Source organism: Gemmiger qucibialis (genome assembly GCF_027689445.1).
Taxonomy (GTDB): Bacteria; Bacillota; Clostridia; order Oscillospirales; family Ruminococcaceae; genus Gemmiger; species Gemmiger qucibialis.
Genome location: NZ_JAQFEN010000004.1, coordinates 31,696 through 230,159 on the forward strand (window position 1 = coordinate 31,696; position 198,464 = coordinate 230,159).

Genomic DNA, 198,464 nt, shown 5'->3' on the forward strand with positions numbered 1-198,464 from the left:
TCTGAGGTATGTTTATGTTGGGCGAATGTCAATAAGCGCACATACCTCAATAGTAAGAAAAGTATTTCGTCTTGTGCGACATGCTATGGCAGTTAATCGATGTGCGGAAATATCATTTCAAAATATTGGAGCTGGATTTCATCTCAGTCATGGGAATGCAATTATTCTCACGGCTAAAGCAAGGATTGGAGAAAATTGTAGCTTGAGAAATGGAATAACAATAGGAGCTGAGATGCGAGGGAAGAGAAAAGGAGCTCCTACTATTGGAAATAAAGTGTGGATTGGACCAAATGCAACAATTGTTGGAAAAATAAATGTAGGAAATGATGTATTAATCGGAGCAAATTCTTATGTAAATTTTGATGTGCCGGATCATTCTATTGTGCTGGGAAATCCTGGAAGAATTATCCGTAAAGAAAATGCAACGCAAGACTACATTATATATGAACTTACAGAGTATAGATAATAAATCAATAATATGTGAAGGAAAAAACAATGAACACAACATTACTTATCATGGCTGCTGGTATCGGTAGCCGCTTTGGAACAGGAATAAAACAGTTGGAGCCGGTGGATGATGCTGGTCATATCATCATGGACTATTCGATTCATGATGCCATTGAAGCAGGTTTCAACCATGTGGTATTTATTATCCGTAAGGATATCGAGAAGGAGTTCAAAGAGGTCATTGGTGATCGCATTGCGTCTATCTGCTCCGCTCACAATGTAACTGTGGACTATGTTTTCCAGGATATCAACGATATTCCGGGAGAACTTCCGGCAGGCCGTACAAAGCCGTGGGGAACTGGTCAGGCTGTGCTTGCAGCGAAGGAAGTAATCGATACCCCGTTCATCGTCATTAACGCAGACGATTACTATGGCAAGGAAGGCTTCAAGGCCGTCCATGAGTATCTGGTGAATGGCGGCAAGTCCTGCATGGCTGGCTTTGTGCTGAAGAACACGCTGTCTGATAACGGCGGTGTGACTCGTGGTATCTGCAAGATGGATGAGAATGGAAACTTGACTGAGGTTGTGGAAACCAAGAACATCGTAAAGACTGCAGATGGAGCAGAGGCCGATGGTGTGGCTGTTGATGTGAATTCTCTGGTTTCCATGAACATGTGGGGCTTGACTCCTGACTTCCTGGCTGTGTTGGAGGAAGGATTCAAAGAGTTCTTTGAAAAGGAAGTGCCGGGCAATCCTCTGAAAGCAGAGTATCTGATTCCTATTTTCATCGGTCAGCTACTGGAGCAGGGAAAGATGTTCGTAAAGGTTTTGAAAACCAACGATACCTGGTATGGTATGACCTACCATGAAGACGTTGCAGCTGTAAAGGATAGCTTCAAGAAGATGCTGGAGAATGGTGTGTACAAGGCTGATTTGTTTTCAGACCTGTGATATACTTGAACCATCATAACAGGAAAGAGGTTTGTGTCCTATGCCCAGAACAAAAGGCAGCAAAAACCGTCCCAAAACTACCCATACCGACTACGCATCTCAGATCGCGGAGAAGCAGGAATCTATCACTTCCCTGACTGCTGAGATTTCATCCATCACCGCAAACATTGACACTTTGAAGGCTGATCTGAAAGCAAAAAAGACTGCTTTGAAGAAGGCCGAAAAAGAAGTGGCAACGCTAGAAGCGAAGAAGGCAAAGGCAGATGCTAAAGCAGCTGAAGAAGCTAAGAAGACCGAAGCGGAGGCTGTGCTGAAGAAGCTGCTGGCAAGCGGGATGAGTGCAGACGAGATTCTTGAAAAGCTGAAATAAACAAGAACCCAAGAAAAAAATAAATGCCGTGTGGACAAACTGAACTTCAGGAGTTCATACGGTATTTTTTGAAGGCCGTAGTATAGTTTGTGACGAAAATAAAAGAAGAACAAAATTAAAAGAAATGGAGCGTGAAAAAAATGAACCTATCTAAAATACACCACATCGCAATTATCGTATCTGACTACGAAGCTGCAAAGGATTTCTATGTGAACAAGCTGGGCTTCTCTGTTATCAGGGAAAACTATCGCCCGGAGCGTAAGGACTGGAAGCTAGATCTTCGTGTCAATGAGCACACAGAGCTGGAGATTTTTGCAGAAGAAAACCCGCCGAAGCGTGTGAACCGCCCGGAGGCCTGTGGGCTGCGTCACCTTGCATTCTGCGTAGACAGTGTGGAGCAGACGGTGAGGGAGCTGGCGGAGGTAGGAATTGAATGTGAGCCAATTCGTGTGGATGATTACACCGGCAAGAAGATGACATTCTTCCATGACCCGGATGGTCTGCCGCTGGAGCTGCATGAGTAAAATGAAGAAAACAAGAAAACCCGGCGGCGGTCGGAAGAAGTTGAAGCCAGAGTACGATGCCGGGAAGAATCTGAAAGAGCAGATGGATGCTGCTGTGACACTTTATAATTCTGAGATGTCCTTGCAGGCCATCGCCGATGTGCTAAACCTAAACCCAATCAAAGTGAGAAAGCTGCTCATCACAGCCGGTGTGTATGAATCAGAAGTGGCGGAGAAGGTACAGGACACGTTTGAGAGGTATCGAAAAACGCTGGACTATAAAACTTCCATTTTCTCAACGGCAACAGTCCTTGGCCTATCCAAAGCCTCCGTCACATCGTACCTGCCTTATGAAAAAGGTGTGTACTTTCCAAACACAGCAGATAAAGAGAAAATCAGCGTAGGAGCAGAGCGGCAGCGGAGATACAGAGCGGTAAGAAAACTGAGAACCGAGCCGACAGAAGAGCATCTGTGGGAGGTGGTTCTTCTTTATGCAGGTGTGCGTTTCAAAACGTACTCAGGTTTACCCTTTACCTATGAAATACGAAAGGGCCGGAATGGGCAATACACTAAGGAACTGTGGATCGATCGCAGAGAGAATAGTAAAAGCCTGGCGTGGAGTTCCGTGCTGCTGGCTCTGGGTCATATTAAAAAGGTAGGAGAAATAGTTGAACGACCGAAAGCGCTGGGCGATATCCGGGGTGTGACCTATATATACGGAATGTTCTATCGGTTCGGACTGATCAATGTGCCGGATGAAGCAAAAGAAAAGATGAAGATAGCATTCGGAAAATCGTTTTGACACGGATGCCGCAGAGGGGGGAAGAAGCATCACCCAATGTTTGAGGTCATTGTGTGACCCGGAGATTACACAAAAAATCCGCCTGCGGAATGAACCACAGGCGGCTGAAATCACATTATAGCTTATTCAAAAAGTCTTCCAGAACACGGTTCCACTTTTCGGGGTACTCATAGAACATCAGGTGACCACCCATGACGTAGGTGTCGTAACCGGGAAGCTGTGCTTCGACAAAGGGCTTTGCAATGCCCTGCCAGTGTTCTGCAATGAACATCAGGCTGGGCAGAGTTGCACCGATGTCTTTTGCGGTCTCCAGATAGTTGGAGAACACAGCGTCGCAGAACAGCTGACGGCAGATCCAGTATGGTGTGCGGCCGGAAATATCCAGCAGATACTCCAGCTCATCAGGCTCCATCTTATGCTGGATCATGACGCCAGTCGCATACTCGCTAAAAAACTCATGGCATCCCTGAGAAGAGGTCAGCACCTGCGTGGCGACCTGAGACAGCTCTTCAATCGTGCCCTCAGTCCACCACTTCGGGTCAGGGGAGAGCGGGAGCGGAGACATATCGATAGTCACAACGCCGCGCAGCTTGTCTTTGCCGAACTGCTGCACGTAGCTCCATGTGTCAAGGTTGCCCGTGCTCCAGCCAATCAGGACAATATCTTTGAGACCCAATGCATCAATCAGACCTGCTACATCGCGGCCGTGAGTCAGGTAGTCGTTGCCATCCACGGTTTTGGCAGAATAGCCTTGGCCGCGAGGATCGATAGCAATGACACGATATTCAGAGGAGAAATACTCCAGTTGGTTCTTGAAAATCTCACCAGAGAAAGTCAAGCCGGGAATGAAGACCAACGGTTTACCTTCGCCTTTTTCCAAGATATGTAACTCCACACCAGGGGCCACAGTGACATACTTGCTTTTAATACGATCTTTTGCCATGAGAAAATCTCTCAACAAAATCTATAAATCGAATTGGTTTGTCCGAATTATACATCTGAAAAAGGAGAAAAGCAATAGCTTGATAGAAACTGCACTGCTGTAATCTACAAAAATTTTCAGTGCATGAATATCAGTAACAGTTACACAACGTTAAAATAGCAATATGCCCACGATGAGCAGGTACACAACCTGCTTATCGTGGGCATTTCGCTTTATACTGTGTCTTTATGAATGACGGTAAGGTTCGATTTTGAACTTTGCCGTTTTTCTTTTTGTCCAAATTTGTGAAATTTTCAAAACTGTATTCCAAAACGGCTCTGCGGATTCCTATTAGTGTAGGGGGTTCAAAATCTTTTGTAGAACAGCTTTCCGCTAGTTCTATAAGTGGAAAATAAACAAAATCTATATTCTAAAATTAGGCAGTTCAACAAAATTTGAAAATCTGGTTGCCAAACACCCATTTTAGATTGTTATAGGTAGAGGGGAACGTTGGAAAAATGAATTTTCTTTGAACTTTCAAAAGACCCGGTTTAAAAACACCCCTTAAAGTTTGTATAGGGTATAGGAAGTGTTTTCAAAAGTAAGCCAATTCACTACGGCATCACTGATGAAATTCCCCGATTCCTTACAAAGCTACATCGTACCTTGATAATTTCATGAGCCACCCCAGCAGGATACCTCCGGTACTGAATGTGCATTCTGCGCGTCTTACCAGAAAAAACGCCGGAAAAAATCGGGCAGGAACGGGCCGGGACAGAGTGGACGGTAGTTAAGAGCAAGATTCGCCTTTGTATACGAAACCGCTCCTACGGGCAGTTTCTCCACGACGGCATCTTGATGGGGATTGCGCTCCCCATACCCTCACATCGTGCAAAATCACATGATTTTGCCTGTTGGTGGCCTGTCGCAGCAGGTCACAGCCGGAGTGTAGATGCACTGCCGGGAAAATCAAATTCTTGATTTTGGAAAGGAGACCCCATGCCACGAACAAAGAGAAAAGTGAAATCTATCGTAAAGACAAAAGTAATCTCCGCACGAGTAACAGAAACAGTACATGAACTTTTACACCGGCAGGCAGAAGATGCCGGGGTGACCCTCTCTCAATTTGCAGCGCAGGTGCTGATGAAAGGCCGTGTGAATACCTCGTATGTGTTCTACGTCCACCCGGACGAGATCGAAGCAATCACACGGGAGTTTGCCGCCATCGGAAACAACCTGAACCAGATCGCAGCTTTCTTCAACAGCGGCGGTATCCAGTCCCGTGCGATGCACGAAAACATCAACCATGCGATTGCCTGTATTTTTGAGATGCGGGAACAAGTCGCAGAAATGGCAGGAAAGAACTATGGCAATATTAAAGCACATCGCAAGTAAGAGTTCCAACTATGGTGCTGCACTGGAGTATCTGATTTTCAAGCATGACGAGCTTCGGAAAACTCCGATCGTTGACCAGAACGGAAATCGTATCATGCGAGATGAGTTTTATCTGGACGGTCTGAACTGTGAACCCTATTCCTTTGATGCGGCCTGCCAGCAGTTGAACCGCGAGTACCAGAAAAACAAAAACAAGAATGAAATCAAAAGCCACCATTACATCATCAGCTTTGATCCACGGGACAGCACAGAAAATTGTTTGACGGGGAAACGGGCGCAGGAGCTTGGACTGGAATACGCAAAAGCAAATTTTCCGGGGCATCAGGCATTGGTCTGTACGCACATGGACGGTCATAATGGCAGCGGCAATATTCATGTACATATCGTAATCAACAGTTTGCGAAAACTGGATGTGCCTAAGCAGCCCTTTATGGAGCGGCCCATTGACTGCAAGGCAGGGTACAAGCACCATGTGACGAACGAATACCTGAAACACCTGCAGAAATCCCTCATGGATTTGTGCCGCCGCGAGTTTCTGCATCAGGTCGATTTACTGTCACCATCCAGAACGGGTGTGACCGAAGCGGAGTATTGGGCACAGCGGCGGCTAGATGAGAAAAAGCAGAAAATCGAAACGGAAGGATTTACGCCTAATCCGACAAAGTTTCAAACACAGAAGCAGCTTATCCGGGATGCTGTTGCCGCTGCTCGTGAGAAAGCAATCTCGTATGAAGATTTTCAAGACATCCTGCAGGATGAATACAACATTTTCGTCAAAACCCAACGTGGGCGTTATAGCTATCTGCCGCCGGAACGGAACAAGTTCATATCGGAGCGTTCTCTGGGGGATAGCTGCAAAAGAGAATGTCTGGAAGGATTCTTTGTTCAGAACGCCGAGAAGAATCTGCGGTACAAGGAAGATCCCATACTGATCTTTACGACCAGAACCAGGCTGCGGCTTGTTGTGAACCTGCAGGAGAATGTTAGGGCACAGGAAAATCTGGCCTATGCGCTAAAGGTCAAAATCAGCAATTTGCAGAAAATGGCCGAAACGCTGGTATGGGTACAGGAGAACAGCATCAACGACCTGATGGAACTGAACGATCTGTGTAAGACAGCACAGTCCAATGCGCAGGCAGCGTATGAACGGCTGTCACAGGCAGAGGATGAACTGTACAAAACCAATGAGCAGATTCATTATGCGAGGCAGTACCTTTCCACAAAAGAGGTTCAGCAGCAATTTACGAAAGAAATTTTCAAGAAAAAATTCCGTGCAGAGCATTCCAAGGAATTGGATGCCTATGCAGAATCCGTGAAATATTTCCGGGAAGAAAACGATGGAAAGCTGCCATCGCTGAAATCTTTGAAAAAACGGAAAGAAGAACTGACCAAAGAAATCGCGGAGAGGAAAAAGGCTTATGCTCCTCTGAAGGAAGAATCCCGGCGTCTGGAAATTGCATCGGATAATGTGTACGGCATCTTCCGAAAGACCAATGAGATGAAATCCGACCTTGCATGGAAACGCGAGTGGGAGGCCAAAGTCCGCGAAAAGGCAATGCAGGAGCAGGCTCGACAGGAACAGCGCGAGCGTCAACCGAAACGCAAGAAGCGCAGCTATGATATGAGCCTGTAATCAGCAGGGTCTTCCACCCCGCACCCCGGAACCCTGCCGGATACGTAAGCCCGTGCAGGACTTTCCCATTCGGCAGGGACTTTTGAAAACGATTAGGAGGAAGTTTGAGTAAAGAGTACATCAAGGCACAAACCCAACTACCCGCTTATTTCCCTTATCCGAAATTTCTGCTGCAGATGAGCCTTTCCCATACGGCACGATTGACGTATGTTTTGCTGCTGGACCGCATGACCCTTTCGCAGAAGAACAGCTGGGTGGATGTGCAGGACCGGGCATATGTGCTCTATCCGTTGGCAGGGCTGGCGGAAGATCTTCAGAGCAGCATTTCCAGTGTCACCCGTGCCCTGCGAGAACTGGAAGCCGCACGGCTGATCGAACGGCGGTCCAATGGCTTTTCCAAGCCAAACCAGATATTTCTCGGCGTTCCCCGGACTGCGCAGAAATGCACAATCGAGATGGCCCAAAATGAGCAGCCGTATTGCTCAAAAGTGAGCAATACGGTTGCGCAAAACTGCACATCGAACCAAATAAATAAGAACAACCTAAGATTGAACCAACTGAATAGAACTAAAGAAGCGTATGGGCGATATCGGAATGTTTTTCTGGAAGATTATTCGGAACTGGAAATGGAAATTGCAGAGTTGGATACTCTGATCGAAGACCTTTCAGCCTATATGCAGTCTACAGGCAGGAAGTACGCAGACCATGCGGCGACCCTGCGTAGCTGGTCAGCACGGAAGAAAAGACAACAGAAACCGGGAGCAGGCATCCCGGACTATACCTACAACAAGGAGGAAAGTTTATGACGGAAACGATCCAGACAGCGATGGACAGGCTTATGACGATCTCTGTGGAACCGCAGGACTATGTTGCAGAAGATGGGCTGCTGTACTGCGGCAGCTGCAAAACTCCCAAGGAAGCGTTCTTTCTGAATGGCAAAAAACTGTTTGGGCGTGACCGCCATCCGGCTGAATGCCGGTGCAGGCAGGCTACAAGGGAAAAGCAAGAGAAAGAAGAACGTGCAAGGCTGCATTACGAGAAAGTGCAGCGGCTGAAGCTGCAGGGCTTTACCGACTGGGCGATGCAGCACTGGACATTTGCAAACGATCACGGGCAAAATCCACAGATGCAGCTGGCACAGCGGTATGTGGCCCACTGGCCGGAAATGCGGGAAAAGAATGTGGGGCTGCTGCTCTGGGGCGGTGTTGGTGCAGGCAAGAGTTTTATGGCGGGTTGCATTGCCAATGCCCTGATGGAACAGGAAGTGGCCGTCTGCATGACGAATTTTGCCCGAATCATGAATGAACTGAATAACGCCTTTTCCGGGCGAAATGAAGTCGTGGACAGGCTCTGTGGCTATCCGTTGCTTGTCATTGACGATTTCGGCATGGAGCGGGGCACGGAATATGCGCTGGAGCAGATTTACAACATTATCGACAGCCGTTACCGCAGCAGGAAACCACTGATCGTTACTACGAACCTGACCCTGACGGAGTTGAAGAACCCGCAGGATACCGCACACGCCCGTATCTATGACCGTCTGCTGGAACTGTGTACCCCGATTGCCTGCACAGGCCCCAGCATGAGAAAGGATATAGGACAGGCGAAATTGAACTTGCTGAAAACACTTCTGGCCTGAATGGGAGGAACGCAATTGAAAGAAAACAGCACAATGAATTGGCTGGCGCAGATCCGCCAGATGAAGAACCGGGACATCCGCACGATTGAACAGTCTGAACTGCAGGAACTGCAGCAGGATGCAGTGGAACACGGACTGCCGCAGGAGGAAAGGCTGAAAAATCTGCTGGATAAGGTCCGAAATCCTTATTGCTATCTGGACAACGGAATCATTGTGAAGCTGAATTTTGCACCGAGAGGGAGCAGCACACTGTCTGAGCGCGTTGGCAGATGCTTTCAGTCTGCCAGCTGAAAAGGCAGAGAAACTTTCGGCAAGCTGCCGAAAAAACACGCAGAAAAATTTCGCACTTTAATGTGATAAAGCACTGGACAAAGGATGAGAATTCTGGTAAGCTGTTTACGGGTAAGAAAATAGGAATGTGCCAGCTGAGCAAAGATTGCTCGGCAGGCTTGTTCTACATAGAAAAATGTGGAGCCTTTCGCTTCTCTGACGAACAGTATTGCCGATTCGTTAAGGAGGTGGAAGGCTTTTGTTATACCCTGATGTGAATTTGCAGAAGAGAACACAGCAAAATACAACCCGATACCGTACAGCCTTGTACTTGCGTTTGTCTCGTGAGGATGGCGATAAGACAGAGAGCGACAGTATTGCAAACCAGCGCACACTACTGGAAGCCTATGCCATAGACCACCCGGAACTGTGCATCGTGGATGAGTTTGTGGACGATGGTTACTCCGGCTCGAACTTTGAACGGCCTGCGTTCCAAAACCTGTTCAGGGAACTGGAACAAGGGACTATCAACTGCATTCTGGTGAAAGATCTGTCCCGCTTTGGACGGAATTACATTGAAGTGGGACGCTATCTGGAACGGATTTTCCCGGTCATGCGAGTCCGGCTGATTGCAGTGACGGACAACTATGACAGCCAATCCGCGTGGAAGACCAGCGATTCCATCATGGTCCCAATGCGGAACCTGCTCAACGATGCCTACTGCCGGGACATTTCCGTCAAAATCAAGAGTCAGCTTGCGGTAAAGCGAAAGCGCGGCGATTTTGTGGGAAGTTTTGCAACCTACGGCTACCGGAAAGATCCTACAAATCATAGCAAGCTGATCGTAGACGAACTGGCAGCAGAAAATGTACAAAGTATTTTCCGCTGGAAGATCAGTGGCATGAATAATCAGGGCATCGCAGATCGTTTGAATGCGGAAAAGGTGCCGTCCCCGGCTGCACGAAAGTTGCAGAGCGGTGCAAAGCTGAGCCTGCATTTCCGCAAGAGCGATGAGCCGCCGTGGTCTGCCAAGGCAGTGGACCGCATTCTGCACAACGAGGTCTATATCGGAAAGCTGGTACAAGGAAAGACACGACGACTGGATTATCGCTCCAAAAAGAAAATGAACATGCCGATGCGGGACTGGGTAATCGTGGACAACACCCATGAAGCAATCATTCCGGCAGAGCAGTTTGAGCTGGTGCGGCGGATTCTGGAAACCGAAACACGCAGGCCGAACGATGCCGAAACGGTGGCCCTGTTTGCAGGATTTCTTTACTGTGGGGACTGCGGCAGCCGGCTAGTGCGCAGGTCGGCCAGCTATAAAGGAAAGCGGTATATCTATTATCAGTGCTCCGGCAGCAAGCAGAACAAGGGCAGTTGCACGAGCCATAATCTGCGGGATGAAAAACTCTATAACGTCGTGCGGAACGCGCTTCAGATGCAGATTCAAATCGTGATGGAAGAAGCCGAGTTTGTGAAAAGCATCCGGCAGGCCCAGCAGGAGCCATATCGTGTGCGGCGCATCGAACGGCAGATTCGGCAGCTGACAGCAGAAAAGGCCCATACCCAGGGCATTAAGGAAAAACTGTACGGGGATTATGCAGACGAAATCCTCACACGGGAGGATTTCCTGAACTACAACGAACTGTACAGCAAGCGAATCGAAGAGTATGGCCGCAAAATTGAGGAACTGGAGGCGGAACAGCAAAATTTACAGACTGCCCCGAATGCGTATCCATTTCTGGACGTGTACCGTAAGTATCGGAAACTGGAAGAGATCACCCGTCCGATGGTCGTGGAACTGATTGAGAAAATCGAAGTCTATGAGGGCAATCGGGTAGAAATTACGTTCCGATTCCACGATGAAATTGCGGACCTGCTGGAAGAACTGCATCAAAAGCAGATGGGGCAGCGTGAAGTATCTGCATGAAAGGAGAGGCTGGACATATGGCAAGAGTAAGCAAGAAGGTAAGTGCGGCGCAACGGGAAGCGGAGAACGCATCGCACCGTATCTGGAAAACCGCAATTTACGCACGACTGTCCGATTTTGATGACGTACTTCGGGATACGGAATCGCTGGAAGTGCAGATTTCTTACATCAAAGAGTATATCAACCACCGGGATGATTTGATGCTGCTGGATGTATTTGCGGACAAGCGGTGTACAGGGATGAACTTTGACCGTCCGGAATTTGAGCGGTTGCTGAAAGCACTGCAGGAGCGGAAAATCGACTGCATCGTGGTAAAGGACTTCTCGCGTTTGGGCCGCAATTTCGTGGAAACAGGTCAGTATCTGGAACAGGTACTTCCGCTGTTCGGCGTAAGATTTATCGCCATCAATGATAATTATGACAGCCTGAACAGCCAGAGCCAGGACGGGATGCTGGTGCCGATCAAGAGCATGATCAATGAAATGTACTCAAAAGACCTGTCCCAGAAGATTCAGTCGTGCTTTCGTTCCAAGGAAGCACGGGGAGAAATCTATACCCCTGTTCCATTTGGCTACAAAAAGGATCAGAAGAATCATTTGATTCTGGATGAGGAAGTCAGCGATGTGGCAGTTCGGATTTTTCTCTGGAAGAAATCCGGCATGAAAGAGCGCGAGATTGCAAAGAAACTGTCTGCGCAGGGAATCCCGACACCTTTTACACGCCGCTGTCAGCTGGGATACCTGAAAAACACCTTGCGGGTAAAGGACCCAACATGGCAGACTGTTTTCGTGACAAAGGTGCTGGAAAATCCAATCTACACAGGAACCATGGTGTATAACCGCATCGCCTACGATGAAACGTATCGGAAAATCGGGCAGAATCCACGGGAAAGCTGGCGGATGGTGCCGGACAGCCATCCGGCGATTATCAGCTGGGAACTGTTTAATGAAATTTCCGCATTACGGGAAGCCGAGCAAGCAGCCAAGGAAGGGCGAAAAAAGTGGTGCAGACAGCGCAGAAAGAACAATCCGAACATCTTCAAAGGCAGAATCTTTTGCAAAAAGTGCGGAGAAAAATTGGTTTGTCATTGGCAAAGTGATGGTTCACTGTATTTTTACTGTAAATTCTGCCATGTTTCCATCTCAGAGAAAGACCTCTGGAACGGCATCCATAAGGAACTGTACCAGCGGTTAGAAGAACATAAGAACTTGAAAAAGCTGATACAGAAAAATTTGGGGAAAAGCAGCCTTGAAACGAAGAAAACGGCATTGAACCGTGAAATGGAACGGCTGTCAGGCAATATCGTTCGACTGGAATCACAGAAGCGCAGCGGCTACGAGCAGTATGTCCTTGGAAAAATTTCAAAAGAAAAGTTCTTGGAATTGAAGCAGGATGTAGAGAATGAAATTGAGGCATTCAGACAGACAAAAGCTGAAAACGAGAAAGAACTGGTCGTTGTTCAAGAAGAATTGCAGCAGAAAAAGCAAATCGCAGGCAGCACAGAGGTTCTTTTAACAGCAGATAATCTGCAGCAGTATGTAAAGAAAATTGAAGTGGATCACAAGAAAAATACTTACACGGAATTTGTGTTTTAACGAGGAGAACAGACGATGAAAGAGAAGATCTATGATGCCCAGACAGGAATGGAATATGTTTTGGTGGGTGATTATTATCTGCCAGCCTTGAAACTGCCACGGACTCGTTCGATTGGCCGCTGGGGGATGCTGCACAAGGCGTACCTGAAACTGCGAAAACCAGCCTATTACCAGAGCTTGCTGCTGAGCGGAAAACTGGATACTGTTTTAGCAAATGTGGAAGAGCAGGCAGTGGAACGATATGAGGTTTTGATCGAGCAGATGAGCCAGCGGGAGAGCATTTCAGAAAAACTGAAAGAAGAAAATCAGATGGAGTGGGTGCGCCGCATGAGAAATCTGGAAAATCGTGCAGCAGAAATCGTAAAGGCAGAATTGATCTACACGTTTGAAAGGCGGTGAGCAGCAGATGATTGGAACATATTACCGGCTTTCTCTTGCGGACGAGGATGTGGGTGCTGATAAGGTTGAGAGCAACAGCATTCAGGGCCAGCGCGGACTGGTAGAAGGGTACATCATGGCCCGCCCCGAACTGGCAACAGAGCCGCGTCAGGAGTACGTGGACGATGGCTACTCCGGCACCTCTACAAGCCGTCCTGCGTTTCAGCGGCTAATTCAAGATGCACAGGACGGAAAGGTGAAAACGATTATCGTAAAGGACTTTTCCCGGTTTGCCCGTGACTATATCGAAGCAGGCGATTATATGGAACGAATTTTCCCACTGCTGGGCGTTCGCTTTATCTCTGTTAACGATGGGTATGACAGTGGGATGCAGGCCGGAAACGATGTACGTGGACTGGAAGTAGCCATCAAGAACATCATCAACGCATCCTACAGCCGGGACCTTTCCGCTAAAATCGCAGCAGCCGACCATGTGATGCAGAAGAAAGGAATGTATCTCGGAGGATACCGCCCGTTTGGATTCCTGCCGGATCCGAATGACTGCCATAAGCTAATCCTCGACCCGGTAGCCAGCCAGTATGTGCGCCTGGTTTTTGAACTGGCATTGCAGGGCAACAGAACAGGCACCATCGCAAAAATCCTGAATGAAAAGCAGATCCCGACCCCGGCAGCGTATCACGTGGCGGAAAATCATGTGTACAGCGAGCAGAAAGCATGGGACTTGCAGCGCAGCCATTGGACAAGCGGGACGGTTTATCATGTTCTGAAAAATGAGAAGTATAAGGGCACCTATGTGGGCGCGAAATTCATTATGCCTGTTCCCTGTAAACATCGGGTGCAGCGCGCTCCCTTGAAACAGCAGGTACGAATTGAGGACAGCCATGCCGCCATTGTGACCCCGGAGGAATTTGAGCAGGCACAAAAGGTTATTATGCTGCAGCACGGGAATCATCAGACCGGGAACTACACAAAACACCAGTATCCACTGAAAGGCAAGGTCTACTGCGGCTACTGCCAGAAACTGATGAAATATCGTGTACTCAAGAAACTTGGCCCATCTTTTAACTGCAGATTTTCGGCCACAGCGGTGGACAGCCCTTGCAAGCGAATCCCGATCTCCGAGGAACTGCTGGAACATATCGTCCGAAATGCGCTGACAGCGCAGATAAAGCAGGCAGAGTATGTACTGGAAATCCTGCACGAACGGGAACGCAAAGCGTTGATTTGCTTTTCCGCACTGGAACGGCAGGAAGAAAAGCTGAGTGCGGAAAGGGCAGAGATCGTAAAACAGCGCGTTGCACTGTATGAGCAATACGCCGACGGGAATATGAGTAAGGAAGAGTTCATCCGGCAGAGAGATGCCTACAGAGTGCAGGAAGATGAAAAGATGGAGCAGATTCAAAGGCTGCGTACCGAGAAAGACCAAATTTTCCTGCCAGTAAGGAAAGATGCTGATAATTTGCAGACTGTCGTAAGTGCAGCAGAAGAAGCAGGCGATGTGATGCACTTATCACAGAATGTGGTGGAAACCTTTATTGACCGCATTGAGGTTTTCAACGATGAACGCGTGAAAATTCGCTTTACATTTGAGGATGCATTGAACAGTTATGAGGAAAAGTAAGTGCAGCGATTTCTTGATTTAAGGTAAATACAGAATTTCAGAAGCAAAAAATCGAAGGCTCGCGTAAACCACAGACAGCACCCAGGAGAATTCGAGGGTGCGTCTGCAGCTTATGCGGGCCGTTTTATTTTGTGCTTCTTACTGCGAAATAATGTTAAACTCCAAGGCTGACAAGAATGGCCTTTAACTCCTTTGCCATGCGGATAATGACAGTCTGTTCAGTTTCATTACAGTCCAACAGCAAGCGGTGAAATTCGGAGTTTGCAGAGGAAGAAGAATGTTCAAGACAGTCGAGCAAAAGCTCATCCGCGGAAACGGATAAGGTGTTGGCAATTTCGACAAGAACAGAAATGCTAGGGATTTTTGTTCCATTTTCGATACGGACAATGTGTTCACGGCTACAGTTGATTTTTGCGGCGAGGGCTTCCTGCGACAGATTCGATTTTGAACGGTAGAAGCTGATTCGTTTTCCAAGAGAAGTACAATTTACGGACATATGCAATCTTCCTTTCAAGTGCCCGCATAAGATACTTTAATTATTTGACTTATGAAAAAATGAATCAAGAAAAACCAAAAGAACGATCCGCATAGAAGTCAGAATTTTTCTTTTCCCCTCTAGCGGAGATGGCTTCTGAGGCAAAAATGTGACCCAGTAGGTCACATTTTTGGGAACAAGTGACCTGTTGGGTCACAGAAAAAATCATCTGATAAGTGTATAATAAAAGCATGAAATCAAACTGTAAAAATAAAGTGAGGAAAACGAAATGGAAAGGCTGCTGACACTGTATAGCGAAGTTCAGTCAACGGATGTACGGTGGCTGTGGTATCCCTTTATTGCAATCGGGAAAATTACACTGCTGCAGGGTGATCCTGGAGATGGGAAATCGACTATGATGATGAATCTGATTGCCGAACTTTCAACTGGTGGTAAGACTCCGGATGGCTGTAAGATCGGTGCACCGCAAAAAGTGATTTATCAGTGCTCCGAGGATGGCGTTTCAGACACGATTAAGCCCCGTCTGGAACGCTGCGGAGCAGACTGTAAGAAGATTGCTTTCATCAACGAAGAAGTTTATAACGGCCTTACATTGGACGATGAGCGCATCCGTCAGGCAATCATTGAATTTCGACCGCGATTGGTTGTGATCGACCCGATTCAGGCTTATCTTGGCAGCGATTCCGATTTGCAGATCTCAGGCAGGGCACGGAAACTTATGCGCCGCCTTGGAATGTGGGCTGCTGGTTACGACTGCGCTATCGTTCTGATTGGACACCTCAACAAAAAAGAAGGCTCCAAAGGGTTGTACCGCAGTCTTGGCAGTATTGATGTTGTGGCAGCAGCACGAAGCGTCCTGCAGGTGGAGCGAGATACCGAGAATCCTGATATAAGAATCGTACATCAAATCAAAAACAGTCTTGCGCCTACGGCAGAAGACATCCGCTTTTCCATTTCTGCCGACAAGGGCTTTCAGTGGCTGGAATGCAGGCCGCAATCTTTTGAAAATCAGAAACCAGATAGAAAACCCGAATTTGAATCGGAACAGCAAAAAGCGGTCTATTGGATTAAGCATTTTCTTGAAAAAGGTGATATGAGCGCGAATGAAATTTATTGCCGTCTGGACAATGAGGGTGTAAGCAAACGAGTGGCACGAATGGTAAAAACAGAAATGGGAATCCACTGCTATCAGAAAAAGCGGAAATGGTATTGGAGCGTTCAGCCGGAAGAAGGTGCTATGAATGGATCGCAAGTATAAGGTTGGCGGCTATGTGAAACTTGCAAAACTGTGGGAACGCTCTAAGGATGCAGCAGTGGCCTATCACAGTTCCTACTATGCTGAAAAGTTCAGGGATGATGTGGATAAAAGGCTGGTTGGTGTCTATATTGACATCACAGGGAATAAGGAAATTTATAAACGCCCGGAAATGGTGCATCTGCTCAAAGATTGCAAAAATGGTTCCGTAAATCTGATTTTCTCGCAGACAAGGGCCTATATTGCAGCAAATACCTGTGATTTCTGTTTTCTGTTGAAATATCTGTTTGACTTGCCGATGCGAGTGGACATTGTTACAGACGATGATGACCAGAGAATCGACACCATTCTTGACGTTGATAACCAGCGGCAGAGCCTGAAAGATTTGGCTGAAAAATATACATCGATCCGAAGGAAAGATTATCTTGAGTGGAGAATTCGACTGGAACATGAAATGACAAAGGCTGAAGAAAAATGAACGTGGAAGGACAGTATAATCCAAAAGACGTAGAGTGTATTTCGGTAGAAAACCTTGAAGTGCTGCCGAGTGGAGCGGATTGGCAGAGCCGACATCTGGAATCTGAAAGGCGAAAAGCAGAGATTCGTGACAGAATCCATAAGCAGGCAGAACAGGGCCAGAAAACGGCAAAAGACTACTTTCGTCCGGCGAAACCGACACCGTCAATTTACGACAGTGACCTGAAGCGTGTAGCTGTTTATGCCCGTGTCAGCACTTCCAGCGAAGAACAGATTTCTTCCATTGAAAACCAGACTCTATATTACACCAAAAAGATTGCAGAAACGGAAAACTGGAATTTGCAGGATATTTACAGCGATGAAGGAAAATCGGGTACTTCACTGCGGAAACGGGATGCGTTTAAGCGCATGATGCGGGATGCCAAAGACCAGAAGATGGATTTGATTATCTGTGCCAGCATTTCACGTTTTGCCCGGAATTTTTCGGATTGCATGACACAGATCGCAGCTTTGAAAACTATGCATCCTGCACATCCCATCGGTGTGTACTTTGAAACAGAGAATATCTACACGCTGAATCCAAGTAGCCAATACAGCCTTGACATTCAGGCGCTTCTGGCGGACTGGGAATCGGGCAATAAGAGCCGCCGCATGATCCTTTCGTATGACCAGCGCATTATGACAGGCCAGTACCCGGTGGCCGACCTGATGGGGTATCGGCATACCAAAGATGGACAGTTGGTAATTGAGCCGGAAGAAGCAAAGACGGTGCGTTTTATCTTTCTGGCGTTTATCTATGGTTATAACTGCGATCAAATTGCGGCAGTGCTGACGCAGAAGAAGCGTAGCACCCTGCGTGGCAAGCAGGAGTGGAATGGCATGATGGTGGCAAACATCATGAAAAATGAACGCCGCTGGGGTGATCTGGAAGCCCGGAAGAGCATCGTGGTGGACTACAAGCTGGGCAAGGTTACAAAGAATAATGGGAATCGCTGCTCTGCCTATGTTCCGGAACACCATGAAGCAATCGTTTCGCCGGAAATTGCGCGGGCTGCACATCTGGTGGCATCCAGCAGGAAGAAGTGCGGTGTGCAGGATATTGTGGTGATCCAGCAGGGAACATTGAAAGGCTTTGTTGGCATCCATCCGAATTGGAGCGGCATCAGTGTTGAAAGCATCCGCTGCCTTTGCCTGAGCACCTATCTGCCGGAAGAAGTGGTCGAACTGAACGATATGACGGAAATGCGGTCTGGAAAGAAGTCGGATATGGCATTGTTATCTGATTATCTGACGGTTTCAGGTACTTGCTTTATCAACCAGAGCAGCCCGGTCATAACAATCTCAAAAAATGGAATCCGTTTCAGCAAAGCGTGTCATACCCGCTTGGACGACTGCGAGCATGTGGAACTGCTCTATCATCCGATTCTGCAAGTCGTGATCCTGCGAAAAAGTAATCGTGACGCTTCAACAGCGATACATTGGGAAAATAAGGATAAGATTTGCAGCAGTTTTTCATCCAGGGCGTTTTCAGGGGTGATATTTGAAGCAATGAACTGGAAATGGAGTTGTCGTTACCAGTGTCGTGGTATCTGCCGTGGAGAGGAAAATGCAAGGTTCCTAATTTTTGAATTGGATGAGTCCCGGATTTTGACTAGGAAAAATCAGTATGAACAAGAAAATTGTTCGATGAATCTGAAATGCCGGTTATATCGGAGTAAATGGGTTCAGAGCATTACAGTTAGTGATGTGATGGAATCTGGCCAAGTCGTAGAAAATCCCATGATTGGTGCAATTCCAAGCAGAAATGAAGTTCAACGTGAACTGGATGATCTTTTGATGTCGATGTAGGAGGAACTTATAGAATGGAAGAAAAAAGCAGGACGCAGGAACTGAGCGTTCGGGAAATCTCCTTGATTCGTGAACTTGCACAGATACGGAAAGAACATAAAAGAGAACTGGAGTACGAAAAGTTCGATGGCTATGAACTTCCGCCGCGCACCCAGTTTTCCATGCTGAATAAACCTGCAGTGAGCATAAAATATGGTGTTATGAAATTTAATATGGCGTGCATTCGGCTTTTTGAAGGAATCAAGTATGTCCTTCCGATTTTGCACCCCAATAAGAAGCGGCTTGCGTTGATTATGTGCCCGGAAGAGGACAGCGCGTCTGTTGAATGGGCACGACAGAAGGACGAAAACTGGGTGAATAAGGATATTACCTCTTTGGAATTTGTGGAAAATATCTTCAGGCTCATGAACTGGAATCGGGAATGTCGTTATAAAGTGCTTGGACGGGTGGCTAATTCAGATCAGGGTCTTTGTATGTTGTTTGATTTGGAAGAAGCAATCATGTTCACCCCGAAGCCACAGGAATATACAGATCCGCTTACTGGTGAAATGAAGAAAAAGCAGATGAAATTCTTCCCGGATGCTTATAAGAACCGTATCGGAAAATCTTATAATGACTATATTGCAGACCATCAGATGAATATGTTTGAAGACTTCATTGGGTATCAGAGTTCTACTGTATTGGATGAGCCCGAACGGGAAGCAGGCACTACTTCAATACCGATTCCGCAACGTGAAGAATCTGAAAATATACCTTTGCCAGATTTACCGGGACAGCTTGAAAACGTACAACAATCGGGCAATGAGATTGCTGAGAGAGGAATGCCGACATGAATTCTGGGCGAGTTATGAACCTGCGAGTGACAATTCCGGCGGAAAGCCGGAGAATGAATGTTGGGAAAGATGTTATCCGTATTCTTGGAAGTCCGGCCTATATCTGCGTTTTGCAGAGGAAAGATCGGAAGTCTATTGCAATCACGCCGTGTGCTGCGGAGCATCCCATGTCCTTTAAGGTCCCGGACAAGCTACTGACCGATGGGCAGTGTCGGATGATGATTAACGGAATACAGTTCATTCAGGTGTTGCTGGAAGCAAATGGTCTGGCGGCAGGAAAAGACCATCAGTTTAAAGGACGGTATGATGCCGAGAAAAATGCAGTTATCATTTCGCTTGAAAAAGATGAACAAAGTGCCCTCTCGCCTCAAAAGTGTACAACTTGACATCACGTCCACTTGGATGTATAATACGTCCAAATGGACGTGATGAAGGGAGCCGATATTATGCGTGCCGGAATTTTAGATGGCTTTCAAACGATAATTCCAACAGCGGCAGCCGTCTTATTGAAAAAACGACAAATGTTAAGGCTGACGCAACAGGAGATTGCTGATCGCGCAAAAATAACTTTGCGTCAATATCAAAGGTTGGAATCTGGGGAAAGAAGTATTTTGACCTGTTCTTTTGGCTTGGCGTGTCGAGTAATTGAAGCTCTTGATATGGATGTTTCTAAATTCTATCATGGTGACTATTACCTTGAAGAAGAAGTGAAGACAATGAGAGGCAAAGGGATTGCCAGCAGAAAAAAGTCATCGATTTAAAGGACGGCATGATGCCAAGAAAGAGCAATATGGACAAATCTATGTTGAAAAGTTTACATCTGCCAGCTTGATATGCAAGGCGTTTTATGGTAAGATGAAAGCATAATAGGGAGTTTATGAAGCTCGGAGAGAGGCGGTGAGGCCGATGGAAGATAACAGGATGGTTAGTTTCTCACTGGGAGGAATGGCCTTTGAATACGATGATAATAAAAATCAGATAAATATTAAAAAACACGGAATTTCATTTAAGAGTGCAGCGCGTATCTTCTTTGACTATGACCGAATCGAGTTTTATGATGAGGATCATAGTTATGACGAAGATCGATATAATACCATAGGCGATACTTCTGCTGGACGGATTTCTCAAAAAGCAGAGGGTGCATTGATTGGCAATATAGACCAGTTCATCGGAAAGGTGAATGAAATACTATTTGTTGTATATACTGAACGAGTAAGAATTGAAGAAAGCGGTACAAAAACAGATGTGACAAGATTGATTTCGGCACGAATGGCTACCGAATTTGAAAGGGGGCTTTATTATGGTAAAAACGAGTGAAATGTCTATGGAACTGAAACAGGAACTTGCATTTACAAAAGAAGAACTCGCAGAACTGGAAGCGGCAAAGAAAATGCCAATCACGTTTGATGCGGATTGCCCTGAAACCACACCTGAGCGGGCGGTTAAATTTAGAAGAGTTAATCCGCCGCGTAACAGAATGGATGCCCATGGAGCATAATCACAATCAAGAAAAGAACGTATAGAGCGCAAGTAAGCCCTACAAGGCTCAGATCGGTTCGGAACCGACTGAAACCCTTGTAGGGCTTATTTTTTTGTGAATTTTTTTGTTCCTTGCTTGACAACCGCATAGGGTCAACCAAGAAAACCTACGATAACTAAAGGGTTTTGACGGCTTGAGTTGTCCTTCAAATGTTTTATTTGTTGAAAAACTGCAAGAAGCGGAAAATCCTGGGGGTTATATGTAGGAGGCTTTTGGAAGCTCTGTTTTGACCCACAAAAAGGAGCAGCAAATAAAGATTGAAGGAGAGTTCAAGCCTACGGTGGATTGCCTTTGTGCGACCCGCCGTAGGTTTGTTTTTATCCATAAGGGAATTGATCGTGTATTCAAGTACATAGGATTCTATGCTGTGGGTGTGTTCATAGCGGGAAAAAGCGTGAAAACGGTAAAGAAAAAAGTGGAAGCAGGAATAGTAGCGATAGTTCTGCTTGCTTTGAGCTTTTCCTTATCATGCTATCATTTAACTATGGGAATCATGTGGTTTGTAACAGCCCTGATTGGTGTTGCTGCTGTAATTCTGATTTCTCAACTTATCAACGAGAATAGAATCCTGCAATACTTTGGTCGGATTTCTCTAATTATTCTTTGTATTCACGGCCCTGTGTATCGAATTGTGGTAAAAATTGTATCAATTCTGTTGAATCTGGGGACAGATGCAGTGAGAGAAAATTTTCTACTGGCCATGGTAGTGGTAGTTATTACGATGGCAATATGCAGTACGGCATATGAGGTTGTTGTAAGACTTGCTCCATGGATGGTGGGAAAGAAAAAAGTAAAGGAAAACTAACAATGTCAAAATACTTTGGAACCGACGGCTTCCGTGGTGAAGCCGGAATTACTTTGACAGCCGATCACGCCTACAAGGTGGGGCGTTTTCTCGGTTGGTATTACAATGCTCTCCGTGAGCGCAACGGAGATAACGAATCTGCCCGTATCGTTATCGGTAAGGATACGCGCCGCAGCTCCTATATGTTTGAATATAGTCTGGTAGCTGGCCTGACGGCTTCTGGCGCAGACGCTTATCTGCTTCATGTCACTACAACCCCATCCGTGGCTTATATTGCCCGTGTGGATGACTTTGACTGTGGCATTATGATTTCTGCCAGCCACAATCCGTACTATGATAATGGTATCAAACTAATTGACTGCTACGGAGAAAAGATGCCGGAAGAAACTCTGCTGCTGGTAGAGGACTACATTGACGGCAAGCTCCATGTGTTCGACCAGGGCTGGCCGGAACTGCCCTTTGCTCATCGTGAGCATATCGGCTGCACTGTGGACTATGTGGCAGGTCGTAACCGCTACATGGGCTACCTGATCTCTCTGGGCATCTACTCCTTCAAGGGTGTCAAGGTTGGCCTGGATTGTGCCAATGGCAGTTCCTGGAACATTGCAAAGTCTGTTTTTGATGCACTTGGCGCAGACACCTATGTAATCAACAATCAGCCCAATGGACTGAACATTAACAACAACGCTGGTTCTACTCATATTGAGGGCTTGCAGAAGTTCGTTGTGGAGAAAGGTCTGGATGTTGGTTTTGCCTATGATGGTGATGCCGATCGCTGCCTGTGTGTGGACGAGAAGGGTAATGTCATTACAGGCGATCACATTCTGTACATCTATGGCTGCTACATGAAAGAGCGTGGCAAGCTCTTGACCAACACCGTTGTTACAACAGTTATGTCCAACTTTGGTCTGTACAAAGCATTTGATGAGCAGGGTATCGGTTATGCTAAGACTGCCGTTGGAGATAAGTACGTCTATGAGTATATGGCAAAGAATGGCTGCCGTATCGGTGGTGAACAGAGTGGTCATATCATCTTCAGCAAGTACGCCAGCACTGGTGACGGTATCCTGACGAGCCTGAAGATGATGGAGGTCATGCTGGCCAAGAAGAAACCGATGAGTGAACTGGCAGCAGCGCTGAAAATTTATCCGCAGGTGCTGGAGAATGTTCGCGTAACGGATAAAAAGGCGGCACAGAATGATGAGGCTGTGCAAACAGCAGTAAAGAATGTGGCTGAAGCACTGGGAGATACTGGCCGTATTCTGGTTCGTGAGTCCGGTACGGAACCTGTGGTGCGTGTGATGGTAGAAGCCCCCGACCACGATACTTGTCAGAAATATGTTTCCGAAGTTGTCAATGTGATTCGTGATAGAGGATATAGTCTGTAAATTGAAAATAGCCTATCAGATAATAAGCATTTATTAAGTGTAATATTGAAACAGCCTTATCAGAGTGCTATACTAAAATTACTATAATTTTCTGGAGGTTATTTATTATGCCCAGAACAAAAGGTAGCAAGAATAAGCCCAAAACTGTGACTGTTGATTTTGCAACGCAGATTGCGGAAAAGCAGTCTGCGAAGGAAGCACTCACAGCGGAAATCGCATCCATCACCGCCAACATTGACACTTTAAAGGCTGACTTGAAAGAGAAGAAGACTGCTCTGAAGAAGGCCGAAAAAGAAGTGGTAACGCTGGAAGCGAAGAAGGCAAAGGCAGATGCTAAGGCTGCAGAGGAAGCGAAAAAGGCAGAAGCAGAATCCGTCCTGAAGAAGCTGCTTGCCGAAGGCATGAGTGCTGATGAAATCCTCGCAAAACTGAAATAACACAAAAAACCCGTGATGGACAGGCATAACGTGCCGTTCATTACGGGTTTTAGAGTTATAAGAACATAAGTTCATCCGGCGGCCACGTCAAGCTGAAAATGTGCCGGAAGGTTGAACTGCTTGATAAACGCATGATGCTGGGCGTGGTAGTGACGCAGATCGTACCCCAGATGATGCAGTTCCAGCAGCTTCACCAGCACCAGATTGAGGTGGATTCCCTTAGCAGCGGCAATCTGAGCAGCATCCAGCCCGCGCTTCGTCATTTGATAGACTTCATCACTGTCCAGCATCAGGTGGGATGTAAAAGCGTTATGCTCGTAAAGAAGGATGTGCTTGTCCTTAATGGTCAGAAACTTGTTCAGGGTATGCAAGTCCATGAGCAACTGATGCTCCAGATAATGTCCCAGCGCATAGCCGCACACCATCTGCTTTGTCTGTTTGTCCAGCTGGCGATTGATAAGGATCAAAGGCTTATCAAAATAGAGCGAAAGTAAACCCAACATATCTTTAATGCGGGATGTTTCACTGATGTCCAGACTGCAACTGCGCGCGATCTGTTTGATGTTGCGAGTTCCGGCATTTTGGACAAGTTCGTTGGCAGCTTGGTGAATAAACGCAGAATCCATAATGTAATCTCCTTCCGGGGATGGCATAGTGAATGGAACAGTGGTTTACAGGTTCATTATTCGTTCCTTTTCTCGTTTTTGTTCTCGGTACTTAAAATAGGCTTTGTGCATTTCATACATGATGCCGTCCATATCCTGCGGGGTCAACTCTCCGCTGGCAAATAGCTCAGTAAGCTCGAATGCGAGATGCTGGGCTTCTATTTTGCCCTTTTTTCCGTAGGCTTCGGCGGCACGTTCGATAAATAAAGACTGATCCGGCTGTAAATAGGTCAGAGGTACATGGAATATATCGGCCATCTTTTCAAGCATTTCAATACTGCGAGGGTAGCGGCCATCACGCTCCCATCCGATGATCGTTCTTTTGTTGATACCCAGACATTGTGCCAATTCGTCCTGTGTTAAAGAATGCTTCTTTCGTAGATCGCGAACTTTCTCTCCAAATTTCATGTTTGCAACCTTTCTATGACGTAGTTATCGTGCTGTAACAATGTACAAAGGAATTTGTAAATATTCAATCTGAAAGATGCAACGAATTTTCACATTTTCCTCTTGACACGGCGGCACGACTTGCTTATAATATATGCTATATTCTATCATCTTTTGGATTATTATACCGTAAAAAACGTAAATATGCAAGTCGAAAAAGGTGAAAAAAGAGCGGAAGTTCAAAAGGTGAAATTGAATAGAGGGAAAAAGAAACTTAAACCAACACAAAGGAGGCCGTGAGAAGATGAGCAACGGAGAACATGAAATCCGCACCCCAAAGGGTCTGCGGATCGGAAATCGCAGTGTCGTTGATGGAAAGAACATGCTCCAGATCAAGCGTGGTGGCTGTGAAGATTATATTTCTGCTGAATCTCTGGTGGAGTGCATTCACGGCCTTCCAGTGAAGAGTATCGAATTTTTCACAGCAGAGAACCAACGGAAAGAAGCCTGAAGCAGAGTGCTTCATCGGACACTGAAATTGCAGAGGTGGAATCTTAGGCGGCACCTGGTTAGCCGACCAGCTCCATCAGACGTTTTTTTGGGTCTACAATATAATATCTGTTTGTTTAGAGCGATACCGTAGCAATATGTGATATAGGCCGGAACAGAATGAGCGAATGCAGCGCAGTAGTGCGCCTGTGAGTAACTCATCCTGTTCCGGTTTTTTTATTTGAAAGTTTTTTGAAAAAAGTGGTTGCCAAAACCCTTATTTAGAATGCTATAGGTATAGGCATAATTTTAATCGAATGGAGCTTAGGCTCCCCGTTCAAAAAAAACGGGTGGGTCTGAGGTCATTTCTGCTGTTCTTTCATAGAAGACTCACCTGTTGCCGAAAGGCAGGAAGGTGGTTAAAATGAATTTTATTACTTTGAAAGAACTGAAGAAGATGGTTCCTGTTGCAAGTGAATTTAAGCGAGTGCCGGGTTTGAAGAAGATATTGGAAGATGGTATAGAAGTGATTCTCCGAAAACAGATGGAGAACCATGCGGAAGTAGTTGTCTATAAAAATGGATATGTTTCCTACCATGCACACGAAAGATATACGGTGTTTGCACTTCATAACTGTACACACTACTACTATGAATCGCAGGGAAATGAGCATCAGACAATTCCACATAACCATTTTGAGGATATGGAATGGCATATTCGTCTTGTGCTGGAGGGAGAGGATCGACTTGTGCGTAATCTTGAAGCACGGGAAAGTGAAACTTTTTCGTATGCGGCGGATGTGAATCCGGAGTATAACAATGAAATGGAAGATCCGCGTATAAATGTTATGGATTTTGTGTTGAATAAAGAATTTTTGAGAAAGGCAAGCGAACTGCTGAAAAAGCACCAATGGGAAATGATTTGTCGCCACTATATTGAGGGAATGACGCACCGGGAAATTGCTGCTGAGATGGGAGTATCACATCAATATGTGACAAAGGGAATCAAAAAGGGGCTTCACCGCATCCGTTGCACTTATACATAATATAGAAAAACTGCCGTGGGGACTTAAAAATCCCTGCGGCAAATTTTTTTTTGAGAAAATTTGAAAAAGTGGTTGCCAAACACCCCTTTCAGAATGCTATAGGTGTAAGGGTTATACAACAAGCCCTCACAAAAGTTCTTTGACAACTGAATAAGCCATCCCAGAGAGATACTTCTGGCACTGAATGTGCATTCTGCGCGTCTTACCAGAGAAAACGCCGCTGAAATATGGGGCAGGAACGGGCTGGGGCAGAATGGCAAACTCAAATAACAGCAGATACACTGCGGTGGAGCAAGGAAACGTGTTCCACCGTAGGAATGTACTGTTATTTTCAATAGTGCAAATCTAATTCGACAGGGGGTGATGAATTTACATGGAGTACCCGTATTTCAAAGGTCTGGAAGCAGACCGATACAGCTTTTACCGTGTGCCGAAAGCACTGGTCAAGGCTGATCTGTTCCAGAAGATGTCCGGGGACGCCAAACTGCTGTATGCTGTGCTGCTGGATCGTATGAGCCTTTCTATCAAGAACGGTTGGCAGGACAAGCATGGTAACGCCTACATTATCTGCACGATAGAGGAAGTTATGGACTCCATTCATTGTGCCAGACAAAAGGCAGTCAAACTGCTGGACGAACTGGAACAGGAGTTTCGGCTTATCGAGCGGCGCAGGCAGGGACTTGGCAAACCCAATCTGCTGTATGTGAAAGACCTTTATACGGGGCTTTCGCAATCGAACTACTGGAAGTATGAAAATCATACTTCCGGCGGTTTGAAAACCGAACTTCCGGGAGTTCCAAAATCAAACGGAAGTAATACTGAGAAGATAAATAAGACAGATAATAGTGAAACTGATCTTATCTATCCGGCTGAACTGCAGGAAGAAGAACAGTACCGCCGCTATTTCAAGGAAGCTCTTGAATTAGAAATTCTGGAACAGGGCTATCCGACAGATAAGACGGTTCTGTATGAGATTCTGGAACTACTGGTGGAAACCATCACCAGCAGAAAGAAGTTCCTGCGCATCTGTGGCGAGGAAAAGCCGAAGGAGGTGGTGAAAAGCCGCCTGATGAAGCTGGATTCCTCGCATATCCAGTACATATTGGAGTGCTTAAAAGAAAACAGCACTCAGATTCGGAACATCAAGCAATACCTGCTGGCAACACTCTATAACGCGCCTGTGACCGTGGATAGCTATTATTCCGCACAGGTTCGGCATGAATTTGGTTGGGGCGGCAGAGTAGATAAAAACTAGGAGGACAACCCCATGAACATCGTATTCATGAGTATGGACACGCTGCCCTCTACGCTGTGGGCGCGTGATCTGTATGACCAGATGCACATTCGCAGCGATTTCCGCAAGTGGTTCCCGCGTATGTGCCAGTATGGTTTCATCGAGGGCCGCGACTACGAGTATATGCCCCGTGTCCGGCTGCAGGACGAGGGCGGGCGCACGGTCCAGCGGTATGTGAAAGACTACCGTATTACGCAGGACATGGCAAAGAAGCTCTGTAAGCTGCATCACACGGCAGTCGGCGCGGCGTATCGTCCGCAGCCGTTTGACTGGGATACACTGCTTGGCCTGCTGCATAAGAAGCCGCCGCGCCGGAGCAGCTACGAAGCGCAGTTGAGCGATTCGGATTCGCTGGTTACGACCACGCAGATCGCCAAAGAGTACGGCTGCGGAGCAAAGGTGTTCAATCGGCTGCTGCATCTGCACGGCATCCAGTACCGGGTCAACGGCCAGTGGGTGCTGTATTCGGAACACCACGGGAAGGGCTATACGTCCAGCCTGACGTTCCGGCTCCAGCGCAGCGATGGTTCCGAAGTGGAAAAGCTGCACACTGCATGGACGCAGAAAGGCCGGAAGTTCCTTTACCATACGTTGAAGCGGCGCGGTGTGCTGCCGCTGGCTGAACAGGGAGGTTAAGCCTATGAATTTTACCGATAATCCGTTTGAACGCATGATGCGCCAGCGTCCGGGGACGGACAGTGGCCATCCCTGCAAGCACTGCCGCCACAAATGGGAGTGCGGCTATCTGCTGCACCAGTGCCGTAAGAAGTTCCGCTCGGTGCTGGGAGATACCGCGCCGCCTGCGGCCGGGGCAGTCCGCCCCTGATGCAGCGGCGATAGATGGGAGGTGAACAGCCGTGCAGGAAGAAGTCAACGAGAAAACCATTTCGCTGTGCATCAAAGGAGGAAAAATCACGGCACAGATTTTGAAAGCAGCCCTGATAAAGTTGCTGGCGGAAATGGACAAGAAAAAGCAGCGGGGGAAAGGAGAAAAAAGCCAATGTAAGAAAACAGGTCGGCAGAGCATAAAGAGCCTGCAAAAGAGCGGCGCACAGATCACGAACATCGTGGTTACGGACAATAACATCAAGTCGTTTGACCGGGTGGCCCGAAAGTATGGCATTGATTACAGTCTGAAAAAAGTGGAACAGGAGGGGAAAAGTGAATATCTGGTCTTTTTCAAGGCCAAGGACGTGGATGTTATGACTGCCGCCTTTAAAGAGTACACCAGTGAAACGCTGAAAAAGCAGAAGCGTGAATCGGTGCGTCAGAAACTGGAAAAGGTGAAAGAGGAACTTTCCAATCACCGTCAACTCAAGAAAGAAAAGAAGAGGGAGCAGGAACCGACACGATGAAAAATCCGAAAAAACCTGCCCGCCTGCCGCGCAAAGCACCGTCCAACCAGACGGGCGGCACGGCATGGGGCAAAAAACTGGCTGCAGAGTTCAGCAGGATGGTGCAGTCAGCGGATATGAAAAAGCTGATCCTGCTGAATTTTCCGTACATCATCGCCTTTTATATGGTGGAGAAAGCCGCATGGCTCTACCGTCATTGCAATGGCGATTCCGTGGTGGACAAGCTCATGGTTCTTTTTATGAACTTTGGCCTGGCCTACAAAAGTGTCTTGCCCAGTTTTCACCCGTTTGACTTGCTGGTGGGTCTGGTCGGTGCGGCTGCACTGAAAGCAGTAATCTACTTCAAAGGGAAGAATGCGAAGAAGTATCGGCAAGGCGAGGAATACGGCTCTGCCCGGTGGGGCAACCAGAAGGACATCGAACCTTTTATCGACCCGGTATTCGAGAACAACGTCATCCTCACACAGACCGAACGGCTGATGATGAGTGGTAGACCAAAGCATCCGAAGTATGCTCGGAACAAAAACGTCATTGTGATCGGCGGCAGCGGCAGCGGTAAGACCCGATTTTACGTCAAGCCCAACTTGATGCAGATGCCCCAAAAGGTCAGCTATGTCGTAACGGACCCCAAGGGTACGATCATTATCGAGTGTGGAAAGATGCTCTCGGATGCCGGGTATAAAATCAAAGTCCTGAACACTATCAACTTCAAAAAATCCATGCGATACAATCCGTTCCATTACATCCGCAGCGAAAAGGATATTCTGAAACTGGTCAATACAATTATCGCCAACACAAAGGGGGATGGCGAGAAGTCTGGCGAAGATTTCTGGGTCAAAGCAGAACGGCTGCTCTACTGTGCATTGATTGGCTACATCTGGTATGAAGCCCCGGAGGAAGAGCAGAACTTCTCCACCTTGCTGGAGTTCATCAACGCCAGCGAAGCCCGCGAGGATGATGAAGAATTTAAGAATCCTGTGGATGAACTGTTCGAGGAACTGGAACAGAAGAAGCCGGAGCATTTTGCAGTCCGGCAGTATAAGAAATACAAGCTGGCTGCCGGCAAAACGGCGAAATCCATCCTCATTTCCTGTGGTGCCAGGTTAGCCCCATTTGACATTGCGGAGCTGCGTAACCTTATGGCCTACGATGAAATGGAACTGGATTTGCTGGGGGATCGCCGCACGGCCTTGTTCGTTATCATTTCCGACACGGACGATACGTTCAATTTCGTGGTGTCCATCATGTACACCCAGCTTTTCAATCTGCTTTGTGACCGTGCAGACGATCAATGCGGAGGCCAGCTAAAGTATCATGTGCGGCTGCTGCTCGATGAGTTCGCAAACATCGGTCTGATCCCGAAGTTTGATAAGCTGATCGCCACCATCCGTAGCCGCGAGATTTCGGCATCCATCATCCTGCAATCTCAGAGCCAGTTGAAAACCATCTACAAAGATGCCGCAGAAACCATTATCGGTAACTGTGACACCATGCTTTTCCTCGGCGGTAAGGAAAGCTCGACACTCAAAGAGATTTCTGAAACCTTGGGGAAAGAAACCATCGACCTATATAACACTTCCGACACGCGCGGTCAAAGCCCATCCTTTGGAACAACCTACCAAAAGACTGGCAAGGAGCTTATGAGCCGGGACGAGCTTTCTGTCATGGATGGCAGCAAGTGCATCCTGCAGCTGCGCGGAGTTAGGCCATTCCTGAGCGACAAATTCGACATTACGAAGCATAAGCGGTACAAAGAACTGTCGGACTTCGATAAGAAGAACGCTTTCGATGTAGAACGCTACCTGAAGCACGAACTCAGGCTGCGAATGGATGAAGAATTTGATTGCTACGAGGTGGATATGTCCGAAGAAAGCACAGCATAGGAAGGAGGTCATTATCCGAAGTAAATTCATCCGCCCGCCTGTCCGGGCAGACCCCATGACAGGTAACTTGTCCGACTGATCTCTACATTTTGCGATTCCAAAAGGCTGATTTTTTATGAAAATGAAAGGAGAAGCCAGAATTGCAGGAAGCAGGCAGCACCGAAGATGTGCCAGCCTGTTTTTCTTTTGGAATCGTGTTTTTTATCAATGCTGCAATCTGGCGAAAAATGACTATGGAATTCTTCAATCAGGCTATTACCGTTCTGCAGACTCTCGTTGTTGCCATCGGCGCGGGCCTTGGCGTTTGGGGCGTTGTGAACCTCATGGAAGGGTACGGAAACGACAACCCCGGCGCAAAGTCGCAGGGCATGAAGCAGTTGATGTCCGGCGGCGGTGTCATCCTCATCGGCACCCAGCTGATCCCGCTGCTTTCTGGTCTGTTCGGCTAATCAACAAGCGATAGGAGGAAAACCCGCCATTGTTCGATAATATTTTCGCAGCAATCGAAAAATGGATGAGGGAACTTCTTTCCGGCATGGTGGAGTCCAACCTGAGTACGATGTTCACAGCGGTCAACCAACAGACCAGTGAGATCGCTGCTCAGGTCGGGCAGACACCGCAAGGGTGGAACAGCAGCATTTTCAGCATGATCCGTAACATTTCGGATTCGGTGGTGATCCCTATTGCGGGAATCATCATCACGCTGATCCTCTGCTACGAACTGATTTCGATGCTGACAGAGCGGAACAATCTGCACGATGTGGACACTTGGATGTTCTTCAAGTATTTCGTGAAGATGTGGATCGCGGTCTATCTCGTCAGCCATACGTTCGATATTGCAATGGCGGTATTTGACATTGGACAGTCGGTGGTAAATTCTTCCTCCGGCATTATCCGTGGCAATACCGCCATTGATATTAGTTCTCTTTCCATGCAGATGCAGGCGGCAATGGCAACAATGGCGATTGGCGAACTGGTGACGCTGGCATTGGAAACCCTTGTTGTAAGCTGGTGTCTGAAAATTCTGTCGGTGGTTATCACGGTGATTATGTACGGCAGAATGATAGAAATATACCTCTACACTTCGCTTGCTCCGATTCCGTTTGCAACCATGAGTAACCGTGAATGGGGCCATGTGGGTACAAACTACTTCCGAGGGCTGTTCGCGCTGGCATTCCAAGCGTTCCTGATGATGGTCTGCGTGGCAATCTATGCAGCCCTCATCGGCAGCATCCGGGTATCTTCGGATATTCACTCGGCGTTGTTCGGCACGATGGCCTACACGGTGATCCTTTGCTTCTCGCTGCTCAAAACGGGAAGTCTGTCCAAACAGATCTTCGGCAGTCACTAAATCCGGGAAAATCCAATGAAAGGAAAAGACAGCAGACAACGCCGTTTCCCGGCGGCGGTCTGGCTGTTCTGGTGATAAATGGCCTATGTGACGATTCCCAAAGACCTTTCCAAAGTGAAGAATAAGGTCTTTCTGAACCTGACGAAACGCCAGCTAGTGTGTATGGGTTTCGCGGCGGGCATCGGCGTTCCGTTCTATTTTCTCATGCGCGGTACGATGGGAACCAGCAATGCGGCGGCAGGCATGGTGCTCCTGATGCTGCCGGAGTTTTTCTTTGCGCTGTATGAGAAAAACGGGATGCACCTTGAAACCATCCTTACAAACTTCATCAGCGTCCGCTTCAAACGTCCTGCGGTACGCCGCTATGAGGTCGAAAACCTGTATGAGCGGGAACTGGAAACCGCAGCACCGATCCAGAAGAAAGGAGGCATTCTTGGTAAAAAGTGAACCGAAGAAGAAACTGCCCCTCGGCGGCTTCTTCCAGAAGTTCTTCCGCAAGCCCGAAAAGAGTGAAAAAGAGCAGCGGCTCACCGTGCAGCGTTCCATTCCATATCTGGAAATGGGGCGCGACGGTATCTGCCGGGTGGAGGAACATCTGTATTCCAAAACCGTCCGATTCTACGACATTAACTACCAGCTGGCGCAGAACGAGGATAAAAACACCATCTTTGAAAGCTGGTGCGACTTCCTCAACTACTTCGATGCCAGTATCCGTTTTCAGCTTTCGTTCATCAATCATAAAAGTGACATGAGCGAGTACAACAAGGTCATCCAGATCGAGCCGCAGCAAGACCAGTTTGATGATGTGCGTATGGAATATGCACAGATGCTGAAACAGCAGCTTGCCAAGGGCAATAACGGTCTGGTTCGGACGAAGTACATCACGTTCAGTATCGAAGCAAAGAGTGTCCGGGAAGCAAAGCCCCGGCTGGAACGTATCGAAACCGATATTCTCAACAATTTCAAGGTGCTGGGCGTGAAAGCCTACCCGCTGAACGGCGTGGAACGGCTTCAGATCATGTACGAAACCTTTCATCAGGAGGAACAGCAGAAGTTCGATTTCAGCTATGACCGCATCCTGCAGAGCGGCATGACCACCAAGGACTTCATTGCCCCGACCAGTTTCCTGTTCAAGAGCGGCAAGGACTTTATGATGGGGAACACCTATGGTGCTGCATCCTATCTGAACATCCTTGCCCCGGAACTGACGGATAAGGTGCTGGCCGAATTTCTGGACATGGACAAAAATCTGGTGGTCAGCATTCATGTGCAGTCGGTAGATCAGCTGAAAGCTATCAAACTGATCAAGGGCAAAATTACCGACCTGGACCGTATGAAAATTGAGGAACAGAAGAAAGCTGTGAGGTCTGGTTATGATATGGAAATTATTCCGAGTGACCTTGCAACTTATGGTGGCGAGGCCAAGAAGATTCTGGATGATCTGCAGAGTCGTAATGAGCGTATGTTCCTTGTTACGGTGCTGTTCCTCAATACGGCTAAGACCAAGCAGGAGTTGGATAGTGCTGTGTTTCAGACTGCTGGTATCGCTCAGAAGTTCAACTGCACATTGAACCGTCTGGATTATCTGCAGGAGCAGGGCCTTATGAGCAGCCTGCCGCTGGCAAATAATCTCGTTCCCATCAAGCGCGCACTGACCACCACTTCTACTGCCATCTTCGTTCCTTTCACCACGCAGGAGCTTTTTATGGAGGGCGATTCTCTCTATTATGGTCTGAATGCGGTATCCAACAACATGATTATGGCAGACCGCAAACAGCTCAAAAACCCGAACGGCCTGATCCTCGGCACACCCGGCAGCGGTAAGTCGTTCAGTGCAAAGCGTGAAATCACCAACGTGTTCTTTACCACAACGGACGATATTATCGTGGCAGACCCGGAGGGAGAGTATTATCCGCTGGTGGAAGCGTTGGGGGGACAGGTCATTCATATCTCGTCCACCAGTAAGGACTACATCAACCCGATGGACATTAACCTCAATTATGCGGATGATGATAACCCGCTGGGCATGAAATCGGACTTCATTCTTTCCCTGTGCGAACTTATCATGGGCGCACGGGATGGTATGGAGCCGGAAGAAAAGTCGGTCATTGACCGCTGCTTGCCGCTGGTCTATCAGAAGTATCTGAACGATCCGAAGCCGGAGAATATGCCGACGCTCGGTGATCTGTACGACTGCCTGCGGGAGCAGAAGGAACGGCAGGCGCAGCGTATCGCCACGGCACTGGAAATCTACGTCAATGGTTCGCTGCGTGTGTTCAACCATCAGACGAATGTGGAACTGGATAACCGCATTATCTGTTTCGATATCAAAGAGTTGGGCAAGCAGCTGAAAAAGCTGGGGATGCTCATTGTTCAGGATCAGGTCTGGAACCGTGTCACCATCAACCGCAACAGCAAAAAGAACACCCGGTACTATATAGACGAGTTCCACCTCCTGCTGAAAGAGGAACAGACCGCAGCATACAGCGTCGAGATCTGGAAGCGGTTCCGAAAATGGGGCGGCGTACCCACAGGCATCACCCAGAACATCAAGGATTTGCTCGCAAGCCGGGAAATCGAGAACATGAACAACAAAAAACATCGTAGCAATACGGTGTTTTTTGTTACCCAAAACCCACAATTCAATACATAACCACAGGTTAGTGCAAATACCTTATGTGATTTTTTGAAAGGCTTAGAAAGGGATATTTACCCCGATTTTCGCCCCGAGAAATGACACAAACAAGGCTTAATGTATCTTCCCTGTGGTTTTTTCTATTTTCAACTGGAAAGGTGGATTGATATGCCGAGAATGAGCAAGAAACGGAAACAAGAGTGGGCATTGTTTCTGAATGACCGAAACCGCATTACCTACAACGAGCTTTGCAGAAAATGCAGGAATGACTGTAAGCAGAGTTTTCGCTGTGTTGTGGTGCATTGCCCAAAATATTTATCGAAAAGGAGAATAAAGAACTATGAAAATGATTGAAAATGAAATGAATGTAACTGTACCTCTTGAAATTATTAAGGCAAGCGAAATTGAGCCGAAAGAAGTGAAATGGCTGTGGTATCCGTATATTCCGTTCGGCAAGGTTACGCTGTTGCAGGGCGATCCCGGTGATGGGAAAAGCAAATTGATGTTATCAATCGCCGCCCTGCTCTCAAAGGGAGAACCACTTCCCTTTACTGATGAAGAAGAAACCGAGCCTATGACTATCATCTATCAGACAACGGAAGATGACGCAGACGATACGGTAGTCCCTCGCTTCAATTCCGCTAACGGAAACGGAGAAAACCTTATCTTCATCAAGGAAGATGAAAAGTCCTTATCTTTTGGGGACAACCGTATCCGTGAAGCGATTGAGATGTACCACGCAAAACTTTTAATCCTTGACCCGATGAGTTCCTATATCGGAGAGAACTGCTCTATGAACAATGCCAACGAAACAAGAGCCGAGTTTAATCATCTGATAGCAGTTGCGAAAGATACAGGTTGTGCGATTGTCATTATCGCTCATATGAACAAGATGAAAGATAATAATCCACTTTACCGCACCAACGGCTCTATTGACATTGCGGGTGCTGCAAGAAGCATTCTTGCAATCACACGCACACCGAACAAGGAAGCACCTGCGGAAAGATATTTGGTGCAAGTGAAATCAAATCTCGCACCAACAGGTTCGGCAATTCTTTTTGAGGTTGCCGAGAAAGGCGTGGACTTCATTTCCGAAATGGAGATGACAGCCGAAGAAGCGTTTTTATCTCTTGCTCCACAAATGGGCAGACCAAATGAAAAAGAGATGAAAGCAAAATCATTTCTCGTTGAAATGTTGCAGGGCGGAGAAATGCTTTCTTCGGATTGTGAAGAAAAACTTGAAGCCGCAGGGTTCAAGAAATCGACCATTAAAAAGGCAAAGAAAAACGCAGGAGTTATCTCCAAGAAGAAAGGTTTCCTTTGGTATTGGTCTTTGCCGATGGGCGATATACCGAGAGAATAGAAGCAGGCTGTCCACTTATCAGACAGTCTGCTTTTATGATTGAGGTATCAAAAGGAGGTCAAGGGGGAACACCCTTGCCCACGACATCTTTGCAGGCGAAGTCTGAAAGTGTCATAGTGGGTTACACACATTCAAAGAATGTTGTGTAATGGCTTCGCCCTGCCGAGAAAGGAGAACGAAAATGGCTAAAAACAACAAAGCGGATATGAGCTGTGCAAGGGTTAAAAAGTACACCGTTTCCGATGTGAGCAAAGCGGAAAGGCACAACGAACGCAAAAACGAAACCTATGAAAATATGAATGTCATTGAGGAACGCATACCCTTTAATGTGCATTTCAAAACACCGACTGCCCCGACTTATATGGAACAATTAAAGCAGATGGAAACTGACGGTTTGGTATCGCTTCGTGGGTTGAGGAAAGACGCAACGCTCTTCAATGAAATTGTGATTGATGTGAACACGATGTACTTCGAGCGTAACGGCGGCTACGAATACGCAAAGCAGTTTTATGAAAAAGCGTTCCATTTCATCGAAGAAAAATTCGGAGCTGACAATATCATATCGGCTGTAATGCACGCTGATGAAATCAATGTGGCTGCTACTGAGGAACTCGGAAAAGAGGTTTACCATTATCATCTTCACGCTATGGTTCTGCCTGTGGTGGAGAAAGAAATCTTATGGAGCAAGCGTTGCAAAGATGAAAAACTGCGAGGAACGGTTAAGGAAGTAGTCAATCAGATTAGCCATTCAAAGAAGTGGAAATCGGATATTCCGCTAACCGATGAAAAAGGTAATCCACTACTGCGAAAGAACGGAAAGCCGATGTTCAGAGCCTCATACAGCATACTGCAAGATGAATTGTTCAACTATATGACCGAGCAAGGATTTAAGGGATTTCAGCGTGGCGAATACGGAAGCACCGCCGAACACTTAACCTCTCTGCAATATCAAATAAAGCAGGACAAGGAACGCTTGGAGAAACTGCAACAGCGTATTCAGAAAGAGCAAGTGAAATATGAGCCTGTCCGTCATATCTCAAAGACCTTAAACGAGATTGACGGTATGGGACAGAAAACCTTTACGGGCAAGATGGCAATTTCCAAAGAGGATTATTCCCAACTGACCGCCCTTGCCAAAGAGGGCATTACCAGTCGTGCAGAAATCAGCGAATTAGAACAGAGTGCCAACTATTACCGACAGAAATATTTTGACTGTGCAAACGCACTCGAAAGAATGAAAACTAAATACAACGAACTGAAAGAAAAGTGCAGACCTTTTCTTCAAGCGTTGGAGCATTTTCCTGAAGTTGCTAAACTTTTTACCGAAAAAGTGAAGCAACTTTTTTCTTTTAAGGAAGCACAGGAACGAGCCGAAAAAGAAGCAAGGGAAAAAGAACGACAGGAGCGTATCAAGGCTCGAAGGAACAAGCGTGGTATGGAAAGATAGCCTTTTCCATTATACTCACGACTTAATGACTTCTTGAACTATTGAGAAACTGCGGTTATTGGGTGTTCTAATATGAATGCCCCACAATCAAATCTTATGAAAGAGAGGATCGGACTATATGAAAGAGCAGAAACATTCTTATTCACAGCGAATTGGAAAGACAACATTCATTGTAAATGTAAAGCAGTCCGAAAGTGCCAAAAAGCCTTTGAATACGGTGTTTCAGGACATCTGCAAGCACGAGGTTTTGGGCGGCTTCTTTACGGACAAATCGTTTAATTTAGAAAATCCACAAAAAGTGTCTTGACAAACTCGACCCCGAAGGAACCGGCTACCGTGCGAAAACACGTTTTGCCCGGTTCTTCAATCTGCCGGAGCTGATTTCCCTGTTCAAGGAATCCGCAGATGTGCAGACGGCGGATATGCTGAACCTGCCTGTGCCGCAGGCAGAGTACATCAACGAAGTGCTGAAACCCAGCGAAACACAGGAAGAAATGGTAAGTTCCTTTGCAGACCGTGCCGAGGCTGTACGCAACGGCAGCGTGAATCCGAAGTTCGATAATATGCTCAAGATCACCAACGATGGCAGAAAATTGGCACTCGACCAGCGGCTTATAAATGATATGCTGCCGGACGAGCCGGAAAGCAAGGTGAATCGCTGTGTGGACAATGCGTTCAAGGTCTGGGAAGAATCTGCCCCGGATAGGGGAACACAGTTAATTTTCTGCGATTTATCGACACCAAAAGCCGATGGTACATTCAACGTCTACGATGATGTGCGGGAAAAATTGGTGGCGAGAGGTGTTCCTCGTGAAGAAGTGGCGTTCATTCACGAGTATAACACGGAAACCAAAAAGGCAGAGCTTTTTGCAAAGGTGCGCGCCGGACAGATGCGCATCCTGATGGGGTCTACACCGAAACTTGGCGCAGGAACCAATATTCAGGATCGGTTGATTGCCCTGCATCATCTGGACTGCCCATGGAAGCCGTCTGACCTGGAACAGCAGGAGGGGCGTATTCTTCGGCAGGGAAACCAGAATAAGCAGGTGAAAATCTATCGTTACGTCACTGAAAATACGTTTGATTCGTATATGTGGCAGATTCTGGAAAATAAGCAGAAGTTCATCTCGCAGATCATGACTTCCAAATCGCCTGTCCGTGCCTGCGACGATGTGGACGATACCGCGCTGTCTTATGCCGAAATCAAGGCACTGGCAACGGGTAATCCCTACATCAAGGAAAAGATGGACTTGGATATTCAGGTCAGCAAGCTGAAGCTGCTGAAAGCCAATCACACCAGTCAGATTTATAGCTTGGAATCGGATATTGCGCGCCGCTATCCGCGAGAAATCGCTGTGGCACAGGGTCAGATCGAAGCACTGAAAACCGATATGGAAGCGGCAAAACCACTTCTGGCGCAGGATAAAGACCACTTCGCTATGGAAATCAGCGGTAAGGTGTACACCGAACGCAAAGAAGCGGGCGCGGCCATCATCGAGGCTTGTAAGGCTTTGAAGGCGGCTGGTACCGAGGGCAGAATCGGCAGCTACGGTGCGTTTGAACTGCACTCCCGGTTTGACAACTTCGATAAGGTGTTCCGTTTGTCCATCAAGGGCGCATGGAACTATTCGATGGAAGTCGGCAAAGACCCGCTGGGTAATATCCTGCGCGTTACCAATGCACTGACAGGTATCGAAAGAGCATTGCCGCAGGTGGAACGCAGACTGGAAACCTTGGAACAGCAGTTGGCGCAGGCAAAGGAAGAAGCCAAACGTCCTTTCGCGCAGGAAGCAGAATTGGCTGAAAAATCCGCGCGCCTTGCAGAGCTGAACTCTCTGCTCAACATGGACGAAAAGGGCGGTGAGGATGCGCTGGGAGTGGACGAGGATGCAGCCGAAACCGAAGTCGCAGACAAGCCGCGACAGCCTGTGAACTACGCAGGCCGCGTTGCAGAGCGCACTGCGGACGATGTGCGGAAACCCTCTGTGCTGACACAGCTTCATGCAAAGCAGGCAGAGCGCACCGCAGAACCGCAGAAATCCCAGAAGCGGAAAAGTCACGATATGGAACTGTAAATGAGCAGCCCCGTCAGTTTATCTGACGGGGTGTTTTTTAGGAAGGAGGAAATTTGCTTACTTTAACACCGATCAATCTGAAAACGGCAAACGCATTTGTGCAGCAGTATCACCGCCACCATAAGCCGACACGAGGGCATAAGTTCTCCATCGGCGTATCGGACGATGGCGCGTTAGTGGGCGTTGCTATCTGCGGCAGACCTGTGGCACGGCGTCTGGACGATGGCTACACGCTGGAAGTTAATCGCCTGTGTACGGATGGAACTCCAAACGCCTGCAGCATCCTGTATGCGGCGGCGTACCGTGCAGCACGGGCAATGGGTTACAACAGAGTTGTTACCTACATTCTGGATACGGAGAATGGCAGTTCCTTGAAAGCTGCCGGATATACCTGTGAGGGCAGAGCCGGAGGATTGGAGTGGAACGGCGCAAAAGCACCGAAACAGGCCGACCAATATCCGCGCCAGATGAAAACACGATGGGTCAAGAAAAAGGAGGTCTTGCATGGCGGTTGACCGCAAACAGCAGATGAAAGAAATCACGGAACGGCTGGAGCAGGGCGTAAAGGACATTTTCACTTCGGAAATGTATACGACGTATCTGCGCACGATGGCAAAATTCCATAATTACAGCTTCAACAATACGCTGCTGATCGCAATGCAGCGGCCTGATGCCACACTGGTGGCAGGGTTTAACGCATGGAAGAATAAGTTCAACCGCTACGTCAAAAAAGGAGAAAAGGGCATCCAGATCATTGCTCCGGCTCCCATCAAGGAAGTGGAAGAACGCGAGAAAATCGACAAGGATACGGGACTGGCTGTACTGAACGAAAACGGTGAGCCAGAAATGGAGCGTGTGGAGTATGTGGTTCCGAGATTCCGATTGACGACTGTTTTTGATATATCGCAGACGGATGGTGAACCGATTCCGTCGCTGGAAGTGAACGAGCTGACCGCCAGCGTCAAAGACTATGCGCTGCTTACGGCGGCAATCGAGCAGGTATCGCCTGTGCCGATGCGGTTCGATGAGATCGAAGGGGATGCAAAAGGCTATTACAGTGATGCAGACAAAGAAATCTGTATTCAGGTCGGCATGGGTGAGAGCCAGACCATAAAGACGATGATCCACGAGGTCGCTCATGCGATGCTGCATAATAGCGATTTGATGAAACAGCGTGGGGAAGAAAAAGACCGGCTTACGAAAGAGACCGAAGCGGAAAGCATCGCATTTACGGTTTGCTCGGCTCTGGGCATTGACACATCCGACTATTCTTTCCCGTATGTGGCAAGCTGGGCCAGCGGCAAAGAGATGAAGGAACTGAAAGATTCGATGGATACGATTCGATTGACCGCAGCCGACTTTCTGGAAAAGCTGGAAGCGGCAGTGGCAGAAAGGAGCGCAGAGCGCATGACCGCGATGCAGTATGCGGAAAAGCTGATTGCCGACAGGGAGCAGGAGAAAACGATTTTCGATGATGAGCAGCGAAACCTTATCGTGAATTTGGCTTTCAAGCTGGATGATCGGGCAGCAACGGAAGAACTGGTGAATGGTCTGGCGGCTGCACTGGCCGAGGATGACAAAGAAGAAGCCAACCGCCTGATGTACGATGCGCAGGAGAAAATCGAAAATCTCCCGGATGGGATGATTGGTCTTTCGGAAATGCACGACTATGGCTATCAGAAAGATGATGTGCTGCCGCTGACGAAAGAGGGCGCACGGGAGTGGCATCGGCTGGGTGAGAGGATTTATCCGCTGTTTCAGGATGGCACGGCAGGAGATTTCGCCAGTCAGGAAGAGATCGAACAGCATGATGGCATTTTCGGAATCAAGGCTGACGCATGGAGTGCAATTTTGCTGGAAAAGAACGAAGAGTATCTGGAAGATGAGTATGCCCGCCCGGATGCCGCACTGACGGTGATAAGTCGGGAGCAGGCTCTGCGGCTGTTTGATGAGGGCAAGCAGATTTATCTTATCCGTATCAGCCCGTGGCCAGTTCTTGTCACAGGGCGTGAAGAAATCGAACGTGGAAGTGACTATTTCCAGATTGCTAAGGAAGATTTGGAAAAGGACAAGCAGAAAACAATGGAAAACGGCGAGAAAGCACCCGTTGAAAAGCTGGCAGTAGACCTTGACGATTATGCCTTTGACTTCGATTTCTACCACTATAAGGACAGCGTAGAGGATCGGGAGCAGGCAGTTGAAGCACTGAAAGAACAGATTCAGGCTGGGGATGTTCAGCTGATCCGGGAATGGCTGCAAGCCGCAGTGGAGGAATCAGAGGGAGAGTCCGCAGAAAAGGCGGCAGAACTGATAACTCGTATGGATGCAGTAGTTAAGGAGCAGAAGCTGCTTTCCGGCAGCGAAAAGCAGTTTGGCATCTACCAGATCACTGCCCGTGACCCGGAACACGACTACCGCTTTATGAATCTGGATTTTGTAAAGCGGCATGGGATGGAAGTAAACTGTGCAGACTATGAACTGGTCTATACCGAGCCTCTTACGGAAAAAGATACACTTGAAGCTATTTACGAACGCTTCAATATCCAGCGTCCAGCGGATTTTACCGGACATTCGCTTTCCGTCAGTGATGTTGTGGTGCTGAACGATGGCAAGTCTCTCAAAGCCTACTATGTGGACAGCATCGGCTTTGCAGAGCTGCCTGATTTTTTCAAGGAAAGGAATATGGATTTGCAGAAAGAGAACCTTTTGAACGAAAAATTGCAGGAAATCGAAATCTTTGATAAGCCTGGTCTTTTCAGCAATGGCCGACTGCGGGATGAAGATGTGCCGGAGGGATTGTACCGCTATGACCTGCGCGGTTCGGACTATGACCCAGGCCAGCCCATTACAGTGGAGAAAACTGTGGTGGTGAACCATGCGGCATCTGTCCTGATGGCCGAAGAACTTGACCTTGGCGCGGAGGGGCGGCTGGAACTTGGCGAGGAAGGACTGAACTTCACAGGCGCAGAGTTGACCGTGCGAGAGTTCATGGAGGAACAGCAGCAGAAAAACAATGCACTGATCCACAGCGATTCCTACCATATCGCAGTGGAGGGGCATATCGGCACATGGTACGCTATTGATGAAACGGAAATTGGCGGCGAAAAGTTCTTCCTGCTGGAGCATGAGGAACACGGCGATATGGCGGCTTGTGTTGCAGTCAATGAGCATGGCAAGCTGGTAGCAGAAGATTTGTGGAACGGCTTCGATGAAGATTTTCAGGAGGCCGTGCAGAAATATTTCTCTGAAAAATGGAATATGCCGAAAAAAGAAGATGTTGTATCGGAGATCATTGAAAAGGCTGCGTCTGTGCCGGACAACAGCGCACAGGACTATTCGGAGGTGCCTGTCTATTATGAGCCGTTCAGCTATGCCAAAGAAAACGACGAAGTGGATTTATACCGCACATCCTATCGGCTGAACAGCGAGTGCAAGCAGGCAATCCAAGAAGCGATTGCGGACAACTATGACGGAATGTACCTTGGCGATGGCGCGGTCGATCAGGTGGTGCGGCAGTACGGCATGGAGCGTGTGGGCTATATTCTGGCGAATACTCTGCACCATAAAAGCTACGATGGCCGCTTTTCTCGTCGCAACAAGGAATGGGCAGAGCAGGTAAGTACCCCAGAGCATAATGCAGACCGTATGACCTTCCGCACAGACTGGGTGGTTGACAGCCATCCGGCTATTCTGGATGGCTTTGTGACGATGTTCAGGAAAGAATTGGAAGCGCAGAAAAAACTGGAACAGGAGCAGCCTTTCGTAAAGCAGTTCTATGTGGTCGAAAATCTGCAGGATGCTCCTTTGAAAATCGAGAGGTTCGGAAATCTGGATGATGCAATGTCACAGTATCAGGCACTTCCGAATCATTACATGAAAGCCCTGGGCGTGGAGAAAAATCCTGATCCGCTGCCGGGTTCGCTGGATATTTTGCAGTGTAGGAACGGCCTTGACACCATCGTGGAGGACTACAAAACGGTTTCAGGCTGGGATAACCCGTATATTCAGAATCATGTTATCCAGCCGTTACAGGGGGCCTTAGCTGTGCAGGATGTGGAACTGGCCTACGAATTGCCGGATGCCTATTTCCATATCCAAACCTGTGAGGACGGTTTCGACTATACCTTATATAATAGGGACTTCACGGAACGGGATGGCGGCATCCTTGAAACGGACGGAGATAAGTCTGTGCAGGAGGCTATGACGGAGCTGCTGACAGAGTTCGGCTGCGATGCGGCAGAGGGCAAAGTCATGGACGCGGCAGAACTACGGGAACAGGCCGATACGGTGGCGGAACAACAGGCAGAAGTTTTGAAAGAAAAACTCGCCGCAGAAAGACCTGCGCCGGAAGAAACGCTCAGCTTTTATGTTGCGGAGTGTTTGGAGTTTACGTTTGCGGGAGAGTTCCACGACCATCTGACGATGGAAGAAGCCTTGGAAGCCTACGACAAGATTCCGTCCGAGCGGATGAACGCCGACAAGTGCATTGGATTCTGCATCGAGGAAGATGGTGGCTTTGTTGGAATGTATGAGCTGGTCGTGAACGATAAAGTGCAGCGCGAGAACATCAACTCCATCAACTATTTCAGGGATGATAAGCTGGTGCAGCAGGCGATCTCTGATATGGAAAAGCTGATGGCGGCACGACAGCAGAGCAAGGAGCAGGAACGCGGCAGTACGAAAAAGTCTGTTATGGATGCCCTGCGCAGTCTGAAAGCCAAGAAACAGGAGCAGCCTGCACAGGAACAGGATAAGCCGAAGAAAGCGAAAAAGAAAGGAATGGAGTTATGAGCAATGTACGCTTTGATGAACTGGAATTGATGCTGATGGCGATGTTTGAGCAGCCGACGCTCAGGGATACGATTAAGGTGTTGACGGAAGCCCAGCCGCTTGTGGCAGAGGATGCGGAGATGGCTGTACTGGTTCAGCAGACGATCGAGAAGATGCAGCAGTTGAATGAGCAGCAGTTCAAGGGGCTGGAACTGGAATGGCATAGGCCGGAGGATGATATAGGAAAATGAGTTCAGATATATTTGTGATTTACCAGATCGACAATTCTGAGAAAAACCGTGAGTATCGCTGCCGCAGCTATGAATACCAGATTCAGCATGGCTTTATGATAACCGCAGACAATTATGGTACGGGCTATTCCGGTACGGCTACGCGAGGAATGGGCGAGGAAGCTATTCGTAAAAAGATGGAAAGCATTAACCCGGACAAATTCAAAATTAGAAAATTTGGGGTCAGTGATGTCATCGGATTGACTGCGGCAGGCAAAACCTCTTTTTTCTATGTTGATAAGGATAGGCTGGTGAGATTCAACGGCTTTTTCCCAAAGCCCCAGAGCGGCACATACCTGATTCTTGATGAGGGCGGCTATCAGGTGGCAGGGCAAAAAGGAACATGGCTGGTATCAGATGAAGTAGAGGTCGATGGTCAGCGGTTTGTTCAGATGAGAAGTGAACAAACGAAGAATCCACCGCCGAGCATTATTCTTCACGAGAGTGGAGCCTTTGTGACGCAGACAGCTTTAGGTTTCGATGGAGAAGCTACCAGAAAGATGAGTGCTTTTTTACAAGGCCCAAAGCCTGAACTGCTGCACCATCAGAAGTTCTTTGAAAACGGTACAGCGGAACGCGCCAAAGAATCCGGCACAGAGCAAAACTACAATATGATAGATGGCTGCGTCAATAATGTGCCGAAAAAGCCCCGGCGCATTGGTGGCAGGTGGTCGGTGCTGGATCGGCTGCATATTAAGCAGGCTGAGCGGCGACAAAAAGACAATGCACCGCAGCAGGAGCAGGAAAGAAGTCGAAAAAGTTAAAATGCCGTAATGTCGTTGAGATGGCTTCCCCCAAAAGGAGGCCATCTTTTTTGCGTTAGAGTCGTAATGTAAAAAACTTTTTTACATTACGATTGATTTCCCGAAGCTGATGGTATATAATAATAGCAGAAGGGAGAGATGAAAAATGCGTTTTGATGAACTTTTTGAAATGAGAAAACTGACAGGGACAAAATTAAAGGACTATATTCGCAGCAATGGATTCTCAAAGGTATCGTTCTGCAAGAAAACAGAGATTTCTCGCCCTACTTTAGATAAGATTTTGAATGGCGAGATAGATAGCAAAAGTACATTCGATAAGCACTTGAACAAGATTCTTACCAGTTTGAGCATTGACCCGGATACTTTGATGGGATTTTCACCGAGAATGCAAAGTACAGATGCCGTGTTCTCAGAGAATGCGCCGATTGATTATCAGGTGAATGATAAGGCAAAGATGGAGTATGATTTGTTACAGGATATTCTAAACCTTTGCAGTGTTTATTATTAAAGGCGGAAGGCTATGAGTGAGCGAATTACAGCAGCCAACTTAGATGAAGTTATCAAAAGGAACGAAGTTATCGAGGAACAGATGAAGCAGAGTGCTTCGCTTATCTGGTCAAAATACAATCCGATGCAGATAAATTCTCCGATACAGTTGGCGTTACAGATTTTAAGACCATATGGTTTGATACAGCTGCCGATTGATAATCGCTATTTAAGCGGAGCAATTTTTGTTCGGGATGGAAAACGAATCCCCTTGATCAATACGGCACTTCCGAGAGCAAATCAGTATTTTACAGTGTGGCATGAAATTTATCATCTATTGTTTGATGAAGTTTCTTTTGACCATTTAATTGAATCCGAAATCCTGATGGAAGAACGAAAAGCAGAACACTTTGCTGCGCTTATGCTTCTGGGAAACCTTATGCCGTACTTTGAGGGCTTAAAGGATATGGAGTTCCAAGCAAAAACGTTTCAGTGCATGAACGCTTTCCAAGCTCCCTATAAGGCGGTGCTGATTTCTCTGTATGAAAGTGCAGTAAAGAATGGGAACACGGCTATTGCGGAAGAAGTTAAGGAAAACTTTGATGTGCAGGTTGAAGACATTGCACACAGATTCCGCGATTTGGGATTGGATGATTCCCTTGTACGGCCTTCGTATGTAGTAAATGTAAGTCCGCTGCAAGAGAAAATCAATAAGACGATTCGCAATGAGCCGGAAGTGGAATACCATAAAGACAATGAAGCATTTCTGAAAACGGTTTTAAGTGAATTTAAAATGCTGACGGGAGAGGCCGATGCTTAATATACCAGAGTATAAAGAATATGCTGGGGAGACCAAAATAGCACTTATGGATAACTCATCACTGGCATTTATGCACGAGTTGAGCCAGAGAAGTTATCCATCTGATGGAATCCTCAGCGTATACGATTTGATTCTGATACCAAAGTGGGTAATGGAGGAAATTGAGGATTCTACATACAGAAGCACCTATGTTGAGCAGCTTCAGGCACAAGGGTATCCTATTCGTTGGATTGATGAAACAAAGTACGGTGCTTTTGTCAATGATGAAGATGTGAACCTGTACTACATCGTTGAAGCTGCGGTATCGCGTGTGTCAGAGTTGATGCGCTTCCTTCGCAGAAAAGTAAAAACCGAAGATCTGATTGACTTGCCTTCCGCAGAGGAATGGATGAACCGGCTGTACGATGAATGGCCGATTCATGGAAGAACGCTGTCAACGGGTCGCACTCTTAAAAAGAATGCGGGAGAAATCTCGTTGACGATCCTTGCTGAAATATTCGCGTGGTATCATGATGGAGTGGACAGCCTGACAATCTATACGCAGGATACGGATGCGCATGAGTTCCAAACGAATGCAGAGCGTATCTTAACGGGAAATTCTGAATTTACTCCTGCGCTGGATTCTCCGATTTCGGTGGCCTTTAAGTCAAATGACTTTATTTTGTGTCAGATGTATCGTGAGGGCGCCTTGACTTTGGATGCGGTGCGGCAGCTTCGCCACGATGATAGAAAATTGACTTATACACGGCAGCAAGCGGATAAGTCGATTATTTGCCGCAAAGAAGTTATAACGAAAGAGCAGTTCATTGATTTGATTCAGGATGCGACAGTTCAAATCCTGTTCTAAGAGTAATATGGTAGAAAAGGGTCAGCCCTAGTCTTTCGCAGGAAAGACCAGGGCTGGCTTTTTGTTTTATAGAGAGTGTTCGTTCTTTCGGGATTGCTGCTGTTCGCGCCGTGCTTCTCGTTCTGTTCCCAGAATGTTATCTACATTGGCACATACAGTCTGGAGTTCCCTGTGGTAATCTTTGAAATAGTGGTAGGTGTCATACTGGGCATCTTTCTGAATGGTAAGCTGCTCCTTTTCAGCCCGGAGGTCTTTCATGGTCGGGAACCTTCCATCTGGGGAGTGCTGCTTTAGGATGCGGAGGGCTTCTTCATATTTGGCAATATCCTCTGCATGAGCCTGACGGAAAGATTTCTTATTGCCGGATTTCAAGAAATCACCATAGGCTGATTTTGTAGAAAGATACTGGCCTAAATAACGAATCTGCTCATTGACTTTTTTCAATTTTGCTTCGGTGAATTTGGCATCACTTCGGGCTTTTGCCATTTTAGATTGAATGGCGTCAGTGGTATCGGAGAGTTTTTCGTAAGAATCGTATCCATGTTCCTGCACATAAGCGACTGTTCGTGCCATCTGCTGCAAATTGGAAATCTTGACTTTCTGCGCATAGGCGCGGCTCTGCTGTGCTTTTACGCAGGTCTGCAAGTCAACCACAAGGCGCAGGTCAGACTTAATGAACAAAATAGCCATAGGATCATCTGCTGCCAAATGAGGATTGTTCCGTTCTTTGTTCCGCGCATTTTCTGCAAAAATGCGGAGAAGCCTGTCGCGGTCATAATTAGAACCGAGAGCGCGGGCAGAAATAAATTTCTGTCGGTCAGCAGGAAGATAGCTGAATCGTCCACGATGGTCTTTTACCAAAATTCCGTATTCCGCTTTTAATAACCGTTGAAATTCCTCAAAAGATGTGGCACGTTCCGCAATGTCAGAAATGGCATTGCGGAATTTTTCTTTGTTTGTTTCAAAGGTAGTGTGCATGGGGGTGATGCCATCGCCCAAAAGTTCCATGTTTGCAATGTCCAGATTCAGCTGCCCACGCCGCTGCGCATGGTACTCCTGCTGTGTGATTTTATCCGCAGCAGGGGAGAGCAGATCGACCTGATGCAGCCCTTCGCGCTGGCAAATATCCATCAAAGATTTTTGCAGGTGCTTCAAATAGTCTTTGGTAAGGTGGTGCTTGTATCCAGCCTTGCAGTCGATTGGCCGTTCGGTGTAGGTCTGAGGCTCTATATCGGATTTGCGCAGGCTGTTGATTATGATGTGGGTATGGATGTTGCCTGTTCCGTTATTGCCATCTGTATGGGTGCAGACCAAAGCCTGATGCCCCGGAAAATTAGCTTTTGCGTATTCCAGCCCGATGGCCTGTGCACGTTCTCCTGTTAAATCGTGGTCGGCGTTATCTCTGGGGTCATGGCTGATAATGTAGTGGTGGCTTTTGATTTCATCATAGGTGTTGTTCTTATGGTACTGCTGGTTTAACAGATCACATTCAAGGTCGAAGGTTTCGGGATTGCAGTTCAAACCGTCAAGATAAAATTCTTCCCGAAGCAGCATATTCCCGCTTTCATCCAGAACGGGAACCAGATGAAACTCATCGTGCTGGTATTTGAGATAGTCGATGGCACTCCCATAATTGGCATTTTTACTTGCGATGTGTTTTAGAATTGCCACGATATGCACCTCCAAGCTGAACGATTTCCTGCCGCAATTCACGGATTTCCGCAATGCACTTTTTCAGTTCTTCCAACATTCCGCGTGATGCCAGACCGCCGCCGTGGAAATAGCGGGCAATCTGGTTGAGATTATTTCCAATGCCTGCGGCCTGCACCGTCAAATTCTGAATCTCGCCAAGATCGGCAACGATATTATAGTTGACTTCCAGCTTTTCGCGGAGAGCCTGTTTGCGTACAAAAGTACCAATCGGATATCCGGCATCTTTAGCGTATCCGGCCACCAGCTCATATTCCAATTCTGTGAAACGGATGTAAACTCGCTTTCCCCTATGAAGAGATTTCTCTTTCTTTGGTCGAGCCATAGCATAATCCTCCTGCATTTTATAGTTGCAGAACAACTCCCGATAAGCCGTAGGCGTTCGGCTGCGAACACATTCATGTGGAGCCAGATAGCCAAAATCCAAGATTTTGTGCGTACCGTGGGAATGGGGAACGGAATCCCCATCAAGATTGCCAGCCGGGAAAAACCACGAAAGTGAGTTTTGAGCGGCTATGGGCGAATCTTGCGCTAAGAGAGAAAAAGCCCCACGACCTGGAAAATCGAGAATTGTCCTTATACCTATAACATTCTGAAACCACCTTTTGGCAACCACTTAAAAAATATTTTTGTGAAATTTCAAAATTTGGTTGCCAAACACCCCTTTTAGAATGCTATAGGTGAAGGGAGGTATTTGATGTACCAGAAAATGACGCATACACTTGAGGATTTGAAGAAATTGGCAGCGATGGAACTTCGGGATGTGAACCGTGAAGAACTGGTGGACATCAACGATGTGGAAATCAAGAAAGACCTGTCGCAGCGAGAACGGATGGTTGATTTTGTTTCACAGATCAAGAACCCCTACTGCTATCTTGACCGGGGAATGGTCGTAAAGATCAGTTTTGCCGGAGAGAACCGATTAGAGGACACGCTGAAAAAATGCGCAAGGACACATCGGAAATAAAAAAAGAAGAAAGCAAAAGAAAATTTGCACTTTAGCACATTAAAGCGTTGACATGGACCGCGAAATATGAGATAATGGCTTTGGGTCAAAACAGAATATGCTAACTAAAGCCGATAATTTTCTTGGTTTATTGTCAGAACGACAAATAGATTAAGGGGGTTATCGGCTTTTTATGTTTTTTCAGGAAAATGGACAATATCGCTGTGCTGTGTATCTTCGATTGTCACGTTCGGACGGCGATCAGCAGGAGAGCAACAGCATAAAAAATCAGAGAGCGTTGCTGAACGATTACATGGGAAAGCACCCGGAACTGCATAAGGTCGATGAGTATGTAGACGATGGATACAGTGGTACGAATTTTGAACGCCCGGATTTCAAACGGATGATGCAGGACATTGAGAATCGGAAAATCAACTGTATTATCGCCAAGGACTTATCACGATTCGGCAGAAACTACATTGAAACAGGACGTTATCTGGAAAGAATCTTTCCATTTATGGGAGTCCGGTTCATTGCCATCAACGATCATTATGACAGTGCGGAAGAAAACGATGATAAGGGACGTATCCTGATTCCGTTCAACAATCTTATCAACGATACCTATTGCCGTGACATTTCGATGCGTGTCAGAAGTCACTTGGATGTGAAACGGAAAGAAGGTCAGTTCATTGGCAGCTTTGCAGGATATGGGTATCGCAAAGACCCGAAAGACAAGAATCATCTGATTATAGATGAATACGCTGCGGGCATTGTGCAGGAAATATTCAAACAGAAATTGAACGGAATGAGTTCACAGCGCATTGCCAGTCACTTGAACGAACTGGGTGTCCTGCCGCCGAACGAGTATAAGAGAGCCAATGGATTCAACTATACCTGCGGTTTTCAGGCTGGGCTGAATCAGAAGTGGACAGTGGTTTCCGTCAATCGTATTTTGAAAAATGAATCCTATACGGGAACATTGATTCAGGGTAAACGCAGGAAAATCAATTACAAAGTAAAAAAGAGCCATGATGTTGGAAGCGAAAACTGGATTCGGGTGGAAGATGCGCATGATGCCATTATCAGCAAAGGCGAGTTCCAGCAAGTACAACAGTTGTTGGAACTGGACACTCGTACCGCACCATCGCAGACAACAGTTTATCCATTATCAGGTTTTCTGCGCTGTGCAGACTGCGGGCAGAATATGATTCGCCGCACGGTGACGAAAAACGGAAAGAAGTATCAATACTATCACTGCGCATATTGATAGGGTGCTGGACTTGAATCCTGAGAAAGTCAAGCAGTGCATGGATGCTGGACTGTTGCAGTACAGAAAAAGAGCAAATGAGATTGTTACGTACTTGATGGCCAAGGACGATGAACGAACAGCAGTTTATCGGGAATACGAGCAGGGATCAATTTCACTAGAACAGGTAGAGGAGTATGAACATCAGTATCAGGTGGCGGTCCAGAAGCAGGAAGCGGCTTTTAAAAAAGTAATGCTGGCTGTTAATGACATAGAAAAAGCATTTAGCCATGGGAATCCCTGGTTGATGAAGTTCCGAGCGATTTCAATTCCTGAAACGTTGGAGCGCACGCATCTTAAAGAATGGCTTGACCATGTATGGATCGTAGATTTTGAACAGGTAGAAGTGATCCTACAAGAAAGTGAGTGGAAGAGATTCTTCCCGGAAGAATGGCTGAACAACGGAGAGGAAGATTGTAATGGCAAGAAAGAGTAGAAAGAATATGATGCCGCAGGCTGCTGTGCAGGAGGCCGTACAGCAAAACGAAAAAGAACTTCTGCGCACGGCAGCGTATGCGCGGCTGTCGGTTGAGAACGGCGGGCATGAAACAGAAGATTCCCTGCACACACAGATTTTGCAAATTCATAATTATATCAGTGAAAACCCGGAACTGACGCTGACCGATACCTATGCAGACAACGGTTTTACGGGAACACGTTTTGACCGACCAGAATTTGAGCGTATGATGCAGGATGTACGGACAGGCAAAATTCAGTGCATCGTAGTGAAGGACTTATCTCGATTTGGTCGTGACTATATCGAAACGGGAAGCTATCTGGAAACTATTTTCCCGATGCTCCATGTTCGTTTTATCGCCATCAACGATGATTTTGACAACATCCGGCAGTCGGATGTGGATAGTCTTGCGGTTCCCATCAAGAACATGGTAAACAGCTTGTACGCGAAGGACATTTCAAAGAAAATCAGCCTTAGTTACCAGATGCGCCGCGAGAAGGGAATCCCTACATCGTGGTGTACACCGTATGGCTATCAGTTGAACCAACAGGGAAATAAGCTTGAAGCGACTGAGGATGCGAAGTGGGTCAAACTGATCTATCAATGGTATCTTGCAGGAGTGAGTACAAACGAAATTGCCCGCAGGTTGGAATTTTTAGAAGTAGCAAGGCCGAACGAACGGCTGAATCGCAAATTACATGAGGGAGATGACCCTACCTATAATAAATGGCACCCCAGTACGGTTCTTCGTATTTTAAACAGCAGTGCCTATATTGGAGAACTGGTATCTGGGAAAACGCAAACTGCATCATACAAAGGGATTGGCCTCCATCCAGTGGAAAAGAGAGAATGGCATATTGTTGAAAACGCTCATGAAGCAATCATTCTGAAATCGGATTTTGAAAAAGTGCAGGCACGGCGGGAGCAGAATAAGGAAAAACGGGAAAGGGCGATGGCTCGTTCCAAAGCAACCAGAGAGAAGTGTTATAACCATCTATCGGGAATGGTTTACTGTGGCTGCTGCAGACGCAACATGACGTTTGAACGGCGAGTGCATGGTACGGTGAAAGAAACGCACTATGGAGTGTTCATTTGCAAAAGAAAGAAGAACACGACTCCCTGTGCCTATCATGCGGTGCCGGAGAAAATGCTGATGATGGTGGCGATGGATCAGATTCATCATCTGGTGTCTACCATGTGTGAAGAAGAAAAGCTGGTAAAAGACATGATGCGCGGCAGCAATCTGGATTCAGCTCGTTCCATCAAGATGAAAGAGAAATCTATCCTGTTTCGGATTCATGAAGCCGAAGAACGGCGGTTGCGTTTATATGAGGACTATAAAGCTGAAATTCTGGACGAAGATGAATATAGTCAGCTAAAGGAACACTACATAGCAGAAAAGCAGCGGTTGGAACATGAACTGCAAAAGCAGCGTCAGCGTGCATTGGAACTGGAAAAGAGAATTAGAATTTGCGATGCGCAGATGGAGCGGATGCGCGGGATTCTGAATCAAAATGAATTTGATGAAGAACTGGTGCATGAACTTATCAAGAGAATTTATGTGGGAATGGACAATTCTGTGGAGGTCGAATTTAAGTGCAGCGACCCCTATCAGGAAGTGCTTGCAATCATGTCGGAGGTTCAGAATGAATGATAAAATTGCAATCTATCTCCGCTTATCATTGGCAGACGGAGATTTGAAAAAGGGCAGCAAGGATGAAAGTAACAGCATTGAGAACCAACGGATGCTGCTCCACGATTACATTGGGAAGCAGGAAGATTTATTTGGCGAGATTGTAGAATATGTAGATGATGGCTATACTGGAACAAATTTTAATCGTCCGGCTTTTCAGAAAATGATCGTGGATTTGAAGCAGGGCGATATAAAAGTCATCATGGTAAAGGATTTATCCCGCCTTGGTCGTGACTATATCGGTGTTGGCGATTACATTGAGCAGATTTTTCCGTTGATGGGAGTTCGGTTTATTGCCGTGAATAATTCCTTTGACAGCATGAAACTGAACAACGGAACGCCGGGAATCGAAGTGGCGGTCAGCAATCTGGTGAATAATATGTATAGCTGGGATATTGCAAAAAAGATTCGGGCTGCTCTGGAAACGAACTGGAAGAACGGGAAAGCCACCTGCACGAATGTTCCTTTTGGATATGTGTGGAACAAGAAAGGTGGGCGGCGGTGGGAGATTGACTCGGAGGCTGCAGTCTGCGTGAAAAAAGTATTTGAATTAGCATTGTCCGGCCGCAATACAACGCAGATCGCCTACGGCATGAACGAATTAAATCTTCCTACGCCGGGATTGTATGCGAAACGAAAGAATCTGCTGATGGGCAGCAATCCTATTATTGCCCCGGACAGTGAAATGTTATGGAACGCGGCAATCGTGTGGAGAATCCTTAGACGGTATGAATACACTGGTGCGTTGGTTATGGGGAGAAGAAAGAAAATTGATGTGAATACTACCTCTGTTCGGACGCTCCCGGAGGATAAGTGGATCATCGCAGAAAACGCTCATGAGGCCATCGTGACAAAAGATGAATACTATCAGGCACAGAAAGCAATCCGTAACGTGACTCCAATTCAGTATAAGGTGGGTGATGAATTTGCGTTAAAAGGAAAAATCTGCTGCGGAAACTGTAATCGGCAGCTTCGCCACGAAAGGCAATATGGGGAAATGGTTTTCTATTGCGGCTATAAACGGTCAGCCGGAAAGTTCTCTAAATGCTACGGCGGCTATTACAGAGAATATTCGGTGAATGCAAAAGTGGCTCGTGCGATAAAAACAGTATTCTATGCGCTGGATGTGGTAAATCAGGGAATGCAGGAAAAGCAGTCTATCACGGTGCGCTGCATGGACATTGAGGACTTGGAAAAGCAAGCGGAAGCCATTCGGGTAGAGCAAATCAAACTATATGAATCGTATGCGGACGGTGTGCTGCTGCGAGATGCGTACATAGAAAAGAAAAAGGCTCTTTCGGAAAAACTGGCTGCATTGCAGGATAGCATACGGACAGAAAAGGAAGAACAGGAGTGTGCCGATGAACTGGATGAAGAAATCCGCGCTCTGACAAAACAGGCCAGTGAGAAAACATACATCGGCGGGCTGACAAAAGAATGTGTGGATGCTTTTGTGAGCATGGTTTATCTGTATGACGATCAAACGATGAAAATAGAGTTCAACTGTGAGGATGTGATTCGGAGAGCGTTGGAAAAGTATGGCGCATAATTGGATGGAAGAAGTGGTATAAGAAAAAGAATACCCGCCTGGGTGAGAGGATTGATATAATCATCTTCTCGACCAGGCGGGTATTTCATTCCGCAGGAATGGTTTTGCCCGCATAAGCCACAGACAGCACCCCGGTGTGATCCGAAGTGCAGCTGTGGCTTATGCGGGCTTTTTGTTATATGGTCAACGGGTTACAAAATCAGATTCCCAAACCGTACAGGATTGATTTCATCTCTTTTACCATCCGGGTGAGAATTTCCTGCTCGATTTCATTACAGTCCAAGAGCAGACGGTGAATTTCAGAATTTGAGGTTGAAGTCGAGTGCATCAAACTATCTACTAGCAAATCATCCGTCGATACGTCAAGAGCATTGGCAATATCAACCAATGCATCAAGACTTGGGCGTTTGATGGCGGATTCAATTACGCTAATATGTTTTCGTGTCATGTTAAGCTGCTCCCCCAGGGCCTCTTGCGTGATACCAGCTTGTTTTCGGGCATTTGAAATGCGCTTGCCCAAGGCTTTATAATCAGTAGCCATGTGCTTTTCTCCTTATGATTCCCCGCATAAGGCAGTACAATTATCTCGCATGATGGTAGGCAGAGCAACTCTATATCAAAGGTTCTAAGACCGCAAAGGGACACACTGCTATCTGCTCTGTGGTCTTAGGCTGTTTTGCTACCTACTGGGTAGCAAAAGACAACTCATGCTACCTGATGGGTAGCAGTCAAAACGCAACGAATGCTTTATAATAGAGGTAGTAAAAGGCTGCAAATAGAAAGGAAAGACAATGGTGGACAAGGTAGAAAAAATTCTTACATTATATAGTGATGTGCAGGCAACTTCTGTTCACTGGTTGTGGTATCCATTCATTGCAGTGGGAAAGCTAACATTGCTACAAGGCGATCCCGGCGATGGAAAGTCAACCATGATGATGAATCTGATTGCGGAACTTTCTAAGGGTGGGAAAACACCGGATGGAAAGCCTGTTGGGATGCCGCAAAGGATTATCTACCAGTGTTCGGAAGATGCGGACGAGATCATTGTTCTAAGCAAAGACGTGCAGAAGTATTTCTTGGAGACCTACGGAAACGGTGGATCAGAAACCTACATATTTAAGCTGGGTGAGGCGCTAGAGCAGCACGGACATGAGGTTCAGTACTTCGGTATGGAGCATGAAGGCCGCTGCGTGGGCAACCGGGTCAATGCTTATACATCTGGTATGGACTTCCACGGCGGCAGCAAACTGAGCAAGCTGACCTATCCGATCAAGTAAATGGTATTAAGAACATCAAGAACGTTGGCTTCCAGAAAGGCGAAGCACTGGAGAAGCTGATCCGTGAGGCACGGTTCTCCATTTACCCGTCTGAGTGGTATGAGAACTGCCCGTTCTCCGTAATGGAATCCCAGATGTACGGCACGCCGGTGCTGGGTGCAAACATCGGCGGCATCCCGGAACTGATTCAGGTCGGCAAGACCGGCGAGCTGTTCGAGAGTGGTAACGGGAAAGATTTGAAAGAAAAGATTGAAAAGCTCTGGGGTGATAAGAAGCTGTGCGAGCAGTATAGCAAGAACTGTAAGGACATTAGCTTCGATACCATTGATGAGTATTACGAGAAAATTATGAAAGTGTATCAGTAAGACTGATATATCCGTATATCAGGAGTTGCGATTTGTTAGTACAGCCTTCTAGATGGGAAGGAAAATCAGTCGTTTTGGATGAAGCAAAAATACTGGCAAAACCAATACTTGCAACTAATTATTCTACAATTAAGGATCAGTTAAAGGATGAAGTCTAAAACAGTAGAAGCTCTTTCATTTGGAAAAATATTTGTTGGAACTGAGGAAAGCTTGTTTGGATTCTGGGAAGAAATGGATAGCGATATCAGAGGAAAAACTTGCTATCAGTGTAACACGCAAGAAGAATGGATTCTATGCTTTAAAGGGTAAGTATGCTGACAAGAAGAAATTAGCTGATGAAGCTATTTATCTGGAGCGTAATCTCTGTCAGGAAGCTGGTGGTTGGCAGGATCAAATCGCTGCATCTTTCGGTGGATTCAATCGTATTAACTTTAATGCGGATGGATATGAAGTTCTGCCGGTTATTATTTCACCGGAGAGAAAGAAGCAACTTAACCAGAATTTGATGATGTTTTTCACTGGGTTTACCCGTTTCTCTTCTGATGTGCAGAAAGCAAATGCAGCAGGCAAACAAGATAAGACAGCACAGCTGAAAGAGATGCATCCATAATGTGCTCTCCTTTCGAGGATGGCATAGTGAATGGAACGGAATTTTACAGGCTCAATATTCGGTTCTTTTCTCGTTCTTGCTCGCGGTACTTAAAATAGGCTTTGTGCATTTCATACATGATGCCGTCCATATCCTGCGCGGTCAACTCTCCGCTGGCAAAAAGCTCAGTAAGCTCGAATGCGAGATGCTGGGCTTCTATTTTACCCTTTTTTCCGTAGGTTGCTGCAGCGCGTTCAATAAATAAAGACTGATCCGGTTGTATGTGGGTCAGAGGCACATGGAATATATCGGCCATTTTTTCAAGTATTTCAACATTGCGAGGGTAGCGACCATCACGTTCCCATCCGATGATTGTTCGTTTGCTGACACCCAGACACTTTGCCAATTCGTCCTGTGTTAAGGAATTTTTCTTTCGTAAATCACGAACTTTCTCTCCAAATTTCATGTTTGCAACCTTTCTATGGAGCAGTTATCGTACTGTAACAATGTGCAACGGAATTTGTAAATATTCAATTCAGAATGTGCAATAATATTTCACATTTTCCTCTTGACACCGCGACACTACTTGCATATAATATATGCTATATTCTTTCAACTTTTATGGCTATTATACTGGAAATTGCGTAAATATGCAAGCAAAAAAGGTGAAATTCAAGAAAAGTTCAGAAGAGTCCATTAAGTTGAAACGGAATGAACGAAAAGGTGAAATTCAAACCATAAAAAGGAGGCCGTGAAAAAGATGAGTAATGGAGAACATGAGATCCGCACTCCGAAGGGATTGCGGATTGGAAATCGCAGTGTCGTTGATGGGAAAAATATGCTTCAGATCAAGCGTGGAGGCTGTGAAGATTACATTTCTGCTGAATCTCTGGTGGAGCGCATTCACGGCCTGCCCGTGAAGAGTATCGAGTTTATCACAGAGGAGGATCAGCGAAAAGACGCCTGAAGCAGAATCCTTCATCGGACACTGAGAGTGCAAAGGTGGAAGTTTAGGCGGCACTTAGTTAGCCGACCAGCTCCATCAGATGTTCTTTTGGGTCTACAATATAATATCTGTTTGTTTAGAGCGATACCGTAGCAATATGTGATATTGGCCGGAACAGAATGAGCGAAAGCAGCGCAGAAGTGCGCCTGCAAGTAGTTCATCCTGTTCCGGCCTTTTTTGTTTTTCAAAAAATATTTTTAAAACTGTATTCCAAAATGCCCCTGCGGATTCCTATTAGTATAGGGACTTCCCAAAAGTAGAAAGCAGCAAGAGGAATCTTAGATTCCCGTTTAAAAAAACGGGTGAATCTGAGACGATTTCTGCTGCTTTTTTCAGTTCACCCGGAGCCGAACGGCAGAAAGGTGGACAAAATGCTTACATTGAAAAAGGTCAAAGAACTGGTAGAACATCGTTGTACTGTGGATTGTACGCCTACTTGCGTTGCCAGTGATTGCGCTGCTGTATGCGGCGGGATTTGTACTTAATCTTCTGTATGGTATCTGCGGCAGTATTGGTATGATTCTTGCCGGGCTGGGCGGCTTTGCGGCTTTCCTTGCACTGTTAGATGGCAGCTATGCACAGGCGGCAGCTTCGGCGCTTGTGGCGCTGCTGTTATGCCCGTTTGCAGCACCGATGCTGCTATCGCTGGCAGGAAGTGCCTTGATTGTCACTGCAGCAGCATTATTTGCTTGGCTGTTCTGAAAACAGAATATGACGATGAACCGCTGTCGGCTGCACAGCGGTTTTTCTTTTTCAGATAGCATTCAAGAAGTTATAAAGTCGGGATAGTAATGGAAGAAACTGAAATTGAAGATTATTTTGCCGATTGCTTTGCTAAACTTTCGCACACTCTTGCGAGGTGCGGCAATGAATGGTATAATCATAATAAAGTATACGCAGGAGGGCGTCATGGCTGTTTCGTATAACCGTTTATGGAAACTATTAGTCGATAGAAAAATGAGCAAAGCCGATTTGCGGAAAGCCTCCGGCGTTGCACCGAACACAATGACTAAACTCCGCAGAGATGAAGAAGTCACGCTTACAGTCCTTGGAAAAATATGCAGCACACTTAATGTCGATTACGGTGACATTATGGAGTATATAGACGAAAGGGATGACGAAGAACATGACCCCGGAAGAAAAGGCGCGTCTTGCGATTGATGAAAAGCTGAATCAATCCGGCTGGGTGATTTAAGACATGAAACGGCTGAATCTCTCCGCTTCTCTTGGTGTGGCTGTTCGTGAGTTCCCCACCAGTACGGGTGAGGTCGATTATGCCCTTTTTGTTGATGGTAAGCCCGTGGGCGTAGTCGAAGCCAAGCGCGAAGAAGCCGGAGAGCATATCACGGACGTGGAAGTGCAGTCGGGCCGCTATGCCAACAGCACCTTCAAATGGATAAAGAACGAGTATGCCATTCGGTTTGCCTATGAAGCAACGGACAAAATCATTCGTTTTACCGATTATAAGGACATCAAGTATCGTTCCAGAACAGTATTCTCGTTCCACCGCCCGGAAACGCTGCGGGATTTGCTAAGGCAGCCCGATACCATTCGGAACAATATGAAGCACTTCCCGCCGCTGGACACCAACGGCTTCCGTAAGTGCCAGATTAACGCCATCAACAACTTGGATCAGTCCTTCGCGGATAACCGCCCCAAGGCACTGGTACAGATGGCAACAGGTGCGGGCAAGACCTTTACCGCGATAACGGCTGCTTACCGTCTGCTGAAGTATGGCAATGTTTTGAAATCAGGGATGAGGTAGAAAGGAAAGTTCCATGACAAAAGATGAAGTAAAAAAACTCAGGATGAACAGTCCGGAATCACTACAGTTTTTAAATAATGCTACAAAATTTTATAATTTAATGATGATGTATCGTTGTGCTATTCGGGAGATACAAACTAAGCTTGAGGTTTTGGATGATGAATTTTCAGTTGAGAACAATCGAAATCCTATTTCTTTTATAAAAACAAGAATTAAGAAGCCCAATAGTATTTACAATAAACTGCAGAAGATGGGATATGAATTTACAACAGAAAATATACAGACATATCTCAATGATGTAGCAGGCGTTCGAATAGTTTGTGCGTTTATTGACGATATTTATATGATATCTGATTTGATCACACAACAAGATGATATCAAAGTTATTGAAGTAAAGGATTATATAAAAAATCCCAAACCAAATGGCTATCGAAGCTATCACATGATTGTTGAGATTCCTGTATTTTTTGCTAAGGGTAAAACACCTATGCGTGTAGAACTTCAAATACGAACTAATGGGATGGATTTTTGGGCAACGTTGGAACATCAGCTTCGTTATAAAAAAGGCATTGAAGAAATGCCTGGATATGAAGAGATAAGTGAAGAATTACTTCATTCTGCAAGAGCTATCATTGAAGCAGATAATGAAATGCAGAGAATAAAAGACAAAATTGGTATGTTCCACGAAATTTAGGGAGAAAACTGAGCAAGTAGGAAGGCGGAATATATATGAAACAAGATACTTTAGAGGGCAAAGCAAAAACAAAAAATGGGGTAAAACGGCTGTGTTTTTCCATAATCTGCATTCTTCTGGAAGTGATTTTTATTATTACTATCGTAACACGCTTGAATGAATATGCAGAAATCATAAATCTATTTACAAGGATTTTAAGTGGAATTTTAGTTTTGGGATTGTATGCATCAGATAAGACATCTTCCATGAAAATGCCTTGGGTTATATTAATTTTAGTTTTCCCAATTATGGGTGTAGGCCTATATTTATTGATTGGTTTAAATGGTGGCACACATAAAATGCGTGAGCGATATGCAGAAATTGATAGCAAATTGTTACCAATGCTTCCGGACAGTCAGGAGTGTTTGAGCAGAATAAAAGAAACAATTCCGAAAGCAGGAAATATAGCAAGTTACATACAAAGAAATTCGCAGTATCCAATCTATCAGAATACGGATATTGTGTATTTTGATGAAGCAGTGAAAGGATTAGAGGCACAGCTTAAGGATTTGGAGAAAGCACAGAAGTTTATCTTTATGGAATATCATGCGATAGAAGACGCTGAAGCATGGCATAAGATTCAAGATGTTCTGGAAGAGCGAGTAAAAGCAGGTGTGGAAGTTAGAGTATTCTACGATGATATGGGTTCTATAGGCTTTATTAACACAGATTTTGTGAAAAAGATGGAGACAATAGGAATTCATTGCCGTGTATTCAATCCGTTTATGCCAGGTTTAAATCTGTTTTTGAACAATCGTGATCATAGAAAAATAACAGTTATTGATGGAAAAGTCGGATTTACAGGTGGATATAATCTAGCAAACGAATATTTTAATTACACACACCCGTATGGACAGTGGAAAGATACAGGTATTCGTTTAGAAGGAGATGCTGTTCAGTCGCTTACGGTGACATTTTTGGAAATGTGGAATGCAGTAAGTGATAAGGGTGCTAATGATTCTGATTTTAGTAAATACATTATTCATTACGATTATAAAGCACAGCAAACAGGTTTTGTTCAGCCTTATGCAGACAGTCCTATGGATAATGAGCAGGTCGGAGAAGAAGTTTATATCAGTATGATAAATAAAGCTGAAAAATATTGTTGGTTTATGACTCCATATCTAATCATAACAGATGAAATGACGCATGCGTTATGTCTGGCTGCTAAGCGAGGGGTAGACGTAAGAATTATCACACCTGGTATCCCTGATAAAAAATTCATTTATAATGTAACTCGTTCTTTTTATCATGGATTAGTTAAACATGGTGTTCGTGTTTATGAGTGGACTCCTGGTTTCTGTCATGCAAAAATGAGTGTGGCAGATGACTGTATGGCAACTTGTGGAACAATTAATTTGGATTATCGAAGTTTATATCACCATTTTGAAAACGGCTGTTTTATGGCAGATTGTCAGGCAGTTGTGGAAATAAAAAATGATCTGATAAGAACGATGGGAGAATGTCGTGATGTGACAGACCAATATCAAACCGGACGAAGTGCATATTTGCGACTGGGACAATTATTTATGAGATTATTTGCTGGATTGCTATAAGAATCTGATGAAACGACCTTTCAAAAAACAGTTGATTTAGAAGTTAACTGTTTTTGAAAGGCCGTTTTTGCTATATCTAACAGTCTGTTGTACAAAGAAGATTTTGCATGGATGAAAAAACAAACCTTGTTGAGGTTAAATTGAGTTTTCCATTGTATTGTATTGCTAATGAATAAGAACAAGAAAATGAACAGACAATGCTGAATGCTCTGGAAACAAGAATATCTGAGTATAGTATGTAAGTTCGTAACAGAATGAAAGGAGCGATTCAAATGAGCAATTTGGAAAATTATATGAAACAGCAAGCAATTTTTTGTGAACAAAATGATAGCATTAGTAAGAATCTGTATTTAATGATTCAAAATCAGAAAATTTGGTGTCAGTGACGTTATTGCAATCACAGCGGCAGGAAAGACCGCATTTTACTATGTGGACAAAGAAGCACTGGTAAAGTTCAACGGCTTTCTGGCACCAAAAGCTGAGGGCAGCTACCTGATTTTGAATGAGGGTGGCTATCAGATAGAAGGCCAAACAGATACATGGAAAGTCATTGACGAAAAGAATGTGCAGGAGCAAAGATTTGTACAGCTTGTCTGTGAACAGACAAAAAAGCAAAAACCGGACATTGTTCTCCACGACAGCGGAGTTTTGGTGGCGCAGACGGTTTACGGATTTGACAGTTCGGTTATGAAGAAAATCGAAAAGTTTCTTCGAGAACAAAAGCCGGAACTGCTGCATCATCAGAAGTTTTTGGAGAATGGCACCGCAGAACGTGCCAAAGAATCCGGCACAGAGCAGAATTACAACATGATTGATGGCTGTGTCAACAATAATCCGAAGAAACCGCGTATCATCGGAAATCGGATTTCAGTCCTTGACCGCCTGCACATCAAACTGGAAGAGCGAAAACAGAAAAGTCAGCCCCAACAGCAACAGCAGCAGGAGAGAAGCCGGAAGAATTAAAAATCCGATACAGTGCAGAGTGGTGGTTCCATAAAAAGAGCCACCGCTCTTGCTTTTGTAACCGAAATGGAAACAAAATATTATGAAACTCAAAATTAGTTTCCAAATGATTGATATTCTTTCTGAAAGAGCGTATAATGTAAGTACAAGAATAGGAGGCGATTATATGCTGGATGTCAATATGATAATTGCAAACAACATTCAGGCTGAACTGAAAAAAGAAAACAAAAAGCAAGTTGATCTGGCAGAAGGAATTGGAGTCTCCAAGCAGACAATGAGCAAAATCATGAATGGTGCAAGAGCAATCAACGCGATTGAACTTCATAAAATTTCTGAATACCTTCATGTGTCGATGGATTCTCTGATGAAGATGCCGGAAAAGCCGATGGACACAAATGTAATCCATGCGTTTATGGGGCGTGTTAAAACTGAGGAAGCAAGAAAGGGAATCCGGCTTGCGGATGAACTGTCCGATATGATTCTGTTCCATACTAGGGTGTGCGAGAATGGGAAAAAGATGGAGCAGCCCTGGGAGGATAAGTGATGAACAATGTTCTGGAAGATAGCCTCTTTGTAAGCCAAACCAAGAAATTTGATGAAATCCAATCCATCGTTAGACAGTTCTCGGCAGAGTATGTTGGCAATTCCGTTATCAAGGACAATATCTTTGCTGTCATACAGAACTATGCCAGAAAAAAAGAAATCGCGCTGGAAATGCTTCGTTACCCGATCCATGATGATGAATTATGGGCTTTGACCTTTTTGAAGCAGGATACGATTTTTGTGTGCGTAAATACAGCACTTCCGCTTTGTAAGCAATTTTTTGCGGCGGCGCATGAACTGTATCATATCTACTGCTATGTGGAAAATGCAGACCAGAGCTATATAAAAAATGGTTCTATGCTGGATTCGGCAACAGGGGATGAAACAGGAAGAACGCAGGAGGATTTGGAAGCAAATGCCTTTGCAGGGCTTCTTCTGATGCCGGATCAACTGCTCCATGAGCAGATTCTGCTGTATGGGCTTGATAAAGATTTGGTTACAGTAGATTCTGTCCTGATGCTTATGGATATGTTTGCAATGCCCTATAAGGCAGTTGTACTGCGTTTGTTTGAAAGCGGAAACATATCTCATCAGCAGGCTGAAAAGCTGCTGGAGGTGGGCTCTGCGGACGTAATGGAAAGAGTATCGCTGACAGGTAAAGCAAAACGCTGGCAGCTCGATGGCAAAGGAACAGAATCTTTTGGCACACTCCTTGAGAAAGTTGAGTATAACAGACAGCATGAGTATCTGACGGAATCCAGAGAAAAAGAAGATGTGGCCTATCTTACTCAACTGAAAAAAGAGTACGGCTTGGATTGAGGGGGTGTCAGATCGAAGTGAAAAGATACGCACTGCTGGATACTGACTTCATTTCCAAAACGCACTCTGTTCAAGATGATGGCGGCAATCATTTGATTGATCGGGTCATAGAATTGCCGGAGTATGAGTTCTTTTGTCATGCACAAATCGTAACGGAACTCAATCGGTATGCAGATGGCTTTTATTTTCCAAGGCCACCGATAAGTGGGGGAGAGCAGAAGCTCATATAGCACCCGTGTGGGTCGTGTATCCCAATTTCAGTTATTATTGAACCAATCTAATTTATTCTTCGAGTGATTTACACCAAGAGTATTGTAGGATGTATCACATGAATTGTGGAAGCGCGAGCTCCCATTGTTGCTCGAAACTTTGCACGCCTCTCCGTGGTGAGCAACAGGCAACACAGTAAAAGGTACTGTGGCTGGATTGTAAAGTGAAGAATATAATTATGCGATTCGAATTTGTGTGATGTCAGTATAAATATATAAAATGTGCTTTTGCTTGAAAAAGGAGAATTAGCTATGGACGAGCGAACTTTGGAGAAAAATGAAGCGATACAAAAGATGCTGAAAAGTGAGTACGACTTAGCAAAGCGCGAGTGTGAATACTATACACAGGAGTTTAATAAGCAAGATACTATATACGGAGTCTATTTTGCAGTGTTTTCTGTAGTGGTTGGTGCAATTTATAAAATTGCCGAAACCAACAATGACCAGCTGCAACTTGCTAATTTAGCTGTCGTATTAAACCAAAAGATTATAATTGGTGGAATGGTATTGTTTTTGGCATTTGCTTACATATATGTGTTTTTAGTAATAATGGGAAACTCATATTACCTCATTCTTTATAGTGGAAAGATAATTGCTCTCGAAAAAATGATGAATCATTTCTTAGAAAAGGAAATATTTATATGGGAATCCTACATTATGGATAAAATTCAATCTCCTCAAAATAGATTTACAAAGGGTTATTTCAATGTTAATATTCTAAAAGGAGCAATAGCAGTAGTTTTGTATATCGTTGTTGAAGTGATATTAGGAATTATATGGAGTCTTATATTTGATGACTTTATTGTGACCCTTATTTATTGTGTGGCTTTTGGGAGTTTGTCAGGATTTGTTTTAATGAATTGGTTGAAAATGTGGATACATTTACCTGAGTACTATAAAAGTTGTTTTATAGATCTATATAAAAATAAGCTGCAAATAAAATCAGAGGATTAATATTAATAAGATGTGGGAATGCTCCCATATTATGGCCAAGAGTGTGAAGAATAAAATCAAGAATTACAAAATCGGTATGTCTACTACAATAAAAGATAAACTAAAGAAAATTATAACTGAGACTGTATTTGATATTAATGCGGTGGTTTTTTACTCGACTTTAGGAATCGCTATTCTCATGACAATAGCAAGTGTTGTTATTGCGAAGTGTCGGATTGTGATGTTTTATGTGGATCAAACGCAAATGAGTGCATTATTTACAACGACGGCACAAATAGTAGGTGGCTTGTATGGACTAACGCTAACTGCATCTTCCCGTTGCTGGGCGTGTGAAAATTCGTTTTACATTTGAAGATGTGCTGGCAGGCTATGCAGAATGAGTTGTAGTCGAAATCACTGCTGTAAGCAGAGTTTTTCTTGTAAGAACACGAGATGCATGGTATCATAAGAGTAAGGAAAAGTCTGTGCATGGCTACGCGAAAGGAGCAGCAGAGATGAAAGAAATGAATATTCCCGTTGGAGTTTCGGACTTTGAAGAAATTCGAAAAAATGGGTATTACTATATTGATAAATCGGGACTGATTGGAGAACTGCTCAGTAGAACAGGAACGAAAGTAACGCTTATCACTCGTCCCCGACGCTTCGGTAAGACATTGGGCATGAGTATGCTGGAAAACTTCTTTGACATCCGCAAAGACAGCAGAAAACTGTTTGAGGGACTGGAAATTACAGAAAACCAAGCATTGTGCGTTGAGTGGATGAACCAGTATCCGACAATTTTTGTTTCATTTCGACAAGTAGATGGACTGAATTTCACCGGGGCATACGATATGCTTACAATGGTGATAGCAGATTTGTACAACAAACATCTTTATTTGCTTGATAGTGAAAATGCTACAGAGTTCCAAAAAACAGCGTTTGAGCATCTTGCACATGGCAGTGGCTCCATAAAAGAAGTTAAGAGCAGCCTTATGCTTTTGACAACGATGATGCAAAGTTATTATGAAAAGCCTGTAATTCTTCTTATAGACGAGTATGATGTACCCGTAGCAAAAGCAAACAACAACGGTTATTATGATGAAATGCTCGATGTCATGAAAGGCCTGATGCAAGCACTGAAAGACAATCAAGCCCTTCGTTTTGCAGTTGTTACAGGTTGCTTGAAGATTGCGAAAGAGAGCATCTTTACAGGAACCAACAATTTTGTATCGGATACTATCACAAATTCTCGTCTGAACGAGTATTTCGGATTTGTACAGAGCGAGGTTGACCAGCTGCTAAAGGATGCTGACCTGACAAAGCAGGCTGAAAATATCAAGAAATGGTATGATGGATACCACTTTGGTGACTTTGATGTTTACTGCCCGTGGGATGTAATGAATTATTTGCTGGAACTGCAGCGCAACCCGAAAACTAAGCCCATCAGCTACTGGAAGAATACCAGTGACAATGCCATTATCCGTTCCTTTATTGACTATGCAGGCAGTACCATCACAAATAAACTTGAAACGCTGATGGCTGGTGGCTGCATCGTTCAGCGTGTGGATGAAAACCTGACCTATGATTATCTGCATTCCTCAGAAGACAATCTTTGGAGTACGCTGTACCTGACAGGGTACTTAACCAAGGCGCGTGAAGATGATTATAAGGGTGAGTTGCCGGATGGCATGGTTGCCCTTATGATTCCGAATGCAGAAATCAAAGAGATTTTTGAAACAACAGTCATCAAATGGTTCGATGACAGTACGAAGAAGTGGAATCGAAATGCGCTGTTTGATGCAGTTTGGAACGGTGACAGCGAAGGCATTACCAAGGAAATGAATGCTCTGCTCCGGCGCACCATAAGCTACCATGACTACCGGGAAGACTTCTATCATGCTTTCCTTGCGGGCATCTTCACGGGTGCCGGATATATGGTGGATTCCAATAAGGAGCATGGAGAAGGCCGAAGTGATGTGGTCGTTTACGATTCCATCAATGCCCGCGTTGCAATCTTTGAAGCAAAGTACACGAAGGTATTGGAAAATCTGGAAAGTGAATGCGATATAGCCTTGCAGCAAATTGATGATCGGATGTACGCAAAGGAGTATGAGGACGACTATGATCAGATTCTTTGCTACGGTATTTCGTTCTTTAAGAAACGTTGCATGGTAAAGAAAAAGTGATTCACAGCAAATCATAACTTGAATTCTGTATTATAACTTAAAATGAGTTATAATACAGAAAAAGAGTTATAAAGAGAAGCTCGCATAAACCACAGACAGCACCCAAGATGATTTGAGGGTGCGTCTGCGGCTTATGCGGGCCTTTTTATTTTGTGATTTTAATACGGATGGATGTTAAATTCCAAGGCTGACAAGAGTGGCCTTTAACTCCTTCGCCGTGCGGATAATGATTTCCTGCTCAGTTTCGTTGCAGTCTAATAAGAGGCGATGTAAATCGGAATCAGAGGAAGAAAGAGAATAATCGAGGCTGTCAACCAGTAACGCATCGACAGAAATATGTAGAGCATTGGCGAGATCAACCAAGATTGGCAAACTGGGGGTCTTGACTCCGTTTTCAAGATAGACAATATTTGTACTTTTTGTGCTAAAGCTCTGTTTTTGGAGCTTTGCGTTTATTATAAAACTCTAGCAGGGAAACTCCATCCCCGTACCTGTTGACTAGGGCGGAAAACCGCGATACAATAAAAGAAACGACCTTTTTACGGCAGCAGGCCACGAGGAAAACAAACTATGGAAGTAGAACTGCTCAAAAAATACGGCAGTGTGAGCCCCGGCAAAATAGAGAATCTGGACGGCACGACTGAAACTGTCGATTTCCGCTTTTCAACGGCGATCCGCTTTTACCACAACATGGAGGACGCCGATTTCCCACTGCACTGGCATGCCCCTGGCGAGATCATCTCCCCCATCGAGGGTACCTACACGGTTACGATTGCGGGCAAGACCGTGACGCTGCAGCCCCATGATGTGCTGATTATCGCATCGGGCGAGCTGCACAGCATTCGCGCACCCAAAACGGGGGAGCGATACATCATGAACTACAGCGTATCGTACTTTCATCAGATACAGGACATGGCCGAGTTGTTCAACACGTTCTACCCCTTCCGCCTTGTCACCCGGCAGGAGGACCCCGAACTGGCCGACCAGCTGTTTGCGGTGCTGGCGCAGATAGAGGGTGAGTATTTCAGCACGAACGTCTGCCGTGAGAGCGAGATCATGGCCTTGATGCTGCACTTTTTCTCGATCTTCGGGCGGTATGAGCACCGCCAGAACAGCGAGCAGGTGCTGGATTACCCCAAGCAGCAGGACCACATGCGCCGCTTTGCAGAGCTGTGCGCCTACATCAACAACCACTGTACCGAGCGTCTCTCGGTCGAGGATCTGGCCTCCCGCGCGGGGTTTAGTGTCTACCATTTTTCGCGCCTGTTCAAGGAAAACACGGGCATGACCTGCCACAATTACCTGGTGGCGCGCCGCATCATCTATGCCAAAGCACTGCTGGTGGATGATACGATCCCCATCACCGAGATTGCTATGCGGTCGGGCTTCAACTCGATCGCAACCTTCAACCGCCTGTTCAAGGCGCAGATAGGCTATACCCCTACCGAGTACCGCCAGATGGCCTCCCACGGATAAAAAAGCGCCGCCGCGTGAAAGTTCCACGCTGCGGCGCACTTTTTAATTATTCGTAAATTTTGCGGCCGTGGGCATCGCCGATGCCCGTTTTGCGGTAGAAGTAGGTGTTGATGACATCGCGCCACTCACAGGCGTGCTCCTTCTGGTGGGCAAAGCGTGCCTCCAGGCGGGCATACACGGCAGGATCCAGGTAAGGCTTCAGCGTCACAACCTCATCGTAGAACCGCGCGGCGTCCTCGGCACCTTCGAAGTGGGTGTCGTAGATGTGCTGCAGGATCGTTTTGCCGCTCTTGAGCACATAGTTGTACGGCATGTGGTGGAAGAAGAGCAGCAGCTCTTCGGGGCAGGTCTCCACATTGGCGTACATTTCGGCCAGTTCGGGGGCGTACTGGTGGCAGTAATCGCTGCCCGTGGGCGAGCGGTCAATGCCAATGCCGTCGAAAGAGGCGCGGTGGTAGCAGCCCCAGCGGCTGTACTCATAACCGTCAACGTTGGGGCCGTAGTGGTAGTTGGGGTTGACCATCCAGCCCACGCCCAGGGGGGCGTTGTATTTTTCATAGGTGGGCCAGGACTGCATCAAAATGCGGTGCAGCGTCTTTTCCACAGGCTCATTATTGCCGAAGGTCAGCCGCAGCCACTCGCCAGCAATCACGGCGGGGTCCAGCGTGGTGTCATAGCTCAAGCGGCCGAATCCGTAGAGGTTCGCAGCGGCCAGGTCGTGGCCGGTCCAGTTTTCATCGTTGCCGGTGTTGGTCACGGCCACCATTCCGTTGCCCGCGCCCTGGATCAGCGCACGCACATGGGCGTCGCCGTTCGGGCGGGTGTGCATGTCGAAGTCCAAAATCTGGCGGAACCAGGGCATCAAGTAGCAGACGTGGCGCTGCTGGCCCGTGTACTCCTGCGCAATTTGGAACTCCACGGCAATGTGGGTGTGCTGCAGGCCGCCAATCAGCGGGGAGACCGGTTCGCGCACCTGGAAGTCCATGGGGCCGTTCTTGATTTGCAGCGTGACGTTGTCGCGGAAGGTGCCGTCCAGCGGCATAAAATAGTCGTAGCCTGCGCGAGCGCGGTCAATCTTGGTATTGCGCCAATCCTGCTGGCAGTTGTAGACGAAACAACGCCAGACAATGTGACCGCCGCAGGGGGCCACGGCATCGGCCAGCATGTTTGCGCCGTCGGCCTGGTTGCGACCGTAGGTGAAGGGGCCGGGGCGGCCCTCGGAGTCGGCCTTTACCAGGAAACCACCCAGGCCGGGCAGGTTTGCCCAGACCTCCTGGGCCTTATCCGCCCACCACTTGGCCACAGCGGGGTCGCAGGGGTCGGCGGAGTCCATGCCGCCCAGCTCCATCGGGGCGGCAAAGTTAATGCTCAGATACAGCTTGACGCCGTAGGGGGTGAAGATTTTCAGATACTCCTGCAGAGCGCCGAAGTAGCGGTCGGTGATGAGCCAGCTGGCGGCGTCCTTGACGTTGACGTTATTGATTGTGATGCCGTTGATGCCCACGGACGCGAGCATACGGGCGTAAGCCGTCAAACGCGGTACATCGATTAGAATTTTGGAATCTTTGAAAAAGAAGGAATCGCCGGAGTAGCCGCGCTCAATGCTGCCGTCCATGTTGTCCCAGTGGTTCAGCATGCGCAGGCGGTTGGATGGTGCCTTCTCCTCATCGGCGGTGAACTGCGCCCACGCCTTGCCTGCAGTCTGCAGATTGCGCAGCAGTGCAAAAACGCCGTACAAAACGCCTACTTCGCTGCCGCCCTCGATGGTGCAATGGCCGTCGGCGGCTTTTAAGCGGTAGCCCTCAGGGTCCAGGGTCGTGTCCAGCGCCAGGGTGATGTCGTCGCCCTCGGTCAGCGCTGCGCCGTACAGGCCCTTGAAGCCCTCGGCCAGTTCTGCCTTGGCGCGGTCGATGGTTTCGCCCGTCAGCTCGGTATGCAGAGAAATCGCGTCGCAATGGCAGCCCCTAATCTCCGGGTATGCCAGCCAGCACTTGGTAAATGCCATGGTAAAACCTCCTATATATGTGAATAAAATTATTGTTGTTCCAGAATTTTTATCAGCCGTTCCGCAGCTTCTTTGCCGTCGCCGGGGCGGTTCGCACTGCCGAAGCTGAAACGTAAGGTCGACAGCGCATCCTCGGCCGCAGTGCCGCCCAGAGCCATCAAAACGTGGGAGGGTTCCTGCACGCCGCGGTTGTCGCACGCCGCGCCGGGGGAGACACTGACCCCTGCTACATCCAGCTGGTAGGTCAGCCGCTGGCCGCTGCGGCCGGGTAGGCCAACGCTCAGCAGGCCCGGCAGGCCGTCCGCAGGGGTGTGCAGCCGTGCTTCGGGCCGGGCAGCATGCAGCGTCTGCCAAAACTCCTCGGCCAGGGCACGCTTTTTGGCAGTGCGCTGGCGGCGCTCGGCGCAGGTGACCTTGAACGCTGCGGCCAAGCCCGCAATCAGCGCTGCGGGCTCAGTGCCGGGGCGCAGGCCGTACTGTTGACTGCCGCCGTAAATCAGCGGGCGCAGTTTGCGAGGCTCGCGCACATACAAGAAGCCGATGCCCTTCGGCCCGCCAAACTTGTGGGCCGACGCCGACAGAAAATCGATGCCGTCCAGCGGGATGGCCAGGTGGCCCGCAGCCTGCACAGCGTCAACGTGCAGCAGCACATCCGCCTCACGGCAGAGCGCTGCCAGCGCGGGGATGTTCTGTACAACGCCTACCTCGTTGTTGGCGTACTGCAAGCTGACCAGGTTGGGGTGGGCCGCCAGGGCGCGGGTCAAGCTCTCAGGTACAACGCGGCCAAACCCGTCAACCTCCAGCGTTGTCATGCGGCCGCCGTCGTCCCGGATTGACGCGCAGGCGTTCAGAACCGAGTGGTGCTCGATGGGCGTTGTGACCACATGGCCGCCCTGCGGCACCGTGCCACGGATGGCCCAGGTGTTGCTCTCGCTGCCGCCGGAGGTGAAAAATATATGGTCGGGGGTGCAGCCCAGATTTTCCGCCACGGTCAGCCGTGCTTTTTCCACGGTCTGCTTGGTGTGCAGGGCGCTGCGGTAGAGTGCGGCGGGGTTCGCGTACTCTTGGTATGCGGTATACATGGCCTCCAGCGCCAGCGGCTCAATGGGCGCGGTGGCGGCATGGTCCGCATAAATTTCGTGGTTCATAGGTAGTTGCCTCAAATAAATGTAAAGGAATCAAAGTCAAACTGCGTGCCGGGCAGGAAGAGGAACGTGACCTGTCGCGCTCCCGTGACGGGCTCAAACGTGAAGGTTTGCTCGCCCCAATCGGCCTGTGGGCCAAACTCGACCACACGGCGCTCGGTCTCACCGCCGTCTGCAGCGGCAAACATCAGATGGACCGTGTTGGCGGGCAACGGGCTGCGGCCCGTAATGCGGATGCCGCAGCAGCCGGTCTCGCCAAAGTCCATGCGGTCAAACAGCAGCGAGACATTGTTGCCGATGCCCAGCACACGCGACCCGTCGCGGGTAAAGGAATCGCCATAGACGGCATCGCACGCGCCCGCAGCCAGGGTATCCCATGCGCGAGAATGACGGGTGAAGGTAAAGCCCTTGATGTGGACCTTCACGTTCAGCTCCACGGCAAACCTGCCGATGCCGCGCAGGAGCTTGTCCAGCTTGAAGGTGTCGGGCTGGTAGACGTTCCACTGCTTGGGCTTGTGGTAGACGCGCTCGCCGATCATTGTACTGCCCTCGGCGTAGGGCTCGCCATCCCAGAAGCGGAAGGTCGTTGGTTCGCCGTCCAGCGCAAAGATTGGCAGCTCCACCGTATCCGCACCATCGGGGCCAAAGTCGATATCATCGAACAGCACCCAGCTGCGGCCCGTGCGGGAGGTGGAAACGCCGCGCTCGTTGCCGTTGCCGATGTCGCCGAAGGACGCATCAAAACGGCTGGCCGAGATAAATTCATAAGGGTTCTTGTGCAGCTGACCGACGCCAGAGATGGACAACTCCAACTGGGAGATCAGCTGCGGCGCATCGTGGCCGTTGCGCACCAGGGCGCGAACCCGCAGTGTGCCATCGCCCAGGGCGGTCACCGTCAGCACGTCACCGTCTGGCTGCATGGCCGCGTTCACAGCGGGCACACCCTTGTCGTCGGTCAACTGCCACTCGATGTCGGTGAAGGTTGCTGCTGCAGGCCGGCGTGCGGCGGTGATGTGCGTTACGGGGTGCTCCTTGTCCAGCGCTGTGCGCTCGGCAGTTAGAGCCAGCTTGCGCACAGGGATTTCCTGCGTGCTGCCGCCGAAGGTCAGCGGCGGCAGACGGCGGCGAACGGGGCCCTCAAACGGGGCGGCGTTCAGCGTCAGCACTGCAGGGCGCAGGCCGGGGGCCGTGACATCCACGGTAATCGTGCCGGTGCGGCCATTGCCCGCCACAACGGCCAGCAGCATGCCGCTGAAAAGGCGGCGGCTGTCAGTCTGGTATTCGTCGGGGTCGGCGCTGTCGCCGTTGTCAAGGCCCACCAACACACCCGCGCCATTTACGCGGACCGTCACGCAGTCGTTCGCGTTGCGCACAGGGTTGCCGTTCTTGTCGCGGGTTGTGATTGTGATAAACGCAAGCTCACGGCCATCGCCGGAAATCGTCTTGCGGTCAGCCTGCAGGCAGACCATAGCGCTGTCATCGAAGGAATCCTGCTCGTCGGTTGCCACAACCTTGCCGTTTTCATCGTAGGCTACGACCTTGACGCTGCCGGGGTGGTAGGCTGCCTGCCAGCTGGCGGTACGGCCCTTGGCGGAGTCCAGCACCTTGCGGCCAAGGCTCTCGCCGTTCACAAACAGTTCTACGCTGTGGGCGTTGGTGCAAGCGCAGAGGTCAATCAGCTGCCCTTCGTTGAAGTCCCAGTAGGGGAACAGGTGTACCATTGGGTGTGTTTTGGGGTCGAGCCACGCGGCCTGCACAACGTAGTAGGCGTCCTTCGGGAAGCCTGCCGTGTCAATCGTGCCGAAATAGCTGCTGCGCGTGTGGTAAGGTGTCGGCTCGCCGATGTAATCCCACCCGGTCCAAAGGTACTGCCCCAGCGTGAACGGCCAGCGCTGCTCGCTCTGCAGGCAGACATCCCAGCTCTCCGCGCCCCAACTCGTGCGGCTGTTGCCCAGGCTTGAGCACTGCAGGTCGTCATCAGACAGCAGGCTTTGCGAAAGCGGGAAGTGGTAGATGCCGCGGCTCTGCACGATGGACGACGTCTCACTGCCGTAGATGACCCAGTCGGGGTGCTTCTCGTGGTGGCTGGCGTAGAGGCGCTCGCCGTAATTATAGCCCGCGACCTTGATGATATCGGCACAGTGCTGTGTATTTTCCCACGGCATGTAGTTGGAACCGAGCGTTGGGATGCCGTTGCGCGCAGGGTCGTGCGCGGCGACCTCGGCCAGCAGCATCCGCATTGTGTCCGCGCCCTCGGGACCCGCGTGGGTGTCGTAGATCTCGTTGCCGATGCACCAGAACAGCAGGCTTGGGTGGTTGCGGTCGCGGCGGATCCAGGCAGCAACATCCTTTTCCTGCCACTCGTCAAAGAAGCGGCCGTAGTCGTAAGGGTTCTTGCCGCTGCGCCAGCAGTCGAAGCTCTCGACATCCATCAAAATGCCCATCTCGTCGGCCAGATCCATGAACTGCGGCGCGGGCGGTGTGTGACCCGTGCGGATGCTGTTAACCCCCATGGACTTGAGGATTTCAAGCTGACGCTTGGCGGCGCTGTACTCAAACGCCGAACCGAGACAGCCGAAATCGTGGTGGATGCAGACGCCCTTGATCAAAACGCGCTTGTGATTCACCAGCAGCCCGCAGTCGGGTGTGGCTTCGATGGTGCGGCAGCCAAAGCGGGTGGTTAGTGTGTCGGTAACGCCATCGGCGCCGGTTAGCTCTGCCGTGATGTGGTAGAAGCTCGGCGCGTCCAAGTCCCACAAAGCGGGGTCTTGCAGCGTGAAGGTGTGCGAGGCTTTGTAAATCGCGGTTTCCTTGCCCGTGCGCCAGCCATCGGGGGAGGGGAGAGCGGCCCATGCATCGGCAGGGATGGCGGCAGTGCCAAGAAGGCTGCCGTTATCATCGGTCAGATGCAGCGTCAGCGTGCGGCCCGTGCTGGCGGCGGTGACGGAACCCGCCTCGGCAGTGACGGCCACGGTCCAAGCGCCGTTGTCGCCCTCTTTGGCAGCTACATACAGTCCATCGGGCATCAGGTGGAGGTCGGGAGCCTCCCACAGTTCCACATTGCGGTACAGGCCCGCACCGGAGTACCAGCGGGAGTTGGGGTGGCGCAGATTGCAGCGGACAAGAACCTCGTTCTGACCCTCATGGAGCGCGTCGGTGATGTCGAACCAGAACGACGTGTAGCCGTACTTCCATTGGCCGACTTCGGTGCCGTTGACGAAAACGGTCGTATCCATGTAGGCCCCGCCGAACCAAAGCATGCGGCGGGTGCCGGGTACATCGGTGACAAAGAAATATTTGCGGTAGAACAGCGTGCCGTCGCGGTACAGATCGTCCGCGTGGCGAATCTGCCAATCGTGGGGCAGGTCGACGGGGGTGAACTGCGCGTTCCAAGGCAGCAGCTCGGTATCCGGCGCGCAGGCGGCAAACAGCCAGTCGACGCTGAAATCGGTGCGTTTCATAAGGAACAGCTCCTTTTAATAAGGGTAGGGGGATGTGACGGGAAGTGCCGTGCAGGTCCGACATGGCCGTGTCGGGCACACACGGTGCGCCCCGTCACCGGGGCGCGGTACTTGCATACCATAAACAGCAAACCGGGGGCAGCCCCATGTTGTTACGTGAGGCTGCCCCCGGCAGTTGCATCACTGTCGCAGGGACAGTCAGTTTCCAAACAAATTACTTGCTTGCGTTGTAGGTGTCGTTGTACATATCAACGATGTTCTGCATGTTCTGGGCTTCGACCTCAGCAACGTAGGTATCCCAATCGTTGTTGATGTCGGCCTGATTCATGGCAAACTTGCAGGTCCAAGCGTTGACGGTATCGGTCATGGGGGTGCCCCACAGGTTCAGCATCTCCATCTGATCCTCGTCGAAGGTAACGGTGGGATCCAGCGGGCGCAGCTTGCGGTACTGGCCCTGACGGTCGTAGAAGTCACGCAGATCCTCGCTGAAGTTGCTGGTCAGCAGCTCGGTGTTGCCGGAATACATGAAGTTGCCGCAGGCGTAGCCCAGCTCTTCACGCAGGTCGATCTGATCGTCGGAGGTCTGTGCGATGGACAGGCCGTTGCAGTAGTAACCGGGGGTCAGGCTGTAGGTGCCGTCGGTGACGGTGTAGGTCTCGCCCTCTTTGCCCCACTTGGTCAGGGTCAGGCCCTCGTCAGAGTACCACAGCCAGTCAACAAAGCGCATCATCTTGATGAACTCGTCCTCGCCCAGCTCTTTCAGAGCGTTGGAAGAGATCATGATACCGCACTCAAGGCGCTGGTTCTCGGCCTGATAGTCGGATGTGCCGATGGGAACGAGGGTACGGTACAGCTCGTAGTTGCCCTCGCCCAGCTGCTCCTTGATTTTGGAGTCCTGGGTGGCGTACTGGGCACGGTTAGTGGACATGATGACGGTCTCGCCGCGGTAGAACTTGTTCAGCGCGGTGTCGTCATCCTGGGTCCAGGTCTCGGGGTCAAGGACCTTGTTCTGGACGAGCTTCTGCAGGACAGTGTAGGCCTGCTTGTATTTGTCGGAGACAGAGCCGTCAACGAAGGAATCGCTGTCGGCGTCATAGACCAGACCGTAGTTGGTGGTGATGGCCCAGCCGGTGTTGATATCGTAGGAGGCACCCAGCAGCTTCAGCAGATTGCCGCCCTGACCGTAACCGGAGGTCTGGCCGCACCACATATCGGACCAGATGTAGTCATTCTCGCCGCACATGCCCTGCTCGACCATGTACTTCTTGACGCCGATCAGCACGTCGGCGAACTCGTCCCAGGTCCAATCCTTTTCCAGCTCGGCGACATCGTAGCCGGCAGCGTCAAAAATGTCCTTGCGGATGAGGAAGGTGTAATCCTGCAGAGAGGTCTCCTTCAGGCCGGGCAGGCGGTAGTACTTGCCGTCGGCCTGCGTGATGGTGGCCAAGTCGTCCTGCATGTTGTACTCCTCGACGAAGTTGGAGTAGTTGGGCATATACTGGACATAGTCGGAAACGGGGACAACGCCGCCGCCGGTGACATACGCAGTTTCAGAGTAGATCTTGGGGATGATGTAGGGGGAAGTGCCGGAAGAAACGGCCAAGGAAACCTTATCGGTGTAGTTGGAGTTGTCAACGACGGTCAGTTCCAGATGGACGTTGGTGGCATCCTCGATGGCCTTAAAGACGCCCTCGTTGATCCACTTGTCGTTCATGGGATAGGCGGGGTTGTCGTTGAAGAACATCGTGTAGGTGACAGGCTCGTCAGAGTGGAAGTGCTCGCCGTACTCATAGCCGAGGTTCGACTCGTCCGCAGCAGCGGTGTCGGTGGTAGCAGTGCTGCCATCGGTGTTGGTGCTTGCAGCCGTGGAGCTGCCGGAGCCGCCGCAGGCAGCCAGAGACAGCACCATGCCGGTAGCCAGCACGAGGGATGTGAGCTTTTTCATGTTTCGTAACCTCCATTACGTTTTTTCCTGCTCCCCGGAAGGCCCTGGGAAAACAGGTGTTTTCTTTCATCCGGCGCCGGAGTCGGCGTCGGTTTTAAGACAGTGGAAAAACGGGACGCAGAGCACTAACGCGAAAACGTTAGCCCTTAACGCCGCCCAGCATCATGCCCTGCACGAAATACTTCTGGATGAAGGGGTAGATGCAAATGATGGGAGCGGACGTCAGCACCATGGCGCAGGACTTGATGTTGGAAGCGATCTGCATGGCGTCGCCTGCATCAGCACTTGTGCCGGAAGCGCTGCTGATGAGCTGGCGCAGATAGTAGGCAACGGGCCATTTCGTGGTCGTATCCAAGTAGAGGAAAGCATCAAACCAGTCGTTCCAGTACTGGACGACGTAGAACAGTGTCATGGTGGCAATGATGGGCTTGGACAGGGGGATGGCGATGCGCCAGAACACACCCCACAAGTCCAGGCCGTCGATCTCGCCGGCTTCTTCCAGCTCACGGGGGAGAGTGAGGAAGAAGGAACGCATCAGGATGACGTAATAGGTGGAGATCATGCCGGGCAGGATGAAGGATGCCACGGTATCGCGCAGACCCAAGGAAACCATCAAAATGTAGTTGGGGATCATGCCGCCGCTAAAGTACATCGTGAAGATGATGAACTTGTTGATGGCCTTGCCGCCGTACAGCTCCGCCTTGGAAAGGGGATAGGCCAGCAGGGCGCTGAACAGCAGAGCGCAGACCGTGCCAATGATGGAGTACACAATGGTGTTGCCGTAATAGGGGATGAACTTGCCATCGGTGATGACGTATTTATATGTGGAGATGTTGAAGTCCTTCGGGATCAGGCCGACTTGGCCTGCAACGATCGCCTGCGTAGAGGAGAAGGACTGGGCGACCAAGTACAGGAACGGGTAGAGCATCGCAACGCTGATCAGCGTCAGGATGATGGCGTTAAAGACCTTGAACACGCGGTAACTGCCGGATTCCTTGATCTTCATGGGGCCCATAGTAGTTGCTTTTGCCATTATTTTATCCTCCTAATTACCACAAACCGCTGCCGGTCAGCCAAGAGGAGACCTTGTTGGCAACCGTGAGCAGGACCAGGTTGATGACACCTTGGAACAGGCCGACGGCCGTTGCGTAGCTGTAGTTGCCGGAGCCAAGGCCCATGCGGTAGACGTAGGTGGCGATGATGTCGGCTGTCTCATAGGTGGTGGGGGTGTACAGCAGGAAGACCTTCTCGAAAGCGGCGGAACCGCACAGGCTGCCGATGTTCAGAACCAACAGGGTGGAGATGGTGGGCAGGATGGCGGGGATGGTAACGTGCAGGCACTGCTGGAAGCGGTTTGCGCCGTCCAGCTCAGCAGCCTCGTACAGTTCGGTGTTGATGCCGGACATGGCAGCCAAGTAAAGGATGGTGCCCCAGCCGAGGCCCTGCCATACGCCCGTGGTAACAAAGATCGTCGTGAACCACTCGGGCAGGGAGATGAAGGTGATAGCCTCGCCGCCCAGCTTGGTGATGAGGTTGTTGATGGGGCCGCTGGTGGACAGAATCTCGCGGACCATGCCCGCAACGATGACCATCGAGATGAAGTGGGGCAGGTAGGAGATCGTCTGCACAATCTTCTTGAAGTGAACGTTCTTGACCTCGTTCAGCAACAGGGCGAAGATCAGCGTCAGCGGGAAGCTGATGATCAGATACTTGAAGTTCAACAGCAGTGTGTTCTTGAACGCACGCCAGAAGTTCTGATCCTTCATGAACTGGTTGAAGTACTTCAGGCCGCTCCATTCATCGCCGAAGATGCTGCTGCCGGCGCGGTAGCGGCGGAACGCAATGATGTTGCCGAACATCGGGATGTAGCGGAACACGATGTAGTACACAATGGGAATGAACATCATTGCGTACCATTGCCAGTACTTTTTAATGTGCTTCATCACGGCACCCTGTTTCTTGACAGTGGCCACAGAAGCGTCTTTTTGTGCGGTCTTGGGCATGGTTCTGTCTCTCCTTCCTAAATATCAATCACAGGTCAAGGGCCTGCGTTGCGGACTGGGTGACAGTCAGCTTTGCGGGGGCCTGACCCATCAGCGCTACGCTGCGGGCATCAGGCTGGGAAGCACCGACGTAAACGCTGTAGCTGCCTGCCTCAACGATCGGCGTGCCTTCCTCATTGCAGAGGGCGAAGGCGGCCAGCGGCAGGTGAATTTTGACCTGCTTCGTCTCACCGGGCTGCAACTCGACCTTGGCAAGGCCCTTCAGCTGGGCGTTCGGGGTGTTCTCGCGCTCGGCCTTGACGTAAACCTCCACGCTCTCACGGCCCGCAACGGAACCCTCGTTCGTGACGTCCACCGTCACATCGAGGCCGTCGGAGCCCGCCTCATTCGCGCTGACAGCAGCGTTCTTGAAGCCGAACTTCGTGTAGGACAGGCCGTAGCCGAAGGGGTAAAGGGCTTCCTTCTCCATGTAGCGGTAGGTGCGGCCCTTCATGGCGTAGTCGGTAAACTCCGGCAGGTCACGGTCGCTGTGGTAGAAGGTGACAGGCAGTTTGCCCTGCGGGTTCGTCTCACCGAACAGAGCGCGGGCCACAGCCTCGCCGCCACGGGCACCGGGATACCAGGCTTCGAGAATGGCGTTTGCGTGCTCATCTGCATAGTTGACAGCCAATGCACTGCCGCCCAGCAGAACCAGAACAACAGGCTTGCCGCTCTCAACACAGGCTTTCAGGACTTCCTCCTGATGGCCGGGGAGCTTCAGGTTCGGCTTGTCGCCGCTGGCGAACTGGTTGCCCTGGTCGCCCTCCTCACCCTCAAGGCCGGCATCCAGACCGAGGACTGCGATAACGACATCGCTCTCCTCGCAGACGCCCTTGACCTCGCTCATCAGCTCGTTGGACTCGGCCAAGCCTTGGATGTTGTCGGCGTAGAGGTGGCAGCCCTGCGAGTAGCGGACTTTCACATCGTCGCCGAGGTAATCTTCAATGCCCTCCAGCACGGTGGTGTAGCGGGAGGCAGTGCCCTCATAGTTGCCCAGCAGCGCCTTGCGACTGTCGGCATTGGGGCCGATGACACCGACGGTGTGCAGCTTGGACTTGTCCAGCGGCAGCGTGCCGTCGTTCTTCAGCAGCGTCATGATGCTGTCGGCGACTTTCAGGTTCAGGGCCTTCATCTCGGCGCTGTCGACAACGTCGTAGCCAACCTTATTATAAGGAACCTGATCCTCGGCGTCAAACATACCCAGACGCATGCGGGTCACATACAGGCGGGTCAGGCTCTCGTCGATCTTCTCTTCGGAAAGCTTGCCCTCGGCGACGGCCTGCTCAAGGTAAACGTAAAGGTCGCCGCAGTTCAGGTCGCAGCCGTTGTTGACGGCCAGTGCGACGGACTCTACAGGGCCGTCCGTGACCATGTGGCCGGTATGGAAGTCCTTGATGGCCCAGCAGTCGGAGGTAACGTGGCCGTCAAAATGCCACTTGTCACGCAGGATATCCTTTAGCAGGGTCTTGCTGCCGCAGCAGGGCTCGCCATTCGTGCGGTTGTACGCACCCATGACGGCCTCGACACCGGCTTCCTTGACCAGTGCGCGGAAGGCGGGCAGGTAGGTCTCCCACAGGTCCTGCTTGGAGACGATGGCGTTAAAGTGGTGGCGGTCGCTTTCGGGGCCAGAGTGTACGGCGAAATGCTTGGCGCAGGCGGCGGCCTGCAGGTAATCGGGATCGTCGCCCTGCATACCCTCAACAAAGCGGACGCCGAGGCGGCTCGTCAGGAACGGATCCTCGCCGTAAGTTTCGTGGCCACGGCCCCAGCGGGGATCGCGGAAGATGTTGATGTTGGGAGCCCAGACGGTCAGACCCTTGAAAATGTCGCGGTCGCCGTGGGCGCGGCACATATTGTACTTGCCGCGAGCCTCAACGCCGACGGCGTTGCCGACCTGCTCCATCATGTCCTCGTCAAAGGCGGCGGCCATGCCGATGGCCTGGGGGAAGACGGTAGCAGTGCCCGCGCGGCCGACACCGTGGATGCCCTCGCTCCACCAGTTGTAAGCGGGGATGCCCAGACGCTCGATCGCGGGAGCCCAGCTCAGCATCTGGCTGACCTTCTCGTGCAGGGTCATCTGCGCAACGAGGTCGGCCGCACGCTTGCGGTACTCAGCCTCTTTAGCGGGATTCTTGGTTCTCTTCATAGTGCTTCCTCCTGTTCTTCCGTGTCCTTTACAGAACGCCGAAGCCTAAAATGGTGAATACTTTGTCCGTGCCCGGCTCCTGCATCTTGATTTCGATGTGGTGCCGCTGCGCGGTTTCTTCCTTTAAGATAATGGCCGCATGGCAGTGGGTCCAACCGGCCTGCCGCGGGTCGTAGGCCGCGACCTCTTTGCCGTCTACCGTGACGACTGCCGCGCCGAACTCCTTGCTGCCCGAATCCTTAAAAACGAGCTGGATGCTGCGGCAGGTGATGTCCATCGTGAACGGCTTGTCGCCCGCGCCCTTCTTCCAGTTGTGGGGGAACTCGGGGGTGTTGATATCCTCGAAGTCGAAGGGCACGCTCTGTAAATCGGTGTCCGTCTCGGTGAAGCAGCCGGGGTCGATGACCGCGTCAAAGGGGTTCACACTGCGGTCCAGCAGCTTCGTCTCGGCAAAGTCGAAACCGTAGTAGGGGGCGAGCTCTTTCGGGGCAGGCCCTTCCTGCTGCTTGTCCAGCCGGTCCAGCATATACATGAGGCAGTCCCGCATGATGCGGTGCCCGCTGTTGGAGGGATGGAACACATCGTAGAAGTACTGGCGGCGGGTGATGACGCTGCGCTCACCGACACCAACGCGGAACTGCGGGCTGACGGCGTCCAGCACATTGACCATCGGCAGCTCATGCCGCCAACCGATGGGAGCCAAGCGATCCTTCAGGTTCCAGTCGTTGGCAAAAACGCTGAACAGCATCACAACGGCGGGCTCATTGGGGGCTGACCAGATCTTTTGGATCAGGCTCTCGTGCATCAGGCCCTTCGTCTCGTCTGCCTCGTCGTTGACGGCGAACTCGACGATGATCAGATCGGGCTGCACCGCACCGTCGCGGGTGATGTCGCGGTCATAGCGGATGATGCCGAGCTGGCAGGGCGTGCCGCCAACGCCCGCTTTGATGTAGCGGACATGTGCGCCGTGGTCGGGTGTGTACCTTTCGCAGATGGCCTCATAGGTCTTGCGCGCGTAGCACATTTCCTGCGAGGGAACCGCACCCGCGCCCTGTGTGATGGAGCCGCCCAGGAAGGCGATCGTCGTGGGCTTGCCATCGCGGAGCTGCTGCAACACACGCTTGATACGGATGTTGTTGCCGGTGCTCAGGCAGCTGCGGGCGATCATCTCGCCGTAGGCGGGCGTATCGAAAGCCACGGGCGGGTCGGGGTCAACCTCGGGGACTGTGTAGCCGTCGTTCAAGTAGAGCTTGACGGTGGCCGTGGCGATGTCCTTCGGTTTGACGAGCTCGAACAGAAACTCCTGCGGCGTCTCGTCGCTGTCGGACCACTGCTGCTCATCCATGACCATGATGTGCTCGGTGCCATCGGTGGTAATCTTCATGCTGTTGCGGCTGCCGCCGCTGCCCAGTTCCCCGGAGAAGCCGAGGGTGAAGGTCACGACCTTGTCGGGCAGGTCGCCGACGATGCTGACGCCGACGCTGTGCACGAGCTTGCGAAAGCCCTTGGCCGTGCGGAGCATTTCCAGAATGTTCTCATCGTCAATGCCGCCGACCATCTTGGCGAAAGTTACAAGGCGGTCACCATTGATATAAACGGGGTGGCGGCCTACGCCGTCATTGCTCGGCAGGCCGCCGACCGGCTTGTCCAGCAGCACATAAAATCCCGGGCGTTTGGCCGTTGGGTCCTTGGGTGCGATCTTGTCCAACACCGTTTGCTTCACTCTTTTCTGAATTGTCTGTGTCTTATGTTTGGTGAGCTCATCACAGGCCAAACATATCATTTGCCGTTATTATACCGCATTCCGAAAATGCATGCTTCTCATTTTTTGCTATGTATCTTATCAATATCTGCTGTTTTTACAGGCTTGTTGATTGTTTTTTGTGCAATGTGCTAGAAAGAAAAACACAGTTTTTGTGCGATTCGAGAAACGAATTGTAACTTTCGTGTCATCATTATGGATAAATGGTGCATAATGTGCCGCGAATTTTTCCTACCTACTGCGCTTGTTCGGCATCGCCAAAATTTGCACAGCCTGAAAAATAGCACAAAATAAGCATTGCAAAAGCCGAAAGTCCCGAAAACGACGGGGTTTTTCTTGCAATAAGTGGAATGCAGGGGTGCTGTATTTATGTTGCCCTGTTGAAAATCGAGCCCGGTACCCCCTTGATTTTGCCGCTGCAACCTGCTATATTGAGCCAAAACCGAACAACGAAAGGGGCCGATTTATGGCAGCAGTTACCCTGCCCACACACTATCGCAACGTTTTTGCGGAGCTGGGCTATGCGCAGGCGGAGATCGACGCACGCATTGAAAATACGTTTCATACCATTTTTTATGGGGACGAGGCCCACCGCTTCTACCACCCCACCGGGCCGGGTCTTGCCTACATCGAGGACACGGGCAACCACGACGTCCGTACCGAGGGCATGAGCTACGGCATGATGCTCTGCGTACAGACTGATCACAAGGCCGAATTTGACGCACTATGGAGTTGGGTCATGCACTATATGTACATGCAGGACGGCCCCAACGCCGAGGTTTGCGTGCGCCGTTTCTGGAACACGCCCCTGCGGGATGGCCCACGCCGCTATTACGACAACTGCCTGTACTTCTTTGCCCTGCTGGCCCTCAGCGGCCGATACCGCATTTGGCCGCTGTAAGGCGTTCTGATATAGTAAAAAAGGAGAATCCTATGATGATGCAATTTGTCTGCACGGCCCGGTCGGCGGACGATGAGGACTACCGCCCGCTGGCTGAAACGCCGCTGACGCTGGACTTTGCCTATGACCACGGCGTTTCGACTTTGGCCGATCCGGCGGTCTGGCAGGTGACGCTGACCAACAACGCCGCCGCCCCATGGCGCGGCGTTGTTAAGCTGGAACTCTGCGTTGCTTACGATGCACCGCGTTTTTTCTTGCCCGGATTCCTCTACGGCCGCAATCGCGGCGAGGCCCCGATCCGCGTTGACAACCGCTACCCAAGGCTGCGGGCAGGTACACCGGAGTTTCCTGCATCGCCTTGGTGGATGGTCCGCGCTGATCGCCTCAGCCACCCCGCAGCCTTCCTGCTGGACGGCGGACGGTGGTATGGGCTCTCGGCTGCGCCATATTTCGTGCGCCAAAACGGCGTGCTGCAACCCTGGCAGCCCGGCAGGGCGGGAACGTTCGCACAGTTTGCAGGCTTTACCTGCTCACTGAACACGGGCAGTGTCGGCTACACGCTGGGGTACGAAAACGCGCCCTGGCTGTTTGTGCAGTCCCACAACATCAAGCCCCGCGCCCCGATGGGTGAAAACTGCTTGACGCTGGCGGCGGGGGAGAGCGTTGCCTTCCCGCTGTACCTCTATGATTTTGTCGCAGTGGATGGCGAGCGCACGCTGTACGCGGCGCTGGAGGCCGTCTATGGGCTGTGGCACACGCCGCCGCGCCCCGGCACGACCCCATCCCACGCGGCAGAGCTGCTGGCCGGGGCCGTTACCCGCGACGCTTGGCTGCCCGACGATAAAAACTATGTCGGCATCACCAAAGAGCGCTCGGACGGCAGCTATGAGCAGAACAAGATCTTCTCCATCAGCTGGACCAACGGCCTGTCCGCCGCCGTGCCCTGCCTGCAGGCGGCGCACCGCCTGGGGGATAAGACGATCCGCGCTGCGGCCCTTGCCTGCATCGACAATATTGTGCAGAACTCTTTGGACCCGCGCTGCGGCCTGCCCAACGAGACCTGGGACGCCGAAAACGGCTGGAGCTGTCGGGGCTGGTGGTTCGACGGCATGTACACGGGCGGGCATTCCGGCTATCTGGTCGGACAGACGCTTTATTATATCCTAAAAGCCTATCGGCTCGAAGCCGCCCGCGGCATCGACCACCCCGACTGGCTCGCCTTTGTGCAGGGCGTGGTGCCACGGCTGGCGGCGGCACGCAACGGCGACGGCGAGTACCCGTTTACCCTGTCGGAGCAAACGGGCGCAGGGTTGGAATACGATTCCCTGGGCAGCGCCTGGTGCTTGGCCGCTGAGGCTGCGCTGATGCAGCTGACGGGCGACACCGCCGACCTGCCCGCCATGGAGCGCAGCGAGGTACACTACTACGACGCCTTTATCCGTCGTGCTGAGTGTTACGGCGGCCCGCCGGATACCAGCAAAGCCGTGGACAGCGAGGGTGTGCTGGCCTACATCCGCGTCGCGCGGCTGCTGCACGAGTTGACGGGCAAGGCCGTCTACCTCGACCACCTGCGGGACGCACTGTGCTATGAGTACAGCTTTAAATTCTGCTACAATGTGCCCGTACAGGTCCCGCCGCTGTCCCGTCTCGGCTGGTCGAGCTGCGGCGGCAGCATCACTTCGGTGGCCAACCCGCACATTCACCCCATGTCCTGCACAGTTGCCGACGAGATGTTCTACTATCTGCGCTGCCGCCCCGATGCCTATATTGAATCCCGTTTAAAGGATACGGTGGGCTGGTCGCTGCAGACCTTCAACACCTTTGACCGCGAGTACGACTACGGCCGCGCGGGCTGGATGTCCGAGCGTTTCTGCCACTGCGAGGGCCTGCTGGTGCAGACCTACCCCGACGGCAGTCTTGCCAGCACATGGTTTGCGCTGATGCCCTGGGCTTGCGGCAGCGTGCTGGAAGGCGTGTGCGGCACGTGGTGGAACTATAAAGGCAATACCGCATAATTCTAAGTGCCGATACGGCGAGCGAGGTGCGGCAGATGCTAAGCCAAAATGCTCGATAATACTGGATGCTGCAAAGGTGAGCACCGCCAGTGGCGGAAACAGCGAACCGAAGCAGGGGCAGCGGTCGCAGAGTGCGAGGGGCTTTTGCCCCCGAAGCACGATGCGGGTACCGCTACCCGATATTATCGAGCATTTTGGCAACGCAGATGCCGTGCCGCAGCCGCCGAAGCGGTGCTTAAGCCGCTAGGCGGGAATTGTGCGGTGTTGCCATAGAGAACGCACGGACGAAAAATATTCCGGAAATTCATGTACAAATGATGGCGAACGGCAACCGAACAACAGACAGCACAAAAGCACCCCCTGCACCAAAAGCACAATGCTTTCCGGTGCAGGGGGTGTTGTGGTTCAGTTCAGCCGGTCAGCCAAAACCATCAATCTTCGATCGTGATTTTGGTGATGACAGGCATCTGTTTGGGCTTGTTCCAGGTTTCAGGGCCGTAAGTGGGCTGGTTGGCAATGGCGTCCAGCACATCAAAACCGCTCTCCATTTCGCCAAAGGCGGCGTAACGGCCGTCCAGCTTGGCAGCATCCTTGTGAACAACAAAGAACTGCGTGCCGGCGGTATCAAAGTCATCATCGCGCGCCATAGAAAGGGCACCGCGGATATGCTTGAGCGGGTTGTTGACGCCATTTTCCGTAAACTCGCCCTTAATATGCCAATCACTGTCCGTCATGATGTCATTGTCCGGCGAACCGCCCTGAATGACATAATCCTTAACGATGCGGCACCAACACAAACCATCATAAAAACCGCTGCGTGCAGTTTTCACAAAGTTTGCCACGGTGAGGGGGGCATATTCCGGGTACAGCGTAAAAACCATAGTACCAAAGTCCCTGGTTTCAATCGTGCAGCGCATTAGCCGACCTTCACATCCTTGAAGAACAGGTTGCCGGAAGCAGTCATGTAGAAACCGCTGATGTTGTCATGCATCAGGTAGTTGTTGGACTTGTAGTACAGGGGCAGAACAGCGTAATCGTTGGAAACGATAGCGTCAGCCTGCAGGGTCAGCTCAGCAGCCTTGGCCGGATCGTTCTCAGCCTTGACCTGCTCAACCAGAGCGTCATAATCGGCGTTGGAATAGAACAGGTTGTTGGAAGAATCGCCGGTCTTGCACAGGGGCAGGAAGCTCATGGGGTTCACGTAGTCAGCGCTCCAGCCCATGGCAGCAACCTGATAGTTGCCTTTCTGAACGTCGTCATAGAAGATGCTCCACTCGTTGGAGGAAACTTCAACATTGATGTTCAGGTTGTTCTTCAGCATTTCAGCCATAGCTTCAACGACCTTCTTGACGGTGTCGTTGTCGTAGTAGCTCAGGGTCAGAGTGGGGAAGCCTTCGCCGTTGGGGTAGCCAGCCTCTGCCAAGGCAGCCTGGGCGCCCTCAACGTCAGCGGTAGCGGACAGGCCAAAGCTTTCGCGGCCTTCGGTGATATCCTTGCCATCAACAGAGTAGCCGGGGGCCAGGAAGCTGTAAGCGGGCTGTGCATCGACCTGCACAACGTTGTCGATGATGGACTGACGGTCGATGGCCAGGCAGATTGCCTTGCGGACCAGAACGTTGTTCACAGGCTCGGCAGAGCAGTTGAAGTCATAGTAAACAGTGCCGTAGCTGGGGCTGGTCTGCACACCGGCATTCTCGGCCTTCAGGCGGGCAAAGTCAGAGGAAGGAATGCTGGCAACGCCGTCAACCTCGCCGGACTCGTAAGCGGTCAGAGCAGTTGCCTGATCCAGAACGTAGCGGAAGGTGACCTTCTGCAGGGAGACATTCTCAGCATCCCAGTAGTTCTCGTTCTTTTCCAGAATGACGTTTTCGTTCATGCTCATGCTGGCGATCTTGAAGGGGCCGTTGCAGATATAGGTATCTGCTTCGGTGGACCACTTGTCGCCGTTGGCTTCAACGGTGGCTTTCTGAACAGGGGAGAAGGTCCACATGCTCAGGATGTCGATGAAATAGGAGGTGGGCTGGATCAGGGTGATCTCCAGGGTCTTGTCGTCCAGAGCCTTCACGCCCAGGTCGTCAGCGGTGGCGGTGCCGTCGTAATACTCCTGAGCATTCTTGATGTAATCGGTAGCCATGCTGACGTACTGTGCGGCGGTAGCCGGGGTCAGAACGCGCTGAATGGTGTAAACGTAATCTTCAGCGGTCAGGTCGCTGCCATCGCTCCACTTCAGGCCGTCGCGCAGGTGGAAGGTGTAGGTCAGGCCGTCGTCGCTGATATCCCAGCTTTCAGCGTTGCCGGGAACCAGGGTGCCGGTGCTGTCATAGGTAACAAGGCCTTCGAAGCAGTTGATCAGAACATACTGTGCGAAGGAGTTGTTGGTCACGCTCGGATCCAGGCCGTCGGGAATGTTGCTCAGAACAAAGGTCAGTTCCTGGGCGGCATCACCGGTAGACTCGGAGGAAGCGGTGGTGGAAGTTGCTTCGCTGCTGGCAGCAGAAGAAACATCGGAGATGTTCTGGGGCTCATTGGAAGCGCCGCAGGCGCTGAGCAAGGAGACCGCCAGCGTGCCGGCAAGAGCGGCACTGATGACTTTCTTTTTCATGTGTATCCCCCTCGAAAAAAATAATGTATGTTTGCCGTTCCTTTGCACCGGCAGGGCGCAGCAAACCGGGCAGTGGAGCCAAAACGGAACAGCACTGTGTTGCATATCCCGCTTTGGCCGCCGGTACCCGTTTGCGGCAGGCTGCCGGAACAAGAAGCGGAGAAACCAAAATAAAAAGGCTTAATACAGGTGGCAGGCCACAAAATGGCCGGGTGCGGCTTCCTTCATGGCCGGGGTCTGCTCGCTGCAAATGGGCTTTGCATAGGGGCAGCGGCCACAGAACCGGCAGCCGGGTTTCGGGTTGACCGGGCTGGGCAGATCGCCCTCCACACCGGCGCTCGCATGGGCGCGGGCCAGCTTGGGGTCCGCGATGGGAATGCAGCTCAGCAAGCCCTTGGTGTAGGGGTGCAGCGGGTTTTTGTAGATCTCTTCGGAATCGCTGCTTTCCACCAGCTGGCCCAGGTACATCACGCCGATATCATCCGAAACGTAACGCACCATCGAAAGGTCGTGGGCGATAAACAGGTAAGAGGTACCTTCGGCCTGCTGGTAGTCACGCAGCAGGTTGACGACCTGCGCCTGAATGGAAACGTCCAGTGCGGAGATGGGCTCATCACAGATGACCAGCGCGGGGTTCAGCACCAGGGCGCGGGCAATGCCGACGCGCTGGCGCTGGCCGCCGGAAAACTCGTGGGCATACCGTCCGGCGTGTTCTGCCGTCAGGCCAACGCGGTTCAGCATGGCAAAGACTTTTTCGTCAACTTCCTGCTTGCTTTTGCAAACATGGTGGGCTTTCAGCGGCTCGGCAATGATATCGCGCACCGTCATGCGGGCGTTCAGCGAAGCATACGGATCCTGGAAGATCATCTGCATGTTGCGGCGCACCGGCTGCATCTGGCGGGGCTTGAGGTGGGCGATATCCTGCCCGTTGAAGATGATCTTGCCCTGCGAAGGCTCATAAATGCGGATGATGGTGCGTGCGCAGCTGCTTTTGCCGCAGCCAGACTCGCCAACCAGGCCAAAGGTGCGGCCGCGGCGCAGCGTAAAGTTGACGTCATCTACTGCATGAACTTCCGCGTGCGGGCCGACAGAAAAGAATTTTGTCAGGTGCTCTACCTGAAGAATGGGCTGTTCCATTAGTGTGCCTTCCTTTCGGCTTCTGCCAGTTTTTCATGCAGAGGATTGCCCTCGGCCGGGGCGTCCGGCTGCAGCAGCCAGCAGCGTGCCTGACGGCTGCCAACCTGGACAAACGGCGGGCACTCGGCTGCGCAGATGTTGCGCGCAAACTGGCAGCGGGAAGCAAACGGGCAGCCCTTAGGGGGCTTGGTCATATCCGGCGGGCTGCCGGGGATGGACTGCAAGCGCTCGCTCTTATCCTTGGTCAGGCCGGGGATGGAGGCCAGCAGGCCCATGGTGTAGGGGTGCAGCGGGTTTTCAAACAGATCGTTGATCTCCGCTTCCTCCATCACAAGGCCGCCGTACAGAACAACAACGCGGTCGCACAGCTCAGCCACAACGCCCAGGTCATGGGTGATAAAGATGATGCTGGTGCCGTATTCCTCCTGCAGGGAGCGCATCTGTTTCAAAATCTGGTGCTGGATGGTCACATCCAGGGCAGTGGTGGGCTCGTCCGCAATCAACAGGTCGGGGTGGTTGGCCAGCGCCATGGCGATCATGACGCGCTGGCGCATACCGCCGGAAAATTCATGCGGGTAGGATTTCAGCCGCTTTTCGGCTTCGGGAATCCGTACTTCGCGGAACAGCTCCAGCGTGGCAGCCTGCAGCTCGTCGCGCTTCATCTCCGGGTGGTGTACATGGATCATTTCGGCAACCTGTTTGCCAACGGGAATCAGCGGATTCAGGCTGGACATGGGGTCCTGAAACACCATGGCGATCTTCTGGCCGCGGATTTCGCGCATCTGCTTATCGCTGACTTTGGTCAGGTCGGTGCCTTCAAATTCAATTTTGCCGTTTTTAATGCGGGCAGTATCGGCCAGCAGGCGCAGGATGGACATGGAAGTAACGCTTTTGCCGCTGCCGGATTCACCAACGATACCAAGGATCTCGCCCTTATGCACTTCAAAGCTGACGCCGCGCACAGCCTGCACTTCGCCGGAGGAAGTCATAAAGGAGGTTTTCAGATCCTCTACCTTCAAAATCGTCTCGCTCATTTTGCTCTCCTTACTTCTTCAGCTTCGGGTCCAGTGCATCACGCAAACCATCACCGACAAAGTTAAAGGCAAACATGATCACACAAATCATCAAAGCAGGGATCAACAGCTCGTGCGGGCTGGTGCGCAGGTTGGCAGATGCATCGTTGCACATGGTGCCAAGGCTGGCCAGCGGGGGCTGCAGGCCGATGCCCAAATAACCCAGGAAAGCCTCCATAAAGATGGCAGAGGGGATGAGCATGGTAATGGTAACAAGGATGGAGCCGAGCGCGTTGGGAATCAGGTGGTCAAACAGAATCGTTGTGGCAGAGGAACCAATGGTCTTGGCGGCAAGAACGAATTCCTGCTGCTTCAGGCTCAGGATCTGGCCGCGCACAACACGGGCCATATCCACCCAGTACACGCTGCCCAAGGCAACAATGATGCTCTGGATACCGGCACCCAGCACCTGCATGATCAGGATAACATACAGCGTCAGGGGAATGGTGGAGATAATATCCACAATACGCATCATGATCATATCCACGGTGCCGCCCAGGTAACCGGAAATACCGCCGTACAGAATGCCGATGATGAGGTTGACGAACGCAGCCATCAAGGCAACCAGCATGGAAATGCGGGTGCCGTACATCAGGCGGGTCAGCACATCGCGGCCCAGGGCGTCAGTGCCAAGGATGTAGGATTTGTTCAACATCGTCTTGGACGGGTAGATGCTGCCGGTGGCTTCATCGGCAATGACATAGGGGCTGCCGCCGTAATACAGGGCAACCTCGGTGCCGTCGGCATCAAAGATGGTCATGGATTTATCGGATTCATCGCGCACCTTGCGCAACTGGCCGCTCAGTTTGCCGTCCGGGGTAACGGAGATGACTTTCAGGGCGGTGGTAATGTACAGGTAGTCGCCGTTGGGGATCTGGTAAACCTTCATGACCGGCGGAACGTTGACAACTTCCAGATTCTGCACGGAGTAATCATACGGGGTAAACAGAGGGCCGGCCAATGCAAAAAGCATCAGGGCGATAATAATTACAAAACCGGCGATGGCCGTCGGCTTGCGGCGGAAACGGAACCAGACGTCACCTGCAAAGGTGCGGCTTTTGGACCAGATTTTTTCACGGTCGCTGTTATCGGTAGCAAGCGGTTCCCACTTGTTCTGTGCGGTTAAATCTGCCATAAGTGTTTTCACCTTTCCTCAACATTACGCGTCAAACTTGATTCTGGGGTCGATCAGGCAGTAGAAAATATCGACCAAAAGCACCATTGCCATCAGGAACGCAGCAAAGAAAATGGTAACGCCCATGATGGTGGTGTAGTCGCGCTGGGTCACGCTGTTTACAAAGTAATAGCCAATGCCGGGAATGGCGAAGATCTTTTCTACAACAAAGCTGCCGGTCAAAAGGCCAGCCACCGTGGGGCCAAGCACCGTGATGACGGGGATCAGCGCATTGCGCAGGGCATGCTTGGTAACAACGGCGAACTCGGTCAGGCCCTTGGCGCGGGCGGTGCGGATGTAATCCTGGCCCATAACTTCCAGCAGGCTGGAGCGCATCAGGCGCGCCAGGTAGCTGACGGAATAGCCGCCCATGGCGATGACGGGCAGGATGTAGCTCTTCCAGCTGTCCAGGCCGAAGGTAGGCAGTACGTTCAGCTTAAAGGAGAATACATAGATCAGCACAGAGGCGATCACGAAAGACGGAATGGTAACGCCGATGGTGGCAATGGCCATCAGCAGCATATCCTGCCATTTGCCGTTTTTCAGCGCGGCCAGTATGCCCATGGGGATGGAGGTAAGCAGCACAAACACCAGGGTGACAAGGCCCAGCTTGGCGGATACCGGCGCACCGGTGGCAATAAAATCGTTGACGGTTTTGCCGGTATATTTATAGGAAGGACCGAAATCGCCATGCAGCAGGCTGCCCAGATATTTGACAAACTGCACCGGCATGGGCTGGTCCAGGCCGTACTTGGCTTCCATGGCCTGGGTAACCTCTTCCGGCACGCCCTTGGTGTTGGTGAACGGGCCACCGGGAATGGAGTGCATCAGGGTGAAGGTGATCAGAATGATCATGAACATGGCAATGATCATGGTTCCGATGCGCTTCAGGATAAATTTAACCATTACGTTTTCCTTCTTTCGTGTGCACGGCCGCCGCACAGGGAATGGCGCCCCGACGGCTGCTCTGTGGCCATAGTGTGCACATGCGTTGTTCCTGGCGGCGGTACAGACTGACAATCCAGCCGCCTTATAATTATCTTATTATATAGCGGCAACTTGCGGTTGTCATCGATTTTTATTCATATTTTTTTCACCTTTATAAAAATATCCGATTTGCATACAAAACAAACAGCGACGGTGAAAAAATATGTAGAACAAGACCATAGATTATGAGGGAAAAAGCGATGAACAAAGCAAATGTGTCCTTGCGATGAGAACAAAAAAAGAGAAAATATGGGAATGAATGCAGTATTGCCGACCCGGAAAGCTGGAAATTCCAGCGGGGCGGGCTTTGTATGGGTGGTTTAACGGTTTAACGCTCTAGTGAATCGCTGTGATGGTTGAAACAAAGCGCAATGCTCTGCCGCTGGAACGTGGGAAAGCGCTTCCGGCGCAAAATCGTGGGATCACTGCGGAATGGCAGGGGAACAAGCAGCGTACAAGGGGATGTGGTGGACTGTTTATGTGCGGAAAAAGGAAAAGTGAGACGAATGGAGGCGGACGGAGAACATACATAAGCCCAAAGGGATGCCCAACTCATCAAGTGAAACACGGCGCGAAAAAGCATAACGGCCACAACGAGATGGCCGAAACACAGACCAAAACGCAAAAAGGCAATGGAAACGCAGCAAAATAGTAGAGGTGAGGAACAACAGAGCAAAATATCTGTCCTTGAATGAAATACACATAATACAGGAAGTGGAAACGGCGTATGCAAGCCCGCCAAAACCGTATATATAACGCAAAAGCTTGAATATATATACAGTTTAACGGTAAAGACTCCTCCGATAATAAAAGCGTAAAAATCGGCTATCCATGGCACAGGAAGCCAGGATGGCGGCAGGCACTGCAAAGTCAAAAGGCGCAGAATCTTTCCCGATATGTCCTCTATGCAAAAACATTTTTGTTCTGCATCCCCGATTCCCGCACCTGTTCGGGGGGAGTTTTGGTATTTCCGTATCAGATAGAAAACAGCAGGCCTGTGCTGCGGCAGTACAGATTTGCGGGGCGTTCTGCTTTCCCTATACCGTAGGGGGCTGCATATTGCAGAAAAATTACCGTTTCCCCGGTGCAGAATGGATGGCATATTCATTTATAGTGTGATAGAACGATTTCATCGGGTTAGTCAAAACTAATGTGGCGGTAAAGAGCAGCACCACGAAAGAATGGCTGCCGGAAACCATGCTGGAACCCACGGTCCACAGCAGAATGTTAACCCCCGTCACAATGCTCATATACGGTAAAGAAGCAACAACACAAATTGAGAACAGCGTACCCTACTATTCTGTATCAAAGTGGAGCAGTAACACGAAAATGTTGCTGCTCCATTTTCATGCCCCTTAAATAATTTCCTTGAATCTGCTTGACTTATATTACGGTTAGTGATATATTTATTACAGTAACCGTAATAAGGAGGCTGGACTATGAGAGACAATGCAAAAAGTGGCGCACTTACAGAAGTGACCTTTTATATTTTACTCTCTCTTTATACACCAAAACACGGATACGCCGTTATGCAGTTTGTTGAAGAAAAAACGGGCGGGCGGCTTTCGTTAGGCGCAGGCACTTTATATGGAGCATTAAACTCTTTGCAGGACAAGAAGTGGATTGAACCTTATGGAGATAGTGAGGGAAGAAAAAAAGAATACCACATTACAGCACAGGGAAAAGAAATTGCAGAAAAAGAGCTTGCAAGACTAAATGAACTTGTAAGCATTGCAAGTGAAATTATTGGAGGTGCAGTATGAGTAAAAAATGTTATCGCTTTTTTTGCGGATTGCTAAATACGCAGGAAAAATGGCTAAACAAAATGTCTGAAAAGGGTTATCGACTTGTTCGGACAGGAAAACTGTTATACGAATTTGAAAAATGCAAGCCCGATGAAGTGACCTATTGTGTAGAGTTTATCGGAGAAAAATCAAAAGAGAGTTCAATAGATTATGCTAATTTTTTGGAGGATATGGGATATAAGGTGTTTTTTAAAAATATCAATCTAAACTATTCTGTTGGAAAAGTTCGTTGGCGCCCATGGGCAGAAAGGGGCGGTCGTATTGCGACAAACACAACAACTTTTAATCGAGAAATCTTGATTGTGGAAAAAGCAAATGATGGAAAGCCTTTTGAACTCCATACCTCTTATGACGATAAAGAAAAATATTATCGCAACTTACGCAATCCGTGGCTATTTCTACTGCTCATGTTTGCACTATTCGCAGTTACAAAGCAATCTATAATCTTTGGTATTTTTGCGTTGGTTTCTGTAATTCCTGGCAGTATATATCAAATACAGATAATGAAAATCCGGAAGGAAGCCAAGACACAGGAATGGTGAGGAAATAAATAGCAAATCCAGCCGAGCCAGTCAACGGTCAAGATGAACGGCGCAAATGTGCCGCCGTTGACAGCCCCGCCCGTCTTTGCTGTTCGGTAATCAAGAGGGCGACAGCATAAAATGCTGCCGCCCTCTGCCATTATTCAGAAAGGGGGATTTTCCATGACCGAACACGAAAAGTATCAAGAACATATCCGGCATACACACGATGCCTTTTGCAAGACCGTTATTCGCCACGCTGCCATAGACGCAGCCCGGAGCATACGCAGCCGCCGCAAGCGGGAAATCTCGCTTGAATATTACTTCTTTATCACACATAAGCAAAAAGCGCTGGCATGAAGTGCATCGGGCGCAAAATTCCAGCCATCCTCACCCTCAATACGGTTATAAAGTTATAAGCAGCCTGAAGGCATTGCCGCACATGGTACCGGGAGAATCTTTAAGTGATTTAAGGAGATTTAGAGATAGGAATGGGGCGATGGGCAGAATGTTTAAGCCAAACACGTAATTTCGCTAAAGCTCTGTTTAGCGAAATATAGAGGAGAGACAGAACAATACAGTATCAAGATTTTCATCTCATTTTGATACTGTACAATACGATCGGAAGTCTGCTGGATCATTACTTTTGTGGCGTCAATCTGGCTTTGCGTTTCCGGTTCATATCGCGCAGGTCAATGCCGTCTGCCAGAATGCCGCCAGAAAAGCTGGCGTGCGCCGCTGCACAGGCTGCGCTGGCTTCGTCACCATCAGCATTATGCTTTTGATGGACCCTGCAGTGGATGCAGTGGGCGGCTGGACAACGCGGACGATGTATCAGAGATCATGCAGCGCTCACCTGTCGGTTCCCGTTTTGCCGTATCATTCTGCTGCTTTAACAAGAACGAAAATCTTTACGGCGGCAAAGAAATGCTGTATACTAAGGTGTAAAGACACCTTGGAGAAAATACTGTGGACAGGGAGCAAATGCTATGAATGACAAAAAAATCACCCTTGATCTTGTGATTGATGTGCAGAAAGATTTTATTACCGGGGCACTGGCCAACACACAGGCGCAGGCCAATGTGGCGCACCTGGCAGAGACCGCGCGGGCACACGCGCAGGCTGGGCACTGGATGTTCTTTACCCGCGATACCCACCAGGACAACTACCTGACCACGCGGGAGGGCCGCAGCCTGCCGATCGAGCACTGCATTGAGGGTGAGGATGGCTGGAATTTTGCGCCCGAACTGGAAAACGTCATGGCGGACACCGAACCGGAAGTGTGCCACATTGTGGACAAACCCACGTTCGGCAGTTATATGCTGCCCAGTGAGATTCTGGATGAACTGATGGCACACAACAAGGCTGTTGAAGATATTGAAAAAATTGTTATTTATGGCTACTGCACCGATATCTGCGTGATTAGCAACGCCATGGTACTGCGTGCAGCTTTCCCGGAAACAAAGATCGAAGTTTTGTCGGACTGCTGCGCCGGGGTAACGCCCCAGAGCCACCAGACCGCGCTGGATGCCATGCGGGCCTGCCAGTTTACAATCATATAATAGGTGATGAAATAAAAAATACCGTGCAGCTTTTTGAACTGCACGGTATTTTTATCTGTTTGTCAGCTGACGCAACTGGTTCAGGTCCTCCCGCGTATCCACATCCCTCAGTTCGGCATCGTTCCGGGCGGACACAAGGCAGACGGAACCGGGGTGGGCCCGTGCAACGGCATTGCCGCCGCGGCCATCCGGCAGGTGAAGCAGCTCCGAAAAATAATCCGCGCCGAACAGCACTGGGCTGCCGGGGGTGCCTTCGGCAGCGCACAGCCGCACAATGGCATCGGGGGCCGCTGCCAGCGCCAGTGCTTCCACACTTTGCTGCGTGAGCAGCGGCTGGTCCCCCGGCAGAAACAGGCAGCCGCGCAAAGCGGGCTCTTTTCCCAGCAATGCCGCCAGCCCCAGCCGAACCGTATCGCTGCGGTAGGGCTGCGCGTGGCGCAGAACGGGGACGCCCTGCGCGTTACAGAGCGCCTCAACCTCTTCCGAGCGGGTCACGACAATGCGGCAGGCCAGCAGCGGCAGGGCGGCTAGAGCCAGCGCATTGGCGATCAGCGGTGCACCGCAAAAATCCGCCATCAGCTTGTTTCCGCCAAACCGCCGCCCCAGCCCGGACGCCATGACCACGCAGCCGAGAGCGGGCGCGGGATCGTCCAAATCCACCACAAAGGCATCCTGCCGGGCGCACAGTGCGGTTAAAAATGGGGTATCCTGCTTACGCACAATAGCGAGAACGCGCTTTGCATCCAGCAGCGCTTCCACTGCCTGCCGGAATTCGGGGCAGCTATTTTCCAGGTAACCGAGTTCATCCAGCACCGCCCATTCGCTCTCCCCTGCCGCCATGCGGTGCAGGGCGGGTACTCCCAGCAGCAAAAAGCCGTCCGCCACGGGGCGCATCCGGTTTTCGCCTGGGGGCAGTGCCGGGTCAAAGCGGCCGATCACCGCTATTTTTCCGCCCACACTTTCTCGAATTTCCACACGGTCCGCAGGGTACGCTGCTGTGGTAATTTCCTGTGCCCCGGGGCAAAGCAATGGCACCAGCGCACGCAGCAGGGTGGTTTTTCCCGTACCGCGCCCGCCGGTCAACAGCAGGTGGCGCTTACCGCTCACCCGGAAAGAACTTATAATAGAGCTCGCGGTCAGTCTGTACACAGGCATCACGGTAAGCCTCATACCTTTCCATAAAATTGCGGGCTTCATCCGTCAGGGTGCTGCCCCCGCCGCCGCGCCCGCCAATGGTTTTGCGGGTCAGCGCAAAGCCCAATTCTTTTTCCGCCCGCTTGACCATGCGCAGCGCTTTGGAGTAAGAAAGCCCCATAGCCTGTGCCGCCGCCCGCAGTGAGCCGGTCTCTTCAATCCGGTGCAGCAGGCGGCAGGGGCCTTCGCCAAAAAAGCGCTCGCCGATATCATCGCAGAGCATCACATGAATCTTCGGTTTCATTTTTCTTTCCTCACAACGGCAGCAGCGCCAGCCGCACCCGGCCCGTGCGGTCGGTCACGGGCACCAGTTCCAGCGGGCCGTATACTGCTGCCAGCGCGGATTGCAGCGCTTCAACCGGGTCGGTTCTGGGGTACAGCATGGCTCCAACCTGCCCGTTTTGCAGCACGATCAGCGTATCGCACCAGTCCAGCATCAGCATGGGGTCGTGCAGGCAGATCAGCGCTGTTTTGCCGCTTGCATGCACAAATTCTGCCAGCAGCGCCGCCATATGGCTGCGGTTGGCAAGGTCCAGGGCGCTGTCCGGTTCATCCAGTAGCAGCAAAGGCGCATCCTCCACAAAGGTACGTGCCAGAATACAGAGCTGGCGTTCGCCGCCGCTCAGCGTCAGGTAGTCCTGCTCGGCTTTATCCGCCAGGCCTACCGTGCGCAGGGCTTCTTCCGCTGCCGCACACATGGCAGCGGTGGGGCTTTGCAGCACGCCAAGGCGGGGGTTGCAGCCCATCAGCACAACTTCCCGTGCAGACATGGACACCGAAATTCCGCTTTGCTGCGGGATGTAACTGACCGTTTGTGCCAGACACCTGGTAGAAAGGCTTTTCAGCGGCACACCATCCATCAGGCAGCACCCCGTATGGGGCAAAAGCCCGGCCACTGCGCGCAGCAGGGTGGTTTTTCCGCTGCCGTTCACCCCCAATATTCCCACCAGCTGGCCGGGGGTATCTATCGTAAAATGAACATTTTGCAGGATGTTCTGATCGCCAAGACGGACGGCCAGATTCTCCACAGTGAACATTACCGCGTCTCCCTCCCCGGCTTTATAATAAGGTAGAGCAAAAACGGAACACCCAGCAGCGAGGTGAAGATACTGACCGGCAGTTCGGTTGCCGCCACCGTTTTGGCAATGGTATCCGCCGCCAGCAGCAACGTGCTGCCCACCAGCCCGCTGAGCAGGCTGGTGGAGCGGCGGTTGTGCCCCGCCAGCAGCCGCGCACAGTGGGGGGCCAGCAGCCCGACAAAGCTGATCAGCCCAGTCACGCTGACAACCGCGGCCACCACCAGCGTTGCCAATGTCAGCAGCAGAAAACGCATCCGCCCCACCGGAACCCCCAGCAGCCGCGCTTCATCCTCTTCCACGGATAAAAGCATCGCCTGACGGTGCAAAGCAAAAATTACGGCGCAGCAGGAAATAACCATTGGAACGGGGAACCACACCCGGCTTTGCGTTACCCCCGCCAGGCTGCCCATGATCCAATATTCAATGCTGGCCAGCTCTTTTTCCGGGTCAGCGGTCAGCTTTAGCAACATCAAAAGAGTTTGCGCCAGCGCATGTACGGCAATGCCCGCCAGCACCAGGTTCATCTTGCTGCGCCCCGGCGCGGCGGCCGCCAAGCCAAGCGAGAGAAACACCGCTGCCAGCCCGCCCGCAAAGGCGCATACCGTGGTGCCCAGCGTGCCCGAAGAGACAAACAAGATGGCAAATGCCGCGCCAACGCTGGCCCCCGACGATACCCCAATGATATCCGGGCTTGCCAGTGGATTGCGGAAAACAGTCTGGTACACAAAGCCCGCCACGCCAAGACCGAACCCGCCCGCCAGCGCCATCACGGCACGGGGCAGGCGCAGTACCGTAAAGGTGCGCACTGCCATAGCGTCCCCCGCCAGCAGTGCCTGCAGGGTTATGGGATAACGGCCGAAATAAAGTGCCGCACCAAAGGCCATAAAAACGCAGAGCGTTGCGCCCAGAAGGCACAGCGCCGTGCGTTTGCGGTTATTATTCATAAGATTCGGGGGTAAAGCCATAGAAGCTACCATAGAATTCATCGGCAGCGGCGTGGTAATACTCCTCGGTCACCTGCTCCGGGTGCAGCACGCTGGCAAGATAAACACTGCCAAGGAAGCTGGCCGGCACGGGGGAATCCACAGCCTCAACAGCGTGGGGCAGCTGGTAAACATGCCTCTCCTTGACGGCGGTGCAGTCCGCCAGGGCGGCATCGTTCAGAACAGAATCAACGTCATATTCAGTATCGGATGCCAGAATGATGTAATCGGGGTTCCAATCCAGGATCTGCTCATAGGAAACTTCGGCCCAGTAGGTATCTTCCACGCTGGCGGCGGCGTTTGTGCCGTTGGCGTTTTCGATCATCGTGTTTTGATACATGGCGGGGCCTGCGGTTTCCAACACGGAGCTGTTGCCTGCCAGGTAAACGCTGGGGGCATCGGTGCCGGCAACGGCTTCGGCCAGGGCGGCCAGGTTGCTGTCAATGGCCATTTCCAGCTCCTCGCCGCGGGCGGTGGTGTTGGTTGCCTGTGCCAGCAGCTCGATCGCGTCGAACAGGTCGGCCTGGTTTTCCGGCTTAACAGCCAGCACGGTCAGGCCCATTTCCTCCATCTGGGGGATGGAATCCTTGAGCTTGGCGGGCACGATGACAAGATCCGGGGCCAGCGCAGCGCAGCCTTCCAGGTCAAACTCTTTGGCGGTGCCAATGCTGGGCAGGGACTGGATCTCCGGGGCGGACAGGCTGTAGATGTTGCGTTTGTCGGCTTTGGCTTCCACGCCAACCAGCTCGTTCTGCACGCCCAGCGCAATCAGCAGGCTGGTGGAAATGTAGTAGCCGCTGGCAAGGGTTTTGGGTTCTTCCTCAATGGTAACTTCGCGGCCCAGCTGGTCGGTAACGGTCAGCGGGTAGGTAACCGCCGTTTCGGCGGCAGGTTCTTCCGGTGCAGCAGTGGCTTCCGGGGCTGCGGTAGCCTCTACGGAAGCAGCCTCGCTGGCTGCGGTACTGCTGGTAGCAGCGGTGCTGCCGCAGGCTGTCAGTGCCATAGCGGCGGCCAGCAGCAGGGCGGTCATTTTGGTCATTTTCATGTTTCTTACTTCCTTCTAAAACCAATATTCCGTTGTGTTTTTCAAACAACAACGGAATTATAGCAGAATTTGTGGTAAAATAAAAGTGGTTATACACAAAAGTATGATTTTACCCAAAAACGGAGAGCATTCTATGATAACGATTCGAGAATATGCCCGCCCCGCCACACTGGAAGAAGCATGGCAGCTGAACCAGAAGCGCCCGAACCGGGTGCTGGGAGGGATGCTGTGGCTGAAAATGGAAAAAATCAGCGTTGGCACAGCCATTGACCTATCTGCGCTGGGGTTGGATACCATTGAAGAAACCGATACCGAATTTGCCATTGGCGCCATGGCAACGCTGCGCAGCCTGGAAACCCACGCCGCGCTGAACGCGGCCACCAACGGCGCCATGCGGGAGGCCGTGCGCCATATTGTGGGGGTGCAGTTCCGCAACTGCGCCACCGTGGGCGGCAGCGTGTACGGGCGGTTTGGCTTTTCAGACGTATTAACGCTGCTGCTGGCGCTGGACTGCGATGTGGAGCTGTACAAAGCAGGCCGGATGCCCATTGCACAGTTTGCCGCCCTGCCCTATGACCGTGATATTTTGACCCATGTTTACATAAAAAAGACGCCGGGGCTTGCAGTGCATTACCAGTCTGTGCGGGCCACCCAGACGGACTTCCCGATTTTGACCTGCGCTGCTGCACGCACGGCGGATGGAGCCTACCGCTTTGCCATCGGTGCACGCCCCATGAAAGCCATGCTTGTCTGCCCCACGGCCGCCCCGGATGAGCTGCCCGCCGCCGTACAGGCTGCGGTGCCCACCGGCAGCAACCTGCGCGGCAGTGCCGCCTACCGCACCCATCTGGTGGGGGTGCTTGTCAAGCGTGCCGTACAGGCACTGGGGAACCTGGAGGTGCTCTGATGCAAATTCATTTTACGTTGAACCATAAAAAAACAGCTGCTGAGATCGCCCCCGATACCCTGCTGATTGATCTGGTGCGCTCTTTAGGCTGCAAAAGCGTCAAGCGCGGGTGCGAAACCGCCAACTGCGGGCTGTGCACCGTGTTTTTGGACGAAAAGCCGGTGCTTTCCTGCTCTGTATTGGCGGCGCGGGTGGATGGCCGCAGCGTTACCACGCTGGAGGGCCTGCAGGAGGAAGCCGCTGAGTTCGGCGCGTTCATCGCTGACCAGGGGGCCGAGCAGTGCGGCTTCTGCAACCCCGGCTTTATCATGAATGCGCTGGCCCTTTTCCGCGAAAAACCCGACCCCAATGAGGAGGAGATCAAGGAATACCTTGCGGGCAACCTTTGCCGCTGCTCCGGGTACGAAGGCCAGCTGCGCGGGATCCAGAACTTTTTGGCGTGGAAAAAATCAAAGGAGGCTGCCCAATGAAAACTGTGAACCAGCCTGTGCGCAAGAAGGACGCCATGCAGCTTGTAACCGGCCAGCCTGTGTACATGGATGATGTTATCCCGCAGGACTGTCTCATCGTCAAGCTGCTGCGCTCCCCCCACGCCAATGCGATCGTCAAAAATATTGATACCTCCCGCGCCATGCTTGTGCCCGGCATGGAGGTGATTTACACCTGGAAAGATGTGGACCAGAACGCCCGCCGCTACACCCAGGCGGGCCAGACCTACCCCGAAATGAGCCCTTACGACCGCCTTGTGATCGACCGCCATGTCCGCTTTGCCGGGGATGTTGTTGCGATCCTTGCGGGCAAAGACGAAAAATGCGTCGATAAGGCGATGAAGCTGATTAAGGTGGAATATGAAGTTCTGCCCGCGGTGCTGGATTTCCACACAGCGCTCGATAACCCTACTCTTGTGCACCCGGAGGATAACTGGGAAGCCCTTGTTCCCGGCATCGGAGCTGACAAGAACCGCAACCTCTGCGCCCACGATGAATCCGGCGAGGGTGATATTGAGGCGGTGTTGGCTGGGTGCGATGTGGTCATTGACCACACCTACCACACCCGCGCCTGCCAGCAGGCCATGATGGAAACCTTCCGCACTTATTGCAGCATTGATGCTTACGGGCGGCTGAATGTACTCAGCTCAACGCAGATCGTGTTCCATTGCCGCCGCATTTTGGCAAACGCCCTGCACATCCCCAAATCCATGATCCGCGTTGCCAAGCCGCGCATCGGCGGCGGGTTCGGCGCAAAACAGACGTCAGTGTGCGAGGTTTACCCTGCCTTTGTTACCTGGAAAACGAAGAAGCCCAGCAAGATCATCTATACCCGCTTTGAAAGCCAGACGGCTTCAACCCCGCGCCATGAGATGGAGATGCACGTGCGGCTGGGTGCAACAAAGGACGGCATCATCAAGGGCATTGACCTGCACACCCTTTCCAACACCGGCGCTTACGGTGAGCACGGCCCCACAACGGTGGGGCTTTCGGGCCACAAGTCCATCCCGCTGTACGGCAAGGCCGAAGCGTTCCGCTTTGTCAGCGATGTTGTTTACACCAACCACATGTCATCGGGTGCGTACCGCGGGTACGGCGCAACCCAGGGTCTGTTTGCGGTGGAATCCGCTGTGAATGAGCTGGCCGACAAATTGGGGATGGACCCGTTCGAGCTCCGGCAGCGCAACATTGTCCATGAGGGCGATGTTATGCCCGCCTACTATGGCCAGGTCAACACCAGCTGTGCGCTGGACCGCTGCCTGAAAACCGTGCATGACAGGATGGATTGGGACCATAAGTACCCCGTGCGCGAGATCGGCAACGGCAAGGTGCGTGCTGTTGGCATGGGCATGGCCATGCAGGGCTCCGGCATCGACCATGTGGACGTGGGCAGCGCCACGCTGAAAATCAACGACGACGGGTTCTATACCCTCTCCATCGGCGCAGCGGATATGGGCACCGGCTGCGATACGATCCTGGCGCAGATCGCTGCCGAAGTGCTGGAATGCCCGCTGGAAAACATTGCGGTTTTGGGCGCAGATACCGATTCTTCCCCCTATGATTCCGGTTCCTATGCGTCCAGCACAACCTATGTGACCGGCAAGGCCGTGGAAAAGTGTGCGCTGGAACTGAAAGATAAGATCTGCACCCTGGGGGCACAGCTGCTTGGGTTGGACAAAGCCGCCGTGCTGTTTACCGGCGATGCCGTGACGAGCGAGGATGGCACCCAGCGCGTGCCGCTGGCCAGCATTGCAGCGGCATCCCAGTGCGGCAACACGGTGGCGCTGGAAGCCACCGTGACCCACAGCTCGGAGATTTCGCCCCCGCCGTTTATGGTTGGCGCTGCCGAAGTGGAAGTTGACCTGGAAACCGGCGAAGCCCAGGTGGTGAACTATGTAGCCGCGGTTGACTGCGGTACCCCTGTAAACCCGAACCTGGCCCGCGTGCAGGCCGAGGGCGGAATTTTGCAGGGCATCGGCATGGCGCTGACCGAGAATGTGACCTACAATGACCGCGGCATGCCGCGCGAAAGCTCCCTGATGCAGTACAAGATCCCCTGCCGCACTGATATTGGACATATTGACGTAAGTTTTGAGAGCAGCTACGAGGGCACCGGCCCGTTTGGCGCAAAGTCCATCGGTGAGGTCGTCATCAACACCCCGCTGCCCGCCGTGGCCGATGCCATCTACCACGCCACCCACAAACGCTTTTATGAGCTGCCCATCACCCGCGAGCAGATCGCAATGGCGGTGGAAAAGTGAGTGACGGGGGGCTTGCGCCAGGAGATGCAATGGCGTTCGCTTTATAAGCATACGGTTTGCTTCATTTTTTCCCTATCATAATCAAAACGCAGAAGCAATACAACAGCCACAACGGGCAAGCCCGCTGTGGCTGTTGCTTTTGGTGCCTTTTTTCACGCGGTAAGAAGAGCGTTCCCATTTATTTTGATTGTATCGTTGATACTGCCATTATAATGCCGCCGTGAGATAACAATAGCCCGGTATCCGCTTTGCTCCAAAAAGTGCGGTACCGGGCTGTGGCGATATTCTCCTGCTTATTTCCATCCGCGGGCGGTGGGATCCAGCATTTCGGCGGCGGAATAGATCAGCGCGTTGCAGATGGCCGCCGCCACGTTGCTGCCGCCCTTGCGGCCCATGGCAACAATGGCGGGCACGCCGTGGCTTTCGCACACGGCAAACAGGCGCTCCTTGCTTTCCACCACGTTCACAAAGCCCACCGGCACACCGATAACCAGCGCCGGGCGCAGGCCGTTTTCAATTTTCTCGGCAATCGTCAGCAGGGCGGTGGGGGCGTTGCCCACGGCCAGCACGGCGCCGGGGTATTCGGCCGCAGCCTTGTGCATGGCGGCCACGGCGCGGGTGGTGCCCGCCTGTTTGGCCGCTGCAGCCACAGCGGGGTCCGCCATAAAGCAGAGTGCCTGCCCGCCCAGCTTGGCCAGGCCCGGCTTGGTGATGCCTGCCAGGGCCATGTTGGTATCGGTGATGATCGTTGCCCCGGCGTGCATAGCAGCAATACCGGCGGCTACCGCGCCGGGGGTAAAGTGCAGGGTCTGCGCATAGTCAAAATCCGCGGTGGTGTGGATGACTCGCTTGACTACAGGGGCGTTTTCCGGCGAGATGTCCAGCCCGCGCTGGGCCAGCTCCCCGGCAATAATATTCATGCTGGTGCGTTCAATATCGGCGGGCAGGTGGTGCTGCGGCATCATTGGTCATTTCCCCTTTCGGCGGGCTGTGCAAGGCCCATAGCCGCATATACGGCGGCCAGATCCAGGTTATGGCGTACCCCATCGGCCAGCAGATCCAGCTGCTGGGTACGGTATTCCTGCATGGAGATTGGCGCTGCCGCGGCGGGGTCAATCCCCTTGCGGCGGCAAAGATAGGCGGCAAACTGCTCGGTCAGCTCGCCGCTGTCAAACAGGCCGTGCAGGTAGGTGCCAAACACCTGGCCCTGCACGCAGCCTTCGGGGGTGCCGTCCGCCAGGGTACAGAACGGCGCGCCCTGCACAGTGGTGCGCCCGGTGTGGATCTCGTACCCGGTCAGGTGCGCCCCGGCAAAGGGCTCCGCTGTCACGGTCGCCTGGCTTTGGGTGCGGCGCTTTTCGGCGGCAAAGGTGGTTTGGGTGGGCAGCAGGCCAAGGCCGCGCAGGGTCTGTGGGCGGCCGCTCTCGGTGCCTTCCGGGTCGGCCAGGGTCTGGCCCAGCATCTGGTAGCCGCCGCACACCCCCAGTACCGGTGTGCCGCGCTGGGCCAGCTTGCTGATGGCTGCTTCCAGCCCGCACTGGCGCAGCCACAGCAGGTCGTCCACGGTATTTTTTGTACCGGGCAGGATCACGCAATCCGGCGCGCCAAGCTCGCGGGTGGTCTGCACATAGCGCACGCCAAGCAGCGGGTGCTGCTCCAGCGGCATAAAGTCCGTAAAGTTGGAAATATGCGGCAGCCGCACAATGGCAGCATCCAGCGGCTTGACGGCATTTTTGACCTGCAGCCGGTCGGAAAGCGAATCCTCGTCCTCAATATCCGCCTTTAAGTACGGCACAACGCCAAACACCGGCAGGTGGGTTTTCTCTTCCAGCATGGCAAGGCCGGGGCGCAGAATCCCCACATCGCCGCGGAACTTGTTGATGACAAGCCCTTTGATGCGCGCCCGTTCGTCCGGCTCCAGCAGTTCCACCGTGCCAAACAGCTGGGCAAACACGCCGCCGCGGTCAATATCACCCACCAGCAGCACAGGGGCATCCACCAGCTTGGCCAGCCCCATGTTCACGATGTCATCGGCTTTCAGGTTGATTTCAGCCGGGCTGCCCGCGCCCTCGATGACGATAATATCAAAGTCTTCCGCCAGGCTGTTGTAAGCCGCCAGAATATCGGGGATGAGCTGTTTTTTGCGGCGGAAATACTCCGCCGCCGGCATCTGGCCGCGCACTTCCCCGTTGACGATCACCTGGCTGCCAATATCGCTGCTGGGCTTGAGCAGGATGGGGTTCATCCGCACATCCGGTTCCACCCCGGCTGCCTGGGCCTGCACCACCTGGGCGCGGCCCATTTCCAGCCCGTCACGGGTCACAAAGCTGTTCAGCGCCATGTTCTGGCTTTTGAACGGGGCCACCCGCCAGCCATCCTGGGCAAAAATGCGGCAGAGCGCCGCGCACAGCAGGCTTTTGCCCGCGCCGCTCATGGTGCCCTGCACCATAATACATGTTGCTTTGCTCATTTTAGTACCTCCCGCATGGTCTGCAGCAGCTGTTCGTTTTCCGGCGCGGTGCGCACGGCGGTGCGGTACCAGCCGGCGCTCAGCCCCGGGTAATTGCCGCAGCTGCGCAGGCAGACGCCCCGCTGCTGCAAGGCCGCACCCAGCGTTTCCGGCGCACGGAACAACAGGTAGTTGGCGCTGCCCTCGATCACCTGCAGCCCCAGTGCCCGCAGCCCGGCCGCCAGTCTGGGGCGCTGGTCGGCAATCAGGGCGCGGACGGCATCGGCATAGGCGGTTTCCCTCAAAGCAGCAGCGCCCGCAGCCTGCGCCAGGCTGGATACCCCCCACGGCTGGCCCGCGGCCTGCATTTTGGCCAGCAGCGCCGTGTTGGCGCACAAGGCATACCCCAGCCGCACCCCGGCCATGGCGTACAATTTGGTGAACGCTTTTAGAATAACAAGGTTAGGCGCGGTTTGCAAAAGCGGTTTGGCCGTCAGGGCATCCCGCTGCTGCAAAAAGTCCAGAAAGCACTCATCCACCACCAGCACGGCCCCGCAGTCCGCACAGCGGCGCACCAGGCGCTGCACCAGCTCCGGCGGGGTAATTTGCCCGGTAGGGTTATTGGGCTGGCACAAAAACACCAGGTCAATGCTCTGGTTCACTGCCTGCACAAAGGCTTCCGTTACGGCAAAATCATCGGCCTCATGCAGGGTTTCCCGCTTTACTTCGCAGCCAACGCTTTCCAGTGCGGCGGCATACTCAGCAAAGGTGGGGGCGGGCAGCAGGGCGCGGCGGGGCTTGAGCGCCCACACCAGCCGATAGATCAGATCCGCCGCCCCGTTGCCGCACAAGATCCACGGTTCCGGCAGCTGTTCCGCCCGGCTGAGTGCCGTGCGCAGCTCCCGGCAAAGGGGGTCCGGATAGCGGTCCGCAGTGGGCAGTGCCGCAACGATGGCATCCGCCACGCCCTGGGGCAGGCCCAGCGGGCTGACATTGGCCGAAAAATCCAGCGCATCATGCCCAAAGCGGGCGCGGTAGCCCGCCCAATCACCGCCATGTACCAGTTCCATTCCGTTCTCCCCTTTTCGTTGTTACATCGCCAGCACCAGCAGGCGCAGGGCAATGCCCAACACCAAAGCCAGCAGGCTTTCGGCATACATCATGCGGTCGGCCCGCAAAATGTCCTTTGGTTCCACGGGGCGCAGCGCATCCCCAATGGTGGGTTTATCATAATACTCGCCAAAATAGTAGGCGGGGCCCGCCAGCTGCACGCCCAGGGCACCGGCGCAGGCGCTTTCGGTCTGGGCGCTGTTGGGGCTGGCATGGTTGCGGCGGTCCCGCCGCCAGATCTTCCACGCGCCGCGGGCACTGCTGCCGGTCAGGGCGGCAGCGGCAACCCACAGCAGCCCGGCCAGGCGGCTGGGCAGATAGTTGGCGGCATCGTCCAATCTGGCAGCGGCACGGCCAAAATACAGGTATTTCTGGTTTTTGTAGCCCAGCATGCTGTCCATCGTGTTGATGGCCTTATAGGTCAGCGCCAGCGGCGCGCCGCCCAGCAGCATGTACAGCAGCGGGGCAATCACGCCATCGCTGGCGTTTTCGGCCACGGTTTCCACAGCGGCTTTGGTCACGCCCTCCGCCGTCAGGTTTTGGGTATCGCGCCCCACAATGCGGGCCACGGCTTTGCGGGCGGCGGGCAGATCCTGCTTTTGCAGCTCTTTATACACATTGCAGCTTTCCTGCACAAGGCCCCTGGCGGCCAACGCCTGGGCGCACCAGAACATCTGCACGGCAAGCCCCACCAGTGGGTGCAGCGCCGCCGCCAGCCTGCACACCAGCGCTGTGATGAGGAACGTGCCCACCGGCAAAATGGCGGCCAGCACCGCCCCGCCGCAAAGCTCCCCCTGCGGCGTTTGGGGGAATTGTGTGCGCAGGCGTTTTTCCAGCGCAGTGATGGCTTTGCCCATCAGCACAACGGGGTGCGGCAGCCAAGCCGGGTCGCCAAAAATGGCATCCAGCACAAAGCCACCCAAAACAGCCCAGCAAATCAGCATGGTAACTCCTTTGTATACTGCACGGTTTTGACCACGCGCAGGGTTTTCTGGTGTATCCAATCGGCGGCATCCAGCACAAAGCCGCCCGCCGCGGGAGCACACCAGGAATAATAGTTTTTATGGGGCACGGCGAACCGTTCCAGCGCCGCCATCTGGGTGCCGCCGTGGGCAACGATCACCAGCTGCGGCTCCCCCGCCGCCAAAGCGGCATCCACCAGCGCGGCAAATGCTGTGCAGACACGCTGGCAGAATTCCGCCTTGCTTTCCCCGCCCGGGCAGCGGCCTTCGCAGCCGGTTTCCACCCAGGCGCGGTACTGGGGGTCGTGCTCCATCTCCCGGTAATTGCGGCCCTCAAACACGCCAAAGTCCATCTCCTTCAGCCCGTCTGCCACAACCAGTTCCGCATCGGGGAAAAGCACTTCCGCCGTCTGCCGGGTGCGCTGCAAGGAAGTAATCATGACCGTTTTGGGGGCAAAATCCGCCCGGCACAGCTGGGCAAGGCCCTGGGGGCACAGCGGTACATCCCGCCTGCCCTGGTAGCGCTTTTCCTGATTATCCTGCGTTAAGCCGTGGCGCAGCAGGTAGATCAGCATGGCGGCAGCTCCCCTTTCAGCACGGTGGGCAAGCTGCAGAATATCTGCACCACACAGTCGGCCCGCTCAGCTAGCAGGCAGGCAAGGCGGCCGGCGGCTTCCCGCGCGGCGCGCTGGGCGGGGTCAATGGGCACCACGCCGCCGCCAACCTCGGTGGCCGTTACTACGTCATATTGGGCAAGCTCGTCCGCAAGGGCGGGCAGGCTTTCGGCATTGGCGGCAAGGGTCTGCACCTCGTAAATCTGCCGCCCGCCAAAGGGTTTGGCAAAGGTTCGTTTACCGCTGTACAGCGGGCCGGTAATAAACAGCATGTTACAAAAACCCCTTCCACTGGCAAAGCACAAGGGCCGCCAGCATATACAGTTCCGCTTTTTGCAAAAACCACCCGGCCAGGTCCCCGGTAATACCGCCAAACTGCTTGACCGCCACACGGTGGTAGCGCCACAGGGCAACCCCCGCCGCCAGCACCAGCACGCCGCCGCCCAGGGCGAAAAGTGCCACTGCCAGCACAATGCTAAGGCATCCCAGCACCCGGCGCACCGTGGTGCGGTCCGCCGCCGTGGCAAACGTGTGCGCAAGGCCGGTATTTTTGGCCAGGGGAAAGGCCGCCACTGCGTAACCGGAGCAGGCACGCTCCAGCACCAGCGCCAGCAGCCAGACAACCCCCACCTGCGGGGTAAACTGCACGCAGCAGCACAGCGCAAAGTAGGCCACAAAGTAGCTGCACAGCCGGATCACGGCGAACGCGCCGCAGTGCGGGTCCTTGAGGATATCGAGCTTTTTCTGGGTATCGCCATAGCTGCAAAGGGCATCACAGGTGTCGGCGTAACCATCCAGATGGATGCCGCCCGTGACCCAGACAGGGATCAGGCAAAAGCCCGCCGCGCGCACCATGGCGGGCAGCGGCAGGCTGGCGCACACGTACCACAGTGCGCCGCACAGCACCCCCACCAGCGGGAAGGCACAGAGCGAATACCGCATGTTTTTTTTGTTCCAGTCAAACTGCGGCACCGGCACAGCCGAGAACATGGCAAATGCCACGGCGATCGTCTGCAAAACTGTCATGGGCGTTCCCCTCCTTTGTAGTACACCGGCAGGCCGCACACCACGCGGCAGACGGCGTCGGCTTTGGCGGCAACGGCATTGTTGACCATGGCAAGGGCCTGCAAATAAAGGTCTGTCTCCCCGGCATAGTCCGCCCCGCCGCTGAATACCTCGTTGCTGACGATGATAAGATGGTTGCATTGTGCGGCGATTGCCTCGATCCCCGCCAGCATTTTTTCTGCCGCCTGCTTGGGCGGCAGGCAGCTGCCGTCGGGACGGTACAGCTCATTGGCGGCCAGGTTGCCCACATCTTCCAGCAGGGCGGTGCCCTGCTGCGGCAGGCGGACCAAGTGCAGGTTTTGGGGACATTCCACGGTAGCAAACTGTTTTTGCGCCCGCATGGCGCGGTGTTTGGCCACCCGCGCGGCGCACTCGGCGTCCCACACCTGCATGGTGGCAAGGTAATAGCGCGGGCCGCCGCTCTGCACGGCAAGGTGCTCCGCATAGGCGCTTTTGCCGCTGGCTGCGCCGCCGATAACCAGCGTCAGCATTGTGGGGTGTACGGCGCAATGCCGCCCTCCGCAAAGGAATAGCAGCCGCGGTAGACGGCCAGAGCCATATCCCACAGTGGGATGGAAGCCACCGCGCCGGTGCCCTCGCCCAGATGCAGGTTGGCGGTGATGAGAGGCGCTTTGCCCAAAGCATCCAGCACCATATGGGCGGCAGGCTCCGCCGAAACATGGCTGGCAAACACCGCCTTGGCCGCCGCGGGGCAGAGCCGCACCGCGCACAGAGCCGCCACGCTGCTGATAAAACCATCCATCAAAATGGGCACACCCTCCAGCGCGCCGCCCAAAAACACGCCGCACAGCCCGGCAATATCAAACCCGCCCAGCTTGGCCAGCACATCCAGCGGGTCAGCGGGATTGGGCTGGTTGTGAGCAATGCCGCGCCGGATCGCATCAATCTTGCGGGCAAGCCCTGCATCCGAAAGCCCGGCCCCGCGTCCGGTCATGCTCTGCACGGGGGCACCCAGCAGCACGCTTGCCACGGCGCTGGAGGTTGTGGTGTTGCCAATGCCCATCTCCCCCGTTGCTAACAGTTGAACTCCCTGCTGCTTTTGTCCGCGCACCAGCGCAATGCCGCAGCCGATGGCCTGCACGGCCTGGGCGCGGGTCATGGCCGGGCCGCAGGTAAAATCTTTGGTGCCGGGGGCAATGCGGCAGTCCTGCACACCGGGCACCGGGGCACCGGCAATGCCCATATCCACCGGCACAACGCTGCAATGGGCGGCAGCTGCCATCTGGCACACGCTGGTGCGCCGCGCGGCAAGGTTTTGCAGCACCGCGCGGGTCACGCTGGCGTCGGTTTGGCTCACGCCCTGGGCCACCACGCCGTTATCGGCGCACAGCACCAGCACGGCGCGGCGGGCAAAATCCAGCTCCGGGGTGCCGGTCAGGGCGGCGGCGTCCTCCAGCATGGTTTCCAGGCTGCCCAGCCCGCCCAGCGGTTTGGCCAGCGCGGCCCAGTGGGCGTGCGCCGCGGCGCGGGCAGCTTCATCGGGCGGGGTGATGGTTTGCAGCCGTGTGTTCAGTTCAGGTTCCGTCATACCGTTCTCCCTGTTTTTGTTTGGGCATACTGCGCCGCAGCCGTTACAAAGCGCTGCGGCAGCGGGGTGCCCGCCCAGTATAGATGCGGGAACCCCGCATACAGATGCCCGTTGGCAAAGCCGCAGTCCCAATGGCGGCCATTGGCTTTTTGGGCGGCAAAAGCGGTGCCGTTGCAGGTGGAATCCCAATGGTGGAACTCATGCACGGGCACCGGCTCCCCTGCGCGGAAGAGCATGCTGTCCGCCTGCGGGGTGAGCGCAGCATAGCCAAAGCGCACCAGCCGCCCCACGCGGAACCCCTGCCCCGGCAGCACACCCGCCATGGGGTGGGCGGTTCCGGCGTCATCTTCCAGCGTTTGGCCCAGGTACAAAAAGCCGCCGCATTCCGCCACGGTGGGCAGGCCGCGCTGCACGGCGGTGTTTATGGCGCAGCGCATGGCGGTGTTGGCCGCCAGCTGGGCGGCGTACAGCTCCGGGTAGCCGCCCGGCAGGTACAGCCCGCCGATATGTTGCGGCGGCGCGGCATCCCGCAGCGGGCTGAAATAGCAAAGCTCTGCGCCTGCGGCCTGCAGGCTTTCCAGCGTTTCGGCATAGGTAAAGCAGAACGCTTCATCCTGTGCCACGGCAATGCGCACGGTGGGGGCTGCGGCCTGAACCGCAGGGGCCATTGGGGCCGGGCGGTCAAACAGGGCCAGCAGCCGCGGCCAGTCGATATTTTTATGCGCGGCGGCGGTCAAAATCTGAATTTTTTGCTGCAAATCAGCAATTTCGCCCGCGGTTTTCAGCCCCAGGTGGCGGCTTTCGATGGCGGCATCCGGCAGGGGGGGCAAAAAGCCCACCACCGGCAGGCCGGTTTCCCGTTCCAGCATGGGGGCCAGCAGCTTGTACAGCATCTCGGTGCAGTCGTTCAGCAGAACGCCCGCAATGTGGTGCGGCGTGCGGAACGCTTTTAAGCCTTGCAACTGGGCGGCCAGCGTTAAACTGGCCCCCTTGGGGCGCACCACCAGCAGCACCGGCAAGTCCAGCACATCGGCGGTGTGCCAGGCGCTGGCGGCAGCGCTCACGCCGCCAAGGCCGTCATAATAGCCCATGGCACCCTCACACACCGCGCTGCCATGGCCCGCCGCGCCGCTGGTGTACAGCCGCCGCACGGTCTGCGGGGTGGAGAAAAACAGGTCCAGATTGTGGCTGGGCACCCCCAGCACGGCGCGGTGAAACATGGGGTCAATGTAATCCGGCCCGCACTTGAACGCGCAGGGCTCCAGCCCGCGGGCTTTCAGGGCGGAAAGCAGGGCGCAGGCGGCGGTGGTTTTTCCGCTGCCGGAACTGGGCGCGGCCAAAAGCAGCTGCAGCATTCTCATTCCCTCACGATCAAAAATACCGGGTTGTTGGCCATCATCAGGTGCAGGCTGCCTGCCACCTTGCTGCGGCTTACGGCAATCTGGGTCACCTGTGCGGCCAGCCCATGGGCGGCCAGGGCGGCAATACTCTGCTGCAAGGTTTCCAGCGCAATGGCGGCGATACAGAGCCGGGTCTGCGGGTTGGCGGCCAGGGCGGCATCTACAATGGCCTGCATATTGCCCTTGCTGCCGCCGATGAAAACAGCATCCGGCGCGGGCAGATTTTGCAGCGCTTCAGGGGCTTTGCCCGCGATCAGCGTTAAGTTACTGGCGGCAAATTTGGCCTGGTTCTGGCGAACCAGCGCGCAGGCATCGGCATCACATTCCACCGCGTACACCTGACCCATGGGGGCGGCCAGCGCCATTTCCACGCTCACGCTGCCCGTTCCGGCACCGACATCCCACAGGGTATCAGTGGGGGCAACGGCCAGCTTGGCCAGCGCGGCGGCGCGCACCTCCTGCTTGGTCATCGGCGTTTTGCCGCGGATGAAGGCTTCATCCGGCAGGCCGGGCACGCGGGGCTGCGGTTTGGGGCAGGGCTCCACCAGCAGCACGCTGAGCGGCGCAAAGCTGCCGCCCGCCAGCGTTTGCACCGTATCGGTGATGACCTTTTGCTGCGGGGTGCCAAGGTTCTCACCAACCGTGGCCTGCACCGCGCCAAAGCCTGCGGCGGCTAGAATCTCACACAGCGCGGCGGGGCTGGTATTGCGCCCGCCCGTCAAAAAAAAGGTCGGGCGGTCGCTCCGGCACTCTGCCGCAGGGGCGCAGGCACATCCGTGGGCGCTGACAAGATTCCAGTTCTGCCACGGCCTGCCCAGCGCCGCGGCCAACAGCTGTACGCTGGAGATCCCCGGCAGCACCGTTACTTCCGCCCCCTGTGCCCGCAGCTTGGGCACCAGCGCCGCAGCACCGGAATAAAAGCCGGTATCCCCGCTGTAAACCAGCGCGGCGGTCTGGCAGAGCTCCGCTTGCAGGCAGGCCAGCACTTCATCCGGCAGGTAAATTGGCTTGCGGTTGGGGGTACAGCCATCCGGCAGGTTTTGCAGCAGCCGCTTTGCCCCCAGAATCAGCCCTGCCGTTTGCAGGGCCTGCAAGCCCTGGGCAGTCAAACTGCCGGGCAGCCCGCTGCCCATGCCAACCAATGTAATCTTCATAACAGCTCCCTGCATCGTTGCAAAATTTCTTCGGCGGTCTCGCCGCATTCCTCCGGGCGGCGCAGTACAACCAGCGTGGCCCCGCTTTGGGCGGCAGCCTGGGCTTTCTCGGCAAAGCCACCCGCGCTGCCGCCGTCCTTGGTGACAAGGTAACGGATGTGGAACTGCTGCATCAGTGCAAGGTTCAGTTCCAGCGTAAAGGGCCCCTGCATGGCAATGATGTTGCGGTGCGGGATGCCCGCGCCCTCGCACGCCGTAATGCCCGCCACGGTGGGCAGCACCCGCGGGTACAGGCGGGCGGCATCCAGCCCGGCAAAGGCCGCAAGCTCCTTGGCGCCGGTGGTGAGCAGAACATTGCCCTGCGTTGCGGCTAAATACTGCGCGGCCTGGGCGGCGCTGCCCAGCACCACACTGCCCGCGGGCAAGGTGCTGGCAGCGCGCAGCAGGCGGTGGTACTCTACCCCGGCTGCGTTGGCGGCGGCGCGGATGTTTTTGGTGGCTTCCACCGCGTAAGGGTGGGTGGCATCCACACAAAGGGCTGCGCCCTGCAAAAGCTCCGCCATGGCGCCGGGCAGCAGGCGACCGGAATGTACGGTAATGCCGGGGGCCTGGCCCTGTTCCTCGGCCCCCAGGTCGGTTGCTACGCTGACGGTAACGGCAATGCCCAACGCGGCAGCGGCGCGGGAGAAATCCCGCCCTTCGGTAGTGCCGCTGAACACAACGATCCTCATACCCCGTGGTACCCCCGCGGCGTTACCATCCACCCGCTGACCTGGTGGGTGGCGCTGTTGCCGATGAACACCGTGGTGAACATATCCACGGTGGTGTGTTCCAGCTCGGCCAGTGTCATCTGGCTGCTCTGCTGGCCGGTGCGGCCAATGCTGCGTATCACACCGCAAAGGGTACCCGCCCCCTTGCCGTTTTGCAACAGGATGCGAACCGCCTTTTGCAGGTAATCCGGCCGCCCTTTGGAAGAGGGATTGTACAGCGCCACGCAGAAATCTCCCATGGCGGCGCAGGCCAGCCGCTTTTCGATCATCTCCCACGGAGTCAGCCGGTCCGAAAGGGAGATCACGCAGAAATCATGGGCCAGCGGTGCGCCCAGCACGGCGGCACCGCTTAATGCGGCGGTCAGGCCGGGAACGACCTCCACTTCCACATCGGGGTATTCCGCCGCCAGCTCCAGCAGCGGGCTGGCCATGCCGTACACCCCGGCGTCGCCGGAGCAGACAAGCGCCACCGTTTTGCCGGTCTGGGCCGTTTGCAGCGCCCAGCGGCAGCGGTCGATTTCTTTGGTCATACCGGTGGCATAGGTTTCTTTTTCCGGGTACAGGGGGCGCACAAGGTCGATGTAAACGGTGTAACCGCACAGCACATCAGCCTCTTGCAACGCATGGCGGGCCTGCGCGGTCAAAAACTGGGCATCGCCAGGGCCAAGGCCCACAACGGATACAAGGTTACGCTTCATCGGTTTTCCATCTCCAATCCGGGGCAAAGGGGCGCACGGCAGCGGCAAAGGTCACGCCGGTATGCGCATATTTGGGCAGCAGCAGCGTGCCGCCGGAAGCCAGCACGGCGGCGCGCTCGCAGACGTTATCCACACCCGTCACCCCCTGCACAAAGCGGGAGGCGCTGAAAGTTCCGGGCACAGCGCGCAGCTGGGCGGCGGAATAAAAGCTGACCGGCCAGCCGTGGCTGCGGCAGAACTCCAGCAGGCCGGGCTCGTTCTGTTTTAGATCAATGCTGGCGGCGGCGGTAATTCCGACCGGGGCCAAATTTGTATCGGCGCAGAACGCTGCAAACGCGGCTTCCAGCTGGACGGCGGTGGTACCGCGCTTGCAGCCAACGCCCAGCACGCCAATGCGGGGGATCAGATGCAAAGCGTTCCCCTGCGGGGTCATTGTCAGGGCAAAATCAGCGCCAGACGGTTCTTCGGCTTCCGCCACACCGGCGGGCGGGGTGCCCGCAATGGCCCAGGGGGAAGCATACCGCACCGTTTTGCCGGCCAGCAGTGCCCCGCTGACGAATTTAATGCGCGGGGTTTCCCACACAGCGCAGTTTTGTTTTTTGGCCCACTCATCCACGGCAAACAGGCCGTTGGCATCGGTCGCCGTGGTGATCACCGGCACCGCACCACAGGCGGCAGCCAGCCGGCGGGCCAGGTCATTTGCGCCGCCCAGATGGCCGGAGAGCAGCGGCACCGCAAAGCGGCCACATTCATCCAGCACCACAACGGCGGGGTCGGTGGCCTTGCTTTGGCAGTGGGGCGCAATGGCCCGCACCGCAATGCCCGCCGCCCCCACAAACACCAGGGCATCCGCCGCGGCAAACTGCTGGGCCGTCCACCCGGCCAGCGTCACCCCGCCCAGCCCGCAGCGGCTGACGGAGCCGGGGCAGGTTTGGGCCAGCTGCTGCGCCAGCGCCAGCCCCTTGGCCGTAAAGGCAAGATACGCACAGTTCACGGTTTGGTCCCCTCGCGGTATTCGGTGGTAAAGGCGGGGTCGTACAGTTTGCTGCGGGCATAGCAGCGGCCAAGGAAATCCCCCACCACGATCAAGGCCGTTTTGGTAATGCCCGCCTGCTTGGTGCTTTGGGCCAGGGTGCCAACGGTGCAGCGCACGGTTTTCTGTTCCGGCCAGGTGGCCTTGTACACCACGGCGGCGGGGGTGCTTGCGGTGTATGCCCCCTGCAGCAGTGCTTCCTGCACTTTATCAATTAAGCCGATGGAGAGAAAAATCACCATGGTAGCGCCGTGGCTGGCCAGGCTGGCGAGCTTTTCCTTTTCCGGCACAGGGGTGCGGCCCTCCATGCGGGTAATGATGACCGTCTGGCTGACGGCGGGCAGCGTGTACTCGGCGTTCAGCGCGGCGGCGGCACCGCAAAAGCTGGAAACACCGGGCGTATCATCGTAAGCAATGCCGTCGGCGTCCAGCGCGTCCATCTGCTCCCGGATGGCCCCGTACAAACAGGGGTCCCCGGTGTGCAGCCGCACAGTGGTTTTGTGTTCGGCTTCCATTTGGCGCATCACGGCAAGCACCTGTTCCAATGTCATTTCAGCACTGTTATAAATGGCGCAGCCGGCTTTGGCCAGCCCCAGCAACGCCGGGTTGACCAGGCTGCCCGCATAAATAATGCAGTCCGCCGTTTGCAGTAGCGCCGCACCGCGCCGGGTGATCAGATCCGGTGCGCCGGGGCCTGCGCCCACAAAATGTACCATACCTCATTGCTCCTTTTTCTGCCAGCTTTGCAGCAGCTGGGCGGCGGTCTCAGTCTGGCCCAGCGGCCCGGCCTGGTTGGAAAACAGTACAGCCCCCACCCGGAACGCCCCCGCCACGCGGCGGTCCAGATGCAGCTGGATGGCCTGCAATAGGCTTTCGAGCACCGGCTCCCGCAGGTTTTCGTCATCCAGAATGTCCAGGCAGGCGTCCGTTGTGGCGGCGTCCATCAGGGCACGGCAGGTGGCCTGGCTGGCCCCGCAGAGCGCCGCATGGGCACAGAACAGTTCGGTGCGGCAATCCGCCATGCGGGAATGGGTGTTCATAATGCCACCCGCCAGCTTGACCAGCTTGCCGATGTGCCCCACCAGCAATACCTCTGCAAACTGCTCCGCAGCGGCCATATCCAGCGCATCCCCCATAAAGTTGGAGCACTTGACCACCGGGATGCTGCTGTATTCCGGCAGGTTTTGGGCCAGGTAGTCCAGCCCATAGTTGCCGGGGGCCAGGATCAGCCGCTTGGGGCTTTGCTCCCGCAGGGCGGCCTGGTGGATCTCCAGCTGCACGGTATCCAGGATGGCCTGCTGGCTCATGGGCTCCACAATGCCGCTGGTGCCCAGGACGGAAAGCCCGCCTTCCACCCCGATGTGGGGGTTAAAGGTGCGTTTGGCGGCTTCCTCGCCCCCCTCGATCGAGATCATTACGTCAAAGCCGCCGTCATACCCGGCTGCTTCGGCCTCCGCGTGCAGGGCATCGGTGATCATCCGGCGCGGTACATGGTTGATGGCCGCCTGCCCCACCGGCTGGTCCAGGCCGGGCTTCGTCACACGGCCCACACCGGGGCCGCCGTCAATCGTGACCTGGCCGGGGGCATCCGGCAGCAGGGTGATGTCGGCTATGACCGGCAGGCCGGTGGTAACGTCCACATCGTCCCCGCCGTCCTTGCGGATGGCGCACTGGGCGCCGGCGGCTGTTTTGCGGCAGTAGATGGGCGCAACTTCCACCACAATGCCTTTTGGGGTGCGCAGGCCGACGGATTCCGGCGCTTTACCGGTCAGCAGCAGGCGGGCGGCCCCGGCAGCGCCAAGGGCGGCGCAGGTGCCGGTGGTGTAGCCGCAGCGCAGCAGCTTTTGCCCGCTGCGGATGTAATGTTCAAACCTGGGCGGCTCCTGTTTGGCGGGTCTCCGTTCGGGTTCACACTCCGGCTGGGGGCCGTACAACGCTTCGTACTGCTCTTTGGTCAGGCGGTACAGCGTGCGGATGTTCTCTGCGGCAAACGCGTCTTTCGGTGTCATCACGCCGGAAACGCCCTGCGGCGATACGCACACCACGGTATCCGCAATTTTTTGCGCCAGCTCCAGCTCGTGCAGGCTGACAATGACGGCCACCTGTTTTTCCTGTGCCAGCTGGTGCAGGATGGTCAGCAGCTCAATTTTGCCTTTGATATCCAAAAATGACGTTGGTTCGTCCAGCAGGATAATTTCCGGCTGCTGGCAGACGGCGCGGGCCAGCAGAACGCGCTGGCGCTGGCCATCACTGATTTTGGTAAAGTCCCGGTCGGCCAGCTCATCCGCCTGTACCAGATGCAGGGCATCCCGCACCTGCTGTTTGTCCTGCTCGGACAGGATGCCCAGCCGTCCGGTGTAGGGGTAGCGCCCGGCAGCGGCCACATCAAAACAGGTGGTCAGCTCGGTGTGGCGGGTGTGGGGCAGCATCAGGGCCATTTTGCGCGCGCGGGCATTGGGGGTGTAGGTTGTCTGGTTTTGGCCCTGCAGCAGCACAGCGCCGCTTTGCGCCGCCAGCTGCCCGGCCAGCGTTTTGAGCAGGGTGGATTTGCCCGCGCCGTTGGGGCCGATCAACGCTAAGATCTGCCCGCGCTGCACGCCAATGCCAATGTTTTGTAATAGCGGCGTTTTGCCGTACCCGATGGCAAGATCCTGCGTTTGGCAGTAAAATGCTTCGCTCATGCCCGGCCCTCCCCGCTTTGGCGGCGCACCAACAGCCAGATGACTACCGGCGCACCAAATACCGCTGTGACGGAGCTGATGGAAAGCTCGGTGGGGGCAAACAGGCTGCGGGCGATCAGATCACACAGCAGGCAGAACGCCGCCCCACCCAGCGCACAGCCCGGCAGCACATGCAGCGGCTTGGCGCTTCCCAACGCCTGCTTGACCAAGTGCGGCACCGCAATACCCACAAAGGAAATGGGCCCCGCAAACGCCGTGACACAGGCGGCCAGTAAACTGGAAAGCAGCACCAGCGCCACGCAGAACGGCCGCACAGCCACACCCACGCTTTGGGCATACTGCTCCCCCATCTGGTAGGCGGCCATCGGCTTGGCCAGCAAAAAGGCCGCGGCCAAACAGGGCAGCACCACCAGCGCAGCGGCGGCCACATTGCCCCAGGTCATGCCGGAAAAGCTGCCCATGGACCAGTTGTGCAGGTTGACGATGTTGGAATCCTGTGCAAAGGCCACTACAATATCGGTGACAGCGGAGCAGATATAGCCGATCATCACGCCGCAGATGACCAGAATGCTCATGCGGTGTACCCGGCGCGCCACGCTGAGCACAAAGGCCATGGCAGCCATGGATCCAGCAAAGGCGGCCAGAATCAGGGTGAGCGAGTTGGTCAGCAGGCCGTGGTTCAAAAATACCACCATCGTCAGCGCAACCACCAGCTTGGCCCCACTGGAAATGCCCATGACAAACGGCCCCGCAATGGGGTTGGCAAAAAAGGTTTGCAGCAGGTAGCCCGCTACCGAGAGCGCCGCCCCCAGCAGCACCACCATAACGGCACGCGGCAGGCGCAGCTGCAATAGGATATTGGCGGCCAGTTCATCCTGCTCGCGGCCCAGCAGCGCCTGCACCACGCCGCGCGGCGAAATTGCCACACTGCCCCAGAACAGGTTGAGCGCAAACAGCCCCAGCAGCGCCGCCGCAAGGGCTACATATGTAATTGTCAGGCGCTTGGTGTGCATGGCGCTGCCTTTCTGTAATAAAATTATTCTACATGCGTTAAAAATGTCAGTTCACTGTCCGCGGGGGTGCCCTCGGTAAACACGCGGTTCATATCCAGAATCAAATCCGGAAGCTCCATGCTTTGCTGGAACAGGCTCTGCGCGGTACACCACACATTGCCGTTCTGCACGGCCTTGAACTGCGCCAGCAGCGGGCATTTTTCCACCAGCTGTTCGGTGCTGGCAATGCTGCCCTCAATGGTGCTGTTGTAGAGCAGCACATCGGCGTCCTTGGCACCGGCGTAAAAATCTTCCAGCGAAAGATTGATGGTGGCCAGATTGTTGCCGTTGTCCGTTAAATCAGCAAACACATAGCTGCCGCCCGCCATCTCGATCATGCGGGCCACATAGTCGCTGCCTTTGCGCACCGTGACAAGGTTGTTGGAAGTGATGGAGAAAAACGCCACCGTTTTGCCGGTGGGCTGCTGGTTTTCCAGCGGGGCAACGCGCTGTACCTGGGTGTCAAACAGCTGTTCCGCCTCCTGCTGTTTGCCCAGCAGAATGCCGTACAGCTTGACCCATTCCATGCGGGCCAGAGGGTCGGTTTCATAGCTGGAACGCTCCACCAAAACGGGGATGCCGAACTTTTCCAGCTGCTCTTTGACCTCCGGCGTATGGTAGATCATCGTGTTTTCAATGGCAAGTCCACAGCCGGAAGCCAGAATGGTTTCATAGTCCGGGGCGCTGTACTTGCCCGCATAGGCAATCTGCCCCGCCTGCATGGCGGCTTTGGCTTCGGGCAGGTACCAGCCATCCGCCTTGGTGCCGGAAAGTGCAATGCTGTCCAGCGCGCCCAGGCTGATGATGGGGTCCATAGCGGAGGTGGAAACCAGATAGATATTCTCAATGGGCTGTTGCAGCACGGTGGTGCCCTGGGGCAGATCCTCCGGAACGGCAGCGCCCTGCGGCACCACCAGATATTGGCTGTCCGCAATGGTGATCAGCTCGTACCCGCCGGTGCATTCATCCACGGTAAACTGTTTGGCGTATTGCAGCGGGTAGCTGCTTTCCACGGTAAGGGTGGGGGCAGCCGTGCTGCCGCTGCCCGCGCAGCCGGCCAACAACAAAAGCGCTGCGGCAGAAAGTGCGGCACAAAGCCCAAAACGTTTCGTCTGCATTATTCTGCGGGGGTCAGCGTGGCGCTGTCAAAGGTCAGGGTATAATCGATCTCGTGCGGGGTGCTCATGGCAACGGTATCGGCGGTAACGGCAAGGGCGGTATCCAGCGCAGCAACGGGGATTTCAAAGGTGGAGTTGCCTTCGGTGTTGGTGGGCAGGTACTTTTCTCCATCAATCAGCATATAGTCATAGTTGGGGCTGCTCCACACAATCACGGCGGTCATGGTTCCATCGGCAACCGTCAGGGCGGCAGGGCTTTCCACCGTGGCGCGGCCGGAGCCGCCCTCCAGTGTGACAGCGCAGGTGTAGCTGCCATCAGCAGGCACAGCGGCGGTTTCGGCAGCGGCATCTTCGGTCTTAGGCTCGGCATTGCGCACGCTGACGGTATGGTCGTACCAGGTGCCCTTGGTGCCCAAAATGGCCAGCTGGAAGTCGGTATCCACAGCGTCCAGCGGAATATCATAGCCGTACACTTCATCGCTGGTGCCGTCGGAATAGGTCACAGTATCGGTGGTGGGCTGCAGCCAGTCGCTCTCGTGGCTGGGGGCGTCCTCGGCAGTGCCCAGGTACAGGTTGACGATTTTTTTCGATGCCAGACTGACATGGAAGGTCATTTTGCCATCGGCGACAGTCAGGGTGCCCTTGCCATCGCAGGCTTCGTTGGCGTGCACCATACTGCTGTCGGTTTCAAATTCGGCGATATACACGCCGTCCGGCAGAGCAGCTTCGGTCTGGGGTTCTGCGGTGGGGGCGGTGGCTTCACTGCCGACAGCCTCGGTGGCAGCAGGGGTGGAGTCAGCGGAAGAAGCGCCGGTTGCGGTGGAGCCGCAGCCAGCCAGCAGAGCGGCCAGCACCAGGGCGGCCACAGCGCCGGAAATTACACGATTTTGTTTCATTGGGTGTTACCTCGCATTGTAAAAAATTGAAATGATAGAATAAAGGCAATACCGCATAATTCTAAGTGCCGATACGGCGAGCGAGGTGCGGCAGATGCCGTGCCGCAGCCGCCGGAGCGGTGCTTAAGCCGTAAGGCGGGAATTGTGCGGTGTTGCCTTAGGTTGGCGGGGGCACTGCATGGTTTGGCGAGAGAGGCTAAAGATTCAAAGAAAAGCGTGGGGACGCGGCACAGCCGCAGCGCAGCCTCATTTTGGCGCACAGCGTTTCCCCCGGTCCGCACAAAACAAAAGCTGCCCGAAAAGACGTTGATCCTTCCGGGCAGTATGCATCATAAATCAGCCATTCAGGGAATCAATAGCGGCCTTGGTATGGTCAATGTAGATCTGCTGCACATCAGCAATTTCGCCCAGACCGGCAATCTGGGTATCCACGCTGTCAAAGCAGCCGGCGGCCTTGAACTGGCTCAGCCAGGAATCTGCGTCATCGCCAGCCATATCGTTGTTGGCATGGTCACCGGCAACCACCATCAGGGGGCGCAGGACAACCTTGGTGTAACCGGCTTCCTTGATCTTTTCGATCACAGCCTCGCAGGCGGTGTCTTCCGGCTCGCCCTCAACAGTGCCAATGAACACATTGTCATAGCCCAGGGTCTGCATGGTCATCTGCATCTGGCTGTAGCTGATCTTTGCGGTGTGGGAAGTGCCGTGGCCCATGAACACAAAAGCAGTGCCATCGGCGGCAGCAGCGGCGGCGTCATCATAACCAGCGGCGGCAACAGCCTCGGTGGTGATGGCAGTGGCAACAGCTTCCTTATCAGCGTTGATTTCGGTAGCGTCAGCGCCAACTTCGCCCAGCAGGGGCTCAGCAATGGCAACGCTTTCGAACTTATCCGCGTACTCGTTCACAGCTTCGCACATTTCGTCGTACTCAGCGCCGTGCATCAGGTGAGTAGGCTGAACAACCAGGTTCTTAACGCCGTTGGCAACCGCGCGGTCCAGAGCCTGCTTCATGTTATCGATTTTCTCGCCATCGCGGGCCTGCACATGGTTGATGATGATCTGTGCGGTGAAAGCGCGGCGGACGGACCAATCCGGGTAAGCGGCCTGCAGGGCATCCTCGATGCCCTTGATATCTGCCACGCGGCTGCTGTTGAAGGAGGTGCCAAAGCTGACGACCAGCAGTTCGTTTTCGCCGATCTCATCCCCATTGCGGGAATCGTCCAGGTTGGCATCGCCGGTATTGCGGCCAAAGTAGTCGGGGTCAGCGTTCTCGCCTTCCACCAGCTCTTTCTGGGTATCGGTCAGGGTGTCCCATGCCTGCTTGGCAGCTTCGCACTGGGCGTCGGTGTCATCGGTGCGCTCCTGCACATAGATGGCATCGATCAAGTCTGCACATTTCTTTGCGGCCACTTCGTCTGCATCTCCCTCGTCTGCGCTTTCAGCGGGTGTTTCGGTGCTTACAGCCTCGCTTTCGGCGGGGGCACTGCTGGCAGCCATGCTGTCAGATGCCGCACCACAGCCAGCCAGCAGGGCGGCGGCCAGAGCCAGTGCGGTCAGCACGGCAGCGGGCTTTTTCAGGTTGTTGTGTTTCATGTGTTTTGCTTCCTTTCTCCTATGGCAAATCTATTTGCTGAAAAACAGGTACAGGAAACAAAACCCAAGCGCAGCAGCTTTGCAGACAAAACTGCCACAAAAAAACGAGGGTCTTTCTGTGTGCAGAACGGCAACGCAAAAAGACCCCCGGATTTTCCATGAGCTTTTCAGGTACAACCAATTCCTCGTGATCTGGAGCAATGCTCCCGTACCAACAGCGGGCAGGTTTCCTGGCTGAAAGCTCAACGCCTGCCGCCGCCTTCCCAAGCAATGCTCAGTGACCGGTGCAAATGCACCCTGGCGGCAGGCTCCCTTATCACAGTGACGAGATCGTGCGGGATTTGCACCCGCTTCCCTTTTACCCTTTCCAGAGCGCCGGAAGGCTCAGCCGCCCGGCAAACAATGAAAGGCACCTGCTGTTTTATATTCAGTTTCTGACTCATTGTAGCACATTGCATCCAAAAGCGCAAGGTGCTGTTTGTATGTTCTGCCGAATTTTTTCGGCCTTCCTAGGCGTCCTTACAGCCGCCGGTGCAAAATCTCACACAAGCGTTTCATATCCAGCGGCTTGGCGGCATGCTCGTTCATACCGGCGGTTTTGGCCGGCTGCACATCCTTGGCAAAGGCGTTGGCCGTCATGGCAACAATGGGCTCCTGCGCGGCGTCGGCTTTGGGCAAAGAACGGATGGCCGCGGGGCGCGTTTTTGTATTTTGTCGGTTTACAACTTTAAATCGCTTGCAGTTGGCATGACAGTGTGGTAAGCTAATATGGATTTAATATGGTAGTGGTTATCTATGCTGCCGTGCGGGCCGCTGCCTTTTCCCACGCGGCAGCACAAATAAAAATGGGAGAAAACAATTTAAGTTTATGAAGAATCGTGAACGGCTCGGAAGCCGGCTTGGCTTCATCATGCTGTCAGCCGGCTGCGCCATTGGCTGCGGCAATGTGTGGAAATTTCCCTGGATGTGCGGCCAGAACGGCGGCGGCAGTTTTATGCTGCTGTACATTATTTGTCTGGTCGTGCTGGGTCTGCCCGCCATGACGATGGAATTTTCCGTTGGGCGTGCAGCGCAGGCCAGCCCTATCCGCATGTACCAGAAGTTGGAAAAGCCCGGCTGCAAGTGGGGCATTTTCGGCATTGCCAGCCTGATTGGCAACATTGCCCTGATGGCATTTTACACCGTGGTGACCGGGTGGATCATCTATTATTTCATCAAGTTCCTTACCGGCCAAAACGCAGATTTCGGATTTACCCAGATGATTACGAACCCCACGGTGAATGTGGTGTTTTTGCTGGTGACTGTTGTGGTAGCATTTGCCATTTTAAGCTTTAACCTGCAGGGCGGGCTGGAGCGCATTACCAAATATATGATGCTGGCCCTGTTGGTGCTGATGCTGGTGCTGGCGGTGCACAGCCTGCCCCTGCCGGGCGCGGCAGAAGGCTTGAAATTTTACCTGGTGCCGGATTTTGGAAAGATCGATGGCAGCGTTGTGGTGGGCGCCATGAACCAGGCGTTCTTTACCCTTTCCGTTGGCATGGGCGGCATGGCGATTTTTGGCAGCTACATTGAAAAAGAACACTCCCTGATGGGGGAATCCGTCCACATTATTGTGCTGGATACTTTGGTTGCGGTGCTGGCCGGCATCATCATGTTCCCCGCCTGCTTTACCTATGGGCTGGAAGTGAACGCCGGGCCCAGCCTGCTGTTTGATACCATGGCTACCGTGTTCAACAACATGACCGGGGGCCGCTGGTGGGGCACGCTATTCTTTTTGTTCATGGTGTTTGCCGCACTTTCCACCGTGTTGGGCGTGTGCGAAAACATCCTTGCCATGGTGCGGGAGCTGACCGGGTTAAGCCGCCCCAAGGGCGCTTTGCTGTGTGGCGTGGGCATCTTTCTGTTGGCGCTGACCACCGCGCTGGGCTACAGTGTACTGCATTTCCAGCCGTTTGCCGCGGGCACGGCCTGGCTGGATCTGTGGGATTTCATTGTTTCCAATAACATTTTGCCGCTGGGTTCACTGGTATTGGCGCTGTTCTGCTGCAACTCTTTCGGTTGGGGGTGGGACGCTTTTGTTCAGGAGGCCAACACCGGCAAAGGCTTAAAAGTGCAGCCCTGGATGAAGCCGATCTTCCGCTTTGTGGTGCCCGCCGCCATTGCGTTCATTTATATTTACGGCATGGCAACTTTTGCATGGAATTGATCCCCCCGCTTTTTATAAAACCTTAGGCAACACCGCACAATTCCCGCCTTACGGCTTAAGCACCGCTCCGACGGCTGCGGCACGGCATCTGCGTTGCCAAAATGCTCGATAATGTCGGGTTGCGGTACCCGCATCGTGCTTCGGGGGCAAAAGCCCCTCGCACTCTGCGACCGCTGCCCCTGCTTCGGTTCGCTGTTTCCGCCACTGGCGGCGCTCACCTTTGCAGCATCCAGTATTATCTGCGCTTTTGGCTTAGCAGCTGCCGCACCTCGCTCGCCGTATCGGCACTTAGAATTATGCGGTATTGCCCTTATCTTTCCCTGCAGGCAGTGTGGCGGCGTTCCGTCATTCTGCCTGCTTCTTTTTGCCCAATTTGGCGGGAATACCAAAATCTTCGTTTAACATTGCGCTTTCGCCACCCGGATGTTAAACTGTTAACAAGAGTATACCGCGATAAACACATGTAAGGAGCACCCCCATGGACAACGTGAAAATTCTGGAAGTAAAACAGAGCATTTTTGCTTCCAATGATGAACAGGCCGCCCAGCTGCGGCAGAGCCTGAAAGAGAAAAAGATCTTTCTGCTGAATTTGATGAGCGCACCGGGCAGCGGCAAAACCACCACCCTGCGCAGCACCATTGCCGCGCTGAAAGATGAGCTGCGCATCGGTGTGATGGAAGCGGACATTGATTCCGATGTGGACGCCAAAGCCATTGCCGCTGCCGGGGCAAAAGCCATCCAGCTGCACACCGGCGGCATGTGCCACCTAGATGCCGAGATGACTCGCCAGGGGCTGGAGGGCCTTGGCCCCCAGGATGTGGACCTTGTGGTGCTGGAAAACGTGGGCAACTTGGTCTGCCCGGCAGAGTTTGACACCGGTGCGGTGAAAAACGCGATGATCCTATCCGTGCCCGAAGGGGACGATAAGCCATTGAAGTACCCCCTGATGTTTCAGGTGTGCGACGTGGTTCTTATCAACAAAATTGACGTTTTGCCGTATTTTGATTTCGATATGGACAAATGCCGGGAATATATCGCCATGCGCAACCCCAACGCAAAGGTCATCCCCATCTGCGCCAAAACCGGCGAGGGCATTGCCGAATGGACCGATTGGCTGCGGGAGCAGGTGAAAGCGTGGCAGGCATAAGGGCACAGCAAACCCGGACCGTCTGCAAAGCAATGCAAACGAAGCAGAACATGCACAGAGCAATAAAAGGAGCAAGCCATGAGCGAACCGACCGCTTTCCCACTGGACGAAAGCAAGCTGCCGTTCAAGATCCCCAAGGACACAAAGCCGCGGGAAAAAATTATGAAGCTGGGGCAGATGATCACCGACCGTGTGCCCGCCAAGCTGCGCCGCCTGACGGTGGAGGACCCCGAATATTGGGGTCTGGCCAGCATTGTGACTGACGAAATGGCCGATGTTGCCCTGAAAATGAAGGTGCGCCAGCCAATGACCCTGCCGGAACTGGAAAAAGCCACCGGCAAACCCGCCAAAGAGCTGGAGCCCCTGCTGTATCAGATGAGCTGCGTTGGCCTGTTGGAATACAACTGGGAGAACCCCCGCCGCGAAAAACAGTACATTCTGCCCATGTTTGTGCCCGGCAGCGCCGAGTTCTTTAACATGAACAAACAGCAGATTGCCGACCACCCCGAAGTGACCGCCTTTTTTGAGCGGATGACCTTTTTGCCGCTGGAACACATTACCGCCATGGTGCCCCCAGGCGGCGCAGGCATTGGCATGCACGTGATCCCGGTCGAAAAAGCCATCGAGACCGAAAACCACTCGCTGGATATCGAACACATCTCCCACTGGCTGAAAAAATACCAGGGCAAGTATGCCGCCGGCCCCTGTTCCTGCCGTATGTCCCGCGCCGCCATGGGCGAAGGCTGCGGCGATGACCCGGATGACTGGTGCATCGGCGTGGGCGATATGGCGGACTATCTGGTGGAAACCAACAAGGGCCATTATGTGACCTATGACGAAGTGATGCGGATCTTGCAGAAAGCCGAGGACAACGGCTTTGTGCACCAGATCACCAACATTGACGGCGAGAACAAGATTTTTGCCATCTGCAACTGCAATGTCAACGTCTGCAACGCCCTGCGCACCAGCCAGCTGTTCAACACCCCCAACATGAGCCGCTCGGCTTACGTTGCCAAAGTGGAACCGCAAAACTGCGTTGCCTGTGGCCGCTGCGTGGAGTTCTGCCCCGCCGGTGCCGTTAAGCTGGGCCAGAAGCTGTGCACCAAAAACGGCCCGGTGCAGTACCCCAAGCAGGAACTGCCCGACACTGTAAAGTGGGGCCCCGAAAAATGGGCGGTGGACTACCGCGATAAAAACCGCATCAACTGCTATGATACCGGCACCGCCCCCTGCAAAACCGCCTGCCCCGCCCACATTGCGGTGCAGGGCTACCTGAAAATGGCCGCGCAGGGCCGCTACCGCGATGCACTGGCGCTGATCAAAAAGGAGAACCCCTTCCCCGCCGTGTGCGGGCGCATCTGCAACCGCCGGTGCGAGGATGCCTGCACCCGCGGCACCGTGGACCAGGCAGTGGCCATTGATGCCGTGAAAAAGTTTGTGGCCCAGCAGGACCTGAACGCCGCCCACCGCTATGTTCCGCCGGTGGTGCAGCCCTCTTTGCAGGGGCCGTGGCCGCAAAAAATTGCAATCATCGGCGGCGGCCCGGCCGGGCTTTCCTGCGCGTACTTCCTTGCGCTGCAGGGCTACCGCCCGACTGTATTTGAGAAAAACGAACACCCTGGCGGCATGCTGCGGTACGGCATCCCCAGCTTTAAGCTGGAAAAAGATGTGATTGATGCGGAAATTGACATCCTGCGGGAGCTGGGTGTTACCATCCGCTGCGGTGTGGAAGTTGGCAAGGACGTTACCCTTGCCCAGCTGCGCGCCCAGGGGTACAAGGCGTTCTATCTCGCCATCGGCTGCCAGGGCGGCCGCACAGCAGGGGTTCCCGGCGAGGACGCTGCGGGCATCCAGACCGCCGTTGCGCTGCTGCGCACTGTGGGCGGGGACGAAAGCCACAAAATGACCGGCAAAACCGTGGTGATCGGCGGCGGCAATGTTGCCATTGATGCCGCCCGCGTTGCCCTGCGCTGCGGGTCCAGCGATGTAACGATGGTCTGCCTGGAACCGCGGGAAAAGATGCCCGCTTCCGCTGAAGAGATCGCCGAGGCGGAGGAAGAGGGCACTGCCATCCGCTGCGGGTACGGCCCCAAGGAATTTTTGACAAAGGACGGCCATGTGTGCGGCGTGGTGCTGAAAAGATGCACCGGCCTGTACGATGCCGAGGGCCGCTTTGCCCCCACCTATGATGAAAGCGTGACGATTACCCTGCCGTGTGACAATGTTGTGCTGAGCATTGGCCAGTGCATCCAGTGGGGCAACCTGCTGGATGGCGAAGCCGTGCAGCTTGGCCGCGGCCAGGGCGCTGTGGCCGATGCCATGACCTACCAGACTGCCCAGTCGGATATCTTTGTGGGCGGCGATGTGTACACCGGCCCGCGCTTTGCTATTGATGCGATTGCCGCAGGCAAGCAGGGCGCCATCTCCATCCACCGTTTTGTGCAGCCCAACACCAGCCTGACCATTGGCCGCAACCGCCGCGATTTTTATGAGCTGGATAAAACCAATCTGGCCCTTGGCGATTATGACCGCGCACCCCGCCAGGCAGCCGGAATGGATGATGCCATCGACGCGCACCGTTCTTTCCGGGATGCCCACCTGACCCTGACCGAAGCGCAGGTAAAAACCGAAACAGCCCGCTGCCTGGGCTGCGGTGCCAGCGTAGTGGACCCCAACAAGTGCATTGGCTGCGGCGTTTGCACCACCAAGTGTGAATTCGATGCCATCCACCTGCACCGCGACCTGCCCGAATGCAGCACCATGGTGCGGTCGGAAGATAAGTTCAAGGCCATTCTGCCTTACATGGCAAAGCGCGAAGTGAAGATCCGCTTTGGGAAAAAGGATAAGTAAATGCACGAACTTGGCATTGTGTTCCACATCATCCGCACGGTGGAGGATGTGGCCAAAGAAAACCACGTTGCCCGCATCCAGCGGGTAACACTGCAATTAGGCGAGGTTTCCGGCGTGGTGGAAAGCTACCTGCAGGACTGCTGGAAATGGGCCGCCGCCAAATCAGAGATTTTGCCCGGTGCCGCGCTGACCGTGGAGCAGATCCCCGCCATTACCCTGTGCGAAGACTGCGGCCAGCAGTACCCCACCGTGCCCCATGGCCGCACCTGCCCCCACTGCCAAAGCCCCCATACCCACCTGCTGCAGGGCAACGAGATGATGATCAAAGAAGTGGAAGCCGTGGAGCCGGAGACATCCGAAGCTTCCGGCTGAGAAAAATTCCCCGCACAGGCTACGTTATGCGGCCTTGTGCGGGGACTTTTTTGTATCTGCGGGCGGTTTATGCTATACTTGAAACTGGTATTGTGGAAACGGAAAGGATGAACCATTCCCCATGCGGCAGATCGACTTTGAACACGGCGGCATTGCACAAAACATCTTGAAAGCAGCGCTGCCCATGTTGGTGGCGCAGGTGCTGAACCTGCTGTATAACATTGTGGACCGCATTTATATTGCGCGCATCCCGGATATCGGCACGGCGGCGCTGGGCGCGGTGGGGCTTTGCTTTCCCATTATTGTCATTATTACGGCGTTCAGCAATTTGTTCGGCAGCGGCGGCGCACCGTTGTTCGCCATCGCCCGCGGCAGCGGGGATAAGGCCCGTGCCGGGCTGATTTTGAACCTGGCCTGCACGCTGTTGTTGTGCTGCGCCGGTGTATTGATGGTCATTGGCCTGCTGTTTGCCCGGCCCATTCTGGTCTTATTCGGTGCTTCGCCGGAAGCATTGCAGTATGCGCTGCCGTACCTGATGCTGTACTTGCTGGGCACCTACCCTTCCATGCTCACAACAGGGCTGAACCCGTTCATCAATGCGCAGGGCTATGCCACAGCCGGTATGCTCAGCGTGGTGATCGGCGCAGCGGCCAACCTGGTGCTGGACCCGGTGTTTATCTTTGTGTTGGGCATGGGCATCCGCGGCGCGGCGGCTGCCACGGTGCTTTCGCAGCTGCTTTCGGCGGCGTTTGTGGTGTATTTCCTGCGCTGCAAGTCGGAATACCGCGTGCAGCCGCTGCCCTTGCGTCAGCTGCCCGCCAACAGGCGCTGCATCGGCGATATCGTCAGCCTTGGCACAGCGGGCTTCATCATGCAGCTGACCAACAGCGTGGTGACGATCTGCTGCAACAATGTGCTGTCCGTGACCGGCGGCGATGTGTACATCTCGGTCATGACGATCATTTCCAGCGTGCGCCAGATGGTGGAAACGCCGATTTATGCCATTACCGAGGGCTCTTCCCCCATTATCAGCTACAATTACGGCGCACGCCGCCCCCGCAAGGTGCTGCGCGCCGCCGTCTCCATGGCCCTGATGGCTTTGGTATACACCCTTACGATCTGGGCGGTCATTCTGTTGGCACCGCACTTCCTCATCTCCATTTTCAGCAGCGATCCCACCCTGCAGGCGGATACCATCCCCGCCATGAAGCTGTATTTTTCCACCTTTGGTTTTATGCTGCTGCAATATGTGGGCCAGACAGTGTTCAAATCGCTGAACAAGCGCCGCCACGCGGTGTTTTTCTCGCTGCTGCGCAAGGTCATCATTGTGGTGCCGCTCACCTACCTGCTGCCTTATGCTTTTGGCATAGGCACCGACGGCGTGTTTGCTGCGGAGCCGGTTTCCAACGTGATCGGCGGCAGTTTGTGCTTTATTGTAATGCTGATTACCGTTTTGCCGGAGCTGAAACGGATGGATCGGGAGGATGCGAAGACAGCAAAATAGCAGAGTTGGCCGTGCAAAGCCTTTTACAAAAGGTGCTTTGTGCAGGGGCCGGTTGGCGGGTCATTTCTTTGCAGTGTTTTTGTCGATATATCGTTTGTATATTATGTTTACTTTACGCTTTAGAAGTACGTACAAGCGCATATTCTTATTTTGTTTCAAACGGTTTTCCCACTTTCAAGAAATAAAGAAAAAATTCTCCCTCGGCGGCCAGATATACGGGATCAAACCGGCATGGCCAGAGGGAGAGTTTTATTTTTATCTGGTAGTGTTATCGGGGCAGCAAGCATCGTCCCCTACAACCACTTTTCACGCTTGCGGCATGATAGAATGATATTGCCTTGCTCTTTTAGCCGCTTATTCCGCCACGGTTCTATCCAGCATAGCCGTTATCCCCTCCGCCAGCTGTTCGGCGGCCTGGGTTGTTGTCAGCTCTCCGTTGCTGCAGGCAGTCAATACGGCGGCGTACAAGCCGTCCGGCACAGCGGCCAGAGCCGGGCTTTCAAATGTGGGGTCAAGTGGGAAATCCACAAAAGCCATCATGCGGTTGTTGGCTTCCACCACCAGCGGGTTCACCAGGCCTGCCGCTGTGGCAGCCGCACGGCCAGTGACGGAATCCGGCAAACCGCAGGCAGTGCCCATGATGGAAGCACCCATATCCTCGTTCAGCAAAAAGTTGACCAGAATCGCTGCTTCTTTCGGGTGCTGGCAGCTGCTGTTGATGGCAAGGGCCAGATATACTTTAGAAAATCCGCCGTTGGCCTGCCCGCCAAAGGCGATCTCATCCCCTACCAAAAAGCCGCTGGCATTTTTTAACGCACTGCGGTAGGTTTCGGCGTCGGCATCCCAGGCAAAGGTACCGGCGTACTGGCCGTTCTGCCACATGGGGGTCTGGTCCAGCGTCCCGTTTGTCTGCTGGGCGGCAAGGGTGGGCATGACATGGTTTTCTTCCAGCGCCTGCAAAAATTCCAGCCCGGTTTTGATCTCGTCTGCCGAATATTGCAGCTGGCGATCCACCACCCACGCTTTGCCAGTGGTAGATTCCAGATAACTGACCATCAGGTTCATGCGGGCAGCTGCATCCATGGCCAGAGGGTAATATTCCTCCCCCAGCACCTCGCGGAAGGTGTTGCCTGCGGTCAGCAGCTCCTCATAGGTTTTGGGCGCATCGATCCCTGCCTGTTCAAAAGTGCAGGTGTTCCAATAAAAAATGCGGCCTGTCACCGACATTGGCACAGCCAGCAAAGCGCCATCCACTGTGCAGGCATCCAGCGCACTCTGGCTGAACTGCTCCAGATCGATCACATCGCTATATTCGTTCAGGTCAACAAACTGGTCAGCATTTTGGCCCGGCCAGGTCCAGTCCACCTGCATCACATCGGCGGTTTGATCCTCGTCAGCGGTGGTGCCGTAGCTGGTTTCTACAGTAATATATTGCAGTTTTGCCTCAAATGCCTGGATGGCCTGCTGGTAGGTTTCGGTGCGGGCATCGTCCCCCCACCAGCTCATGGTCAGGGTAACGGGTTCCGGCTGAGTGGATGCCTGTCCGGGGGCAGACTGCTGCGCCGTGCCGCAGGCGGCCAGCTGCAATGTCAGTGCGCCAACCAGCGCAAGGGCTGCGGCGTTTGCTGTTGTTTGGTTCATCGGGTTTCCTTTCTTGCAGTTGCCTGCAATGTGGATTTGCGGTTACCCCTATTATAGCGGATTCCAGTTTTTCTGTCACGGGTTGGGCGGATAATTTTGGGGGCAATTTTGCGGCATGGGAAAGGTTGGTATAAATTGTCAAGTTTGTAACGCCCCCGCCGTGGAGAAACCTTACCGCAGTACAAATATGCAATAGCCCAATCCCCATATGTAAGAGATAGCGTCCTTGGCCGCCCGACGGACGTAAGGCAACACCGCACAATTCCCGCCGAAGCGGTGCTTAAGCCGCTAGGCGGGAATTGTGCGGTGTTGCCTTTTGAATATTAACAGCGGCTTACGGCCGCCAAACAGGCATTTTGCCGCTGTATATCATCACTTTACCACAGTCACATTCTCGGTGTCCTGCCAGCAGAAATCCTGATCGAACCACGGGTCCATAGAGCTGTCTTTGCGGATAACGACGTCCTCGCAGCGGATGCTTTTGCCATGTACGCAGGTAAAGCCATTCACTTTTCCGGGAATCATGCCGGGCACCTCGCTGGGGCGCAGGTCCCAATGGTCAATGGGCCATGCGGTCTGCTTGCGGATGTCCACCCGGATGTGGCGGAACGAGATATCTTCCAGGCTGTTGCCCTCGCTTCCGTGCAGGAAAATGCCGTTTTCGCCGCTGCAGTTAATGTTTTCAAAATGTACATTGCGGATATGCCCCGCCCTGTTGCCCTGTTTGCGGTCCACCGCCGTCACACAGATGGCTTCGGCTTCGCCCCACCACTGGTCAGAGAACATGCGGGTGTTGATGTGCAGGTTGGCAAAGGTCACGTTTTCAATGTTGCCGCCATCACGCAGCATCAAAGAGATGCCGCGGTTGGTGCGGGAGATAACGCAGTTGGTGACGGTAATATTGCGGAAGTCCGAAACGCTCTCGGTGCCAAACTTGATAGCGGCACTGGTGGAGGTCAGCGTACAGTTGGAAACCACAATGTTCTCACACGGGCCAAGATATGCATTTTTCTCAGTGGTCTTGAACACGATGCAGTCATCGGCGGATTCAATATGGCAATTGTTGATGCGCACATTGCGGCAGTGGTCGGGATCAATGCCATCGCAGTTGACCATTTTCAGGTTATTCAAAATGCGGATGCCATCGATCAGCACATCCTGGCAACCCACCATATGCACGGTCCAGAACGCGCTGCGGGTCAGGGTGACTTCACGGATGGTCAGGTGCTGCACACCTTTCATCAGCAGCATGGGAATGCGCGGGTAATAGGTTCCCTCAATAAAGTTATGATCGATCTCGCCGTAAAAGTTTTCTTCGGAGCCATCGATTACGCCGCTGCCGCTGATGCAGACATCCTCGGCATCCTTAGCCATAATGAAATAATTCTTCGGCTCACCGTCATATTCGCAGTTTTCGTAAGAGGGCACTTTGAGCGATGTATCGCGGTAATGGTCGCGGTAGGCAGCTTCCACTTCCAAGAAGTCCTCTTTGTTTTCGCTGGCTTTCAGGCGGGATCCGTGCTCCAGGTGCAGCTCCACATGGCTGTGCAGCAAAATGGAACCGCATTTGTAAATATGGCCGCCCGGCACCAGCACTCGGCCGCCGCCGGCTGCCGCGCAGGCATCAATGGCTTTCTGGATGGCAGGGCCATCGTTTGTGGTGCCATCACCCACGGCACCATATTGCAAAATATCATAAATCATGATTGGCCTCCTTGGGGAGTATTCAGGGTGTACCAACAGAGCCGAAAGCCCGAATAATCTTCACAAGCAATCGTCATTTTGTTTTTAGATACACCTTAGAAGTCGTTTTTTATCAGCAGGAGGCACCAAATAAAGGCGGTGCGCAATGCTGATAAAACAGCTTCTTAAATTTCGCAGAGCTTACCCGGCTCTGCAACGCGCACCTTGCCATCGGCCACAAACCAGATGGGCTGTGCCGACGGGTTATACAGCCGCTTGCCGTCTGCACTTTCGCGCGTGCTGCGCAGCGCGGTCAGGTAATCTGCAATCTGGCCATTGGTGGCATACCAGATATCCTGTGCGCCGTGCAGCTTTTCTGCCAGCTGCTCCATCAGGGGCCAGGTGTTTTCGCGCTCAAATTCAAAGCTGTGGCCCCAGATATAAAACAGCGGCATTTTTTCATATCCCGGAACATGCAAAAACTTTTCTGCGCGTTCCAGCAGTTTATCATTGTGGTGGCAGGTGGGTTTCCAGCGCAGCAGCTCCTGCGGCAGGGCAAAACTTCCGGTGCTTTCCACCGTGCGGCTGTACTGGATGCCCATGGCGCACAGCGCTTCCACCTGTTCGGGGTAGTATTCGCCAAAGGCATAGCTCATGCCCTGCACAATACCGCCGGTCAGTTCTTCCAGCGTCAGGCGGTCCTGCCACACTTCCCGCAGCCATTCAGTCTGGTTCATCTGGCGCGGGTGGCGGTGGGTCACGCCATGGCAGGCAATTTCGTGCTCGGCGTACAGGGTAGGCAGCTCGGCCTTTTGCACATAGCCGTCCTTATCCAGGTTGCCGGAGTTCAGGTGGAAGGTTCCCTTGAAGCCCGCCTGGTTAAAAATTTCGATCAGGCGGCGGTCATATACCTGGCCGTCATCATAACTGAACGTAATGGCTTTGGCCAGCCCACCGGGATACAGGTATTCCATCGTGTTCGCTTCCTTATTATATAATGTTTAGGCAATACCGCATAATTCTAAGTGCCGATACGGCGAGCGAGGTGCGGCAGCTGCTAAGCCAAAAGCGCAGATAATACTGGATGTCTTATCGAGCATTTTGGCAACGCAGATGCCGTGCCGCAGCTGCCGGAGCGGTGCTTAAGCCGCAAGGCGGGAATTGTGCGGTGTTGCCTTTATTGCGGCGTCACCTGGGCGGGATCTGCATCCGGCAGGTAGCGGGCCGTGCCCAGAATATTGCCATCCAGGTCGGTGGTAATGCGCAGGCCGGGGCCAGCGGTGAACACCTTGCGGCCATCCACAAAGGCTTCCGCCTCATGACCACTGTTCACGATCTCCCAGCTGCGGCCGTTCAGGGTTTGGGTATAGCGGCATTCCAGCGGGCAGGTGCCCCACACCACGGTATCCCGCACCAGGCTTACGCCGTACATGCGGGCGGTGTATTCCAGCACCGAGAGCATAGCCGGGCCGTAAGCATCCTGGGGGGGCTGGCCAGGTTCACAGATGACCGAAGGTTCGCCGGTAAAGGGGTCATACTGCTGCACAAAGCGGCACTGGGGGCCAATGGCCTGCATCAGCTTTTGCCCCAGTTGGGGAATCAGCTCATACATGCCGTAATTTTCCAGCGCACGGATGGCACGCTGATAGGTCAGCGCTTCAGCCTGGCCGCTCCAGTTGTTGGTGGTCACGTTGCGGAACAGCGGGTCGTTGGCGGCCACGCTGGGCAGCGGCATTTTGGTCCAGAACTCCTGCGGGTTCAGCAGGTGCTCCTTGACAAAGCGCTCCGCCAAAGCATCCGGCAGGCTGTGCCAATACATGCAGCGCAGCGTGTTGTGGATCAGGGTGGGCATCTGGTTGTGGTTTTTGTCGCGGTCAAACATCGCGCCGCGGGCATCGTCCCACAGGTAGCTCACCATCTTGTCCTGCACGGCTTTGGCCTTGGCGGCCCACTGGGCCTGTGCCTCGGCATCGCCGCTGATTCGTGCAATTTCCGCCAATGTTTCGCGGCAGGCATATGAGTAGCTCATCACATCCATCGAGGCAATGGGCACCGCTGTGCAGCCTTGGGGCGGGGTTTCCTCCTCCCACGGGTCGGGGGCATCGGCGTAACGCATGGCGTGGTCTTCGCCGGTATCGTACTTGCACCAAGTCTCCAGGCAGCCGTCCCCATCGGAATCGCGTACACGCCACAGGTAGGCGTCAAACGCTTCCAGCGTTTTGGCCAGCTGGGCCAGGTATTCGGCATCCTTGCCGCCCAGATAGTAAAGATCCAGCGCCGGTTCCGGGAAGCAGAAGCCCTGGAACTTGTTGAACTGCGGCACCACTTTGCCATCAATCACCGCAATGCTGCCGGGAATCCGCCCGTCCGCACGCTGGTGGCGCATAAACATCAGGCTGTTGTTCAGGCCGGTGGCAAAATCACGGCTGGCATACATTGCGCCGCCCATGGGCTGGGTTTCCAGCCAAATTTTTTCATAGCCGCCGCCCTCAACCAGAACGGGGTCGCCGCCAAAGCTTTTAATGTTCAGGCGGCACTTTTCTTCCGCCTGTTTGACCAGTTGGGAAAGCAGCGGGTCTTTGGTTTCAAACCGGACGCCGGTGTTTGCCTGCATCATGGGAGTTCACCTTTCAAAATGTACGTTCAGATAATCAAAATCGGCATGGTTATGCAGCCCTGCCATATCGTGGGCATACACACCCACATGCGCCCCGGTAAAACCGCGGCAGTGCTCGTCCGTCAAAATATCGGTAGGGCAGGCCGGGCCGATGGACTGCCACTCCCCCTGCGGCTGGCGGTAATAGAACTGCGCCATGCCGCCGTCCGGGGTGGTGGTCAGCTTAAAGTCCAGCGTGCCATCCGGCACGGGAACAGGGTCGCACACATCTTCCACCACACCAGTATCGCTTTTTAACAGTTCCAGCACCGGGGTACCATCCTCGGCGCAGGTCTTGCCCAGCAGGTAGAAGTTCATGCTGTCATAACAGTAGGTAAAACCGGCCATCTGCTCCGGGCAGACGGGGGCAAAGTCCATACGGGTCTCGGCCTGCATTTCGTGCTCCTGCTGGCGGCGGGCCACCAGGGTGACATGGTGCAGCGAGTTCATGGATTCCTGCCCGGTCAGCCGCAGCCAGCCGGGGCGGACGGTCAGGTTCACACAATCGCCCAGCAGGGTGCGCGGCGTGGCATAGCCGGGGGCAAGGGCCGGAACGTCAAAGTCATCCTGTTCCGCCATTGCGGGCAGCTCCACTTCTGGCAAATCTTTTGGGGCGGGCACGGCGTTTTGGGCAATTTTTCCGCCGCAGGCCAGCCGCGGCCAGCCATCCCGCCAGGTGATTTTTTGCAGCGCTGTTTCGCGCCCCAGCAGGCTGCCGCGGGCAGAGTTCGGGCGGGAGCACAGGTGTGCCATGTACCATTCACCGTTCTGCGTTTCCACAAAGGAACCGTGGCCGCATTTCTGGATGGCGGTCAGATCGTTCTGATCCGAAGTCAGCAGCGGGTTGTCCGGCATTGTCTCATAGGGGCCGAACACGTTGTCCGACCGCGCAATCGTGACACAATGGGAGTACCCAGTACCACCTTCGGCCACAACCAGATAGTACCAGCTGCCAATGTGATAGATGCGGGGACCTTCGGTGCAGCCGATGCCGGAGCCGCTGTATACCTTGCGGCGTTCGCCCAGCAGGGCGCCGGTTTCGGGGTCCATCTGCTGCACCAGCACGCCTTTGAAGCCGTTGACCATATTGACCAGGTAGCACTTACCGTCGGTATCATGCAGCAGCGAAGGGTCGAATCCGATGCTGTTCAAGTACACCGGCTGGCTCCACGGCCCTGTGATGGAAGCGGCACGGCTCATATAGTTATGGGTGTTGTACCAACGGCCCTTTTTGGTGGTCACGTTGGTGACAAGCAGGTAGTAATACTGCCCGTCCCAGCTCAGGTCCGGGGCCCAGATACCGCCGGAGTTGGGGTCCCCCCGCAGGTCCATCTGGCCGGGTTCGCGCAGCGGGCTTGGCAGCTGCTCCCAGTGGGCCAGGTCTTTGGAATGGTACAGGTTGACACAGGGCCACCATTCAAAGGTGGATGTGGCAATGTAATAATCGTCCCCGGTGCGGATCATGCAGGGGTCCGGGCAAAAGCCGCGCAGGATGGGGTTCTGGATGGTTTTCATACAAATATCAGCCTTTCAGGCCGCTGGTGCCAATGCCCTGAACCAGATAGCGGTTGAAGAACAGGAAGATCAGGAACACGGGGATCAGCGAAAGGGTGGACATAGCAAACATTGCGCCGTAGTCCGTGGTGGAAGCAGAGTCTGCAAACAGTTTGATGGCGATAGATACAGTATAGGACTGCGGGCGGCTCAAGTAAAGCAGGGGGCCCATATAATCGTCCCACTTCCAGTAGAACTGAATGATAACAGTGGTTACGATGGAGGGTTTCATCAGCGGCAGGATGATGCGGCTGTAAATCTGGTATTTGCTGCAGCCGTCAATGGTAGCGGCTTCGTCCAGATCCTTGGGGATGCCCTGCATAAACTGCATCATCTGGTAGATAAAGAACGCCTGGCCGCAGAAGTAAGGCAGGATCAGGGGTACATAGCCGGGAACCAGACCCAGGCGATAATAAATCAGATACTGGGGAATCATGATGACCTGGGTGGGCAGCATCATGGTGACCAGCATGCAGGTGAACCAGAACTTGCGGCCGCGGAACCGCACACGGGACAGAGCATAGGCTACCAGAGAGGAACTGATGACGGTGCCGAAGGTTGCAATGACCGTAATGAAGATGGAGTTTGTAAAGAAGGTTGCAAAGGTGGTGCCGCCAAAGCCTTTCCAGCCGGTGGCATAGTTTGTCAGCTTCAGCTCTTTCGGGATCAGGGACAGGGTGCCGCGCAGGATCTCGGCGTTGCCCTTGAACGAGCCGCTGATCATCCACAATACGGGATAAACCATCATAAAGCCGAACAAAATGACAAATGCGTGATACAGTACTTTGGTGACTGCTTTTCTGTTATGCATAACCGTACTCTCCTTCCCTGCTTAGTTTGCTTCGCTGAACACCCAGAACTTGGATGTTTTGAAGATGATGAACGTGATAAGGCCCATAACCACCAGCATAAACCAGGACATGGCGCAGGCATAACCCATATCATTGTACTTGAAGGCCTGGTTGTAAACGTACAGGGCGTACAGCATGGTGCTGTTGTTGGGGCCGCCGTTGGTGATGATCATAGCCTGGGTGAATGCCATGAAAGCAGAGATGGTCTGCATAATCAGGTTATACAGAATGATGGGAGACAGGCAGGGCAGCGTGATGCGGAAGAAGCTCTGGTATCCACGTGCGCCGTCGATCCTGGCAGCTTCATAATAGCTGACAGGGATTTCTTTTAAGCCAGCGGCAAAAATAATCATCGAAGAGCCAAACTGCCAGACGGACATCAAAATCAGTGGGTAAAGCGCCAGTTTCTGGTTGCCGAACCAGTTGATGGTGCTCATGTCCATGTTGGCCAGCACGCTGTTGAACAGACCTTTGCGGGCAAACAGCTGTTTCCACACCAGGGCAACGGCCACACTGCCGCCAACCAGGGATGGCAGGTAGTACAGTGAACGGTAGAACGTAACCATGCGGCTGGGCCGGGTGAGCAGGTACGCCACCAGCAAAGCGAAAGTCAGCTTGAGCGGCACAGAGATCAAAACGTATTTTAAGGTGATGGCCAGAGATTTCAGGAAAACCTCGTCCTGGAACAGGCGCAGGAAGTTCTTGAACCCGATAAATGCTGCGGTTTTGGAGCCGAGCGAGTAGTTGGTGAATGCATAATAAAAGGAAATGCACACCGGAATCAGGGAAAAGCAGACAAAACCAAAGATAAACGGGAACGCAAACACATGGCCGACGGTATTATCTTTGTTCATGAACCTTTTCAGTGCCGAGGTGGAAGTTTGACCTTTCACGAAAGAATACCTCCCTTTCAAAAAAGGCGGGCACAGCCCTTTCTTCCTGACCGTGCCCGCCCGGAGCATTATGAATTTGTGTTAAGGCAATACCGCATAATTCTAAGTGCCGATACGGCGAGCGAGGTGCGGCAGCTGCTAAGCCAAAAGCGCAGATAATACTGGATGTCTTATCGAGCATTTTGGCAACGCAGATGCCGTGCCGCAGCCGCCGGAGCGGTGCTTGAGCCGTTAGGCGGGAATTGTGCGGTATTGCCTTAGAACTTACTCAGTGAACAGTGCAGCTGCATCGTCATAGGTCTTCTGGGCAGCTTCTTCTGCGGTGATCTGGCCGTCAACAACCTGCTGGATGTAGTTGCGGTAGTTATCAACAACCTCGTCCTGGCCGTCGGGGCTCAGCACGTTGACCTTGTCCGGCATCTTGAACTTAGAAACCTTGTCCATGAAGTCGTACATGATCTGCTGGCCTTCGGTAGCGTTGGCAGACAGGGTCTCACGAACGGTAGCGTTTACAGGAATGCCGCGCTCGCCCTGCAGGATGTTGTTGCAGTCGGGGTCATTTTCGAACCAGCTGATGAACTTAGCAGCTTCTTCTTTCTGCTGGCTGTCCTGAGAGACGCAGAGCATCTGAGAGGACTGGATGACAGCGCCGGAAGGGCCATCGCTGGTGATGCGGGGCAGAGTTGCCAGCTTGAGGGTGCGGCCCTGATCCTGGCAGACGTTGTACATGGTCGGGAACTGGTTGGCAGCAACCCAAGCCATTGCAGCTTCGCCGGTTACCAGGAAGTCGTTTTCGATGTTGGTGATCTCAGCGGAAGCACCGGCATCTGGGTAAACCTCGTTCTTGATGGAGTCAGCACGCATCTGGATGTAGGGGGTCAGCATCTGGGGGTCATCGAAGCCCATGCCGGTCAGATCCAGGTTAAAGAAGCTGTACTGGCCAACATCGCCATACTGTGCAACGTAAACGGAGCAGCCGGCGATGAATTCAGAGGTCAGCATGGAGGAGCAGCCGTAAATGCCAAGCTTTTCATGGATGGTGTTGGCAGCGTTTGCGTAGTCATCCCAGGTCCAGGTATCGGTGGGCTCGGCAACGCCGGCTTCAGCGAACATGTCGGGATCGTAAGCAATGCCGTAAGAGTTCAGGCCGTTGGAGATACCCAGCTGATGGCCCTCAGTATCCTGGGTGGTCTTCAGGTTGGCATCGCCGATGCCGGAAACATCCACAACACCGGAAGCGATGTAGTCATCCAGCGGATAGATCTTGTCCATGTACATGGGGAAGTTGCCGCCCAGCTGGAAAATATCCCACACCTGGTCAGAAGCAACCAGGGTCTTGAGCTTGGTGAAATAGTCATCAAAGGAGTAATACTCGTACTCGATCTTTACGTTCGGGTGCAGGGATTCATACAGCTCGATGGCCTTGATGGTGCGGTCATGGCGGTCCTGAGAACCCCACCATGCCATGCGCAGATCAACTTCTTCATCGCCGGTGGAAGCAGCGTCTGCAGTAGAGGATGCAGTGCTTTCGGCAGTGGAGGAAGCGGTGCTTTCAGCGGCGGAGGAAGAGGCGGTGCTGCCGCCGCAGGCTGCCAGGCTTACGCACATAGCGGCGGCCATTGTGGCTGCAATAATTTTCTTTTTCATATGGTGTTCTCCTTAATGTCAAGCAGTGGAACGGCGGCTGGGCAAGCGATGAACCAGCTTTGCCGTTAACATTTTTTATTCAGGCGGTGTGCACCCCGTCTTTCTTTCAACACTGTCATTATACCTGCTGGAAAGCACCGAAAATACTAAAAAAATATGCAGTTTTTGCTACAAAACACAGTTTTCTTGACTTTTCCCAAAAACAGTGTATTATATATATCCATAATACATAAACCTATTTTTGCTAATTTATGCACAATGCTAAAAGTTACAACTTTATGAAAGGACGTCTTTGCCAATGAGTCCCGAACGCGAACCGATGGAGAACGACTCCAACTCCCGCACGGCGGAAGAATTGGAGCAGCAAACTGTTGATGTTTATGTAGAGCGTGCTCTGCACGGCCCGGTGTTCCGCATGTCTTACGAGCACACCCACACTTATTGCGAAATTTTTTACCTGAAAAGCGGCACCTGCACCTACACCGTCAACCAGGGCCAGTGGCACCTGGAAGCGGGCGACCTGTTTATTGTGGCTGCGGGCGACCCCCACAGCACCCGCTACGAGGGCAAAACCAGCTGCGAGCGCATTATCGTGTTCTGTAAATCAGATGTACTTGCCGGCATGATGCGTGGCGACCCGACCGAAGTACAGCAGGCGCTGGAGCGTTCCTGCAAGGTGATCCTGAACGCCGAGACCCGCACGATGGTAGAAGCTCTTTTGGACCAGATGCTGCTGGAAAACGACCTGCCGCGCAAATATTCGGAGCAGGTGCTGGAGCTGGAATCGCTGCATCTGGTGCTGCTTTTGCTGCGGAATGGCATTTTCAGCCATGAAACCATGTCTCCCAAAGAGGGCTACAGCGCCGACATTGAGCGCGCGCTGAAATACATTGCGCTGAATTACCAGCAGCCCTTAACGCTGGAAGAAGTGGCCGGATACTGCAACCTGAGCCCCACCTATTTTTCCCGCAAGTTCAGGCTGATCACCGGGCAGACGTTCAAAGAGCATGTGAATTACATCCGGCTGCGCCAGGCCACCCAGATGCTGTTGATGACAGATAACTCCATCACCAAAATTGCCATGCTGTGCGGCTTTGGCAGCAGCAACTATTTCAAGGATCTGTTCCGCGCCAGCACCGGGCGTTCCCCCCGTGAATACAGAAAGCACTCCGGGCTGCCCATCCACCCCCACCTGCGGGATAACGGGTAACGCACGGAGTGCCGTAACCAAACCGTATTTTATTGTGCAGTTATTCCAGCGTCATGCCATATTTATCAAAAATGCGGTTGAACAAAAAGGCGTTGCAGTAGCTCGCCAGCCCCGGCGCCACCAGCAGCACCGGCCAGAATACAAAAACGCCCACGGCAAAAAATGCTACGGTGACCATCAGCGCGGCCAGAACAGGCATTACATTGCGCAGTGCCATGGCAATGCCCATCTTGAACAGCGCGCCGATGGTGTTATCGCACCGGGCAACCAGCGGGAACAGCATGGTGATAAACAGCGCCCAACAGGCCAGCAGCACTACGCTGGTAAAAAACATTGCCCCCGCAAACACCGAACTGGTCTGCAGGCAGATCACCAGATCCAGTACCAGAAGGATGCCAACCGCCAGGTACCCCACCCACAGCGCGGTTGCCTGCTTGAGGTTCTGCTTAAAAGAATGGAAAAACGCGGGAATGAGCTGGCCTTCCTGCCCGCGGGCCATCTTTAAGGTAACGTAATACAGCGCCGTTGTGGCCGCACCCGCCGTCACCACCGGCAGGCAGCAGAGATACCACAGGCAGGACAAAAGGAAAAAATCCGCCAAATTGCCGATAAACTTCCAGATTGGATTTTCGAGACTGAAAAATTTCATGATGTGCCCTTCCTGTTGTTGGCTGCATGGTCAGGGGGGCTCCCCTGCCGCTTGCGGCCATTTTTGCTTTTGTAGGGCATGGTACCACAAAAAAAGAGCGCCTGCAAGGCCCGGCAGGAAGAAAGGCTGAAAAAATTTGGCGGCATGTTCAGCAGGAAGCGCTATCAAAAAAGTCTGCAATAAAGGCTGCCGCCTGCTTTCCCACGGTGTTATAGGCGCTCTGGTGGTATAAAAAACATTGTTGATTCTGCGTTTCAAACACCTATGTAAAGAGATTTTGACGGTGGTTGGAAAGTAAACTTGATCGTATTTTTGCGGAAATGTGTTATAAAGAATATACAGAAGAAAGGAACAAATGCGATGTACATAAGTAAACGACTAAAAGAACTGAGAACCGCAAGCGGTTTTAGCCAAGAAAAACTTGCGGAGCTCCTCGATGTTTCAAGGCAAACAATTTCAAGTTGGGAAAATGAAAGGAGCTATCCTGATGTTCACAATCTAATTATGCTCTGCGACATTTATTCCGTTTCTTTGGATGACCTTATGAAAGGAGATATAGAAACGATGAAAAAAGAAGTGGCCAACACAACTCTAAATAAATCCCCCCAAGATGCAATACAACTGATCCAAAGCGGCCTGGTTATGATTATAGGACTGCTTATTGCGGTAACTGGTCTTATCATTACGCTAAATGGTGGAAGTACCCTATGGGGATACGGATTGATGATGATTGGTGCTGCCCTTGCTTGCTTCTTTGCCTTTTATGCTGATTATCTAAAACGCAAAAATAAGATACAGACATATAAGGAATTGAGTGATTTTTACGATTATTCCATGAAGTTACTAAATCAAGACAATCATTAGGAAGCAAAAACTATGGAATTATTTGTTAGGTATTGTGCAGAAACCGGTTGCTTCAACACCCTAAAGTGTATCTGGAACCTTAGCAAAAACAGCACCGCCGCCCGGGTTTTTCCCTTTGGGCAGCGGTGCCGTTTTTGTTTATGCTATTGTTGAGTTACGGGGCAAAGCCTGCGATCAGATCAGGCCCATCAGGCTGGGCAGACCCAGAGACAGTGCCGGGATATAGGTAACAGCCAGCAGGGCCAGCACCAATGCGACAAAGTACGGGATCAGCTTGGAAGTGACCTGCTCGATGGAAACATGGCCAATGCCGCAGCCGACAAACAGAACGGAGCCAACCGGCGGGGTGATGTTGCCCAGGCACATGTTGAAGATGAGCATAACGCCGAACTGGATCTCGGTCATGCCAAAGCTGGTAGCGATGGGCAGGAAGATCGGGGTAAAGATCAGGATGGCCGGGGTGATATCCATGAACATGCCGATCACCAGCAGGATGATGTTCATCAGCAGGAAGATGATGTACTTGTTGCTGGTCAGACTCATCAGGCCGTTGGAGATGGCTGCCGGGATGCCGGAGTAAGCCATAACAAAGGACATAGCGGAGGAAGCGGAGATCAGGAACAGGATGATACCGGAAGTTTTGGCGGAATCCAGCAGGATCTTCAAGAAGCTCTTGAACGTGATGCTCTTGTAGACGATGGAGAGGATCAGACAGTACAGAACTGCGATGCCAGCGCCCTCGGTAGCGGTGAAGATACCGGAAACGATACCGCCGATAACGATGACGATGAGCAGCAGAGAGGGCACAGCGTCCCAAATGGTCTTGCCGATGCTCTTGCTCTTATCATAACCGGTAGCTTTCATGCCTGCCTTTTTGGCGCCGACAAAGGCAACCAGCATGCAGCACAGGCCCATCAGGATGCCGGGAACGTAACCAGCCATGAACAGGGTGGAGATGGAAACACCGCCAGCAACGGTGGAGTAAACAATGAATGCGGAGGTGGGCGGGATCAGCAGGCCGGTGGGGGCGGAAGCAATGTTGGCTGCTGCAGAGTAAGCGGGGTCATAGCCGTTTTCTTCCTCAATGGGGCTGATGCAACCGCCCATGGCGGAAGCAGCAGCAACAGAGGAACCGGACAGTGCGCCGAACAGCATGTTGCCCAGGATGTTGGCCTGTGCCATGGAGCCGGGGATCTTGCCAACGAACAGCTGGGCAAAGTTGACCAGGCGCTTGGCAATGCCGCCGTTGTTCATGATGTTGCCAGCCAGGATGAAGAGGGGCACAGCCAGCAGAGAGAAAGACTCAACGCCGGAGTTCATCTTCTGCATGGTGATAAAGGTGATCTGGTCCCAGGACAGGGTGGACATGGCGGTTACAATGGAAGAAACCACAATGCTGATGGAGATGGGCACGCCCAAAAACAGCAGCACGCCGAACACAGCAAAAAGGATAACGGTTGTCAGTGTAATGCTCATTGTTCTGTGCCCTCCTTAGCAGTCAACTTTTTCGCCGGTGATATCTTCATAAATGTTGATGATCTGGGCGATGATGATGAAAATGCCGGAAATCGGAGCGATAGAGTACACCAGACTGCGGGGGATGCCCAGCAGAGCGGAGAATTCACGGCTGGCAGAAACAGCCAGCTTGAAGCCGCCGATGGTGATGACGAAGATCGCCAGCAGCAGGATCAGGCCGTCGATGGCAACCAGCAGAGCGGTGTGGGCTTTGCCGGTGAATTTATCGCGCACCAGCGTCAGGGACATATGCTCGCGGGTGGAGAATGCGTAAGCTGCACCGATAAAGCCGGTCCAGATCAGGCTGTAGCGCACCAGTTCCTCCGTAAAGGCAACGGGGCTGTTGAGGACATAACGGGAGAACACCTGGATGAGAACCAGGATGGTCATGAAAGACAGCAGAACGGCGCAGGCAATGCTGAGGAACTTATCCATCCAGAACTTTACTTTACCCAAAAACTGTTTCATGTTTTATTCCCCCTCTCGTGCAGCTTCAATCGTATCCATCAGGGTCTTAACGCCGGGATACTGTTCTTCGTATGCTTCGATCATGGGCTGGGTTGCTTCGCGGAAAGCTTCCTTGTCTACATCGTAAACAAACTCAACGCCCATGGTTTCCTGTGCTTCTTTTACAGCTTCTTCAATGGCCGTATCCCACATGACCTTATGGGCCTCGGTGGAGTTGTGGGCAGCTTCCAGAATGATCTCCTGATCTTCCGGGGAGATCTGCTTCCATACCTTTTCGCTCATGATCAGAACGTCGGGGATCATGGCGTGCTGGTCAACGGAGTAGACCTTGCACACTTCGCCGTGCTTGCCGGTGGTCAGTGCAGTTTCGTTGTTTTCGGTGCCGTCAATGATGCCGGTCTGCAGGGAGGTATACACATCGCCGTAAGACATGGCAACGGGAATGCCGCCCAGATAGTTCATCATATCGGTCTGGGACTTCATGTCCTGCACGCGGATCTTCAGGCCCTTCAGGTCAGCCGGGGTGCGGATGGCTTTGTCTTTGGTGTAGAAAGAGCGGGCGCCGGAGGTGTAATAGGTCAGGGTAACAAAGCCGTCATCGCCGGTAGAGAGGAAGAAATCCTGCATCTGCTGGGAGTCCATGACATGGTAGAAATCCTCGGTATCATTAAAGATGTAAGGCAGGCCGAATGCGTTGTAGGCTTCGTTGTACGTTGCCAGACCGGGGGCAGAAACCTTGGTCATGGCGATAACGCCTGCCTGCAGCTGCTCCAGGTTCTCGTTTTCGCTGCCGAGCTGGCCGTTGGGGAAGATCTTGACCTGGACGCGGCCATCGGTCTTTTCGTTCACTTCCTCAGCAAACTGGGTCATGGCAATGTGGACGGTGTGGGCCTCGGACAGACCGTGGGCCAGCGTCAGAACCAGTGGGTTTTCTGCGCTGTAGCTGGTGTCAGCCGTGGTGCTGGATGCGCCGCAGCCGGCCATCAGCCCGGCGCACAGCACAGCAGCCGTTGCCAGCGCTGCAATCTTTTTGAACATTTTGTTTCCTCCTTCTATTTTGTATCGCGTTTTACGGCGCGTTACATACCAATCAGATCAAACTGCTCAAACGAGACCATGATCTCATGGTCCTTTTTGGGGTTGGGGTACTTGACCTGCACGCTCTTCAGGCGCTGGCTGTAGTACCAGCCGCTCTCGGCTTCCTCAAACTTGCGGCGGTGCAGGAAGTGCGGCAGCTCCTTGCCGTCCAGCTGCACATAGAACGGGGATTTTTCGCGGTGGATCATATCCAGATACATGCTTTCCACAGCGGTATCGTAATCGCCCTCGTTGGTAAAGTGAACGTAAGTCTTTACGCCTGCGGTCACGGCAATGCGGGTCTTGAGGTAAGCGCCCTTCAGGTACTCATTGGTGCAGCCGTCATCCTCGTACAGAACAAACTCGGAATCCACATCCGGTGCCATCAGGATCTCCAGCTCAGTGGTCTTTTCGGTCATCAGGTTATGCAGGCGGTTGCCGCTCATGGGCAGGATAGCACCGCTGCGCACAAACAGCGGGATGCTGGAAATATCGACCGGCACCTCGATCGTCTGGCCGGGAGCGTACTCCTCGCGGGTGTAGAAGTTGTAGAAGCGCTCGTTTTCGTTCTCGGTCTTGGGCAGGTAGACAGGGCGCACGGTCTGGCCCTTTTCCACAACGTTGGCAACCAGCAGAGAATCGCCAAACATGAAGTCAACGCCCTCATCATAGGTGGCGGGGTCGTTCTGGAACACGGCGAAGGTGGGCTGCCAGATCGGCAGGCCGCTTTCGTGGGCGCGCACCATCAGGGAATACAGCATCGGGCTGAGCTTATAGCGGAAGTTGATGGCATCGCGGATGTACTGCTTTTTATCACTGAACATCCAGGGCTCGGTCACGGTGTTGTCGGTGTTGGTGGAATGGATGGAGAAGCGCGGCTGGAAGATGCCGTTCTGCACCCAGCGCACGAACAGCTCGGCCTCCGGTGCGGGACCATAGAAGCCGCCGATATCGCAGCCGTGGTTGGAAACACCGCACAGGGCCATGCCCAGGATGGTGGCAATGTTGTATTTCAGGGTATCCCAGTGGGTCAGGTTATCGCCTGCCCAAACCTGGGCGTAACGCTGGATACCGGCATGGCCGGAACGGCAGACAGAGAAGGGACGGCAGTTGGGGTCGTACTCTTCAATGGCTTCGTTGGAAAGCTGGCACATCAGGTTGCTCATCACCGGCTTCATGGTGCCGATGGTGCTGCCCTTGCCTTCAAAGTAAACCTTGGCGTCCTTGTCCACCATGCTGTCATACTCGCAGTTGTCGTTCCACAGGGAGCGGCAGCCGTAACGCAGCAGGGCGTCCTTGATGTACTGTTTCCAGTGTTCGCGGGTGGACTGCTTGGTAAAGTCCACAAACAGGCCGGGGCCGCCCCACCAGGTGCCCACCGCCAGGCCGTCCACACCGGCGTTGTCATCGGATGCGGGCAGGAACATATCCTTTGCCTTCATCTCTTCCAACAGGGGGTGAACCAGCAGCATGCCGGGTTTGATGTTGGGCGAAACAAGAATGCCGCGCTTGACCATCTGGGCAAACCAGTCAGCGGGGTCCTTAAAGCGCTTGTTGTTCCAGGTGAAGGTGCAGCGCTTGATGCCCTGCTCGGTTTCCACGGCGCAGTAGCCGGAGGAAAGCTGGAAGCCGTCCACGGGGATGTCCTCCTCATGGGTGGTATCAATGAATTCCAGCACAGCGTCATCGCTGTTTTCCGGCAATTCGGGGTAGTACATGGAGCTGCCCAGATAGCCCAGCGCTGCTTTGGGCAGCATGACGGACTTGCCGGTCAGATCGGTGTAACGCTCAATGATATCGCGGATGGAGGGGCCTGCGATCAGGAAAAGATCCACATCCCCGGCATCGGTGCGGTAGGTGGAGTAACGGTGCCAGTAGTTACGCTTTTCGCGGCCCATATTGAAATCACATTCAGCGGTGTTGTGGTAGAAGTAACCAACTGCCTGTTTGGTACCGCGGTTCAGCTTGATGTAGAACGGGATGTGTTTGTACAGGGAATCGGTCTCCTTGGCATTGTAGCCCATGGCATCGCCGGGGGCCATATTCATGTACTTTTCAGCCTTGTTGATCTCGCCGGATTTTTCGCCAAAGCCATAGAAGCAGTCGTCGGCTTCGATCTGGGAAGCGTGCATGCGGCGGTGGTTGGAATCCTCACGATAAGCAAGGTCGGGAATGTCTGCATGCAGCAGGCTGCCATCTTTATCGTATACCATGATACGGAAGGGTGCCTTTTCCACAACCACCTTCAGACGGCTGCCCTGGATCACGGCCTGCTTGTCGCCATCGGTCAGTTCGGCAGCGGCGGTCTGCACGCGCTTGCGGCAGTCCTTCATCAGCTCGTCCGTGCGGGAGTCCCAGGCGGTCATGGTCAGACTGTAGGACGCTTCGTCCCAGTCCCCATCAAAACCGGCGCGGATACGCAGAATATCGTCCGTCAAAAACCAGATGCGGATCTCCACCGCATTGGTGGAAACTGAGAAGCAGTTTTCCAGCTTTTTGACCGGACCTGCCGTGTAGCAAACTTTCATGTACAAGCTCCTTCCCTTTTCTGTTTCATGTATTTGTCCGTTTTTTTGGCCTGCTTAAAAATTACGGTCACGCACTTTCTGCTCGTCAGTGGGCATATTGAACAGAAACCGCCATTCCTTTCCCCATAATCCATAGCAGCCTTTTTATTTCATCCCTATCATATCAAAGTTCGTTTATTTTTTCCTCACATTTTGTAGCCTAAATATTGCAAAATGTGATATGGTCGAAGTTGAAGGCCGAATAGGCGGTGGGACGGAGGTGGGATTGGGGATTTGGATTGGATGAGGTTGGCACATCTTCAGCACTGCTTGTTTCCTGCAGTTCTGGCTTCTCCTTTTATATTGTAAGCCGCAACCTGTCCACACCCAGCGTAACCGGGACGTATCCTTTTCTGTACTGTGCAGCCATTTCCGTATTTCTTACTCCGGTTCCTTCACACCGGTGTATGCCGGTACGGATAATTTTCGGCAGTACAAATGCCTGTTCATTTGAACTGCTCAAAAGATGTAACTTTTTCGTGTACGACTCCCCACGTTTCTTGACGGGATGAGCCATTCAGGATATGCTATGAGCAGTTGGATTGCTCAGTCATTATGATACGCACCTCAAATGCCTTCGCCATAGACTTGCGCAATTTGATGGCGCAAGCTTTTTGTGGACAGGAGTGATCACCAAAATGACGTTTGGAGAGAAATTCAAGGCTGAACGGGAGAAGCGGAAGCTGACCCAGCAGGAAGTAGCCGATGCACTGGGGATCAACAGACGTATGATTACCCGGTACGAGAACGGCATTTCCTTTCCGCGCACCAAAGGCGCTTACAGAAAAATCGCGGATTTGAAAAGATGCTCAATGATCTCAAGGCACAAGCCGCTTACGAGGCGGATGAGATGGAACGCCTCAAAGCCGAAGGTCGAGAGAAGTCCGCGACGTATCGGCAGTTTTTCGGCAACCGGCTCTTTTATAAGCAGCTGCTGAACACTTATAAGAAATACGGCTTAATGGACTAAGCGCATCCGGAAGAGAATGGAGAAAGACAGGTGATGTTATGAACTGGATCAATGAATTGTCGTGGTTATGGGAAACACTTGGCATTGCGCTTATTGCTGCGGCTGTCTGCGTAGCTTGCGCCGCTCTGATCTGCAAAGCAGCGAAGAAGAAAACCAACAAAAAGGTGTTGGCTGCCATCGGTACTGCAGCGTTTGTGGGCGCAATTCTGGCGGTCATTCTGATTGCCCGGACCCCGATGCCGATTTGATTAGACAGGAGGCTTTTACTATGGATAAGGAAAAATATTCGATCATATTCAGCAGCTTGACCGGCAACACAAAAAAACTTGCTGATACAATTCGCGCGGTGCTTCCGGCAGAAGACTGTGACTATTTCGGTGCGCCGAAAGCGGAAGAACTGCACTCCGAAATACTCTATATCGGGTTCTGGACGGATAAGGGCAACGCGGACAGTGCAACCTTGGAACTACTGTCAAAGCTGAGAGACAAAAAGGTTTTTCTATTCGGGACGGCGGGCTTTGGCGGCAGCGAGGCATATTTTCAGAAGATCCTTGAGCATGTTAAGCAGTCTGTTGGCCCAAGCAACTCCGTGTTCGGAGAGTATATGTGCCAGGGCAAAATGCCGCAGTCGGTACGGGATCGTTATATGAAAATGAAGACACAGCCAGAGCATCCGGCAAACATTGACGCTCTGATCGAGAACTTTGACCGTGCCCTCTCTCATCCGGATGAGGACGATTTGGAGAGACTGAGGAAAATCGTTTTGGATCGACAATAGAACAGGGGGATTCCTTAGGCAATACCGCACAATTCCCGCCTTACGGCTTAAGCACCGCTCCGGCATCTGCCGCACCTCGCTCGCCGTATCGGCACTTAGAATTATGCGGTATTGCCCTTGTGTTATGTCGCTCCAAATCGTCAGAAACGACATCACAAAAATGGGCGTTGACGCCGTGGGCATTGCATGACCATTATTCCCTTTTATGAAATAAATTAAAAAAGAACTGCTGCAAGCACTGCAAGCAGTTTTTATTCAGTCCTGCATTTTACAAATCATTCTACTGAAAATTCTACTATTTCTTCATAAAAACTTTCTAAAATCCTGTCGGACGCTGTGGTACAATAAACCTATCATAAAATAACATTCCGCACCACAAACCACAACAAGACAGGAGATTTGCCATGCGTAACGTAGTTTCCCTGAACGAAAACTGGACCCTGACCTTCCCCAAGGGCGAGCGCCCGGCTGAAGCGGTTACCCTGCCCCACACCTGGAACGCGGTGGATGGCATGGACGGCAACGGCAGCTATCTGCGCACCACCGGTGTTTACACCCGCACCTTTACTGCGCCCAAGCAGCCTTTGTCCGGCGGCCGCACCTATATTGAAGTTCTGGCCGCAGCCCTTTCCGCTACCGTCAAGGTCAACGGAACGGTTGCCACCACCCACGAGGGCGGTTACTCCATTTTCCGCGCTGATGTGACGGATTTGTGCCATGACGGCGAGAATGAACTGACCATTGAAGTCAGCAACGAAGATACGCCGTCCATGTATCCCTCTTCCGCCGACTTCACGTTCTATGGCGGCTTGTACCGCGGCGTCAACCTGATCAGCGTGCCCAACACCCACTTTGACCTGGATTATTTCGGCGGCCCCGGCATTAAAGTTACCCCCAAACCGGCAGCGGACGGCGGCGCCACGTTCGAAATCAAAAGCTATGTAACCAACCCGGACGAAAACTTTACCGTGCAGTACAGCATTGAAGATCCCTATGGATTTGAGGTTGCTTCTGCCACCCGCCCGGCTGATAACACCGCCGTTACCCTGTATGTGCCTGATGCGGAGCTGTGGAGCATGGACGAGCCCAACCTGTACACCGTAATTGCCCGCCTGCAGCGCTGCAATGAATCCTATGATGATCTGTACGTCAATGTTGGTGTGCGCAGCTACACCGTCACCCCGGACGGCGGCTTTTCCATCAATGGCGTGCCCACCCCGCTGCGTGGTGTTTCCCGCCATCAGGATCGCTTGTACAAAGGCAACGCTCTGAGCATTGACGACCATTACGAAGATGCCCAGATGATCAAGGAAGTCGGTGCCAACACCATTCGTCTGGCCCACTACCAGCACAGTCAGGATTTCTATAACGCCTGCGACTCCATCGGTTTTGCCGTTTGGGCCGAGATTCCGTTCATCAGCGTGTTCAAACCCGGCGAGGATGCCCACGCACACTGCCGCCGCGAGATGACCGAGCTGATCATCCAGAACTACAACCACCCGTCCATCATGTTCTGGGGCATTTCCAACGAAATTTTGATTGGCGGCATCAGCCAGGAGCTGGTGGAACGCCACCACGACCTGCAGAAGCTGTGTAAGGAGCTGGATCCCACCCGTTCCACCACCATTGCCCATGTTTCGCACACCCCGACCGACGGCCCCATGCACCACATCACCGACCTGGAAAGCTACAACCACTACTTTGGCTGGTATGGCGGCAAGATTGAGGACAATGGTCCCTGGCTGGACAAGTTCCACGCCGAGCACCCCGATATCTGCCTTGGCGTTTCGGAATACGGCTGCGAAGGCATCATCAACTGGCACAGCAGCACCCCCCAGTGCAAGGATTATACCGAGGAATACCAGGCCGTATACCATGAATATATGGCACAGGCCTTTGAGGATCGTCCCTGGATCTGGGCCAGCCATGTATGGAACATGTTCGACTTTGGCTGTGCAGCCCGCAACGAGGGCGGCGTGGCAGGCCGCAACAATAAGGGCCTTGTTACCATTGACCGCAAAACTCGCAAGGACAGCTTCTACCTGTACCAGGCATACTGGACCAAGGACCCGATGGTGCACATCAACGGCCGCCGCTATGCCCAGCGCGCCGGGGAAACCACCGAAGTCAAGGTTTACTCCAATCAGGACTGCGTGACCCTGTACCTGAACGGCAAGGAAGTTGGCACCCAGCAGGCCCACCGCGTGTTCCACTTTACCGTGGCGCTGGCCGAGGGCTTTAACACCCTGCTGGCCGTGGCCGGTTCCGCCAAGGATTCCATCACGCTGGAAAAGGTAGAGAAAGAGCCCGCCTGCTACACCCTGCCGGAGTTCAATGAGCGCCAGGAGGGCGTTGCCAACTGGTTTAAGCAGATGGGCAGCCTGGATCTGGAATCCCCGATGGAATTCCCCGAAGGGTACTATACTATCAAGGACTCTATGGCAGAGCTGGCCAAGAACGAGGAAGCTTTTGCCATTGTTGCCAAGGCCGTAAAGCTGGTCACCAACTTTGACCTGAAACCCGGCCAAGGGATGTGGAGCATGATGAGCGGCATGAGCCCCGAACACATGAGCGGCATGATCTCCACCGACCTGCTGGGGGATAAATTCCTGCCCAGCCTGAACGCCCAGCTGATCAAGATTAAAAAGTAATCCCCTGCCTTTTTAACCCCATAAAGGTAGACGGAACAGCAAGCAAAAACGCCAGAGCAGCACCCGGTAAGGGTTGCTGCTCTGGCGTTTTTATTCGCGTATTATTGTTATTTTTGTCGTTGTTAATTCTTTTTCTTCCTGTGCGTCCGGTTTTGCGGTAAAAAAGTGTTTCACCTTTTCTGCCCCGGCTGCATCCATAGGGTACTGGACTTTGATGCGCCCATCCTCAAAGCGCAAAATTACCGTGCAGCAGGTCAGCAGCAAATCGCACTGGCTATGGCGCATCCGATAGAACGCTTTTATGCTTTTCCCTCTCGCCCGCTTATTTGGCGCAGGTCAAATCGCTTGCCTTGGCCGCATAATCAAACAGGCCATCGTTCTTTTCTTCCAGTGCCTTGATCATGTGATAGGTATACTCGTTATACGGCGTGGGAATGCCAAGTTCCTGCCCCATCCGCATCAGCGCACCGGAGAACATGTCAATTTCGGTGTGCCGCCCGGCATCCAGATCCTGTAACGTGGAATAGCGCGTTGCAGGTGGGACCAGGCTGCCATGGCGGGAACTTGCATCCACCTTGCTCAAATCAATGCCCTTCGCCACGGCAATGGCCTCCAGCTCATGGCACAAACCATCGCTGATGGCTTTCATGTGGGCACTGCTCTGGTAACAGCCAACGCCCGCGCCCAAAATGCCCTGCGGCAGATTGTTGCAGACATTCAGGCGGAACTTGCTCCAGATTTCTTCCTTAATATACGGGGTAACGCGGGAATGAATGCCCGTACCGGCAAGCAATGCTTCCACCGCCTGCACGCGCTCGCTTTTCAGCGGTGCGGCAAGCTCGCCATAGATAATGCCGATGGTGGTTTCGGGGTTGAAGTGGTAGCCGTCGGCTTCCTTGTGGGAGGCCACCTTGATGAGGGAGGGCAGAACATGTTCCGCACCGATTTTGGCGGCGATGATTTCCTCACTGTCCACACCGTTCATCAGGCTCATCACGGTGGTGTTGGGGTCAACGGCGGCGGCAATGCTGTCCAGTGCGCCGGGCAGCGCACCGTATTTCAGCGCAACCACCAATAGATCCACGCCGTTTGCTTCCTGCGGGGTCCAAACCTGCGGGCGGTAGGTGGTGCCGTTGATGGTGATTCCCTGTTGTTTCAGCCGTTCGGCACGCGGGCCTTCGGCAATTACAGCAAGGCGAATATCCTTGCGGGAGCTGAGTCCCCAGATGACATAAGAGCCGACTGCACCGGCCCCCAGAACAGCAACAGATTTGATTTGCATGCTTCCCTTTCCCCTTTCGCCTGCAGTACTTTTTCTATTCCCGCGGGTAATCGTTGTATTTCTTTGGGGCTATTGTACCATAAAGGAACGCTTTGGTTCAATTACTGCTCCATCGTATAGCTGACCCGATACTGGCCGGAGCCCACTTGGGCGGTAGGGCATCCGTTTTGTTCCGCAAAGGTCAGGCCGTCCGTTTCCAGCAGCTTGGCACCGGGTTCCAGGCAGATTTTTGCCGCTGCATTGGGTGGAATTTCCGCCGTAACGGTGATTTTCCCGTCATCAACTTGCCACTGCAGGGCATAGCGGCCAAAGGGGGTCTGGTGCCAGGCCTGGGCCCAGCGCAGCCCGCCACCGGGGCGCGGGGCCAGCCGTGCGGCGCAAAAACCTGCCGTGCCCGGCTGCTGGCCAATACCGGCGCACTCGCCGTACAGCCATGCCCCCACCGCGCCGTATGCGTAATGGTTGAAAGAGTTCATCCCCGCGGACCACATCGTGCCGTCCGGGCGGCGGCCATCCCAGTGTTCCCACACAGTGGTGGCCCCCTGCAGCACCTGATACAGCCAGCCGGGGTAATCTTTTTTCAACATCAGGTCATACGCCTGCTGCCAGCAGCCATTCTGGCTGAGCGCCGCGCAGAAATACGGTGTGCCCAAAAAGCCGGTAACCAAATGCCCATTTTGTTGTTCCAACAGTTCCAGCAGGCGCTGGATCGTTTTCTGCTTCCACTTTTGCGGGGTCAGGCCAAAGCGCAGGGCCAGAATATGGGCTGTCTGGGTCTGGGCGGTCATTGCACCATCCAGAGTAAAAAAGTTTGCGGCAAAATCTTGGGCTGCCTGGCGGTGAACCCCCGCGTAAAGCTCTGCATCCTGCCGGTTGCCCAGTACCTCCGCCGCCAGCGCCAGCAGCTGGGCCGAAAGCGCATAGTACGCCTGGCTGGTCAGCGCCGTGGGGGTTGCGCCAAAATAACTGCCCGGTTCGGCGTCCAGCGCCACCCAGTCGCCCAGCTGCATCTTGAAATCAAACAGACCGTTTTGGGTGTTGGCGCGCATAAAATCCACCCAGCGCTTCATGCTGGGGTACTGGCTGCGCAGAATGGTATCGTCGCCATACATCTGGTACAGCACCCAGGGGATCACAGTCGCGGCATCGCCCCAGCCGGAAGCGCCATATGGGCAGTTTTTCATCAGCCAGTTGGCCTCGGTGTGGGTTTCCTCAATATTGGGCACCACATTGGCCACGCCGCCGTCCGGCAGCTGGTCCACGGCAAGGTCTTTCAGCCACTTGCTGTAAAAAGTCCAGGTATCGGCCAGCCAGCAGGCGGTCTCGCAAAAAATCTGTGCATCGCCGGTCCAGCCAAGGCGTTCATCGCGTTGGGGGCAATCGGTGGGCACATCCAAAAAGTTGCTTTTCAGCCCCCACAAAATGTTATGGTTCAACTGGTTCACCAGCGGTTCGGAACAGGTAAACTCCCCCGCCGGCTGCATGGCGCTGTGCAGCACGCAGGCGGTAAAATTGGCCGGTTCCGGTTTTCCCGGCCACTGCACCACCAGCGCATAGCGGAATCCCATATAGGTAAACTGCGGCTGCCAGGTCACCGTTTGGCTGCGGGCAAAGGTATATTGCATGGTGGTGCGGGCTTTGCGCAGGTTGGCCAGGTAGGGGTTGCCATCGGCGTCCAGCTCCTCAAAGCAGCGCAGTTCAGCCACCTGCCCGGCTGTACCCTGCACGGTAATTTCCACCCGGCCCGCCATGTTCTGGCCAAAATCCACCACTGTGCTGCCATCCGGCGCGGTAAACACCCGCTGCGCCGGGATGCGCTGCTGCACGCATACCTTGCCTGCGGCCTGGGCGGCCAGTTTGGCGGCAGGGTACGGCACGGTGTGCACGGCGTGCCAGCGGCCTGCGGGGGTGTTTTCCGGCGTTTTGCATTCGGCCCAGTGGGGCAGTTCCAGCGCGGCATCGTATGCTTCTCCGTGGTAAATCTCTGAGAATATCACGGGTGCCTTCGTTCCCTGCCATGCTGGGCCGGTGTTCACGGTTTCACGGGTGCCATCGGCATACACAAGGGTCAACTGCATGGCAAAGGCGGTGGTATCGCCATAGTTGTTGCGGGAGCGGGTCAGGCCCATCACACCCTTGTACCACCCGGCCCCCAGCATTGCCCCGGCCATGTTGAGGCCGGGGTGCAGCATGGCAGTGACCTCATAGGTCTGGTAGAGCAGGCGGCGGTTATAGCTTGTCCAGCCGGGGGTCATCTCATCGGTGCTGACCTTTTGGCCGTTGAGATAAACATTATACAGCCCCAGCGCCGTGGTGCAGGCATACGCGGCCCGCAGCCCCGGCTTTACGGTGAACGCCGCGCGCACCATTGTACCGGCGGAGGATTTCCTGCAGGTTTCGGGGGATTCCGCGCTCACAAACTCGGCTTTCCACTCGGCTGCCGGGTCCAGCAGGGCGGTGATGAACACCGCCGGTTCGCTCCACAGGGTCTGCTGGGGGCCAGCAGCGGTATCGGCCCAAACCTGCACACGGACGTAATATTTTTGCAGCGATTGCAGCGTCAGGCCCGCCACGTGCACCGCGGTGGAGTTTCCGGTTTCACAGGTTTCATCGTACAGCAACGCGGCAAAATCCGGGGTCAGGGCAACTTGCAGGCGGTACTGCGTCTGGCGGATGTTCCGGCAGTTCCCTTCCAGCTGCCAGCCGAACACGGGGGTATGGTCCAGCCCAACGGGGGTCCGCTCATGGTCAAACCAGAGGCCGGTCACAGTCAGCATGGTTCACTCCCCCTTTTGCGCCATATACTGGGCAAACAACGCCAGCTTGGCGTACAGATCATCCAGAATCAGACGGCTGTCGATCCCCTTATACACCCGGATGGGCCGATTGCGGCCGATGGCGGCATAAGTCTGGTCCGCCGTTACATAGGGCGCGGGCACCCAGTCAAACTGGAAGCGGTGTTCATACAGCAGCAGGCCGGGGGCGGGGTTATCGCCCAAAACCCAGCTTTCGCCCGTGCGGAACGCGCTGGCGCGGGATTCCGGCGTTTGGCTGTAAGCCACCAGCTGGTCAAACAGGTAGCGGCCCACGGCTCCCTGGGGGCGCACACGGTATTCCAGTTCCGCCATACTGACCGGCATCATCTCGTACACATTTTTGGGCACCTGCCACACCGGCATGGTGCTGCCAAACACCACGTTGACGGCGTTGACATCATTGCCCAGGTTGAACTCCGGCCCGCCCACAGGGTACGGTGCGCCGCCGATCCAGATTGCGGTCAGCCGGCCCGCAATGCGGGGTTCCTGCAAATAGGCGCTGGCCAAATCGGTCAGTGGGCCAAGCAGCAGCACAAACAGCGGGCGGGTATCCTCTTTCATCGCTTCACGGATGATCAGCTCCGCGCCTTCGCTGGGCACCGGGGTAGCGGCATCCGGCAAAGCGTGGGGCGCACCGTGCAGCACCGGAACCGTCAGCTGCATCAGGACCGTCAAGTCTTTCAGACCCTGCCAGCTTTTCTGCATTCCGTTGGGGTCGCGGGTGCCAAAGTGGGCGGCCACCACGCCGACATTATCAAACTTGGGGCTCAACAGCGCCTGCACAACAGCAAACGGATCGTCCGCTTCGTTGCAAAGGTCGGTATCGGTAATTACACGCACCATTTTTTCTTCCGGCACGGGGAAGTTGTAGTGGGTACAGGTCATGCTTTCCTCCTATTTTATGTTCCGGGTGCTGCGGCTTGCAGTGGGGGGCAGCAGCCCGTTTTTTATTAGAACAAAAAAGGGGCGGCTCTGTGTGAACCGCCCTGTTTTATGTTTGGGTGTATCTGAAAAGTCGAAAATATCGTCTATTTCTACAAACACAGTCGGATTTTACATTAAAAAGCCTTGGAATCCACAAAGGATTCCTGCGGCTCTTTGCCTTACATCCTGCTTGTGTTTGCGAAGTATCCGTCATTTTCTTGGGCAATACCGCATAATTCTAAGTGCCGATACGGCGAGCGAGGTGCGGCAGATGCTAAGCCAAAAGCGCAGATAATACTTTGTGTATTATCGAGCATTTTGGCAACGCAGATGCCGTGCCACAGCCGCCGGAGCGGTGCTTAAGCCGCAAGGCGGGAATTGTGCGGTGTTGCCCTTGGTTTTCAGATACGCCTTAGCCCGCCAAAAAGGCCGCAAACTTTTTGTGCAGTTCTTCCTCGCTCAGGGTTGGGCTGTCCACCGTCAGTTCGCGCGCCAGGTTCAGGGCAAAAATACCCATGATGGATTTTGCATCCACGCAGTAGCGCCCGGAATGCAGGTCCACATCTCCGGGCACAGTGGCCGCAATGCGGTTAAACTCTTTCACTTCACCAATGCTGTTCAGCCGGATGGTAACACTTGCCATTGCCAGTTTGCTCTCCTTTTTGCCGCGGGCATCTGCGGTGTTCTGCCGCCAAAAGCCCGGTTAAAATGTAATGTTCAGCTGCTTGATGCAGGCAGCATCCCCTTTGGTGCCGCCGCGGGCGTACAGGGCCAGGCGCGCGCCGGTCCAGGTTGCCTTGGCAACGGGTTGGGCTCCCCCCAGCAGCACTGCGGTGCCATCTGCTGCCAGCAGGGCATACTGCACCTGCTTGGCAGCCGTTATTTTCATTGTAACGGTTATTTCATCCGTGTCAACCATTTTTTCGGCAAGGATCGTTTCTTCTGCATCGCCGGTGGGGGCAAGGTCTTTCACCATGCCCTGTACCAACTGCACGGTGCAGCCATGCGCGGTGCGGCAGAGCTCAATGGCGGAATATTTCTGCCCCATCACGCTAAGCCCTACTTTAGCTCCGGCGCCGCACCCGGCCAGGCCAAGGGTAACGTTTGCGGTAAAATCCGCTGCAGGCAGCATCTGACTGAGCACATTGGGCTGCCGCCACAAACTTCCGCTGGCCCCGCAGACCAGATGCAGTGCATCCCCCGCCACCGGGCGCAGCCAGGCTTCGGGCTGGGGGTTGGCCTGCCATTGCCATTGCAGGCCGGGCTTGCCGTTTGTAAAGCTGTCCCCTATTTGCAGGCCGGGACCAGCTTCGCCTTTGGGGCAGTCCCACTCGGTCACCGGCTCGCCGATGCCATCGCCGTTTTGTTCCAGGCCGATGAACGGCCAATCGCTGTGCCAGCACATAGGCTGCAGGTGTACCACGCGGCCCAGTTCAAACCGGTCCTGGAAATGCAGGAACCAATCGCTGCCGTCCGGCGCTGTGACCCACGCGCCCTGGTGGGGGCCGTTGATGGAGCTGGCCCCCTGGTGCATGACGATTTTTTCCTCATACGGGCCGTACACATTGCGGGCGCGCAGCACGGTCTGCCAGCCGTATTCCACACCGCCTGCCGGGATAAAGATGTAATACAAGCCGTTGCGCTTGTACATTTTGGGGCCTTCGGCGGTGGGCTGGCTCAGGGTGCCATCAAACACGATGGGGCCGTCCTCCACCACTTCCAGCGTTTCGGGATCCAGGCGGGAAAGCTGGATCTTGTGCTTAATGCCGCAGCGGCTTTTGGCAAAGGCGTGGGCCATATACACGCTGCCGTCATCGTCCCACAGGGGGCAGGGATCGATCCACCCGCTGGCGGATTTTACGCAGTGCAGCGCACTCCAGGGACCGGCGGGGTCGGTGGCTTCGGTGTAAAAAATGCCCTCGTCCGGCAGGGGAATGAATGCATAGAACCTGCCCGCATGGTAGCGCAGCGCCGGGGCCCAGGTGCCGCAGCCATGGGCTGGCTGGGCATAGCGGTCAAACGGCAGACGCTCCACGCAGTTGCCGATGCGCTCCCAGTGGACAAGATCCTTGCTGTGCAGCACCGGCACGCCGGGCAGGTAGGTAAAGCTGGAAGAGATCAGGTAATAGTCCTCCCCCACGCGGATGGCGTCGGGGTCACTGAAATCCATGGGCAGCACCGGGTTCTGGTAGCAGCCATTTTTGATATCGGTCACATAACGGTCCATTGCTTTTATCCTTTCTTGTGTTCGACTTCCAGCAGCAGCTCACATGCAGCTTCCAGCACGCAGGCGGAAGCCCACAGATTGTGGCTGAACCAGCTGCTGAACGGTCTGCCATCACTGAAGCGCTCCACATCCAGCCCATCGCTGGGGCACCAGCGTTCCGACAAAATGCCGTAACGGCCATAGCCGGTGGCTGCGGGGTACAGTTCCAGGCATTGCAGCATCCAGGCGGCAGAATCCGCCGCGCGGCTGGCGTAATAGCCGTCACCCGTCACCCGTGCCAGATAGCGCAGGTCAGTGTCAATAATAACCCCCATGGGGTGGATATGCGGGTTGGAAACCGAGGTAACGGCGCCGCCGCAGGCGGACCACCCCTGGTTCAGCGGGGTGTGCTCCGGGTAGGTCTTGTAGCCATAGCGCCACAGGAACTCGTACCCGGCGCTGTCTTTCATATATTGCAGGAATTCGGCCTTGCCGGTCTGCTCATACAGCAGGCGGCTGCCGCGCATGAAGGCCAGGTTGCCCTCCTCATCCACGGCTTTCCAGGTGTCCATGGGGGTACCGTAACAGTTCAGGTCCTTGACAAAGGTATGGTAGTAATCCAGCGCTTTTTCGGCGGAGTGCAGGCAACGTTCTTCGCCGGTCAGGCGGTAGAGGTAAACCAGCGCCGGGGCAAACCAGCAGCCCGCAAAGCCGCTCCAATCCTGCACTTTGCGTTCCTGGGTGGAGTAAGTATAGCCGAAAGCGCCGTCTGCGCGCTGCAGATCCATGACGGTATGCAGCACCTTTTGGGCTGCATCCATCCATTTGGCCGGGCAGGGTTTGCCGTTTTGGTGCAGATAATCCATCGTTTTGGTCAGGTAGTGGACGGCGCTGCCCACTGTATAGGCACAGTGGCAGTCTTTGACCAGGCCGTACCCGGTCCACCAGCCGTTCACCTGGCTGCCCGCGGCATTGGGGGCCATCAGGTCGTTCAGCAGGCCGGAATTTTCGTTATACGCATCGGCAATGCGGTCAAACAGCTGTTCGCCACTCATGGCCGCGGCCAGCGGCGCTTCGGCATCCGCGCCAAGGGCATCGCGGCAGAGCACCAGCGGATAGGCCAGCACGCCGCCACCCGTCCAGCCGATCTCCGTCACCAGCCGCCAGGGGCGCATCTCGGTCTCCCTGGGCGGGCGGCAGCAGCGGTTGGTATACTCCCCCGCCGCCGCGTCAAAGTTCTGGTAGGCAAAGGTGTCCAGCATACCCTGCACGGCCTGGCGCAGGGTATTGCGGGGGACGGCGCGGTCCTGGTGGCGGGCGTATTCCTGCCGGATGATCTCATGCAGCTCGGTTCGCGGGCCGCTGTGCAGGTAGATCCTGCCGCTGGTCTGCGCCTTGCAGGCCATGCTGCGGGTGGACGGCGCCGGGGTGGAGCGGTTTTTGAAGGTGGTGGGGTCGTTGGTGTACCCCAGGCTGATGCCGAACGCATCCGGCAAAGCGGCAAACACACCGTTGCGTATGGTGCCCGCCTCGCTTTGGCTGTAAGGCTCCACGGCAACGGCCGCAACACCGCCATTCCAGCACAGTGCCGAAAGCGGCATGGCGGCGCGGTCCGCACGGAATTCCCACAGCGGCGCACAGAACGCCACCTCGTGGTGGTCCTTCGTCAGCAATGGAAATTCGCCGGGTTTGGCTTCCGCGGCGTGGTTATCGCCGTAAATATTGCAGGGGATCACATGGAAATAATCGCTCTGCCCCGGCACAGCCAGCCACATGCGCAGCTGGGTGGGGTTGGGCGCATCCATTTGCAGGGTGTAGCACAGCGTATCGCCAGCGGGGGTGAACTGCGCACTGTAATGCGCACCGTTCAGCGTCCAGTCAAAGCCGGACTGTGTGCAGGCAGTTTCCGGCACCGGCACCCAGGCATCCTCGATCCGGCAGGCAAAGCTGACGTTTAATGTTTGGGAATTCAGATCCAGTTTCATTATGATACCTCAACAAAAAATGCGGGCCGGGCAGTGCCGGCCCGCAACGGGTCAATGATTTTTAGGAGGAACAAACATTTTTAAAAAGAGGAAAACGAAAATCAGCCTTTCAGGCCGGAGGTTGCAATGCCTTCCACAAAATATTTCTGTGCGGCAAAGAAGAGGAGAACCAGCGGCAGAACCGCAACGCAGGCCATGGCCATAACGCGGCCCCACACCACAACACTTTCCGCGTCAACGGAAAGGCGCAGCGCCAGCGAGATGGTGTATTTTTTGACCGAGTTGATGAAGATCAAGGAGTTGAAGTAATCGTTATAGGTCCACAGGAACTGGAACAGGCCAGCGGAGAAGAGGGCCGGCTTCATCAGCGGCAGCAGGATCTGCCAGAAGATGCGGAAGGTGCCACAGCCATCAATGCAGGCGGATTCGTCCAGATCGCGGGGGATGCCGCGCATGAACTGGATGAGCTGATAGATGAAGAATGGGTAGCAGGCCAGCAGGGCGGGCACCCAGAATGGCATGTAGGAATCGACCCAGCCGAACTTGTTGAACAGAACGTAACGCGGGATGATGATGACCGAGTTGGGAAGCATCAGGGTGGCGATCAGGATGGCAAACAGCTGCTTTTTGAACGGGAAGTTGAACCGTGCAAAGCCATAGGCAACCAGCGCACTGGAAGCGATGGTCAGCAGCGTGGTGGGGATGACCATGATAAAGGAGTTGATGAAATAGGTTGCATAGGTATAAATACCGGCGCTTTTCCAGCCGTCAATAAAGTTCTGGAAGCTGAAGCTTTTGGGCATCAGTGCAATGGAGCCAAAAATTTCATCGTTGGTTTTGAACGCGGCCGAAATCATCCATGCAATGGGGAACAGCAGCACGCAGCCAATCAGGATGATGACCAGATAGGTCAGCACCAGGTTCAGGGTCTTTTTTTGTTGTTTTGTCATAATGCTCACGCGCCCTTTCTCAGCTTTCGTCGCCATAGAAGACCCACCACTTGGAGGTTGCGAACAGCACCAGAGTGATCAGCATGATCACAACAAAGATGATCCAGGAAATGGCGCTGGCGTAACCCATCTTGAAGTAGGAGAAGCCTTCCTTATACAGTTTCATGCCCAGCACATAGGTAGCCTTCATGGGGCCGCCATCGGTGATGACAAAGGCAGAGGTGAAGTTCTGCAAAGCCTGAATGGTCTGCATGATAAGGTTGAAGAAGATGATGGGGGTGATTTGCGGAACGGTGATGCTGAAGAACATCTTGACCTTGCTTGCGCCGTCAATCTCGGCAGCTTCGTACAAATCTGCCGGAACGTTTTTCAGCGCGGCCAGGAACATGACCATGGAAGAACCAAACTGCCAGATCTCCATCATGCAGATGGTGCGCAGGGCTTGATTGGGGTCGCCCAGCCACTGTACGTTGGGCAGGTGCAGGGTGGTCAGGATGGCGTTGATAACGCCGTTATCCATGAACATGATCTTCCACAGCAGAGCAACAGCAACGCTGCCGCCGAACAGGGACGGAATGTAGTACAAAGTACGGATGAGGTTGATGCCTTTGATGTCACGGTTGAGGAACACCGCAACAGCCAATGCCATAACCAGCTTGCCGGGCACGGTGTACAACGTGTAGGCCAGGGTAACTTTCAAGGAGTTCCAAAACTCATTATCCATGGTGAACAACTGGATGTAGTTGCTCAGGCCGGTGAACGAGGGGGTGCCGGTGATTTTGTAGTTGCAGAACGAGTAAACCAGCGAGCTTAAAAACGGGTACAGCTGCAGGATCAGCATACCGATGATCCACGGGGCCAGATAAGCAAACGCCGCGTAATCGCGCTTGGTATAGTGCTTGATTTTGGTTTGTTTTGTCATAGGATCACACCTCTTTGGAAAAAATCCGCCTTTTTACTGGTGTAGCTGAAAACAAAGAAAATGACGGATATTTCGCAAACACAAGCAGGATTTAAGGCAAAGAGCCGCAGGAATCCTTTGTGGATTCCAAGGCTTTTTAACGCCAAATCCGGCTGTGTTTGTAGAAATAGACTATATTTTCGACTTTTCAGGTACACTTTAATAAAACGGATGCCTCGGTGGGAGACACCCGTTTTTGATGTTCGCTGAGGTTTACTGGGCGCTGATGTAGCTGGAGAGCTGATTGTACATATCGGATGCAGCGCTTGCGGGGTCGGTGGTGCCGTAACCGACAGCCTCGATGGTATCAGCAATGATCTGCTTGGATTCCGGTGCGGAGGAGTACTTGTCGTTGGTCAGGCCGCTGTAGCCGCTGGCAATGTTGGCGGCGGTCATCATGTTCGGGTCCAGGGTACCGTCTTTTTCGCAGATTTCACGGGCCTTTTCCGTCGGGGGAACACTGCGCACGCAGGCCAGGGTGCTTTCGGCGTCATCGCTGTTAAAGAAGTAATCCAGGAACTTCATGGCTGCTTCCGGAGCCTTGCAGGTGGAGGTAACTGCCAGGACCTGCGGGCAGTTGCAAGCCCAGCCGTTGTCCTTAGCGCCGTCCAGCAGGGGCAGGTAGCCGGTGCCATAGGTTGCGCCCTCATTGGCGGCGGTCATAACATTGATGGTGGAGATGTAAGCGAAGGTGCAGACGTACTTGCCAGCGATCCAGTTGGGGTCAGACTGCAGGTCGTCGTTGCTGTAAGCGGAAGAGTAGGAAGCCGGTGCGCAGACATTGTTGTCGTACAGGCTCTTAACGAGATCCAGGCAGTTCTGGATATCTTCCTCGGTATAATTGAACTCTTTGGAGTCAGCGTCAAAGATGGTCTTGCCGGTCAGCTGCTTCATGTAGGTAAAGAACACCAGGTTGGTCACATACTCTTTGTTGGTGCACAGCAGGTAGGTATCGGGGTCTGCTTCATGGACCTGTTTGCCCCATTCAATGAACTGATCCCAGGTGTACTGGGTGTTGAAGTCGATGCCGTACTTTTCAGCCAGCTCTTCGTTCACAACCAGTGCCGGGCCGGCAATGCCGGTGGGCAGGCCCAGCTGCTTGCCGTCAAAGTTACCATTCACGCGCAGGCCAATGTAGTTGGGGTCAAAGTTGGAAAGATCAAAGTCGTAGTCCTTGTAATCCAGGAAGTAATCGCCGGTGGAAACAAAAGCGGGCATCGTTTCGGGGTCAATCTGCACGATGTCGGCGGCGGTGCCGGATGCCAGCTGGGTTGCCAGCTTATCATGGTAGCCGTCAGAAGAGCCATACTCGGCTTCGATCTTGATGTTGGGGTTTTCTTCCATGAACTTGTTGATGACTTCCATGGTGGCGTTGGCGCGCTCATCGCCGCCCCACCAGGCAAAGCGCAAAGTCACCTGTTCATCGCTGGAAGTGGAAGCTGCGGTGCTGGTAGAGGCAGCGCCGCTGGTGCTGTCGGCTGCCGAGGCTGCGCTGCTGGCAGCACTGCCGCCGCATGCGGCCAGAGACAATGCCATGCTGGCGGCCATCATACCGGCCATAAGTTGCTTTTTCATATTGTTTTCCTCCTTCTAAATCGGCCCTTTTCGTCGAGCCTTATCATGGTTTTATTATAATTTGTTTGGCAGATTTATAAAAGGACTCACGCTTGCTAAAAGGATTCATCATTTGACACAAAACGCCGGGCAGGTATCATCTCTTGCGTTTTGGCGCAATTTAAGATACCCGCCCGGCATTTTATTATTCTGTTTTACCCGTTTGCGGGGCATCCGGGGTATATTTTTTGTACGGGATGCAAAACGACACGCTGGTGCCAAGGTTTTTTATGGAACAGATGCGCAGCCCCGTTTCCTCCGGGTAGCGCAGGCGCAGGCGGCGGTCCAGGTTGGTCAGCCCAATACTGCGGCTGTTGCGGTCCGCAATGCGTTTGCGCAGCGCTTCCAGCTCTTCCCTTGTCATGCCGTCACCGTTATCGATCACACGCAGGTTCACCTTATCGCCAATGCGGCGGGCGCGCACCTTCATGTAACCGCGCTCGTTGCCGCGCAGGGCGTGCAGCAGGCTGTTTTCTACCACGGGCTGCAGCATCAGGCGGAATACCTCGGCGTCCATCACATCGTCGTCCACTTCATAATAAATAATAAAGCTGTCCCCAAAGCGGTAGTGCTGCACTTCCACATATTTTTTAAGGTAGTCCAGCTCTTCCCGCAGGCTGACGCTCTTTTGCGGGTTGGTCAGCGAATACTTTAGGATATCCGATACATACCCCACCACCGCGCTGATGCGCCCATCATCGTTCAGCTTGCGGGCTTCCATATCCAGCGTTTGCAGGGTGTTGTACAAAAAGTGGGGGTTGATCTGCAACTGCAGGGCGGTCAGCTCGGCGTTCTGCTGGCGGTACTGCTTTTCTTTCAGCTGGATGTTCAGGTAGGTGTTGTTCAAAAACATCATCAGGATATTGTTCATGATAACGTCATATTCATCATTTACCTTGCGCTGGGGGCGCTGGATGGTGCGGCCCGCCTCGGCATCCTCAAACATCTGCAGCATCAGGTTGATCTCGTCAAAGCTGCGCTTGGTGTTGACGTATGCCAAAAACACAATGGCGTACAGCGCCACAACCGCCATCAGCAGCAGCGGCATCAACCGTTCGCCCAGGTTTTCCAGGATCATGGCCCGGTCAATGGTAGATACGATGTAGAAATCCGGGTTCTGGTAGCTTTGCCAGTTCAACAGGCAGTCCCGGTCATCCAGCTTGATCCAGAACTCGTGCTCCTGTTCCGCCGTGTTCCCTGCCCCGCTCAGCGTTTTGCCCATCAGGTTTTGCAGCTCTTCCGTCGCGCCTGCGTCCCCTGCCTTTGCCAGCAGGCGGCCGCTGCCGTCAACCAGGTACAGATGCTGGTTATGGGACGGGCGCAGCACAGCAATTATTTCCTGCAAGTGGCTGATGTTCAGGGTAACGGCCACACATCCTTCCATCGTCATCATCCGGGCGCACACTACCAGCTGCCTTCTCTCGCTGGCTTTGCCTGCGTTCACCACCACCGGGGCAATGCAGGTGCGCTCGGTATCCGACATAGAGGAATACACGCTGTACCAGCCGCTGTAATCATCCGCCGAAAGGTTGACCAGCCCGCTGGACGTCAGCGCACGGTCGTACCCATCTATATAGATCAGAACCGAATCCACGTAATCATACGCGTTGGTCATGCTGTTCAGTGAGGATACCAGGCTGCGCAGGTAGATGGCATCGGTGTAAGAAAGGCTTTCCCTTTTCAGAGCTTTGTTCAGCACCATGTTGGTGCGGGTCATGCCGGTCATGTAGCTGTTCTGCGCCAGGACCGAATCCAGCACCAGCGAGATGTTGGAGCGCACAGCCTCAATACCGCGCTCATTGTCCTGCGTCATACGGTGCATCTGGGTCACAAAGGTCATGTAGGTGGTAACGGCCACCAGCAGCAGCGCCGGGATCAGCATGACCACCACAAAGTTCCACATGCGCTTCAAAAAGAACTTCCGCTTCATTCCCTTCATAGCGCGGCACCATCCAGGCGGGATTTGCGGTATTCCGATGGGCTCTGCCCATAATACGCTTTGAACGCACGGGAGAAGTTTTTGGGGTTATCGTACCCGACATAATAGGCAATATCATAGCTTTTATAGTGGATATCCGCCAGCATCTCACATGCTTTTTCCATCCGCGTCTTGAGCAGCAGCTCCGAAAAGCTGGTTCCGCTTTTTTCCTTGAACACGCGGGAAAGATAAGCCGGACTCAAGGAAACCTTGGCCGCGGCTTCTTCCAGCGTGGCAGTGCGGTAATTATCTTTTAAGTATTGCTGCACATCGTACACGATCTGGTCGTAATAGGCCTTGGGGGCGGTTTCCTGCACGGCGCTGCGGGCATCCAGCCGGGCTTTGACCTTTTCAAAGCATTCCAGCAGGGCGCTGTAGGCCACCGGTTTCATCAGGTAATCCGCCACGCCGTTTTGTAGCGCCGCGCGGAAGTATTCGTAATTGCTGTAGCTGCTGAAAAATATTTTCTGGATGTTGGGGTATTCCATCAGCCGATGGCTCAGCTCCAGGCCGTTCATATCCGGCATTTCAATATCGGTCAGCACCACATCCACCGGGTTTTCGGCAATATATTGCAGGGCTTTGCGTGCGCTGGTGAACACCTGCACCACCTCGAACCCAATGTTCTGCCAGGGGAACAGCTGAGCCATTCCGCTGGCAATCTTCTCTTCATCATCAATAATAATCAGTTTATACATCTTGCAGCCCCCCATCCGCGTTCAGGGCAAAACCGTTCTTTCTGCCTGCCCTTACATTCGGGCAAACCACCACTTGTATACCAGTATAAAGCCCTTTTGCCCCAAGGGCAAGACAAAAATCACGGAATGATGGTTAGGGCAATACCGCATAATTCTAAGTGCCGATACGGCGAGCGAGGTGCGGCAGATGCCAAGCCAAAAGCGCAGATAATACTGGATGCTGCAAAGGTGAGCGCCGCCAGTGGCGGAAACAGCGAACCGAAGCAGGGGCAGCGGTCGCAGAGTGCGAGGGGCTTTTGCCCCCGAAGCACGATGCGGATACCGCAACCCGACATTATCGAGTATTTTGGCAACGCAGATGCCGTGCCGCAGCTGCCGGAGCGGTGCTTAAGCCGCAAGGCGGGAATTGTGCGGTGTTGCCCTAGCTTTTTGCGTATTTGGGGGATACTGTTTGGCGGTTTTGGGGCGGCTTGTGCATCATATTCTGGGGGGTTGAGCGTTTCATTAGGATCGGCGGGTAGCTTTTATTTTGCGAATGGGTGGTTCGGACGGGGGAACATTCTGGATTTTTGGTGGGTTGGAATGATGGCCTGGGATGGATTTTTGTGCAGGGTGGTAGGACGGAATTTTCCCCTGCGGATTATGATATCCCACACATCCACCCCATAAACAACCTGTGGGGCGGGATTTCCCCTTCCCGCCGCGGAGAACCTTGTTGGTTTGTGTTGTGCCCGCTAAAATATTTGCAGGAGACAATGCTTCTCTTGAGGGCAGTTCCCCGCGGGGTGGAAAGATGCCGCGGAGCGGCGGAGAGGACCGGGCGCTGTTTACACCTGTCACCACAAATGCTTGAAGGGTGAATCTCACAGGCTGCCTCTAGGGTGTATCTGAAAAATTCATGTTTTTATGCTGCCCGATTTCCGCGGCGTCCGGCAGTCATTTTCTCCTTGCTGCTAACCATTCTGCATTTATTTTGACTGTCTTTCGCCGATGCGAAGGTAATAGGCAATACCGCATAATTCTAAGTGCCGATACGGCGAGCGAGGTGCGGCAGCTGCTAAGCCAAAAGCGCAGATAATACTGGATGCTGCAAAGGTGAGCGCCGCCAGTGGCGGAAACAGCGAACCGAAGCAGGGGCAGCGGTCGCAGAGTGCGAGGGGCTTTTGCCCCCGAAGCACGATGCGGGTACCGCAACCCGACATTATCGAGCATTTGGGCAACGCAGATGCCGTGCCGCAGCCGCCGGAGCGGTGCTTAAACCGTAAGGCGGGAATTATGCGGTGTTGCCAATACTTTCTCAAGTTGCAGGCCATCTACTATTGCTTAAATCGTCAAATTATTCCCGCTTGGTTTCCAAAGAGATTCTCTGTACCTAAATACAAATTGTATTATTTAATAAGTTTAATACAAAAATAGCGTTGTATTCCTGCCATTTCACATCACGTTTCCACGTTTTTGTCTATCAAGCAGCATGCCAACCTCTGCCCTCGCTCTCTCCCTATCAACTTTCGCCTTTCTCCCTATCCCGCCAAATCCCATCGTTTGGTCGGCTGTTTTAATTCCAAATCGTATAATATTGTTCATATATGCCATTTTGTTTTTAGTACTTTCCTTCTACTCCGCCTGACAGAATAACCAATACCCTGTGTAAAATTGCAACTCTTCCCTTTCGCAGCGTACAGTGTTGCATCTTTACACAGGGTATTCCTATCCCTGTCGTATTATAAAAAGGTAATTCACCCTGCAGATTGTTGCCATTTACACAGGTTTCTCCTCTTTTTTGGTTCCCCGCACCTGATTCACCCAAAATCCGCTTTATTTCGCAAACGCTGCATCGCGCTTTTCCTCATGTTTTGCTCTGTAAACCTGTGTAAAATTCCAACATATTTTTCCTTTTTTCCTATTCTCACCTTCTATCCGTTTTGTTGTAATTTCGCACAGGTTTATGTTTTGTAGTATTTTCAGGCTGCTTTGCATACAAAACGGCACCGCGTCTTTCAAAAAACGCGGTGCCGCCTTTGATTTATTCAAGGCAACACCGCACAATTCCCGCCTTGCGGCTTAAGCACCGCTCCGGCAGCTGCGGCACGGCATCTGCGTTGCCAAAATGCTCGATAAGACATCCAGTATTATCTGCGCTTTTGGCTTGGCATCTGCCGCACCTCGCTCGCCGTATCGGCACTTAGAATTATGCGGTATTGCCTCAAGATTTTGAAGTGCTTACCCTGCCGTGCTGTTCTGCTCTGTCAGCCCCGTAAACACCGGGTCGTTCAGCAGCATTCCGGGAACAACATATCGGTAGGTGATTGCCTGCCTGCCGTTGATCACACGCACACTATCGTTGGCCAGTGCCAGCTCTTTCAGGGTTTGCATATCCTCATCGTTCAGATAGATGGAGATCTGCTCCAGGCCAGATGTCTGCTTATATTTTGTCCCGTTTGTAACGGGAACATAGCGGCTGCTGACGGGGTTCAACTCGTAATTCTGCACCCCGCACAGGCGCGCTTTCGCAGCCTGTTCATGGATCAGCTCCGATGTCAGGGTGCCCAGCCGCGTGCCGCGCCAGTCCGCTTCGCTTTGCAGCACTGCCCGCACAGCCAGGTGCAGCCGGATGACAATTCGCTGTTTCATATCGTGGATTCCTGTATTCCTATTTGCATGGATTTTTGTTGTTTGCTGCTTTCGTGGATCTGGATTATTCCACAGCATCAATCAGTGCTTTCAGCTCCTGCGCTGCCGCAATCAGCTCCTGCATCTGGTCCGACATTGCTTTGCGGTCCTCTGCCGTATAACTGCGGATCTTAGCTTCAATATTTTTTGCCGCTGCAATTTTACGCAGTTTGCGGGCCGTGGTGGGCAGCTTGGCCGAAATAAAGTTGTGATCCTTATCTACTGCCGCCGCCTTGTTTTCCTGCGTCTTGGCCTGACCGATTGCATCCTGTGCATTTTGCAACGCTGCTGCAAATACGCTCTCGCGCTCCTGCATGCTGCGGCGTTCCACTGCTACATCCAGCATGGCGGTGGTCAATGCGTCCTTAATGGCGCGGCGCTCATGGCTGCGTGGGTCAAGGGCTGCGATTTTCAAAAACACTGCGGCTGCACGGGCCTGTTCTTCCAGGGTCAGGCGGAGATAGGTTTCGCACTCGGCTCGGTTCAGGAATTCCTCATCCAGCAAGCGGCGCAGGTCAGGGTTGAGATCATTCTGAATCGAAAGCGCCTTATCAATCGTGCGGGAATTCAGCGGGCTGACCTCTTTCAGCGCTTTTTTCGCTTCCGCTGCGCTCAGGTTATACGGTGCTTTCTGCAGGTTTTCCACAAAACGCGCCGCCGCCTGGCGCATCACACGTTCATTGCTGATGCCGCCGCGCACTTGCAGGTTTGCGCTGTCAATATACACAACTTTTTCGTTTTCCGTCAAGTTGCGCACCACTTTGCACTGCACTTTCTGCCATTCACTCATGCGGTTGGGCAGCTGCTTTTCTTCCTGCTCGCGTTTATCCTGCTCCACCAACAGGCGCAGCGCACGCAGGCGGCGCTCGCCGGAAAGCAGCACATATTTTCCGCCAACACCGGTCTTAGGGAACACAACCAGGTTGTGCAGCAGCCCCGCGCGGCGGATATCATCGGCCAGCAGCGCAATATCTTCCTCGGTATCCAGCTCACGGTAAAGGGCATTATCCGGGTTTTCTTCAATATCATTGATATTGATCTCGCTGTATTCACCGCCCGGCTCCTGGTCGCCGCGCGCAATCTTACTTAACGCTGCTTCGTTTACTTTAAAGCCTTTTTTCTGCAGTCGGTCCAGTTTGCTTGCCATCACTCTGCCTCCTGTTCAACGCGCGTTTTCAGCTCGGCATACACCTTTGCATAATCCTTTGCCGGGTTGCTGCTGCGTGCACATAGCACAACCGGCGCACCAAGGCGGGTGCTATCCTTTACAGCCTGTCCCTTACGGATTTCGGCAGCAAACAGCTTGCTGCCCAGCTGGCTTTCCCGCAGTTCATTGCGGATCACTTCGGTCAGGGCAGTTTTTTCCACCATAGTCAGGATAATGCCCAAAACATCAATTTTTTCGCCCTCATCGTGCTCCAACTGCTGGCACATGGCCACAGTGCGGTACACACTGTCACGGCTGTAGTCATCGCACACGCAGGGGATCAGCACAAAGTCACTGGCCATCAGGGCGTTGGTCACCATTACATCGCGGGACGGCGGGGTATCGATCAAAATATAGTCGTATTCGCCGGCAACCTGTGCCAGGCACATGGCCAAAAACATATTGATACTGGTGCTTTCGGACTGTTCCAGGATTTGCAGCTGCTTGGCCGCCATTGGGGTGTTGCCATTTGCCGGAATTATATCGATATTATCAAACTGCGTGCGGGAAATATAGTTCTGCGTGCCGCTGATGCCATAGGCACGGAACATATCATACACGCCAGCGCGGTCAAAAGTATTATCGGTTACACGGGCGCCCGTCAGGGTATAGGTACAGTTGCCCTGGGCATCCATATCCACAACAAGCACCCGCTTGCCGTCCTGCGCCATCAGCGCCGCCAGGTTGCAGACGGTAACGGTTTTTCCCACGCCGCCTTTTTCAATGCAGACTGAGATACAATATCCCATTGTTTTCCTCCTTGCGAGCGCCTTTGTGTAGGCATCTCTTCGTTGCTGTCGGTTAATCTTTGGCTTTTGTTCGGTTCTTTTTGCGGTACCGCACGCCGGTATCTTAGGCAATACCGCATAATTCTAAGTGCCGATACGGTGAGCGAGGTGCGGCAGATGCCAAGCCAAAAGCGCAGATAATACTGGATGCTGCAAAGGTGAGCGCCGCCAGTGGCGGATGCAGCGAACCGAAGCAGGGGCAGCGGTCGCAGAGTGCGAGGGGCTTTTGCCCCCGAAGCACGATGCGGGTACCGCAACCCGACATTATCGAGCATTTTGGCAACGCAGATGCCGTGCCGCAGCCGCCGGAGCGGTGCTTAAGCCGCAAGGCGGGAATTGTGCGGTATTGCCCTTAATCTGACTGCGGGTTGCAAAAACGGGCACCCCGTGCCGTGCGGCATCTCTTCGTTGCTGTTATAGTTTCTATTATATCATATGCTTCGCGTGTGTCAACGGATATTTTGACGAATATTATGCAGGCATCTCTTCGTTGCTGTTCACGCTTTTTCTCTGCCGCTTTCCCTTCCTATCCTTCTTCACTTCATCCAGGCATTCCCGCTCACCCACCTTCATTCTCACCTATTATCCCAAAGTCTATCTGAAATCAAAAAAGCAGCGGCCAGCAATCTGCCAGCCGCTGCTTACCTTATTATAATAGTGCTCCCGGATGTTCCGCTCCGCTTCACCTCAATTACTCTTCGCTGTCATCCGGGATATCTTCCTCAAAAGCATCCATCCAGCTTTCGTTGTGCCACTTATCTTTTTCACCTTTTTCCTTGGCGGCAACCTTCTGCCGTTGTGCCTGGTCGTTCATTATGGTGCCGATCGGGTTCAGCGCGCGCTCTTCAATAATGTGGTAGAACAGCCCCATCGGGTTATTCACGTTGGGGTCCTTGGCGGCCTTTGCCCAGAACACATCAAAGTCCAGTTCATGCGCCATAGCTTCCATCAATGGGGTCAGGCTGCCATACTTTTCAATCACTTCATTCATGCAGGCCAGGTAATGCAGCCGCATTTCGTCTTTCAGCCCATTGCGCAGGCTGGAAGGCGATGGCACGCACCGCGCTGCCAGGTGGCGGTAAATTTCGTGGTAAGCGCCGCGCTGGCCGCTTGTCAACGTCTTTTCCAGGTATCCATCATCTACAAACTTTGCAAACTCTTTTCGCATATCCTGCCGTTTTACAATCGTTTCGGGAATCAGCTCTACCTTGGGCGGCTCCGGCTTCGGCAGCGTTTGCTGCACCGGCTCGTCCATCACATGGTACTCCGCTTCCAGCAGCTCCTCTTTGGGTTCTGCTGCCGGCTTTGCCTTGCGGAAAATATAAATGCGATAGTTATCCATATCCTCGCGCAGCACCTTGTTCAGGTACCGCGCTGGGCTGCGCATCTTCTGCGACCGGGGAATGATCTCCTGTGCATAACGGGGTGCCACACCGGCCAGCCAACTGGTCAGCCCGCCGCAATCCAGGATGATGGCATTCATCTTTCCAAACACCGTTTTGTTGCCGCCGTCCTGCTCGCCATCGCCTGCCTGGATGGTGCAGCAGGCATCTGCCAACACATCAATGATCACTTCCACCGCGTGCAGCTCTTCGGGCGTAATCTCCGCGCGCAGCTGATCCATGCGCGCTTTCACAACAATTTCCTCCCGCAGCTCGGTGCGGTGGCGTCCAAAGGAATAGGGAATCGTTGTTTCCGGTGCCGAAACATAATCAAAGGTGATCACGCTGGGGTCATCCAGCAGCGAATCCTCAATCGCCACGGTGGGGCGGCCCTTCTTTTTGCTCTTTTTGCGCACTGTGCTGTTGATGCTGTCCAGGTTGGCCTGTGCGGCGGCATCATCCACCGGGTCAATCGTTACCACCAGCGAAAGAACCTTCTGCCCTTTTTTTTCGTACACATCGTAATTAAAAATAATATCCGTCTTTTCGTTAATTTCCGCCTTTGCCTTTTCCAGTGCCAGGCGGCGGAAATCCGACCATCGGTTGGCCGTATACGAAAGCTGTTCATACAGCATGCTCAGGTTCCATACCAGCGGTTCCCCGGCCGCTTTCTTTTTCAGGTACAGGCTCTGGTAGCTCTTGCACAGCTCGTAAATGCGGATGGAATAGGTGGACCGCATCAGCATGGTGTAGGTCACATCCATGGTGGTATACAGGGTTTTCAGCTGCACCAGGTGCGGTTTCAGCACCGGATCCAGCGTGATGGTCATGCGCGCGCGGCCCTCATCAATGCGCACTTTATCGATCCAGCGGAATGTTTCCACCGTGGAAGTTCCGTTATTCTTGATCCACTGGATGGGCGCGTTGGCCAGCTCCTCAATATTTTTGCGCACCTGCTTGTACAGCGCCCCGCTGTGCGGGTCCATGCCGGTCATCTTGATAAAATCATAAATGCTCAGCTCATAAGAGGGCAGGTCCGTATCCTCCGGCTTAATCATCGAAAAAATATGCAGCATCAGGCGCTGCTGGCTCAGCGTCAGGTTGTTGCGCGTCATCTGTACAAGGTCATTGGATTTGCGAACGATGGTCTGGTCCCCGCGTTCTTCAAACGTAACGACAAACGGATCATCTTTTTTCTGTTTACTTGCCGCCATAAGCAGGGGCCTCCTATATCGGTTGCTGTATCCCGGGTGGTCACGCACATCATGCTAAACATTATAGCACATCCTGTTGTCCAGCGCAAGAATTGCAAATTTACACAGGGTTTCACCGCCATTACCCTGTGCAAAATGCAACACCCGCGTTGTGGTTTGCCATATATCCTGTGGGGGTTGCAGCCCGGGTGCAGGTTACACAGGGTTTTATTGTGCTTTTCTATCCTGCCGTTTCAGGGTTCTGTAACCTGATGGAATGGCAACACCAATTTTTTCCTGTTCTCCCCCATCTCCCGGCTTACCTCTGGTTGTTATTATGGCTTAGTTGTTTAGTTCTATATTAGTAATAGGTAGAGCCTGTGTAATTTAACAACGCAAACCTGTGTGTTCAACCAACTGCAGCCTGTGCATTCCACCACCATTTTCCTGTGCGGAAAGCAACCTGCGTAAAGTTGCAAATAAGCCAAAAACAGCCAAACCTGTGTAAATTGCAACACGGAGAACGGGCCTATCCTGTGTGGTTTTTCAACAGGTACGCGGGTCACGGCGGGGCAGGGGAGCGGGAATACCCTGTGTAAATTGCAACTGTTCCGGGGGTAACCTGTGCGTTTTTCCAACGGTAAGCGGCATAGGGAAACAAGGCAATCCTGTGCGTTTTTCCAACACGTTTCGGGAATGTTCGGCACAGAATGCGGGCAATACCCTGTGCAAAATTACAACAGCGCACAGCTGCTTCAAATAGATCAGTTGCAAATTCACACAGGGTAGCACCCCTTTTATAATAAGGTAAGTGCCGCATAGAATGGCGCGTGAGGGGTTGCAGTTTACACAGGATAGATTGAAAGCTGGGAGCTGGAGGTGTATCTGAAAACAAAGAAAAAGCTCGTCTGTTTCAGTAAACGCAGCCGGATTTTGTGCTTGCGAAAGATCCGCTATTTTCGTTGCTCTCAGAGGCACCTCAGGAGCTGGCGCAAATAGAAATCAGCAATGGGGAACCGGGAATCAGGGGCGGGGCAGGGGGGACAAAAAAGCGAATGGCATATCTGCAGCAAACCCGCACCCCGTTGTAAAGGGAGAACGGCGTCCCGTTGGCGGGCGTGCAATCCACCAAACCCGCACCCGCCGCCGCAAACACCGCAAACCGTTTGCAGGGGCGCGGTGTACCCATCGCGCCGCAAAAAAACGGGAACCGTGCGCCGCAAACCTGCCATCCCTCCCACAAGGCGCCCACCCAGCCGCCAGGCCCCGCCGCAAACAGGCGCATGCGAAACAAATAATTGCGCAAAAACAGGAAAATGCAACAAAAAAGGCGAATTTTGCCGCAAAGTTGCGCTCTGTGTGCGCAGAGGATCATAAACGCGCGGTCAAAGTATATAAAAGGGACCGCTGCCAAAAAGAAAATCAGGAGTAAATTATACAAAGGCTTTGAACACATTATATAATTGGAGGAAAGCGCAATCAGTAAAAGTGCTGAAAAACAGGAATTTGCGTGGATTGTATTGTCTTTCTGGTGTAAAGGTGCTATATTAAGAAAATAAAAAGTAAATGCGCAATGAGAAGACTCGATGCGGTTTTTTTTTGAAAACAACATGGCAACGGTTGCGCAAGTAAAAGAAGCTGGCTTCTTTTACTGTTTCACAGGGATCCCCTGTGGAACAATGTGCTTCCATCAAGCCAGCGCGAAAGACGGGTGAGCAGATTGAATAGAACAGGGAAAAACACAACAGGTTGGGCGCGCCGGCTGACAGCGCTGCTTGTCACCGCTTGCCTGGTTATGGCAATGGCCCTGCCTGTATACGCCGAGGTGGATCTTCTGCCCGACGCACCTGGCGAAGTAGAGCTGCTGGAGGATGAGCCGGGAACGGCCTCCGGGGAGGATACCGCTCCGCCGGAGCAGAACGCCGCCACCCCGGTGCCGGATGCCGCCACCCCGGAACCGGAACAAAGCGCCGAGCCGGAGCAGCCCGCCCCGACCGAAACGCCGGAGCCCACGGCAGAACCCACCCCGACCCCGGAACCGACAGCCACCGCAACGGCCACCCCCACGCCGACCGTGACCCCCACCGCCACCCCGGAACCGACCGAACAGCCGCAGAAGATGTACGCCGCAAAAAGCGTGGATAACGTGCAGGCAGTTAGTGAGGGGGGAGTGCCGGCTACTTACACGCTCTATTTTGCAGTGCCTAAGAGTTGGATCGATTATACAGGGGTGACAATACGTGCCATTATTGGAAAAAGTCAAAATGATCCAAAATATGAACTTCCTATGAAGGAAGTTAGCGAAACGGATGACGGAAGAAAAATTTATTCTGTGGTCCTGAATCATCAAGACCACTATAAATATGGAGTGTTGGGTGGACTTGAATTTCGCGGATATAAAGGAGAAACACATACATACACAGTAACCATTGTTAAAGTAGATGATAATAATCAGCTACGGGATATATCGTTCGATCCAGTTAATCCGAATTATATCGGCGGCGACTACTATGACGGAGAGAACGGAGATGGCTGGCATCCAGAGCTGTGGAAAATCTATAAGGTTGGCCATAAGCATTTCGCTAACAAAACGATGGCCTTTGAAAATAAAACCAGTGAAACACTAACGAACGTCAAAGCCTGGTTTTATGAACCAGATACTAATAAAACCCTTACCCCAGTCAGTGAGCAGCCAATATCCTTAAATGATATCCAACCTGGTTCCACAGCAACCTTTACCATTCCTAAAGATTTTTGCTCTTTTGTTCGCTTTACCGAGGGCGATACAGTAATAAGTGAATACTACAATTTTTATAATGAGGAAGTAACAGGAGAAAATCAGAAACGCTTCCAGTATTCCGAAGGTCAATGCTATTGCTACATGTACAATGGTATTAAGGATGCAACATGGGGGCGTCCCGGTGCCACCCGCATCTATTACGATGCTACTTTCTCCAAGATGGCATTGAATGGAGATACCGACGACTTTTCAATCCCCAAAGCCAATAATAATAATAAAGAGACCATTTATTATCGGATAAAAGGAGACGGCGTAGAATCCGAAAGCGGCACGCTGGTAAAAGATGGTACAAACGAAAATCTTTATTATATTGACATTCCCCAAGGATATCGTTCAATCATCTTTTCCGGTGAAGAAATTAACGATGACAATACGACAAAAGGAAATGGAGTAAGTACAGCGTGGTTGCCGATTCCCACAGATGACAAAAATTGCTTCTATGCGGATACGAATGACGATGCAGTATATAAAGGTACCACTCGTGGCGGCTACTGGGCTCCAAAAGGTACCCTGCGTGATGCCGAAACGTGGAAAAATACTGACACTACTGACACTACTAAAACTAAAGTAGTAGATATTGCATCCGTTCCTTTTACGGAAAAACCAAACACAAAGTATGTTACCAGTACGCTGTATGACTATTATACAGATTACGAACTGAACGGCAATAACCGTGGCAGTTACGATCAAAGTTCTCCTACTGTAAGTCACCGCAACTGGGTACCCTTCCGCCAGTTCGATCAGGCGCTGAGCGATTATTATAAGGATGCAAAGGCCCAATACCCGATTTATACCGGACATTTCCAGCCTGATAGTGGAACTGAATTTAGCCAGATTGCTAGTACATTAAATTTGTTTGGGTACGACAATGAGCAAAGCAAATTTAATCATTTTATGGCAATCAATAACTCTCAGCGTAATGACGATAATACCAATGGAAGTAATCATACAAACTATGCCTATCAGGGATTGGTTGCGAATACAACATCCACCGGTAAAGCAACAGGTGAACCGCTGCTGAAAGGTACAGGAGCAGTAGAACCGCACTTTAACAAAGAATTCCTCTTAGGAAAGAATAGTAAAAATGCAAAGCTTGGTGAAGTGTACGACAACGTTGCGTTCCCCTTTACCAAGAAACAGATTTTTGGTGAGGATCAGGGCGTTGATTATTGGTGCTTTGACAGCAAGGATACAACCTTGTATCTAAAACAAAATTCGGAACAAAATTCGGATTCAAAATATTTTCTCCAAAGCCAAAGTGCCAATAACAGAGAGTCTTCAAAGAATGTGAGTGCGTCATCGAACCCGAAAGACCCTTATGGCTACTTCCCGTTCAATGAAACAGCAAAGCCTGGTGTGTTTTCTACCTACAATTACGGCTTTGGCACCAAGCTGCAGATGGATTTTACCCTGACGGATGACGGCATGGTGGAAACAGAAAAGGCAGATGGAACAACGGAAAAAACCAGCATCAAGTTCTTCTTCTCCGGTGACGATGACGTTTGGGTATTCATTGATGGCCAGCTGGCGCTTGACGTTGGCGGCGCCCATGGTGAGGTTTCCGGCCTGCTGGAATTTGGCAAGGCAGATGAAAAGAATAATAGTGTAACAGCCTATGTCAGTAGGGTCAAAACAGGCGGAACGTCAGATAAAGATAAAGATGAAAAAAATGTCAAATCCGCTGTCAAGACCGTAACATATAATGGCGAGGTCATCAATTTCTACGCGCAAGGCACTACTCTTAATGACCTCGACAAAGGCAAAAAGCACACCCTTACCATGTACTATATGGAACGCGGTATGTGGGAATCCAACATGGCGGTGGCGTTCAACTTCCCGGATAATAACGAGCTGCAGGTTCAAAAAGAAGTCGATCTGACCAACGTTACTGATGATGACTTCAAAAACTGCTTTAAAAACCAGAAAATCTTCAACTTCACCATCCAGAACCAGGCAACCCATTATGGAACAACACCGGCCGCTGACCCGGATACGGGCGGTATTAAGTCCCAAAAGGTGGATTTGACTGCGGAAAGTGGTAACACGTTTAAACCCGCAACCAATTCAACCGAAGGTGAGTACATTTTCAAGTTGGATACAAACCCCCATCCAGATTCCGTGCAAGATACCGAACAGGTCCTTCACTGGTACGCACGCTATACGGATACGGAACCCGTCAGTGCAGCGCGTAAGCAACGTTATGGCATCCTGACGCTGAATGCCCCCATCAATATCAAAGACAACATGCGCTTCCTTACGTTCCAGGTTTACGTTGATCCAAAGGATGGTGGAGGTGAACTTTCCCTCAACAACCTGTATCTGGAACTGCTGGATGAAAATGACGTCCAAAAAGGCAGCCTTGACACAACAGGCATTAACGGCGCAACGTATGGCTCGGTCGAACTGAAGACAGGCAAATGGGTCACCGTAAAGCTGGACCTGCACAAGATGAAAGAGCGGGACGGTTTTAGCGGCAACGTCAAAACCATCCGCGTGGGCGATAACTATAGCCGCAACATCTATTTCAGGAACTTTACCTTCATTCCCAAAGCGGTGCCAAGTAAGATGACCGGCTTTACAACCGATCAGGAGAAAATCCCGGATTACGGCTCCGCCACAACCGGTCAGCTGCAAAACGCCAAATACGCACAGTACACCTCCACCGAGGACAGCGACACCCAGTTGGTGGACGAGGACGGACGCTTTGTTCTGGAAGCTGGAGAAACCGTTACCTTCAGCGACCAGTTCCGCCGCGGCAGCTACATTTCGCTCAGAGAGAAACTGAACCCAAGCCTGTACGACACCACATGGACCGTGTACGAGAACGGGAAGGCGGTTGAGTCGACGAATCCGGAGGACACATTAAATGTAAAGACCGTAACATTCGGGAGAGACAGGTCGTTAAAAGAGCAGTATGATCCCCCCAAAGGCCCCGATGATGGCCGAACGGAAGTTTATGACAATACAGATGGGGTAAAGAATGATGGCTACACGGCGAATAGCAAGAAGCCTGACAAAAACACCATCGTCTTCCGCTCCTATAAGGACCCGGACGAAACAAGCTCCACGCTGACAAAGCTAAAGGTAAAATACGTCAACACCGTCAAAACCGGCGGGCTGAAAATCCAAAAGAAGGCCGCAGAGGGCGAAACCTTGACCGGAACCTACACCTTCAAAGTTACCTTTAATGATGTTGGCGGTGAGGGTCTGGAAGAAAAGCCCATCGAAAGAACCGTTACGATTAAGGGCGAAAGCACCGGAACCATCACCGGCATCCCCATTGGCACCCGCTATACCATCGAGGAAGTCGGAAGCACCGATGGTGCCAAACTGCAAAGCGTAACCGTTCCGGATAGTTGCAAATCCGCCCATGTGATCAAAAACAACACCATGGTGGAAGGCGTGATTGAGAAGAGCAAAGATCCGAACAATCCGGAACTTACCGCAATCTTTACCAACACCCAGCGCACACTGATCAACATTGAGTTCGATAAGCTCTGGGAAGGTACGGACAATCTTAGCACTGCGAACCGGCCGGATACAATCTACATCCAGCTCCAGCGCCGTCTGGCAACCAGCCAAAACGATGCAGACTGGAAACCGGTAAACTACCCGAGAGCAGACAGCCCAAACTATGTTACCATTAACCGCGGTACTTACGGCTGGCTGTATACCTTTAGCGGTTTGGATCAGTACCAAATCAATACGGATAAAAGCCACACCGATTATGTGTACCGCATTGTGGAAGGTACGGTGGAGAATGACAAATTTAAACAGGTAGCACCAGGCGAAACCATTACGATTAAGGGCAATACGTATGTTGTAACGGTAAAGGCTGAAGCAAGACCAAACAGCGAAACGAACAGCGCGGACAGCTCAACAGGCAATACAGCCACAGCAAACAGCGAAACGGACAGCGAAACCGGCGCAACTACAACGCCAGCCACAGCCACCGATGGAACCATCACCGGCGGCAGCGGCAAGATTGAGCTGACCAACAAGCTGCAGAACCCGAAGTTTGTACTGGATATCATCAAGAAGGACGCGGAAAAAGACGAAAATAGCAATGACGTGCTCTTGAGTGGTGTTGAGTTCAAGCTGGAAAAGCTGGTCGAAACAACAGCCGAAGGAAAAACGCAGTGGGTAGTAGATAAAAACTACCCATTCAATAGCACAAACAAAGGTTCCATTACCGGTACAACCGGAACGGACGGCAAGATAACCCCGAACCCGTTCACAAATCTGGAACCCGGTACATACCGCCTGACGGAAACCAAGGCACATCCGGAGTACAACCTGTTGGCACAGCCAATTAAGATCCAATTTACCCAAGACGGCAAGTGTTATATTGATGATGTGGAAGTTAAGAAAGACGATAAGACGTTCATTCCGGGCGCCAATAACACCTACACCATGCACCTTACCGTTCTGAACCGTAAAACGCCTGAGCTGCCCCACACGGGTGCAGACGCGCCAAGCCTGTGGCTGCTGATCGGCTTGCCGCTGGCGGTGGCAGGGCTGTTGATATTCACATTCCGCTACAACAGGAAAGGGGGCCGGCGACATTAACCATCCCCCGGAAACCCAGCAACCCCCAGGGTACAGCCCGCCAGTGCGCGCCCGTTTACGGCAGGGCGCAGCCATAAGCCGGGGTGTGTAACTGAAAAGCGGAAAATATCGCCTGTTTCTATAAGCGCAGCCGGATTTTGTGTTAAGAAGCCTTGGGATCCGGAAAGGATTCCGGCGGCTCTTTGCCTTACATCCTGCTTGTGGCTGCGAAATATCCGTTATTTCCTTTGGTTTCAGATGCACCTTAAGCCAAGTGGGCAAGCGGCCCAGTTTTTCCTCCTTTTTTCTTCACGGCACAGTGCGGGCGGCGCGGCAGCGTTTCACCGCTGCAGCGCCCCGCACTGCACGCCGTGCTGATGCAGAACCCTTAAGCCGGGCGGCCCCGCCGCCCATCCGATGATGATTTTTTTAAGAGAAGAGGTACTGAAATGAAAAAAGCAAAACGTTTTCTCACAGGCCTGTTGAGCGCCGCTCTGGCCCTCAGCCTGTGCGCCATGCCAGCAATGGCAGCCGAGGGCGAAGGCAATGCCCAAACACCTGAAATCAAAACCAGCGTAAGTACGATTGATAAAACAAAAAAAGGCTCTATTACCATTTATAAGTATCTCCATAGCACAGAATTGACAGGTTCTGTAGCTGGAACTGGTGAGCAGCAGACTGTGCCGAATGGGGCTACGCCGCTTAAAGATGCAGGTTTTACTATTTATCAGGTTAAAACGGCAGATGAGCTGGTAGCATATTATGAAGCTGCTAGTGATGATGCTGCTGTTACAGCGGATAGCTTTTTTAAGACTACTGACAATAAAACCGCAGCAAATCTGAAAGAAGGTATCGCTAACAAAGCTGTTAAAGATAAAGACGGCAAAACGGAAAGAAAAACGGATGCTAATGGTTTTGTTAAGTTTGCAGACCTGAGCGTTGGCATGTACCTGGTTATCGAAACAACGCCGCCGGATTCCGTTGTAAAGCCCGTGGATCCGTTCCTTGTTTCTATTCCTATGACGAGAGTACAGGATGGTGAGCAAGCAGCGGACGGCCAGCTTAAGGAATGGCTCTATGATGTTGTCGTTTACCCGAAGAACAGCTCCGCGAAAGGTGACATTACGCTGATAAAGAAAGGTAAAACAGACGGTAAAAAGGATGAAATCAAAAATTTGCCGGATGTTATCTTTAAGTTGCAGCGCTACAATGTGAATTCGGCGAACGAGGATAAATACGATGATTATACTGTAGATAACACATGCGAGTTTACAACAAACAATGAAGGCAAAATTACAGTTAAGAGTTTGCTCAAGGGTAAATATCGCTTTGTGGAAATTGGCTATGTAGAAAACAAGGAAAGCGGCTATATTATCAACAACAATGTGGCATATGAGTTTGAAATTGATGATCAAGGTAAGCTTGTAACGCCGGATGGAGCCACCCCGAACAGCGATTTTGTAATTAACGATGACAATACCATGACGGTTTATAACCATAAGCCGGATTTGGAGAAAGATGTGAAACAGCGTGATACTACCAAGGGTAGTGACGCAGGCAATGATACCGACTATGCTGTTGGTGATACCGTTGAATATACTCTGACCATTTATGTACCTGAGAATGTAGCAAAGCTGAATACCTTTAAAGTTGTTGATACAATGAACAAGAATCAGCTTATGCATAACATTGACAGTGTTACCATTAGCAGTAAAAGTGTAGATGGTAAAGATGTAACCTTTGCTGCGAATACTGATTACACGTTGACAAATACCTCTAATGGCAATAATTCTGAAATTACGATTGATTTTAAAGCAGGAACGAGCCAGGATAAACTGAAGGCAGCTGCCGGTAAGACCATCACGATTTCTTACACTGCAACTTTGCAGGAGGACGCAGACACTACCACTGTTGGCAATGTGAACGAAGCTCACCTTGATTACTCCCGCAAGACGGATATTCAAGAGGGCGATATTGATACTCCCTATGAAATCCATGATAAGGCTGTTGTTTATACCTTCAAAACTGGTATCCTGAAAAAGGGTCAGGATGGAAATACTGTAAAACTGCTGAATGGTGTAACATTTGACCTTTATAAGAAGTACGATGAAAAGACTGACAAACTGAAAGAGGGTACGCCCGATACTGTTATCTTTGGTATAAAGGAATGCAAGTTCCTGACTGCGGAAGAGGCCAAGGCACTGGGGTTGAATGCAACAGAAGCTGAGAATCAGCCGAAGTGGTTTAAGGTAGCCACACTTACGACCGCGGGTGAGGGTGAAAATGCTGGTCGTGCAACTGTTAATGGTTTGCCCGATGGCGAGTACAAATTGGTAGAAACCATGACAAATAAGGGCTATAACTTGCTTTCCGGCCCTGTTGATGCCAATTTGACTGTGGATTATGCTACTAGTTGGACAGCTAACAATAAATTTTCTAGCGATGGCAAATTGATTAAGCGTGACGTAAAGACCACTACTTTCAAGAATGGCAATACTCCGTACAGCTATGCAGAGATCCTCATCATCAACCGCAAGGGCTTTGACCTGCCCACCACCGGTGGTTTCGGCACCCTGCTGTTCAGCGGCATTGGTGTGCTGCTGGTTGTGGCCGGTGTTGGCGTGCTGCTGAGCCTGAAAAAGAAGAACCGCGCCTGATGCGCCCGCCGCAAGGCAAAACAATGTTACAATTCACCAATAGGGTATAGAGGGATAATCCATCATACACAGGGGGAGGGCCGGGTTTGGCCCTCCCCCTATGGTGGGTTATTGGGAAATAAATTTTTTTGGGTGTACATGGCCGTTGTTCGGCTGATTTTTAGGCCCTGCGTGGGGAACCACCCCACGGGCGTCAGGTTTGCGGCGGGGAGCCACCCCTCAAGGGGTGCCACCGCAAACATAAGGTAAGATATTGGCGCCCCTTGAGGGGAGCTGGACGCGGAGCGGCCTGAGGGGTGGTTCCCCGTGCAGAACCTAAAAATAAATAGGGCAAGGCCCGTCAAACGGGCCGATGGCGAGCATCGGCCCCTACAAATGGTTTTTATGTTTGCTGCGCGGGGTGGATGGGCGGCAATTATTAGGCCCGTCAAACGGGGCGTCGGGGACGCCGCCCCCTACATGCAGGGCGAGGTTTATTACAATTTTGTGGTGTGCAACGCCGTAAGGCCCTACAGATTATTTTATTGTTATTCACTACCCTAAAAACCACCCCCAACCCAATATCTCCTGAGCGGCGCAATGCGCCGCGGTCCACCACAATGATTCATTATTCTTTATTATTTATTCTTTTGCCTACTTCCAATTCCTAATTTCTAATTGCATCAGCTCCCAACTTCAACCCTCTCACGGAAAGGTTCGCGGTGACGCTATGGATACCACAACAAAACTAAAAGTCGGCTTTGCGGCCTTGATGATCCTGTCCGGCATTGGGGTGGCATCGTACCCGGTTATCAGCAACGCGGTGGCGCAGCGCCACGCCAGCGAAGCGATCCAAAATTACGATGATACCGTAAAAAGCATGGATACCGAAAAACTGGACGCCGCCAAGGAGGCCGCCCGCCGCTATAACCAGCAGCTGGACAGCGCCGTGGAGCGCGATGCCGCAGGCGAAGCGGAGGATACCGGCACCAGCTATGTGGACCTTGTGGATGTGGGCGAAAGCCTGGGGTATATCACCATCCCGAAAATTGACGTCAACCTGCCCATTTACGAAGGCACCAGCGATGATGTGCTGCAAAGGGGCGTTGGCCATCTGGAAGGCTCCAGCTACCCCCTTGGCGGCGAAAGCACCCACAGCGTGCTGACCGGCCACCGCGGCCTGCCCGAAGCCGTGCTGTTCACCGACCTGGACAAGCTGGAAGAGGGCGACTGTTTCTACCTGCATATTCTGGATGAAACGCTGGCGTACCAGGTGGATCAAATCAAAGTGGTGGAACCGGAGCACACCGAGGATCTGGACATCACCGCGGGGCAGGATTACTGCACCCTTGTTACCTGCACGCCGTATGCCATCAACACCCACCGCATGCTTGTGCGCGGCACCCGCATCCCTTATAATGGAGAGGAAGAAACCAACACCCCGCAGGCCGTGCAGTATCAGGCGCTGCGCACCGGAACGGTGGTCAAGCGCGTGGTGGATGCCTGGCCGTGGATCGCGGTAACGGGCAGCATTGTGATCGGCGGCGAAGCGCTGCTGCTACTTTTGCTGCTGCACCGCTGCAAAAAGCGCGAGGAGGATGACTAAATGGGACGGCTGATTGCTAAAATTCTGGCCTGGCTGGCCATTTTGCTGGGGCTGGCGCTGTTGATACAGCCCACCGCTGCCCAGTGGTGGACCAGCACCCGCAACGCCAAAACCGCTGCGCAGTTTGCGGCCCGCGCCGAAGCCCAGCCCACCGCCCCCGCGGCGGAGGAAACCACAGCCGAACCCCCGGAGCCGGAACGCGCCTACCCTGAACTGTACGCCGCGATGCAGGACTATAACGCGGAAATTTACGCCGGGGGCCAAAGCGGCCTGACCGACCCGTTTGCCTACGAGGAAGCCCCGCTGGACCTTGCTGCCTATGGCTATGACGATGATGTGCTGGCTGTGCTGTGGATCCCGCGCCTGAACCTGGAGCTGCCCGTTTACCTGGGCGCCAGCCGCGAAAACCTGGCCAAAGGCGCGGCGCTGCTGGGCCAGACCTCGATGCCGCTGGGCGGCGAAAACACCAACACCGTGATTGCCGCCCACCGCGGCTATTATGGCGCGGAAATGCTGCGCAACGTGCAGCAGATCCAGGTGGGGGACAAGATCCAGCTGACCACCCCGTGGGAAACGCTGATTTACCGCGTGAGCGAGCTGAAAATTATTGACCCCAGCGATATCAACGCCGTGCTGATCCAGCCGGGGCGGGACCTGCTGACCCTTTCCACCTGCCACCCCTACACCCGCAACAGCCAGCGCTACCTGGTAATTGCGGAGCACGACACCGCCGCTGCGGACACCACCAAAGAGGAGGATTTGCAGGAAAGCGCCGCTACCTGGGACGAAACGCCGCGCCAGGTGACCGTGGAGGATGCCGGCGGCAGCTCCATTGCCGAAGTGGCCCCCCAGGCCCTGACCCCATTGCCGGGGGAGGGCAGCGCGGAATCCGAGGGGAGCGCGATCTCCAATACCATGATCTGGCTGGAAAACAACGCACTGTGGGCCGGGCTGGTGGTTATTGCCGCCGCCGTTGGCATTATGGTGATATGGAAAAAACACCGGGAGGATTAACCATGCAGTACACACAGCAGGCCGCCGCCGTTACGGCCGAAGTAAACAAGGCCGTGCAGGGCAAACAGCAAACGGTAAACACCATCTGGATGGCCATGCTGGCGGGCGGCCATGTGCTGATTGAGGATATTCCCGGCGTGGGCAAAACCACGCTGGCGCTGGCCTTTGCCCGCGCGCTGGACCTGAAAGAAAGCCGCGTGCAGTTTACGCCGGATGTTCTGCCGTCCGATTTGGTGGGATTTTCCGTTTACCAGAAAGAGACCGGCAAGTTTGTGTACCACGCCGGTGCGGTGATGTGCAACCTGTTTTTGGGCGATGAGATCAACCGTACCTCCTCCCGCACGCAGTCGGCTTTGTTGGAAGTGATGGAAGAAGGCACGGTGACGGTGGACGGCGTTACCCGCCCGGTGCCCGCACCCTTTACCGTAATTGCAACCCAGAACCCCATCGGCGCCGCCGGCACGCAGATGCTGCCGCAGTCTCAGCTGGACCGTTTCATGGTCTGCGCCGTAATGGGCTACCCCGATGAGGAAGCGGAGCTGGCAATTTTGGCCGGGCAGAGCAAAGGCCGCCTGCTGGACCGTGTGCGCCCCGTTGCCGGTCAGGCGGATCTGCTTGCCATGCAGCAGGAGGTCAGCACGGTATTTGTGCATGAGCTGATGTACCGCTACATTGTGGCGCTGGCCCAGGCCAGCCGCAAGGACCCGCGCCTGGCCGTGGGGTTAAGCCCCCGTGCCACCCTGGCGCTGGCCAGCATGACGCGCGCGGCGGCGTACCTGGCGGGGCGGGATTTTGTTGCCCCGCAGGATGTGACCGCTGTGTTTGATGCGGTTGCCCGCCACCGCCTGGTGCTGAACGACCAGGCCCGCGCAGGCGGCGAAACGGTGGACAGCGTAATGCAGGATCTGCTGCGTACCGTGCCGCGCCCCCGCCCCGAAAAGGCTGACCGCCATGGCAGGTAAGCTGGGCCGGGCGCTGGTGCTTTTGGTGCTGCTGGCTGCGGCGCTCATCACCCAGGCACCGCTGGCGGTGTTCCTGTTAGCGTTTGCGCTGGTGCTTCTGGTGCTGCTGCGGCTGGATGCCGCCTATCTGCGCAGGCAGGTAACGGCAGAGCTGCTGGTGCCGGACAAACCCGTGATACAGGGCGAAGATTTTACCCTGACGGTTCGGCTGAGCAACCGCAGCCGGCTGCCCATCCCTGCGCTTGTGGTGCTGCTGAACGCCGCCGATGAATGGGGCGGGGGGCAGATCACCCTGCGCTGCGCCGCCATGCTGGGCAGCAAGGAGAGCGCCGAACAGCGCATTACCTTAAACGCAGGCAAAAGCGGTGTGTGGAGCATTGCGGTGCGGGGCATCACCCTGCGGGATCACCTGGGGGTGTTCACCGCGGCATGCCCGGCTGCCGTGCAAAGCCAGAGCATCTGTGTGCTGCCCGCTGCCGCGGCTGGCAAAGCCAAAGCGGAAACCGCCCCCGATGAGGACGGCGACGAAGCCGACACCCGCGCCGCCCTGGGCGGCAGCTATGAGCTGCGGGAGTACCGGGACGGGGATACCATCAAGCAGGTACACTGGAAGCTGAGCGCCAAGCTGGACCGCCTGATGGTGCGCGAACCGCTGACCGCCCTGCGCGCTGCCCTAACCCCCGGTGGGGACCTGGACGGAGCGGAGGAATGGGGGGATTTTCCCCAACAGGCGGCGAAGCACCGCAAAAACCCGCCCAAGCGCAAAAAAGAACGTACTGCCCTGAGCCGGCGCGGCGCTGCCGACCCCGGCAGTGGGCTGAAGTTTGTGGACCGTGTGCTGGTGAGCACCCAGCGCCCCGCAGCGCACCCCGCGTTGTGGCTGGCGGCAGATGCCGCGCTGCTGCTGGCGCTCACCTTTGGTTTGCTGCTGGTGCTTTCCACCGGGTTCGGCATTGCGGTGCCGTTGTGGGTGTGGCCCGCGGCAGCCGCTTTCTGCGCCGGGTGGGCGCTGTTCCTGCGTGCGCCGCAAGCCCTGCGCCGCTGGGGGCTGCTGGCGGGGGTGATTGTGTATCTTGTGGTGTTGTTCATCTGCCAGCGGAACTTTTTGGCCGGTGCACAGCAGTGCGCCGGGAACATTGCCCAAAACCTGAACGCCCGCCTTGGCAGTGCGCTGCCGGTGGCCCAGGGCGGCAGTGCGGCGCAGCTGGGGCTGTTTTTGCTGCTGGCCGCCCTGCCCGTTACCGGGGCGCTGGCCGCTGCGGCCCTGCGCCGTGCGGATGCCCTGCTGCTGGATCTGATGCTGCTGCCCGTTGTTGTGCTGCTGGCGCTGGCCGGGGCCGCGCCTGCTGTGCCCGCCTGCCTGCTGCTTTTGGCCGGTTGGATGGGGGCGTGGGCGGCTTCCTGCTCGGTGCAGCGGCGGGCCTTGTGGGGCAGGCGCGATACCGAAAACTACCGCCAGAACCTTTGCCGCCATTATAACATCCAAAAGTCTGCCGCGCTGGCGGCGGGCGGGCTTTGCCTTGTGCTGGCGCTGCCTTGTTGGTGGCTGCTGCGCCCGGCGCTGGGGGTTCCCCTTGGCTGGCTGCAGCCCGCGGCCCAGCGGGTGGAATCCGCCGCGCTGAGCACCGCCATTACCTGGCTGCCGCGGGTCAGCGGCGGCAGGCTGAACATTCAGGTAGAAGCCGCTGCCGGTGGTGTGGCGGATGGCGCCTTGAGCCAGGGCGGGGGTATCCAGGTCAGCGGAGTGACGGATCTGGCCCTGACCGCCAGCGACAAACCCGAAGAAACCGTATACCTGCGGGGATTTATCGGCGGCAGTTATGACGGCACCACCTGGCAGGCCCCTGATGCCGATGCCTTTGACAGCGCCGCTATGAACTGGAAAACCGAGGATAACGCCCGGCTGACCATTGCCAGCCTGCCGTTTTTGCGCACCGCCTATGACGGCACCGCCCAGCCCCAGACGCTGACGGTGGAGCGCATCCACGCCGATACCCAGTACACCTATGCACCGTACAACGCCTACTGGGGTGATTATTACACCATCCAGGGCGATGGCGCCGCCGCGGGCCAGACCGCGCAGGACGATGTGTTCCTGTATTACCCGCGGGATACCGCCCAAACCCAGCTGGAAGCCCGCGCCGATGCCGACCCCAGCGTGCTGGACCGGATGGAAGCATCCTATGCCGCTTACGCCGCCAGCCGCTACACCGCCGTGCCGGACGGCTATGACGAGCTGCAAACCCTGTGCGATGAAGCCAAAAAGGACCAGAAGCTGACCGAAGCTGCGGACATTGGCGATTACATCCGCGCCTACCTAAACACCAACTACCAGTATAACGCCAGCGCTCCCCAGCCGCCGGAGGGGGCCGACCCCATCCGTTACTTTTTAACGGAATCCAAACAGGGGTACAGTGTGCAGTTTGCTTCGGCGGCGGTGGTTATGTTCCGCATGTTCGGGCTGCCTGCGCGCTATGTGGTGGGCTATGCCGCGCCGCAAAGCCTGTTTACCCAACAGGAGGACGGCAGCTGGCACGCCATTTTGCAGGACGATAACGCCCACGCCTGGGCGGAGGTGTACATTTCCGGCCAGGGCTGGACCCCCATGGAGATGACCCCCGGCGTGCTGGTCAGCGCCCAACAGGCCGACCTGCGCACCGACCCGCTGCCCGAAACTCAAGGTCAAGACACCGCCCCCGCAGCAGGGGAGAGCAGCGCAAACGAACCCGCAGCCACCATCGTGCCCCGCAGCAGGCTGGTTTTGGCGGCGTTGCTGGGGGGGTGCCTGTTGGCTGCTGCGGTGCTGCTGGTGCTGGCCCGCCGCCATGCCATGGGGTATGGCCGGGGCAGCTGCAACGCGCGGGTGCTGGCCGTGTTTGGCAGCATCTACCGCCTTTTGGTGCGTCGCGGCCTGCCGCCGGATACACCATCCGATGCGCCGGAGTTTGCCGCATTTTTGCAAAGTTGTGTCCCCGCCCTTGAACCCCAGGATGCCGAAGCTCTGTTGGCATTGGCCCAAGCTGCCCAATTTGGCGCAGGTACGATGACTGAGCAGGATACGGACAAAATGAGAAAACTTTACCAGGTTATAAAACACACTGGAAAACGGAAACAGAGCCAGGAATGATATAATGACCCCGTACTGGGGTAGCGTGTTCTTTGCTTTCTTTGCACAGGGGGCTACCATGATCCAGGAAAATGTGGTATAATATGTTAAGTCCATTGACCAAGTAGGGAATGGCCGGGGTGGGGGACTGGTTTCTGAAACGGTACCCTGGGAACTGCCCGTGGGGCGGAAAACCGGCAAGGACAGAAAGAAGATCTTATAGAAGCAAACGTTAACAGGAGTAAACCCATGCCGCGCCGTAAACAGACAGAAGGAGAAAAAAAAATTGACATCAGCCAGATGGCTGAAGACCTTGGCGTGTCCAAGACCACGGTATCCCGTGCCCTTTCGGGCAATGGCCGTGTCAGCGAAGCGACCCGCGCCCGCGTGGTCCAGTACGCCAAAGAGAAAAACTATGTGCCCAATATGCTGGCACGCGGGTTGGTAACCCAGCAGTCTTATAATATCTCACTGGTGTTCTCGCGCCAGTTCGGCAATCTTGCCGCACCATTTTTGCGCAAAACCGTCAGCGCCGTGTACGATATTGCTACCCGCAATGATTATGATGTGCTGATGACGATGGTGGGCGAGCAGGAAACAAGCCCGATGCAGCGTCTGCTGGTCAACCGCAAGATTGATGGCGTGATTCTGGCCCGCACGCTGGAGCGTGATCCGCTGATCCCCATGCTGCAAAAAAGCGGCATCCCCTTTGTTGCCATTGGCCGCCCGGCTGACCAGGATGTCATCTCGGTGGACCATGATCAGGTGGGCGGCTGCCGCGAGCTGGTCAGCCTGCTGCTGATGAAGGGCCTGCACCGCATTGCTTTGCTGGGCGGATCCATGCTGTACACCGTCAACCAGTCCCGCCTGGAAGGCTATAAGCAGGCGCATGACCGCGCCTGCTGCAAGATTGATGAGAGCCTGCTGTTTTTGGAGCTGGAAAGCGACGATCTACGCACCAGCGCTGTGGAGCTCGCGGTACAGCGTGGGGCGGACTGCATCCTGTGCATGGATGACCAGGTTGCCCAGCTGGCTTTGAACACCCTGAGACAACTGAACCTGCGCGTGCCGCAGGATATCCGTCTTGCCTCCCTGTATGACGACGAAGCGCTGCAGGGGTGTACGCCACAGATCACGGCGGTCTCTTTTGATGCCGAACAGCTGGGCCGCCGTACCGCACAGCAGCTGCTTTCACTCATCCGCCATCAGCCGGTGGAAACCCGCACCCTGCTGGGGTACCAGGTGGGGTTGCGCTTATCGACCCAGACCTGAGAGAAAAGTAGATAATTATAAGGCAACACCGCACAATTCCCGCCTGACGGCTTAAGCACCGCT

The 198,464-nt window shown here is 53.2% G+C and carries 175 protein-coding genes, 3 pseudogenes and 1 riboswitch; of the genes and pseudogenes, 99 read left to right on the forward strand and 79 right to left on the reverse strand.

All coding sequences use genetic code 11. The annotated features are described in order from the left end of the window. The 5 genes from PG062_RS08035 to PG062_RS08055 all read left to right on the forward strand — a co-directional run. Positions 1-466 (forward strand): serine acetyltransferase (locus PG062_RS08035; RefSeq protein WP_270751879.1); only part of this gene is annotated, 466 nt, incomplete at its 5' end. A 29-nt stretch (positions 467-495) separates the two neighbouring features. Further along, positions 496-1,398 carry a sugar phosphate nucleotidyltransferase gene (locus PG062_RS08040; RefSeq protein ID WP_270751880.1) on the forward strand — a complete coding sequence of 301 codons (903 nt, stop codon included), beginning with the start codon at positions 496-498 and terminating at the stop codon, positions 1,396-1,398. Between the two features lie 40 nt (positions 1,399-1,438). Further along, positions 1,439-1,768 carry a hypothetical protein gene (locus tag PG062_RS08045; RefSeq protein WP_270751881.1) on the forward strand — a complete coding sequence of 110 codons (330 nt, stop codon included), beginning with the start codon at positions 1,439-1,441 and terminating at the stop codon, positions 1,766-1,768. A 140-nt stretch (positions 1,769-1,908) separates the two neighbouring features. Continuing rightward, complete coding sequence (gloA2, locus tag PG062_RS08050; RefSeq protein WP_128117341.1) at positions 1,909-2,292, forward strand: SMU1112c/YaeR family gloxylase I-like metalloprotein; 384 nt, start codon at positions 1,909-1,911, stop codon at positions 2,290-2,292. Further along, positions 2,285-3,073 (forward strand): hypothetical protein, encoded by a 789-nt coding sequence (locus PG062_RS08055; protein WP_270751882.1) that lies wholly within the window; start codon positions 2,285-2,287, stop codon positions 3,071-3,073. The genes gloA2 and PG062_RS08055 overlap by 8 nt, the downstream gene beginning before the upstream one ends. A gap of 115 nt (positions 3,074-3,188) precedes the next feature. Here PG062_RS08055 and PG062_RS08060 read toward each other — a convergent pair whose 3' ends face one another. Then, complete coding sequence (locus PG062_RS08060) at positions 3,189-3,929, reverse strand: alpha/beta fold hydrolase (protein WP_270751883.1); 741 nt, start codon at positions 3,927-3,929, stop codon at positions 3,189-3,191. Between the two features lie 1,065 nt (positions 3,930-4,994). Between PG062_RS08060 and PG062_RS08065 the strand changes: the two genes are divergently transcribed. The 9 genes from PG062_RS08065 (at position 4,995) to PG062_RS08105 (ending at position 14,480) form a co-directional block, all read left to right on the forward strand. Then, positions 4,995-5,390: a plasmid mobilization protein gene (locus PG062_RS08065; RefSeq protein ID WP_270751884.1), complete on the forward strand. Its 396-nt coding sequence runs from the start codon at positions 4,995-4,997 to the stop codon at positions 5,388-5,390. Further along, positions 5,362-7,023, forward strand: coding sequence for a relaxase/mobilization nuclease domain-containing protein (locus tag PG062_RS08070; protein ID WP_270751885.1), 1,662 nt, complete (start codon positions 5,362-5,364; stop codon positions 7,021-7,023). Before PG062_RS08065 ends, PG062_RS08070 begins: the two co-directional genes overlap by 29 nt. A 104-nt stretch (positions 7,024-7,127) precedes the next feature. After that, a complete protein-coding gene (locus PG062_RS08075) occupies positions 7,128-7,829 on the forward strand; it encodes a replication initiator protein A (protein ID WP_270751887.1) in 702 nt (233 codons plus the stop codon). Beyond that, complete coding sequence (locus tag PG062_RS08080; protein WP_270751888.1) at positions 7,826-8,662, forward strand: ATP-binding protein; 837 nt, start codon at positions 7,826-7,828, stop codon at positions 8,660-8,662. The genes PG062_RS08075 and PG062_RS08080 overlap by 4 nt, the downstream gene beginning before the upstream one ends. Positions 8,663-8,677: 15 nt before the next feature. Then, a complete protein-coding gene (locus tag PG062_RS08085) occupies positions 8,678-8,953 on the forward strand; it encodes a DUF6870 family protein (protein WP_270751889.1) in 276 nt (91 codons plus the stop codon). Positions 8,954-9,257: 304 nt separating this feature from the next. Then, entirely contained in the window at positions 9,258-10,865 is a 1,608-nt protein-coding gene (locus PG062_RS08090) for a recombinase family protein (RefSeq protein WP_270751890.1), read from the forward strand. 17 nt (positions 10,866-10,882) lie between these two features. Continuing rightward, positions 10,883-12,460: a recombinase family protein gene (locus PG062_RS08095; RefSeq protein ID WP_270751891.1), complete on the forward strand. Its 1,578-nt coding sequence runs from the start codon at positions 10,883-10,885 to the stop codon at positions 12,458-12,460. Positions 12,461-12,475: 15 nt separating this feature from the next. Next, positions 12,476-12,859 (forward strand): TnpV protein, encoded by a 384-nt coding sequence (locus PG062_RS08100; protein ID WP_270751892.1) that lies wholly within the window; start codon positions 12,476-12,478, stop codon positions 12,857-12,859. Between the two features lie 7 nt (positions 12,860-12,866). After that, a complete protein-coding gene (locus PG062_RS08105; protein WP_270751893.1) occupies positions 12,867-14,480 on the forward strand; it encodes a recombinase family protein in 1,614 nt (537 codons plus the stop codon). Between the two features lie 154 nt (positions 14,481-14,634). Here PG062_RS08105 and PG062_RS08110 read toward each other — a convergent pair whose 3' ends face one another. Continuing rightward, positions 14,635-14,976 (reverse strand): helix-turn-helix domain-containing protein, encoded by a 342-nt coding sequence (locus tag PG062_RS08110; RefSeq protein WP_270751894.1) that lies wholly within the window; start codon positions 14,974-14,976, stop codon positions 14,635-14,637. A gap of 268 nt (positions 14,977-15,244) precedes the next feature. On the opposite strand from PG062_RS08110, the gene PG062_RS08115 reads away from it, so the two are divergent. From PG062_RS08115 to PG062_RS08165, 11 genes are all read left to right on the forward strand, one after another. Continuing rightward, positions 15,245-16,234, forward strand: a complete 990-nt coding sequence (locus tag PG062_RS08115; RefSeq protein WP_270751895.1) for an AAA family ATPase — start codon at positions 15,245-15,247, stop codon at positions 16,232-16,234. Next, positions 16,218-16,709, forward strand: coding sequence for a hypothetical protein (locus tag PG062_RS08120; protein ID WP_270751896.1), 492 nt, complete (start codon positions 16,218-16,220; stop codon positions 16,707-16,709). The genes PG062_RS08115 and PG062_RS08120 overlap by 17 nt, the downstream gene beginning before the upstream one ends. Continuing rightward, positions 16,706-18,556, forward strand: a complete 1,851-nt coding sequence (locus PG062_RS08125) for a recombinase family protein (RefSeq protein WP_270751897.1) — start codon at positions 16,706-16,708, stop codon at positions 18,554-18,556. Before PG062_RS08120 ends, PG062_RS08125 begins: the two co-directional genes overlap by 4 nt. Before the next feature lie 14 nt (positions 18,557-18,570). After that, positions 18,571-19,389 (forward strand): hypothetical protein, encoded by an 819-nt coding sequence (locus tag PG062_RS08130; protein ID WP_270751898.1) that lies wholly within the window; start codon positions 18,571-18,573, stop codon positions 19,387-19,389. Between the two features lie 14 nt (positions 19,390-19,403). Continuing rightward, a complete protein-coding gene (locus PG062_RS08135; RefSeq protein WP_270751899.1) occupies positions 19,404-19,775 on the forward strand; it encodes a hypothetical protein in 372 nt (123 codons plus the stop codon). A gap of 33 nt (positions 19,776-19,808) precedes the next feature. Next, complete coding sequence (locus PG062_RS08140) at positions 19,809-20,150, forward strand: helix-turn-helix domain-containing protein (RefSeq protein ID WP_118526186.1); 342 nt, start codon at positions 19,809-19,811, stop codon at positions 20,148-20,150. A gap of 145 nt (positions 20,151-20,295) precedes the next feature. After that, positions 20,296-20,706: a BrnT family toxin gene (locus PG062_RS08145; protein WP_223474369.1), complete on the forward strand. Its 411-nt coding sequence runs from the start codon at positions 20,296-20,298 to the stop codon at positions 20,704-20,706. Next, positions 20,690-20,887, forward strand: a complete 198-nt coding sequence (locus tag PG062_RS08150) for a hypothetical protein (RefSeq protein WP_097777544.1) — start codon at positions 20,690-20,692, stop codon at positions 20,885-20,887. The genes PG062_RS08145 and PG062_RS08150 overlap by 17 nt, the downstream gene beginning before the upstream one ends. A gap of 268 nt (positions 20,888-21,155) precedes the next feature. Next, complete coding sequence (locus PG062_RS08155; protein ID WP_270751901.1) at positions 21,156-21,734, forward strand: acyltransferase family protein; 579 nt, start codon at positions 21,156-21,158, stop codon at positions 21,732-21,734. Between the two features lie 2 nt (positions 21,735-21,736). Continuing rightward, positions 21,737-23,122 carry a phosphoglucosamine mutase gene (glmM, locus tag PG062_RS08160; protein ID WP_270751902.1) on the forward strand — a complete coding sequence of 462 codons (1,386 nt, stop codon included), beginning with the start codon at positions 21,737-21,739 and terminating at the stop codon, positions 23,120-23,122. Positions 23,123-23,229: 107 nt separating this feature from the next. Further along, complete coding sequence (locus PG062_RS08165) at positions 23,230-23,559, forward strand: hypothetical protein (RefSeq protein ID WP_270751903.1); 330 nt, start codon at positions 23,230-23,232, stop codon at positions 23,557-23,559. A 71-nt stretch (positions 23,560-23,630) separates the two neighbouring features. On the opposite strand, the gene PG062_RS08170 is transcribed toward PG062_RS08165, so the two are convergent. After that, positions 23,631-24,185, reverse strand: a complete 555-nt coding sequence (locus PG062_RS08170) for an ImmA/IrrE family metallo-endopeptidase (protein ID WP_270751904.1) — start codon at positions 24,183-24,185, stop codon at positions 23,631-23,633. 45 nt (positions 24,186-24,230) lie between these two features. Further along, the gene (locus tag PG062_RS08175) at positions 24,231-24,632 is read right to left on the reverse strand and encodes a helix-turn-helix transcriptional regulator (RefSeq protein ID WP_055185268.1); all 402 of its coding nucleotides are present in this window, start codon (positions 24,630-24,632) and stop codon (positions 24,231-24,233) included. 283 nt (positions 24,633-24,915) lie between these two features. Between PG062_RS08175 and PG062_RS08180 the strand changes: the two genes are divergently transcribed. The 23 genes and pseudogenes from PG062_RS08180 to PG062_RS08290 all read left to right on the forward strand — a co-directional run bounded on the left by PG062_RS08180 (position 24,916) and on the right by PG062_RS08290 (position 47,525). Further along, a complete protein-coding gene (locus PG062_RS08180; protein ID WP_097776605.1) occupies positions 24,916-25,122 on the forward strand; it encodes a hypothetical protein in 207 nt (68 codons plus the stop codon). A gap of 402 nt (positions 25,123-25,524) precedes the next feature. Then, positions 25,525-26,145 carry an RNA polymerase sigma factor gene (locus PG062_RS08185; protein WP_117530081.1) on the forward strand — a complete coding sequence of 207 codons (621 nt, stop codon included), beginning with the start codon at positions 25,525-25,527 and terminating at the stop codon, positions 26,143-26,145. Positions 26,146-26,518: 373 nt separating this feature from the next. After that, positions 26,519-27,400: a DUF6017 domain-containing protein gene (locus tag PG062_RS08190; protein ID WP_270751905.1), complete on the forward strand. Its 882-nt coding sequence runs from the start codon at positions 26,519-26,521 to the stop codon at positions 27,398-27,400. A gap of 12 nt (positions 27,401-27,412) precedes the next feature. Beyond that, positions 27,413-28,075: a phage antirepressor KilAC domain-containing protein gene (locus tag PG062_RS08195; RefSeq protein ID WP_270751906.1), complete on the forward strand. Its 663-nt coding sequence runs from the start codon at positions 27,413-27,415 to the stop codon at positions 28,073-28,075. Between the two features lie 4 nt (positions 28,076-28,079). Further along, a complete protein-coding gene (locus PG062_RS08200; protein ID WP_055185257.1) occupies positions 28,080-28,265 on the forward strand; it encodes a hypothetical protein in 186 nt (61 codons plus the stop codon). A 31-nt stretch (positions 28,266-28,296) separates the two neighbouring features. After that, complete coding sequence (locus PG062_RS08205) at positions 28,297-28,794, forward strand: PcfB family protein (RefSeq protein WP_270751908.1); 498 nt, start codon at positions 28,297-28,299, stop codon at positions 28,792-28,794. A gap of 101 nt (positions 28,795-28,895) precedes the next feature. Continuing rightward, on the forward strand, positions 28,896-30,677 hold the full coding sequence (locus tag PG062_RS08210; protein ID WP_456298756.1) for a VirD4-like conjugal transfer protein, CD1115 family: 1,782 nt from the start codon (positions 28,896-28,898) through the stop codon (positions 30,675-30,677). Positions 30,678-30,910: 233 nt separating this feature from the next. Further along, entirely contained in the window at positions 30,911-31,126 is a 216-nt protein-coding gene (locus tag PG062_RS08215) for a Maff2 family protein (protein WP_113998658.1), read from the forward strand. A gap of 65 nt (positions 31,127-31,191) precedes the next feature. Beyond that, the gene (locus PG062_RS08220) at positions 31,192-32,028 is read left to right on the forward strand and encodes a VirB6/TrbL-like conjugal transfer protein, CD1112 family (protein ID WP_330577007.1); all 837 of its coding nucleotides are present in this window, start codon (positions 31,192-31,194) and stop codon (positions 32,026-32,028) included. A gap of 78 nt (positions 32,029-32,106) precedes the next feature. Then, on the forward strand, positions 32,107-32,475 hold the full coding sequence (locus tag PG062_RS08225) for a PrgI family protein (RefSeq protein ID WP_270751910.1): 369 nt from the start codon (positions 32,107-32,109) through the stop codon (positions 32,473-32,475). Continuing rightward, positions 32,411-34,681, forward strand: a complete 2,271-nt coding sequence (locus PG062_RS08230; protein ID WP_456298754.1) for a VirB4-like conjugal transfer ATPase, CD1110 family — start codon at positions 32,411-32,413, stop codon at positions 34,679-34,681. The genes PG062_RS08225 and PG062_RS08230 overlap by 65 nt, the downstream gene beginning before the upstream one ends. A 150-nt stretch (positions 34,682-34,831) precedes the next feature. Continuing rightward, the gene (locus PG062_RS08235) at positions 34,832-35,017 is read left to right on the forward strand and encodes a hypothetical protein (protein WP_270751912.1); all 186 of its coding nucleotides are present in this window, start codon (positions 34,832-34,834) and stop codon (positions 35,015-35,017) included. Beyond that, positions 35,004-36,026, forward strand: a complete 1,023-nt coding sequence (locus PG062_RS08240) for an AAA family ATPase (protein WP_270751913.1) — start codon at positions 35,004-35,006, stop codon at positions 36,024-36,026. Before PG062_RS08235 ends, PG062_RS08240 begins: the two co-directional genes overlap by 14 nt. 181 nt (positions 36,027-36,207) lie before the next feature. Further along, positions 36,208-37,473: a plasmid recombination protein gene (locus PG062_RS08245; protein ID WP_270751914.1), complete on the forward strand. Its 1,266-nt coding sequence runs from the start codon at positions 36,208-36,210 to the stop codon at positions 37,471-37,473. Positions 37,474-37,591: 118 nt separating this feature from the next. Next, positions 37,592-37,780 carry a transposon-encoded TnpW family protein gene (locus PG062_RS08250; RefSeq protein WP_257362041.1) on the forward strand — a complete coding sequence of 63 codons (189 nt, stop codon included), beginning with the start codon at positions 37,592-37,594 and terminating at the stop codon, positions 37,778-37,780. Between the two features lies 1 nt (position 37,781). After that, positions 37,782-39,038: pseudogene (locus tag PG062_RS08255) on the forward strand (helicase-related protein); the annotation flags it as partial. A 563-nt stretch (positions 39,039-39,601) separates the two neighbouring features. After that, positions 39,602-40,063 (forward strand): XF1762 family protein, encoded by a 462-nt coding sequence (locus PG062_RS08260; RefSeq protein ID WP_270751915.1) that lies wholly within the window; start codon positions 39,602-39,604, stop codon positions 40,061-40,063. Next, positions 40,053-44,339, forward strand: coding sequence for a DUF3849 domain-containing protein (locus PG062_RS08265; RefSeq protein WP_270751916.1), 4,287 nt, complete (start codon positions 40,053-40,055; stop codon positions 44,337-44,339). The genes PG062_RS08260 and PG062_RS08265 overlap by 11 nt, the downstream gene beginning before the upstream one ends. After that, a complete protein-coding gene (locus PG062_RS08270) occupies positions 44,336-44,569 on the forward strand; it encodes a transposon-transfer assisting family protein (RefSeq protein ID WP_227623799.1) in 234 nt (77 codons plus the stop codon). Before PG062_RS08265 ends, PG062_RS08270 begins: the two co-directional genes overlap by 4 nt. A 14-nt stretch (positions 44,570-44,583) precedes the next feature. Next, positions 44,584-45,372, forward strand: a complete 789-nt coding sequence (locus tag PG062_RS08275; RefSeq protein ID WP_270751917.1) for a YodL domain-containing protein — start codon at positions 44,584-44,586, stop codon at positions 45,370-45,372. A 145-nt stretch (positions 45,373-45,517) separates the two neighbouring features. Continuing rightward, positions 45,518-45,880, forward strand: a complete 363-nt coding sequence (locus PG062_RS08280) for a helix-turn-helix domain-containing protein (RefSeq protein ID WP_227623801.1) — start codon at positions 45,518-45,520, stop codon at positions 45,878-45,880. Positions 45,881-45,892: 12 nt separating this feature from the next. Further along, positions 45,893-46,678 (forward strand): ImmA/IrrE family metallo-endopeptidase, encoded by a 786-nt coding sequence (locus tag PG062_RS08285; RefSeq protein ID WP_227623802.1) that lies wholly within the window; start codon positions 45,893-45,895, stop codon positions 46,676-46,678. Then, a complete protein-coding gene (locus tag PG062_RS08290; protein ID WP_128117296.1) occupies positions 46,671-47,525 on the forward strand; it encodes a hypothetical protein in 855 nt (284 codons plus the stop codon). Before PG062_RS08285 ends, PG062_RS08290 begins: the two co-directional genes overlap by 8 nt. 66 nt (positions 47,526-47,591) lie before the next feature. Here the strand turns inward: PG062_RS08290 and PG062_RS08295 are convergent, their stop codons facing one another. Together PG062_RS08295 and PG062_RS08300 are read right to left on the reverse strand one after the other, a co-directional pair. Further along, positions 47,592-49,196, reverse strand: a complete 1,605-nt coding sequence (locus tag PG062_RS08295) for a relaxase/mobilization nuclease domain-containing protein (RefSeq protein ID WP_270751918.1) — start codon at positions 49,194-49,196, stop codon at positions 47,592-47,594. Next, positions 49,168-49,560, reverse strand: coding sequence for a plasmid mobilization protein (locus tag PG062_RS08300; RefSeq protein WP_227623804.1), 393 nt, complete (start codon positions 49,558-49,560; stop codon positions 49,168-49,170). Before PG062_RS08300 ends, PG062_RS08295 begins: the two co-directional genes overlap by 29 nt. A 384-nt stretch (positions 49,561-49,944) precedes the next feature. On the opposite strand from PG062_RS08300, the gene PG062_RS08305 reads away from it, so the two are divergent. From PG062_RS08305 to PG062_RS08325, 5 genes are all read left to right on the forward strand, one after another. Next, on the forward strand, positions 49,945-50,202 hold the full coding sequence (locus PG062_RS08305; protein ID WP_147323004.1) for a DUF6870 family protein: 258 nt from the start codon (positions 49,945-49,947) through the stop codon (positions 50,200-50,202). 172 nt (positions 50,203-50,374) lie between these two features. Further along, positions 50,375-51,448 (forward strand): recombinase family protein, encoded by a 1,074-nt coding sequence (locus PG062_RS08310; protein WP_270751920.1) that lies wholly within the window; start codon positions 50,375-50,377, stop codon positions 51,446-51,448. A 13-nt stretch (positions 51,449-51,461) separates the two neighbouring features. After that, positions 51,462-51,923, forward strand: a complete 462-nt coding sequence (locus PG062_RS08315) for a hypothetical protein (protein ID WP_270751921.1) — start codon at positions 51,462-51,464, stop codon at positions 51,921-51,923. Then, positions 51,907-53,598: a recombinase family protein gene (locus PG062_RS08320; protein WP_270751922.1), complete on the forward strand. Its 1,692-nt coding sequence runs from the start codon at positions 51,907-51,909 to the stop codon at positions 53,596-53,598. The genes PG062_RS08315 and PG062_RS08320 overlap by 17 nt, the downstream gene beginning before the upstream one ends. Then, complete coding sequence (locus PG062_RS08325; RefSeq protein WP_270751923.1) at positions 53,591-55,186, forward strand: recombinase family protein; 1,596 nt, start codon at positions 53,591-53,593, stop codon at positions 55,184-55,186. The genes PG062_RS08320 and PG062_RS08325 overlap by 8 nt, the downstream gene beginning before the upstream one ends. Before the next feature lie 199 nt (positions 55,187-55,385). Here the strand turns inward: PG062_RS08325 and relB are convergent, their stop codons facing one another. Further along, positions 55,386-55,727, reverse strand: coding sequence for a type II toxin-antitoxin system RelB family anti-toxin (gene relB / locus PG062_RS08330; RefSeq protein WP_119250904.1), 342 nt, complete (start codon positions 55,725-55,727; stop codon positions 55,386-55,388). A gap of 250 nt (positions 55,728-55,977) precedes the next feature. On the opposite strand from relB, the gene PG062_RS15820 reads away from it, so the two are divergent. From PG062_RS15820 to PG062_RS15905, 4 genes are read left to right on the forward strand one after another with little or no spacing between them, the layout of a single operon-like run. Then, on the forward strand, positions 55,978-56,463 hold the full coding sequence (locus PG062_RS15820) for an AAA family ATPase (protein WP_333559398.1): 486 nt from the start codon (positions 55,978-55,980) through the stop codon (positions 56,461-56,463). Between the two features lie 14 nt (positions 56,464-56,477). Continuing rightward, the gene (locus PG062_RS15825) at positions 56,478-56,828 is read left to right on the forward strand and encodes a glycosyltransferase (RefSeq protein WP_333559403.1); all 351 of its coding nucleotides are present in this window, start codon (positions 56,478-56,480) and stop codon (positions 56,826-56,828) included. A gap of 17 nt (positions 56,829-56,845) precedes the next feature. Further along, on the forward strand, positions 56,846-56,986 hold the full coding sequence (locus tag PG062_RS15900) for a glycosyltransferase (protein WP_408611407.1): 141 nt from the start codon (positions 56,846-56,848) through the stop codon (positions 56,984-56,986). 20 nt (positions 56,987-57,006) lie between these two features. After that, positions 57,007-57,438, forward strand: coding sequence for a hypothetical protein (locus PG062_RS15905; protein ID WP_408611405.1), 432 nt, complete (start codon positions 57,007-57,009; stop codon positions 57,436-57,438). A 43-nt stretch (positions 57,439-57,481) separates the two neighbouring features. Here the strand turns inward: PG062_RS15905 and PG062_RS08355 are convergent, their stop codons facing one another. Continuing rightward, positions 57,482-57,883 carry a helix-turn-helix transcriptional regulator gene (locus PG062_RS08355; protein ID WP_270751924.1) on the reverse strand — a complete coding sequence of 134 codons (402 nt, stop codon included), beginning with the start codon at positions 57,881-57,883 and terminating at the stop codon, positions 57,482-57,484. A gap of 294 nt (positions 57,884-58,177) precedes the next feature. On the opposite strand from PG062_RS08355, the gene PG062_RS08360 reads away from it, so the two are divergent. From PG062_RS08360 to PG062_RS08420, 13 genes are all read left to right on the forward strand, one after another. Beyond that, complete coding sequence (locus PG062_RS08360; protein WP_113998574.1) at positions 58,178-58,384, forward strand: hypothetical protein; 207 nt, start codon at positions 58,178-58,180, stop codon at positions 58,382-58,384. A gap of 486 nt (positions 58,385-58,870) precedes the next feature. Further along, positions 58,871-59,125: a hypothetical protein gene (locus PG062_RS08365; RefSeq protein ID WP_270751925.1), complete on the forward strand. Its 255-nt coding sequence runs from the start codon at positions 58,871-58,873 to the stop codon at positions 59,123-59,125. Between the two features lie 207 nt (positions 59,126-59,332). Next, positions 59,333-59,584, forward strand: coding sequence for a helix-turn-helix domain-containing protein (locus PG062_RS08370; RefSeq protein ID WP_113998664.1), 252 nt, complete (start codon positions 59,333-59,335; stop codon positions 59,582-59,584). A gap of 37 nt (positions 59,585-59,621) precedes the next feature. Beyond that, positions 59,622-60,188 carry a DEAD/DEAH box helicase family protein gene (locus PG062_RS08375; RefSeq protein ID WP_270751926.1) on the forward strand — a complete coding sequence of 189 codons (567 nt, stop codon included), beginning with the start codon at positions 59,622-59,624 and terminating at the stop codon, positions 60,186-60,188. Between the two features lie 13 nt (positions 60,189-60,201). Next, a complete protein-coding gene (locus PG062_RS08380) occupies positions 60,202-60,882 on the forward strand; it encodes a GTP pyrophosphokinase (protein WP_270751927.1) in 681 nt (226 codons plus the stop codon). 35 nt (positions 60,883-60,917) lie between these two features. Continuing rightward, entirely contained in the window at positions 60,918-62,477 is a 1,560-nt protein-coding gene (gene cls, locus PG062_RS08385; RefSeq protein ID WP_270751928.1) for a cardiolipin synthase, read from the forward strand. A gap of 429 nt (positions 62,478-62,906) precedes the next feature. Next, complete coding sequence (locus tag PG062_RS08390) at positions 62,907-63,440, forward strand: DUF4316 domain-containing protein (RefSeq protein ID WP_270751929.1); 534 nt, start codon at positions 62,907-62,909, stop codon at positions 63,438-63,440. A gap of 166 nt (positions 63,441-63,606) precedes the next feature. Further along, positions 63,607-63,984 carry a helix-turn-helix domain-containing protein gene (locus PG062_RS08395; RefSeq protein ID WP_270751930.1) on the forward strand — a complete coding sequence of 126 codons (378 nt, stop codon included), beginning with the start codon at positions 63,607-63,609 and terminating at the stop codon, positions 63,982-63,984. After that, entirely contained in the window at positions 63,984-64,802 is an 819-nt protein-coding gene (locus PG062_RS08400) for an ImmA/IrrE family metallo-endopeptidase (RefSeq protein ID WP_270751931.1), read from the forward strand. Before PG062_RS08395 ends, PG062_RS08400 begins: the two co-directional genes overlap by 1 nt. Positions 64,803-65,323: 521 nt before the next feature. Further along, positions 65,324-66,025 (forward strand): hypothetical protein, encoded by a 702-nt coding sequence (locus PG062_RS08405; protein ID WP_270751932.1) that lies wholly within the window; start codon positions 65,324-65,326, stop codon positions 66,023-66,025. 31 nt (positions 66,026-66,056) lie between these two features. Then, a complete protein-coding gene (locus PG062_RS08410) occupies positions 66,057-66,377 on the forward strand; it encodes a hypothetical protein (RefSeq protein WP_270751933.1) in 321 nt (106 codons plus the stop codon). A 142-nt stretch (positions 66,378-66,519) separates the two neighbouring features. Beyond that, a complete protein-coding gene (locus tag PG062_RS08415) occupies positions 66,520-68,190 on the forward strand; it encodes an AAA family ATPase (RefSeq protein ID WP_270751934.1) in 1,671 nt (556 codons plus the stop codon). A 570-nt stretch (positions 68,191-68,760) separates the two neighbouring features. After that, positions 68,761-69,666, forward strand: coding sequence for an AraC family transcriptional regulator (locus PG062_RS08420; protein ID WP_270751935.1), 906 nt, complete (start codon positions 68,761-68,763; stop codon positions 69,664-69,666). Between the two features lie 46 nt (positions 69,667-69,712). Here PG062_RS08420 and PG062_RS08425 read toward each other — a convergent pair whose 3' ends face one another. The 8 genes from PG062_RS08425 to PG062_RS08460 form a co-directional block, all read right to left on the reverse strand. Beyond that, positions 69,713-71,671, reverse strand: coding sequence for a glycoside hydrolase family 20 zincin-like fold domain-containing protein (locus PG062_RS08425; RefSeq protein ID WP_270751936.1), 1,959 nt, complete (start codon positions 71,669-71,671; stop codon positions 69,713-69,715). A gap of 29 nt (positions 71,672-71,700) precedes the next feature. After that, entirely contained in the window at positions 71,701-72,819 is a 1,119-nt protein-coding gene (locus PG062_RS08430) for a cysteine desulfurase family protein (RefSeq protein WP_270751937.1), read from the reverse strand. Positions 72,820-72,830: 11 nt separating this feature from the next. Beyond that, positions 72,831-76,277, reverse strand: coding sequence for a glycoside hydrolase family 2 TIM barrel-domain containing protein (locus PG062_RS08435; RefSeq protein WP_270751938.1), 3,447 nt, complete (start codon positions 76,275-76,277; stop codon positions 72,831-72,833). Positions 76,278-76,491: 214 nt separating this feature from the next. Continuing rightward, positions 76,492-78,222: a type 2 periplasmic-binding domain-containing protein gene (locus PG062_RS08440; RefSeq protein ID WP_270751939.1), complete on the reverse strand. Its 1,731-nt coding sequence runs from the start codon at positions 78,220-78,222 to the stop codon at positions 76,492-76,494. A 139-nt stretch (positions 78,223-78,361) separates the two neighbouring features. After that, complete coding sequence (locus PG062_RS08445) at positions 78,362-79,255, reverse strand: carbohydrate ABC transporter permease (RefSeq protein WP_270751940.1); 894 nt, start codon at positions 79,253-79,255, stop codon at positions 78,362-78,364. Between the two features lie 16 nt (positions 79,256-79,271). Continuing rightward, a complete protein-coding gene (locus tag PG062_RS08450; protein ID WP_270751941.1) occupies positions 79,272-80,225 on the reverse strand; it encodes an ABC transporter permease in 954 nt (317 codons plus the stop codon). A gap of 28 nt (positions 80,226-80,253) precedes the next feature. Next, positions 80,254-82,410 (reverse strand): glycoside hydrolase family 3 C-terminal domain-containing protein, encoded by a 2,157-nt coding sequence (locus tag PG062_RS08455; protein WP_270751942.1) that lies wholly within the window; start codon positions 82,408-82,410, stop codon positions 80,254-80,256. A 28-nt stretch (positions 82,411-82,438) separates the two neighbouring features. After that, positions 82,439-84,121 carry an SGNH/GDSL hydrolase family protein gene (locus PG062_RS08460; protein WP_270751943.1) on the reverse strand — a complete coding sequence of 561 codons (1,683 nt, stop codon included), beginning with the start codon at positions 84,119-84,121 and terminating at the stop codon, positions 82,439-82,441. A gap of 517 nt (positions 84,122-84,638) precedes the next feature. Between PG062_RS08460 and PG062_RS08465 the strand changes: the two genes are divergently transcribed. Both PG062_RS08465 and PG062_RS08470 read left to right on the forward strand, forming a co-directional pair. Next, positions 84,639-85,073 (forward strand): glycosyl hydrolase family 8, encoded by a 435-nt coding sequence (locus PG062_RS08465; protein ID WP_270751944.1) that lies wholly within the window; start codon positions 84,639-84,641, stop codon positions 85,071-85,073. A 32-nt stretch (positions 85,074-85,105) separates the two neighbouring features. Then, a complete protein-coding gene (locus PG062_RS08470; RefSeq protein WP_270751945.1) occupies positions 85,106-87,088 on the forward strand; it encodes a hypothetical protein in 1,983 nt (660 codons plus the stop codon). Positions 87,089-87,519: 431 nt separating this feature from the next. On the opposite strand, the gene PG062_RS08475 is transcribed toward PG062_RS08470, so the two are convergent. The 6 genes from PG062_RS08475 to PG062_RS08500 all read right to left on the reverse strand — a co-directional run bounded on the left by PG062_RS08475 (position 87,520) and on the right by PG062_RS08500 (position 93,980). After that, a complete protein-coding gene (locus tag PG062_RS08475) occupies positions 87,520-88,005 on the reverse strand; it encodes a peptidylprolyl isomerase (RefSeq protein WP_113998620.1) in 486 nt (161 codons plus the stop codon). Next, positions 88,005-89,690, reverse strand: a complete 1,686-nt coding sequence (locus PG062_RS08480) for a peptide ABC transporter substrate-binding protein (RefSeq protein WP_113998621.1) — start codon at positions 89,688-89,690, stop codon at positions 88,005-88,007. The genes PG062_RS08475 and PG062_RS08480 overlap by 1 nt, the downstream gene beginning before the upstream one ends. 180 nt (positions 89,691-89,870) lie before the next feature. Then, complete coding sequence (locus tag PG062_RS08485; protein ID WP_113998622.1) at positions 89,871-90,827, reverse strand: ABC transporter ATP-binding protein; 957 nt, start codon at positions 90,825-90,827, stop codon at positions 89,871-89,873. Next, positions 90,827-91,861 (reverse strand): ABC transporter ATP-binding protein, encoded by a 1,035-nt coding sequence (locus tag PG062_RS08490; protein ID WP_113998623.1) that lies wholly within the window; start codon positions 91,859-91,861, stop codon positions 90,827-90,829. The genes PG062_RS08485 and PG062_RS08490 overlap by 1 nt, the downstream gene beginning before the upstream one ends. A gap of 10 nt (positions 91,862-91,871) precedes the next feature. Beyond that, complete coding sequence (locus tag PG062_RS08495) at positions 91,872-93,035, reverse strand: ABC transporter permease (RefSeq protein WP_270751947.1); 1,164 nt, start codon at positions 93,033-93,035, stop codon at positions 91,872-91,874. Between the two features lie 24 nt (positions 93,036-93,059). After that, the gene (locus tag PG062_RS08500; protein WP_270751948.1) at positions 93,060-93,980 is read right to left on the reverse strand and encodes an ABC transporter permease; all 921 of its coding nucleotides are present in this window, start codon (positions 93,978-93,980) and stop codon (positions 93,060-93,062) included. 912 nt (positions 93,981-94,892) lie between these two features. On the opposite strand from PG062_RS08500, the gene PG062_RS08505 reads away from it, so the two are divergent. From PG062_RS08505 to PG062_RS08525, 5 genes and pseudogenes are all read left to right on the forward strand, one after another. Continuing rightward, complete coding sequence (locus PG062_RS08505; protein WP_270751949.1) at positions 94,893-95,180, forward strand: hypothetical protein; 288 nt, start codon at positions 94,893-94,895, stop codon at positions 95,178-95,180. Positions 95,181-95,500: 320 nt separating this feature from the next. Next, positions 95,501-95,824 carry a PadR family transcriptional regulator gene (locus PG062_RS08510; RefSeq protein ID WP_005927798.1) on the forward strand — a complete coding sequence of 108 codons (324 nt, stop codon included), beginning with the start codon at positions 95,501-95,503 and terminating at the stop codon, positions 95,822-95,824. Then, entirely contained in the window at positions 95,821-96,408 is a 588-nt protein-coding gene (locus tag PG062_RS08515) for a DUF2812 domain-containing protein (protein WP_270751951.1), read from the forward strand. The genes PG062_RS08510 and PG062_RS08515 overlap by 4 nt, the downstream gene beginning before the upstream one ends. Before the next feature lie 120 nt (positions 96,409-96,528). Then, positions 96,529-96,708 (forward strand): annotated as a pseudogene (locus PG062_RS08520) (sigma-70 family RNA polymerase sigma factor); the annotation flags it as partial. 668 nt (positions 96,709-97,376) lie between these two features. Further along, on the forward strand, positions 97,377-97,949 hold the full coding sequence (locus PG062_RS08525; RefSeq protein WP_270751952.1) for a cysteine hydrolase family protein: 573 nt from the start codon (positions 97,377-97,379) through the stop codon (positions 97,947-97,949). A gap of 51 nt (positions 97,950-98,000) precedes the next feature. Here the strand turns inward: PG062_RS08525 and PG062_RS08530 are convergent, their stop codons facing one another. Genes PG062_RS08530 through PG062_RS08550 form a run of 5 tightly spaced genes read right to left on the reverse strand, consistent with a single transcriptional unit; the run spans position 98,001 to position 102,250 of the window. Continuing rightward, the gene (locus tag PG062_RS08530) at positions 98,001-99,056 is read right to left on the reverse strand and encodes an NTP transferase domain-containing protein (protein ID WP_270751953.1); all 1,056 of its coding nucleotides are present in this window, start codon (positions 99,054-99,056) and stop codon (positions 98,001-98,003) included. Further along, on the reverse strand, positions 99,046-99,387 hold the full coding sequence (locus PG062_RS08535; protein ID WP_113998629.1) for a winged helix-turn-helix domain-containing protein: 342 nt from the start codon (positions 99,385-99,387) through the stop codon (positions 99,046-99,048). The genes PG062_RS08530 and PG062_RS08535 overlap by 11 nt, the downstream gene beginning before the upstream one ends. A gap of 10 nt (positions 99,388-99,397) precedes the next feature. Continuing rightward, a complete protein-coding gene (locus PG062_RS08540; RefSeq protein ID WP_270751954.1) occupies positions 99,398-100,180 on the reverse strand; it encodes an ABC transporter ATP-binding protein in 783 nt (260 codons plus the stop codon). After that, the gene (locus tag PG062_RS08545; RefSeq protein ID WP_270751955.1) at positions 100,180-101,187 is read right to left on the reverse strand and encodes a FecCD family ABC transporter permease; all 1,008 of its coding nucleotides are present in this window, start codon (positions 101,185-101,187) and stop codon (positions 100,180-100,182) included. Before PG062_RS08545 ends, PG062_RS08540 begins: the two co-directional genes overlap by 1 nt. Continuing rightward, entirely contained in the window at positions 101,159-102,250 is a 1,092-nt protein-coding gene (locus PG062_RS08550; protein ID WP_270751956.1) for an ABC transporter substrate-binding protein, read from the reverse strand. Before PG062_RS08550 ends, PG062_RS08545 begins: the two co-directional genes overlap by 29 nt. A gap of 133 nt (positions 102,251-102,383) precedes the next feature. On the opposite strand from PG062_RS08550, the gene PG062_RS08555 reads away from it, so the two are divergent. From PG062_RS08555 to PG062_RS08565, 3 genes are read left to right on the forward strand one after another with little or no spacing between them, the layout of a single operon-like run. After that, positions 102,384-103,157, forward strand: coding sequence for an FAD binding domain-containing protein (locus PG062_RS08555; RefSeq protein ID WP_113998633.1), 774 nt, complete (start codon positions 102,384-102,386; stop codon positions 103,155-103,157). Beyond that, positions 103,157-103,627 (forward strand): (2Fe-2S)-binding protein, encoded by a 471-nt coding sequence (locus PG062_RS08560; RefSeq protein WP_113998634.1) that lies wholly within the window; start codon positions 103,157-103,159, stop codon positions 103,625-103,627. Before PG062_RS08555 ends, PG062_RS08560 begins: the two co-directional genes overlap by 1 nt. Then, positions 103,624-105,906: a xanthine dehydrogenase family protein molybdopterin-binding subunit gene (locus tag PG062_RS08565; protein WP_270751957.1), complete on the forward strand. Its 2,283-nt coding sequence runs from the start codon at positions 103,624-103,626 to the stop codon at positions 105,904-105,906. The genes PG062_RS08560 and PG062_RS08565 overlap by 4 nt, the downstream gene beginning before the upstream one ends. Before the next feature lie 293 nt (positions 105,907-106,199). Here PG062_RS08565 and PG062_RS08570 read toward each other — a convergent pair whose 3' ends face one another. The 21 genes from PG062_RS08570 to PG062_RS08670 all read right to left on the reverse strand — a co-directional run bounded on the left by PG062_RS08570 (position 106,200) and on the right by PG062_RS08670 (position 126,728). Continuing rightward, positions 106,200-106,871 (reverse strand): precorrin-8X methylmutase, encoded by a 672-nt coding sequence (locus PG062_RS08570; protein ID WP_270751958.1) that lies wholly within the window; start codon positions 106,869-106,871, stop codon positions 106,200-106,202. Continuing rightward, positions 106,868-108,376 (reverse strand): cobyric acid synthase, encoded by a 1,509-nt coding sequence (locus PG062_RS08575; RefSeq protein ID WP_270751959.1) that lies wholly within the window; start codon positions 108,374-108,376, stop codon positions 106,868-106,870. The genes PG062_RS08570 and PG062_RS08575 overlap by 4 nt, the downstream gene beginning before the upstream one ends. Then, positions 108,373-109,425 carry a threonine-phosphate decarboxylase CobD gene (gene cobD, locus PG062_RS08580; protein WP_270751960.1) on the reverse strand — a complete coding sequence of 351 codons (1,053 nt, stop codon included), beginning with the start codon at positions 109,423-109,425 and terminating at the stop codon, positions 108,373-108,375. Before cobD ends, PG062_RS08575 begins: the two co-directional genes overlap by 4 nt. A 21-nt stretch (positions 109,426-109,446) precedes the next feature. Continuing rightward, positions 109,447-110,406, reverse strand: coding sequence for an adenosylcobinamide-phosphate synthase CbiB (gene cbiB / locus PG062_RS08585; protein WP_270752024.1), 960 nt, complete (start codon positions 110,404-110,406; stop codon positions 109,447-109,449). Beyond that, the gene (locus tag PG062_RS08590; protein WP_270751961.1) at positions 110,403-111,002 is read right to left on the reverse strand and encodes a histidine phosphatase family protein; all 600 of its coding nucleotides are present in this window, start codon (positions 111,000-111,002) and stop codon (positions 110,403-110,405) included. Before PG062_RS08590 ends, cbiB begins: the two co-directional genes overlap by 4 nt. After that, the gene (locus PG062_RS08595; protein WP_270751962.1) at positions 110,996-111,313 is read right to left on the reverse strand and encodes a bifunctional adenosylcobinamide kinase/adenosylcobinamide-phosphate guanylyltransferase; all 318 of its coding nucleotides are present in this window, start codon (positions 111,311-111,313) and stop codon (positions 110,996-110,998) included. The genes PG062_RS08590 and PG062_RS08595 overlap by 7 nt, the downstream gene beginning before the upstream one ends. 1 nt (position 111,314) lies before the next feature. After that, positions 111,315-112,067: an adenosylcobinamide-GDP ribazoletransferase gene (locus PG062_RS08600; protein WP_270751963.1), complete on the reverse strand. Its 753-nt coding sequence runs from the start codon at positions 112,065-112,067 to the stop codon at positions 111,315-111,317. Beyond that, positions 112,064-112,597, reverse strand: coding sequence for a bifunctional adenosylcobinamide kinase/adenosylcobinamide-phosphate guanylyltransferase (locus tag PG062_RS08605; RefSeq protein ID WP_270751964.1), 534 nt, complete (start codon positions 112,595-112,597; stop codon positions 112,064-112,066). The genes PG062_RS08600 and PG062_RS08605 overlap by 4 nt, the downstream gene beginning before the upstream one ends. Further along, positions 112,591-113,655 (reverse strand): nicotinate-nucleotide--dimethylbenzimidazole phosphoribosyltransferase, encoded by a 1,065-nt coding sequence (gene cobT / locus PG062_RS08610; RefSeq protein WP_270751965.1) that lies wholly within the window; start codon positions 113,653-113,655, stop codon positions 112,591-112,593. The genes PG062_RS08605 and cobT overlap by 7 nt, the downstream gene beginning before the upstream one ends. Then, positions 113,652-115,010 carry a cobyrinic acid a,c-diamide synthase CobB gene (locus PG062_RS08615; protein WP_270751966.1) on the reverse strand — a complete coding sequence of 453 codons (1,359 nt, stop codon included), beginning with the start codon at positions 115,008-115,010 and terminating at the stop codon, positions 113,652-113,654. Before PG062_RS08615 ends, cobT begins: the two co-directional genes overlap by 4 nt. 2 nt (positions 115,011-115,012) lie before the next feature. Beyond that, a complete protein-coding gene (cbiE, locus tag PG062_RS08620; RefSeq protein WP_270751968.1) occupies positions 115,013-116,209 on the reverse strand; it encodes a precorrin-6y C5,15-methyltransferase (decarboxylating) subunit CbiE in 1,197 nt (398 codons plus the stop codon). After that, positions 116,206-116,940 (reverse strand): precorrin-6A reductase, encoded by a 735-nt coding sequence (gene cobK, locus PG062_RS08625; protein WP_270751969.1) that lies wholly within the window; start codon positions 116,938-116,940, stop codon positions 116,206-116,208. The genes cbiE and cobK overlap by 4 nt, the downstream gene beginning before the upstream one ends. Continuing rightward, positions 116,937-117,677, reverse strand: a complete 741-nt coding sequence (gene cobJ, locus PG062_RS08630; RefSeq protein ID WP_270751970.1) for a precorrin-3B C(17)-methyltransferase — start codon at positions 117,675-117,677, stop codon at positions 116,937-116,939. The genes cobK and cobJ overlap by 4 nt, the downstream gene beginning before the upstream one ends. After that, positions 117,667-118,671 (reverse strand): cobalt-precorrin 5A hydrolase, encoded by a 1,005-nt coding sequence (locus PG062_RS08635; RefSeq protein ID WP_270751971.1) that lies wholly within the window; start codon positions 118,669-118,671, stop codon positions 117,667-117,669. Before PG062_RS08635 ends, cobJ begins: the two co-directional genes overlap by 11 nt. Beyond that, on the reverse strand, positions 118,668-119,426 hold the full coding sequence (gene cobM / locus PG062_RS08640; RefSeq protein ID WP_113998649.1) for a precorrin-4 C(11)-methyltransferase: 759 nt from the start codon (positions 119,424-119,426) through the stop codon (positions 118,668-118,670). The genes PG062_RS08635 and cobM overlap by 4 nt, the downstream gene beginning before the upstream one ends. 3 nt (positions 119,427-119,429) lie before the next feature. Next, on the reverse strand, positions 119,430-121,391 hold the full coding sequence (gene cbiD, locus PG062_RS08645; RefSeq protein ID WP_270751972.1) for a cobalt-precorrin-5B (C(1))-methyltransferase CbiD: 1,962 nt from the start codon (positions 121,389-121,391) through the stop codon (positions 119,430-119,432). Beyond that, on the reverse strand, positions 121,388-122,404 hold the full coding sequence (locus tag PG062_RS08650; RefSeq protein ID WP_270751973.1) for a FecCD family ABC transporter permease: 1,017 nt from the start codon (positions 122,402-122,404) through the stop codon (positions 121,388-121,390). The genes cbiD and PG062_RS08650 overlap by 4 nt, the downstream gene beginning before the upstream one ends. Positions 122,405-122,427: 23 nt before the next feature. Next, positions 122,428-123,561, reverse strand: a complete 1,134-nt coding sequence (locus tag PG062_RS08655) for an ABC transporter substrate-binding protein (RefSeq protein WP_270751974.1) — start codon at positions 123,559-123,561, stop codon at positions 122,428-122,430. After that, positions 123,561-124,457, reverse strand: coding sequence for an iron transporter (locus PG062_RS08660; protein WP_270751975.1), 897 nt, complete (start codon positions 124,455-124,457; stop codon positions 123,561-123,563). The genes PG062_RS08655 and PG062_RS08660 overlap by 1 nt, the downstream gene beginning before the upstream one ends. Positions 124,458-124,793: 336 nt before the next feature. Continuing rightward, entirely contained in the window at positions 124,794-126,050 is a 1,257-nt protein-coding gene (locus tag PG062_RS08665; protein ID WP_270751976.1) for a sirohydrochlorin cobaltochelatase, read from the reverse strand. A gap of 214 nt (positions 126,051-126,264) precedes the next feature. Continuing rightward, a riboswitch (cobalamin riboswitch) is annotated at positions 126,265-126,469 on the reverse strand. A 100-nt stretch (positions 126,470-126,569) separates the two neighbouring features. Further along, positions 126,570-126,728: a response regulator gene (locus tag PG062_RS08670; RefSeq protein WP_270751977.1), complete on the reverse strand. Its 159-nt coding sequence runs from the start codon at positions 126,726-126,728 to the stop codon at positions 126,570-126,572. Between the two features lie 190 nt (positions 126,729-126,918). Here PG062_RS08670 and PG062_RS08675 point away from each other — a divergent pair, with 190 nt between their 5' ends. The 5 genes from PG062_RS08675 (at position 126,919) to PG062_RS08695 (ending at position 134,129) form a co-directional block, all read left to right on the forward strand. Beyond that, positions 126,919-128,256, forward strand: coding sequence for a sodium-dependent transporter (locus PG062_RS08675; RefSeq protein WP_270751978.1), 1,338 nt, complete (start codon positions 126,919-126,921; stop codon positions 128,254-128,256). Positions 128,257-128,734: 478 nt separating this feature from the next. Continuing rightward, a complete protein-coding gene (gene hypB / locus PG062_RS08680; protein ID WP_270751979.1) occupies positions 128,735-129,403 on the forward strand; it encodes a hydrogenase nickel incorporation protein HypB in 669 nt (222 codons plus the stop codon). A gap of 78 nt (positions 129,404-129,481) precedes the next feature. After that, complete coding sequence (locus PG062_RS08685) at positions 129,482-132,253, forward strand: FAD-dependent oxidoreductase (RefSeq protein ID WP_333559400.1); 2,772 nt, start codon at positions 129,482-129,484, stop codon at positions 132,251-132,253. Next, positions 132,254-132,625: a hydrogenase maturation nickel metallochaperone HypA gene (locus PG062_RS08690; RefSeq protein WP_114000427.1), complete on the forward strand. Its 372-nt coding sequence runs from the start codon at positions 132,254-132,256 to the stop codon at positions 132,623-132,625. A gap of 121 nt (positions 132,626-132,746) precedes the next feature. Further along, positions 132,747-134,129 carry an MATE family efflux transporter gene (locus PG062_RS08695; RefSeq protein ID WP_270751980.1) on the forward strand — a complete coding sequence of 461 codons (1,383 nt, stop codon included), beginning with the start codon at positions 132,747-132,749 and terminating at the stop codon, positions 134,127-134,129. A gap of 354 nt (positions 134,130-134,483) precedes the next feature. Here the strand turns inward: PG062_RS08695 and PG062_RS08700 are convergent, their stop codons facing one another. From PG062_RS08700 to PG062_RS08735, 8 genes are all read right to left on the reverse strand, one after another. Then, on the reverse strand, positions 134,484-135,770 hold the full coding sequence (locus PG062_RS08700; RefSeq protein WP_270751981.1) for an ABC transporter substrate-binding protein: 1,287 nt from the start codon (positions 135,768-135,770) through the stop codon (positions 134,484-134,486). Positions 135,771-136,142: 372 nt separating this feature from the next. After that, positions 136,143-137,474 carry a glycoside hydrolase family 28 protein gene (locus PG062_RS08705; protein ID WP_270751982.1) on the reverse strand — a complete coding sequence of 444 codons (1,332 nt, stop codon included), beginning with the start codon at positions 137,472-137,474 and terminating at the stop codon, positions 136,143-136,145. 164 nt (positions 137,475-137,638) lie between these two features. Continuing rightward, on the reverse strand, positions 137,639-138,427 hold the full coding sequence (locus PG062_RS08710) for a polysaccharide deacetylase family protein (protein WP_114000424.1): 789 nt from the start codon (positions 138,425-138,427) through the stop codon (positions 137,639-137,641). A 203-nt stretch (positions 138,428-138,630) separates the two neighbouring features. Beyond that, positions 138,631-140,070 carry an MGH1-like glycoside hydrolase domain-containing protein gene (locus PG062_RS08715; RefSeq protein WP_270751983.1) on the reverse strand — a complete coding sequence of 480 codons (1,440 nt, stop codon included), beginning with the start codon at positions 140,068-140,070 and terminating at the stop codon, positions 138,631-138,633. A 6-nt stretch (positions 140,071-140,076) separates the two neighbouring features. After that, entirely contained in the window at positions 140,077-141,624 is a 1,548-nt protein-coding gene (locus PG062_RS08720; protein WP_270751984.1) for a glycoside hydrolase family 43 protein, read from the reverse strand. A gap of 7 nt (positions 141,625-141,631) precedes the next feature. Further along, positions 141,632-142,474 carry a carbohydrate ABC transporter permease gene (locus PG062_RS08725; protein ID WP_114000422.1) on the reverse strand — a complete coding sequence of 281 codons (843 nt, stop codon included), beginning with the start codon at positions 142,472-142,474 and terminating at the stop codon, positions 141,632-141,634. Between the two features lie 21 nt (positions 142,475-142,495). Continuing rightward, positions 142,496-143,407, reverse strand: a complete 912-nt coding sequence (locus tag PG062_RS08730) for a carbohydrate ABC transporter permease (RefSeq protein WP_333559401.1) — start codon at positions 143,405-143,407, stop codon at positions 142,496-142,498. 264 nt (positions 143,408-143,671) lie between these two features. After that, complete coding sequence (locus PG062_RS08735) at positions 143,672-145,054, reverse strand: ABC transporter substrate-binding protein (protein WP_270751986.1); 1,383 nt, start codon at positions 145,052-145,054, stop codon at positions 143,672-143,674. A gap of 298 nt (positions 145,055-145,352) precedes the next feature. Between PG062_RS08735 and PG062_RS08740 the strand changes: the two genes are divergently transcribed. Beyond that, entirely contained in the window at positions 145,353-146,264 is a 912-nt protein-coding gene (locus tag PG062_RS08740; RefSeq protein ID WP_114000419.1) for an AraC family transcriptional regulator, read from the forward strand. A gap of 40 nt (positions 146,265-146,304) precedes the next feature. On the opposite strand, the gene PG062_RS08745 is transcribed toward PG062_RS08740, so the two are convergent. Then, on the reverse strand, positions 146,305-146,913 hold the full coding sequence (locus PG062_RS08745; RefSeq protein ID WP_114000418.1) for a YesL family protein: 609 nt from the start codon (positions 146,911-146,913) through the stop codon (positions 146,305-146,307). A gap of 300 nt (positions 146,914-147,213) precedes the next feature. On the opposite strand from PG062_RS08745, the gene PG062_RS08750 reads away from it, so the two are divergent. Beyond that, positions 147,214-147,777, forward strand: coding sequence for a helix-turn-helix domain-containing protein (locus PG062_RS08750; RefSeq protein ID WP_270751988.1), 564 nt, complete (start codon positions 147,214-147,216; stop codon positions 147,775-147,777). A gap of 174 nt (positions 147,778-147,951) precedes the next feature. On the opposite strand, the gene PG062_RS08755 is transcribed toward PG062_RS08750, so the two are convergent. Genes PG062_RS08755 through PG062_RS08770 form a run of 4 tightly spaced genes read right to left on the reverse strand, consistent with a single transcriptional unit; the run spans position 147,952 to position 153,365 of the window. Next, positions 147,952-149,253 (reverse strand): TRAP transporter large permease, encoded by a 1,302-nt coding sequence (locus tag PG062_RS08755; protein ID WP_114000112.1) that lies wholly within the window; start codon positions 149,251-149,253, stop codon positions 147,952-147,954. Between the two features lie 15 nt (positions 149,254-149,268). Further along, on the reverse strand, positions 149,269-149,760 hold the full coding sequence (locus PG062_RS08760) for a TRAP transporter small permease (protein ID WP_114000113.1): 492 nt from the start codon (positions 149,758-149,760) through the stop codon (positions 149,269-149,271). Positions 149,761-149,763: 3 nt separating this feature from the next. After that, on the reverse strand, positions 149,764-150,798 hold the full coding sequence (locus tag PG062_RS08765; protein ID WP_270751993.1) for a TRAP transporter substrate-binding protein: 1,035 nt from the start codon (positions 150,796-150,798) through the stop codon (positions 149,764-149,766). 41 nt (positions 150,799-150,839) lie between these two features. Continuing rightward, positions 150,840-153,365: a glycoside hydrolase family 31 protein gene (locus PG062_RS08770; protein WP_270751995.1), complete on the reverse strand. Its 2,526-nt coding sequence runs from the start codon at positions 153,363-153,365 to the stop codon at positions 150,840-150,842. Positions 153,366-154,042: 677 nt separating this feature from the next. On the opposite strand from PG062_RS08770, the pseudogene PG062_RS08775 reads away from it, so the two are divergent. From PG062_RS08775 to PG062_RS08795, 5 genes and pseudogenes are all read left to right on the forward strand, one after another. Next, positions 154,043-154,192, forward strand: a pseudogene (locus PG062_RS08775) (helix-turn-helix domain-containing protein); the annotation flags it as partial. 17 nt (positions 154,193-154,209) lie between these two features. Then, positions 154,210-154,374 (forward strand): hypothetical protein, encoded by a 165-nt coding sequence (locus tag PG062_RS08780; protein ID WP_270752026.1) that lies wholly within the window; start codon positions 154,210-154,212, stop codon positions 154,372-154,374. Positions 154,375-154,412: 38 nt separating this feature from the next. Next, positions 154,413-154,622 (forward strand): hypothetical protein, encoded by a 210-nt coding sequence (locus PG062_RS08785; RefSeq protein WP_270751997.1) that lies wholly within the window; start codon positions 154,413-154,415, stop codon positions 154,620-154,622. Between the two features lie 20 nt (positions 154,623-154,642). Beyond that, the gene (bilS, locus tag PG062_RS08790; protein ID WP_270751998.1) at positions 154,643-155,152 is read left to right on the forward strand and encodes a flavodoxin family protein BilS; all 510 of its coding nucleotides are present in this window, start codon (positions 154,643-154,645) and stop codon (positions 155,150-155,152) included. Between the two features lie 404 nt (positions 155,153-155,556). Continuing rightward, positions 155,557-157,803 carry a glycoside hydrolase family 2 protein gene (locus PG062_RS08795; RefSeq protein WP_270751999.1) on the forward strand — a complete coding sequence of 749 codons (2,247 nt, stop codon included), beginning with the start codon at positions 155,557-155,559 and terminating at the stop codon, positions 157,801-157,803. A gap of 90 nt (positions 157,804-157,893) precedes the next feature. Here PG062_RS08795 and PG062_RS08800 read toward each other — a convergent pair whose 3' ends face one another. From PG062_RS08800 to PG062_RS08885, 18 genes are all read right to left on the reverse strand, one after another. Then, entirely contained in the window at positions 157,894-158,067 is a 174-nt protein-coding gene (locus PG062_RS08800; protein WP_270752000.1) for a hypothetical protein, read from the reverse strand. Positions 158,068-158,125: 58 nt separating this feature from the next. Then, a complete protein-coding gene (locus PG062_RS08805; protein ID WP_270752001.1) occupies positions 158,126-159,085 on the reverse strand; it encodes a ketopantoate reductase family protein in 960 nt (319 codons plus the stop codon). A 101-nt stretch (positions 159,086-159,186) separates the two neighbouring features. Beyond that, the gene (locus PG062_RS08810) at positions 159,187-161,862 is read right to left on the reverse strand and encodes a family 78 glycoside hydrolase catalytic domain (protein WP_270752002.1); all 2,676 of its coding nucleotides are present in this window, start codon (positions 161,860-161,862) and stop codon (positions 159,187-159,189) included. A gap of 3 nt (positions 161,863-161,865) precedes the next feature. After that, complete coding sequence (locus tag PG062_RS08815; RefSeq protein WP_270752003.1) at positions 161,866-162,786, reverse strand: nucleoside hydrolase; 921 nt, start codon at positions 162,784-162,786, stop codon at positions 161,866-161,868. A 451-nt stretch (positions 162,787-163,237) separates the two neighbouring features. Further along, positions 163,238-163,468 carry an HPr family phosphocarrier protein gene (locus PG062_RS08820; protein ID WP_270752004.1) on the reverse strand — a complete coding sequence of 77 codons (231 nt, stop codon included), beginning with the start codon at positions 163,466-163,468 and terminating at the stop codon, positions 163,238-163,240. Positions 163,469-163,528: 60 nt separating this feature from the next. Then, positions 163,529-165,052: a glycoside hydrolase family 43 protein gene (locus tag PG062_RS08825; RefSeq protein WP_270752005.1), complete on the reverse strand. Its 1,524-nt coding sequence runs from the start codon at positions 165,050-165,052 to the stop codon at positions 163,529-163,531. Positions 165,053-165,057: 5 nt separating this feature from the next. Further along, positions 165,058-167,016 (reverse strand): hypothetical protein, encoded by a 1,959-nt coding sequence (locus tag PG062_RS08830; protein ID WP_270752006.1) that lies wholly within the window; start codon positions 167,014-167,016, stop codon positions 165,058-165,060. 101 nt (positions 167,017-167,117) lie between these two features. Then, the gene (locus tag PG062_RS08835) at positions 167,118-167,966 is read right to left on the reverse strand and encodes a carbohydrate ABC transporter permease (protein ID WP_114000130.1); all 849 of its coding nucleotides are present in this window, start codon (positions 167,964-167,966) and stop codon (positions 167,118-167,120) included. Between the two features lie 19 nt (positions 167,967-167,985). Then, a complete protein-coding gene (locus PG062_RS08840) occupies positions 167,986-168,888 on the reverse strand; it encodes a carbohydrate ABC transporter permease (RefSeq protein ID WP_270752007.1) in 903 nt (300 codons plus the stop codon). Between the two features lie 252 nt (positions 168,889-169,140). Next, complete coding sequence (locus tag PG062_RS08845; protein WP_270752008.1) at positions 169,141-170,502, reverse strand: ABC transporter substrate-binding protein; 1,362 nt, start codon at positions 170,500-170,502, stop codon at positions 169,141-169,143. Positions 170,503-170,686: 184 nt separating this feature from the next. Then, the gene (locus PG062_RS08850) at positions 170,687-172,480 is read right to left on the reverse strand and encodes a cache domain-containing sensor histidine kinase (RefSeq protein WP_270752009.1); all 1,794 of its coding nucleotides are present in this window, start codon (positions 172,478-172,480) and stop codon (positions 170,687-170,689) included. Continuing rightward, positions 172,477-173,217, reverse strand: coding sequence for a response regulator transcription factor (locus PG062_RS08855; protein WP_114000129.1), 741 nt, complete (start codon positions 173,215-173,217; stop codon positions 172,477-172,479). The genes PG062_RS08850 and PG062_RS08855 overlap by 4 nt, the downstream gene beginning before the upstream one ends. A 1,815-nt stretch (positions 173,218-175,032) precedes the next feature. Then, entirely contained in the window at positions 175,033-175,248 is a 216-nt protein-coding gene (locus tag PG062_RS08860) for a hypothetical protein (RefSeq protein ID WP_270752010.1), read from the reverse strand. 189 nt (positions 175,249-175,437) lie between these two features. Then, positions 175,438-175,848, reverse strand: coding sequence for a hypothetical protein (locus tag PG062_RS08865; protein WP_114000241.1), 411 nt, complete (start codon positions 175,846-175,848; stop codon positions 175,438-175,440). A gap of 64 nt (positions 175,849-175,912) precedes the next feature. Continuing rightward, on the reverse strand, positions 175,913-177,034 hold the full coding sequence (locus PG062_RS08870; RefSeq protein WP_270752011.1) for a ParB N-terminal domain-containing protein: 1,122 nt from the start codon (positions 177,032-177,034) through the stop codon (positions 175,913-175,915). After that, a complete protein-coding gene (locus PG062_RS08875; RefSeq protein WP_270752013.1) occupies positions 177,034-177,843 on the reverse strand; it encodes a ParA family protein in 810 nt (269 codons plus the stop codon). Before PG062_RS08875 ends, PG062_RS08870 begins: the two co-directional genes overlap by 1 nt. 730 nt (positions 177,844-178,573) lie before the next feature. After that, positions 178,574-180,478: a replication initiation protein gene (locus PG062_RS08880; protein ID WP_270752014.1), complete on the reverse strand. Its 1,905-nt coding sequence runs from the start codon at positions 180,476-180,478 to the stop codon at positions 178,574-178,576. Positions 180,479-181,436: 958 nt separating this feature from the next. Continuing rightward, on the reverse strand, positions 181,437-182,069 hold the full coding sequence (locus PG062_RS08885) for a hypothetical protein (RefSeq protein WP_270752015.1): 633 nt from the start codon (positions 182,067-182,069) through the stop codon (positions 181,437-181,439). A 183-nt stretch (positions 182,070-182,252) separates the two neighbouring features. Here PG062_RS08885 and PG062_RS08890 point away from each other — a divergent pair, with 183 nt between their 5' ends. The 7 genes from PG062_RS08890 to PG062_RS08920 all read left to right on the forward strand — a co-directional run bounded on the left by PG062_RS08890 (position 182,253) and on the right by PG062_RS08920 (position 198,401). Further along, a complete protein-coding gene (locus tag PG062_RS08890; RefSeq protein ID WP_270752016.1) occupies positions 182,253-187,826 on the forward strand; it encodes a SpaA isopeptide-forming pilin-related protein in 5,574 nt (1,857 codons plus the stop codon). Positions 187,827-188,254: 428 nt separating this feature from the next. Beyond that, on the forward strand, positions 188,255-190,462 hold the full coding sequence (locus PG062_RS08895; protein WP_270752017.1) for a SpaH/EbpB family LPXTG-anchored major pilin: 2,208 nt from the start codon (positions 188,255-188,257) through the stop codon (positions 190,460-190,462). A 709-nt stretch (positions 190,463-191,171) separates the two neighbouring features. Then, positions 191,172-192,047 (forward strand): class C sortase, encoded by an 876-nt coding sequence (locus PG062_RS08900; RefSeq protein ID WP_270752018.1) that lies wholly within the window; start codon positions 191,172-191,174, stop codon positions 192,045-192,047. After that, positions 192,048-193,061 (forward strand): class C sortase, encoded by a 1,014-nt coding sequence (locus tag PG062_RS08905; protein WP_114000248.1) that lies wholly within the window; start codon positions 192,048-192,050, stop codon positions 193,059-193,061. A gap of 2 nt (positions 193,062-193,063) precedes the next feature. Further along, the gene (locus PG062_RS08910; protein ID WP_270752019.1) at positions 193,064-194,023 is read left to right on the forward strand and encodes an AAA family ATPase; all 960 of its coding nucleotides are present in this window, start codon (positions 193,064-193,066) and stop codon (positions 194,021-194,023) included. Beyond that, the gene (locus PG062_RS08915; protein WP_270752020.1) at positions 194,013-197,150 is read left to right on the forward strand and encodes a transglutaminase domain-containing protein; all 3,138 of its coding nucleotides are present in this window, start codon (positions 194,013-194,015) and stop codon (positions 197,148-197,150) included. The genes PG062_RS08910 and PG062_RS08915 overlap by 11 nt, the downstream gene beginning before the upstream one ends. Positions 197,151-197,378: 228 nt before the next feature. Further along, the gene (locus PG062_RS08920; RefSeq protein ID WP_114000251.1) at positions 197,379-198,401 is read left to right on the forward strand and encodes a LacI family DNA-binding transcriptional regulator; all 1,023 of its coding nucleotides are present in this window, start codon (positions 197,379-197,381) and stop codon (positions 198,399-198,401) included. The last annotated feature ends 63 nt before the right edge of the window (positions 198,402-198,464 follow it).

Bases quoted from the DNA above. Each gene is read 5' to 3' on its own strand.
- PG062_RS08040 (WP_270751880.1), top strand. From the start codon at position 496: ATGAACACAACATTACTTATCATGGCTGCTGGTATCGGTAGCCGCTTT.
- PG062_RS08045 (WP_270751881.1), top strand. From the start codon at position 1,439: ATGCCCAGAACAAAAGGCAGCAAAAACCGTCCCAAAACTACCCATACC.
- gloA2 (WP_128117341.1), top strand. From the start codon at position 1,909: ATGAACCTATCTAAAATACACCACATCGCAATTATCGTATCTGACTAC.
- PG062_RS08055 (WP_270751882.1), top strand. From the start codon at position 2,285: ATGAGTAAAATGAAGAAAACAAGAAAACCCGGCGGCGGTCGGAAGAAG.
- PG062_RS08065 (WP_270751884.1), top strand. From the start codon at position 4,995: ATGCCACGAACAAAGAGAAAAGTGAAATCTATCGTAAAGACAAAAGTA.
- PG062_RS08070 (WP_270751885.1), top strand. From the start codon at position 5,362: ATGGCAATATTAAAGCACATCGCAAGTAAGAGTTCCAACTATGGTGCT.
- PG062_RS08080 (WP_270751888.1), top strand. From the start codon at position 7,826: ATGACGGAAACGATCCAGACAGCGATGGACAGGCTTATGACGATCTCT.
- PG062_RS08095 (WP_270751891.1), top strand. From the start codon at position 10,883: ATGGCAAGAGTAAGCAAGAAGGTAAGTGCGGCGCAACGGGAAGCGGAG.
- PG062_RS08100 (WP_270751892.1), top strand. From the start codon at position 12,476: ATGAAAGAGAAGATCTATGATGCCCAGACAGGAATGGAATATGTTTTG.
- PG062_RS08105 (WP_270751893.1), top strand. From the start codon at position 12,867: ATGATTGGAACATATTACCGGCTTTCTCTTGCGGACGAGGATGTGGGT.
- PG062_RS08110 (WP_270751894.1), bottom strand. From the start codon at position 14,976: ATGTCCGTAAATTGTACTTCTCTTGGAAAACGAATCAGCTTCTACCGT.
- PG062_RS08115 (WP_270751895.1), top strand. From the start codon at position 15,245: ATGGAAAGGCTGCTGACACTGTATAGCGAAGTTCAGTCAACGGATGTA.
- PG062_RS08120 (WP_270751896.1), top strand. From the start codon at position 16,218: ATGGATCGCAAGTATAAGGTTGGCGGCTATGTGAAACTTGCAAAACTG.
- PG062_RS08125 (WP_270751897.1), top strand. From the start codon at position 16,706: ATGAACGTGGAAGGACAGTATAATCCAAAAGACGTAGAGTGTATTTCG.
- PG062_RS08130 (WP_270751898.1), top strand. From the start codon at position 18,571: ATGGAAGAAAAAAGCAGGACGCAGGAACTGAGCGTTCGGGAAATCTCC.
- PG062_RS08135 (WP_270751899.1), top strand. From the start codon at position 19,404: ATGAACCTGCGAGTGACAATTCCGGCGGAAAGCCGGAGAATGAATGTT.
- PG062_RS08140 (WP_118526186.1), top strand. From the start codon at position 19,809: ATGGACGTGATGAAGGGAGCCGATATTATGCGTGCCGGAATTTTAGAT.
- PG062_RS08145 (WP_223474369.1), top strand. From the start codon at position 20,296: ATGGAAGATAACAGGATGGTTAGTTTCTCACTGGGAGGAATGGCCTTT.
- PG062_RS08150 (WP_097777544.1), top strand. From the start codon at position 20,690: ATGGTAAAAACGAGTGAAATGTCTATGGAACTGAAACAGGAACTTGCA.
- glmM (WP_270751902.1), top strand. From the start codon at position 21,737: ATGTCAAAATACTTTGGAACCGACGGCTTCCGTGGTGAAGCCGGAATT.
- PG062_RS08165 (WP_270751903.1), top strand. From the start codon at position 23,230: ATGCCCAGAACAAAAGGTAGCAAGAATAAGCCCAAAACTGTGACTGTT.
- PG062_RS08170 (WP_270751904.1), bottom strand. From the start codon at position 24,185: ATGGATTCTGCGTTTATTCACCAAGCTGCCAACGAACTTGTCCAAAAT.
- PG062_RS08175 (WP_055185268.1), bottom strand. From the start codon at position 24,632: ATGAAATTTGGAGAGAAAGTTCGCGATCTACGAAAGAAGCATTCTTTA.
- PG062_RS08180 (WP_097776605.1), top strand. From the start codon at position 24,916: ATGAGCAACGGAGAACATGAAATCCGCACCCCAAAGGGTCTGCGGATC.
- PG062_RS08185 (WP_117530081.1), top strand. From the start codon at position 25,525: ATGAATTTTATTACTTTGAAAGAACTGAAGAAGATGGTTCCTGTTGCA.
- PG062_RS08190 (WP_270751905.1), top strand. From the start codon at position 26,519: ATGGAGTACCCGTATTTCAAAGGTCTGGAAGCAGACCGATACAGCTTT.
- PG062_RS08195 (WP_270751906.1), top strand. From the start codon at position 27,413: ATGAACATCGTATTCATGAGTATGGACACGCTGCCCTCTACGCTGTGG.
- PG062_RS08200 (WP_055185257.1), top strand. From the start codon at position 28,080: ATGAATTTTACCGATAATCCGTTTGAACGCATGATGCGCCAGCGTCCG.
- PG062_RS08215 (WP_113998658.1), top strand. From the start codon at position 30,911: ATGGAATTCTTCAATCAGGCTATTACCGTTCTGCAGACTCTCGTTGTT.
- PG062_RS08220 (WP_330577007.1), top strand. From the start codon at position 31,192: ATGAGGGAACTTCTTTCCGGCATGGTGGAGTCCAACCTGAGTACGATG.
- PG062_RS08225 (WP_270751910.1), top strand. From the start codon at position 32,107: ATGGCCTATGTGACGATTCCCAAAGACCTTTCCAAAGTGAAGAATAAG.
- PG062_RS08230 (WP_456298754.1), top strand. From the start codon at position 32,411: ATGAGCGGGAACTGGAAACCGCAGCACCGATCCAGAAGAAAGGAGGCA.
- PG062_RS08235 (WP_270751912.1), top strand. From the start codon at position 34,832: ATGCCGAGAATGAGCAAGAAACGGAAACAAGAGTGGGCATTGTTTCTG.
- PG062_RS08240 (WP_270751913.1), top strand. From the start codon at position 35,004: ATGAAAATGATTGAAAATGAAATGAATGTAACTGTACCTCTTGAAATT.
- PG062_RS08245 (WP_270751914.1), top strand. From the start codon at position 36,208: ATGGCTAAAAACAACAAAGCGGATATGAGCTGTGCAAGGGTTAAAAAG.
- PG062_RS08250 (WP_257362041.1), top strand. From the start codon at position 37,592: ATGAAAGAGCAGAAACATTCTTATTCACAGCGAATTGGAAAGACAACA.
- PG062_RS08265 (WP_270751916.1), top strand. From the start codon at position 40,053: ATGGCGGTTGACCGCAAACAGCAGATGAAAGAAATCACGGAACGGCTG.
- PG062_RS08270 (WP_227623799.1), top strand. From the start codon at position 44,336: ATGAGCAATGTACGCTTTGATGAACTGGAATTGATGCTGATGGCGATG.
- PG062_RS08280 (WP_227623801.1), top strand. From the start codon at position 45,518: ATGCGTTTTGATGAACTTTTTGAAATGAGAAAACTGACAGGGACAAAA.
- PG062_RS08285 (WP_227623802.1), top strand. From the start codon at position 45,893: ATGAGTGAGCGAATTACAGCAGCCAACTTAGATGAAGTTATCAAAAGG.
- PG062_RS08290 (WP_128117296.1), top strand. From the start codon at position 46,671: ATGCTTAATATACCAGAGTATAAAGAATATGCTGGGGAGACCAAAATA.
- PG062_RS08300 (WP_227623804.1), bottom strand. From the start codon at position 49,560: ATGGCTCGACCAAAGAAAGAGAAATCTCTTCATAGGGGAAAGCGAGTT.
- PG062_RS08305 (WP_147323004.1), top strand. From the start codon at position 49,945: ATGACGCATACACTTGAGGATTTGAAGAAATTGGCAGCGATGGAACTT.
- PG062_RS08310 (WP_270751920.1), top strand. From the start codon at position 50,375: ATGTTTTTTCAGGAAAATGGACAATATCGCTGTGCTGTGTATCTTCGA.
- PG062_RS08320 (WP_270751922.1), top strand. From the start codon at position 51,907: ATGGCAAGAAAGAGTAGAAAGAATATGATGCCGCAGGCTGCTGTGCAG.
- PG062_RS08325 (WP_270751923.1), top strand. From the start codon at position 53,591: ATGAATGATAAAATTGCAATCTATCTCCGCTTATCATTGGCAGACGGA.
- relB (WP_119250904.1), bottom strand. From the start codon at position 55,727: ATGGCTACTGATTATAAAGCCTTGGGCAAGCGCATTTCAAATGCCCGA.
- PG062_RS15820 (WP_333559398.1), top strand. From the start codon at position 55,978: ATGGTGGACAAGGTAGAAAAAATTCTTACATTATATAGTGATGTGCAG.
- PG062_RS08355 (WP_270751924.1), bottom strand. From the start codon at position 57,883: ATGAAATTTGGAGAGAAAGTTCGTGATTTACGAAAGAAAAATTCCTTA.
- PG062_RS08360 (WP_113998574.1), top strand. From the start codon at position 58,178: ATGAGTAATGGAGAACATGAGATCCGCACTCCGAAGGGATTGCGGATT.
- PG062_RS08370 (WP_113998664.1), top strand. From the start codon at position 59,333: ATGGCTGTTTCGTATAACCGTTTATGGAAACTATTAGTCGATAGAAAA.
- PG062_RS08375 (WP_270751926.1), top strand. From the start codon at position 59,622: ATGAAACGGCTGAATCTCTCCGCTTCTCTTGGTGTGGCTGTTCGTGAG.
- PG062_RS08380 (WP_270751927.1), top strand. From the start codon at position 60,202: ATGACAAAAGATGAAGTAAAAAAACTCAGGATGAACAGTCCGGAATCA.
- cls (WP_270751928.1), top strand. From the start codon at position 60,918: ATGAAACAAGATACTTTAGAGGGCAAAGCAAAAACAAAAAATGGGGTA.
- PG062_RS08395 (WP_270751930.1), top strand. From the start codon at position 63,607: ATGCTGGATGTCAATATGATAATTGCAAACAACATTCAGGCTGAACTG.
- PG062_RS08400 (WP_270751931.1), top strand. From the start codon at position 63,984: ATGAACAATGTTCTGGAAGATAGCCTCTTTGTAAGCCAAACCAAGAAA.
- PG062_RS08405 (WP_270751932.1), top strand. From the start codon at position 65,324: ATGGACGAGCGAACTTTGGAGAAAAATGAAGCGATACAAAAGATGCTG.
- PG062_RS08410 (WP_270751933.1), top strand. From the start codon at position 66,057: ATGGCCAAGAGTGTGAAGAATAAAATCAAGAATTACAAAATCGGTATG.
- PG062_RS08415 (WP_270751934.1), top strand. From the start codon at position 66,520: ATGAAAGAAATGAATATTCCCGTTGGAGTTTCGGACTTTGAAGAAATT.
- PG062_RS08420 (WP_270751935.1), top strand. From the start codon at position 68,761: ATGGAAGTAGAACTGCTCAAAAAATACGGCAGTGTGAGCCCCGGCAAA.
- PG062_RS08425 (WP_270751936.1), bottom strand. From the start codon at position 71,671: ATGGCATTTACCAAGTGCTGGCTGGCATACCCGGAGATTAGGGGCTGC.
- PG062_RS08430 (WP_270751937.1), bottom strand. From the start codon at position 72,819: ATGAACCACGAAATTTATGCGGACCATGCCGCCACCGCGCCCATTGAG.
- PG062_RS08435 (WP_270751938.1), bottom strand. From the start codon at position 76,277: ATGAAACGCACCGATTTCAGCGTCGACTGGCTGTTTGCCGCCTGCGCG.
- PG062_RS08440 (WP_270751939.1), bottom strand. From the start codon at position 78,222: ATGAAAAAGCTCACATCCCTCGTGCTGGCTACCGGCATGGTGCTGTCT.
- PG062_RS08445 (WP_270751940.1), bottom strand. From the start codon at position 79,255: ATGGCAAAAGCAACTACTATGGGCCCCATGAAGATCAAGGAATCCGGC.
- PG062_RS08450 (WP_270751941.1), bottom strand. From the start codon at position 80,225: ATGCCCAAGACCGCACAAAAAGACGCTTCTGTGGCCACTGTCAAGAAA.
- PG062_RS08455 (WP_270751942.1), bottom strand. From the start codon at position 82,410: ATGAAGAGAACCAAGAATCCCGCTAAAGAGGCTGAGTACCGCAAGCGT.
- PG062_RS08465 (WP_270751944.1), top strand. From the start codon at position 84,639: ATGGCAGCAGTTACCCTGCCCACACACTATCGCAACGTTTTTGCGGAG.
- PG062_RS08470 (WP_270751945.1), top strand. From the start codon at position 85,106: ATGATGATGCAATTTGTCTGCACGGCCCGGTCGGCGGACGATGAGGAC.
- PG062_RS08475 (WP_113998620.1), bottom strand. From the start codon at position 88,005: ATGCGCTGCACGATTGAAACCAGGGACTTTGGTACTATGGTTTTTACG.
- PG062_RS08480 (WP_113998621.1), bottom strand. From the start codon at position 89,690: ATGAAAAAGAAAGTCATCAGTGCCGCTCTTGCCGGCACGCTGGCGGTC.
- PG062_RS08485 (WP_113998622.1), bottom strand. From the start codon at position 90,827: ATGGAACAGCCCATTCTTCAGGTAGAGCACCTGACAAAATTCTTTTCT.
- PG062_RS08490 (WP_113998623.1), bottom strand. From the start codon at position 91,861: ATGAGCGAGACGATTTTGAAGGTAGAGGATCTGAAAACCTCCTTTATG.
- PG062_RS08495 (WP_270751947.1), bottom strand. From the start codon at position 93,035: ATGGCAGATTTAACCGCACAGAACAAGTGGGAACCGCTTGCTACCGAT.
- PG062_RS08500 (WP_270751948.1), bottom strand. From the start codon at position 93,980: ATGGTTAAATTTATCCTGAAGCGCATCGGAACCATGATCATTGCCATG.
- PG062_RS08505 (WP_270751949.1), top strand. From the start codon at position 94,893: ATGGCACAGGAAGCCAGGATGGCGGCAGGCACTGCAAAGTCAAAAGGC.
- PG062_RS08510 (WP_005927798.1), top strand. From the start codon at position 95,501: ATGAGAGACAATGCAAAAAGTGGCGCACTTACAGAAGTGACCTTTTAT.
- PG062_RS08515 (WP_270751951.1), top strand. From the start codon at position 95,821: ATGAGTAAAAAATGTTATCGCTTTTTTTGCGGATTGCTAAATACGCAG.
- PG062_RS08525 (WP_270751952.1), top strand. From the start codon at position 97,377: ATGAATGACAAAAAAATCACCCTTGATCTTGTGATTGATGTGCAGAAA.
- PG062_RS08535 (WP_113998629.1), bottom strand. From the start codon at position 99,387: ATGAAACCGAAGATTCATGTGATGCTCTGCGATGATATCGGCGAGCGC.
- PG062_RS08540 (WP_270751954.1), bottom strand. From the start codon at position 100,180: ATGTTCACTGTGGAGAATCTGGCCGTCCGTCTTGGCGATCAGAACATC.
- PG062_RS08545 (WP_270751955.1), bottom strand. From the start codon at position 101,187: ATGGCTTTACCCCCGAATCTTATGAATAATAACCGCAAACGCACGGCG.
- PG062_RS08550 (WP_270751956.1), bottom strand. From the start codon at position 102,250: ATGAAAATGACCAAAATGACCGCCCTGCTGCTGGCCGCCGCTATGGCA.
- PG062_RS08555 (WP_113998633.1), top strand. From the start codon at position 102,384: ATGATAACGATTCGAGAATATGCCCGCCCCGCCACACTGGAAGAAGCA.
- PG062_RS08560 (WP_113998634.1), top strand. From the start codon at position 103,157: ATGCAAATTCATTTTACGTTGAACCATAAAAAAACAGCTGCTGAGATC.
- PG062_RS08565 (WP_270751957.1), top strand. From the start codon at position 103,624: ATGAAAACTGTGAACCAGCCTGTGCGCAAGAAGGACGCCATGCAGCTT.
- PG062_RS08570 (WP_270751958.1), bottom strand. From the start codon at position 106,871: ATGATGCCGCAGCACCACCTGCCCGCCGATATTGAACGCACCAGCATG.
- PG062_RS08575 (WP_270751959.1), bottom strand. From the start codon at position 108,376: ATGAGCAAAGCAACATGTATTATGGTGCAGGGCACCATGAGCGGCGCG.
- cobD (WP_270751960.1), bottom strand. From the start codon at position 109,425: ATGGAACTGGTACATGGCGGTGATTGGGCGGGCTACCGCGCCCGCTTT.
- PG062_RS08590 (WP_270751961.1), bottom strand. From the start codon at position 111,002: ATGCTGATCTACCTGCTGCGCCACGGCTTAACGCAGGATAATCAGGAA.
- PG062_RS08595 (WP_270751962.1), bottom strand. From the start codon at position 111,313: ATGCTGTTTATTACCGGCCCGCTGTACAGCGGTAAACGAACCTTTGCC.
- PG062_RS08600 (WP_270751963.1), bottom strand. From the start codon at position 112,067: ATGACAGTTTTGCAGACGATCGCCGTGGCATTTGCCATGTTCTCGGCT.
- PG062_RS08605 (WP_270751964.1), bottom strand. From the start codon at position 112,597: ATGCTGACGCTGGTTATCGGCGGCGCAGCCAGCGGCAAAAGCGCCTAT.
- cobT (WP_270751965.1), bottom strand. From the start codon at position 113,655: ATGACGGAACCTGAACTGAACACACGGCTGCAAACCATCACCCCGCCC.
- PG062_RS08615 (WP_270751966.1), bottom strand. From the start codon at position 115,010: ATGCTGCAGCTGCTTTTGGCCGCGCCCAGTTCCGGCAGCGGAAAAACC.
- cbiE (WP_270751968.1), bottom strand. From the start codon at position 116,209: ATGAAGATTACATTGGTTGGCATGGGCAGCGGGCTGCCCGGCAGTTTG.
- cobK (WP_270751969.1), bottom strand. From the start codon at position 116,940: ATGAGGATCGTTGTGTTCAGCGGCACTACCGAAGGGCGGGATTTCTCC.
- cobJ (WP_270751970.1), bottom strand. From the start codon at position 117,677: ATGAAGCGTAACCTTGTATCCGTTGTGGGCCTTGGCCCTGGCGATGCC.
- cobM (WP_113998649.1), bottom strand. From the start codon at position 119,426: ATGGTACATTTTGTGGGCGCAGGCCCCGGCGCACCGGATCTGATCACC.
- cbiD (WP_270751972.1), bottom strand. From the start codon at position 121,391: ATGAGCGAAGCATTTTACTGCCAAACGCAGGATCTTGCCATCGGGTAC.
- PG062_RS08650 (WP_270751973.1), bottom strand. From the start codon at position 122,404: ATGCACACCAAGCGCCTGACAATTACATATGTAGCCCTTGCGGCGGCG.
- PG062_RS08655 (WP_270751974.1), bottom strand. From the start codon at position 123,561: ATGCAGACGAAACGTTTTGGGCTTTGTGCCGCACTTTCTGCCGCAGCG.
- PG062_RS08660 (WP_270751975.1), bottom strand. From the start codon at position 124,457: ATGAAACAAAATCGTGTAATTTCCGGCGCTGTGGCCGCCCTGGTGCTG.
- PG062_RS08665 (WP_270751976.1), bottom strand. From the start codon at position 126,050: ATGAAACACAACAACCTGAAAAAGCCCGCTGCCGTGCTGACCGCACTG.
- PG062_RS08675 (WP_270751978.1), top strand. From the start codon at position 126,919: ATGAAGAATCGTGAACGGCTCGGAAGCCGGCTTGGCTTCATCATGCTG.
- hypB (WP_270751979.1), top strand. From the start codon at position 128,735: ATGGACAACGTGAAAATTCTGGAAGTAAAACAGAGCATTTTTGCTTCC.
- PG062_RS08685 (WP_333559400.1), top strand. From the start codon at position 129,482: ATGAGCGAACCGACCGCTTTCCCACTGGACGAAAGCAAGCTGCCGTTC.
- PG062_RS08690 (WP_114000427.1), top strand. From the start codon at position 132,254: ATGCACGAACTTGGCATTGTGTTCCACATCATCCGCACGGTGGAGGAT.
- PG062_RS08695 (WP_270751980.1), top strand. From the start codon at position 132,747: ATGCGGCAGATCGACTTTGAACACGGCGGCATTGCACAAAACATCTTG.
- PG062_RS08700 (WP_270751981.1), bottom strand. From the start codon at position 135,770: ATGAACCAAACAACAGCAAACGCCGCAGCCCTTGCGCTGGTTGGCGCA.
- PG062_RS08705 (WP_270751982.1), bottom strand. From the start codon at position 137,474: ATGATTTATGATATTTTGCAATATGGTGCCGTGGGTGATGGCACCACA.
- PG062_RS08710 (WP_114000424.1), bottom strand. From the start codon at position 138,427: ATGGAATACCTGTATCCCGGTGGGCTGGCCAAAGCCATTACGTTCAGT.
- PG062_RS08715 (WP_270751983.1), bottom strand. From the start codon at position 140,070: ATGATGCAGGCAAACACCGGCGTCCGGTTTGAAACCAAAGACCCGCTG.
- PG062_RS08720 (WP_270751984.1), bottom strand. From the start codon at position 141,624: ATGAAAACCATCCAGAACCCCATCCTGCGCGGCTTTTGCCCGGACCCC.
- PG062_RS08725 (WP_114000422.1), bottom strand. From the start codon at position 142,474: ATGCATAACAGAAAAGCAGTCACCAAAGTACTGTATCACGCATTTGTC.
- PG062_RS08735 (WP_270751986.1), bottom strand. From the start codon at position 145,054: ATGAAAAAGAAAATTATTGCAGCCACAATGGCCGCCGCTATGTGCGTA.
- PG062_RS08740 (WP_114000419.1), top strand. From the start codon at position 145,353: ATGAGTCCCGAACGCGAACCGATGGAGAACGACTCCAACTCCCGCACG.
- PG062_RS08745 (WP_114000418.1), bottom strand. From the start codon at position 146,913: ATGAAATTTTTCAGTCTCGAAAATCCAATCTGGAAGTTTATCGGCAAT.
- PG062_RS08755 (WP_114000112.1), bottom strand. From the start codon at position 149,253: ATGAGCATTACACTGACAACCGTTATCCTTTTTGCTGTGTTCGGCGTG.
- PG062_RS08760 (WP_114000113.1), bottom strand. From the start codon at position 149,760: ATGAAACAGTTTTTGGGTAAAGTAAAGTTCTGGATGGATAAGTTCCTC.
- PG062_RS08765 (WP_270751993.1), bottom strand. From the start codon at position 150,798: ATGTTCAAAAAGATTGCAGCGCTGGCAACGGCTGCTGTGCTGTGCGCC.
- PG062_RS08770 (WP_270751995.1), bottom strand. From the start codon at position 153,365: ATGAAAGTTTGCTACACGGCAGGTCCGGTCAAAAAGCTGGAAAACTGC.
- PG062_RS08780 (WP_270752026.1), top strand. From the start codon at position 154,210: ATGCTCAATGATCTCAAGGCACAAGCCGCTTACGAGGCGGATGAGATG.
- PG062_RS08785 (WP_270751997.1), top strand. From the start codon at position 154,413: ATGAACTGGATCAATGAATTGTCGTGGTTATGGGAAACACTTGGCATT.
- bilS (WP_270751998.1), top strand. From the start codon at position 154,643: ATGGATAAGGAAAAATATTCGATCATATTCAGCAGCTTGACCGGCAAC.
- PG062_RS08795 (WP_270751999.1), top strand. From the start codon at position 155,557: ATGCGTAACGTAGTTTCCCTGAACGAAAACTGGACCCTGACCTTCCCC.
- PG062_RS08805 (WP_270752001.1), bottom strand. From the start codon at position 159,085: ATGCAAATCAAATCTGTTGCTGTTCTGGGGGCCGGTGCAGTCGGCTCT.
- PG062_RS08810 (WP_270752002.1), bottom strand. From the start codon at position 161,862: ATGCTGACTGTGACCGGCCTCTGGTTTGACCATGAGCGGACCCCCGTT.
- PG062_RS08815 (WP_270752003.1), bottom strand. From the start codon at position 162,786: ATGACCTGTACCCACTACAACTTCCCCGTGCCGGAAGAAAAAATGGTG.
- PG062_RS08820 (WP_270752004.1), bottom strand. From the start codon at position 163,468: ATGGCAAGTGTTACCATCCGGCTGAACAGCATTGGTGAAGTGAAAGAG.
- PG062_RS08825 (WP_270752005.1), bottom strand. From the start codon at position 165,052: ATGGACCGTTATGTGACCGATATCAAAAATGGCTGCTACCAGAACCCG.
- PG062_RS08830 (WP_270752006.1), bottom strand. From the start codon at position 167,016: ATGAAACTGGATCTGAATTCCCAAACATTAAACGTCAGCTTTGCCTGC.
- PG062_RS08835 (WP_114000130.1), bottom strand. From the start codon at position 167,966: ATGACAAAACAACAAAAAAAGACCCTGAACCTGGTGCTGACCTATCTG.
- PG062_RS08840 (WP_270752007.1), bottom strand. From the start codon at position 168,888: ATGACAAAACAAACCAAAATCAAGCACTATACCAAGCGCGATTACGCG.
- PG062_RS08845 (WP_270752008.1), bottom strand. From the start codon at position 170,502: ATGAAAAAGCAACTTATGGCCGGTATGATGGCCGCCAGCATGGCATTG.
- PG062_RS08850 (WP_270752009.1), bottom strand. From the start codon at position 172,480: ATGAAGGGAATGAAGCGGAAGTTCTTTTTGAAGCGCATGTGGAACTTT.
- PG062_RS08855 (WP_114000129.1), bottom strand. From the start codon at position 173,217: ATGTATAAACTGATTATTATTGATGATGAAGAGAAGATTGCCAGCGGA.
- PG062_RS08865 (WP_114000241.1), bottom strand. From the start codon at position 175,848: ATGAAACAGCGAATTGTCATCCGGCTGCACCTGGCTGTGCGGGCAGTG.
- PG062_RS08870 (WP_270752011.1), bottom strand. From the start codon at position 177,034: ATGGCAAGCAAACTGGACCGACTGCAGAAAAAAGGCTTTAAAGTAAAC.
- PG062_RS08875 (WP_270752013.1), bottom strand. From the start codon at position 177,843: ATGGGATATTGTATCTCAGTCTGCATTGAAAAAGGCGGCGTGGGAAAA.
- PG062_RS08880 (WP_270752014.1), bottom strand. From the start codon at position 180,478: ATGGCGGCAAGTAAACAGAAAAAAGATGATCCGTTTGTCGTTACGTTT.
- PG062_RS08885 (WP_270752015.1), bottom strand. From the start codon at position 182,069: ATGTTGTTTTCAAAAAAAAACCGCATCGAGTCTTCTCATTGCGCATTT.
- PG062_RS08890 (WP_270752016.1), top strand. From the start codon at position 182,253: ATGGCAATGGCCCTGCCTGTATACGCCGAGGTGGATCTTCTGCCCGAC.
- PG062_RS08895 (WP_270752017.1), top strand. From the start codon at position 188,255: ATGAAAAAAGCAAAACGTTTTCTCACAGGCCTGTTGAGCGCCGCTCTG.
- PG062_RS08900 (WP_270752018.1), top strand. From the start codon at position 191,172: ATGGATACCACAACAAAACTAAAAGTCGGCTTTGCGGCCTTGATGATC.
- PG062_RS08905 (WP_114000248.1), top strand. From the start codon at position 192,048: ATGGGACGGCTGATTGCTAAAATTCTGGCCTGGCTGGCCATTTTGCTG.
- PG062_RS08910 (WP_270752019.1), top strand. From the start codon at position 193,064: ATGCAGTACACACAGCAGGCCGCCGCCGTTACGGCCGAAGTAAACAAG.
- PG062_RS08915 (WP_270752020.1), top strand. From the start codon at position 194,013: ATGGCAGGTAAGCTGGGCCGGGCGCTGGTGCTTTTGGTGCTGCTGGCT.
- PG062_RS08920 (WP_114000251.1), top strand. From the start codon at position 197,379: ATGCCGCGCCGTAAACAGACAGAAGGAGAAAAAAAAATTGACATCAGC.